The sequence below is a fragment of the Kitasatospora sp. McL0602 genome, assembly GCF_052076145.1.
Lineage (GTDB): Bacteria > Actinomycetota > Actinomycetes > Streptomycetales > Streptomycetaceae > Kitasatospora.
Genome location: NZ_CP197246.1, coordinates 619956 through 847475, shown reverse-complemented (window position 1 = coordinate 847475; position 227520 = coordinate 619956). Strand labels below are relative to the sequence as shown.

The following is a 227520-nucleotide window of genomic DNA, read 5'->3' as shown; positions in this document are numbered from 1 at the left end:
CGGCCCGCAGCGCGTCGAGCTGGTCGTCGGCGGGGCAGCGGCCACGGGCCGGGTAGCGCTCGGCGAAGTCCGTGAGGGCGGTGCGCAGCCGCTGGGCGCCCGGTCGGCGGCCGAGCGCCTGGTCGGCGGCGCCGAAGCAGGCCAGCGTGGCGCGGCGCAGCTGCGGGTCGGTGAGGGCGAGGGTGGCGGCCCGGCGCCAGAGCTCGGTGCGCGGCGGGCGGGTGCCGTTCGGGCAGCCGAGCGGCTCCAGCGCGGCGCGCGCGGCGTCGGCGGCCACCGGGTCGTCCAGCAGCGCGGTGACGAGGGCGAGCGGCGCGAGCCAGCCCTCGCCGGGCTGCGCGTCGATCATGCGCAGCTCCAGGTGTCCGCGCGGGCGGACGGGCGGGAAGAGCGTGGTGCGGTGGTAGTCCAGATCGGCGGCCGACGGCGGGCGTTCGCCCGCGCCGCGCAGCCACTGGCGGAAGGTGAGGCCGGCCGGCGCCGTCCAGGGCTGCCCGGCGGGGCGGCGGACGCAGAGCACCTCGGCGTCCAGCACGTACCGGGCGTAGGCCTCGCGCGGGTCCTCGTCCAGGCTCGGGGCGAGGGTGCGGCTCGGGTCCATCCGGGACCAGACCAGCTGCCGGGTGGAGCGGTGGCCGGTCGGCCTGCCGTCCAGCAGCGGGGAGTTGGCGAAGGCGGCGACCAGCACCGGGCCGAGCAGGTGGGCCAGCCGCCAGCGGTCGGCCAGCGCGTGCGGGCCGCTCGCGGTGCCCGCGTCGACGTTGACCTGCACGGAGGCGGTGCCGCACATCATGATCCGGCCCCACGGGCCGGTCCGGTCGAAGTGCTTCTCCATCGCCTGGTAGCGCGGCTGGGCCAGCTGCATCCGGCGCTCGCGGGGGTGCGGGTCGGTGCCGGTGCCGGTGAGCCGCAGGCCCTGGGTGGCGAGGGCGGTGCGCAGCAGGGCCTGGTCGCGCAGCAGGTCCTCGGCGCAGCGGGCGGGGTCCTCGGCGGGCGGGGAGCTGAGCTCGACCTGCCCGCCGGGTTCGCGGGTGAGCCGGGCGCCTGCGGGGAGCAGCGGCGTCTCGGCGGGGAGCGGCTGCACGGGTGGTGCCTGGCCGTCGGGCGGTGCCGGGGTGTCCGGCGGCACGGGGCCGTCCGGCAGGGCGGCGAGCGCCTCGGCGATCCGGCCGGGGTCCACGGGGAGCCCGGGACATCGTGCGTCATGGACGAACCACTCGGCCTCCACGCCGGTCAGCGTGGGCGGGCCGATCTTGAAGCAGATGCCGAGCAGATGGCTCTCGGCGGTCGACTCCGTCAGCGGTGTCACGGTAGGTGACGTCGTGCTCGGCTCCGGTTGCTGTGCGGGTGCCTGGTGCGGGCGTACGGGTATCACCGGACTCACCATCCTCGGTTCGCGATTGCGGCCCGGTTCTTCCTGCTCAGTCTGCTACGACCCAAACATGAACGCCGCATGTGCGACATCCGGCCAGGTCAGAGCCGGTGCAAACGGGTGAGCGCAGCCTGTAGCCGCTCGGTCGGCAGTGCGTAGTTGAGCCGCAGGCAGCCCGCCCAGGCCGCCCCGAAGTCGGTACCCGCCGAAAGTTCGACGTCACGCTCCGTCAGTAGCGCCTCGCGGGCCCCGACGGCGGGCAGCCCCAGCTCGGTGGCGTCCAGCCAGAGCAGGTACGAGGCCTCGGGCGGCGAGATCACGGCTGCGGACAGCGTGTCGGCGGCCAGCTGGCGGTTGACGGCGAGCAGCGCGAGCAGGCCGTCCAGCCACGGGCCGCCGTGCCGGAGGGCGGCCTGCTGGACGAGCTGAGGCAGCAACCCGCCCTCCCAGAGGCCGTACCCGGCCATCACCGTGACCAGCCGCTCGCGCAGCCCGGGGTCGGGGACGAGGGCGAAGCAGCTCGGGATGCCGGAGGTGTTGAAGGTCTTGCCGACGGAGTTCAGCGTCACGGTGTGCCGGGCCAACTGGCCTGCGGCGTCCACCGCGACGGTGTGTCGCAGACCCAGGCCCCGGTGCACCAGGTCGGGCTGCACCAGGTCGCCGTGCACCTCGTCCGAGACCAGCAGCCCGCCGCTCCCGGCGGCGAGTTCGGCCAGCGCCCGGATGTCCTCGCGTGGCCAGACCCGGCCGGACGGGTTGTGCGGGTTGCTCAGTAGCACCACGGCGGCGCCCGCGAACTCCGCGACGGGCAGCCGGTACCCGTCGTCGCCGAGCTCCAGCGGCACCGCCCGGTAGGGCATGCCGGCGACTCGGCAGAGCTGCTCGAAGCCGCCCCACTCCGGGGTCGGCGAGAGCACCGGCCCGTCCGGCTCGGCCGCCGTCAGCAGCAGCCGCAGCGCGGTGCGGGCGCTGAACGGCATCAGCAGCACCCACTCGGGGTCGACGAGCGCGCCGTGCCGCTCCCGGTACCAGCGCGCCACCAGCTCGCGGCCGCCCGGGTCGCACACCGTGTACCCGTACGCCCCGTGGCGGGCCCGCGCCGCCAGTGCGGCGCCGATCTCCGGCGGGCCCGGCAGGTCCATGTCCGCGAGCCCCAGGGCGATCCGCCCCGCGCCCGCGCGGGCCCACTTGACGCTGCCGGTGCCGGTGCGGTCGAACGCTTCCATCGTCGGCTCCCGAGGGTCTCGCCCCACGCTACCCGGGCTCGGGCGAGGGCAACCCTGACATAGTCGGTACGGGAGGGGCCCAGGCCGGGCCGGGCCCGGACGCTGCGGCTTACGCTGAAGTGATCACGGGACTGGGGACGGGTATGAGCGACACGGGTACGAGTGGCACCGCTGACACGGCCGGTAGCACCGAGACCGCGCAGGGCGGCGGCGCGGTCACCCTCCTGGTGGCGCACCAGGTCGACGAGGGATACGAGGAGTCGTTCGAGCTCTGGGCGCGACGCATCCTCGCTGCTGCCGCCGCACACCCCGGCAATCTGCGGACCGGCCTGCTGAAGCCCGCGGGCCCGGCCGACCCCTGGCAGCTGGTGATGCACTTCAAGGACGCCGAGGCCTTCAGCACCTGGCAGGACTCCCCGGAGCGGGCCGCCTGGCTCGGCGCCGCCGACGGCCACCACGTGCTCGTCGACCGCCACGAACTGCGCGGCATGGAAGGCTGGTTCGCCAGCACTGCCGCCACCGCCGGGCGGGTTGCCCCGCCTCGGTGGAAGCTCGCGATAGCCTCCGCACTGGCCATCAGCCCGCTCACCATCAGCGCCAACCTGTTCCTCACCCCGCACCTGCTCGAACTGCCGGTGGTGCTGCGCTCGGTCATCCTGGGCAGCGTCCTGAGCACCCTGATGACGTACCTGGCCCTGCCGGTCGTCAACCGCCTGCTCAAGCGCTGGCTCTTCCCGCACCGGGGCTGACCCGGCGTCAGCCTGCGGCCAGGCGCTTCTCCAGCGGTGTGCGGAAGCGCGGGGTGGTACGGGTGTCACCGAGCCAGTCGCGCAGGCGGGCGGCCTCGGCGGCGACGGCGGCGCGGGCGTCCCGGCCGAGCGGTTCGAGGGGCTCCCAGACCACCTCGCCGTCGGGGCGTTGGGCCCAGCCGCCGACCACCCGGCCGTTCCACCAGACGGTCGGGCCGATGTTGCCGGAGCGGTCGAAGAGTTCGGCGCGGTGCTCGCCGGGCAGGTACCAGTCGCGCTGCTGCCAGCCCATCGGAGTCGGGTCCAGGCCCGGCAGCAGGGCGGCCCACGGCTCCGGCACGGGGACCGGCTCGAGATCCCCGGGCAGCGCCCGGCCCTCCCCGGCGGCCAGCGTGACCGGGACGGCGCCGCAGGCGTCGAGGGCGGCCCGGACCTCCCGCAGCCCCCACCCCGTCCACCACTTCAGGTCCTCCACGGTGGCGGGGCCGTAGGACTCCAGCCAACGCCGCGCCAGGGCCGCCTGCGCCTCGGCCACCGGCAGCAGCTCGGGCACGGGCTGCGCCTCCCACCAGTACTGCCCGCTCGTCCAGCCGCCGATCGGGCGGCCCCGGACGATCGAGCCGTCCATCGCCAGCACCCGCAGCAGGTGCAGGCCGACGGTCTGCGAGGCCGCGTACGGCTTGCCCGGCGAGACCAGCACGGATTCGCGCAGCTCCGGTACGAGCGCCCCGAGTTGGTTACTGGTGGCCTCCCCGGCGGCGGTCAGGGCGGCGACGGTGCGCTGCTCGACCTCGGCCAGCCAGGCGGCGTCGTGGCCGGCCTCGGCGACGAAGGAGAGCAGGCCGCGGCGCTCCTTCTCGGCGACCTTGAGGCTGGTCGAGGAGTGCACGACCGCCGCCAGATCGGACGGTACGACGAAGAGGGTGCGGCGCATGGCGTGCATCCGGACGAGACTGCGGTCCTGGTGGAGGGCGCGCTCCAGGCCCGCCCGGTCCGGCTCGGCGAGCCGGGCGGCGGTGGAGAGGAAGACCGTCGCCGGGTCGCTGGCGTGCAGGACGAGCACCGCCTCGGCTGCCTCCTCGGGCCCGGCGGCCCGGTGGGCGGGGGCGAGCAGGTGGCGCAGCGCCAGCCGCGCCCGGCGCTGCTCGTCGTCGATCGTCGGGCGGGCACTCATGCGATCGGCCTCCGGGCTCTTGGGCGGGGGTCAAGCCTTGCACGCCGCACTGTCAGAGGCCGGTAGCGTGGGGCGCCCGTACCGTCAGGGGCCGACGCCCTCAGGTGCCCGTGCCGTCGAGGGCGAACGCCGTGTTGACCAGGGCGACGTGGGTGAACGCCTGCGGCATGTTGCCGAGTTGGCGCTGAGCCTGCGGATCGTACTCCTCGGCCAGCAGCCCGAGGTCGTTGCCGAGCGCCAGCACCCGCCCGAACAGCTCGCGGGCCTGTGCGGTGCGCCCGGTCAGCGCGAGGGCGTCCGCGAGCCAGAACGAGCAGGCCAGGAAGGCCCCTTCGGCCCCGCGCAGGCCGTCGCCGCCGGGCCGGGTGGAGTACCGCCGGACGAACCCGCCGTGGTCGAGCCCGTCGCGGACGGCGTCGACGGTCCGCACGACCCGGGGGTCGTCCGGCGGCAGGAAGCCGCTCTTCACCACGAAGAGCGTGGCCGCGTCCAACTCCCGCCCTCCGTAGTACTGGACGAAGACGCCGCGCTCGCTGTCGTACCCGTGCGCCAGCACGTCCGCGTGCACGGCGGCGCGCATCGCCCGCCAGCGGTCGACGGGCGCGGGCAGGCCGGTGGCGGCGGCCAGCCGGACGGCCCGGTCGGCGGCGACCCAGGCCATCACCTTGGAGTGCACGAAGTGGCGGCGCTCGCCCCGGATCTCCCAGAGCCCCTCGTCGGGCTGGCGCCAGTGCGTCTCCAGGAAGTCCATCAGGGCGAGCAGCATCCGCCAGACCTTGCGCTCCATCGGCAGCCCGGCCGCCGTCGCCAGCTGGATGGTGTCCACCACCTCGCCGTAGACGTCGAGTTGGAGCTGCCGGACGGCGGCGTTGCCGAGCCGGACGGGGGTCGAGCCCTGGTAGCCGGGCAGCCAGGGGGCGTGCGTCTCGGGCAGCCCACGTTCGCCCGCGACGCCGTACACCGCCTGGACGTCGCCCGGGTCTCCCGCGATGGCCCGCAGCAGCCAGCTGTGCCAGGCGGCGGCCTCCTCGCGGAAGCCGCCGCGGAGCAGGGCGGAGAGCGTCATGCTGGAGTCCCGCAGCCAGCAGTAGCGGTAGTCCCAGTTGCGTTCGCCGCCGATCAGCTCGGGCAGCGAGGTGGTGGGGGCGGCGACGATGCCGCCGGTCGGGCGGTAGGTGAGGGCCTTCAGGGTGATCAGCGAGCGCAGCACCTGCGCCCGCCACGCGCCCCGGTAGTGGCAGGCGGCGGCCCAGTGCTCCCAGTCGTCGATGGTGCTGCGGAGCAGCTGCTCGGGGTCGGTGCGCGGTGCGGTGCTCAGGTGGGAGGGCTGCCAGGTCAGCACGAACGGCACCCGCTCGCCCGCCCGGACGGTGAACTCCGAGGTGGTGGCGCCGGATTCGCCGAAGGTGTGGACGCCTGGCGGCACCCGCAGCCAGGCCGAGTCCGGGCCCGCGACGGCGACCCGGTGGTGGTCGGTGCGGCGCACCCAGGGAGCCACCCGGCCGTGGTTGAAGCGCAGCCGCAGGGTGCTGCGCATCACGCTCTCGCCACTCAACCCCTCGATGATCCGCAGGAGTTGGGGGAGTTGTCGGCGTCTGGGCATGAAGTCGGTGACCCGGACGGCGCCGGAGGGCGTCTGCCAGTCGGACTCCAGCACGAGGGTGTCGCCCCGGTACCGGCGGGTGGTGCAGGCGCCGCCACCGGCCGGCCCGATCCGCCAGCCGCCGTGGCTGTCGTCGCCGAGCAGTGCGGCGAAGCAGCTGGGGGAGTCGAAGCGGGGCAGGCAGAGCCAGTCGACCGAGCCGTCCCTGCCGACCAGGGCGGCGGTCTCCAGATCTCCGACGAGGGCGTAGTCCTCGATGTGTCCGGCCATCGCCTCCCCAGTCTGCGCCCGGTCGGCCGGTCCGCGCCCGATCGGCGGCACGGGCGGCCGGGTGTTCCGAAGCGGGCCCTCCGGTTGCGGGGGACCTCCGAAGATAGGAAGATCTTTATGCCCTGTTGTCATCTTCGGAACCGGAAGGGGTGCCGTGATGCGGCGACCGAACTGGGTGCCCGCCGGAACCGATCTGGACAAGCCCAACGCCGCCCGGGTGTACGACTACTACCTGGGCGGTTCGCACAACTTCGAGGCGGACCGCGAGATGGCGCGCCGGGCGATGGAACTCTGGCCCGAGCTGCCCGCGATCATGCGCTCGAACCGGGCCTTCCTGCGCCGGGCCGTGCAGTACCTCGCCGAGCGCGGCCTGACCCGCTTCCTGGACATCGGCTCGGGCATACCGACCTTCGGCGCCGTGCACGAGGTCGCCCGCGCCAGCCACCCGCAGGCCCGGGTGGTGTACGTGGACCGTGACCCGGTGGCCGTCGCGCACAGCCGCCTGCTGCTGACGGACGACGAGCGCAGCCAGGTGGTCGAGGCCGACCTGCGGGACGTCGGTGACCTGCTGCACCGCCCCGAGGTCGCCGGGCTGCTCCAGCCGGGCGAGCCCGTCGTGCTGATGCTCGTCGCGGTGCTGCACTTCATCACCGACGCCGAGGAGCCGGCCAAGCTGCTCGCGGCGCTGCGCGACGCCCTGCCGCCCGGCAGTGCGCTGGTGCTCTCGCACGCCTCGCTGGAGGGCCGCCCGGACCAGGCCGGCCCGCACCAGGCGCTCTACCGCCGCACGCCGACGCCGCTCACGATGCGCAGCCGGGAGCAGATCATCGACTTCTTCGAGGGCTTCGACCTGGTCGACCCCGGCGTGGTCTACCTGCCCGAGTGGCGGCCGGAGAACCCGGCGACGGTCGGTCCGCACCCCGAGCGGATGACCGGCATGGCGGGCGTCGGAATGCTCTCGTGACAGCCCAGGGCGGCGCCGGGCCAGGGAGCGGTACGAGCGGCCGCTTCGCCGAGGAGTGGGCGCTGCTGTTGGAGAGCGGGCACGGGGTCGCGATGCACCCGGACATCCTGCAGCAGCTGATCCTGCGCACCGCGGTCCTGCTGCACCGGGCCCAGGCCGAGGAGCCGTTCCGGTCCGTGTTCGCCGCCGAGGCGGGCGCGCTGCTGGTGGAGGCGCACTTCACCGACCCGGCGGTGCTGGCCCGCGCGGTCGAGCTGCTGCAGGAGCACCCCGTCGCGGACGGGCGCGGGCCGGCCCTGTGCGGCGCGTTCGCCGCGGGCTGGGCCGCCGCGCTGCGCGAGCGCACGCTGCAGGAGCAGGAGTCCATCCGGCTGGCGGCCGACACCGCCCGCCAGGAGGTGGAGAAGGCCCTGCGCGCCTCGGAGAACCGCTTCCGCGCGCTGTTCGAGAGCGCGGCCATCGGCATCGGCATCGGTGACGTCGAGGGCAACATCCTGGCGGTCAACCGGGCGCTCCAGGAGATCTTCGGGGCCCGTCCGGAGGACCTCCAGGGGCACCGCGTCAACGAGCTGATGCACCCCGAGGACACCCCCGGCGTCTGGGAGGCGTACGAGGAGCTGATCACCGGCAAGCGCGACTTCCTCCAGGTCGACAAGCCGTACTACCGCCGGGACGGCGAGGTGGTCTGGACGCACCTGACCGTCTCGCTGATCCGCGACGACGACGGCCGGCCGCAGTACCAGGTCGCGATGCTGGAGGACATCACCGACCGCCACCGGCTGCAGGAGCGGCTGCGCCACCAGGCGACGCACGACCCGCTGACCGGGCTGCCGAACCGCTCGGCCTTCTTCGAGCGGCTGGAGAAGCTCTTCGAGGACCCGGAGGCGGGTGCCCGCTTCGGGCTCTGCTACGTCGACCTGGACGGCTTCAAGGTCGTCAACGACAGTCTCGGCCACGACACCGGTGACCAGTTGCTGGCCGCCGTCGCCGGTCGGCTGGAGGCCGCGCTGACGCCGCTCGGGCACATGGTCGCGCGGCTCGGCGGCGACGAGTTCGTGGTGCTGCTGGAGAGCTGCCGGGGTGAGCAGGAGGCGGTGGCCGCCGCCAAGACCGTGCTCGGCGCGCTCGCCAAGCCGGTGGTGATCGGAGACCACACGCTGGCCGTCGGCGCCAGCGTCGGCGTGCTGGAGCGCCGGGTGGCGACCACCACCCCGGGCGCCGCCGTCCGGGCGGCCGACCTCACGCTCTACCGTGCCAAGGAGGCGGGGCGGGGCCGCTGGACGCTCTTCGACCCGAAGGAGAACGCGCGGTCGGTCAGCCGGTACGCGGTCTCGGTGCGGATGCCCACCGCCCTCGACCGGGGCGAGTTCTTCATCGACTACCAGCCGCTCTGCTCGCTGCAGGACGGCAGGCTGGTGGCCGTCGAGGCGCTGGTGCGCTGGCGGCACCCGCAGCTCGGCGTGCTCGGGCCGGAGGAGTTCATCGGCGCGGCCGAGGAGACCGGGCTGATCATGCCGCTCGGCCGCTGGGTGATGGAGCAGGCCTGCGGCCAGGCCGCGGACTGGGTCCGCCGCTTCGGTGACGCCGCTCCGCAGATCAACGTGAACCTGGCGGTCCGTCAGGCGCGGAGCGCGGGCCTGACCACCGACGTGGACCGCATCCTGCGCTCCACCGGCCTCGACCCGGTCAAGCTCCAGTTGGAGATCACCGAGAGCACCGTGGTGGGGCCCGAGGACGAGACGCTCAAGGCCCTGCACGGCCTGGTCGACATGGGCGTCTCGCTGGCCGTCGACGACTTCGGCACCGGCTGGTCCAACCTCGCCTACCTGCGCGACCTGCCGGTCTCCGGTCTGAAGATCGCCGGCTCGTTCGTCGGCGACCTGCACGACCCGAGCAAGGACATCCATCTCGGCTGGCGGATCGTCAGCGGCCTGGTCTCGCTCGCCCACACCCTCGGACTCACCGTCACCGCCGAGGGCGTGGAGAGCGGAGCGGACGCCGAGCGCCTGCGGCTGATGGGCTGCGACTGGGCCCAGGGCTGGCACTTCGGCCGCCCCGTCCGGCCCGCGGAGATCGCCCGCCGCATCAGCCAGTAGCGACGGCGGTACGTCGAAAAGCGGACAAATGACGTAGATAGAGCCAATTCGCCTTGACGCACCGTGCGGGCCGCGCCGATGATGAGGGCCTGGCACCAGCACACGGCCAGTGGTCGGTCCGATCGGCGCCTTCCGCGCCCGGACCACTCCCGGCGCCTGCCACGCCCGGGACCACGATCGGCGCCCTTCGCGCCGGAGAACGGCCGACGACGCGGTACAGCTTGGGGAGCTGTGGTCCGTGACCCGCGTCGCAGCGGCGCTCCACACCCTCCGGGGCCCGAGGCCCCGCCGTCGGCGTACGCCTGAGTCCTTCGGCGTACCACCGCCTCACGAGAGACTGTCCGCGATGAGCAGCACCTTGCCTCCCAATGTCCTTCCCTATGCCGGGCGTGACGGAATGCCGATGCGCCGGGCGGGCGACCGCGCGGACGGCCGGCAGCCGATGCGGCGGGCGACCGACGGCTACGCCAGCCGTCACACCGTCAGCCTGGTCGTCCCGGCCCGCAACGAGGCCCGCAACATCCCCTGGGTCTTCGAGCAGATCCCGCGCTGCGTCGGCGAGGTGATCCTGGTCGACGGCTCGTCCAGTGACGCCACGCTGGCGATCGCCGAGCACTGCCTGCCGAGTGTCCGCAGCGTCCAGCAGAGCGGGCCCGGCAAGGGCAACGCGCTGCGCACCGGCTTCCAGGCCGCGACCGGCGAGTACATCGTGATGATGGACGCCGACGGCTCGATGTGGCCGGGCGAGATCCCGCACTACCTGCACTTCCTCGACAACGGCTACGACTTCGTCAAGGGCTCGCGGTGCATCGCCGGCGGCGGCTCACTGGACTTCACCCTGCTGCGCTCGCTCGGCAACCGGGCCCTGCTGCTGGTGGTCAACCAGCTCTACCGCACCCGGCTCACCGACCTGTGCTACGGCTTCTGCGCCTTCCGGCGCAGCTTCCTCGACACCCTGGACCTGCGCTCCTCCGGCTTCGAGATCGAGGCGGAGATGATCGCGCACGCCCTGCGCTCGGGGCTTCGGATCGCCGAAGTGCCCAGCCTCGAACTTCCCCGCCGCAGTGGGCGCTCGCACCTGCACGCCGTCGCCGACGGCCGCCGGGTGCTGCGGACCCTGCTCGCCGAGCGCCCCGGCGCCCGGTCCGCGGCGTCCCACACCGTGGGGGAGCGATGATGAATGGCTCCGACCGGCGCACCGCAGCTGCCTGCCCCTGCCCCGCCGCCCGCGACTCGCTCTGCACCCCCGTACGGATGGCCGAACTGGACCTGGACGCACCGGGCGAGCTGCGCTCGCCCGGCGGCCTCGGCCCGGCCGACCCGGACGGACGCGTGTTGGCGTTGGTGCGGCTGCACGGACACCCGCTCGGCTTGGTCAAGGCCACCGGAGCCCCCGGCGACACCGCCGGACTGCACCGGGCGCTGGTCGATGCCGCCTACCGGGAACTCCCCGTTCCCGCCCTGTCCACCGCGACACCCGCGGCGCGCCGAAGTCGGGTCGGCCGCGCCCGGGTGCCGGCGGAAAACCCCACCGTTAGCGTGGTCGTGTGCACCCGCAACCGGGCGGGGATGCTACGACGCTGCCTCGACTCCCTGCTGCGGACGGGCTACCCGCGCGTCGAGGTGATCGTCGTGGACAACGCGCCGGACGACGACGTCACCGAGGCGCTCGTCCGAGCGCGCTACCCCGGCCGGGTCCGCTACCTGCGCGAGCCCCTTCCGGGCTCGTCCCGCGCCCGGAACTGCGGCCTGGCCGCCGCCGGCGGCGAGATCTGCGCCTTCGCCGACGACGACGTGATCGTCGACGCCGGCTGGGTCGAGGCGCTCGCCGACGCCTTCACCACCGACACCCGGATCGCCTGCGTCACCGGGCTGGTGCTGCCCGCCGAGCTGGAGACCGAGGCGCAGGCCGTGCTGGAGCGCTACAGCGGCTACGCGCGGGGCTTCACCGCCCGCAGCTGGTCGCTGCAGGAGTACCCCGACGACCCGCTGCTGCGGTTCTCCGTCGGCCGCTTCGGCACCGGCGCCAACATGGCCTTCCGGACCGAACTGCTGCGCGCTGTCGGCGGGTTCGACCCCGCGACCGGCGCCGGCACCCCCGCCCACGGCGGCGAGGAGCTGCTCGCCTTCTTCCGTGTCCTGGGCGCCGGACACACCATCGCCTACCAGCCCGAGGCGATCGTCTGGCACCCCAGCCCGCGCACCGCCGAGGACCTCGCCCAGCACGTGTTCGGCTTCGGCGCGGGCTTCGGCGCCTACCTCACCGCCGCCGTCACCCACCAACCCGCCGTCCTCGCCGAGCTGGTGCGCCGCCTGCCGCGCGGCGTCCGCCAGTGGTACGCGGCCCGCCGCGCGCACTCCGCCGCCGCCCCGGACGTCTCGCTCGCCCGCCTCGGCCGGCTGGAGTTCTGCGGGCTGATGTACGGGCCGGTCGGTTACCTGCGCAGTGTCCGGCACCAGCGCACGGCAGTCCGGGCAGCCGCGGTCAGGGCAGGGGGGTCGTCATGACCACCCTCACCGCGCCCGCCGCACTGGCCCAGGTCGTCGAGTACGAGCTGGACGACCCCGGCGAGCTGCGCGCCCCCGGCGGAGGCCGGCCGGTGCACCCCGCCGGGCCGGTGCTGGCGCTGCTCCGGTGGCACGGCCACCCGCTCGGCCTGGTCAGGGCCACCGCCGCACCCGGCGACCGGGCGGGGCTGCTCGGCGAGCTGGCCGCCGCCGCCCGCGAGCACCCGGAGCCGGGGCCGCGGCACCCGCCGTGCACCGACGGCCCGCTGGTCAGCGTCGTCCTCTGCACCCGCGACCGCACCGAGCTGCTGCCCCGTTGCCTGGACGCCCTGCTACGGCTGACCCACCCCTCGTACGAGATCGTGCTCGTCGACAACGCGCCCGCCACCGACGCCACCGAGCGGCTCGTCCGGGCCCGGTACGCCGACCGGGTGCGGTACCTGCGCGAGCCGCTGCCCGGCCTCGCGCGGGCCCGAAACACCGGGCTCGCCGCGGCCCGGGGCGAGATCTGCGCCTTCACCGACGACGACGCCCTCGTCGACCCCGGCTGGGCCGGTGCGCTGGCCGAGTGCTTCCGGGCCGACGAACGGATCGGCTGCGTCACCGGGCTGGTGCTGCCCGCCGAGCTGGAGACCGACGCGCAGGCCGCCTTCGAGCGGTACTGCGGCTTCGCCCGGGGCTTCACCGCCCGCAGCTGGTCGCTGCGCGAGCACCCCGACGACCCGCTCTTCCCCTTCGCCGGCAGCCACTACGGCACCGGCGCCAACATGGCCTTCCGGACCGAACTGCTGCGCACCACAGGCGGATTCGACCCGGCGACCGGCACCGGCACACCCACTCACGGCGGCGAGGACTTCCTCGCGTTCCTCCAGGTCATCACCGCCGGGCACACCCTCGTCTACCACCCCGACGCGCTGCTCTGGCACCGTCACCGCCGCACCACCGAGGCCCTCGCCGCCCAGATCCACGGCTTCGGCGTCGGCTACGGCGCGTACCTGACCGCCGCCGTCGTGCACCGGCCGCCGCTGCTCGCCGACCTGCTGCTGCGGCTGCCCCGGGGCGTCCGGCAGGCCCTGCGGCCGAGCCCGGACGGCGGCGCCGACCCGGCCCTGGCGCGGCTGCACCTGCGCGGCCTGCTGCACGGGCCGACCAGCTACCTGGCCAGCCGCCGACTCCAGCACCGCCTCGAACGCAGCCTCGAACGGCGCCTCGAACGCCGCGCCCAGGGAGGTGAGTTGCCGTGACCGCCGGGCTCGCCACCCCCACCCGGAGCTGCTCCTGCCCGCTGCCGCTGCCCTGCGAGTGCAGTTACCGGGCGCTGCTGCTGGCCCGGAGCCGGGCCGCCCGCGTCCAGCTGGCCAGTGAGCCGCTGCTGCGCAACGGGCATCTGCTGGCGGCAAGTTCGGTGGTCGCGGCCGGGCTCGGCTCGGTCTTCTGGGTCTTCGCCACCCGGTGGTACAGCGCCGACGACGTCGGCCGCAGCTACGCCGCGCTCTCCGCCGTCGCGCTGCTCTCCGCGTTCGGCCGGTTCAACCTCGACAACGTGCTGGTCCGCTTCCTGCCCGCCGCCGGGCGCCACACCCGCCGCCTGGTGCTGCGCTGCTACCTGGTCAGCGCCGCCGCGAGCGCGCTGGCCGCCGGGGTGTTCCTGCTGATCGTCCCCTGGGTCGCTCCCGAACTGACCTTCCTGCGCGGCCCGGTCATGGCCGTCTCCTTCGTCGTCGCCGCCGCCGGATTCTCGATCTTCGTGCTGCAGGACGGCGCGCTCACCGGCCTGCGCCGACCGGGCTGGGTGCTCGGCGAGAACAGCATCTTCGCCGTCGCGAAGGCCGCCCTGCTCGCCCTCTGCGCGGTGGTCGCGCTGACCAACGGCATCCTGGTCTCCTGGTCGGGCGCGCTCGTCGTCGCCGTCGCCGTCACCAATCTGGTGCTCTTCCGCTCCGCCGTGCCCGCCCACCACCGGGCCGACCGGGCAGGTGCCCCCGCACCCCAGCGCGTCGCCCGCTACGCCACCGCCGACTACCTCGGCAACCTCTCCGGGATAGCCGCCGCCAGCGTCCTGCCGCTGCTGGTGCTCGACCGGCTGGGCGCCGAGCAGAACGCCTACTACTCGCTGGCGTTCGTGATGGCCGACACCCTCTACGTCGCCGCCTTCAGCATGGGCAGCTCGCTCGTCGTCGAGGCCGCCCGGACACCGGAGCAACTCACCGCGCTCGCCCGCCGGATGCTCCGCCACAGCGGTGTGCTGCTGCTCGTCGCGGTCGCCCTGGTGGTGGCCGGAGCGCCGTGGATCCTGCGGCTCTTCGGGCCCGGCTACGCCGAGCACGGCACCGTCACGCTGCGCCTGATGGCCCTCTCCGCCCTGCCGAACGTGCTGTTCAGCGTCGCCCTCGGCGTCGCCCGCGCGCGCCGCGCGCTGCCCTGGCTGATCGGCCTGCAACTCGTCTTCTCCGTCCTGCTCGTCGCCCTCGTCCTGGTGCTGCTGCCCGTCGCCGGGCTCGCCGGCGTCGGCCTCGCCTGGCTGCTCACCTCGACCGCCGTCGCGCTGCCCCTGCTGCTGACGCTGCCGCGCTGGCTGCCCTCACCCCACCGGAGCCCGCGATGACCACCCCGACCCTCTCCGTCGTCATCTGCAGCTACACCATGAACCGCTGGGACGACGTCTGCGCTGCCCTCGCCTCCGTCCGGGCCCAGCTCCGGCCGCCCGACGAAGTCGTCCTGGTGGTCGACCACTGCCCGGCCCTGGTCGAGCGCCTCGCCCTGCACGACCCGACCGCCCGGATCGTCGTCAGCGCCGGCCGCCCCGGCGTCTCCGGCGCGCGCAACACCGGCGTGGAGAGCTCGCACGGCGAGATCGTCGCCTTCCTCGACGACGACGCCGTCGCCGCCCCCGACTGGACGCAGCGCCTGCTCGCCCCCTACCGCGACCCGGCGGTGCTCGGCGTCGGCGGCCTCGTCAACTCCTGGTGGGAGACCGGCCGGCCCAGGTGGTTCCCGCCCGAGTTCGACTGGGTGGTCGGCTGCTCGTACCCGGGCTCGCCCGAACAGACCTCCGCCGTGCGGAACTTCATCGGCGCCAACATGTCCTTCCGACGCGCCGCCGTGGTCGAGGCGGGCGGCTTCCGGGCCGATCTGGGCCGGGTCGGCACCAGCCCGTTCGGCTGCGAGGAGACCGAGCTGTGCCTGCGCCTCAGCAGCCGCAACCCGGGATCGGTGCTGCGGTACGACCCCACCGTCGTGGTCCGCCAGCACGTGCCGAAGGCCCGTACCAGCTGGTCCTACTTCGCCGCCCGGTGCTACGCGGAAGGGCGCTCCAAGGCCCAGGTCGCGCGGTACAGTGGCACCCGCTCGGCGCTCTCCAGCGAGCGGCGCTACCTGCGGCGCACGGTGCCGTCCGCCGTCGGCCGGGCCGTCCGGCAAGGGCGGGCCACCGAGGCCGCCGCGCTGTTCGGCGGCGTCGCCACCACGGTGCTCGGGTACGGCGTGGGCCGGGTCCGCCCGGTGTCCAGGACGGGGCAGGACGAGCTGTGCGCGAGTGTCACCCCGCGCGCCGCGCGCCTCCCCGCGCCGCTGGCCTGGTGGACCAGGGCCCGCGCGGCACGTCCGAGGAGCCGGACATGATCGCTGTACCGGTGTTCCTCTACCACTCCGTCGCCGACGACCCGCCCGGGTGGATCGCCCCGTACACGGTGCGACCCGCCGTCTTCCGGGAGCAGATCGCCAGGATCGCCGACAGCGGGCGCGAGGTGGTGCCGCTGCGGAGGCTGCTCGCGGCCATCCACGGCGGGCCGGCGCTGCCGCCTCGGGCGGCCGTGCTGACCTTCGACGACGGCTTCGCCGACTTCTACTGGACGGTCGCGCCGTTCCTCGCCGACCTCGGGCTGCCCGCCACCCTGTACGTCACCGTCGGCGCCGTCCACCCGCCCGGCGGCCGCCCGAGCGGCAGCCTGCTGCCACCCGCGCCGATGCTGAACTGGCGCCAGATCACCACCCTCGACGCCACCGGCGTCGAGATCGGCGGCCACTCGCAGACCCACGCACAGCTCGACGTCGTCCGGGGCGAGCGCTGCACCGACGAGATCGTCGGCAGCAAGCACCGGCTGGAGGAGGCCCTCGGCCACGAGGTGTCCGCCTTCGCCTACCCGCACGGGTACTCCAGCCCGGCCGTCCGCCGCCAGGTCCGCGACGCCGGGTGGCACTCCGCCGCCGCCGTCGAGAACAAGTTCAGCTCCGAGGCCGACGACCCGCTGCGGATCTGCCGCCTGATGGTCCGCCCCGACACCCCCCGGCAGGTGTTCCAGAACTGGGTGGCGGGCGAGGGCGCCCGGGTCGCCCCGATCCCCGAGAGCCTCTACACCCGCTACTGGCGCGGCTACCGCCGACTCCGGGCCGCCATCGGCAGCCCCGTCGGCGGCCCACCGCAGAGCTGACGCCCCCCCACACGGACACACCCCGACCCCGACCCCGACCCCGACCCCGACCCCGACCCCGACCCCGACCCCGACCCACGCGCTGAACCGCTGGCCCAAGGAGGCCAACCCCGATGGTTGAGCAGCAGACCCGCCCCGCCCCGGTACGCGGCTCCCGACCAGCCGCCCCCCGGGCGAGCCGGACCGCCCGTGCCCTGCTGCCGATCGCCCTCGGCCTCTGGGCCCTCGCCCTCAGCGGCGCCCGGCTGGACCGGATGGGCGACCTCGGCCTGATCCAGGCCCTGCCCGTGGTCTACTGGCTCGCCGTCGCCCTGCTCACCGTCGGCTTCGTCACCGCCCTGCGCGACGCCGCCACCCCGCAGCGCTGGCCCGCCGCGTACGTTGTCGCCCTGATCGCCGTCATCCACGCGACCCCCAGCCTGCTCTACCCCACCCTGCGCTACGGCTGGGCCTGGAAGCACATCGCGATCATCGACGCCATGCTGCGCCACAACGGCGCCGTCCCCGACGCGCACAACCTCGACCTCTACAACCAGTGGCCCGGCTTCTTCCAGCTCAACGTGGTCTTCCTGCGCGCCACCGGGCTCTCCTCCGCACTCGGCTACGCCTCCTGGTACCCCGTGCTGGCCAACCTGCTGCTGCTCGCCCCGCTGCTGCTGATCTACCGCACCGTCACCACCGACCGGCGGCTGGTCTGGGGGGCGGTCTGGCTGTACTACTCGACCGCCTGGATCGGCCAGGACTACTTCTCCCCGCAGGCCTTCGCCTACCTGCTCTGCCTCACCGTCCTCGCCCAGGTGCTGCGCCGGCTGCCCGCCGCGCCGTCCACCACCGGGGCGAAGGCCCTCAGCTGGTCCGACACCCCCGCCCGGGGCGGCTGGCGGCCCGCGCCGTTCGTCCTGCTGGTGGTGCTGACGGCCGCCATCGTCTGCTCCCACCCGCTGACCCCGCTGATGCTGATCAGCACCCTCGCCATACTCGCGCTGCGCCGCCGCAACCGGCGCGTCGTCCTCCCCGCGCTCGCCGTCGCCGTCGCGCTCACCCTGGCCTGGGACGCCACCGTCGCCCGCCCCTACATCTCCGAGAACCTCTCCAAGCTCGTCGCCGCCCTCGCCTCGCCTGACAACAACGCGCTGCCCGGCCTCTCCCGGCTGGCCGACCCCGCCCGCGCCCAGGTGCTCGCCTCCTGGGTCGAGCGAGGCCTGATCGTCCTGGTGCTGCTGCTCGCCGTGACAGCCGTCATCCGCCACCGCTGGGTGCGGCGGACGGCGCTGCCGCTGCTCCTGCTCGGCCCGCTGCCGCTGCTGCTCGCCAACAACTACGGCGGCGAGATGATCTTCCGGGCGTACCTCTTCGCGCTCCCCGCCGCCGCCTTCCTCACCGCGACCCTGATCATCCCGACCGGCCACGGGCACCGCCTGCGGGTGTGGGTCTCCGTCGCCACCATGCTGGCCCTGCTCGGCGCCTTCTTCGTCGGCTACTACAGCAAGGAGGAGATGAACTACTTCACCCCCGCCGAGGTCGCGGCCGCCCAGTACGTCGCCCACGTGCCGCCCGGCTCCCGGGTCGTCACCGTCACGGCCGGCCTCCCCGGCGGCGAGCTGCACTACGACCAGCACCAGTGGGTGGTGCTCGCCCAGACGCCGCTGGCCGAGCGGCAGCTGCTGCTGACCGACCCCGCAGCCGTCCTCGCCACCACACTGGACGACCCCACCCTGACCGGCCCCTCCTACCTGGTGCTCAACCGGGCGCAGATCGCCGAATGCCGCCTCACCGGCCTCTTCCCGGCCGACACCGTCGACCGGGTACGGGCCGTCGCGTCAGGCTCCGGCGCCTTCCGGCAGGTCTTCGCCAACCAGGACGCGGTGGTCTACCTCTACGCACCGGGCCCGGTGCCCGCCGGGGCAGGTGGGCAGCCGTGATCCCGTCGCCGACCCTCTACCGGGCGCTGCTCGCCACCTCCGGGTGGCTCGCCCTGGCGGCCGCCCAGCTCGGCCCGGGGACCGCCCTGCGGACGGCCGTCACGGCCGTCTTCCTGCTCAGCTGCCCCGGGGCGGCGGCCCTGCTGCTGGCCAGGCCGACCCGGGCCGGGCTCCCCGGCGGCGCCGGACCGCTCGGCGCGGCCGCCGCCGCCCTGGTGCTGAGCGCCGCGCTTACCACCCTGACGGCGGTCGGCCTCGCGCTGGCCGGCGTCCTCGGCGCCAGGGCCACGCTGACAGTGCTGGCTTGCCTCACCACCCTGCTCGCCGTCCTCCCGCGCCGGTACGGCCCCGGCACCGCCCGCCGCACCGTCCGACGCACCCCGCAGGGAGAGGCGGCCCGGCGGCCCGCCGACCCGCGCCGCCGGGCCGCCGAGTGCGCGGGCGCCGCACTGCTGACGCTCACCGCCGCCTGCGGCGGGGGCCCCGCCGTCTCCACCGCCACCCGGCCCCCGCAGGCGACGGCCGGGCCGACCAGCAGCTCGGTGCCGCTGGACCAGCCCGCCGCCCCCGGCCCCTGGCACTCGGCCTTCCACGACAACTTCGCCGGCCCGACCCTCGACCGCGCCGACTGGGTGAGCTGCTTCGACTGGAACGACAACGGCTGCACCAACCAGGGCAACCACGAGGACGAGTGGTACCGGCCCGGCCAGGTCGGCTTCACCCAGAGCGGGCTGACCCTGACCGCCGAACGCCGCGCCACCTCCGGCAGCGACGGCACCAGCTACCCGTGGGTCTCCGGCATGATCAGCACCGGCCGCGACTCCTGGAACGGCACGCCCCGGCACACCTTCACCTACGGCTACTTCGCGGCCGCCATCAAGGCCCCGGCCACCGCCGCCGGATTCTTCCCCGCCTTCTGGCTGATCCCCGCCGAGGCCCGGAGCACCCCGCCCGAGATCGACGTCGCCGAGTTCATCAACACCAACCAGCAGGTCGACATGAACCTGCACTACCGCACCGCCGACGGCAGCGACGCCCACGTCGGCCAGACCACCGCCGCAGCCGACTTCGCGACCACGTACCACGTCTTCGCCATCGACTGGGAGCCCGACTCGGTCACCTGGTACGTCGACGGCGTGCAGCGCTTCCAGGTCACCAAGCCGACCTGCGTGCCGCACGTCGCGATGGAGCTGGTGCTCGACCTCGCCGTCGGTTTCCAGGAGGACCCGCCGGCCTCCGTCGACTCCGCCCAGCTCCAGGTCGCCTGGGTCGGCGTCTGGCAGCACTGACCAGGTAACGGGAGGTGAGAGAAGATGACCCCCGAGCTCGACCGGGACGTCCCCGTCCTGCTGGTGAAGATAGGCCACTACCCGCAGTCGTACAGCGCCCTCGGCGCCGTCCGCTCCTTCGGCCGCCTCGGCGTGCCCGTGCACGCCATGGTCGAGGACAGGTTCACGCCGACCGCCCTCTCCCGCTACCTCGACCGCGCCTTCGTCCGCCCCAGCACCGGTTGCGAGCCGCCCGAGCAGTTGCTCGCCGCCGTCACCGACGCCGCACGGGCGATCGGCCGCCCCAGCGTCGTCGTCGCCACCGACGACGAGGCCGCCGTGCTGCTCGCCGAACACGCCGAACAGCTCGCCCCCTACCTGCTGCTGCCCCCCGTCCCCGCGACGCTGCCCCGCCGCCTCGCCAACAAGGCCGAGCTGCACGACCTCTGCCGGACGCACGGCGTGCTGACGCCACGCACCCAGGCATGTGCCGACCGCGACGAACTGCTCGCGGTGGCACGTGAGTTCGGCTACCCGCTGGTGCTGAAGAACCTGGAGGCCTTCACCCGGCTGCGCCGGCCCGTCGTCACCCACACCACCGTCGTCCACGACGAGGCCGAGCTGCTCGTCCTCCGCCCGCCCGAGGGCTGCCTCTCGGTGCTCGTCCAGGAGTACCTGCCGTCCGAGCGGTCCGAGGACTGGTTCACCCACCTGTGCTGCGGCGCCGGGGGCAAGCCGCTGGTCGTCTTCACCGGCATCAAGCTGCGCTCCTGGCCCCCCGGCGGCGGCGTCACCACCCGGGCCCGAGCCGTCTCCAACCCCGAACTCGCCTCACTGGCGGCCGACTTCTGCCGCCGAATCGGCTACAGCGGCACCGCCGACCTCGACTGGCGGCTCGACCTGCGCGACGGCGGCTACCGGCTCGTCGACTTCAACCCGCGCACCGGCGCGCAGTTCCGCCTGTTCGAGACGACCGACGGCATCGACGTCGTCCGCGCCCTGCACCTCGACCGCACCGGCCGGCCCGTCCCGCAGGGCACCCAACTGCCCCGCAGCTACGCCGTCGGCCAGCTCGACCTGCTCTCGGTGGCCGCCACCACCTGGCGCGACCGCCGCCCCCCGCAGCGCATCCGCCCCCGCCGCCCGGCCCAACGCGCCTGGCTCTGCACCGACGACCCCGTCCCCGTCGCCGCCGAAGCCGCCCGCTTCGGCGCAAGGGCGGCGCTGCACATCGCCCGCCGGCTGCCACGAGCCTTCAGGTGAACGAGGCTGCCGGCCAGCCCCTGGGCCGGCCGTTCTCAGGCCAGGGCGCGGCTGATGCGGCGGGCGGCGAACCCCGTGCCGCAGACGAACCGCATCACCGGCCCGAAGGTGTCCGCCGATGACAGCCCGGTGAAGTACAGGCCCGGCACCGACGACTCGAAGTGCTCCGACAGCCTCGGAGCGCCCTGGGGCGTGCACCGCACGCCCCGCCGTACGTTCTCGTCCAGCAGGCCGAGCCGGTCGACGTCGACCTGGTAGCCGGTGGCGGCCAGGACGTGGTCGGCCTCCACCGTCCCGGTCGGCCCCTGCAGCCGCAGCCGGGCATGGCCGTCGACGGCCTCGGCATGGTGGACGGCGTGGCCGGTCAGCACGGTGACGCGGTCCTCCACCCGCTCGCGCAGCCACCAGGCACCGGCCGGGCCCAGCACCGTCCGGACCAGCTCCCGGCGGGTGTCGTCGGGCAGGTGCCGGAAGGCGGCGGGCAGTTGGCTGTAGCCCAGCAAGGGCCACCCCTCGCCCAGATTCGAGCCGGGGTGGGCGATCCGCGCGCGCAGCGGGCGGTCACCGGGCCGTTCCCGCGAGGGCGGGGTGCCGAAGACCAGCCGCCGGGCCCGCGCCACCACCGTCGGCTGCGCGCCGGCCTCGTGCAGCAGCGCGGCGCTCTCCAGCGCCGACTGCCCGGCGCCGATCACCGCGACGCGCTGCCCGGCGAAGTGCGCCAGGCTCGCGTGTTCCGACGAGTGCGAGGCGAGCCCGGCCTCGGCCAGCGGCGCCAGCGCCTCCGGCATCCTCGGGTACGGCCCCAGCCCGGTGGCGAGCACCACGGCGCGGCTGGCGTACTCCTCGCCGGTGTCCAGCCGCAGCCGCAGCCCGCCCGGCCCGGCGCTGACACCGGTCACCGTGCTGCGCTCCAGCTCGGGCACGCACCGGCGCTGGAACCACTCTCCGTAGCGGACGAACTCCTCGACCGGCACCGGGTACCGGTCGCCGACCCAGCCGCCGCCCTCCTGCGCGCGGAAGTCGAGGAAGCGGTGCCTGGCCGCCGGATCGGCGATCGCGGAGGCTCGGGGCGTCGATTTGAGGTACATCCCGGCGGGCATCCGCTCGCGCCAGCTCTCCATCGGTTCGCCGAGCACCCGTACCGGGACCTGACGTTCCTTCAGGTGCGCGGCGACGGCGAGCCCGTACGGGCCAGCGCCGACCACCGTGACCGGTCGTTCCAGCGACATCGGAGGGCTCCCCTCGGCAGCACGGCCCCTCTCCCAAGGGTGCACCGTGCGGCGGCTGTGCGCGACGTCACAGTTTGTCGGGCCACCCGCTCCGACCAGCAGTTTTGGACGTGTACATGCCTTTCTCGGGTGCTCGGCAGCCCGTCGGGCCTTGCCCCGGCGCGGGCTCTTCCCGCAGGCTCCAACACTGTGAGTCCGCGGCCTCCCTGCCGGAGCGGCGCGGGCCCGCGCCTGTCCGAGGGGGGAGTCAGCACGAAAGGGCCTTCCCCACAGCATGCCCAATCACCCCAAGCACCGTCGTCGCACCGCCCTCTCCCGGCGCAGCTCCGCCGCACTCGCGCTCGCCCTCGTCGGCGCAGGTGTCGGCACAGCCGCCTGGGCGGCCCCCGCCCGTGCAGCGGCGCCGGTCGTCGTCGACTCGCTCTCCGTCACCCCGGCCTCGCCCGCCGCCGGAGCCCCGGTCACCGCCACCGCGAAGCTGCACGCCGGCCAGCGCGTCAAGGTCCAGGCCCTGACCATCGCCGTCCGCTCGGCCACCGGCGCGAACTACGACTTCCGCGGCACCGGCGCCACCACGCTCACCAGCCAGCCGCGCACCTTCACCCCGCCGAGCCGCACCCTCCCGGCGGGCAAGTACACCTACTTCGTGGCGTACGAGACGAACAACACCTGGCACAACCTCGCCCCGGTCGGCACGGTCACGACCGGCAGCACCCCGGCCCCGACGCCGACGCCGACTCCCACCCCTGCGCCGACTCCCACGCCGACTCCCACGCCGACTCCCACCCCCACACCGACTCCCACCCCCACTTCCACGCCGACACCCACTCCTGCGCCCACTGCTGGTGGGCCGGTCGGGATCGCGGGCAGCTGGCGGTCGGTGTTCGCGGACGAGTTCAGCGGCAGCTCGCTCGACTCCAGCAAATGGACGGCGAACTGGTTCGGCTGCGCCACCTGCACGACGGTCCCGGTCAACAGCTACGAGAAGGCCGCCTATGCGCCCTCGCAGACGACGGTCAGCGGCGGCAACCTGCACCTCACCGCGGTCCAGCAGCCGACCACCGTCAACGGCACCACCTTCCCGTACCGGTCGGGCATGGCGCAGAGCAACGGCAAGGCCCAGTTCACGTACGGCGCCTTCGAGGCCCGGATCTACCTCCCGGCCTCCGGCGGCCAGATCGCCAACTGGCCCGCCTTCTGGACGGACGGCCAGAGCTGGCCCGCCGACGGTGAGATGGACATCATGGAGGGCCTCGGCGGCAACGCCTGCTACCACTACCACTCGCCCTCGGGCGGCCCCGGTGCCTGCGCCTCCGGCAACTACAGCGGCTGGCACACGTACGGCGCCGACTGGGAGCCCGGCTCCGTCACCTACTACTACGACGGTCAGAAGGTCGGCCAGATCACCTCGGGCGTCTCCTCCTCGCCGCAGTACCTGATCCTCAACAACGCCGTCTACGACGACAGCGTGACCGTCGCCCCGGCGGACATGCAGGTCGACTACGTCCGCGTCTGGCAGCACTGACGCACCCGCTGGTCGACGGCCCCGGTACGGCTTCTGCCGTGCCGGGGCCGCTGCGTGCTCAGCCCCGGTTGTGGTCGCCGGTCGCGCCGTCGATCAGCTCGCGCAGGACGTCCAGGTGGCCGGCGTGCCGGGCGGTCTCGGTGGCCATGTGGATCAGCACCCAGCGCAGCGTCACCTGCTCGCCGAACCACGCCGTGCCCCGGTCGTCGAGCTCCAGCTCGGCCACCGCCCGGTCGGCGGCGGCGCGGGCGCGGGCGTAGAACGCCAGGACGTCCGCCGTGGACTCACCCGGCTCGACGCGCATGTCCGAGCTGTCGTCGGCATCGAGATCGAACGGCATCGGCCCGGTCTCCCGCCCGAAGGTCTCGCAGAACCAGCCGAGTTCGGCGCCCCCGAGGTGCTTGACCAGCCCGAGCAGATTGGTGCCCGAGGGCGTCATCGGCCGCCGCAGCTGCTCGTCGTCGAGCCCGCCGAGCTTCCACAGCACCGCGTCGCGATGCCGGTCGAGGGCGACGTACAGACTCTCTTTCTCGCTGCCGGTGAACGGCACTCGCTTCATCATGCGCGGACGCTACCAGCCGTGATCACAGGGGCGAGCGGCAACGGCCAGGCGGGCGGAGCGGGCAGCGGGCCGTCCGTGGTGAGTGCGGAGCCGTTCGCGCGGCCGCTGAGCCAGGCGAGCAGCGCGTGGCCGGGACCGGTGACGACCGGCCCCGCCGGGGCGGGTCGCCAGGAGCGGCCGAGGTCGGTCGCCTCGACGCGGGCGAGCGGGAACTGCCGTGCGGCCAGGGCCGCGAAGGTGTCGTCGAGGGCCCAACTCACGTATGCCTGCGGCCAGTCGGTCGGCCGGTAGCCGACCGCGAGGTCGATGTGATGGGTCTCCAGCTCCCGCAGGCAGCGCCGGAGCGTGTACCGGGCGGGGTGCTGCCAGCCCGCGAGCGCCGTGACCGGGAAGTCCCAGCGGTCGCCGGGCATCGCGGCAGCCGCTTCGGCCAACTGGTCGAGCCGGCCGCGCAGATCGGCGGCGAGCTCGGCGGCGGAGCGGCCCGCGCCCTCCTCGACGGCCCGCGCGATCGCCGCTCCGTCCGCCCGGGGGCCGGGCTCGGCGCCGGTCCGGGCCACCGCCAGCAGCCACAGGTAGGCGTCGACACTTCGGGCGACATGGGAGACGACATGCCCCCGGCTCCAGCCGGGCAACGCCGACGCCGCCCGCATCCCGCCGTCGCCGAGCTGCGCGACACTCGCGGCGAACCGGGCCCCTGAGCTGGCGACTTCCTCGAAGAGATCCTCCACAGCCGTACTGTAGCGAGGGAGTTGACGGTAGCTGCCGTCGGGTGAGCCGTGGGGACACGCAGCTCAGGCACACCGGGAGAAGACGATCATTCTGGGGCTGCGGGTGGAGACGCTGTTGTACGTGCGGTTTCAAGCGACGGTGCCGAACCGGCGAGGAACGTACCCGGGGGTGTTCGCGTTGCTGAACGGTCTGGCCGGGGAGAACAGGCTCACCGTTGAGCAATTGGCGTTCAAGCAGTCGGGTTACGAGTGGTTCGACGCGAACCTCACCGACCCGTCCACTGTGGATCCATCGCTTTACGACCGGGAGCTCCACCCGTGTGCGGGTGCCTGGTTCAAGGCATCCGCCCACGAGCACATCGAGCGGGCCAACGGGTACCTGGAGATCCTCGAGGAGCACGGCGTGGGCTGCGAGGCGGTCTGGGTGCAGATTCCCGGGATGGTGCTTTACGAGGACGAACACCAGGTGGTCGCCATGCCCGAGCCCATCAGTGTGGAAGAGGGGCCGCTCAGGCGCCGAGGGGGAGGTGGGTGAGGCCGTGGGGGCGGGTGGCGGGGGTACCGGTGGCCTTGGTGCGGAGGTAGTGGAGGTTGCTGGGGGAGAGGTGGAGGCCGGTCGGGATGCGGTCGGTGACGGTGATGCCGTGGGTGGTGAGTTGGGTGGCCTTGTCGGGGTTGTTGGTGAGGAGGCGGATGGTGCGGGCGCCGAGGGTGGTGAGCATCTGGGCGGCGGCGGTGTAGTCGCGGCTGTCCTCGGGGAGGCCGAGCGCGGTGTTGGCCTGGTAGGTGTCGAGCCCGGAGTCCTGGAGCGAGTGTACGCCCTTCCACCTCCGCTCTGAGCTGGGCAAAGAGCCAGAGGTGGACGCTTATGCGCTTTGGCGGGGCAACGCGATTCCCAGAGCCTCGCCCGCCTCGGCCCGCACGGCCTTCGAGTGCTCCCGCAGGCGCGCCATGGTCAGCTCGGCCTCGGCCAGCGTCTCGGTCGGAAGGTAGACCACCCGCCCAGCAGTGGGCCCGTCTCGGGTTATCTCGACTTCGAGCCCGATGATAGGATTCCTATCCGCCTACTGCGGAGGCTGAGGGCACGGCATCGGCTCTGGGTCATCCGGCCAGTGGTACGGACACGGCACCACGGCAAGGTGGACCTTCGTGGGAGCCCCCGGCTCTGGGTACCACCAGGACCAGACGTCAGGCTTCCCGAGGGAAAGAGTCCGCTCCGCGAACTGCTGCCGGCTCTCGGGGTCCTTGTGCGTGATCTTCGGCGGTGAGGCGTCCCACTGCTCCCGCATCCACTCGGCGGCCTGCTTGGCCGACTCGAACGTGGCGGCCACCAGTCGGCGCTTAAGCAGGTAGTGCCGCGTTGCCTCGGGGGGCAGGTCCGACGCGTCGAAGTCGGCCGTGCCCGGGTTCCGCTGGCTCTGCATCTTGTAGCTCTCCAATAGCCCGCCCTGGCCGGACCAGCGGAAGCAGTGGAAGTGCAGTCCCGGTACCGGGTCACCCTGTAGGTACTCGTTCCAGTCGATCGGTGCCATGGGGCTGGATTTGCGCCTTTCAGCGGGGAGTTGGGAGAGCTGGAGTGGGAGAGCTTCCCACACCCGCGACCGGAAGCCCGGCAGGGAAGGGCTCCGGGTGCGCCGCGCGCCGGACAGCGTCGGCCAGCTCGGCTATGTCCGCACGGGCCAGGGCCCCGACCAGGTACGCGCGGGCCTCTTTGACGGCCCCCGCCGGGTCGTGCAGGGCCTCCGGGGCCAGGGCCGCCCGCATCGCCGGGTCGGCGAGAGCCTGGCGGAGGACCAGGCCGGCCACCTCGGAGGCAACCCACTGGCCCGTCCTCTCCTTGAGCGCGAACGTCAGGTGCAGCGACGGCTCGTCCCCGACCGTGTACGGCGAATGGACGAACCCGCGCGGGAGCCACATCACGTCACCCGGCTTGAGTACTGGGGTCTCTTCCGGCGGGGTGTGCTCCAGGAATTTCCGCTCGTCCGGCGTGAACCCCCGGGTGTGGAAGCTCCCGTATTCCCGTACCGGGTTCTCCACGAACGGGCGATGCAGCGGCCACGCCTTCTGTCCGGACAACTGCACGATCAGCGTCACGTACGGGTCGTAGTGGTAGCGGAGCCCGTGCGCTCCGGCCGGGGTGTAGTACGCGTTCGCGTGGACCTCGTATCCGGTCTCCGCCGCGATGGCCCGCGCCATGTCGGCGACCATAGGCTTCATCTGATCCAGGGCCCGGACGGAGAGCGTCCCGCCGTCGTTGAGGAACCGCCGGATGTACCCCTGCCGGGGCATGTCGCCGACCACGTACAGGCAGGGGTCGACGGGGCCACCGTCCTTGAGCAGGACGATGTTTCGGCTCGCCAGCGTGTTCGTGTCGATCAGCGCGTCTAACTCCTCGCGGTGCAGCAGCAGCCCCGCGAACCGGTCGGGGTGATGGTGGTAGAACTGCGGCTCCGTCGGGCAGGAGTTGAGGACGCCGGACAGCTCGGGGTCGAGCAGCAGGGACAGGCTCACAGGGGCTCCCTGGTCAGGTGAGTACGCTACGGGGTGTGGGCCGTCCCCGGTTCCAGCGGGGACGGCCCACGTTTGGCCTAGCTGATCAGCTGTCAGGCCGCGGGGGTGCCCTCACCGAACATGGCGAGGATCTGGTGCGCGCCGTTCACCAGCTCGGCCTTGGTGTAGCGGAGCTGGGGGCTGGCGTCGCCGAGCTTGGTGTCACCGACGGCGTAGCCGATGCCGCCCGCGAGCGCTGCGACGGACATGCAGTCCTCCATCGACCCCGAGCTGTTGTCCCCGCCGCCGCACAGCGCGGTGAACGGTCCGGCCACCTCAACGTCCGGGCGATACAGGTCGGTCATGATGGTTCCCTTCCATTGGTTGGTGTTCGCCCGCGTCGCCTCTGATGCGGGCGCTACTGCCTTGCAAGCGGCCAGAGGCCGACTGAGCTTGCTGGCGGGCTGACTCCTCCGCCAGCGGGCCCGAGCATGCCCCCCTTCCACGGGGACTGCGCGGGAGATTTGTGGTTCAGGGCAGCCAGCCCAGGCTCGAAACGGACTGCCGGTTGGCCTCACGGTTCTTGGCCCGGATCGTCCTCATGGTCTCGGACTCGTGGACCGGCTCCAGCGTGGGCCGCGCGGGCTCGGTCTGGTCGTCGGTGCCTCGGACGGCGACGTCGCGGGAAGGGCTGCGCGGTCGTCATCAGACACCCTCGCCCCCGTCCTCGGGGTCCTTGAACGTGCCCCCGCGCGTCGGGTCGTCGCACTCGCCCCACTCACGGTGACGGTTACGCTGCCGGCCGATCCACGGGTTCGCCTCCGAGGAGGTGCCCTGCGCCGCCACCACAGCCCAGGCGTCGAACAGCTGGCATCCGTGGCACGAACTCGTCTTGCGACCCCGGGGGTTGACGTGGGCGTTCTCCGGGATCTCGGGGACGGGGATGGCCTTCGGCTTGGGCTTCTCCGGCCCGTACCTCACAGCAGCACTCATCTCGCGCCCCTTCCTCCGGTCCGCGCAATTGCACGTGAGATTGCGTCAGCAAGACGGTAGGGATTCAGGCAGGCACGGTTCCAACAAGTTGCACCGAGTTGCACACCTAGCTGATGGAGCCCAGGGCGGCCCTAACCAGGAGGCGGGCGTCAGCGCCGTATACAGCGTCTGCGGCCAGTTCGCCGAACCGGGCCACGTACGCGCCTACTTCGGACGGCTGGGTTATCTGGAGATACCCAGAGACGAGCTCGACGTTGACCTGCGCCGCGTCGTAGATCCAGAAGCCCTCGACCTGCATGGAGTGCCGGCGCATGTTCCTCGGGATGATGCCCAGGCTCAGGTTCGCAAGGGAGCCTACGGTGATCAGATGGCTCAGCTGGCCGGCGGCTACCTCGGGACCACCGAGGCCGTGATAGAGGCTGGCCTCTTCGATCAGGAAGGCGAACGTCTTGCCGTGGTCACTCAGGATGGCCTGCCGCTCCATGCGGACCTGCACGGCCTCCTCCACGTCGTCCACGGCCACACGTCGTCGCTGGGTGGCTTGCAGGACCGACCGCGTGTAATCCCGGGTCTGGATCAGGCCGGGGACGATGCCGGGCGAGTAGGACCGGAACCGAGTGGTGCGCTCGTAGAGCGGGAGCACTGCCGCCTGGGCATGCTTGAGGCCGGTGCGCTCCATCCGTCGCCACTCGGTGAACATGCTCTCAACGGTGCGGAGGCTGGCCACCATGTCTTCGGCGCGGTCGTCAGCCTCACAGGCCCGGCACCAGTCCCGGATGTCCTGTTCGGAGGGTGCTGTAATGGCGTTCTCGATGCGGGACACCTTCGACTTGTGCCAACCGCAGAGAAGCGCGAGAGCAGGCCCGGTGTGCTTGGCATCCTTGCGGATCTCCCGGAGCCGGTCGGCGAGAGCCTTCCGGGCCTGCTGGACGCTCGAAGAGCGTGAGGTGCGCATGACGTTCGACTACCGGAGTACGTACTCCTCGTGGGGAGTCGCACGTTCCCAGACCGTCTCGAAGGCGTTCGTCACGAGCTGGACGACTCCGGGGTCCGTGGTCCACTCCCGGTCCACCACGTCTCCGTCGCCGGAGAAGTACGTGAACATGATCTTGGAGTTGTCGAACATCCACAGGTCAGTGCCAGGCAGCGCGATATCCGCCGCCAACCTGCGGGGGAGCCAACGTACTTGCTCTCCGACGGCCACGTTCAGGTAGGTGACGTGGTGCTCGTACCTGATGTACTCGGTCACCGGCTCGGAGACGATCCGTGCCCGGCGCAGGACGATGCCCCGACCAATCGCCTCCGAGGCGAAGTTGGTCCAGGTCTGGAACCACTCCGGGCGGTCGTCGGGGCCGTACCGCAGGCCCTCCCGGTAGCGCTGGAACTGCGGGTCGTTGGGCGTATAGCTGTCGCGCATCTCCAGGTGCACGGCCGAGAACTTGGCCTCGGCCATGGCCGCGTCGATCGGGGTGGGCACGCTACTCCTTCTGCTGGTTGGCAAGGTCCGTGATGAACTTGATCATTACCTCGGGGAGTCGGATCACGGTCTCGTGCTCGGGCACGTCGGTGGAGTGGCCCGGGATGGAGCCAACTTCCTTGCACCGCCTCAAGTCCTCTTCGCTGGCCTTGTACGACTGGATGAGCAGGTCCCCGTTCTCCGGGTCCAGCCAGATCGTAGGACTGTCCGTCTCCGGCGTGTTGGGGATGATCCCGAGAAACTGTAGTGGCTTCATGTTGCCCCCTGGCGAGTTGGTTCCGCGCGGTTGCACGGTCCCGCAGACCTACCCGCCTCCTCCGGGATCTAGCCTCGCACGAACGAACAACTTTTTGACTGCTCGTCACCTTGTGCTTACGCACTGTGCCGGGAGCGACGAAAGGCCCCCGCCTCGTCCGCTGGGGGAGGTCGGGGGCCTTTGAGGGGGAGGGGGTGGCGGCGACCCCGGGGGCTGACGGCGCTGGAGTCTGCCAGTCGAGCCTTCGAGCTGCACTGCCTGCACTGTGAGCGACTGGCTACAGGATGGAATTGTCCCAGGTCAGGTGGGTTCGGCGACGGTGGTTAGTGTAGTTATGTATGAAATGTATCTATTCAAAAATACATAGAACACTAGAGAGTAGAGCTAAGGGTTACCGGGAGCCTGATACACACCGCACTTTCTGCACTGGTGCACTCCTGGGGCTTCCTCTGCACAGGCCCCGGAGGGGCCGCCCGACGGCGACGCCGCTCACGGTCTCCGTCCGGGCTACCAACGACAAGAAGGCCCCGCCACCCCCTGGTGGGGATGACGGGGCCGCTGTGCCCCCTCCGGGGGGCCTGGTGCCTACGAGCCCGAGGATGCGGCGACGATCACGAAGAACACCGTAGCCAGCGCGTACCCCACGGTCCCGATGATCGAGCACACCAGTCCGGCCGTGGCCTGGCCGTGGCCCTTGCCCTTGCGGGCGAGGACGATCCCGAGGGGGCCGGTCACGAACCCGACGAAGGGGATCACCAGCGTCACGATCCCGAGGACCAGGGCAGCGGTAGCGGAGCCTGGGGTGCGGACGGGGGCGGTGGTGCTCACGGTGGTGCCTTTCGGAGGGGAGGGGGTGGGTCCTGGTGTCACGGCGGGTGTCGGCCGGGAACTCCAAGCCTGCCGGGTGCCGGCGGGGGACGCATCGGGCCGAAGGTCCCACAGGAGGGAGGGGTGGGGCCCGGTGCCAGACGCCCACCTACGCGGCGGGGATGTACCGAAGTTGGCCCGCGTCGTCGTGGGTTAGGTACGGGGCGATGATGGCGGGGATCGGCATCGTGTCGGGTTCCCCGCGCAGGGCCGCTCCCCACTCTGCCATGAAGGCCCGGCCGATGTACTCGGTATAGGCCGGGGGGATGGCCTCAGTCAGCTCTGTGTGGACATCAGTCCAAGTTATGCCCATCGCGGCTTGCATCTCGGCGACGGTTCCCTTACCGCCTCCCTTCCCGTACGCGGCTATGTACGGGCCGTCCTTCCACACGCCGTGGCGTATCCCCCGGACGGGGCCCCTGTGCTTCGGGTGCGGCATCTGCTCCGGCTCGTTGCCCGACCACTCGATCTCGAAGTACCGGTGGCGGATGACCCCGAGCCCGAAGCTCTCGCCGCAGAGGGTGAGGTCCCGCCGGATGTCGGACCCGGGGACGTTCTCGATCACCCACGGCACCCCGTACCACCGGCACAGCTCGCGCATCTCGGGAATGAGATCGACGTACTCCCTCCCCTTGTTGGTCCCCTTGGTCAGAGCGCAGCTGCTCTGGCAGGGCGGGGAGGCGTGGACCAGGTCGAAGTCCTGGCACATCTCCCGCATGGCGTCGAGGGCGTCGCCCTCTATGAACTTGAAGGGGTACCGGGGGCGGGGCGTGATGTCCACGCCGACCACGTCGAAGCCAGCGCGGTGGTAGCCCATGCCCGCCCCGCCTGCGCAGCAGAACAGGTCGAGGACTCGCGGTCGGCGGTGGCGGGAGGGGGTGGGCACTGGTGTCTCCGGGTGAGAGGGGGTGGGGCCTGGTGTCAGGCGGACAGGAGGGGGTGACCCCTGGTGCCAAGCGGCCGGCAGGGGAGTGGGGAGGGCGGGGCCTGGGCCCTACGCGCCGTGGTCCTCCTGGTCGTTCCAGCCCCAGCGGTACGCGAGGATGGCCATGTCCGCCGGTTCGGTGTCCGGCTGGAGCCCGAGGTGGGCGGTCACCTGCCGGTAGGTCCAGCGGGGCCACCCGCCGGACCGCTCGGCGTGGCTCTGTCCGAGGGCGTACGCGGTGGTCTCCCGCGCATCCTCCGGCCACTCCCCGGCCGGACCCTGCTCGGCGGCCCACGCTGCCCGCATGCACGGTGTGAAGGTCACCCGCCACGGCATCGCGTCCCCGGGTCGCTCCCACACCCGCACGGTCACCTGCCCGTGGTCCTGGGGGATCACGTCCACCCGTGTGGCCCGTCGGGCGTGGCGGACGACCATGGCGTTGATCCGTATCGGGGTGAGGCCGGGGGCGTCGTCCGCCGTGGCGGTGAGCTGTATCCCGTTGGTCACCAGGTGGGCGGTCGCGCGTCGGGCAAGCTCGCCGGGGTCAACGTCGGGGGTGCTGTGCATCGTGGTCATGGTGTCCTCTCCCTGGCCTGAGGCCGGGCGTACAGCGGTCTACGGGACCCGGGCCGGTACGCCACCGGCCCGGGGTGTGTTCGGGTGTCCTGGGCCCCTCTCAGTGCTTCCACTCGAAGTCGTCCAGGTTGGGGCTGTAGCCGATCAGCCGGACGTTGACGTAGATCCGCGCGGACGTGACCGCGCCCATGGCGTCCCGGTCGTGGCGGAACGTCCGGCAGTACCGACGGCCGGTGTCCAGCCCCTCCCACGCGACCACGTACGGCCCTGGCTCCGCTGTGTCGGCGACCAGTGCGATCGGTTCGCTGTCCACCCACGCAACGAGCGCGTACGGGGTCGTCTCCATCGCCCGGTCCAGGGTGTAGACCACGGCAGCCCGGTCGGTCCCCTCCAGTTCCTCCAGGACGTCCCACGCTGCCCCGCGTGCTCCCTGGTGAACCGTGGCCGTCCCGCTCCGCATGAATCCGGCCCAGTCTCCGGCGGGCTCCAACAGGTCCAGGGTGGTGATCATCGTGTCTCCAGGGGTCAGCGCGTGCCGCGTATCGGCCGCATGGTCGTGTTGGGGTCGAGGGCGTCCCGGTCTCCGTGCTCGCCGCAGTAGGCGGTGGAGAGGAACCGGGGGTGCCCGTGGTGGGCGAAGTCGGCCCACCGAACGGCGGGGGCTACGCACTCGGTGCGGTAGCAGAGGAGTTCGCCGCCGGGGCCGGTCCGGAAGTGTCGGACGCTGGCCCGGGTGCCGCTCACTTGGCAGTCTCCAGGGTGGCCAGGATGGTCCGCAGTTCGTTGACCACAGTGTCCAGGCGCAAGGCGTCCTCATGAGCACGGTCGTCGTCTAGCTGGTCGTAGTCGCCCATCTCCCAGTCCTCACAGGGCTGGTCGCAGCGGGCCTGGGCGTCGGGGTCGTAGGTCCGGAGGTTGGCCCGGAGGTACGCCGCCCACCCGTCGGTCAGGCTGTCGTGCTCGGTGATGATCTCGCGCAGCCTGTTGGTGATGGTGGTCACGGTCACAGCTCCATTCCGGTGAGGTCGGCGTCCGTGGCCACCACGGCGTCCGTGATGGCGAGATCCAGGTCAGCGGGGGCGTCCTTGCCGCACCCGTCACAGCTCACGGTGCAGTCTTCGTACGCCACGCCGTAGATCTCCAGGGTGGGCTGTCCGTCGGCACCCTTGGTGACGTTGAACCACAGCCGGGCGGCGGCTTCGATCCGGCCGCCGCACTCGCAGCGGTACATGTCGTACTCGTCAGCGTCCAGGGTGGGGATCACGGGCATGGTGGGGGCTACGGCGGTGCTCACGGGGTGTCTCCGGGGGGTCAGGTCGGGCGGTGGTTGTTCGGGTGTCTGTGCACCCTTGGCGCGGGTCCGCTGTGAGTCGGACCCCACCAGGGGCGCGCAGCTCAGATGGAGCGGAAGACGTGGCCGTCGCCGGTGATGAAGTAGTCGCACTGCCAAGCGATCACGTCGAGTTCCGGACGCCACCCCCGGAATCCCTCCATCGCGGCCCGGTACTCGTCGTCCAGTTCCATGAGCTGGTCGTGTGCGAAGTCCTCCAGGCTGGACCACTGGCCCTGGTAGGCGTCTTCGAAGCTCTCGACGGCGTATTCGGCCCCGCCCACGTGTGCGGCGTACTGGGTTAGTGCTTCGATCTCAACGAACAGCCCGGCATCCTCGGCCAGTTCGGTCAGGTAGTCAGCGGTGCGGCTCATGGGGGTGTCTCCTGGGTCAGTGGTGGCTGTACAACGGTGGGGGTCAGAGGCCAAGCGCTTCGTCCATCACGCTGTCGAGTACGGACCCTGCGCACCCCTCTGCCCGCATGTCTCGGAAGGCGGCGCAGATGCCGCGCGCGTCCTGGGGGTTCTCGTAGGCGAGTCGCGCCAACCGAGGCCAGTAGCCGGACAGTTCGATGGCTTCCATGCGGGTCATCGGTGCTTCCTTTCCTTCGGGCCGGTCTCTCGCGGCCACATCTCCAACGTACGTGCATGAGCGTTGTATGTCCAACGCTGCCAATGTGCGCCCGGCCACATCACGCGGCCCGGCCGTAGGTCTGCCGGTAGCCGTCCGCCGAACCGCGCACGATGGCGCGCACGTCCTCGCGGTAGGCGCAGCCCAGCTCTACCGCCCGGCCGTCCAGGTAAGGCGTCAGAACGGCCGTCAGGGGGCTTCCCAGCTCATACCGGGGTGACTCGCTAAGGGTGGTGGGCATGACGCGCACGCTCGGCCGTGTCTCCTCCACTGCGCAGCCACGGCACAGCGGCTCACCTTCCCGGCCGGTGGTCGGGGACAACCACTCGGAGCAGTCCGAGCACGGGGCGTACCCGAGCGTCCGCACGGCGTCCATCACGTCGTCATACCCGATCCGGCCCAGCTCGGGGCAGGCCAGTTCCCGGAGCACGTCCGAAGCGTCCACGTCGTCCGGGTATGCGCCCGGCATCTCGCTGTCGATCTCCTCGCACATGGCGTTCCACTCCCGCTCGGAGTGGTCCGATTCGTCCAACAGGGGGTAGTCGGCGAGCGCCCCCATGAGGCCGTCCACGGCGTCCGTCGCGGTGGTGCTGTTTGCGTCGAACAGGCACCGGCCGCCGACGCGCACCCACGTGCCGCCCTCCTCCCCGCAGGCATCGGCCATGGCTTGCGCGAACGCCGCTGCGTTGCTCTGGGCCATGATCTCCTCCGCCGGGCCCGAGAAGTAGCCGTCCGCGTCCACGTCGAACGCGCTGCCTGTGTGGTCCACGGCGATGCCCATCAGGGCCCACCCGTGCGCGTCTCCCTCGCTCCGGACGTTGTCCTCCGTGCCGTACGGGGCGTACCGCAGGGCGGTCAGTGCGTTGGCGGTGAGTGCGGCAGTCATGGTGTTCCTCTCGGTCGTTCCTGCGTTGTACTTACAACGTACCTAGCTCAACGTTGGATGTCCAACGCTGCTACCGCCCGGCCTCGCGGAGCCACCCGCAGGCGTAATCGCTGCCCTGGTCGCAGGCGTCGAACATCCCTTCCGTCCACCCGTCGTTGAACGCCTGGACCAACTCCGGCTGACTGGCCGGTGCGGGGGTCACAGGGGTCGCGCTGGTCACTCCGGCCGTCCATCCGGCGACGGTGGCGACAAGGGCGAAGAACAGGGCTGCAAGGGTCGTGCGCATGGGGGGTTCTCCAGGGGTTTAGGCGGGTGGTGGACGGCGGGGGAGGGTCAGCCGCGCTCAAGCCGCTCACGAAGCTCCGCGAGAGCTTCCGCGTGCTCCCGGTCCCGGTCGTACGCGGTCTGCCTGCTGCCCTCCGCCGGGGCATCCTTGGCCGCCCGCCCTGCCCGCCCGCGCTTGATCAGGGCCACCCCGCACTGAATGCCCGTGGCCAGCAGCCACACCAGGCCGGACGCCGCAAGCCCCCCGCCCCAGTTGCCCGACTGCCAGGGGTTGCCCGCTGCCAGCATGGCCAGGGCCAGGATCAGGGGGGCTACGTGCTTGGGCATGGTGTGCTCGTTCCGTCGTCGGTGCGTTGTGTCTCCAACCCTGCCGACAGAAGTGTCGAATGTCCAACGCAGCTCATGTGCGGGCGCTCACATCGCAGCGCGTGCACACATGGGCACAGGGCAAGGCGAGCCAAAGTGAGCGAGAGAACAAGCGCGCTGCGAGATAAGCGACTTGAACGAGAAAGCAAGCGCACGCGCGATGTTGTCGGCTGTCTCACGCCGCATCGAATCGCTTGACGCAGGGGCACCCGGGGGGGTACTCCCGTGCGCGCTCCATTCATGCCCGGACGGTCATGGCAGTCGAAATCCGCTACGAACGCGGCGCGACCTCCTCTTTGCCCACCGTGATCGCCGCCCGGCCGGCACCCCCACGGCCGCCAAGTCCTTGCATGCCTCTCTGTCATGAACCAGGCACGGAGAGTGAGGCCGCAGGTGTCCACCACCCGCCTTAATACCTATGAGGCCCCCTGTGCCTGCCCGCGCGAATACGAGAAGCGGGGCCATCGGGGGCTAAGGCTGCCCCGTCAGGGCGTGCTCCCCAACGGACCTCTCTCCCCGTCGGGTTGAGCCCCTGGCGGGGCCTTCAACGTCTTCCGGAGGTACCCATGGCGGCAGCCTCGCGGCGTACGCGCCCCCTCCCACCTCATTGGCTCCGCCTCCGCCGCGCGGTGATGAACCGCGACCACTGGATGTGCCAGCACATCCGCTACGACACGGGCGAACCCTGCGGAGAACCCGCCCGACACTGCGACCACGTCGTCCCGGCCTCCGAGGGGGGCTCCGACGACCCCGAGAACCTTCGTGCCCTGTGCGACTGGCACGTGGCCGCGAAGGACGCCCAGGACGCGGCTGCCGGCCGCCGCCGGAAGCGTGAGGCCGCAGTACAGGCCCGCCGCAAGCCCCACCCCGGAGAGGTCCGCCGTTGAACATCGACCACACCGAGCGCGACGCCACGAAGGTGCGCGCGGCCCTGATCGAGCTGTACGAGGAGGACTTGGACCTGGAGTCCGCCGACCTTGCCGCGATCGACATCGCCGCGCCGATGCTGGCCCGCGCGGCTCAGCTTGACGCCCTGGTGAAGCGCGACGGTCAGATGATCGAGGGCGGCAACCGCAAGGGCATGCAGGTGCTCAACCCCGCGATCACGCAGGCCCAGCAGAACCGGCAGCAGGCCGGCAATCTCCTGGCGAAGATCCGCGGCGAGGGTGACGGCCCGAAGCGCGGCCACAACTCCCGTGACGCCCTGGCCGTCCGCTGGGGCAACCGAACCTGACAGGAGGCCGCCATGGCTCGCCGCAAGGCCCGCCGCGACAGCGGCCCCTCGGACGAGGCGATCCGCACCGCCCGGACGATCACCTATTACGAAGCGTGCCTGGACTCCGAGGTCCCCCACGCTGTCGCCCGCGAACTGTGGGCGCACGACATGACGAAGCCCTTCACGGCTGGCACCCACGTCTCCGAGACGGACGCCCGGCTGCTGGAGGAGCGCGCCCTCCTTGGGGCCGCTCCACTGTGATCTGCGCCACAAGTATGAGCGGTACTCATAAAGCGTGACGATCGCTCATAACAGGAATTTGCTTCCCGCTGAAGTGCTGGTCTACTGCCTTCATGTTGCAGACAACGGGCTATGCAGCCCTGGCCTACATCGTGCTTGTCGGAGCCGTCGCCGTCCTTGCGGTGCTGCACCGTAACGCCGAAACGCGGAAGCGTGCGCTCGCTGTTCTCAGGGTCCTTCTCCCGCGAAAGCGGTAGGCCGGTAGTGCGTAGGAGGTTCGTTGCTTACCTACGACCCCATACGCACCATCCCCGACACGGTCCCCGCCCCGAACCGCACCCTCGCCGGGGAACTTCTCCGCTGGTCGGCCTACGCCTTCCGGCCGGACTTCAAGTTCACCCCGGAGCAGGTCCGCATCCTGGCCCGCTGGTACGAGTTGCGCGACGACGCCGTTCCCGAGGACCCGAACGACCCCGAGACCTGGGGTCGCGGCTTCCGGCACGAGTCCGGCACCCTGCGCCGCCTCAAGGGCTGGGGCAAGGACCCGATGATGGCGGCCGTCTGCGCGATGGAGTTCGTCGGCCCGTGCCGCTTGACCGGCTTCCGCCGCGACGGTTCGCCGATCGGTGGTCCGCCGCAGGAAGCATGGGTGCAGATCTTCGCCACGGCTGCCGGTCAGAACGTCAACACGATGTCGGCCTTCTCCACGATCTTCTCGCAGGCTGCGATCGACCGGTACGAGATCAAGCTCGGCCAGGAGGTCTGCTACGCCTCGCAGGTCGATACGGACGGCCGGCAGTGCCGTCTGGAGGCGAAGGCGTCGTCCTTCCGTGCTGCCGAGGGTGGCCGCCCCTCCTACGCGCTGCTCAACGAGACCTGGCACTGGGTGGAGGGTAATCACGGCCCCCGCCTGGCGGCCACGATCCGCCCCAACGCCACGAAGGTTGGCGGCCGGACGATGGAGATCACGAACGCCCCGGTGATCGGGGAAGACTCCGTCGCCGAGGGGTCCTGGTACGCCTTCGAGAAGCAGCGCGACGGGGTGAACCACGACGCCGGTATCTACTACGACTCGGTGGAGGCCCCGCCGGGCGTGGACCTCGCCGACGCTGACCAGCTCCGGGCCGCGCTGCTGTGTGCCCGTGGCGACGCGGTGTGGATCAACCCCGACCGCGTGATGAAGGACATCTGGTCCGCCTCCACGTCCGAGGACGAGTCCCGCCGCAAGTACCTCAACCAGCTCAGCTCGCACGACGACGCGCTGGTGGACCGCGACCGCTGGGAGGCAGGCGTGGTCGAGGCCGCCGAGGCGATCAAGCCGGGCGAGCGGATCGTCCTGGGCTTCGACGGTGGCAAGACGGACGACGCAACTGCCCTGGTGGCGATGCGCGTTCGGGACAAGCTCGTCCAGAAGCTCGCCGTCTGGGAGAAGCCCGACGGCCCGGCCGGCAAGGGCTGGGAGGTGGACGGCGAGGAGGTCTCCGACTTCCTCGCGTACGTCTTCAAGCGCTACACGGTCGTGGCGTTCTTCGCCGACGTGGCGGGCTGGGAGTCCTACGTGGCCACCTGGTCCGAGCTGTACGGCCCGAAGCTGCTGATCAAGGCGTCCGGCAAGTCGTCGTGCGGCTTCGACATGCGCGCGAACCAGCGCGAGATCACGGTCGAGCACGAGGCCCTGGTGGGCGCGATCGAGAAGGCCGACTTCCCGCACGTCCGCGACTACACGCTGATGCGCCACGCCCTCAACGCCCGTAAGCGGCCCAACAAGTACGGCATCGGCTTCGGCAAGGAGTCGCGGGAGTCGGCCCTCAAGGTCGATGCCTACGCCGCAATGCTCATCTGCTGGATTGCTCATCGCCGTCTCACCGAGAGCGGCAAGCTCAAGGCCCCAAAGACGCCGGGCCGACTCACTATGGGAGGTGGCTTCTGATGACCGACTCCGTGGTGGTCCGTGCCCAGCACGGCCGGGAGTTGATATCCCGGGACTACGACCGGCTGAACCTCGCTGATCGCTACTACCGAGGCTTGCACCGTGCACCGTGGATGCCGCGCAAGGCCAACGCCGAGTTCAAGGACCTGGTCAAGCGGTCCATCCTGAACCTCACCGGCCTGATCATCGACACTCCGTCCTCTGCGCTGCGGGTGGACGGCTTCCGCCGGCCGGGCTCGGGCGAGAACGCGCCTGAGTGGAAACACTGGCAGAAGAACCGGCTGGACTCCCGCCAACGGGCGGTGCACAAGGCCGCGTTCGTCTCCGGAGCTGCCTACGTGGCGGTGACACCGGACCCCCGCCGAGGCCGCAAGGGTCCGGTGGTCCGGGGCTTCGACGCGATCAACACGACCGTGGCGTTCCAGGACCCGACGATGGACGAGTTCCCGCTGTACGCGGTGCACGTCCCGGAGAACCAGCCCGACGACGGCACGGAGGTTGCCATGGTCTGGGACGACCGGGCGGAGTACCGCGTCGTACTCGACGGCCCGAAGGGCTCAAAGGTCGTCACCACGATCCCGCACGACATAGGCGTCTGCCCCGTCGTCCGTTTCGCCCCGGAGACCGACCTCCGGGGTCGCTGCCGGGGTCTGGTGGACCCGCTGATCGTCTCGCAGGACCGCCTCAACCAGCAGGTCTTGTCGCTGCTGCTGTCGCAGCACTGGGGCGCGCACGCGATCCGCTTCGGCACGGGCCTGGCTCCGACGGAGAAGCTGGACCCGGAGACGGGCGACCCGGTGTGCGACCCGGAGACGGGGGAGCCGGTCTACGAGGTGCCGCTGCTGGACCCGTCCGCGCTCCTGATGGCCCCGAACTCCGACGCGAAGTTCGGCCAGCTGCCGGCCTCGCCGACGGGCGACCTCCAGAAGTCCATCCGCGCCACCATGGAGGAGATGACGGCGCTGGGCGACGTCCCGCCGCATCACCTGATGGCCGACATGGTGAACCTGTCGGCCGACGCCATGGCCGCCTCGGAGTCGTCCTTCAAGGCCGCGCTGGCCGGGTTCCAGGAGTCCTTCGGGGAGTCCTGGGAGACGGTCCTGCGCCTGTGCGCCGTGGTCGAGGGCGGCTCCCTGGATCAGGACGAGTCTCAGGTGGAGTGGGCGGACAAGTCGATGCGCTCGCTCGGCCAGGCGGCCGACGCGATGACGAAGCTGATGCAGCAGGGCGTCCCGCTGGCTGTGGCTCTCCGCAAGGTGCCGGGCTTCACGCAGTCGGACATTGACGAGTCGGTGAAGGCGGCCGAGGAGGCTGCCGCGAAGGAGGAGGCGCGCGAGCAGCGTGCCCTTGACGCCGCGAAGGAGACCCGCGATGGCGTGGACACCCCGAACGGCCGACGTGCTGAAAACGGCGGCGGCGTTCAAGCTGGCGCAAAGCGCTCTGGCTGACGACTTCGCCGAGCGCTGGGCGGTGGTGCTGGCCGGCACCACCGCCGCCGACCTGGCGGGGTCGATGACCTCGCTGGGTGCCCAGTACCGGGCGGCTGTGACGGAGGCCGCGGAGGCGTCCTACGCCTTGGCGGTCTCGTACTACCGCCTGGTGCGGGCCCTTGAGACGGGGCATGTGATCGGCGGGCCGGGCTTCAAGCCTCGTTCCTCCCTGGGCTCCCTGTGGTCGGACTTCAACGGCCGGGTGGGCCGCCGGGTGGGCACGGGCCCGCGCGAGGTGCTGCCGTCGCTGACCCGCGATCCCTTCCCCGCGAGGGACGTTGAGCGGATCGCCAAGGACGCGGACGCTGCGTTCCGGGAGCACGTCCGGGAGAAGGCGGAGAAGGTCCGCAAGGACCGGCCGAAGCCCTCGGGCGGCCTGGACGACCCGGAGCTGATCGCCTGGGAGAAGGAGTTCCAGGAGTCCCTGGCCTCGGGCTCCACGGGTGCCGGCCAGACCATCGCGCAGGACGGTGGCCGAGACGTGATCCACCAGACGATCCACGACGACCCGGGCGCGCTGGGCTACTTCCGCGACCCCTCGCCCGGGGCCTGCTACCGCTGCGTGATGCTCGCCTCTCGCGGGGCGGTCTTCAAGTCGCGCTCCGCTGCGGCGGCGAAATTCCACGACCACTGCAAGTGCCAGCCGGTGCCGATCTTCTCCCGCCGCTACCGGCTCAAGGAGTCCACGCAACACGCGGTTGACCTCTGGAAACAGTTCGTCCGAGAGACGGGCGGCGGCAACCAGGAGGACTTCCGGACGTGGCTCCACCACAAGGGATACCGCAAACGACGCTAGGAGAGACCCATGGCTGAAACCCCCGAGACCCCCACCCCGGCCGACGTGAAGCCGGGCGGCGTGGAGAACCCCGCGAACCCCCCGAAGCCGGAGGTCCCCGAGACTCCGAAGCCGTCGGAGCCCGACTACAAGGCGCTCTACGAGAAGTCGCAGGGCGACCTCGCGGAGCTGGGCGAGCGGGTCACCGCCGCGAATGGCGAGAAGGACGAGGCCGGCATCGAGGCGGACGAGCTGCGCGCCCAGGTGACGCACCTCCAGGAGAAGGCCCTCCGGGACCGGATCGCTGCCGAGTACAACCTGCCTCCCGTCCTGGCCAAGCTCGTGCAGGGCGGTGACGAGGCCGCCGTCCGCGCCCACGCCGAGGAGCTGGCCGCCGTGGCCGATCCGAAGCCGGTCCTGGGCTCGGGGGGCCTGACCCCGGCCGCCCCGAAGAAGTTCGACCCCGACGAGGTGGCCCGGCGCGCACTCGCCCCGCTGGCCTGGTAAGGCCCCCGCTCCGTCAACTCCCCTGGGCCCACAGGATTCCTGTGGGCCTCATTCATGAGAGGAATCACCATGGCCGACATCCCGAACTCCTTCCTCACCGAGGAGGAGGGCCACATTGCGTCCACCGCCCTGAGCATGCTCCGGGACTCGCTGATCCTGGGCCGCCTGGTCTGGCGCGACGCGGAGAACGACTTCCACGGCCGGGTGGGCAACCTGGTCAACATCGAGATCCCGGGCCACGCTGGCGGCGCGATGGACATCGCGGCTACCCCCGGCGATCTGGACAAGGGTTCTAAGATCACCGCCTACAACGGTGTCAAGGACCAGTCTCAGCCACTCAAGCTGACGAACCACTTCGCCCACCCGGTCAAGCTCTCCGCCAAGGAGATGACCCTGGATCTCGACAACTTCGCGGCCCGTGTGCTGCGCCGTCAGGTCAAGGAGCTGGCCGAACTGGTGGAAGCCAGCGTGGCCTCCCTCATGAACACCGAGATCGCTGCCGCGACGGTCAACGCGACCGAGAAGGAGGCCCTTCTCGACGCCATCACCGACGCTGGTGTCTTCCTGGACGAGAACGGCGTTTCCGAGGACGGCCGGATCATCGTCGCCTCCCCGGCCGCCTACGGCCTGCTCGTCAAGAACGAGATCCTGACCCGGGTCAACGAGTCCGGCACCTCCGGCGCGCTGCGCAAGGCCGAGGTCGGCGAGATTCGCGGCTTCACCGTGTACAAGTCGAACTTCCTCAAGGACGGCATGCTGTGCATGACCCGCGAGGCGTTCGTGGCGGCCGTGGTCGCCCCGGCAGCCGCGATGGGTACCAAGTCGGCTACCGCCAACGAGGGCGGCTACTCGCTGCGCTGGCTCCAGGACTTCGACATGGGCAGCGTCTCGGACGTGTCCGTGCTGGACACCTTCTTCGGTGCGGTCAAGACCGACCCGCAGGAGACCTACGACGGCGGCGAGCTGTACCGCTGCACTGCGATCAAGACCGTGAAGGGCGAGCCGTCTTTCTGACGGCCCCGACCGGCCTCAAGGCGGAGAGCGTCACCGAGAAGTCGGCGGCGCTCTCCTGGGAGGCCGTGAGCGGGGCCAATCAGTACCAGGTCACCATCAACGGTGGCACTCCGAAGCAGGTGACGGAGCCGAAGTACGCGGCGTCCGGCCTGACTGCGGCCACGAAGTACACGTGGACCGTGGTGGCTCAGGACACCACGGGTGCTGCCCAGGACTCCCCGGCGTCCACGCCGGCCGAGTTCACCACGAAGGAGACGCCCGAGCAGCAGGAGGTGTCGGCTGCCCGCGCGTCGGCGGTTCGCCGACGCACCCGCACCGCTGAGTAAGGAGTCCTGATGGCGCTGACGGTTGAGTGTCTGTTCAAGCGCCTGGGCAAGCCCGTTCCCGAGGAGGGCTCTCCTGACTGGGAGCGGGCTTCTGCCGCGCTGGACGACGCCTTCTGGGTTATCGCCGCGTACGGGCATCCGTGCTGGACGCCGGAGAAGCACCCGAAGGTGATCCGGACGCTGGCCCTGGTGGTCGCGGAGCGGCGCTTCCGTAACCCCGAGGGCTACGTTCAGGAGCAGGTCGGCGAGGTCTCATACCGCATGTCGGACGGGACGCCGATGGGGCTCTCCCTCACGCGAGGCGAGCAGGCCCTCATTGACCGTGTGTCAGGCCGCGGTGGCCTCAAGTCCGTGCGGGCGACCCGCGACGTGGTCTCGCGGGGGATGCAGGTCGGGTATCCGTACCCGAACCCCGAGGGGCCTTGGGGGGCAGCATGAGCCTCCTGGACCGAGGCCGTACCGAAGTCCTGATCCACAAGGTGGAGATGGTGGACGACGGCTACGGCGACAAGCGCCCCTCCGCCGCTGGCACCGTGCGCGTCATGGCTTGGGTGATGCCGGTCGGCGACGCGGCTGGTTGGCGGGCCCCGGTGGGCGCGCAGGTCGGCTGGTCTCCGCCGATCCGGAAGAAGGTCGTGTTCCCGGCTGGGACGTTGATCGACAAGTGGTCCGCTGTGGAGTTCGCCGACCAGGCCGAGGGCGATCCCGGTGTGTGCTGGACCGTGGTGGACCCGCCGCGTCCGCACCTCGGGGCCTCGGACCGGATGCGGTTCGTGACCGTGGTGGTTGAGGGGGGTGGGCAGAGTGGCGGAGGTTCGCCCTGACCTGGACTCCGTGGTCGCTGGGCTTCCGGGCGTGATGGCGGTGTTGAAGCTGGAGGCCCTGGAGCGCGAGCAGCGCATCCGGGCGAAGGCTGCCGCCCACGTGGACACGGGGCAGTTCATCGCGGGTCTCAAGGTGAAGCGTCACCGCAAGGGCTACGCGATCGTGAACAACGACCCGGAGGCGGCTCACAAGAACTGGGGTGGCTACAACCACCGAGCGAACCGGTTCGTTGACGGTATTCACGCGATGGAGGCCGCCCTGTGGTGACGATCTCCGAGGACTTCGTGATGCCGGACTCCGAGCGGCTGCTGCTGGACGGCCTGCGGCTGGTGTTCCCGGACTACCGCTGTGCGGTGTACCTGCCGACGGATTGGCAGATCGCCCTCCGGGAGGCCGGCGGCCTGGTGGTTGCCCGCCGTGTCGGCGGTGTCGTCCGGGAGAAGCGCTTCATTGACGACGGCATGTTCAACGTCCAGACGTACGCGACTTCGCGTTCGCACGCCTCCTGGATGGCCCGCAAGGCGCGCGCCGGCCTGGTGCAGCTCACCCGGGCCCAGTGGGGCAACGACGACGGCCATTTCTCCCGCTTCCGTGAGGCGACGGGCCCGTTCATGACGACCGACCCCATGACCGAGGCCCAGCCGGATTTCAGCCGGTTCACGGCCAACTACATGATCCAGACCCGTGCCCGGCGGCGCGGGCTGCGAAAGGAGACTGAATGAGCACCCCCGCCGAGCAGAGCGTCCTCGTCCCGGGTACCGGCTACATCTACGTGGCGGAGCCGGGCACCCCGATGCCGAAGCTGATCAAGGGCTTCGACCCGAAGGACCCGAAGACCTGGGGCACCGACGGCGCGAAGTGGACCAGCGTCGGGAACACCTCGCTCGACAACGGCATCGAGTACAGCGTCGATGGCGACGAGCCGGAGACCCTGGGGTCCTGGCAGAACAAGGCCCTCAAGGTCACCAACCCGGGCAAGGTCTACGCCGTGACCATCAACCTGGAGGACTTCACCGAGGAGAGCTACAAGCTCTACTACGGCACCGCGAAGGGTGTGGGCGCGGACGGCATGTTCGTCATCCCGAACTCTCCGGCGGCCCAGCCTCGGGCCCTCCTGATCGTCGCCGTTGACGGCGAGCACGCGGTGGTCTGGCACTACCTCAAGGCCGAGATCATCGGTTCGGACGGCACCACCCTGGACCCGGCGGCCCTGGCCGAGATGCCCGTGAAGGCCACCGTGGTCTCGCACAACACCTCCGCCCCGCTCGGCACCGTGTCGCCGGTCTTCGACCTGAACGACGGCCTGCCCGGCCAGGAGGAGCCCGGTGGCGGCGACTCGTACGAGCTGGCCGACGAAGCCCCCTCCCTGGTCAAGCCGAAGGCCATCGGCCTTCGCTGACCCGTCTGCCCGGTCCTGGCGTCCTGCCGGGGCCGGGCAGCGCTGTATTCACAACGCTGTAGGAGAGATTGAGAGACCGTCATGAGCACCCTGAATTTCGCTGACCTCAAGGCCGAGGCGGACAAGAAGCACGCCGGTGGCCTCAAGTTCGTGGCCGCGAACGGCAAGAAGATCCGGCTTCGTCGGATCGAGGCGGTTCCTGCCGGGGACCTCCAGGCCATCATGCAGTACATGGACGTCATGCAGTCCGAGAAGGTGTCCGATGCCCGCCGGATCGAGGCCATGGGCAACATGGTCGTGGCGGCCTCCTCGGACAAGAAGGCGATGCGGGCCTCGGTGGACGCACTCCCGCTGGATTCCCTGATGACCATCTGCGAGGCGTGGATGGAGGAGGCCGCGCCGGGGGAAGCGTCGGCCTGATCAAGCTGCTGGACAAGCACGGAGCGGAGATCGCCGCCGACCTGCGCCGCTTCTGCGGCGTGGACATCGTTGACTGGGTCCACGGCCGGCACTCGGCCCGCTTCGTCCTGGGCCTGATCGGGACCTTCCCTGACGAGTCCGCCACCGTGGCAGCGATGCGCGGTGGCCGCGAGGCCCTGGGATGGGGCCCGCAGACGTACATCCTCGCCGACCTGGTGGACGCCGTGCAGGCGTTGACCCATGTACAGGTGGCGAAGGCGAGCAAGAACCCGCGCACGGTGGACAAGCCGAAGCCGTACGCGCGGCCGTACGCGAAGCGTGCGAAGGGTGGCGGGCCGAACCCGTTCGCCAAGGCGCTGGCCCGTGGGGTCGGCGAGGGTGGCGGAGTCCTCACGGAGGACGCGGTGGCCACCCCCAACCAGTTCAAGCTACCGGCGGCCGTGGCCGCGCGCTCCGGCTCGCTGCCGAAGGCTCCGCCGGTCCGACTCACGTAGGAGGTGGGAATGGCCGGTCCTGGTGGCAAGGAAGCCGGTCGAGTGCACGTCCGCGTGGTCCCGGATACGGACGGCTTCCGCCAGCGTCTCAAGCAGTACCTGGAGATGCTGGAGAAGTACAGCAAGCTCAAGATCAAGGTCGAGCTGAATGACGGCGGGGTTGGTGCCCGGCTGAATCAGCTCACCCGTGATCGCCGCGTGAACATCCGGGCGGAGGCCGACACGGCCGCTGCTGCGGCTCGCATCGCGGCGCTTGCCCGGGACCGCAGGGCGCGAATCGACGTAGACGCCGACGTGCGCGACGCCGAGCGGCAGGTCCGTGGGTTCACCGGACGCCGCTGGCGACTGCTGATCAACATCCACATGGCCCGGGGCGGCATCGACCGCATCAAGTCCGGTATCGCGGACATGGGTCGGGGGCTGGCCACGATCGGCCGGGGTGTGGGCCAGCTGTTCACACAGGCAGGGCAAGCCGTCTCGACGCTCGCAGACGGCATCACGGGGATGGCCAGGGGAGCGGCCGGCATGGCTGCGGGCTTTGCCCAGACGGCTGCTGCGGCGCTCCCCCTGCTGGCCACCGTGATGGCCATCGCCGCCTGGGTGACCGTCGTCGCCTCGGGCCTGATCGCCGTCATCGCGCTGGCGGCCCTCCCGATCCTCCCTATCGGTCTGGCGGCCATCGCTGCGGCCGGGAACATGAAGGAGCTGGGCGACAAGGCCGAGGACGCGATGATCCGCGTCTCGGAGGCGTTGAAGCCCGCAACGGCTTCCATGCGCGAGGAGTTCGGCGGCGCGCTCAAGGACATCACGGCCTGGTTCAAGCAGGCCGAGCCGATGATCAAGGGTTTCTTCGACTCCGGAGCCCAGTTCGTCCGGCCGATGGTGGACTCGATCCTCCAGTTCACGGACGTGCTGTTCCCGAAGCTCACGGCCGCCATGAACTCGGCCGGGATGAAGCAGTTCACCGACGCGCTGCCGGCCGCGCTGGTCGGGATCGGCGATGCCCTGGGGGACTTCTTCGTCACCCTGGCCGACGGCGGAGGCCGACTCAAGGAGATCCTTCCTCCGCTGGTCTCAATCCTGGATCAACTGCTCCAGGGCATAGCCAAGTTGGCTGTCCAGTTCTCACCCCAGATCGCCGAGGCGGTCCAGAATTTCGCCGACGCGATCGGGCACTTCTTCCGGATCTTCGCGGACAACGCGGACGCCACGGTCTTCCTCATGAAGGCCGTGGACGTGGCCCTGAACCTGCTGCTCGCCTCCTTCGAGGTGGCGATGACGGGGCTGGACTTCATCGTCGGCGCGGCCAAGGCGGCCTGGCAGGGCATCCAGGCGGCCTGGGACGGGATCGTGGCCGGCACCTCCGCCGCCTGGTCCGCCGTGGTCAGCGTCGTCTCGGAAGCCTGGGAGTCGATCAAGTCCGGTGTCTCCTCTGCGGTTTCGGCGGTGGTCTCGTGGGTCTCGGAGGCGTGGAACTCCGTGAAGTCCTGGACCTCGGATGCATGGAACTCCGTGAAGTCCTGGACCTCGGACGCGTGGAACTCCGTGACGTCGTTCGTCTCGGACGCCGTGGAGAACGTGAAGTCAGCGGTCTCGGGGGCCTGGGACAGCGTCAAGACCTGGACCTCCGAAGCTTGGGAGACGGTCAAGCGGGCCGTGTCGGATGCCTGGAACTCGATCAAGGAAGCGGTGTCGCAGGGTATCTCCTCGGTCGTCGGCTTCGTCTCGGAGCTGCCGGGGAAGATCATCGGCGCACTGGGTGACCTCGCGGGCTCGATGTTCGATGCGGGCAAGAAGGCGATCCAGGGCCTTGTGGACGGCTTGGGGTCGATCGACGTCATGGGCGTGGTTGGCGGAATTCTCGGCAAGGTGAAGGACGCGGCGTCGGGCATCGGCAGCATCCTCGGGTTCTCCGTCCCGGTGGAGGCGGACACGCAGAAGCTGCCAGCCCCTGTGCCTGTCGCCTCTCCCCTTCCCAACGTCGCCGACCAGGTGGGTCGCCTGGACGCCTACAGCTACGGCCGGTCGGCCGCCCGTGCTCTCCAGCCGGGTACCGAGGCGGCGCTGTCCCGTCTGGGTCGCGGCCCGTCGATCACGGTCAACGCGCGCACCAACGCGGACCCGTACGAGATCGGCAAGCAGATCGCATGGGAGTTGAAGACGAGTGGACGCTGAAACGTTCCTGCACGAGTTTGCCCGTCCGCAGTCGGACGTTCCCCCCGGAAGGCCGTCTGCGGATACGCCCTTCACAGGCGAGGAGTGGACGGCCTGCTTCGACGGGGCCCTCCTCAACGGGAACTCCCCGATCATCCTGGAGGAGGTCTCGGGTCTCCTGGACGCCCCGGAGATTCGCACCTCGGACGCGGAACTGCTCCAGCGCGACGGGTTGGTGCCGGGGACTGACTACATGGGCGGTCGGTCGGTCGGCCTGTCCTTCCTGGTGACGGACCCACAGGCGGTGCCCCGGGTGCTGTCAGCATTCCGGGCCGGGGGAGACGAGCGCTTGTTCCGGTTCTCCTTCCCGGGCATAGCCAATGGCCTGGGGCAGCTCTTGGCCCGGGTGCGTCGTCGGTCCGCCCGGTTGGACGAGCGATACGTCGCGGGTGCTCGTCGCTTCGACGTGGAGCTGTTCGCCACGGACCCCCGTGTCTACGCAGGCGGGACGAGCCCACAGTCGGCGACGATCCCTGTGCAGGTCCCGCGTGCGGGCAAGGCGATCTTCCCTCTGTCGTTCCCGTTCACGCTGGCGGACGAGGAGGACGCGACCCCGTACGCGAGCCCGACGGTGGTCAACTACGGCTCTGCGGTGGCGTATCCGGTGATCACGTTGGTGGCCCGCGACGGCACGGTGCAGGACCCCGAGTTCTCGCTGTGGACGGCCGGCACCGAGCTGACGTTTTCCACGGTCGGTCTGACCCTGGTGCGCGGCTCAACGCTGGTCCTGGACATGGCCAACCGCCGCATCACGGTGGGCGGTTCGAGTCGGGCCCAGCACATCAAGCCGGGCTCTCAGTGGTTCGGCATCCCCCCTGGTGAAGGCCAGTTCCAACTTCGAGTCAAGGACGGCCCCGAGGGGCTCGCCGCGGAGGCCGTGTGGCGCTCCGCCTGGTTGTGAGGAGACCGAATGGCAGGCAGTGACCTCCGCGCGCCCATGTACGCCCAGAAGGGCCTGTATGACGCGCTGGACTTCCGGAACCTGACGGGCCGCCTTCGGGGCGGGCACGTGGGTGTGGCGGGATCTACGGCCCTTCACGTGACTCGCCTCGGTGAGGAGACGCACAAGCTCAACGTGGCGGCGGGCTCGCTGTGGCTCCCGGACAACGCAGAGGTGCGGCACGAGGCGTCACTGTACTTCGCCCACCTGGACGCGGACCTGGCGCTGGAGGTGGTGACCGAGGGCGCGGGCGACGCCCCGCTGGAGGCGGCCGTGGTCGCGTACGCGGACCCGGACGCGAAGGAGCCGGGCTCCCGCTCGCGGAAGCACACCGATCCCCGTCTCATGCTCCCCCCTGGCGGCATCGGCGACCCGTCGGTGCACGCCGCCGACGAGGAAGAGCGCTACTACGGCGGGTGGGCGATCGACATCGTCTATCCGAAGGACGGGCAGGACGGCCTCGCCATCCCCCGGAACGCCCTGGTACTGGCGAAGTTCAAGTACAACAACCAGGGGCTCGTGGACCAGCCGGAGGATTGGCGGTTCCACTCCGGCGTCGCCGAGCTGGTGCCCGGCCAGGTCCAGGTGGACACGACCCCGCTCCTGCACCTGCGGACGGCCGGCTCGCAGTCCCCGGCGGAGCTGGCGAAGCAGGCCCCCGAGGGCTCCCTGATCTACGACCACGTCCGCCAGACGATGGTGATGGTGACCAACCAGGCCGAGGGCCTGGTCAAGGGCATGTACGAGCAGCGCCACATGGAGTACCTGCGCGGCCCGGACAACTGGGAGGGCGACCTGTGGTGGCGCGACGAGGCTTCCCCGTCGAACTGGTTCCTGTTCCGGGAGTTCGAGATCCCGGCGGTGCCGTACGACCGATGGCTGGACTTCGTGTTCTTCCTCCAGGGCCACGACACGGTGGCGAACGCGGACTACCAGGGGTGGCTTCGTCTCTACTACGGCGACCAGTTGGTCAGCATCCGCGAGCCCCACGCCCCCGGCCGGGGCCAGCACATCACGCTCGAAGGCGGCAAGACGAAGGAGCTGCGTGCCGGCCAGTCCGCGAAGTTCCGCGTCGAGGGCGGTTGCACGGGCGGCATCCAGTGGACGAAGGGCCGCAACTCCTTCATCTCCGTGACCATGCAGCCGAAGTAGGAAGGAGTGCCTATGGCTTCGGCCTCCGAATACCGGGTGCTGATCTCGGAGTTCAAGAGCAAGGACGGCCTACCGCCAGCACTCAAGGGTGAGTTGCCGGTGTCGTCCATCCGGTTCCGGTCGATCTTCTCGGCCCCAGGGTCGGCGACGATTACGATCCCGCTGTCGGCGAACCCGTTGGCAGGGCTGGACTTCTCGCTGGTCTCGCCGTGGCGGGCCCTGATCCACATCCAACGCGGCACGCGCATCCTGTGGGCGGGCCCGCTGCTCTCCTGGAACGTGGACCTGTCTTCGGAGTCCGTGATGCTGGACGTGCTCGGCCTCTGGGGCTACTACCGGCGCTGCATCATCAACCGGGGTTCGTCACGGCACCCCGAGGGCTACATCGTCTCGCAGCTTGGTCAGCACACCATCGCGCGTGAGCTGATCCAGGAGTTCGGCGATCGGCCGGCACTGTGGGACCAGAACGACGTGTACGCCTCCAACGGGCCGAACGCGCTGAGCTTCGACCCGGCCCAGGACCCCGGCAAGCTCCGGGACCGGACGTACATCTGGTACGAGTGGAAGAACCTGGGTGAGGCGGTCGAACAACTCGCGGGTGTGATCGACGGGTTCGGCTTCCGCATCGACCACTCGCAGGACGCGGAGACGGGCCGGATCTCCAACCACTTCGTCTTCACCCCGCAGACGGGGGAGCCAACCCGCTTCATCCTGGAGCACGGAGTCAACTGCGATGTCACGTCGCTGACTTCGGACGGCGATCAGATGTGCACCGAGCCCTCCATGAACGGGCAGGGCGAGGGCTGGGGGCAGCTCAAGACGTGGTGGTACAACTGGGGTCTTGAGGGGGACGCGGATCGCCGCATTCCCCGGCTGGCCGTGGTGGAGACGCACAACTCCGTGTCCCGCCCGGAGACGCTGGCCGCCCACGCCTGGCGCACGGCCGCTGTCGGCCAGACGCCCATGGTCATCCCCGACGTGCGCTTGCACCCCAACGGCGACGTGACCCCCGCGAACCTGCGGGTCGGGCACATCGTCCGCGTCCGCATCGCGGTCCCTAACTGGCCATCCCTGGACGCCGATTACGTGGTGGACGAGATCGACGTATCTGTGTCGGGGACGGGCGAGGAGACCACCTTGGCCCTGGTCCCGCTCGAAATCTACAAGCGCGTGGAGGGCCTGGAGCCCGGCGACGGATCACCCACGGAGGAGCCCGAGTGACCTATGTTGGAAAGCCAACGCTGAGCCGGGAGTTCGGACGACTGGACTCCCGGCTCAGTGCTGTGGAGCGCCAGGCGACGGCGACCGGCGCAACGCTCCCCGTTGCCGAGTTCGAGGTCAACGCCACGCGCCACAACTGGCTGGCGGCCGGGGCGATCAGCACGCTGAACCTCGCCCACCCGACGATCCGGATCGACTTCCGGGTGGGAGTGCGAGCCGGATTCAGGGGCCACTACCGGCTGTTCGACGCGGACGCCGGCAGGCCCGTCTCGGACCAGTGGACCGTAGACGGCGTGGAGGGTGCAGCTCTGCGGTGGGCCACGGTCGAGTGGATGCCGCCCCGGTCCCTGTACGGCATCGGCGTGTGGAACCGCGTGACGCTCCAGCACCTCCAGGAGAGCCCAGAGGATGCCGGCGGGGTGTCCACCCGGATCGGCATGGCGACCGCGATGCCCCTGTCCAGCCTCCCCAACGCCACCCCTGGCGGAGTGTGGGGGCTGACCCCGCCGCCTCCCGGCTACAACACCCCCTTGCGCGAGGAGACGTTCCCCGCAATCAACTTCGAAAGGTGACCATGTCTCTCGACGCAACCCTGAACGAGGCCCGCAAGTGGGCCGACGAGAACTACCGGGGCGGCAAGTCCCCGAACGGCAAGTTCTACGACACCCCCTTCGGGGCGTGGTACGGCATGAACCATCAACCCTTCTGCGACATGTTCGTCTCGTACTGCGCCAACACCGCAGGCGAGCTGGGCTCGGTCGGCAAGTACGCCTACTGTCCCTCGCACGTCCAGTTCTTCAAGGGCAAGGGCCAGTGGATATCCCGCAACGGCGCGGCCAAGCGCGGCGACGTGGTCTTCTACTCCTGGGATGGTGGCCCGACTGCCGACCACGTGGGCTTCGTGCTGGAGGACTCCGCGCCTGGCCAGTCGGTGAAGACTGTGGAGGGCAACACCGTGGCTGGCGACGGCCCCAACCAGGGCTCGGGCGGCTCGGTCTGCTACAAGGTTCGGCCCCGCTCCAGCGTCCTGGGCTTCGGCCGCCCCGCCTACGGCAACTCGGCCGGCACTCCGCCGACCGGCGGCCAGGTCGTCATCGACGGCAAGGCGTACGGACCGGGCTCCGCGGGTGACCACATCACCACGATGGGTCACGCTCTCGTCCGTGCAGGGTGCTCTCGCTACCTGGAGGGCCCTGGCCCTTCGTGGGGTAGCGCTGACACCGAGTCGATGCGGGCCTACCAGGTCAAGATCGGCGACCACGACAGCGCTGACGGCGTCCCGGGCCCGAAGCAGCTCGCCAAGCTGCTCACCGAGTACGGGGCCCCGGCTCCCGACCCGGAGCCGACTCCGCCCCCGGCCGACGGCTGCTGCTGCCCCGGCCACGGCTCGGGCTCCCGCTCGACTGGTCGGGCGAAGAAGGCCGCGATCGTCGGCGGCCTGGTCGCTGTGGTCACCGGTTCCGGCGTCGGCGGCGCGGTGCTGGCCACCGAGGACGCCCTGGCCCCCGAGGCTCCCGTGGTCCAGGAGGACCCGGCCCCCGCCCCGGCCGAGGCCGAGCTTCCTGCCGGTGACTACGTGGTGGTGCCGGGGGACACCCTCTCGGAGATAGCCGAGCGCGCGGGCGTCTCGCTGGAGGCGCTTCTGACCGCGAATCCTGAGCGGACTGCGAACCCGGATCTGATCTACCCTGGCCAGGTCATCGTGATCCCTGGTGACGGTGTAGTCCCGGGCCCGCCTGAGCCGGTGGTGTACGTCGCGCCGGAGCCTGCCCCCGAGCCCGCTCCGGAGGCCCCCGCCGAGGAGGTGCCGGCCGAGGCCCCCGCCGAGGAGGCTGCGGCCCCGGCCGCGAGCACCAGCTACTCGAACAACCTGGACGGGTGGATCGAGGAGGCGCGGGACATCCTTCGGGCGAACGGCGACCAGGTCCCCTCGCACGACGCGATCCTCGCGCGGGTCATGACCGAGTCCAGCGGGAACCCGCAGGCGATCAACCTGTGGGACTCGAACGCGGCGGCGGGCACTCCGTCGAAGGGTCTCATCCAGACCATCGACAGCACCTTCCAGACGTACCGCCTGGCCTCGCTGCCGGACGACCCCTTCGACCCGGTGGCCAACATCGTCGCGGGTGTCCGCTACGGGAACGCGGTCTACGGCTCGTTCGAGTCGGTGGCTTTCAACTCGGGCGGCTACTGATGCGCCCCGAGGTGTCCCGGGCCCTGCCCTTCGCCGTGATGGCGGGGGCGGGGCTCGCCTCTCTCATGAGCCCGACCCTGCTGGCCGGTCTGGGCACAGACGGCCCGCTGGAGCACGCCCTGTTCGGTTCGGCCCTCCTACTGGGTGGCCTGCTGTGCACGGTGGGTTCACTCCGCCGGGACGAGCTGTGGTGCTTCGTCGGCCTGCCGCTGCTGGTGACGGGCTACGCGGCTTATGCGGTGGCGTCGGCTGGCAACGGTTTTTGGGGGCCGTTCCTCGCCTACCTCGCGGTTGTCGCGTGGCTGGGCAGCAAGTTCCTGCGGCTCCGTCGAGCCGTCAACGACCATCGAAAGGAGACCCGCCGTGGTGCTTGAGATCCTGGCCGTGGTGTTCGGCGCTGGCGGGGCCGCGACCCTCGGTGTTGTGTTCAAGGCGTGGCAGGCACGCAAGGATGGCTTCCAGTCGGCCCGCCGCGAGCACATCGCTGACCTGGCGGCCTGGCGTGAGGAGGCGCACGACCACGCCCGTGAGCTGGCGGAGCTGCTGGACTACTGGCGCAACGTGGCGGCGTCGTACGAGTACCAGCTTCGGTCCCACGGGATCGAGCCGACGCACAGTGTGCCGACCCCCAGCGTGAAGGAGGAGATCGCGTGAAGCGGTGGATCAAGGACAATCCCGTCCGCGCTCGCTCGGGCGTCGTAGCCCTCCTGGCCCTGCTCGGTCTCCTGGTCCCGAGCTTGGCCGGGCTCCAGACCAATGAGACGGTGATTGGCCTGGTGCTGGTCGCGGCCTCGCTGCTGGGCGGGCACTCGGCCGGTAAGCGGGTGGTGACCCGCGAGGCCGATGAGGCGTCCACAGCGGCGGCGCTGGCGTCCGGCCGCCGGGAGTGCTGCGCGTGTCCGCACGCCCTGCCCGAGCCGAACGAGCCGGAGACGGCTACCCGCATGGTGCTCCGCGCGAAGGTGAAGCGGTGACCTTGGCCCCTGGCCTTCCTTCGGGAGGGCTGGGGGCCTTTCGTCATGTGTTGGGCACCACTGCTGAGAATAGCCACGGCCACAGCGTTGGGTGTGCAACACTGGGCCCCAGAGGGCTACGACGAAGGAGCAACATGGCTGAGAAGAAGACGACCACTCGGAAGTCGGCGGCCACCAATGCTGCGCCGATTAAGAAGGCCGCGAGTTCTCGGACCACAGCCGCGAAGAAGGCAGCAGCGCCAGCCAAGAAGGCGGCCGCCAGCCCGCCAGCCGCCCCTGTGAAGAAGGCCGCTAGCAAGAAAGCCACCGCTCCGGCAAGGGTACTCACGGGCGTGGTCGTGGAGCGCAAGGAAGCCTCGGTGGACTGGCACGACGTGAACGGTGCCCAGGACGCGATGGACCGGGCGCTCCCGCTCGCGCTGGTGGCGCGGGACAATTACACGGGCATGGCGCGGTCGATGGCCCCGCTGGCCGAAGTGGCCTTCGACGCGGCTCTCCTGTTCACTAACTCGGACGGCATGCCAGACATCCGGCGCGACTCCTTCGCGGCCCGCCAGTGGACGGCTGACCTTCTGGACGGGGTCGGCCTCAAGGTCGAGGACTCCGACGACTTGGACGAGAAGGTCCGGAAGGAGAGCGTTCGGAAGAAGCTGTCCCAGGCCCTCCGCGAGGCGATGTCCCCTGTGCGTGTCCTGCGCATCCGGGCCCTGGACGACGACCCGGAGCAGATGGCCGAGCTGTTCCCGGGCTTCTCGGCGGCGGCGGACATCTTCAAGCACTACGACATCCTTCCGAAGACTCAGGCGGAGATCCGGGCGGAGAACTACCAGCGCAGGGCCCTGCTCCAGCAGGCGGGCGCGGCGGCTCTGGAGGAGGGGGAGAGCACGGCGAAGACGATTTCCCCTGAGCGGAGCGCCGAGGTGGTGCGCCGCGTGCGTAAGTCGGTGGCCGCTCTGGTCCCGTCCTCCTTCGGTGCCGTCACGCACGACGAGGCCGTGGAACTCCGGAAGGAGATCAAGGAGGCCCGCGCGGCCCTGTTGAAGATCGAGAAGGCTCTGCCGCAGTAGGCGGCCGGCATCCATAGGCCCCGCCTCTCCCGCAAGGGAGGGGCGGGGCTTTTGCGTGTCCACCACCCGCCTCAACACCAGCGAACCGACGAGAGGAACTGGTGTGAACGGCGTGGCGTTGATCGGCCGGTCGAGGGCTGGCAAGGACACAGTGGCGGAGCGGCTGATCTGCTTCCACGGCTACACCCGTGTGGCCCTGGCTGACCCGCTCAAGGCGATGGCCCTGGACGTGGACCCGGTGGTCGGCCTGGAGCTGTTGGGCGTGAACGCCCCGGTGCCGCTCCACCTGGCGGACGCTGTGGACCGCTACGGCTGGGAGCGCGTGAAGGACCAGTTCCCCGAGGCCCGCCGCTTCCTCCAGCGCCTCGGGTCGGAGGGCGTACGCGACCACGTGGACCCCGAGTTCTGGATTCGCCGCTGCCTCCGCAACCTGGCCGAGGCCGACCGCCCGGTGGTGGTGACGGACGTTCGGTTCCCGAACGAGGCGGACGCCTTCCGCAGGGAGGGCTTCGAGCTGTGGTTCATCGACCGAGGAGCCCCGGCGGGCGACCACGCCAGCGAGGCCATGGGGCCCGAGCACGCTGACCGTGTGATCCCGAACTTCGGCGGCTTCGATCTCCTTCACCACCACACCGACATGGCAGCGGGCGGCTTCCCGCCTGCTGCGCAGAACTGAGAGGACTTCCCCGAATGAGCATCCGAGACAACCTGGACATCATCGACCGCGTGGCGACCGCGATCGAGTCGAAGATGTACCGCATCCACGAGCCCGCCCCCGAGACCGCCGAGGCGCGCGAGGTCCGCCTCAAGGCCGAGACCGCCGCGAACCGCCGCGTTGCCAACGAGGTGCCGGCCTACTGCGACACCCTCCCGTCGCTGCCGTGCTGTGGCTCCGGAGGCTGCTGACGGCCCCTCATTTCCGCGGTGGCCTGTCCCGACTTAGGGGCGGGCCTTTTCCATGCCCAAACAAGGAGAGAGCATGTCCGAAGGCGTCCGCACGATCCACCAGAAGGGCTCGCGCTACTACGTCCACCCGGAGACGGAGGCCCTGGCCCCGTCGGTGACTTCGATCTTGAACATGGAAAGCAAGCCTTTCCTCCAGCAGTGGTCCGCCACGATGGCGGCCGAGTGCGCGGTGACGGACCTGGAGGTCGTGCAACGCATCGCGGACCGCGACCGCGCGGCTGCCGTGGACTTCCTCAAGTTCGCGGCGAAGAGGTACACGAAGGTACGGGCTGACGTGGGTTCACTGGTCCACGACTACTTCGAACTTCGCCTGCGCGGGGAGACGGTTCCCTACCCGCATCACGACGTGGAGCCCTACGTCCCGCACATCGAAGCGTGGCTGGACAAGTACCAGCCGGAGCTGTGCTACGCGGAGGACGTGGCCTGGTCGTCCCAGCACGACTACGCGGGCAGCTTCGACTTCATGGTGAAGATCGGCGGCGCGACGGTCCTGGGCGACCTCAAGACCTCCAAGTCCGTCTACCTCTCGGTGGCCTTGCAGCTCGCGGCGTACGCCCACTCGGACAACCTGATCACCGTTGACCGGGAGATCCTGCCGTTCCCGCAGGTGGACGCTGGTGCGGTCCTGCACATCACCCCGGAGAAGGCCGAGTTCCGGAAGGTCGAGGTCGGCGACGCCATCTTCGGCCGGTTCCTCAACCTGCGCCGCGTCTTCACGGACTCCCGCGCCTCGGACGCCGGGATCATCGGCCGCGCCGCCTGGAAGAACGAGCTGTCGCGCGCCACCGGCACCGCCCGCCGGTCCTGACTGTCCACCACCCGCCTAAACCCAATCGAACAGGGGCGACGGCCCCGCAGAACAGGAGAATTACGTGAGCGCTCTCGACAACATTTTCGCCTCGGACCCCGAGCTGGCCGAGAAGGCGGAGGCGGCCGAGCGTGCGTCCGCCCCGGACATCGCGGGCACCTTCCGCAACTACGAGGCCAAGCCGGGCGGCGGCTTCCCTGATGCCCTCCCGGACGGCTGGCGGGTCACCTGCGCCGTGCCGGCCACCGCTCGCGCCGTGGCCGAGCTGTTCGAGGCTCCGGAGCCCTTCGAGCGGGACACCGAGGGGGAGGACGCCATGGCGGTGGACACCGGCCACAACTCGGTGGAGGTCATCATCGACGGCCCGGACGCCATCGAGATGGACTTCAAGCAGTGGGTGAACGGCAAGCTGGCCCACCACTGCGACGCGCGGACCTTCCTCTCCCCGCCGGAGGACGCGGGTGTCCCGTGTCGGTGCCCCGGCACCATCGCGGACCTCAAGCTCCGCGCGAAGGACGAGCGCGGCCCGAAGCCGTCGATCCGGATCAAGTTCCGAGTGGCCCACGATCCGGAGATGGGCGAGTTCTGCTACAAGTCCTCCGGCTGGTCATTGATTTCGGAGCTGCCCGCGCTCAAGAACGCCCTGGCCAAGGTCGGCGAGCCCGCGCTGTGCCGCCTGGTGAACGAGCGGGTGCAGTACACCTCCAAGGCCGGGCGCGATGTGGACTACCAGAAGCTCACGGTCAAGGTGGACAAGGCGTTCGGCGACGCCATCGCGGACGAGCCGCACTCCGGCTACTCAGAGGAGCCCCCCTTCTAACAGGGAGCGCTGTACGTACAACACTGCGGAGCCGGTCCTTCGGGGCCGGCTCCGCTCCCTTTCCAGGAGAGAGACCCCTTGCAGATCGACAGCACTTCCACGGCCAACCCGATGGTGGACGCCGGGCGAGGCCAGGAAATCATGCGCATGGCCTTCCGGCCGACTCCGGCCCGCCTGCTCCCCCCGGAGGAACGACGCGCCTACGCCCTGGCCTATCCGGACCGCAACCCCTCGGCCGCCCGGGGCACCGGCAACTCCCAGGCCAAGATGACCGAACGCAAGGTCTATGCGATCCGCCGAGCCGCCGATGCCGGGGCCTCCCTCCAGCATCTCGCGGAAGCCTTCGCCATCTCTGTGCGGGCCTGCCGCCACATCGCCCGCCGAACTTCCTGGGCCCACCTGCCGGAGGAGAACTGACCATGACCACCTTCGACGTCCCGCTCTGGCTGATCGCCCCCGCTGACCGCAAGCGCTTCGCCAACGCGCGCAAGCGCGAACTGGCCCCGGAGGGGCCTCTCAACTCCCGCCGCAGGCGGGATGGTAGTCCACTTCGGGTGCTCGCCGACGACGCGAGCGCCTTCACCGACTACGCCGCCCGGCCCGACGGTGAGGAGTGGCTGTGATCTACCGAATCGGTGCTGGAGTCGCCCCGGCCCTAGGTGAGGTCCAGGCCGCCGGCCCCGGGGACACGGTGATTTTCATGCATGACGCCCGCGAGCGCGACGACTTCCAGCGCTACTGGCTGGCGGCCGGGATAGCGACGTTCCGGGGCGCGTTGGTGAAGGTGGTGGCCCCGTGATCGCTGACGCCACTCTGACGGCCTTCGTCCTCCTGGTCGCCGTCTGGTTCGCCATCAAGGGGCGTGAGCCGCGTGTCTAACCGCAACAAGTCCAAGGGCACCGCGCACGAGACAGCAGTGATGCGGTTCCTGAACACGGAACTCGGCCTCGGGGAGTGGCAGGAGTGGCAGAAGCGCTTCGTCTTCGCCGACCCCCACAACCCGGACAACATCAAGCGCCAGGTCCAGACCGGCAAGGACGACGTGGGCGACCTGCACGCCCGGCCTTTCGTGGTCGAGTGCAAGGACGAACAGACGATCCGCCTGCCGGAGTACGTCCGCCAGGCGAACCGCGAGGCCGCGAACGCGGGCTTCCCCTACGGCGTCGCGGTCGTCAAGGCCCGTCGCCGGAAGATCCAGGACGCCTACGCGGTGACCGACCTGGGGACCTTCGCCCGCATTCTTCGGGCCCTGCGAGAGAACACCACAGAGGCGGGAGAGTCCTGTGCGAATGCAAGAGATTCTGGACCGCCTTGAGGAGTGGCACGACTACCAGCCGGGGCAGTGGGTCGCTCGCTGTCCGGCGCACAACGACGGGAAGCCGTCGTTGTGGCTGAACCTCAAGGCGACCGGCACGGTCGGCCTGGCCTGCCGGGCGGGCTGCGACTTCGAGGACATCGTGGCCGGGATGGATCTCCTTCCCCGGCACCTGTTCAACGTGACGGCCGACGGCTTGGAGTCGGTGACCGAGGCCCGGCCGGAGCCGGTCTCGCCGATGTACACGGCGGCCCTTCGGTCGTGGCTGGACTCGCTCCCGATGGCCTGGGGTGACCCCGAGACGGCTCGTTACGTACGCCGCCGGTTCGGCATCCTCGCGGGAGAGGGTGAACGCCTGGGCCTGCGCTACTGGCCGGGGCCGCAGCCGTGCCCGGACTGGGTGCCCACATCGTTCGTCCGGTACCCCCGGCTGGTGGTGCCGATGCGGGACTTCGACGGGGTGGTGCGAGGTGCTCAGGGCCGTGACCTGTCCGGCCGCTGCCCCGTCCGCTGGATCTCGCTGGCGAACCCGGAGGGCTATGCCTGGAAGCGCTTCGGTGTCTTCCGGGGCCCGGACCCCGGAGCACGGTGGATCGTCTGCGAGGGCCTGTCCGACCCGCTGACGGCGGTGTCCGCCGGGTTCAACGCGGTGGGCCTTCGCGGGGCCGGCATGGTCCGCAAGGACCCCGAGGTCATGGACGAGATCGCTGCCGGCCTCCGCGGCCTGGACGTGGAGGTCTGTGGCGACAACGACCGCTCGGGCCAGCGCTTCGCCTGGAGCCTGATGACCGCTCTCCACGAAAGGGGGGTGGCGACTACGCAGCTCCATGTGCCCCGCCCCTTCAAGGACTTGACCGAATGGAGAGAGCACGGATGACCTTCGACATCACCACCGCCGAGCGGACTCCCTACAGGCCGCAGGCCGCCCCGAAGCCGGGTGTCGGCGAGCTGTTCACGGTGACCTCGGAGCGCACCCGGGCGGCCGTCGATGCGTACAAGGCCGCTGTGGCCACCTACGGCGCTTCGGACGTGGTGAACTCCTACACCCTGGTCAACTACATGGCTGGTGGCGTCCGTTACGCCGAGGGCCTGGGCTTCATGGTCTGGGACGGGGTGAAGTGGGTGCGCTCGCGCGTCCAGGTCCGCCAGGCCGCCCATGACCTCGGGGCCGCGCTGACGGCCGCTGTGCCGGTACGCCGGGCGGAGCTGGAGGATGAGGCCCGCCGGGACACAAGCGATCTGACGGAGGCCGCCAGGCGGGCGAAGGCTGCCGAGAAGGACGATCCGATGATCAAGGCGGCTGCCGGGTTCACGGCGTCGTCGCGGATCGACAACATGCTCAAGGAGTTGGCCTCGGTCCGGGGTGTGTATATCGAGCCGGAGGAGCTGGATTCGCACGCCCCGTACCTGACCTTCGCCAACGGGACCGTGGACCTTCGCACGGGCGAGCTGCTGCCGCACGACCCGGACCACCTGATCACGACGGCGCTGCCGTACGACTACAACCCCGAGGCGAAGTGCCCGCGTTGGGAGAAGTTCCTCCAGGAGATCTTCCCGGACCAGACGGAGATGCCGGGCTATATGCAGCGGCTCACCGGGTACGGGATCACGGGCAGTACGGCCGAACAATGTTTCGCGGTGATGATCGGCAAGGGCGCGAACGGCAAGTCCGTGTATCTGGACACGCTGACGTACGTCTTCGATGAGATCTCACAGACGACGGGCTTCGAGACCTTCGAGGCCGACCGGGGCGCGATCCCCGCCGACCTCGCCGCGCTGCGCGACGCCCGTCTGGTGATGGCGTCGGAGGGTGAGTCGGGCAAGGCCATGTCGGAGAGCGTCCTCAAGCGCGCGACCGGCTCGGACAAGATGACGGCCCGCTTCATGCGGGAGAACTTCTTCACCTTCCAGCCGCGCTTCCTCCTGTGGCTGGCGACCAATCACCGCCCGAACTTCAAGTCGCAGGACAACGGGCTGTGGCGTCGCGTGAAGCTGATCGAGTTCACGAAGACGTTCGCCGAGCACGAGAAGGACCACGGCATCTTCGAGAAGCTGCGGGCCGAGCGCGAGGGCATCGCGGCCTGGGCGGTTCGGGGCGCGATCGATTGGTACGCCAGCAAGCTCGGGGAGCCGAAGCGCATCAAGGACGCCACGGCGAACCTCCGCGAGACCAGTGACGCGCTTGCCGAGTTCCTGACGGACGTGATGGTCAAGACGGAGGACGAGGGCCACCGAGTCCCCCTCCAAGAGGCGTACAACGCCTACCGCGACTGGTGCGAGGCGTCGAACGAGCGCCCCTGGACGAAGCGGGGCTTCGCCGCCGCGATGGACGAGCGCGGTATCCGCAAGGTCCGGGCGTCGGCCGGCATGGTCCTGACCGGCGTGCGCATGGTGGGCGCTGACGCCCCGGCGGGCCCCGGCATCTTCGCCAACGACTAAGGAGAGACATGCGGGTTCACCCGTACAAGCTCGCCGGGCAGCCGGTTGAGATCAAGATCCCCCAGAACGCCGATGACCTCCGCGACTTCCGTCGCTGGTGGGTGGACCACGCGCAGGCCGGCACGCTGGTCGGCTTCGACACGGAGACGACGGGCCTGGACTGGTACTCGGGGGACTTCCGCGTCCGCCTGGTGCAGTTCGGCGACGAGACGACGGCGTGGGTCATACCCGTGGAGCGGGGACAGCCCTTCCTCAACGAGGCCCATCTAGCCCTCGCCCGGCTACCGAACCTGGTGGCCCACAACCTGACCTATGACGCCCTGGTTGCTGACAAGCACCTGGGCGTTTCGCTTGAGGACATCTACTCGCGGGCGACGGACACACGCATCCTGGGCCATCTCCTGGATTCCCGCCAGGACTTCGAGGGCGGGGTGGGCCTGTCGCTCAAGCCGCTCTCGGCCTTCTACATCGACCCGTCGGCCCCGGACACTCAGGGCGACCTCACGAGCGTCTTCCGGAGCCTCGGGCTGACGAAGGCGACGGGGTGGGCGGGTATCCCCCTGGAGCACCCGACGTACGAGCTGTACGCGGGGTTGGACGCCATCCTGGTGGCCCGCCTGCTGCCGAAGCTCCGCGACCGGTACGCGGCCGAGGGCCTGCGGCTGGCGCTGATCCCGTACGAGCACCGGGTGGCCCTGGTCTGCGCGAAGATGCAGCGCCGGGGCATGCTGATCGACCCCGCTTACACTGCCGGCCTGGTGGAGCGCCTGGCGGACGAGCGCCGCCACTACGAGGCCGTTGCGGCCGAGTACGGGGTGACCTCGGTCAACGCCCCGAAGCAGGTGGCCGCCGCGCTGCTAGGCATGGGCGAGGTGCTGACGGACAAGACCGCGACGGGCGCACTGGCGGTCGGCAAGGAGGTGCTTCTCCCGATGGCGGACATGGGAACCGACTGGGCCCGCCTGGACATGCGCGCCCCGAACCCCCTGGCGGACGCAGTGCTCCGTGCGAAGCGGGCGGGGAAGTGGTCCACCAGCTACGCCGAGGCGATGCTGACGAACGTGGACGTGGACAACCGCATCCACCCGTCGATCAACCCGCTGGGGGCCCAGACGGGCCGTGCGGCCCACTCCAACCCCCCGCTGGCCCAGCTCCCGTCGAAGGGTTGGCAGATCCGCCGCTGTGTGGTCGCTGAGCCCGGCTCGGTGTACTTCTCGGTGGACCAGGCGGCCGTCGAACTCCGGGTGCTCGCCGCGTTGTCCCGCGAGTCCCGGATGATCTCGGCTATCGCGGCCGGGAAGGATCTTCACGGCTTCGCCGCCGAAATGATGTTCGGTGAGGGCTTCACCACTGGCCAGCGGACCCTGGCGAAGATCGCTGGTCTCGGCACGGCCTACCAGGGAGGTGCGGTGACTCTGGCGAAGCAGACGGGCCAGCCGGTGCCGGTCATGAAGGACACCCTGGCCCGGTACGGCCGGGCCTTCCCGGGGATCAAGCGGTGGGCTCGGGCGATGCAGCGCCAGGCGCTCGCGGAGCGCTGCACGATGACGACGCTGGTCGGCCGACGGCTTCACCTGGACCGGGACAAGCTCTACAAGTCGGTGGCGTACGCCTGCCAGTCCACGGCCCGGGACACGATGGGCCAGGCGCTGATCAACATGGACGACCAGGGCCTCACCCCCTTCCTCGCCATGTGGGTGCACGACGAGGTGGTGGGCACGGCCCCCAAGAAGGACGCGAAGGACGTGGCCGAGGCATGCGCCAAGGCCATGAAGATGACCCTCAACGGCGTGCCGCTGGACACCGACTGCGAGGTGTACGGCCCGAGTTGGGGTGACGGCTACGGACTCCCGGAGGAGTGGGCGTACGTGAACTAGGAGGATGGATGGCGCTCTGGACGAGCGACGAGGACGACCCGAACGTGAAGCGGTGCGAGGTGTGCGACGACCCGAAGCCACTGGGGCAGTACGGGAAGCGCAAACGGTCCCCGGACGGCCGCAACAACGTGTGCCGGCTGTGCGTCCAGGCGGCCCAGCACAAGGCGAGCCGCGACCCGCAGGTGATCCGCAAGCGCCGTGACGCGCGCCTACGCCGCGTCTACGGGATCACGCTCGCCGACTACGAGCGGATGGGGCGGCAGCAGCGCTGGAGGTGCGCGATCTGCGGCGAGAGGGCTGCCGCTGGCGAGCGCCTGGTGGTGGACCACGATCACGACAAGCCGGTGGGCAAGGCGGTCCGCCGCCTCCTCTGTCGTGGCGAGAACTCGGCCCTGGGGCACTTTGGTGACTCTTCGGTCCGCATGGGCCGAGGGGCCTCCTACCTGCGTTCATTTGGCAAGTGAGTGGGCCCCATAGGGCAACCCTATGGAAGAAAGTTAAAGAAGGTAAAGCCCCAGGGTGCGGGGCATGATCGGGACCAAAGGCCCCCCATCCGACTGGGCCTTTGGTCCTTGATCAGCGTTGCGTCTCCAACGCTCGTCCTCGTATGGTTATGCGAGTTGGTGGCAATGCAGTCACCCCTTGTGCGCCGGAAGGAGATGGCTGTGAAGTACACACGTCGCCACTTCGGCGTACTGATGCATCGCGTGCGCGTCTGGCTCGCGGCGTATACCCCGGTGTGCTCAATTGCCTCCCGATTTAGGGCTATTGGCCTCGCCATGGACCCGGCCGGCCCTCTGTGTCGAGTCGGGAAGGCTCGCCGTCGCCGCGCTCGGGCCCTTCGTGATCAGCGAATTCTGGCTGGGGCCTGGGCACAGTGCTACCGCGCCGTTCGATGCTCTCGAAACAGCACCCGCACCACTGTCGCCAAGCGTCGCCGCCTCGCCGGCAGTATGGCGCTCCGCGTGCGACGACTCACCCTTGCCTCGGCTCCGGCTCCCTGTCGGAGCGCACTGGGTGTCCCCAACTGACCTGATTCCAGGTCTTCTTAGGCCCCTGTCCTTCGGCTGACGACCGAACGGCAGGGGCTTTCTCGTGCCCCGATTCGGCTGCCGTGCCGGACGGGGCTTCTTCATGCCCTCTTCCGGTCGGTCGGCCCGCGATGGCGCACGCCCGCCTATTTGTCCCGTACATGCCAAACCAGGAGTGCCACCATGTCTGTCGCCTGCAACAACGCCGAGATGATCGTCGCTGCCAAGGCCGGTGACCCGACCGCCAAGCACGCCGTACTCGACTCCATCGGCGGCATGATCCACGACATTGCGGCCCAGCAGCTCGCGGCCACCCCGATGGGCAACACCCTGGAGGACTTGAAGCAGGACGCCTCCGTGGCGGCCCTCCAAGCGCTGGACTCCTTCTCCCCGGGCAAGGCCAAGTTCTCCACCTTCGCCTACAAGGTGATCACCGGCGAGGTGCTGTCCTCCGCGTTCCGCAACGGCACCTCGGGCGTCAACGAGAAGCACGTGAAGACGTACCGCTCCGCGCTGGGCAAGACCGACGGCGACCATGAGGCCGCTGCCGCGATCGTCACTGACTCCGCGCAGGTCGGGAAGATGGCGATGTCCGATGCCGCCGTCCAGGACGTTCGCGCCGCGCTGGCCCCGACGACCACGTGGGACGAGGTGGGCGAGGAACTGCACCCGCTGTCGTGGGCGGAGACGGAGGACTTCGACCTGGCCCCGGAGCTGCGCGACGAGTCCGACGCCGAGCGCGCCCACCGCACGGCCCGGGTGGAGCTGGCGCACGCTGTGCTGGCCACCCTGCCGGCGGGCTTCATAGCCGCGCTGGAGCTGGTGTACGGCCTCAATGAGCAGCCCCGTCTGGTCCACATGGACCCGGAGAGCCCTCAGTTCGGCCAGCCCGACGCCCACGCCTTGGCTGACCACCTGGGCGTGTCCCACCTCGCGGCCCAGAAGGTCCAGCAGCGCGCCCACGCCCGCCTCGCCGAGGCCGGGAAGTCTGCCGAGTTCACCACGCTCCCGCTGGAGATCGCTGACCTGTATCGCGCCGACCAGCTCCGCCCGGAGCCGCGCAGCAACCGTCCGGTGGAGAAGCGTCCCGCCGGACGCCACAGCGGCCCGACCGCCAAGCGGTACTCCGGCGGCTTCGCCTGCTCCGGCCGCGCCTTCGAGGTCCGCGACACCTACTTCCGGGCCTGACCTGTCCACCACCCGCCTCAACTCCAGCGAACCGACGAGAGGACCCCACGATGAACGCCCTGACCGGCACCTACGCGATCCCGTCCGGGACGACGCTCCACATCTTCGCCAGCACGGACGGCACGTACCAGCTTGAGGTGACCCGGCGGGGCGAAGCCGTGTCGTACACCGGGGGCCACTCGGACCGCGAGGTCCGCGCCTTCCTGTCCCTGATCAAGTAACCGGAGAGAGAACCATGAACGAGACCACTGAGCACAAGGCGACCATGCGTCCGGCGTTCGGCTCCGTGATTGGGGTCCGCACCGACACGACGGGGAACCGCCTCCTCCTCACGGTGTCCGCCGAGACGACCAAGGGAGCCCAGCTCTCGGCGGAGGACTGCCGGAAGCTGGCAGCTTATCTGACGCGCCAGGCAACGGAGTTGGAGAAGTCGGAGAGGGTGGCGCGCGTGTCCTCGCCGCTGAAGGGCCTCTACGACCGCGACCCCGCCCTGCCGCTGCGGGGGATCGACTCGGCGTGGGAGAAGCCGGGGACCTCAGTACTGGACGAGTGGAAGCGTACGGCCGGCCGGCGATTCCCGTGACCCGCGCCGAGGCTCTGGCCCTCGCCGAGAAGACGGTGAGGGAGATGTCCACCAACTCCCGGGGCTATCAGGATGGTTGCCCCTTCGAGGCCCGCGTTACCGCCGTGCTCCGCATGGCCGAGTTCCTGATGAATGGAGAGACCCCCGCATGACGACCACCCGCATTGGCGACCAGAAGTTCCCCTGCAAGTTTAACCCGGACGACGACTTCGCCAAGCTGTCCATGGATGCGGAGGGGGACATCATCCTCACCGTGGAGGAGTCAGGGGAGCACTCCACGTCGGTCTACCTGGACCCCCACGTGGCCGAGGCGATGGCCTCCGCGCTGGACGCCCGAGCGGAGGAGTCCCGCTCGGTCCAGGAGGACATCCGGCGGGCCCGTGCGGACGAGGCGGAGGAGGCCGCGCGGCTGGCGGAGCTGGACCAGCGGCAGCGCGCGGGGGAGGCCCGGAAGGCGGGCAAGCCCTCGCTGGTGCCGGGTGGGAAGACGGACCCGGCCGAGACCCCGAAGGTGCCGACATTCGCGGACACGATGCTGCCGCAGCCGGGGACCGAGACCCGTGAGCGCGCCTTCCTGCGGGCGACGGAGATCCTGCCGGACTCGGCGGGCTTCGACGCCCAACTGGCACTGGCGCACTACCTTCTGGAGGAGGCGAAGTGACCGTACCTGTTGTCTACGGGGTCGTGCAGACCGAGGCGCGCGCCTACGAGGCGAAGACCCCCGGAGGCCGGACCGTGGTGGCCCTGGAGCTGGTCCACAGGGCCGGGGGCACGGTGACGCGGTACGTGTTCCCGTTGCCGACGGACCTGGCGCTGGAACTGTCCAGTGAGATCGAGGAGAGTGTCTGGTGACTTCCTGTCTCCTTATTCCGGCGTGGCACGATGTTAGATCTGCGAAACTGATGCCCCCCGCCATTGTTGCATTCGCAACGATGGCGGGGGGCATTTGTCGTTTTCGGGACGTGCCTTGCTGGCTGCGATCGCCGGGTGAGTCCAGGGGCGGCATCGCCCGAATGAGCGCACCATGGAGGTGTGACAGACCCCGATGAGAAGAAGAGCGAGCGAGACTCAGGTGTCGCTAGCCTAGCGTACGATGCGGTCTTGCGTGGATTGTCTCTCCAGGACACCATGCTCACTAATTTGCGAAACCGGGCTAGCACCCTCCTATCGGTTTCTGCATTGGGAACCTCATTTGCAGCGGCGGCGAGTAGATTTCGTGTTGCCAATTTGACGACCACTGACAGAGTCCTGGCGAGCCTGGCAGTATTCGTAATGATAGTCATTGGATATCTCGCTATTTCAATTCTTAGGCCAGTCGACTGGCATGTTGGGCCATCGGTGAGGGAGATTCTGACGCCCCGGCCGGGCACCCTGGATGACATAAAGGTTGACCTGACTAGAAAGCTTGATGCTGCATTTCAGGACAACAAAAGGCAGATCGAGAGCCTGGCCAAAATCTACGATGGTGCAGTCATTCTTCTGGTGGTGCAGGTCCTCCTGCTGGTCTCGCTTGCGATCTTCCGATGAGGGAGGCATCTAATGCCGAACTTCTGGTTCTGGCGACGGCGACGCCCGAAGAAGGTCGGAGTTGAAACGATCAGGCAGGGGCTGGGAAAGGGTAACTATGCCGTCGTTGCATTCTTGGTGATCGGAGGTGCGGTGCAGCTCCAAGGTGCTAGGCACGAAATGGAGAAGGCGGTCGCCATTGCGCGATACTATGCTCAGGTGGCGCATAGTAGTGAAGCCCCCGCAGTAATCGCGGTCGAACGTATTGGTAGGACCCTCTTTCGATAGGCTGCGGTGGTAGTGCCCAGGTAGAGAGGGGTCCGCTGGTGACGTGTCAGCTCAGTAGGTCATGAATGGCGGTGAAACGTCGTTGCTCAGTTGCCAGGGGCACCTGTCGGAAGCACGAGCAGTCACTGCTCATGCTTCTCCTTCCACCCCCTCGGCTTCTTCCACTCGATCACCAGCCGCTCCGGAGTCACCCGCTGCCCGGAGTAATCCGCCTTCCGGATGAACACCTTGTCGATGGCAAGCCGGAGCAACTGGCCCCGGTACGTGTCGGTGGACTCCTCCCACAGCTCGGCACAACGCGCCGGGTCGGTCAGGACGCTGATGTCCGCCATTGGCATGGCCACCTTCTCCCACGCCGCCTTCGCGCTCTCCAAGTCCTCCACGGCGTTCCGCCTGAGCTTGATGAACGTGGCCTCCCCGTCGTGGCCGGGGTAGGCACCAGCGGCGTTGAGGCGGTCGAGTCGCCGGACGGCCTCCTCTGCCACCTTGATCAGCCCGCGTGCTTCCTGCTCGGTGTTGCTCTCCGTCGGGTGCGCGAGGGCTACCCATCCCTCGGCGACGGCCAGCATGGTGGGGTCCAGCGGGTCCTTCGCGGCCAGCCGCTCCTTCCACTCGGCGAGCACAACGCGCAGTACGCCTGTTCGGGTGGCGGTGCACGGCTCCGGGCACGGGACGCCCGCGATGTGAGCTGCACAGCGGAACGCGTTGCCATTGGACGTGGCGCGGTGGCCCGTCTTCTCCTTGAACCCGCCGCCCGCGCACCACGTGAGCCCGGCGACGGGGCTGTCTTCCGCCGGGGCCTGGCCCTCGGCCCGGTCGCTACCGAAGCCTGCCGGCCGTTCCACCCCTGCGCGGACGCGGTGGTGCTTGTCCCAGATCTCCTGCGGGATGGTCGTGGCGCTCTTGGCGAAGACCCGTACCTTCCTGCCCTTCTCGTCCATGAACGCCTGCGGTGCTCCCTTGACGGTGACGACCTGCCACCCGAGGTAGACGGGGTTCCGGAGGATCTTCCCCACGGTGCTGGCGCGCCACGGCCCGCCCTTGGGCGCGGTGTACCCGTCGGCCGTGAGCCCGGCGGCGATCGCCCGCTGGGACTTCCCCTCGGCGGCCTCTCTGTGAATGCGCTCCAGCAGGAACCACTTCTTGCCGTTGGTGAGCTTCCGCTTTTTGGTGAGCTTGCATCCGAACGGCAGGGTGGCCAGCCACTTGCCCGCCCGGCGCTGCTCGGCCTTCGTATCCCGAACCTTCTGGGACAGCACGCGGCTGTACTCGCGGTCTCGCTCGGCGTCCTCAATGATCCGCCGACGGTCCTCGGGACGCTCAGTGTCGAGCCCGTTGATATCGAAGACCAGCCGCTTGCCAGGGCTGTCCAAGATCTTCAGCACGTCGCCCGCGCCCTTGCGGCTGTACCGCGAGGAGTCGTAGGCCCACAGGCAGTCCGACTCGCCTTCGAGTAGCGCGTGCACCGCCGCGTCGAAGTCCGGCCGCTTCACCCCCGGCTTGTACGCCGACAGGTTCTCGCGGAAGATCCGGCGGATCGTGTAGCCGTTCCGCTTGCCCCAAGCGCGGCCACGGGTCTCCTGCGACTGTAGGGACAGGATGTCGTGGGCCGCTGTGCCCCGGACGATCTGTGACTTCCGCAGGAGGAGGTCCAGGTAGCGGACCTGATCGTCTGCCGTGCGCGCCATGGGATCACTCTCCAGTCAGTGGCGCGCACCCGCACCCGGAGAGGTGGCAGCCTGGTTACGCGCTCTGGAGGGCGTAGGCGTCGAGCTTGTTGTAGAGGCCGATGCCGCGGCCCTCCTGGCGGAGGTAGAGGAGGTAGCCGCCGGTGTTGGTGATCCGCTCGGCGGCCTCGCGCAGTTGGGGGCCGCAGTCGCAGCGGGCCGAGCCGAAGACGTCGCCGGTGAGGCACTCGGAGTGCAGGCGGACGAGCGGCGGTTCGGTCGGGTCCGGGGTGCCGAGGGCGAGCGCGAGGTGCTCGGCGCCGTCGGCCAGGCCGTGGAAGGTGTGGACCTCGGCCTCGGTGCGGTAGCCGTCGCCGAAGGTGAGCGGGACTCGCACTCGGGAGCGGATGGCGGCGGCGGGCAGCTGGGTGGTCTCGGTGTCCGGCATGCCTGGCCTCCAGTGGCTGCGGTGGTTCACGTTTCAAACGGTCTGGCTGGGCCTGACCGTACACTGTAGTTCCAATTTGAACAACTGCCGTCCACGTTCGGCGCAGCCCACTCCCCACCCCGTCGGACCGCCCCGCAAGCTGGGAGGCGGGGCCAGGGAGCGGGGGGCTTCGACGTGGAGGTGAGGATGTCGCGAGCGTTCGGGTTCAAGGCGTTCGGCGGGCCGGAGAACCAGGAGTTCCTGGACCGGCCGCCGCCCGTGCCGGGCCCCGGCCGGCTGCTGGTCGCGGTGCTGGCGGCCGGGGTCAACCCGGTCGACTGGAAGGTGCGGCAGGGCTTCCTCGGCACGGAGCTGCCGCTGCCCTTCGTCCTCGGCTCCGAGGTCTCGGGCGTGGTCGAGAGCATCGGCGCGGGAGTGACCGGCTTCGCCGTCGGGGATGCGGTCTTCGGCCATCCGCTCGTCGGCGGCTACACGGAGCACACCCTGATGGCAGCCGAGCAGACCGCCCGCAAACCTGAGGGCGTCTCATATCCGCAGGCCGCCGTGCTGCCGGTGGCCGCCGCCACCGCGTACGACGGGGTGCGCCAGCTTGCGCTGGAGCCGGGGCAGACCCTGCTGATCCTCGGCATCGCGGGCGGCGTCGGCAGCGCCGCCGCCCAACTCGCCCGTGAGCAGGGCCTGACGGTGCTCGGCACGGCGAGTGACGCCAACCGCGAGTACGTCGGGTCGCTCGGCGCCCGCCAGGTGCGGTACGGCGAGGGCGTCGCGGAGCGGATCAGGGCCGTCGCCCCCGGCGGGGTGGACGGCATCCTCGACCTGGTCGGCGGGGACGACGCCCGCGCGGCCGCCGAGACGCTGGCCGTACCCGGGCGGCTGGTCAGCACCGTCGACCCCGTCACCGCCACCGAGCTCGACGGGGAGTTCGTGCACCGCACCCACGGCCCCGCCGCCCTCGAGGAGCTGGCCGCGCTCGTCGCGGCGGGGAAGCTCAACCCCCACATCACCGCTGTCTACCCCCTGGAGCACGCAGCCGAGGCGTTGGCGTCCGTCGAGTCGGGCCACGCGCGCGGCAAGGTCGTGCTGGAGATCGGAGCCGGAGCATGAAGATCACCGAACCGGCCCCGGGCGCGCCCTGCTGGGTCGAACTGGGCACCTCCGACCCGGCGGCCGCCAAGCAGTTCTACGGCGAACTCTTCGGCTGGCGCGCCGAGACCGACCCCCGCCCGGAGGCCGGCGGCTACACGACCCTGCTGCTCGGCGAAGCCCCGGTGGCCGCGTTGACCCCCCTCTACACCCCCGGGCAGCCGACCGCCTGGCAGGTCTCGTTCGCGGTGGCCGACACCGACGAGACGGTGGCCGCGCTCGGGGCGCTCGGAGGGTCGGTGCTGATGGAGCCGACGGAGGTCTTCGACCTGGGCCGGTTCGCCGTGGTGGCCGACCCGGCGGGGGCGGTGTTCTCGCTCTGGCAGGCGCGCGCCTTCCGGGGCGCCGCCGTGCTGAACGAGCCCGGCGCGCTCGGCTGGGTCGAACTCGCCACCCGTGACACCGGTGGGGCCAAGGAGTTCTACCCTCGGATCTTCGGCTGGAGCGTCACCTCCGGCGAGGACTACACCCAGTGGGGCCTGGCCGGGCGGGACTTCGGCGGGATGCTCGCCATGGGCGAGCAGTTCCCCGCCGAGGTGCCGCCGTACTGGATGCCGTACTTCGCCGTCGCGGACGTGGACCTGACCGCGGAACGGGCCGTCGCGCTCGGCGCGAGCGTCATGCTGCCGCCGGTGGAGATGCTCGGCGGGCCGCACCTGTCGGTGATCCGGGACGCGCAGGGAGCCGCCTTCGGGATCTACCTGGCGCGGGAGTGAGAGCCGGGCCTCACGGCCGCATGGGGGTGGCGGTGGCGCTCTCCTGCTCCGCAGGGGGAGCCTCCGCCCCCGCGTCCGTGGTGGAGCGGCGCCGTGCGGCGACCAGGCCGAGCAGGGTGACTGCGGTGATCACGACGGCGGCCCGGGGGGCCCAGTCGCCCAGGCGGTCGTACCAGGTGCGGGCGGTGGGGTCGGCCAGCGGGAGGCGGACGGTCACCGAGCCGGTGGCGTCGGTGTCCAGGTGGGCGAGTCGGCGGCCCTGGCGGTCGTACGCCACCGACTCGCCCGTCAGCGAGGCCTGAACGACCGGGCGGCCGGTCTCGGCGGCGCGCAGGGCGCCGAGCGAGGCGTGCTGGGCGGGGGCCCAGGTGCCCTGGAAGGTCGAGGTCGCCGACTGGTAGACCAGCAGCCGGGCGCCGTCGTCGGCGGCGGCCCGGGACATGTCCGGGAAGGCCGACTCGAAGCAGATCAGCGCACCGAGGGGCAGCGGCCGCCCGTTGCGGTCGGCGGCCGGGAGCAGGTGGAAGGCGGCGCCCGGGGCACGGTTCTCCCCGGCGGCCTTGCTGACCCCGGCGATCCAGCCGAGCACCGGGCGCAGCGGGATGTACTCGCCGAACGGGACGAGCCGGATCTTGCGGTAGCGGGCGGCGATGCCGTCGGGCGTGACGAGCACGGTGTCCTTGGAGATCCGGCCGTCGGCCTTGCGGGCGTCCTCGCCCGCGAGCAGCTGGGCGCCGGTCGCGGCGGAGAGCTCCCGCAGGCGGGTCAGCGCGGTGGCGTCGCGGTCGAGGTCGGCGGCGCTGCTGCTCTCGCCCCAGACCACCAGGTCGACGGCCTGCCCGGTGAGCCCGGCGGTGATCCGGGCGCTGGCGTCGAAGCGGGCGGCCGGGTCGTTCACCACCCCGGGCTGGACGAGGGCGACGGTGGCGTACTCGCCGGGGCTCGGCTGGGTGCGCAGCGCGAACAGCACCGGCCCGGCGGCGATGGCGAGGGCGGTGACCCCGGCGCCCAGCACCTTGAGCGGCGGCCGGGGCGCCGTCAGCAGCACCAGCACGCCGGTGTTGGCGGCGACCACGGCCGCACTGACCAGCCAGGCGCCGCCGACGGAGGCCAGACCGAGGATCGCCGGGTGCTGCCACTGCGTCGCGCCGAGCAGCGCCCAGGGCCCGCCGAGGGCGTGCCAGGAGCGGGCGTACTCGGTGGTCACCCAGACGGCGGGGACGGCGACCAGCGCGGCCAGCGCGCGGGCCGGGCTGAGCGGCGCGTGCAGCAGCCGGTGGACGGTCAGCCCCAGCACCGCCTGGAGCGCCCCGAAGAGTACGGCGAGCACCAGCAGCCCCGGCCCGACGGAGGGGATCAGCCAGTACATCGCCGTCAGGATGAACCCCGCCCCGAACCACCACCCCCGGACGGCAGCCTCCCGCCCACTCGGCGCCTGCTGCATCAGCAGCAGCCCCGGCACCAGCGCGACCCAGGCCAGCGAGGCCAGCCCCGGCGCGGGGAACGCCAGTACGGGGACCGCCCCGGCGGCGAGTGACGCGTACCGGGGCGGTCGGGAGAGGGCGGCCCGAAGAGTCATGCCCCGATTGTCTGCTTTTCAGGCAGCGAAGGGGACCACTTCGGGTGGTGTGTTCGGGGATCTCGTCACATGACGGGTGGACCCCGGGGTGAAGGAGGTCAGCTGTCGCCCTCGAGGTTGCCCTCGGTCTCCAGGAAGGCGGTGCGGAGGGCGTCGATCAGGGCCGGGTCGGGCTCGGCCCAGAGGCCGCGCTCGGCGGCTTCGAGGAGTCGCTCGCTGATGCCGTGCAGGGCCCAGGGGTTGGCGCCGTCGAGGAACTCGCGGTTGGTCGGGTCGAGGACGTACTCCTGGGTGAGCTTCTCGTACATCCAGTCGGCGACCACGCCGGTGGTGGCGTCGTAGCCGAAGAGGTAGTCGACGGTGGCGGCCATCTCGAAGGCGCCCTTGTAGCCGTGCCGCCGCATGGCCTCCATCCAGCGCGGGTTGACCACGCGGGCGCGGAAGACGCGGGCGGCCTCCTCGGTGAGCGTCCGGGTGCGGACGGTCTCGGGGCGGGTGGAGTCGCCGATGTACGCGGCCGGGGCCTTGCCGGTGAGGGCGCGGACGGTCGCGACCATGCCGCCGTGGTACTGGAAGTAGTCGTCCGAGTCGGCGATGTCGTGCTCGCGGGTGTCGGTGTTCTTGGCCGCGACGGTGATCCGCTTGTAGGCGGTCTCCATCTCCTCGCGGGCCGGGCGGCCGCCGAGGTCGCGGCCGTAGGCGTAGCCGCCCCAGACCGAGTAGACCTCGGCGAGGTCGGCGTCGGTGCGCCAGTCCCGGCTGTCGATCAGCTGGAGCAGGCCCGCGCCGTACGTGCCCGGACGGGAGCCGAAGACCCGGATGGTGGCCTTCCGCTCGTCGCCGTGCACGGCCAGGTCGGCCTGGACGTGGGCGCGGACGAAGTTCTGCTCGTCCGTCTCCTCCTGGGCGGCGGCCAGCCGGACGGCGTCGTCCAGCAGGGCGACGACGTGCGGGAAGGCGTCCCGGAAGAAGCCGGAGATGCGCAGCGTGACGTCGATCCGGGGGCGGCCGAGCTCCTCCAGCGAGATCGGCTCCAGGCCGGTGACGCGACGGGAGGCGTCGTCCCAGACCGGGCGGACACCGAGCAGGGCGAACGCTTCGGCGATGTCGTCGCCGGCGGTGCGCATCGCGCTGGTGCCCCAGAGCGAGAGGCCGACCGAGGGCGGGCAGGCGCCGTCGTTGTCGGCCTGGTAACGCTCGACCAGCGAGGTGGCCAGAGCCTGGCCGGTCTCCCAGGCCAGGCGGCTCGGGACGGCCTTCGGGTCGACGGAGTAGAAGTTGCGGCCCGTCGGGAGGACGTTGACCAGGCCGCGCAGCGGCGAGCCGGACGGCCCGGCCGGGACGAAGCCGCCGTTCAGCGCGTGCAGCACGGCGTCCAGCTCGTCGGTGGTCTTCGACAGGCGCGGGACGACCTGGAGGGCGGCGAAGGTGAGCACGTCGGCGACCGCTGCGGGCAGGCCGAAAGCGACCTTCTCGACGGCCTCGGGCGCCCAGTCGGCCGCCTCCATCGCCTCGACCAGCTCGCGGGCCTGGGCCTCGGCCGCGTCGGTGGCACCGAGGGTGAGCGCGGCCTCGTCCAGGCCGAGCGCCTCGCGCAGGCCGGGGAGGGCGCTGACGCCGCCCCAGATCTGCCGGGCGCGCAGGATGGCGAGCACGATGTTGACCCGGTCGACCCCGGCGGGGGCCTGGCCGAGCACGTGCAGGCCGTCGCGGATCTGGGCGTCCTTGATCTCGCAGAGCCAGCCGTCGACGTGCAGCAGGAAGTCGTCGAAGCCCTCGTCCTCGGGGCGCTCCTTCAGCCCGAGGTCGTGGTCGAGCCGGGCGGCCTGGATCAGCGTCCAGATCTGGGCGCGGATCGCGGGCAGCTTGGCCGGGTCCATCGCGGCGATGTTGGAGTGCTCGTCGAGCAGCTGCTCCAGCCGGGCGATGTCGCCGTACGAGTCGGCGCGGGCCATCGGCGGCACCAGGTGGTCGACCAGCGTCGCGTGGGCGCGGCGCTTGGCCTGGGTGCCCTCGCCCGGGTCGTTGACCAGGAAGGGGTACACCAGCGGGAGGTCGCCGAGCACGGCGTCCGGGCCGCAGTCGGCGGAGAGCGCGGCGGTCTTGCCGGGCAGCCACTCCAGGTTGCCGTGCTTGCCGAGGTGGACGACCGCGTGGGCGCCGAAGCCGCCGTCCTCCTGCGCGGCCGCGATCCAGCGGTAGGCGGCCAGGTAGTGGTGGCTCGGGGGGAGATCCGGGTCGTGGTAGATCGCGACCGGGTTCTCGCCGAAGCCGCGCGGCGGCTGGATCAGCACGAGCAGGTTGCCCGAGCGGACGGCCGCGAGCACGATGTCGCCGTCCGGGTTCTGCGAGCGGTCGACGTACAGCTCGCCCGGCGCCGGGCCCCAGTGCTCCTCGACGTGGGTGCGCAGGCCCTCGGGGAGGGTCGCGTACCAGCGGCGGTAGTCGGCGGCCGGGATGCGGACGGGGTTGCGGGCGAGCTGGTCCTCCGTCAGCCAGTCCTGGTCGTAGCCGCCGGCCGAGATCAGGGCGTGGATCAGCGCGTCGCCCTCGTGGCCGTCGCCGGTGATGTCCAGGCCCGGCAGGTCGGTGCCGAGGTCCATGCCCTCGGCGCGCAGGCGGGCGAGCAGGCGCATCGCGCTGGCCGGGGTGTCCAGGCCCACCGCGTTGCCGACCCGGGCGTGCTTGGTCGGGTACGCGGACAGGACGAGGGCCAGGCGGCGCTCGGCGGCCGGGGTGTAGCGCAGCCGGGCGTGGGCGACGGCGATGCCCGCGACGCGGGCGGCCCGCTCGGGGTCGGCGGCGTAGACGGTGAGGCCGTCCTCGTCCAGCTCCTTGAAGGAGAACGGGACGGTGATCAGGCGGCCGTCGAACTCGGGGACGGCGATCTGCGTCGCGGTGTCCAGCGGCGAGAGGCCGTCGTCGCTGGACTCCCAGGCGGCGCGGGACCAGGTCAGGCAGAGCGCCTGGAGGATCGGGCGGTCCAGGGCGGCGAGCGCGCCCGCGTCCCACGCCTCCTCGTCGCCGCCCGCCTGGGCGTCGGCCGGGCGGGTGCCGCCCGCCGCGAGGACGGTGGTGACGATCGCGTCGGCCCGGCCCAGCTCGGCCAGCAGATCGGCGTCGGCGCCGCGCAGCGAGGAGCAGTAGAGCGGCCTCGGCCGGGCGCCCTTGGCCTCGATGGCCTGGCAGAGCGTCTCGACGAAGGCGGTGTTGCCGCTCATGTGGTGGGCGCGGTAGTAGAGGACCGCGATGACCGGGCCGTCGGTGTCGGCGGCGGTGCGCTCCAGCGGGCCCCACTCGGGCGCGGAGGCGGGCGCGGCGAAGCCGTGGCCGGTCAGCAGCACGGTGTCGGAGAGGAAGGCGCCGAGCTCGGCCAGGTTGGCCGGGCCGCCGTGCGCGAGGTAGGCGTGCGCCTCGGCGGCGATCCCGGCGGGGACGGTGGAGAGCTCCATCAGCTGGGCGTCCGGGGCCTGCTCACCCGTCAGCACGATCACCGGGCGGGGGCCCGCGAGCAGCGCGTCCAGACCCTCCTGCCAGGCCCGGCGCCCGCCGAGCAGCCGGACGACCACCAGCTCGGTGCCCTCCAGCAGCTCGGGCAGCGCCTCGGCGGTGAGCCGGGCCGGGTTGCCGAGGCGGAAGTCGACCGGGCCCTGCGAGGCACGGGCGCTCAGCAGGTCGGTGTCGGAGGTCGAAAGGAGAAGGATCATGCGGAGGCCCTCCCGGCCACGAAGACGCCCCGAGCGGCAGGGAGCGAAGGAGTGAGATGCGACGGCACGGCGAGAGACGGCTCTGGGAGCAGGGGCGTGCGACAGCGGCGCATAGGTCTTGCCTTCCTCGGGGTCCGCGCCCCGTGGGATACCCCTGGTGGGGGCTTGTCGAGGACGGCAGGAGTTCCTGGCTCCCACGGCCGGTGAGCCGTGGTCACAGTGGCGGGACCGCACCGGTATTGCACCGGTTTCCTCCCCTTGGCGCCGTCGCTGGCGTGGGCCCGCCGCGAGACGAGCCCGGGAGCATCGTACGGGGTGGTGATGGGCGGGGACAGGGAGCCATCGGATCGGGTGTGATCCACACGGCAGCGGTACGACGGCGGATCGTGGGTATGCTCGCCGCCATGTCACCCCGACCCGACACCGCCGAGCCGGGCCCCGGCGCGCCCGACCGCGCGCGCTCGGACGCCTGCCCCGGGGCCCTTCGTCTGCACACGGCCGACGACGGAGCCCTCGCCCGGGTCCGGATACCGGGCGGACTTCTGACGGACCGTCAGGCGCGCGCACTGGCCGACGCCGCGAGCGAACTCGGCGACGGAGCGCTGGAGACCACCTCCCGCGGCAACGTCCAACTCCGTGGCCTGCCCGCCGACTCCGGCCTCGAACTCGGCCGCCGGTTGCGCGCCGCCGGGCTGCTCCCCTCGGACACCCACGAACGCGTCCGCAACATCGTCGCCTCCCCGGCCGCCGGTCTCGACGGCGACGGGCACGCCGACGTCCAGCGCTGGACGCGCGAGCTCGACGCCGCGCTCTGCGCGAGCGGCTGGGCCGCCGCCCTGTCCGGCAAGTTCCTCTTCGCCCTCGACGACGGGCGCGGCGACGTCGCCACCCTCGACGCCGATGTGACATTGATCGCAACCCCCGACGGCGGCGCCCTGCTGCGCCTCGGCCGAGCCGCCACGGCCCGCCGGGTGCCGCCCGATGAGGCCGTGCAGCACGCACTGGAGGCGGCCCGGGAGTTCCTGGACGCCGTCCGGGACGCGGGCATGCGGGCCTGGCACGTACGCGAACTGCCGCTGCCCCCGGGCTCCGAGCCGCTGCCGGTCCTCGCCGTGGCCGCTCCGCAGGTCGGGGTGCTGCCGGGCGGGCTGTCCGTCGGCCTGCAGTTCGGGCGGGTGAGCGCCGCGCAGTGGCGGTCGCTCGCGGACGCCTCGGCGGGCTCACTGCGCGTCACGCCCTGGCGGACGGTGGTGCTGCCCGGCGCCGCCCCCGAGCGGCTCGCGGAGCTGGCGGCGGCCGGGCTGCGGACGACCCCCGGCACGGCCTGGGAGCGCGCCAGCGCCTGCACCGGCGCCCCCGGCTGCGCCAAGTCGCTCGCCGACGTACGGGCTGACGCGACCTCGGCGCTCGACGCCTCACACGGCGGCGGGCTGCTGCCCGTGCACTGGTCGGGCTGCGAACGGCGGTGCGGGCACCCTGCCGGGGAGTGGGTGGACGTGCTCGCGACTGGGCAGGGCTACCGGGTGGCCGTCGTGGGGGCGGCCGCGACCGCAGGTGCTCCAGCAGCTACTCCAGCAGGTACTCCAGCAGGTGTCCCAGAAGATGTTCCAGCAGAAGTGACGACAGAGCAGATGGCCGAAGCAGTGGCCAAGGCCCGGAGGATGAAGTGATCGAGTACGAGAAGGACGGCGCGGCGATCTACCGCCAGTCCTTTGCCACCATCCGGGCCGAGGCCGACCTGGCCGGGCTGCCGGCCGACGTCGCCCAGGTCGCGGTGCGGATGATCCATGCCTGCGGGATGACCGACCTGGTCGCCGACCTGCTCTGGTCGCCCGGGGTGGTCGCCGACGCGCGGGCCGCGCTGCGCGCCGGGGCGCCGATCCTCTGCGACGTCTCGATGGTCGCCAGCGGGGTCACCCGCAAGCGGCTGCCCGCCGACAACGAGGTGGTCTGCACGCTCTCCGACCCCTCGGTGCCCGAGCTGGCGAAGAAGATGGGCAACACCCGCAGCGCCGCCGCGATGGAGCTCTGGCTGCCCCGCCTGGAGGGCGCGGTCGTCGCCGTCGGCAACGCCCCGACCTCGCTCTTCCGCCTGCTCGAGATGATCGAGGCCGGTGCCCCGCGCCCGGCCGCCGTGATCGGCGTGCCGGTCGGCTTCATCGGCGCGGCCGAGTCCAAGGAGGCGCTGGCGGCGCACCCCTCGGGCCTGGAGCACCTGGTGGTGCGGGGCCGTCGTGGCGGCAGTGCGATAGCCGCTGCCGCCATCAACGCGATTGCGAGTGAAGAAGAGTGACGGAGCATCAGACAGGCCACCTTTACGGAGTCGGCCTCGGGCCGGGTGACCCGGAGCTGATCACCGTCCGGGCGGCCGCGCTGATCGGCAAGGCCGACGTGGTGGCGTACCACAGCGCCCGGCACGGCCGCTCGATCGCCCGGTCGATCGCCGAGCGCTATCTGACGGGCAGTCAGATCGAGGAGAAGCTGGTCTACCCGATCACGGTCGAGACCACCGACCACCCCGGCGGCTACCGGGGTGCGCTGGACGACTTCTACGAGGAGGCCTCGGCCCGGCTCGCGGCACACCTCGACGCGGGCCGCGACGTGGTGGTGCTCGCCGAGGGCGACCCGCTCTTCTACGGCTCGTACCAGCACATGCACAAGCGCCTCGCGCACCGCTACCCGACCGAGGTGGTGCCCGGGGTGACCTCCGTCAGCGCCGCCGCCGCCCGGCTCGGGAAGCCGCTGGTCGAGGCGGAGGAGGTGCTCACCATCATCCCGGGCACCCTCCCCGAGGAGGAGCTGACGGCCCGGCTGGCGAGCACCGACTCCGCCGTGATCATGAAGCTCGGCCGCACCTTCCCCGCCGTCCGGCGAGCGCTCGAGCGCTCCGGCCGACTGGCGGAGGCCCAGTACGTCGAGCGGGCCACCATGGCGGGGGAGCGGACGGCCCCGCTGGCGGAGGTCGACCCCGAGAGCGTGCCGTACTTCTCGGTCGCGGTGCTGCCAAGTCGCGTTGCGGCGGGCGGGGTCGCGGAGGTTTCTGAGTCGGAGATCGGTGAGGTCGTCGTGGTCGGGACCGGCCCGGCCGGGCCGCTCTGGCTGACCCCCGAGGCGCGGGGCGCGCTGGCCAACGCCACCGACCTGGTCGGCTACACCACCTACATCGACCGGGTGCCCGTCCGGGCCGGGCAGCTGCGGCACGGCTCGGACAACAAGGTCGAGGCCGAGCGCGCCGAGTTCGCCCTCGACCTGGCCCGGCGCGGTCGCCGCGTCGCCGTCGTCTCCTCCGGCGACCCGGGCGTCTTCGCGATGGCCACCGCCGTGCTGGAGGCCGCCTGCGCCGACCCGTACCGCTCGGTGCCGGTGCGCATCCTGCCCGGCATGACCGCCGCGCACGCCGCCGCCTCCCGCGCCGGTGCGCCGCTCGGCCACGACTACGCCGTGGTCTCGCTCTCCGACCGGCTCAAGCCGTGGGAGGTCGTGGCCCAGCGGCTGCGCGCCGCCGCCTCGGCCGATCTCGTCCTCGCGCTCTACAACCCCGGTTCGCAGAGCCGCACCACCCAGGTCGGCCTGGCCCGCGACCTGCTGCTCGAACACCGCGCCTTCGACACCCCCGTGGTGATGGCCCGCGACGTCGGCGGCCCGACCGAGCGCGTCCGCACCGTCCGCCTCGGCGAACTCGACCCGGCGCAGGTCGACATGCGGACCATCCTGCTGATCGGCTCCTCGCAGACCCAGGCCGTCCAGCGTGACGACGGCACCGAGGTCGTCTGGACCCCGCGCCGCTACCCGCCGGTCTGACCGCCCGCGCCAGGGGCGGGGCGAACCGTACGCGATCAGGAGGGACGGCGCTGCGCCGTCCCTCCTGTGCGTGCTCTTTCGCGCCCCTGGATAGTGCCTGGCGGGTGTGGTCAACTGGGTTGTGGGAATCCGGAGTTCGGGGTGGCCGGTCTATGCCGGGGTGATGTCGCTGGGGGTTGCCGCCGCGGTTGTCTCGCAGGTGTGGCTCTCCGGTGCCCCCGCCGTCGGCATCGGGGCGGTGGCGGCCGGGCTCGGCTACCTCGCGGACCGGGTGGCCGGGCGGGGCGAGGAGGGTGGCCGGCCGGCCCGGGGTGCGCTGACGCGGGGGCGGGCGGGGCGGCTGCCGCTGGTGGCGCAGGTCGACGACCCGGTGGCGGTCGGGGTGCACCCGGCCGAGTGGTCGGCCGACGGAGCGCCCGCGTACATCGCCCGGGACGCCGAGCCGGAGCTACGGCAGGCCCTGAAGGACCACCAGTTCGTGCTGATCCTCGGTGAGTCGACGGCGGGCAAGACCCGGCTCGCGTACGAGACCGTGCGGGAGCTCTTCCCGGAGCGGCTCTTCGTCCGGCCGCTGGGGAAGGACGCGCTGCCGCTCGCGTTCGAGCAGATCCGCCGCCGGCGCCGCGACAGCCTGCTCTGGCTGGACGACCTGGAGAGCTACCTCGGCGCGGGTGGGCTGACCGGGCAGGAGCTGGGCGAGCTGCTGGCCGAACGCCCCGGCCGCGTCACGGTGGTGGCCACCATGCGGACGGAGGAGCACCGCCGCTACGACGCCCGTGAGGAGAGCCGCCTCACCGGCTCGGACCGCGACCTCTGGCGCACTGAGCGCGGTGTCGTCCAGGCTGCCAGGGCGATCCGGATCGCCCGCCGGTGGAGTGGGCCGGAGTGCGACCGGGCCAGGCTGCTGGCCGAAGACCCCCGGATCGAGAGGGCGTTGCGCAGCAGCCGCCGGTTCGGGGTCTCGGAGGTGCTGGCCTCCGGGCCCGCGTTGCTCGACTCCTGGCGGGACGGCTGGGCGCCCGGGGCCAACCCGCGCGGTGCGGCGCTCGTCGCCGCCGCCGTCGACTGCCGACGGCTCGGCCTGCGCCGCCCGCTGCCGCAGGAGTGGCTGGCCGAACTGCACCAGCCCTACCTGGCCGCGCGCGGCGGCGAGGCGCTGAAACCGGAGCCGCTCGGCCCGGCGGTCTCCTGGGCGAGCCAGGCGGCACACGCCACCAGCAGCTTGCTGATCGGCAGCGCCGGCACCGGTTGGACGGCCTTCGACTACCTGCTCGACACCCCCGGCCTGCGGCCGGTGCCCGATCACCTGTGGGACGGGCTGCTGCCCCGGGTCGGCCCCGAGGACTGCTACGACCTCGGGCTGGTCGCCCACCAGGAATCCAGACTCGGCCGGGCCACCGTCGCGCTGCGCCGCGCCTGCGAAGGAGCCGTACCCGGCGCCGACTTCGCCCTCGCGATCGTCCTCGGCGACTCCGGGCAGCCCGCGCGGGCCGTCCAGGCGCTCGGGCCGATCCTCCGGCAGCGCACCGAGACGCTCGGCGCCGACCACCCCGACACCCTGGCCGCCCGCCATCAACTGGCCTTTTTCACCGGCGAGTCGGGCAAGGCCACCGAGGCCGCGCAGCTGTTCGCCACCCTGGTGGCCGACACCACCCGTGGGCTCGGCGCCGACCACCCGGACACCCTGGCCGCCCGGCACCAACTCGCCTACTACACCGGCGAGTCGGGTGACACCGCCGGAGCCGTCCGGCAGTTGCGGGCCCTGCTCGGCGACCGTGAACGGGCGCTCGGCAGCAGACACGCACAGACCCTGGCGACCCGGCGCAGCCTGGCCTGGTACCGGGGCTGCGGCGGCGAACTAACCTCCGCCCAGATGGAGTTGTCCCTGCTGGCGACGGACGCCGCCGCCCTCCTCGGCCCGGACGACCCGCACACGCTGGCGGTGCGCGGGGCCTGGGCGTGGTTCGCGCTGCTCACCGGCAGCCCCGCCGAGGCGGAGGCCGAACTCGCCGCGCTGGCGGCCGACCGGAGCCGCCTGCTCGGCCCGGACCACCCGCACACGCTCTCCACCCGCCTCCAGCTGGCCCGTGCCACGGCCGCCCTCGGAGACCTCGAGCGCGCGCTCACCGCCGCTACCGAGCTGCTCGCGGACGCCGAACGGCTGCTGGAGCCCAGCCACCCCCGGATCGCGGCGGTCCGGGCCTTCCTGGTCAGCTGGGCGGAGTAGCTGCAGGCGACCCGCGTGGAACTCAGCGACTCGACGGCACCGGGAAGTTCGAGCGGATGACCGCGTCGAAGGCGGCGTCCGGCAGGGCCCGGCGGGCGATCATGATGGCGCGGGCCATCGCGCCGATGGCGTACCGGGCCCGGGGGCGCGCGGTGGTCGCCGCGCGGACGATCACCTTGACGGCGGCCTCGGCCGGGACGGCGCCGTTGCGGCGGCGGAAGGCCTTGTGGGCGTACATGTCGGCGAGTTGGGCGCGGAAGCTGCCGTACGGGTCCTGGGGGTCGGCCGAGGTCTGCATGGTCTCGACCGCCGTACCGGCGAACTCGGTGATGGTGGGACCGGGTTGGACGACCACGACCTCGACGCCGAAGGGCGCGACCTCCAGCCGGAGCGAGTCGCTGATGGCCTCCACCGCGTGCTTGGTCGCGTGGTAGAAGGCGCCGCCGGGCGGGGAGAACCGGCCGCCCATCGAGGAGATGTTGACGATCCGGCCACGGCCGGCCCGCCGCATGCCGGGCAGGACGAGCTGGGTCATCCGGACGAGCCCGAAGACGTTGGTGTCGAACTGTGCCCGGACCTCCTCGGGCGAGGCCAGCTCGACGGGCAGGTGCAGCCCGTACGCGGCGTTGTTGACCAGCAGCCCGACCGCGCCGTGGTCGGCCTCGACCCGGGCGACGGCCTCGGCCATCGAGGTCTCGTCCGTGACGTCGAGCGGGAGGACGGTGAGCCCCTCGGCGGCCAGCTCGGCGAGCGTCTCGGGGCGGCGGGCGGTCGCGTACACGTGGTGGCCGAGCCGGTGCAGGGCCAGGGCGGTGCTGCGGCCCATGCCGGAGGAGCAGCCGGTGATCAGGACGGAGGTGGGGCGCGGGGTGCTCATGCGGTTGCCTCTCGGTGCAGGAGGGCCCAGACGGCGTCTTCGGCCTGGGTGAGAGCCTCGGGGGGAAGGGTGGCGATGCCGCCCGGAGGGAGGTGCTTGACCAGCCCGGCGAACGCGCCTAGCGCGAGCGCGACGATCAACTGCGGTTCACCGTCGCGGAGTTCGCCCGCCTGCTGGCCGCGCACGATGAAGTCGGTGGCGAAGCTGTCGACCTCGGCCGCGAGTGCCAGGCTCTCGGGAGCGAGGAAGGTGTCGTGCTGCTGGTGCTCCAGGAAGACGAAGGCCGCGTGGTGGCGGCCCGCGTAGCGGGTGAGGCCCCGCCAGAGCCGGCCGAACTCCTCCCGGGTCGACCCGACCGGCCCGCCCTCGGTGTGCGCGGCGGCCAGCTCCGCGAGCAGGCCCCCTTTGGCGTACTGGAACGCCGCGTTGCCGAGCGCCTCCTTCCCGGGGAAGTACCGGTAGATGCTGCCGACCCCGACCCCGGCCCGCTGGGCGACGGCCGGCACCTGGGTGCCCTCGTAGGTGCGCTCGGCGAAGAGCTCGATGGCGGTGTCGAGGAGCAGCTGGGAGAGATCGCCCTTGGCTCGGGGCTTCGCGGGTTTCGCAGTCACGGAATGAATGTTCATTCCGCAGCGGACGGAAGTCAAGCCTCCCAGGTCAGAGGGGCTCGGTCAGAGCGTCGCGGTCAGCCAGGCGACGGCGGCGGCGACGTCCGGGGCCTCGGGGAGGCCGGCCGGCGGGGTCGGGCGGCGGACGACCACCACCGGGAGGCCGAGCTCGCGGGCGGCGGTCAGCTTGGGGGCGGTGGCGGCGCCGCCGCTGTCCTTGGTGACCAGCACGTCGATGCGGTGCTCGCGCAGCACGGCCCGCTCGCCGTCGAGGGTGAACGGGCCCCGGTCGAGCAGCACTTCGGTGCGGGGCGGCATCGGCGCCTCGGGCGCGTCCACCGAACGGGCGAGGAAGAACAGCTCGGTGAGCCCGGCGAAGGCGGACAGCCCGAGGCGGCCGGTGGTCAGGAAGACCCGGCTGCCCAGGCCGGGCAGCGCGGCGGCCGCCTCGTGGAGGGAGCCGACCGGGTGCCAGTCGTCCCCCGGAACCGGTACCCAGCTGGGGCGGCGCAGGGCGAGCAGGGGAACATGGGTCTCGGCGGCCGCGAGGGCCGCGTTACGGCTGATGACCTCGGCGAAGGGATGGGTGGCGTCGATGAGCGCGTCCACGTGCTGCTCGCGCAGCCAGGCGGCGAGCCCGGACGCCCCGCCGAACCCGCCGATCCGCACCTCCCCGGCGGGCAGCCGGGGCTCGGCCACCCGCCCCGCCAGCGAACTGGTGACCTCCAGCGCCGGGTCGGCGGCCAGTTCGGCAGCCAGGCGGCGGGCCTCCGTGGTGCCGCCGAGGATCAGGACGTGGTGGGCAGCAGCCGCTACGGGCATCGGGACTCCAGGGGATCTTCGTGGGTGAGACGGCAGCGGATGGCAGTGCGGTGACTGACAGCGGTGCGGTGACTGACGGCGGTGCGGTGACTGACGGCGGTGCGGTGACGGGCGGTCGGGCCGGTCAGCTGAAGAGCAGCGGGTTGCGGCACGGCTGGACGACGGGCGCCTGCGCGACGGCCGCGACCGCCGCCGCGTACGAGGCGCTGCTCGGCGGGGAATTCCCCGACCCGGTGCAGATCACCCTGCCGAAGGGCCAGCAGCCGGAATTCGCGCTGGCGGTCGAGGAACTGACGGATGATCAGGCAATGGCCGGGGTGGTGAAGGACGCCGGGGACGACCCGGACGTCACCCACGGCGCGCTGATCCGGTCGACCGTACGGGCCGGGCTCCCCGGCACCGGGGTGGTCTTCCGGGCCGGGCCGGGGGTCGGGACGGTCACCAAGGCCGGGCTGCCGCTGCCGGTCGGGGAACCGGCGATCAACCCCGTGCCCCGGCAGATGATCCGGGACGCGGTGGCGGGGATCGCCGACCGCCACGGCGTGAGCGGCGACGTCGAGGTGACGGTCTCGGTCGACGGGGGAGAGGAGATCGCCCGCTCCACCTGGAACCCGCGCCTGGGGATCCTCGGCGGCCTCTCGATCCTCGGGACGACCGGCATCGTGGTGCCGTACTCCTGCTCGGCCTGGATCGACTCCATCCGGCGCGGCGTGGACGTCGCACGGGCGGCAGGTCGTACGCACGTCGCCGGGTGCACCGGCTCCACCAGCGAGAAGGTCGCCGTCGCTGTGCACGGCCTGCCCGAGGACGCCCTGCTGGACATGGGGGACTTCGCCGGGGCCGTGCTCAAGTACCTGAAGCGGCACCCGGTCGCGCGGCTGACCATTGCCGGGGGCTTCGCGAAGCTGTCCAAGCTCGCCGCCGGGCACCTCGACCTGCACTCGGCCCGCTCCCAGGTCGACAAGGGCTACCTCGCCGAATTGGCCCGGGTGGGCGGCGCAGACGCCGCCCTGGTGGCGGCGGTCGCCGGGGCCAACACCGGGCTGGAGGCCGTCCAGCTCTGCACGGCGGCCGACGTGCCGCTCGGCGACCTCGTCGCGGAGGCCGCCCGGCAGACGGCGCTGGACGTCCTGCGGGGGTCGCCGGTCGCCGTCGACGTGATCTGCATCGACCGGGCCGGGACGATCGTCGGGCAGGCCGGCTGAAGCCTCGCGGCGAGCGATGCGAAGCAGGGGCGCGGGGAACAGCGCGAAACGGGAGACTGCGGCCGGTACTCGGGCTTGCCGAGCAACTGAGCACCCCGGAGCCGACGTGCGCAACGGGGTGCCTCCTGAGGTCTGAGGAGCAGTCCGGGGGCGTGGGAGTGGCTGTTCGCGCAGTTCCCCGCGCCCCCGGCCGCCTGCGGCGGCTAGCAGCGGTGGCGGTCGGTGGAGTAGAGGTGGCTGTCGCGGAACCCGGCTGCGCCGAGGGTGCGGCCGACCAGGATGACGGCGGTGCGGATGACACCGGCCTCCTTGACCTGGGCGGCGATGTCGCCGAGGGTGCCGCGCAGGATCAGTTCGTCCGGGCGGCTGGCCATCGCGACGACGGCGGCCGGGCAGTCGGCGCCGTAGTGCGGCAGCAGCTCGTCCACCACGCTGTCGACGTAGCGGGTGGCCAGGTGCAGGACGAGCAGGGCGCCGCTGCGGCCGAGGGTGGCGAGGTCCTCGCCCTCGGGCATCGGGGTGGCCTGGCGGGAGACCCGGGTGAGGATGACCGTCTGGCCGACGGTCGGCACGGTCAGCTCGCGCTTGAGCGCCGCAGCCGCCGCCGCGAAGGCGGGAACGCCGGGGACGACGTCGTACGGGATGCCCACCGCGTCGAGCCGCCGCATCTGCTCGGCGACGGCGCTGAAGACCGACGGGTCGCCGGAGTGCAGGCGGGCGACGTCGTGGCCCTCCTCGTGGGCGCGGACGATCTCGGCGATGATCTGGTCGAGGTCGAGCCCGGCGGTGTCGACCAGCCGGGCGCCGGGCGGGCACTCGGCGAGGAGCTCGCGCGGCACCAGGCTGCCCGCGTACAGGCAGACGCTGCTCGCGGCCAGGATGCGCTGGCCCCGGAGGGTGATCAGATCGGCGGCGCCGGGGCCGGCCCCGATGAAGTGGACGGTCACGCGGACTCTCCTCGCGGGTGAAGTGCGGATGCGGGCTTGACGGCCGACCACTGGGTGACCGGCATCGCCTGCCGCCAGCCCGTGAAGCCGCCGACCGGCACCGCATGGGCGACGGCGAGGCGCAGCAGGTCGCCGCCGTGGCGGCGGTACCACTCGGTCAGCAGCGCCTCGGACTCCAGCGTCACGGTGTTGGCGACCAGCCGTCCGCCGGCGGGCAGTGCGGCCCAGCAGGCTTCGAGCAGGCCGGGGGCGGTCAGGCCGCCGCCGACGAAGACGGCGTCGGGGGTCGGAAGCCCGGCGAGGGCCGCCGGGGCCGGTCCGGTGACCACCTGGAGGCGCGGCACGCCGAGCGCGGCGGCGTTCCGGGCGATCCGCCCGGCCCGGACGGCGTCCCGCTCGACGCTGACGGCCCGGCAGGTCCGGTGCGCCCGCAGCCACTCGATCGCGATGCTGCCCGAACCGCCGCCGACGTCCCAGAGCTGCTCGCCGGGCCTCGGCGCGAGGGTCGCCAGCGTCGCGGCCCGGACGTGCCGCTTGGTGAGCTGCCCGTCCGACTCGTACGCGTCGTCCGGCAGGCCCGGCACGAGGGGCAGGCGCCGTGCGTCGGGGGTGGCGGCGCACTCCACGGCGACGATGTTCAGCGGGTCGCCCGCCGGGTGGGGCCAGCTCTCGGCGGAGCCCGTCCGCTGCTGCTCGGCCGGGCCGCCGAGCTGCTCCAGGACGTGCAGGCGGCTGGGGCCGTAGCCGCGATCGGTGAGCAGGGCGGCGACGGCGGCGGGGGTGGTGGCGTCGGCGCTGAGCACCAGCAGGCGGCGGCCCGGGTGCAGCGCGAGGGTGAGGGTGTCGAGCGGGCGGCCGACCAGGCTGACCACCTCGGTGTCCTCGGCGGGCCAGCCGAGGCGGGCGCAGGCGTGGCTGACGGAGGAGGGGTGCGGCAGCACCCGCAGCGCCGCCGGGCCGACGACCTCGGCCAGGGCGCGGCCGATGCCGTAGAACATCGGGTCGCCGCTGGCCAGCACTGCGAGGCGCTGCCCGGCGTGCGCGGCGAGCAGCGCGGGCACGGCCGGGCGCAGGGGGGAGGGCCAGGGCACCCGGGCGGCGCGTACCTCGGCGGGCAGCAGGCCGAGCTGGCGGGGGGCGCCGATCACGGCCTCGGCGTCGAGCAGCGACTCCCGGGCGGTCTCGGTGAGCCCGGCCCAGCCGTCGGCACCCAGCCCGACGACGGTGATCGGCCGGCTCGGCGCAGCGGCGGTCGCCAACGGGCTCTCCTCGGTTTCTCGCAGGTGGGAAGGTCGCAGGTCGGACGGTTACAGGTCGGAAAGGGGCAGCCGCAGCCTACCCGGGGCCGGTCGGCTCGGGCCCGGCGGGAGGGCGGGGCGACCCCGGCCCGGCCCCTGCCCAGCCCTGGACCGCCGACGGATTGCCTGCCGGACGGGCCGCGCAGTAGCCTCGCGGAGCGTGGTGCCTGACCGGCCGACAGCGGTTGACGGCGGAACAGGCCGACGATCGCATACGGGGGTTGAGCAGGGATGAGTGGTGTCGGAGACATCGGCAAGGAGATCGGCAGGGGCATCGCCGGGCTGATCGGCGACGCTCCGCTCGGACACATCCGGGCGGAGCTGGAGGCGCTGGCCGGCCAGGCGGGCGAGATCGCCCAGGAGCTGGAGCGGGCCCGGGGCTCGGTGCAGTGGACGGGCAGCGCCGCCGACGCCTTCCACGAGCACGCCACCCGGCGGGTCCAGGAGCTGCACCAGTTGATCCGCGAGCTGGACGGCGCGGCCGGGGCGGCGGGCGCGGTGGTCGTCGCGGGCGGGCTGCTGTAGCCCTGCGGTACGGCCTAGGTCTGGCCAGGTACGGCCAGGTAGGTGGACGAGGAAACACGGGGGACGGACGACATGTCAGGCGAAGCGCACTACCGGGTCTCGCCCGAGCAGCTCGACCGGCTGGCGGGCAGCTGGCAGGCCGAGGCGGCCAAGCTGGAGCAGCTGGCCCGCAAGGTCGAGGCGGTGCTCGGTGAGTTCGGCAAGGCCGAGCTGACGACGCTGCTGACCAGGGGGCTGCTGGCCGCCGAGCTGGTGGTCGAGGTCGAGAGCGTCGTCAAGGATGCCGGGCGCTCGGCCGCGAGCCTGGCCGCCGAGCTGCACAAGGATGCGGCCGGTATCACCGCGTGCGCGAAGAACTACCGCGAGGCCGACGCGGAGGCCGCACGGCACCTGCACCACGGCGGCAAGCACGCGCCGGTGCCGCCGCCCAAGCACTCCTCCGGCGGCTCGGGCTCCTCCGGCGGCTCGGGCTCGGGCTCAGGGTCGAGTGGTTTGAGTGGTTCGGGCGGTTCGAGTGGTTCGGGCGGGTCCGGTGTTTCGGGTGGGGACGGCGGCCACTCGTCGGTGCCCAAGGGCAACTACGCCAACCGCGAGCAGGTGACGGCCTGGATCAACCAGGCGTTCGACATCCTGAAGGCCAACGGCGTGCCCGCCGACAAGCTCAACGCCGAGGGCGTGCTGCTGATGATCGAGCACGAGTCGAGCGGCAACCCGCGCGCGATCAACAACTGGGACAGCAACGCCAAGGCGGGCCACCCCTCCAAGGGCCTGATGCAGACCATCGACTCGACCTTCGGCGCGCACGCCCTCCCCGGCCACGGCGACATCTACAACCCGGTCGACAACATCATCGCCGGGGTGCGCTACTCGCTCAGCACCTACGGGTCTATCGACAACGTGCCGGGCGTGAAGGCCGTCAGCCACGGGAAGCCGTACGTCGGCTACTGACCCAGGTGAAGTGCGCGCAGGGCGACCTCGGTGGCGAACCGGCCGTCGGGGTCGGTCAGTTGGGGGCCGAACGCGCGGTCCAGGAGCCGCATCCGGTAGCGGACGGTCTGCGGGTGGACGCCGAGGATCTCGGCCATCTGGGCGGCCGTGCCCCGGGTGGTGAGCCAGGTGCGGAGGGTGTCGATCAGGCGGTGCCGCTGGGCCGGGGTGAGCGAGGTCAGCGGGGCGAGGTAGCGGTCGGCCAACTGGCGTACCAGGCCCGGGTCACCGAGCAGCCAGAGCGGTAGCAGGTGGTCCTCGGAGCGGGTGAGCGGCTGGTCGGGGATCATGCCGCTCTCGGCCAGGGCGAGGGTGTGCCGGGCCCAGCGCAGCGAGTCGGCCGCCTCGCCGAGCGGCGTCGTCAGACCGAGGGCCGCGCGGCAGCCGGCCAGCGCCGTGCCGAGCGCGTCGCGCCGCCGCTCGTCCAGCGGGCCGGGGATGAGCAGGTGCGGCTCGGGGTCGCCGAAGTCGACCAGGATGTCCCGGTCGAGGGCCGCTCGGGCGGGGGTGGCACCGGCCCGTAACGCGACCAGGGTGACTACCTGGGGCAGCGGCCAACCGGCGTGCTCGGCAAGCTCGTTGAGGGAGCTGTGGGCGACGGCGGAGCCGGTGAGGATGCGCCGCAGCAGCCGTCGGCGCCGGTTGTCGGGCTCCTCGCCGAGCTCGGTCATCGCCTGCTGGTAGCCCTCGCGGGAGAGTTCGGCGATGTCGCCCATGTAGGCGAAGAGCGCGTCGGCGAAGGCGAGCATCACCGTCACCGACAGGTTGTAGCGCTTGCCGACGGTACGGACGCGGCGCAGTGCGACCTGACAGCCGATCCGGTACGCGGCCTGGAGCATGTCGAGGCTGCGTCCTTCGTACGCCTCGAACCGCCCGAAACGGCGGCAGATGTCGTCGCGTAAGGAGGTGGTGGCGGTGGGGGCGGCGATCTGGTCGACGAAGGTGGCGATGTTCTGCTCGATGCCGACCCGGATGACCCGGGCGTTCGGCCCCTCCAGCAGCTGCCCGTACTCGGGGATGGCCGCGACGATCTCGGAGGCCATCTCCTTGAGCAGACTGGGGAGTTCGGGCCGCATCACGGCGGCGAACTCACGTGGGATCGGCCCCAGCGGCTCGGCGTGCTCGGGGGGCTGTCGTGCCACGGCCATGACTGCCCCTCGGGCTTCTCGGGCTCGGACTTGGACTGTCGGGCTCGGATCGTCGGGCTCGGGGGAGCCCAGGGCGCGTAGCGTACAAACTTGTTGCGGCATCGTGAAAGATAGACCACCCGGCCGCGCGGCGCAGCACCCCGGACAGGAAAGCTTCCAGTCCGGTGGACTCCGGGCCCCGGCGGGCCCCGGCGGGCCCGCTGCCGCCCGCGCAGGGGCCGTCGGACGGCGATGCTCATTTCCTCACAAGGACAAACTCCGTTCTGTTGCACGGGAGATAAGAAAATACCCGCCGGTAAGTCCGCGCCGGGAATCTCTGACCGGAGTGTTGCGCCCTCAGTTACCCGTGCGTAACGTCCAGATTCATGACGGCGGCCGAGTCGATTCGGTGCAACGTCCCAGCCAGCGGGCCGCCCGGAATACCAGCGTCGAACCGCGCCCGGAATTCCGTGAATCACGCCTGCCAACTCCCCGGAAAGGAACAGCACGTGCGCAAGCTGACCAAGACCACCGTAGTTGCCGCCGCGGCGCTCACCGCCGCGCTCGGGCTCACCGTCGGTTCGGCCACGGCCGCCGGCACCTGGACGGCCACCCCCGGCGGGGCGTGGACGGCCAAGGCGACCTCCCCCAAGCTGACGGACACCAGGACGGGCACGCAGCTGAGCTGCTCCTCCTCCAGTGCGGCGGGCACGCTGGGCAGCGGCTCGGGCCTCTCGGGCACGGGCATATCGTCCATCACGTCCGTCGGTTGGACGGGCTGCACCGGCCCGCTCGGCATCACCTTCTCCGTCACCGCGCAGGGTCTGCCCTGGGCGCTGAACGCGGCCACCTACAACTCCACGACCGGCGTCACCTCCGGGACGATCACCGGGGTCAAGGCCCACATCAGCGGCGCCGGCTGCACCGCCGACTTCGGCGGCCCGACCAGCGGTTCGACCGCGACCCTCAACGGTACCTACACCAACTCCAGCCACACGCTGAGCCTCAGCGGCGGCGATCTGCACGCCTACAACGTGTCGGGCTCCTGCCTCGGCCTGCTCAACAACGGGGACGCGTCGAACTACGTCGCGAACTACGTCCTCAACGGTGCGCAGACGATCACCTCGCCGTGATCCGCCGGGCCTCGCGGTGCCCGTCCCGGGCCCCGCGAGGCCCTTCGCCACTCATCCGAAGACAAGTACGCCAGTGCGAATTTGTCATCGGATGACAAGAAAACAACGCACAGTCGGATCGCTGAACTTTCCTGTGCACGGTCACTTGTCGCTGCTTGTTACCGGACCGTAGTGTCCTGCGTCCCGAACGAATTCAGCCCGGGTCGGCCGCCCGTCCGCCACCCCGGACCACCACCACCGCCACGCCCCGGCCCCGGCCGGGGTCTAGGAGTGCAGCGATGAGGGATGCAGTGAGCCGGCGCCGCTCGGTGCGTCTGGCGTCGGTCGCCGCCGCCGGGCTGCTGGCGGGGCTGCTGCCCGGCACCGACTCCGCATCGGGCGGCCAGTCGGCGCGGCTGCCACTGACGTACAACTGCGGCTTCTCCGGCGGGAGTCGGACGCTGACGGCCGAGATCGAGCAGCTCTACCCGGCTGCTGCTGCGGCCGGAAAGCCCTTCCAGCCCGGCCGGTTGACCGTCCGGCTGGCCGTGCCTCCGGCGGCGCTGCCGGCCGGCACGATGGCGGTCGGCGGCACGGCGAGCCTGGCCGCCCGGATCAGCCAGGGCAGCTCCGCGCTCACGACCGACTGGGGTGGGCTCGTCGCGGCGCCAACTCCGGTGGTAGGGCCGGGTGGTGGCCTGCTGGTGTTCGCCGGTGCGGTCGCGCCCGTCACGGTGACCGACAGCGGCGCCGTCACCTTCGCCGCCGGGGCGCTCTCCCTGGACCTGCTGGTGCAGCGCGCCACCCCGGGCACACCGCCCGCCGCCTCGCCGCCCGCTGCCTCGCCGTCGCCCGCCGCCTCGCCGTCGGCCGCTGCGTCGGCGCCGACCGCTGCCGCCGAACGGATGCCCGTCGCCTGCGCCCTGCAGCCGGGCCAGAGTGCGCAGTTGGGGACGGTCCAGGTCGCGGCGGGCGACCCCTCGGCCGAGCCCTCGCCGTCGGAGTCCACAGCCGGGCCCTCGTCCTCCTCTTCGCCCTCCGCCTCCACGAGCCCGTCCGGCAGCTCGTCCGGCAGTCCGTCCGGTAGTGCCTCGGGCACGCCGAGCCCGAAGGTCACCCCGTCCCCGACCCAGTCTCCGGCCCCGTCCGCGTCGACGCCGCGCGGGAGCATCACGGTGCGGCCCGCCGTCCACTCCGGTGTGGACGTCTGCCCGGAGCCTCCGGACGGGCGCCTGGACGAGCGCCGGCTGCCCCCGGTGCCGCCGGGCGCGATGGTGCTGCCGGGGCCGGACGACCCGCCCTTCCCGCCCGTCCCCGCCTGTGCCTATGCCGACGGCTTCGCCAACGTCGCGAAGCTCGGCGAGGCCGCGCTCGTCAACGACCCGACGAAGAAGCCCTCGCTGGTCGGCCTCAACCTGACCAGGCGGCTGGTGATGCTCTGGGGCGACAACACCGGCTACTTCGAGGCCGACTCCCTGGGTGAGTTGAAGCTCCCGGTGGCCGACACCACGTTCCTCACGTACGGCTTCGTGCCGACCACCGCCAAGCTAGAACTCACCCCGCTCACGCTGCTGACCATCGTCGCCACGGGCAACGCCAACTGGAACCAGCCGAGCGAGTTCACCATCAGCGGCTACCAGTCGATGCGCCTGTACGACGTCAGGGTCAACGGCACCTCGCTCGACGTCGGGCCGAACTGCCACACCTCCGCGCCGGTCGACCTGGTGCTCAAGGGGCGGCAGGACGGCTACCTGCCGGGCGGCGGCGACGGCAAGCCCGACTACACCCTCCAGGGCGGTGGCCCGCTGAGCCAGACCGACCTGTACGTACCGGCGTTCTCCGGGTGCGGCAGCCATGGCGAGGACCTGGACGCGCTCTTCACGGCCGCCGTCTCCGGGCCCGGCAACTCGCTGAACCTGATGCAGGGCGCGATCTGCACCCCGACCAGCGACCAGCCCAACGGCTGCGAACCGGAGATCGTCATCCCCGATCCGCCGACCCGCCGCTGACCCCGTAGCTCGCTCTCAACCCCAACCCCGGGAGGTGTCATGGGAATCGAAGTGATCGTCGAAGGTCTGACGAAGTCCTTCGGACAGCAGACCGTCTGGCAGGACGTGACGCTCACGCTGCCGCCAGGCGAGGTCAGTGTGATGCTGGGCCCCTCGGGCACGGGCAAGACCGTCTTCCTCAAGTCCGTGATCGGCCTGCTCAAGCCGGAGCGCGGCCGCGTCCTGGTCAACGGCGTCGACATGGTCAACAGCCCCGAGCGGGAGGTCTACGAGGCCCGCAAGCTCTTCGGGCTGATGTTCCAGGACGGCGCGCTCTTCGGGTCGATGACGCTCTTCGACAACATCGCCTTCCCGCTGCGCGAGCACACCCGGAAGAAGGAGAGCGAGATCCGCCGGATCGTCATGGAGCGGATCGACATGGTCGGGCTCGTCGGCGCCGAGGGCAAGTTGCCGGGCGAGATCTCCGGCGGCATGCGCAAGCGGGCCGGCCTGGCCCGCGCCCTGGTGCTCGACCCGCAGATCATCCTCTGCGACGAACCGGACTCCGGGCTCGACCCCGTGCGCACCTCCTACCTCTCGCAACTGCTGATCGACCTCAACGCGCAGATCGACGCCACCATGCTGATCGTCACCCACAACCTCGACATCGCCGCGACCGTGCCCGACAACATGGGCATGCTCTTCCGCCGTGAGCTGGTCGCCTTCGGCCCCCGCGAGCTGCTGCTCACCAGCGAGGAGCCGGTCGTCCGGCAGTTCCTCAGCGGGCGCCGGGCCGGGCCGATCGGCATGTCCGAGGAGAAGGACGAGGCCGCGCTCGCCCTGGAGCAGCTCACCGCCGCACCGCCGGAGCAACCACGGCCACTGGCCCAGCAGTTGGAGCCCTCGCCCGGCCTCGGCCCCCGGCAGGCGGTGCTCCGCCGCCGGGCCCGGGTGCTGGCCATGTGGGACGGACTACCCCCGGCCGCCCGGGAGGCCGTCCGCGCCGGGCTCGCCCCCGCCCAGGGAGGCCCGGAGTGACGATCTCGGTGCTCGGCCCGCTGCGGCAGACCGGACGGCTCTTCCAGCTCTCGGCGACCACCGTCCGGGACACCTTCCGGCGGCCCTTCCAGGTGCGGGAGCTGATCGAGCAGTTCTGGTTCGTCGCCAGCGTCACGATCCTGCCCGCCGCCCTCGTGTCGGTCCCGTTCGGCGCCGTCATCGCCCTCCAGGTCGGCTCGCTCGCCCAGCAGTTGGGTGCTCAGTCGTACACCGGCGGCGCCAGCGTGCTGGCCGTCGTCCAGCAGGCCAGCCCGCTGATCGTGGCCCTGCTGATCGCCGGGGCGGGCGGCTCGGCGATCTGTGCGGACCTCGGCTCGCGCAAGATCCGCGAGGAGCTGGACGCGATGGAGGTGATAGGCGTCTCGCCCGTCCAACGGCTCGTCGTGCCACGGGTGCTCGCCACCATGCTGGTCGCCGTGCTGCTCAACGGGCTGGTCTCGGTGGTCGGCACGCTCGGCGGCTACTTCTTCAACGTCCTGCTCCAGCACGGCACTCCGGGCGCCTACCTCTCCAGCTTCTCCGCCCTCGCGCAGCTGCCCGACCTCTACGTCGGCGAGTTCAAGGCGCTGGTCTTCGGCTTCATCGCCGGGATCGTCGCCGCCTACCGGGGGCTGAACCCCCGGGGTGGGCCGAAGGGCGTCGGCGACGCCGTCAACCAGTCCGTCGTCATCACCTTCCTGCTGCTGTTCCTCGTCAACGTCGCCATCACCGGCATCTACCTCCAGCTCGTCCCGCAGAAGGGAGCCTGAGCCATGGCCCTCCTCGACAAGCTGGACGAGACCGGAGACCACCTGCTCTTCCACCTCACCGCGCTGCTCTGGGTGCCCCGCACCCTGCGCCGCTACTCCCGGGAGGTCCGTCGGCTGCTCGCCGAAGTTGCCTTCGGCAGTGGCGGGTTGGGTGTCATCGGCGGCACCGTCGGCGTGATGATCGGGATGACGCTGTTCACCGGCACGGTGGTCGGCCTACAGGGCTACGCGGCGATGAACCAGCTCGGTACCGCAGCCTTCACCGGCTTCATCTCCGCCTACTTCAACACCCGGGAGATCGCCCCGCTGGTGGCCGGGCTCGCCCTCTCCGCCACCGTCGGCGCCGGGTTCACCGCGCAGCTCGGCGCGATGCGGATCAACGAGGAGGTCGACGCCCTGGAGGGGATGGGCGTGCGGAGCATGCCGTACCTCGTCACCACCCGGGTGATCGCGGGCGTCGCCGCGATCGTGCCGCTCTACGGCATCGGCCTGCTCAGCAGCTACGTCGCCTCGCGGGCCGTCACGGTGTTCCTCAACGGCCAGTCGCAGGGCACCTACGACCACTACTTCAATCTCTTCCTCTCTCCGGCGGACGTGCTGCTCTCCACCCTCAAGGTGCTGCTGTTCAGCGTCGTGGTGATCCTCGCGCACTGCTACTACGGCTACACCGCCAAGGGCGGCCCGGCCGGGGTCGGCATCGCCGTCGGCCGGTCGGTGCGCAATGCGATCGTGGTGATCAGCATCGCCGACTTCCTGCTCAGCCTCGCCATCTGGGGCGCGACGACGACGGTGCGGGTGGCCGGATGAGCGCCTCCCTGCGGACCGTCCGGCGGCGGACGGCCGGTGTGGTCTTCCTGCTGGTGCCCGCGCTGCTCGCCTGGCTGGCCGTCGCCGTCTACGACAAGGCGTTCACCAGCTCGGCCGAGGTCGTGGTGGAGGCGGGCAGCGCGGGCCACGAACTGCACGACGGCGCGGACGTCAAACTGCGCGGCGTGGTCGTCGGCCAGGTCCGGGAGATCAGCAGCGACGGCACCGGCGCCCGGCTGCGGCTGGCCATGGACCCGGCCCAACTCCCGCGCATCCCCGCCGACATCTCCGTCCAGCTGCTGCCCACCACGCTCTTCGGCGAGCGGTACGTCGCCCTGGTGCCCACCACCACGACCGGCGTGGGCGGTCACCTCAGCGCGGGCGCGGTGATCCACCAGGACCGCTCGGCCGACGCCATCGAGCTCCAACAGGTCCTCGACCACCTGATGCCGCTGCTCACCGCCGTCCAGCCCGCCAAGCTCTCCGCGACCCTCAGCGCCGTCGCCACCGCGCTCGACGGCCGGGGCGCCGAACTGGGCAGCACGCTCACCCGGCTGGACGCCTACCTCAAGCAGCTGAACCCCGAACTCCCGGTGCTCAACGCCGACATCCAGCAGCTCGTCAAGGTCAGCCAGGTCTACGACCGGGCGGCGCCCGACCTCGTCCGGGCACTCACCGACTTCACCCGCACCAGCTCCACCATCGCCGAACAGCAGGCCGGGCTGGCGGCGCTCTACGGCTCCACCACGGCCGCCGCGCAGGACCTCACGGCCTTCCTCCGGCAGAACAAGGACAACCTGATCCACCTGACGGCCGACAGCGTCGGCACCCTCAACCTGTTGGCCGAGTACGCGCCGTCCTTCCCCTGCACGCTGCGCACCATGGCGACCTTCGTCCCAGCGATGGACCGCGCGCTCGGCAAGGGCACCGGTCAGCCCGGCCTGCACATCAGCGTCGCCACCCTGCCCTCGCGCGGTAAGTACCTCGCGGGCCAGGACGCCCCGGTCTACCGCGCGACCGGCGGCCCGCAGTGCTACGCCGTCCCGTACACCGGCCGGACGACCCCGCTCGACCCGGCGGCCGCCGTCGGCGCCGCGAGCCCGCTCGACCGGGTGGGCGGGCTCGGCCTGCCCAACTCCCCGCAGGAGAACGAACTTGTCACCGAGCTGCTGGCCCCGGGCCTGCCGACGGCAGGCGCGGCGCAACTCCCGGACTGGGCGGGCCTGCTGGCCGGGCCGGTGTTTCGCGGGGCGGAGGTGACGGTCGGATGAGACGGCAGAGCCTCGCGGGCCCGATCGCCAAGTCGGCGGTCTTCGTGCTCGTCACCAGCCTCGCCACCGGCGCACTCGCGCTGAGCATCGCCGACACCGGCGTCGGCCCCACCGTGGGCTACCAGGCCCGGTTCACCGACGTCACCGGCCTCGCGGCCGGTGACAGCATCCGGATCGCCGGCGTGCGGGTCGGGCAGGTCGACAGCGTCGAGGTGGTGGACCACCGGATCGCCCAGGTGCACTTCTCCGTCGACCGGGGCCGTCAGCTGCCCGAGTCGGTCACCGCCTCGGTCAAGTACCTCAACCTGGTCGGGCAGCGGTACGTCGAGCTCCAGCGCGGCCCCGGCGCGGTCGACCGTACGCTGCCGCCCGGCGGCACGATCCCGCTCGACCGGACGACGCCCGCGCTCGACCTCACCCAGCTGTTCAACGGCTTCCAGCCGCTCTTCCAGGGCCTCTCGCCGAGCGACGTCAACCAGCTCGCCAACGAGATCGTCCAGGTGCTGCAAGGGGAGGGCGGTACCGTCGACAGCCTGATCCGCACGGTCGGCTCGCTCACCAGCACGCTGGCGGCCAAGGACCAGGTGATCGGCCAGGTCGTCGACAACCTCAACTCCGTGCTCGGCACCGTCAACAGCCGGGAGGCGGGCTTCAACGACCTGGTCGCCACCCTCCAGCAGCTGGTCAGCGGATTCGCCGCCGACCGCGAGCCGATCGGCCGGTCGATCACCGCGATCTCCCAACTCGCCGACAGCACCGCAGGTCTGCTGGCCGACGGCCGGGCCCCGCTGAAGGAGACCGTCGCCCAACTCGGCCGGCTCTCCACCAACCTGGCCGACAACACCCCGCAGTTGGAGAGCTTCCTACGCAACACCCCCGAGAAGATGCGCACGATCGGCCGGCTCGCGTCCTACGGCTCCTGGCTCAACCTCTACCTCTGCGAGGCCAAGGTCAGCGGCGTGACCACCTCCGACGGCAGCAAGCCACCGACCGGCCTGCCGGTCACCGAATCGAGGTGCCAGGGATGACACCCACCACCAGGGGCCCGCTGTTGCGCCCGTTGCGCGAGCGCAACCCCGCCGCCGTCGGGGCCGTCGGCCTGCTGCTGCTCGTCCTGCTCGCCGGGCTCGCGTACCGGGCGGACGCCCTGCCCGGTCTCGGCCACGGCGCCACCTACACCGCCGAGTTCACCGACGCGGCCGGGCTGCGGGCGGGCAACGAGGTGCGGATCGCCGGGGTCAAGGTCGGCAAGGTCACCGCCGTCGGCCTGGACGGCGCCAAGGTGAAGGTCGGCTTCGACGCCGGGAGCGTCTGGATCGGCGACGCCAGCACCGCCGCGATCAGCATCAAGACCCTGCTCGGCGAGAAGTACCTCGCCGTCGACCCGCTCGGCACCCGGCGGCAGGACCCGGCCGACCGCATCCCGCTGAGCCGCACCACCTCGCCCTACGACGTCACCCAGGCCTTCGACGGGCTCGGCAGGACGCTCGGCGCACTCGACAGCAAGCAGCTGGCGCAGAGCTTCCAGACCATCGCCGACACCTTCAAGGACACCCCCGCCTCCGTGCGCAGCGCCGCCGACGGGCTCTCCGCACTGTCGAGGACCATCTCCGGACGCGACACCCAGCTCGCCCAACTCCTCGCCGGGAGCAAGCAGCTCACCAAGACCCTCGCCGACCAGGACGGCCGCTTCGAGCAACTCCTCTCGGACGGCGACCTGCTGCTCGGCGAACTCCGGCAGCGCCGCGACGCGATCCACCAACTGCTGACCGGCACCCAGGCCCTGAGCACCCAGCTGAGCGGCCTGGTCGCCGACAACAACAAGCAGCTCGGCCCCACCCTGGACGCCCTGGACCGCGTCACCGCCGTGCTCGTCGCGAACCGGAGCAGCCTCGACCAGGCCCTCGCCCTGGCCGGCCCGTACTACCGCCTGCTCGGCAACACCCTCGGCAGCGGCCGCTGGTTCGACAGCTACCTGTGCGGCGTCGTGCCGAAGAACTACCTGCCCGCCAACAGCGCCCCCAAGAGCGGCTGCCTGCCGCCCGACCCCCGAGGCGGTCACTGATGACAGCGCACCCCGCCAGGCGCCGGGCACTGGCCGGCGCCGCCGCGCTGCTGGCCGTCGGCGCGACCGTGACGGTCGCCGTCGAAGCCGCCCAGCCGTCCGGAGGCAAGCACCTGACGGCGTACTTCGACCACGCGACCGGCGTGTACGCGGGCTCCGACCTGCGCATCCTCGGCGTGAAGGTCGGCACGGTGGACTCCGTCCAGCCCCAGGGCACCCGAGTCCGGGTCACCTTCACACTCGACCACGGCGTGAAGGTCCCCGCCGCCGCCAGCGCGGTCGTCGTCGCCCCGAGCGTCGTCTCCGACCGTTACGTCCAGCTGACCCCCGCCTGGACGGGCGGCCCCGAGATCGCCGACCACACCGAGATCCCGATCGGCCGCACCGCCAACCCCGTCGAGATCGACCAGCTCTACCAGTCGGTCACCCAGCTCAGCGACGCCCTCGGCCCGCACGGCGCGAACGCCACCGGCGCGCTCTCCCGCCTGCTCGACACCGGCGCCAAGAACCTCGACGGCAACGGGAAGGCGATGGGCGACACGATCGCCCAGCTCGGCCAGGCGAGCAAGACCCTCGCCGGACACAGCGACGACCTCTTCGCCGCGCTCGGCTACCTCCAGTCGTTCACCACCATGCTCAAGGACAACGACAGCAAGGTGCGCAGCGCCACCGACCAACTCGCCGACGTCTCCGGCTTCCTGGCCCAGGACCGGCAGGATCTCGGGGCCGCCCTCCAGCAACTCGCCACCGCGCTGGGGCAGGTGAAGGGCTTCATCCAGGACAACCGCGAGCGGCTCAGGACGGCCGTCGACCGGCTGGTGCCGATCACCCAGACCCTGGTCGACCAACGCGCCTCGCTCGCCGAACTGCTGGACACCGCACCCAACGCGGCCGACAACGCGTTGAACGCCTTCGACACCGCCCACGGCACCCTCGACGGCCGGGTCGACCTCAACGAGCTGAGCGGCCCACCACTGCCGCTGCCCCGCGTCGGTACCCTCACCCCCACCACCCCGGGAGCGGCCCGATGAGACGCGCCACCCTCGCCACCGCGGCCCTCGGGCTGGTGCTCGGGCTGACGGGCTGCTCCTTCCACGGCATCCAGGACATGCCGCTGCCGGGCGGCGCGGAGCTCGGCGCGCACCCGTACGAGATCACCGCGCACTTCGCCGACGTGCTCAGTCTCGTCCCGCAGGCCGCCGTCCGGGTCAACGACGTCGCGGTCGGCCGGGTCACCGCGATCAGGTTGGAGCCCGCCGACTGGTCGGCCGTGGTCACCATGAGGATCAACGGCAGCGTACGGCTGCCCGCCAACGCCTACGCCCACCTCGAACAGTCCAGCCTGCTCGGTGAGAAGTACGTACAGATCGCGGACCCGCCCAGCGGCGAGGCCCAGCAGGGCAGCCTGGCCGACGGCGCCGCCATCCCCGCCGCCCGCACCGACCGGAGCCCCGAGGTCGAGGAGGTCTTCGGCGCGCTGTCGATACTGCTCAACGGCGGCGGAGTCAGCCAACTCAAGACCATCACGGTCGAGTTGAACAAGGCGCTGACCGGCAACGAACCACAGATCCGCTCCATGCTCAGCCGGGTCGACACCCTCGTCGGCGATCTCGACGCCCACCGCAAGGACATCACCGACGCCCTCGACGGCGTCAACCGGCTCTCCGCCACCCTCGCCACCCGCGACCGGCAGATCGGCACGGTGCTCACCGGACTCAGCCCCGGGCTCAAGGTGCTGGACCAGCAGCGGGGCTCGCTGCTCACCATGCTCCGAGCGCTCGACAGCCTCTCCACCGTCGCGGTGGACACCGTCGACCGGAGCAAGGCCGACATGATCGCCGACCTCCGTGCGCTGGCCCCCACCCTGCAGCGGCTCGCGGACGCGGGCAAGGCGCTGCCCGACTCACTCCAGGTGCTGCTGACCTACCCGTTCACCGACGAGGTGCTGCGCGGCGTCAAGGGCGACTACCTGAACGTCTACCTCGACCTCACCGCCGCTCCCGGCACCCAGATCATCCCGGCCCTCGACCCGGCCGACAACGCGGCGCCGCCACCCAGCCCCTCGCCGACGGACACCCCGACCGACGAGCCCACGGACACGCCTACCGACACGCCTACCGACACGCCTACCGACACGCCTACCGATACACCCACGGACACGCCTACCGATACCCCCACCGACACGCCGACCGACACCCCGACGGACCCGTCGGCAGCGCAGAACCGTCCCGGGCCGCTCCCACTCCCGCTGCCCCCGGTCACCCCGCCCACCGGAGGAGGGCACTGATGATCACCCTCGCCACCCGGCTGAAGAACATCGCCTTCCTCGTCATCGCCGTGCTCGTGCTCGGCTACCTCGGCATCCGGTACGCCGATCTCGGCCGGTACGTCGGCCTGCGCGGCTACTACACCGTGCAGGTGCAACTCCCGGAGGCTGGTGGCCTGTTCGAGCATGCCAACGTCACCTACCGAGGCGTCTCGGTCGGCCGGGTCGGGCCGATCAGGCTCACCGACCACGGCGTCGAGGCCGAACTGCACATCGACAGCTCGGCCCCCCGCATCCCCACCCGGCTGAAGGCCGTCGTCGCCGACCTCTCCGCCGTCGGCGAGCAGTACATCGACCTGCGTCCGACCGCCGACGCCGCGCCGTACCTCACCGACCACGCCGTGGTGGCCCAGCGGGACACCACCGTCCCGCCGCCCGTGACCAACCTGCTCACCAGCGTCGACTCGCTGGCCGGGTCGGTGCCGCTGCAGTCGCTGCGCACCGTGGTCGACGAGTTCGGCGCGGCCTTCAACGGGCAGAGCGCCAACCTCCAGGCACTGCTGGACAACAGCAGCCACCTGATCGACTCGGCGAGCAAGGCCCTGCCCGACAACATCACCCTGATGACCGACGGCCGCGCCGTCCTCACCACCCAGGTCGAGGAGGGCGCGGCACTGCGCTCCTTCGCCACCAGCGCCGCCGAGCTGGCCGGGCAGCTGAACGCCTCCGACGCCGATCTGCGGCGGATCATCGCCTCCGCGCCCGAAGCCACCGGCCAGGTCAGCGCGCTGCTGCGCGACCTCGACCCCGGGCTGGGCGTGCTGCTCGCCAATCTCCTCACCACCTCCGACCTCGCCGTCACCCGCCAGCACGGCATCGAGGAGCTTCTCGTCCGGCTCCCGGCGGTGGCCGCCGCGGGCGCGACGGCCGTCGACGACAAGGGGGCCCACATCGGGATGGCCGTGACCTTCTTCTCCCCGCTGCCCTGCACCTCCGGCTACGGCGGCACCACCCGCCGCAACGGCCTCGACACCGGCCCGGCCCCGGCGTTCAACACCGCCGCGCACTGTGCGTCCGCACCCGGGACGGGAGTTGACGTCCGAGGCTCGGCCAACGCACCGCACGGCCCAGTGCCGACTCCGGCCCGCCCCGGCTCGCTCCTGCCGGCCACGCAGACCGCGCCGGGCGCCGCCGCGACCCCCGGCGCACTCGCCCTCCCCGCGCTGCCGCCCGGTGGCCCCACCGACCTGGCCGGGCTGCTCGGACTCACCGGGGGCACCCAATGACCGCCCGAAAGCTGCTGGCGTGGGCGGCAGTTGTGCTCGCGGCCGGATACTGCGCGCTGGCCGCCGGTTGGTACGCGCAGGCCCGTACGGCGGACGCGCGCACCTTCGGCGCGGCCCGCGACACCGCGCTCAGCTCCGCCCGGGAGGAGCTCGCCCAGCTCAACACCGTCGACGCCGCGCACCCCGACGACGGTCTTCGGCGCTGGCTCGACGCCACCACCGGGCCGCTGCGCGACCAACTCCGGAGCAGCAGCGCGACCGATCTCGACACGCTGCGCCGGGACGGCACCTCGGCGCACGGCTCGGTCACCGACGCGGCGCTCACCGAGCTGGATACCCGGGCCGGGACGGCGCGCCTGATCGCCACCGTCACGGTCGACCTGACCCCCAAGTCGGGGCTGCCGAGCACCGACCGCAAACGCTTCGAGGCCGGTCTCGCCAGAACGGCCGACGGCTGGCGGATCACCTCGCTGACCGCCGTGCCCGTCGGCGCGAGCTGAGAGGACCCTCCCCATGAGCACGCTGGAAGATCTCGCCGCGCCCCCGGAGGCTGCCGCCGACCTGGTTGAGCGCCGTCGGTCGCCTGCCCGGGTGGTCGCGGTCGCCGCCCTGGTGCCGGCGCTCGTCCTGGCCGGGAGCGGACTGCTCTACCTCGGCGCCCACGCCGGGGGTCCGGCCGCCGCCAACCGAGCCCTGACCGACGCCCAGACCACCACCGAGGTGGTCGGCGACGTCGGCAACGCGCTCGGCAAGGTCTTCTCCTACACGCCCGCCGACACCGGCGCGACGGCGCGGGCGGCGGGAGAGCTGCTGGACGGCCCGGCGGCGGCGCAGTACCGGACGCTCTTCGGGCAGGTGCAGCAGCAGGTGGTGGCGCAACGGCTCACGCTCACCTCGCGCGTCGTCCGGGCCGGGGTGGTGCGGCTGACGGCCGACCAGGCGCAGCTGCTGGTCTTCCTCGACCAGACCAGCCAGCGCGAGGGCAAGGCCGCCACCTCGGCGGCCGCCCAACTCTCGGTGACCGCCCGCCGACAGGGCGGCCACTGGCGCATCGTCGAACTCAAAGCCCGGTAGGGGAGCGGAAGATGGCGGTACGGAGGATCAGCCCCGTCCTGGCGGTGGCGGTCACGCTCGCACTGGCGGCGGCGGTGTTCGCCGGCTGGTCCTGCTGGTCGTGGTACCAGGCGGCGCACGACGACTCGGCGGCCTACGCCCGCGCCCGGGACCAGGCGCTGGCGGCGGGGGAGCAGGCCGTGCAGAACATGAACACCCTCGACCACGGCGATCTCGCGCACGGGCTGGATCTCTGGGAGGCCTCCACCACCGGCGATCTGCACAGCCAACTGGTCCAGGGGCGGGCCGACTTCGCCAAGCAGGTGCAGCAGGCGCAGACGGTGACCACCGCTCGGGTGCTGTCCGGCGCCGTGACCGAGCTGGACGAGCGGGCCGGCCGGGCGAACGTGATGATCGCGCTGCGGATCACCGTCCAGACCCCCAAGGCGCAGCCCGCCACCAAGGAGAGCCGGATGCTCGGCGAGCTGACCCGCACGGCGGGCGGCTGGAAGCTCAGCGCTCTCGGCCAGGCCCCGATGGGCGACTCCACCCCGTCCGCTCCGTAGCCGGTTGAGAGGCAACCCGTGTCGACGACCCGTCATCTGATCAACCGTCAGCGCCGTCTGGCGGCTGTCCGCCCAGCCGTGCAGGCGGCCCCTGCCCCCGTCAAGCCCGCCCCCGGCCGGGCGCGGCGACTGCCGGTGCTGCCCGCGCTCGCGATGGCGACCGTGCTGCTGGGCGGGTTCGCGGCCTGGGCCACGACGCACGCCGCTGGGCTGCGCTCCGGCCCGGCCGTCCACAACTCAGCCCTCGCCGACCCGGCCCGGACCAGTGAGGTCAAGGGAGCGGTCGCGCAGGCCGTGAACACGCTCTTCTCCTACAACTACGCCGACACCGCGCGGACGGACTCCGCCGCCAAGACCCTGCTGGTCGGCCAGGCCGTCCAGCAGTACGCCGCGATGCTCACCCAGGTGCACCAGCAGGCGCCGCAGCAGAAGCTCGTCCTCACCACGACGGTCACGGACAGCGGCGTCGAGCAGCTCGACGGCGACCGCGCCCGGCTGCTGCTCTTCGCCGACCAGCGCAACACCAGCACGGCCGCCGCCGGGGCGGGCGGGAAGGCGGACGCGAGCACCTACGCGGCGGCGATGTTCGCGGTGGACGCCGTCCGGGAGGGCGGCAGCTGGCGGATCGCGAACATCGACACCTTCAACCAGTGAGCACGCTCAACCGGTGAGCGCGTGCGCTCAGAACTCCGAGTTCGTCACCCAGTGCGCGAGCAGCGCGTCGTCGCCCTCGCAGCTGAACGCCTCGGCCTGCCGGTCGAGGCGCCCGTAGACCAGGAGCAGCAGATCGGCTGCCGCCCCGGCGACCTCGGCCTGCGCCGCGACCTGCCCCGGCTCGGCGCTCTCGAGGCCGAAGCCGTCCGGCCTCAGGCCGACCAGCCACTCCTCGTCGCCGTCGGTGCAGCGGAAGCGGATCGCCTCGCCGGTGCCGCGCAGCTCGGCCACCTTCGGCGCGAAGCGGGTCGCGAACGGCAGGTTGGTGAGGAACTCCGCAACCCCGTCGACCGCCGCCGCCCGGTCGATCCGGGGCGTCAGCCCGAGGGCCACCTCGGCGTCCACCCGGTGCAGCAGGGTCTCCATGTGCATCCGGCGGGCCCAGAACCGGGCGTGCTGGTCGGCGCCCCAGGCCCACATCGGCGCCGCCGGATCACCGGCGGCGAAGGCCTCTGCCGCGACCGCCGCGCTCGCGGCCAGCCAGTCGGCGTACCCGTCGGCCCGCTCCGGCAGCGCCAGCTCGACGTCCCGGGTGAGCGGCGGCTCCTGGATGCGCCCGTTCAGCAGGACCGAGAACCAGCGCTGCACGCTGCCGGTGTGCCTGGCGAGGTCGGTCAGCGTCCACCCGGGACAGCCGGGCACCGGGGTGTCGAGGTCGGCGTCCTTCAGTAGCGCCACGAAAACCGCCGTCTCGGCCGCGACGGCCGCCGGGTGGTCGATCGGGGCGGCCCCGGGGACGGAGTGGTCCGAAGTCTGCATGTGCTCTCCCGTTGTCCAGCTGGGTACGGCCCTGTCCTGCCGCAGCCTGTCCGACCCGCAGCCTGTCACACCGCACCCGGCGGGCCACACAGCGCGCCACCCCCGCCCGGGGGTGCACCCTGGACAGAGGCCGGAAGGCGGCGGACGGGAGAGCGGGCCGATGGGTCTGACCAGCCACGGAGTGCTCATGCTGGCGGCGCTGCTCACGGTCGCGCTGGTCCTCGGGACGCTGTGGGTCTGGCCCCGGCTGGCCGTCCGCAGCTGGCCCGCGATGTTCGCCCGGCTCGCCACCGTCCTGGTCACCCAGCTCGCCCTGGTGTGCACGCTCGCGCTGCTCGCCAACGACTACTTCGCCTTCTACAGCACCTGGGGCGACCTGCTGGGCACCGACCACGGCGGCCCGGTCACCATCCGGAGCGTGGCCACGACCCCGGGTGCCGCGACGCCTGCCACCCCGGCGCCCGGGGTGCTGCCACTCCCGGCCGACGGCGTCCGGGGGCCCGGAGCGCCCGGCTTGCCGCCCGCCCAGGTTGGTGCGTTGCAGCACGTACGGCTCCCCGGCGCGGTCAGCGGGCTCAGCAGTGACGGGTACGTCTACCTGCCGCCACAGTACTTCCAACCCGCCTACCAGGGGCGGAAGTTCCCGGCGGTGGTCGCCCTGACGGGCTTCCCCGGGGACGCCCGGAATCTCGTCACCAAGCTCGACTACCCAGGCGTGGAGCTCCAGTTGCTGCGCGACGGCAAGACCGCACCCTTCGTGCAGATCCTGTTGCGGCCCTCCCCGTCGATGCCCCGGGACAGCGAGTGCGAGGACATCCCCGGCGGCCCGCAGGCCCGGACGTACTTCAGCACGGACGTGCCGAGGGCCGTCCAGGCCAGCTACCGGGTGCTCGCCGGGGCCCGGAACTGGGGCGTGATCGGCGACTCCACCGGCGGCTACTGCGCTCTCAAACTTGCCCTGGCCAGCCCGGACGCCTACTCCGGCGCGGTCTCGTTGGCCGGCTACTTCAAGGCGGCCGAGGACCTCACCACCGGTGACCTCTTCGGCGGCAGCGCCCAGCGCCGCGCCGAGGCGGACCTCGGCTGGCGGCTCGCCCACCTGCCCCAGCCGCCGGTCTCGCTGCTGCTCGCCAACAGCAAGCAGGACGGCAGCTCGTACGCCGAGTCGCAGACCTTCGCCGCCGCCGCACACGCCCCGCTCACCGTCGACCAGGCAACCGTCGACACCGGCGGCCACAACTTCACCACGTGGCTCAGGCTGCTCCCGTCGTCCCTGGAGTGGCTCAGCACCCACCTGGGCGGCCCGGCGTGATCAGCCGCCCTCGGTGGCCGCCGCACCGGTCAGTCGGGTCTGAGGGAGCGCCAGATGCTGTCGGGCAGCACCTGAGCGGCCTGGTCGAGGTCGATGTCGTAGGTGCAGGAGAGCCAGCGGCGGGCGGCCTCGGCGGCCGGGCCCATCACCAGGACCTCGATCAGCGCGGGAGGGATGGGCACGATCTCGCCGCGCTCGATCCGGGGCCGCATCCAGTCCGCGATGACCGCCAGCTTGACCGCCTTGATGTCGCGGATCTCCTCGGCACGCGCGGCCAGATAGCCCGAGTAGGCGGAGGCGTGCAGGAAGAGCGCCTCGTCGCGGTGTTCGGTCGTGAACCGCAGGTACGCCTGGACGAGTGCGCGGATGCCGGTCCGGGCGGTTCGGCTCCGGGTCACGGCGACGATCATCTCGTCGAAGAGTTGCTCCATGCACCGGGTGAAGAGCGCGGCGGCGAGGCCGTCGAAGCTCCCGAAGTGGTGGTAGAGACTGCCCAGGCTCACCCCGCTCGCGGCGGTGACGGCGTTGACCGTGAAGCCCTGCTGGCCCGACTTGGCGAACACCTCCAGGGCGGAGGTCAGGAGCAGATCGGCCGTTACCTCGCCGCGCTGTTGCTTAGGAGCCATCGTTGGACCGCCGACCGACCACGAGGACCGCCTCCATGACCTTGTGCACCATTTGTCGGAAAGCATAGAGCAGATCTAGAACTAGAGATATGTTCTAGAAAGTCTCTTGGTGTACACGTGCTGCCCGGTCATCCTGGGTACAGTGCCGGTGGCACCGCGCGCAATCAGGGGAGCCGGGTAATCACGGGGGTGGGGGCACTGATCACGTTCGTTCGAGCCTTTGGCGATCCCGGGCTGCGGCGGAGGCTGCTGCTCACCCTCGGCGCCGTCGCGCTGTTCCGGATCGGCCAACTGCTGCCCCTGCCGGGGGTGGACCCCACAGCGCTGAAGGCAGCCGTGGCGACGACGGCCGGTCAGGACCAACTCTACGGCGCGGTCGACCTGTTCACCGGCGGAGGTCTGCTGAGGCTGTCGGTGTTCCTGTTCGGTGTCCTCCCGCTGTTCGCCGCGCGGTTCCTCATGGAGCTGCTCGGTCTGCTGGTTCCTCGGCTGGCGGCACTGCTGCGCGAGGGCTCGGCCGGTCGTACCGTGGTCGCACGTCTCACGCGTCTCCTCACCGTCTGCCTGAGCGCTCTTCTGGCCGTAGCAGTCGTGTTCCTGGCGGCCGACGGCCACGTCACGGTCCTTCACGACACCAGCGTGCTCACCCTCGTCAGCATGGCGGCCTGCGCGACGGCCGGCAGCGCACTGGTCCTGCGCCTGGCGGAGCTGATCACCGCTCGTGGTATCGGCGACGGGGTGCAGGTGTTGTTCCTCGCCCAGCTCGTCGCGGTGTTCCCGGGTCAGCTCTGGAGCGTACGGGAGGCGCGGGGCGGGCCAGGGGCGACGGCCGTGCTGATTCTCGTGCTCGTCCTCGGCGTGGCCGTCTCGGCGGCGCTCATCGCCACCCGGACTGCCCAGCGGCCTGTCCCGGTGCAGTACGCGAAGAGGATGATCGGCCGCCGGGCCTTTGGCGGCACCGCCTCGTACATCCCGCTCAGGGTCAACCCGGTCGCGGTCACCACCTTGGTCGGTGTCCTCGCGCTGCCCTATCTGCCGCTGCTGGCGGCCCGGTTGTGGCCCGGCGCCGACTGGCTGCGGGTGGTGGCACCCTACGTCCAGCAGAGCAGTCCCTGGTGTCTGGCGGTCTCCTTCGTGCTCGTCGTCCTCTGGGTGTACGTCTGCGCGATGATCGAATTCGACGACGAGGCGGTCGCCGACAACCTCAAGCGATACGGGGCGTTCGTCCCGGGAATCCGGGCGGGTCTGCCCACCGCCGAGTATCTCGGCTACGTGCGGGCGCGGGTAGCCCTGTCCGGCGCGCTGAGCGCCGGGCTCATCGCGCTGACCCCGGCGACCGTCCTCGCGCTGTTCGGGGTCGCGGACCGGTACGCCTTCGGCGGCCCCAGCATCCTGCTCGTCGCAGGCATCGGGACGGGCATCGCCTTCGACATCATCCGCGAAGTCCAGTCCGAGAACAGCCGGGAGGCCTACGCCGCGATGCTGCGTTAGAACGGACTTCCCGCTCGCCCCGGGCGGGGGTGAAGTCCTGAGTCCACCGGTGCAGCCTTGGAGACACCCGGCCTCACCGCCCGTACCCTGAGGGGATCAGGAGATCGGCGCAGGCACGGCCCGGTGGAAGGCGTGGACGCATGCCAGGTTCCGCGATCGCGATCGAATTCGACGCGCTGACGAAGCGTTACGGCTCCACCGTCGGCGTCGAGCAGCTCGGCATCACCGTCCGGACGGGGGAGGTCTTCGGCTTCCTCGGCCCGAACGGCGCCGGGAAGACCACCAGCCTGCGCTGCCTGGTCGGGCTGCTGCGCCCCACCGAGGGCCGGGTGCGGGCCCTCGGCCTCGACCCCGTCGCCGACCACCGGAAGCTGGCCCCCGCGCTCGGCTACCTGCCGGGCGAGCTGCGCCTCTATCCGGAGTTGACGGGCAGTCAGACCCTCGATCTGCTCGCCTCGCTCCAGGGGGCGCCGACGCCCCGGCGGGCCGAGCTGTGCGAGCGCCTCGGGCTGTCGCAGGCAGCGCTCGGCCGCAGGGTCCGGGAGTACTCGCGGGGGATGAAGCAGAAGCTCGGTCTCGTCCAGGCGTTCCAGCACGAACCCGAGCTGGTGGTGCTCGACGAGCCGACCGAGGGGCTGGACCCGCTGGTCCAGGAGGCGTTCTTCACCCTGCTCGCCGAGGCCCGGGTGGCCGGACGCACCGTCCTGCTCTCCAGTCACGTGCTCCCCGAGGTGCAGCGGACCTGCGGCCGGGTGGCGATCATCCGGGGTGGCCGCCTGGTGACGGTGCAGAGCGTCGCGGAACTGCGCGAGGTCCGGGCCAGGAAGGTCCGGCTGTCGTTCGCCGACGGCCTCGGCCGCCGCCCGCTCGGCGAGGCGGACCGCTGGTCGCCGCAGTGGCAGGACGACCGGGTCGAACTGCTCGTACCACCGGACGAGTTGGTGGCGGCTCTGCGCGGTCTGCTGACCCTGCCGGTGGCCGACCTGACGGTGGAGGAGGCCGGCTTGGACGAGGCGTTCCTCGACCTCTACCGCGACGAACCGACCGGCTCGGACGAGGAGTTGTCGTGAGAAGCCGCTTCCCGCTGTTCTGGCTCGCGCTGCACCGGCGCCGTCGGATGCTCATCGCCGTCCTGCTCGGCATGGTCCTGTTCGAGACGCTGATCGTGGTCATCGCCGGCACGCTCTCCCCGACGCAGCTCTTCGCGGGCGGCGGGCGGACCCCACCGGGCGCGTTCAAAGCGTTCAGCGGCTCCACCGGCGACGTTTCGATCGCCAGCTACCCCGGTCTGCTCGGGGCCGGGCTCGTCCACCCGTTCTGGATCGCCATGCAACTGACCGTCATCGGCTCGCTGGCCGCCGCAGCGGTCGCCGCCGACGTCGAATCCGGCACCATCGAGCTCCTGATGGTCCGCCCGGTCACCCGCAACCGGCTGCTGGCCGAACGCACGGCGGCGCTGGCCTTCGCGACCTTCGTGCTCAACGCCGCCGCGACCCTGGCCATCGCCGTCGGCGTGGCACTCTCCTCGAAGATCCACCAGAGCGTCCCGCTGAGCGGGGTGTTCGCGGCCGGACTGCTCGGCTGCGCGTTCTCCCTCTGCCTGACCGGCCCCGCCCTCGCAGTCTCGGCAGTGGGCCGTAGCCGGGCCCAGGTGCTCGGCGCGGTGATCGCCTTCGGCGCGGCCGGTTTCGCGCTCAACTTCGTCACCCTCGCCTGGTCCAAGGCCGCGCCGCTGCGCTATCTCAGCCCCTTCCACTACTACACCCCGGGTGACGCCCTGGCCCACGGCTCCGTCCCCTGGACGGCGCTGGCCGTGCTGACGGGCATCGGCCTGGCCGGGCTCGCGGCAGCTTTCGCCCTGCTGGCCCGCCGCGACCTCGCCCCCTGAACCCGGCCCCTGACGTTCCCGCGTCAGGTTCCGGCAGCGACAGAAGTCTGACCGGTCGTCAGATCGGCTGTCGACGCCGCAAGGTGGACGCTGAGGACGGCCAGGACGGCCGGCAGCAGCTGCTGAGCGTAGTCGGCGTACCCCTGGGCGGAGGGGTGCACGCCGTCGGGCGAGAGGAGCACGTCCGCGTGGTCGCGGAACCGGTCGGTGGAGGACGGACCGACGGCCGCGCCGACCCGCAGCGCCGCACGGGTCTGGAGCCGGGCCAAGCGGCGGGCGCGCCGCGAGGCGGCGAGCCGGACGAGTACCCGGAAGCCGGGCGCCGAAGCGGGGTCGGGGCAGGGCACCACGACGGTCTCCCAGCCGTCCGACCGCAGGCGGTCCAGCGCCTGGGTCAGCTGCCGCGCCGCCCGGCCGACCGACACGGGGAGCATGCTGTCGTTGCCGCCGACGATGACGACGGCCAGGCCGGGGCGGAATCGATCGGTGCGGGCGAGCTGGCGGTGCATCGCCTGCGTGGTGGCCCCGGCCCGCGCCAGGACACGCAGGTCGACCGGGCGGCCGGTCTCGCGGCTGACCCCCCTCGGCGAGCTGTGCCCCCAGGGTTTCCCCGGGCCGGGCGACGCCGACGCTCTGGGCGAGCGAGTCGCCGAGCAGTAGCAGTGTGAGGGGCGCGCCGTCCGGCGTTCCGTACCGGCCGTCGGGTGCGGGGACGGCCCAGTCGGTGGGCGGGTGCTTCATGAACAGGCGGCTGAGCAGCCGGGCGGCGGGCGCGAACTTGCGGGGCATGGGCGAGTCCCAGGGTCGGAGCGGGCAGCGGGCAGCGGGCAGCGGGAATCGGGGGTTATGGGCTGGTCAGGACGACGGCCGCGTTCTGCCCGCCGAAGCCGCTGGAGACCGAGAGGGCGGCGTGCGCGATGACCGGGCGGGGCGCCTTGGCGACCACGTCGAGGTCGACGGCCTCGTCCAGCCGGTCGAGGTTGGCGGTCGGTGGGATCAGCCGGTGCTGCAGGGTGAGGACGGTCAGCGCGGCCTCGACCGCCCCGGCCGCGCCCATGGTGTGGCCGATCACGCTCCTGTTCGCCGTCACCGGCGGAGGCTGCGGGAAGACCCGGCGCAGCGCTGCCGCCTCGGCGGCGTCGTTGAGCACGGTCGAGGTGCCGTGCGCGTTGACGTGGCCGATGTCGTACGAGGCGAGACCCGCGTCGGTCAGCGCCGTCCGGATGGCGCGGGCGAGCCCGGAGCCGTCCGGGGTCGGCGCGGTGAAGTGGTACGCGTCGCAGGAGGCGCCGTAGCCGGCCAGCAGGGCGCGCACCTTGGCGCCGCGCCTCCGAGCAGCCGCTCGCAGTAGGGATCGCCGCTGAGCCTGCCGGTGTTGCGGTGGCTGACCCTGGTCGCCAGCTCCTGCACCGCCGCGTACGCGACCGCGCCCAGCACGCCCGGGAGGGTGGTGGCCGCGCCGCTGCCGACGTGCGCCATGCGGGCACGTTCGAGGGCGACGGGTCGACGGCACGGGTGACGTGCAGGTACGACCGCATGGCGGCCGCGTGCCGGTCCTCCTCGGCAGTCCAACGGTGCAGCCAGGCACCCCAGGCGCCGTCCCGCGCGGTCCGGGTGGCGATCGTGTGGTGGTAGCCGGGGAGGTTGTCCTCGGTGAGCAGGTTCACCACGAGTGCGGACCGCACGGCCGGCGCCAGGGCCGACTGCTCCTGCTCCCAGGGCGTACCGCTCAACGGGCCGTCGAAGTCCCGCCCTCGGCCCCACGGGACGTGCTGGTGGGGGAGCCACTCGCGGGCCGAGGTGAGATGACGCTCGGTCAGATCGGCGACCGCGGACTCAAGTTCGATGATCCAGTCGGTACGGCCGGCTCGGCCGGACGGTTCCTGCCAGGGGTGTTCCGTAGCGATCTTCACGGAATGTGATCGTTATGCAGCGGGCATGCCTCTGCAAAATTCCTGCACCCAGGCGGGCGATATCACCGACAGTCCGATCGTCGTACGGAAGCTGGGCTGCTCCGTGGCGCCACCTGGCACCGATTGGCACCATGTGGTGCCAGCCGGTGTCACTCTTCGCTTTTCGCAGGTCAGAGTGGTCGCAGTGGTCCCCGTCCCCGGTTTGGCGCCACGAGGGCTTGCGAGTGACGCCAATGTGGTGCCATCATGGCGTCATGGACCTCACGCCGTATGTCGACAACCTCCGCCGCGAACTCGCGGTGGCCGCCGAAGCCGGCGGCGCAGACGCCCGCGAGCTCGCCGAGAGGCTCACCGCCCCTCTGGAGTCGGCGACCAGGCTGACCATGCTCAATGTGCTCTCCGCCGCGATGGACGAGATCACCCGCGAGCTCGCCCCCGGCTCGGTCGACGTACGGCTGCGCGGGCTCGACCCCGACTTCGTGGTGACGCTGCCGCCCACCGGCAGTGGCCATGCGGAGGCGGCCGCTGTGCCCGTCGAACAGATCGCGGTTCAGGCGCCCATCGATGGCGGCGACGATGGCGGCACCGCCCGGGTCAATCTGCGCCTGCCCGCCCACCTCAAGGCGCGCGCCGAGGAGGCCGCCAGCCGCGAGGGCCTGTCGGTCAACGCATGGCTGGTACGGGCGGTGTCGGCCGCGGTCGACGGCGGCGGCGCGCGGCCGCGTACGACGGAGAAGACCCGCACGATCGGCCAGAGCTTCACCGGCTGGGTCCGCTAGTCACGCCCACGCCCACGCCCACGCCCACCCGCATCCGCATCCGCACCGCTTCACCCACGCCACGTCCCACCAGCGGGGACGACCCCAGGACTCACGAGGACGGTACAGCCATGCCTTCTTTCGACACTCCCGCACCGATTTCGGCCAACGCCCACGTGTCCGCCGGCTCCATCCGGTTCACCGCGGCCGACCGCCTCGACACCGTCGTCGAGGTGCGCCCCCGCGACCCGCAGCGGGACCAGGACGTGCGCACGGCCGGTCAGACCGAGGTCACGTACGTGAGCGGAGTCCTGACCATCAGGACTCCCAGGCAGCGCAGTCTCCTCGGGCGCTCCGGCGTTGTCGACGTGACGGTCGAACTGCCCACGGGTTCGCGCGTCGACCTGACCGGCTCCTGGGCCCAGGTGCTCGGTGAGGGCCGGCTCGGCGAGGTCCGGGTGAAGACCTCGTCCGGTGACGTCCGCCTCGACACGACCGGGCCGCTCCAACTGACCGCCTCCCACGGCTCGATCACCGTCGACCGGATCGAGGGGATGGCCGAGATCACCACCAGCTCCGGAAGTCTGCGCGTCGGCACCGTCGACGGGCCCGCAGTGCTGAAGAACTCGCACGGCGCCACGACCGTCGACACCGCGATCGGCGACCTGCGGGTGAGTGGCGCCAACGGCGACATCACCGTCGCGCGCGCCGAGAGCTCGGTCGTCGCCACCACTGCCCACGGCACCCTGCGTGTCGCCGAAGTCACCTGCGGCACCGTTCAGTTGGAGACCTCGTACGGCGCCATCGAGGTCGGCATCCGGGAGGGCACCGCCGCCTGGCTCGATGTCAGCTCCGAGCGCGGGCAGGTGCGAAACACGCTCGCCGCCTCCGACGGCCCGGAGCAGACCGAGGACACCGTGAAGATCCGCGCCCGGACGCGCTACGGCAACATCGACGTGCGCCGCGCCCGAGTCTGAGGACCGGCCCGCCAACTCGCCGTAGCCTCGGACACTTCAGCCACTCCAGTCGCTTCAGTCCCCGAAAGGGAGAGCCCCATGCCCTCATCTGTCATGCCCACGCCAAGAAATGGTGACCCGCTGGCGCCCGCCGCCGTCACCACCGTCGGTCTGCGCAAGTCGTACGGCGACAAGACCGTGCTCGACGGCATCGATCTGCGCATCCCGGCCGGGTCCGTCTTCGCGCTGCTCGGGCCCAACGGCGCCGGCAAGACCACCATGGTCCAGATCCTCTCCACCCTCATCGCCGCCGACGGCGGGCACGCCCAGGTCGCGGGCCACGACATCACCACCTCACCGGACGGCGTGCGCGCTGCGATCGGCGTCACCGGGCAGTTCGCCGCGCTCGACGACCTGCTCACCGCCGAGGAGAACCTGCTCCTGATGGCCGACCTGCTGCGCCTCGGCAAGCGTGAAGGGCGGTCCCGTGCCAGGGAGTTGCTCCAGCGGTTCGACATCGCGGACGTCGCGCACAAGCGCGCCGCGACCTTCTCCGGAGGCATGCGGCGCCGACTCGACCTCGCCATGACGCTGGTCGGTGACCCCCAGGTGATCTTCTTGGACGAGCCGACGACCGGGCTCGATCCGCGCAGCCGCCGCACCATGTGGGACACGGTGCGCTCCCTGGTCGCTGGCGGTACCACCGTCTTCCTCACCACCCAGTACCTGGAGGAGGCCGACCAGTTGGCCGACCGGATCGCCGTGCTCGACGGCGGCCGGATCGTCGCCGAGGGCACCGCCGACGAGCTCAAGGCACAGATCCCCGGCAGCCACGTACGCCTGCGGTTCACCGACTCCGCCGAGTACGAGCGCGCGGCCGCCGCCTTCCCGGGGGCGGCCCGCGACGACGAGAACCTCGCCCTGCGCGTGGCGGGTGACGGTGGCCTGGACGCGCTGCGCGCCCTGCTCGACCGGCTCGACGCCGCCGGCACCCGGGCCGCTGACTTCTCGGTGCACACCCCTGACCTCGACGACGTGTTCCTCGCGTTGACCGGCACGAACACCACTTCTCCCCTTCAGGCCCTTCAGGCAACGGAGACCCTGTGATGAGCACCCTCACCTACGCCGTGCACGACTCGATGACGATGCTGCGGCGCAACCTCAAGCACGCGATGCGCTATCCGGCGGTGTCGCTCGGCAGTGCCATGACCCCGATCCTGATGCTGCTCCTGTTCGTGTTCGCCTTCGGGGGCTCGATCGGCGCCGGAATGGGCGGTGGCCGGGACGCCTACCTGGAGTACCTGACGCCCGGCGTCATCATCATGGGAGTGGCGGCCGGGGCGATGTCGACCTCGATCGCGATCTGCTCCGACATGACCGGGGGCATCATCAACCGCTTCCGCACCATGAACATCACCCGCTCGTCGTTCATGACCGGCCATGTCATCGGCAGCGTCGTCCAGACGATGGCGAGCCTCGTCCTGGTCGTGGCATTCGCCCTCGCCCTCGGCTTCCGGTCGGACGCGAGCCCGCTCGACTGGCTTGCCGCCGTCGGCCTGCTCACGGCCATCGCCTTCGCGGTGACCTGGCTCTCGGCGGCGCTCGGACTGATCTCCAAGACCGTCGAGTCCGCGAGCAACAAGCCACTGCTGGTGCAGTTCCTGCCGTTCCTCGGTTCCGCGTTCGTGCCGGCCAACTCGATGTCGCCCGGCCTGCGTTGGTTCGCCGAGTACCAGCCCTTCACGCCGATGACCGAGACGCTGCGCGGCCTGCTCTCCGGCTCGGAGATCGGCGACAACGGCTGGATCGCGCTCGCCTGGTGCGGCGGCATCGCCCTGGTCGGTTACGTCTGGTCGCGCTCGCTGTTCAACAGCACCAGCAAGCGCTGAGAGCTCGCCTTCCGGCCTGTCGCCACCTGCCGAGAGCCGCTGCCGGGTAGCGTGTCGCAACGACTGGTGACAGAAAGTGACAGGCCGGCCCGGAACTCAAGGAGTGCTGCTGTGGTACGAACCGCGTCGTTCGAGGTGGTCGCGGTCGAGAAGCCGGCCGACGTCAACGTGGTGATCGGCCAGGCCCACTTCATCAAGACCGTCGAGGACCTGCACGAAGCCCTGGTCGGCGTGAGCCCGCACCTGCGCTTCGGCCTGGCGTTCTGCGAGGCATCCGGCCCCCGCCTGGTCCGGCACTCCGGCAACGACGGCGAACTCGTCGAGCTGGCCACCGCCAACGCCCTCGCCATCGGCGCCGGACACACCTTCGTCGTCATGCTCCGTGAGGGTTACCCCCTCAACGTCCTCAACCCCCTCAAGGCCGTGCCCGAGGTCTGCACCATCATGTGCGCCACTGCCAACCCGGTCGACCTCGTCATCGCCGTCACCGACCAGGGCCGAGGCATCGCCGCAGTCATCGACGGCTCCCCACCCGCAGCCGTCGAGACCCCCGACGACGCCACCGCCCGCCGGAAGCTCCTCCGCGACATCGGCTACAAACTCTGACCCACCCGCTGCCGGTGCTCCGGCGAGAGGCGGACGACGAAGCCCGCCACAGGTTCATGGGCTCACGCCAGCCGAGTTTTCGGCGTCCCACCACGGTCGGTGCGGGACTACAGCAAGGACCTCGCCGACGCGAACCGGCGCTGCAAGGAACTCGCCGTCTGCTGGGCCGCTGACGACCGACTGGTCGAGATCCATCGCGAGAGCTGGGCCGGCCAGGCTGCTCGGCGGGCCCTCCTCGCCCACGCGGGCATCGCCCTCCCCGACGATCTGGGCGAGGTCGGGTCGGTGCCTCCGGACGACATCCTCGATGCCGCAGCCGCCGCCTGGACCGCACATCGCTTCCTCGACGGCCAGGCGGTCAGCCTCCCGGACCCGCCCCAGCTCGACGCCCGAGGCCGCCCGGTGGCCATCTGGTACTGACCCTCGGTCGACGTCCACCCACCGCGCGGCCCGGAGGGCATGGACGGAGCAATCGGCGGCGCTACGGCGGGCGGGTGATCCACCTTCCACCCACTATGGGGACAAGGACGATCATGTCCCTGTTTTCGTGCGTGCTAGTGGCTGGGAGGCCGCCGTGGACGACTATCCGCTGCTCAACCTGTTCTGGACCATGATGTGGCTCTTCCTCTGGGTGCTGTGGTTCTTCCTGCTGTTCCGGATCATCACCGACATCATCCGCAGCCACGACATGGGTGGTTGGGGCAAGGCGGGCTGGATGGTCTTCGTGATCGTGCTCCCGTACCTCGGGGTCTTCGTCTACCTGATCGCCCGGGGCGGGTCGATGGGCCGGCGGGACCAGGAACAGGCGCAGAAGGCCGACGCAGCCTTCAAGGAGTACGTCCGCGAGGCCGCCGGCAGCGCGGACGGCGGCGGTAGCGGCAGTGGCGGTCCGGCAGCCGGCCATGCCGACGAACTGGCCAAACTCGCGGACCTCAAGGCCCGGGGCGCCCTGACCGACGACGAGTTCCAGCGGGCCAAGGAGAAGCTGCTCGCCTGAGTGGAAGTCCTGAGCGGAAATCCCGTGGCAGGCCGGGAGGGTGAGCGATAGTCTCCCCGCGATGATGACTCACTCTGTTGACAGAATGGGGGCTCCGTCCGCGCAAGGTGAGTGCTGATGCTCACTCAAGCCGTGGACGGGGATTCCCGCCTTTCCTTCTGGCTGCGCGTGCGCGAGTTCGCCGTGCCGCCCTCCATGATCGAGACTGCCACCGCCCGGCGCCACGCCGGGGACTGGGCAGGCGCCTGCGCTGCCGCAGGCATCGACGTCGACCTCGACCTGCGCTCCGTCGCCCGTGCCCACGGCCGGGAGCTCGCGGCCCGCCTCCGGACCGATCTCCGCCACCTGGCTCCCGACCTGCTGCGATGGCACCTGCCCAGGATCGCTCCGGACGGGCTGCTGCGCCCGGGGCTGACCATCTCGCTCGCCCGGTATGGGCCGGCGGGGGAGGTCGGCGTACAGCCGGTGCATCTGGTGGTCCGGACGGCTCCGGCCTGGGCCGATGCGGGGCAGCGGATCAGCCTCGCGCTGTGGGACGGCTCCGACGGCCGGGCCGATGCCGCCAGCAGGCACCGCGCCCGTCCCGACAGTCGTTCCCGTCCCGACCGGCGCTTCCGCCTCGACCTGCACCGACACCTCTGGGACGTGCGCAGGACGGCGGAGCTGCGGGTCCGGTCCGGGGCCGATACCGCTGCTGCGCCAGCCCTCGCCCGCCTGCTGCCGCCGGGACATCACTGCGCCGTCGACCGATGGGCGGCAGAGACGCAGATCCTCCTCCGCGCTGAAGGTCGGAGCACCGGCACTGTCGGTGTCCGCCTCGGGGGCGGCCGTCGGCTGGCCCTGGACGTGCTCGCGGACCGGGACACCCTCGGGCCGCCCGCACTCCGGATCACGCCGGTGCCCCGGGGCGGCGCGGCCTCCGCTCTGCCGGTCCTGCCCGACGCGGCGACCTGGGTGCTGCCCGACCTGGACCTGATCCGGGCCGGTCTGATCGAGGCCGACCGACTACATCCCTTGGTCGCTTCGGCCCTCGTGCCGGGCCACCGCCCCCGTGCCCGTACCCAGGAACGGGCAGGGCACCCACTCCTCGTGGAGTGCCAGGGAGCCCAGCACCGGATCGGCCTGGTCGACGGAGTGCTCGCCCCGCTCGACCACGACCCGGCCGAGATCCGCCGCGAGGAGCTACTGGCTGCTCTCACCGGCACCCCGATGCCCTGCCTCCAGACGATAGACACGGCCCACCGGCGTCCGGACTGCCTCACCGGCGTCCGCGAACGCCTCGACCACGGCGACACCGCCGGCGCACTCGCCGTCGTCGAGAGCCTGCTCGGCCCTGACGCGCTGCTGCGCAGCGGCGAGCTGCGGGACGCGCTGGAGGCGGCCGCGCGCCGACGGATCACGTACGGACTGTTCCGGGCGGGGCTGGCCCTGCCGGGGCCGGGCTCTGTCCACCCAAACGTTCCCCAGCCCGGCATCCATCGCCGTGACTGTCGCACGCACCCCCGCCACGCGACCGTCCGCTGACCCGGGCCCGCTCTCCCCAGTTCACTACGAACCCACCAAGGTGATCAAACATGCCCACAGGTACCCTGCCCACCTCCCAACTCGACGTCGCAGCCCAGCTGTTGTTTCTGCTGCGCGACTCGACCACCGAACCCCGCCCCGACACGCAGCTGGAGGCCCTGACACTCGCCGTCGCCGCCGATCTCCCGGTGCTCCTCTGGGGCGAGCCGGGGATCGGCAAGACCGCTGCGCTGACCCAGCTCGCGGAGGCCCTGGACCTTCCCCTCACCACGGTGATCGCCAGCGTGCACGAGCCGTCCGACTTCTCCGGGCTGCCCATCGTCGGGGACGACCCCGCTGAGCAGGGCGTCCCGATGGCGCCGCCGGACTGGGCGGTGCGGCTGGTCCGGGCCGGCCGGGGGTTGCTGTTCCTGGACGAGCTGTCGACCGCCCCGCCCGCCGTCCAGGCGGCGCTGCTGCGCCTGGTGCTCGAACGGCGCATCGGTGCGCTCCAACTGCCGCCCGGAGTAAGGATCGTGGCGGCCGCCAACCCGCAGGCCTCGGCTGCCGACGGCTGGGAGCTGAGCCCGCCGCTGGCCAACCGGTTCGTCCACCTCCAGTGGACCCACGACCACGAGGTCGTGGTGCGCGGCCTCGGTGGCACCTGGCCCAGGGCCACCCTGCCGAAGCTCGATCCGGACAGGCTGCCGTCGGCCGTCGCCTTCGCCCGCCGCGCGGTCTGCGGCCTGCTCGCCGCCCGCCCGGGGCTCGTGCACCGGCTGCCCAGCAGCGAGGCCCGCCGGGGCGGCGCCTGGCCGTCCCCGCGAAGCTGGGAGATGACGCTGCACCTCATCGCGTTCGCGACGGCCGCAGGATCCTCCCGGGAGGTCCTGTCCCTGCTGGTCAGGGGCACGGTGGGAGACGGCCCGGGGTTGGAGCTGCTGGCCGGCCTGGATCGGATGGACCTCCCGGATCCGGAGGCGCTGCTCGCCGATCCGTCGGCCGCCGTCCTGCCCGAGCGGGGGGATCTGCGTCAGGCCGTGCTGGACGGAGTGGTGGAGGCCGTCCGAAGGCGCCCGGAGAAGTCCCGCTGGGACGCGGCCTGGGCACTCCTGGGCCGCGCGGTGGAGACCGGGGCGCCGGATCTGGTGGTCGTCCCCGCGACCACCCTCGCCACGCTGCGCCAACCGGACTGGGAGGTACCGGAGTCGATCGATCGGTTGGCCGGCGCGGTGTCGCTCTCCCGCCGCGCGGACCGCGCGGACCGCGCGGTGGCCCGGGTCGCGGCCGAGGCGGGCCGGTGAGGAACCCGACCGGGCCGGGCCTGGACCTCGACAAGCTCTTCGCGGCCCGCCTGCACGCCGCCCGCGTCCGGCCCTACCTGGCGACGGCGCTGTTCGCCCTGCACACCGTCGAGTCGCGGCGGGTGCAGACGATGGCCGTCGACCGGCACTGGCGGTGCTACGTCTCCCCGGCCTTCGTCGCCCGGACGCCGGTGGAGGAGCTGGCCGGGGTGTGGGTGCACGAGGTGTCGCACCTGCTGCGTGACCATCACGGGCGCAGCGACCGGTACGCGCACGCGCACGGGCTGAGCGGCCCGGGGGAGCGGCTGCGGATGAACATCGCGGCGGACTGCGAGATCAACGACGACGTGTTCGGTGACGGGCTGGCCGAGCCCGAAGGCGTCGTCGTCCCCAGGAACTTGGGGCTGCCCGTGGCGAGTCTGATGGAGGACTACCTGCGCATGTTCCGGCTCGGGCCGATCACCCAGGGCCTAGCCTGGCTGGACTGCGGGAGCGGCGCCGACGGGCTCGACCGGGAGTGGGACCTCGGGCCGGACGGGGCGCACGGGCTCAGCGACCAGGAGCGCGACGCGGTGCGCTTCCGGGTGGCGCAGGGCATCACCGGCCGCCCGGGGAGCACGCCGAGCGGGTGGCGGCGGTGGGCCGAGGAGGCGTTCCACCCGCCGCAGCCCTGGCGGGAGTTGCTGGGCGCGGCGGTCCGCTCGGCCACCTCCGGCGGCGCTGCCGGGGAGGACTACACGTACGGCCGCCCGGCCCGCCGCTCGGCGGGGGTGCCCGGCGCCGTGCTGCCGAGCCTGCGACGCAGGCCGCCCCGGGTGGCCGTGGTGATCGACACCTCCGGCTCGGTCAGTGATGTCGAACTGGGCAGCGCCCTCCTGGAGGTGGCCGCGATCTCCCGCGCGGTGGGCGGCCGCCGCGATCTGATCACCGTGCTGCCGTGCGACGCCTCGGCCGAGACCGCACACCGGCTGTGCCGCGCCGAGAACATCCCCCTGCTCGGCGGCGGAGGCACCGACCTCCGTACGGGCTTCGCCAAGGCCCTCCGCTCGGGCCCCCGCCCGGACGTCATCGTCGCCCTGACCGACGGCCAGACCCCCTGGCCGAGCACCCGGCCGCCCTGCCGGGCGGTGGTGGGCCTGTTCCAACGCCCGCACCAGCCCCACGCCCACTACGAGAACGACCCCGACTACCGCCCGGACGCCCCACCTGCCTGGGCCCGCGTGGTGGAGATCGGCCGGTTCCACGGCAGCCGGTGAACCGGTGAACCGGTCCTCAGGCACCGCCCGGAGTCACGGCCGCCGGGTCGTTGTCCGGGGCGGGCAGACCGAGTGCGGTGACGTCGGCGCGGGTCCTGGCCGTGATCGGCAGCCCCCAGGCGGTGAAGAAGTCGATCAGGTTCCGTCCGGAGACGCGCGAGGCGTTGACGATGAAGTACTGCTCGGCGTCGTCGGCCGTCGCCGCCCGTCGGGTGAGCCGGTGCAGGTCGGTGAAGAGGCCGTCGCCGAAGGCGAGCCGCAGCTGCTCGAACATGGCCAGTTGGAGGAAGGGGTCGCTGTCCTTCGCGTCGTACTTCCGCTCGGCGGCGGGCCTGGCCAGGTAGCCGCGCACCGCCTCGGGTGTCCCGTCCTGACCGAGCCGGGTCGGCCGACCCGCGTCGCGCTGCACGGCGAGGCTGTAGACGTTCACCGTCACCTCGCTGACGCTGTCCCAGGTCCACGAGGTCTGCTGGTGCATGTGTCCGAGCTCGTGCCACATGCCCCAACTCTCCTTCAGTGTCGAGACGTTCAGGGCCTCGTCGATCGAGTCGGAGGGGTAGCAGACCCGGAAGTAGTACGCGTTGGGGTTGATCTGCTTCTTCCCCTCGGAGACGAAGTACCGCAGCGGGCTGCGCCGGTCGCGCGGGTCCTTCCCGTCCAGGCCGCTGACCGCGTCCTCCACCGCGAGGATGTGCTCGTACTCCCGCAGCAGCGCGTCCGGGTCCTGGCCGCTGCTCCGGCGGGCCGAGTCGAGGTGGACGGTCAGCACCAGGTGCGCGCTGACGAGTTGCGCCACGGGCACGTCCTTGGCCGCGTCGAGCACCGACCGCCACTGCGCGGCGGGAGTCCTCCCCACGACGTGGTACGGGACGGGGCGGGCCGCCTGGCCGAAGTGCACCGTGATCCCGGGGGCGGCGGCCTGACCGTCGCGGGTGTAACGGACGTACAGCAGCCCGCCGGTCGGGTCGCTCACCGTGGTTGTGGCGCCCTTCAGTTCGTACGGCCGGGGCTCCTCCTCCTCGCCGCTGTCGGTGCCGTCGAGGCCGTACGTCCCGACCAGCAGCGCGGCCGCCGGAGCACCGGCGGGCCGGTCGACGGTCACCGTGACGGGCGTGTTGGGCGGCAGGTACAGCCCGGTGGTCTGGGCGTCGTCAGGGTGGAACGTCGTGGCCAGCCGCTTCTGCTCGGCCTCGACCGACGGTGTGGCCGCGAACGCGAGATCCCGGGGCGACGAGGGCGAGTGCGAGCCCGACGACGGTACCGAGAGCGACGGCTGCTGCGGTGATGACCCGCCGCTGCACCCGGTCAGCAGGGCCCCCGCCAGCAGACCGGCAGCCGGGACCAAGGCGATGCCGCGGCATCGGTGAAGACGTGTGATCATCGCTGAAACGTTCTCTCGTCCACTCGACAGGTTCGTGCGCGCCGAGCCATCACGAATGCCGCCGCGCCGTGGGACATCGAGGCGGCGCCCGCTTGCGGGGGGACTCGGGGCGCCGCCGTCGACCTCGGAGAGTGTCCCTGGAGCAACGTGAGGATTCGATGAGCGAGGACGAGTACCGCCACGTCAGTCCAGGACGGCGTCGCCGTCCTCGGCGGCGGTCGGCCTCGGCTGCGCGGCCCAGTGGTGGGCGGCGTGGGCGAGGGCCCGTGTGTCCAGCTCGGCGACCAGGTGCTCGAAGAGGCGGACGGCGGCGGGGCCGCTCCAGTCCTCGGTCAGGACCTCGGGCGGGAGTCCGGGGTCGCGGAAGGGGAGTTTGCGCCAGTGGTCGACCACCGAGAGGTAGGTGACGAAGGCGTGCTCGCCGTCGGTGAGGGAGCCGGCCGCGAGGCGGTCGCTCGCCGGCTCGAAGTCGTCGATGAACTCGCGGTAGCGCAGGTCGATCTCGGCGAGGTCCCAGCCGCTGCGGACCATGGCCGTGAGCTGCTGCCCCGCGACGTAGTCGCCGACGAAGACGGCGCACTGTTCGGTGAGATCCAGCTCGGCGATGGCGCGTTGCGCGGCCGGGAGCATCCGGGCGGGCGCTATCCACACCGCCGAGCCGATGTTGCCGAAGCCGAGCGAGGTCAGGTGTGCGGTCAGCTGGTGGCGCACCGCGCGGGCGGACTCCGGCACGGAGAAGTTCACCAGGCACCAGCCGTCGCCGAGATCGGCCGGCTGCCGCGCGTGCCAGATCACCTCGTCACCGGCCGCGAGTGCCTCCAGCGCGGTGGGTGTCAGGGCGTAGCCGCGCAGGCCGGAGCGGGTCTCCGACTCCAGCCAGCCGCGCTTCTTGAGCCGGAAGACCGCCGTCCGGACGCTGGAGGCATCCAGGCCCGCCTGGGCCAGGAGCTCCACCGTGCCCGCGATCGGCATCCAGTTGCCCATGGGCCGGACGACCGCGCCGAGGAAGCTCACGAGCAGGGTCCGGGAACGGCGGGTGGCTGCCGGGGGCCGGGCGCTCTTCGTCTCGCTCATCCCGTCATGATCGCACCGGCCCGTCCGGCCCCGGCGTCCACCGTAGGTGCACCTGGCCGGCGGCTCCCTCCCGCAGCAGCTCCAGCCGCGGCGGGATCCGGTCGGTGCGGGAGCTCGGGGGTTTGCGGCGGCCCGCCTCCCACTGGACCGGCCACTGGGCTCCCGCCCCCCGGTACTCCTGTTCGGCGGCGGCCTGCAGCGTCCACTGCGGGTTGTAGAGGTGGGTGCGGCCGAGGGCGCACAGGTCGGCCCGCCCGGCGAGCAGGATGGAGTTCACGTCGTCGTACGAGGAGATGGCACCGACCGCGATCACCTTGACGCCGGCGGGCCCGGCCACCCGATGGCGGATCTTGTCGGCGAACGGCGTCTGGTACGAGCGGCCGTACGCCGGTTTCTCGTCCTTGGTGACCTGCCCCGAGGAGACGTCGATCGCGGCGGCGCCGTGCTCGATGAACGCGCGGGCGATCTCCACGGCGTCGTCCTCGGTGTTGCCGTCCGGTACCCAGTCGGTCGCCGAGATGCGGACGGTCACCGGGATCCCGGCGGGTACCGCCCGGCGGACGGCGTCGAAGACCTCCAGCGGGAACCGCAGCCGGTTCTCCAGGGGCCCGCCGTACTCGTCGGTGCGCCGGTTGGCGACGGGAGAGAGGAAGGAGGACAGCAGGTAGCCGTGGGCGGCGTGCACCTCGATCAGGTCGAAGCCGGCCTGCACCCCGCGCTCGGCGGCCGCGGTGAAGTCGGCGACGACCTGGTCCAGATCCGCCCGGGTGGCCTCGCGCGGGACGTGGCAGCCGGGGCCGTACGGGATCGCGGACGGGCCGATCACCTCCCAGTTGCCGTCCTCCAGCGGCTCGTCCATGCCCTCCCACATCAGCCTGGTCGAGCCCTTGCGGCCGGAGTGGCCGAGCTGCAGCCCGATCCGGCCGGTCGTGCCGGCGTGCACGAAGTCGGTGACCCGGCGCCAGGCGTCGCGCTGCTCGTCGGTCCACAGCCCCGGGCAGCCCGGGGTGATCCGGCCCTCGGGGGAGACGCAGACCATCTCGCTCATCACCAGGCCCGCGCCGCCGAGCGCCTTGGAGCCGAGGTGCACCAGGTGGAAGTCCCCGGGGACTCCCTCCACCGAGGAGTACATGTCCATCGGGGAGACGATGACGCGGTTCTTCAGCTCGAGCGGACCGATCCGTACCGGCTGGAACATCGCCGGAGCGACCTCGGGGGCCTGCTCGTGCCGGGCGAACTCGCTCTCCATCAGGGCGGCGAACTCGGCGTCCCGCTCCCGGAGGTTCTCGTACGTGATGCGGCGCGACCGGGTCAGCAGGTTGAACGCGAACTGGGCCGGGGCCTGGCCCGCGTACATGCCGATGTTCTCGAACCACTCCAGCGAGGCCTGCGCGGCCCGCTGGGTCGACTCGACGACCGGCTTGCGCTCGGTCTGGTACGCCTCCAACGCCTCGGTGACGGTGGGGTGTTCGTGCAGGCACGCCGCCAGCGCGAGCGCGTCCTCCATCGCGAGCTTGGTGCCCGAGCCGATCGAGAAGTGGGCTGTGTGGGCGGCGTCCCCGAGCAGCACCAGGTTGTCGTCGTACCAGCGCTCGTTGCGGACGGTCGTGAAGTTGATCCACCGCGAGTTGTTGGTGAGGACCTGGTGGCCCTTCAGCTCCTCGGCGAAGAGCTCGCGGATCCTCGCGACGGCGTACTCGTCCGAGACGCCCGGCGGGAGGTCCTCGCCCTCGGTCCGGTCGAAGCCGGCCCGCCGCCAGACGTCCTCGTGCATCTCGACGATGAAGGTCGAGCCGGTGTCGGAGTAGGGGTAGCCGTGGATCTGCATGGTGCCCCACTCCGTCTGCCTGACGAAGAACTGGAACGCCTCGAAGACCAGGTCGGTGCCGAGCCAGATGTACTTGTTGCACCGCCGGTCCAGCGACGGCCGGAAGACGTCGGCGTACTTCGTCCGGATCGTGGAGTTCTGCCCGTCGGCGGCGACGACCAGGTCGTGGGAGGCCCGCAGCTCGTCCACGTCGGGCACCTGCGTCCGGTAGTGGACGGTGACGCCGAGATCGGCGGCCCGCCGTTGCAGGATGCCGAGCAGGTCCTTGCGGCTCATCGCCGCGAAGCCCTGGCCGCCCACGGTGAACCGGTGGCCGTCGAACTCGATGTCGATGTCGGTCCAGCGGGCGAACCGGCTCTCCATCGCGGTGTGCACGACCTCGTCGGCGTTGTCGATCCCGCTGAGGGTCTCGTCGGAGAAGACGACGCCGAAGCCGAAGGTGTCGTCCGGCGCGTTGCGCTCCCAGACGGTGACCTCGTGCGCCGGGTCCAACTGCTTCATCAGGGCGGCGAAGTACAGGCCTCCCGGGCCGCCGCCGGCGATGGCGATCCTCATGCCTGGTCCTCCGGGTTGTTGACGAGCAGGCGCAGCTTGAAGTGCTGGAGCTTGCCGCTCGGGTTGCGCGGCAGCGCGTCGGTGAAGCGCACCTCGCGCGGGTACTTGTACGGGGCGATCTGCTGCTTGACGTGGTCCTGGATCTCCCTGGCCTTCGCCGCGTCGCCGACCACTCCGTCGCGGAGCACGACGAACGCGCACACGACCGAGCCGCGGTCAGGATCGGGTGCGGCGACGACCGCCGTCTCGGCCACGTCCGGATGGGTGATGACGGCGGCTTCGACCTCGGGCCCGGCGATGTTGTAGCCGGAGGACACGATCATGTCGTCGTTGCGCGCCTGGAACCAGAAGTACCCGTCCTCGTCGCGCAGGAAGGTGTCGCCGGTGACGTTCCAGCCGTTCACCACGTAGTTCGCCTGCCGCTCGTCGTCGAGGTAGCGGCAGCCGACCGGTCCGATCACGCCGAGCCGTCCCGCGACGCCGGGCGCGACCTCCTCGCCGTCCGGGCCAAGAATCGTGGCGCGGTAGCCGGGGACCGGACGGCCGGTCGCCCCCGGGCGGATGTCCTCGCCGGTGGCCGAGATGAAGATGTGCAGCATCTCGGTGGCGCCGATGCCGTCGATGACCTTGATGCCGAGCTCCTGGCGCAGCTTCTCCCACAGGCCCTGCGGGATGTGTTCCCCGGCACTGACGGCAACGCGCAGGCCCGAAAGCTGCCGCACCGCACCGGACTTGACGATCTGCTGGTACGCGGTCGGCGCGGTGGCCAGCACCGTCACGCCGTGCTCGGCGACCAGCCGGGCGAGTTCCACCGGGGTGACGGTCTCGGTGAGCAGGGCACAGGCGCCCGCCCGGAGGGTGAAGACGACCAGCATGCCCAGGCCGAAGGTGAAGGCGAACGGCGCGGTGCAGGCGACCAGGTCGTCGGGGCGCAGCCGCAGCGTGCACTGCCCGAAGGTGCTGTCGATCGACAGGATGTCGCGGTGGAAGTGCACGGTGATCTTCGGGACACCGGTGGTGCCCGAGGTCGGCCCGAACAGCGCGACGTCGTCGGCGGCGGTGTCGACCGCGGCGAACCGCCCCGGCTTCGCCCCGGCCCGGCGGCTCAGGTCGTCGGCCGCGCCACCGCCGTGGGGTACGACGGCCAACTCCGGCGCGACCGTGTCCCGTACGGCGAACACCTCGTCGAGGAACCGGTGGTCGACCAGCGCCACGGCCGGCCGGGTCTTCGCCACGATCGGGGCCAGCTCGCGGGCCCGCAGGGCGGCCATGGTGGTGACGACGATGCCACCGGCCTTCAGCACGCCCAGCCAGGCGGCGACGGCCCAGGGGGTGTTGGGGGAGCGCAGCAGCACCCGGTTGCCGGGCACCAGGCCGAGGTCCTCGGTGAGCACCTGGGCGACCTGGTCGGCCCGCCGCTGGAGCTCCCCGTACGTCCAGACCTCGCCGTCCGGCATGCGCAGTGCGGGCCGGTCCGGGCCGACGGCTGCCACCGTACGGTCGATCAGTTCGACGGCGGCGTTGAGGCGTTCCGGGTACTGGAGCAGGTCGGTGGTGAACTCCAGCACCGGCCACTGCCCGGCCGGGGGCAGGTGGTCGCGGGCGAAGGTGTCGGTGTGGGCCGTCGGCGGGGTCATCCTCTGCCTGCCCGGATCATGCCCTCCTGGACGACGGTGGCCAGGTGCGTGCCGTCGGGGGTGAAGAAGCGGCCCGAGCCGAGGCCGCGCCCGGCCCCGGCCGCGTCGGCCTGCTGGGCGTAGAGCAGCCAGCCGTCCACCGCGCCCGGCGGCAGCGCACGGTGGAACCACATCGCGTGGTCGAGACTGGCGGTGACCAGCCCCTCCTGCGCCCAGTGCAGGCCCAGGACCCGAAGCACCGGCTCCAGGATCGTGTAGTCGCAGACGTAGGCGAGGGCCGCCGCGTCCCGCTGCGCGTCGGTGAGCCCGTCCACCGGCCGGAGCGCGTCGAACGGCTTGACCCAGACTGCCTGGTGGGGCACCCGCGCACCCTCGACGGTCAGGTAGACCGGCCCCGGCACGTGCCGCATGTCGAAGCTGCGCCCGGTGGACCAGTAGGCCTTCGAGCCCGGCGTCATCGTCCCGCCGGTGAGGTCCGCGAGGTACTCGGCGGAGGCGGGCAGCTCGTCGGGCCCTACCAGTTCAGGGGCCTCGCAGTGGTAGCTCGCGCCGGGCTCGCCGGCCGCGAAGTTGGCCAGGCAGACGTAGAGCGGTTTGCCGTTCTGGTAGCCGCGCACCTGCCGGGTCGCGTAGCCCCGGCCGTCGCGCAGCAGCTCGACCTCGTAGCGCACCTCCTTGCCGATCTCGGCGGGGCGCATGAAGTAGGAGTGCATGGAGTGCAGCGTCTTGCCGTCGTCGACGGACCTCATGGCGGCTGCGGCGGCCTGGGCGACCAAGTCTCCGCCGTAGGCCTTCGGCCACGGGCAGGGCTGGGTGACCGCGGTGAACGCGAGGTCGAAGTGTTCCGCCTGCGCGGGGCTCAGGGTGACCGCGGCGGTGAAGGGTTCGGAGGTGGTGTCGCTCATCAGGGCCGCTCCAGCCAGTCGCGCAGGTCCGCGTCCGGGACCTGGGGGAGGTTCACCACGATGTTCTCCGGGGTGCGGGTCGTCATCCAGGTCAGCGGCCTGTTGCGGTCGAGGTTGCACTCGATGTGGGGCATGAACGGCGGGACGAAGACCCAGTCGCCCTCCGCCATGTCGAGGTAGTCCTCGAACTTCGCACCGAAGTAGATCCGGCCCCGGCCGGAGAGCAGGTAGCCGCCGGTCTCGGCCTCACCGTGGTGGTGCGGCACCGAGCGGTAGCCGTTCTCGTTGTGGACCTTGCCGAACCAGATCCTGGTGGCCGGGGTGTGCTGGATGCTGACGCCCGAGATCCGGGTGGCGCCGTCGGACTGCCCGGTGTCCCCGGGCTCCGCACCGGCCCGCGTCACGACCGGCACCACCAGGCCGCTCGCCGTGGCGTACATCGAGTTGTCGCCGTCGAGGACGTACTCACTGGGCGTGTGGTCCATCGAAGCTCCTTGCTGGAGATGGCTGGGGATGGGGGGAGAGCGTCAGTTCGTGAACCGCACGGTGTTGCGCAGCCTGCCGATGCCGGGGATCTCGGTCTCGACCACGTCGCCGTCGGCGAGGAAGCGTTGGGGTTTGCGGGCCGCGCCGATGCCGCCGGGCGTGCCGGTGAGCACCAGGTCTCCCGGTCGCAGCACGGTGAAGGTCGAGATGTACGCGAGCAGGTCGGCCGAGTCGAAGACCAGCGTCCGGGTGTTGTCGTGCTGGACCTGCTCGCCGTTGACCCGGCAGATCACCTCCAGACCCTTGGCGGGGTCGATCTCGTCCGGCGTGACGACCACGGGACCGACGGGGGTGGAGGCGTCCCAGGCCTTCCCCTGGAACCACTCCAACGTGCGGTACTGCCAGTCGCGCACCGAGATGTCGTTCGCCACGGTGTACCCGGCGATCCCGGCGAGAGCCGTCGCCCGGTCGGCGCGGCGCAGCGTCGTGCCGACCACGACGGCGAGCTCGGCCTCCCAGTCGACCTGTAGGCCGGGCGGCAGGACGAGGTCGGCCTCGGGGCCGGTGAGGCTGTCGGCGTACTTGGTGAACAGCGTCGGGTAGGCCGGAAGCTCGCGTCCGGTCTCCCGGATGTGGTCCGCGTAGTTCAGGCCGCAGCAGATCACCTTGCGGGGCGCGGGCAGCGGAAGCACCGGAACGGCGCCGTCGATCACCTCGCCCGTCAGGGTGACCGCAGCTGGCCCTGCGGCCAGGAACGCCGACAGGTCGGCGGCCGGCAGTGCCCGCCAGATGTCGCCGTCGAGCACCGCAGCGCTCGTACCGGTTGCACCGGTTGCACCGGTTCCATGGGCGACGGTCGCGAGGTGCATGACCGCTGGTCCTCCTTCGCCTTGCCTGGCATCTTGTATTTCATTATTTCTGCGACCGTCACGAATCTGTCAATAGATGTTACGGTGACGGCAACCAGTTCCCGTCCCGCAGGAGCTCTCCATGGCGACCGATACGACACCGGTTCCGGTCAACCCCGCGTCCCTGCCCAGGCCCAGCGGCTACTCGCACGGGACGCTGAGCGGCAACACGCTGCACCTGGGCGGCCAGACGGCCCTCGACCGGGACATGAGGATCGTCCCGGGCGGCATCGTCGAGCAGTTCCGGCAGGCCTTCGGCAACGTCCTCGCGACGCTGGCCGAGGTGGGCGGCCTCCCGCAGGACCTGGTGAGCGTGACGATCTACCTGACCGACATTGCCGACTACCAGGCGCACGGCAAGGAGATCGGACAGGTCTGGCGCGAGCTGGCCGGCCCGGTCTACCCGGCGATGGCCGGCATCGGCACCACGGGGCTTTGGCAGCCCGAGGCCATGATCGAGATCCTCGGCGTCGCGGTCGTCCCGGACGAGCGCCTGGTCCGGCCCTTGACCGCCTGACACCACCTGCTGCCATGGAGGCCGCCGTGTCGTCGTCCAACCCGCCGTTCGCGGACCTGCTGCTGCGCGCGGGCCGCATACACACACTCGTCCCCGGCCAGACACCGCAGCGGGCACTCGCCGTGCGCGGCGATCGGGTGTTCGCGGTGTCGGAGGCGGCGGATGGGCTCGACAGCCTCGCCGGCCCGGCCACGACGCTGCTGGACCTGCCCGACTCGACCGTGCTCCCGGCCTTCGACGACACGCACACGCACCTGATCGCGGCCGCCGACAGCGCCCACGACGTGGCCGTGGACGGCGCCCGTTCCGTCCAGGAGCTCCTGGAGCTGATCCGCACCCGGGCCGACCGGACGCCGCCCGGTGAGTGGATCCGCACCGCCGGGCACTGGCAGGAACTCAACCTCGCCGAACGCCGCTTCCCCACCGCAGCCGAGCTCGACCGCGCGACCGACCGGCATCCCGTGCTGGTGCTGCGCGGGGTGCACAACCAGGTCCTCAACGGCTACGCGCTACGCCTGTGCGGCATCGACGCCGACACCCCCGACCCGGTCGGCGGCAGCATCAGCCGCGCGGCCGACGGCAGGCCCGTCGGCCACCTGCGCGGCGGCCTGGCCCTGATCCGGCCGCACCTGCCAGCACCCGATCCGGCCACCAAGCTGGACGGGCTGCGCCTGGCCTCGCACGCCTACGCGGCGACCGGCATCGGCACCGTACGCGACACCAACTCCTCCCCGGCCGACCTGGCCGCGCTCCAACAGCTCAGCCGGAGCGGCGAATTGGGCTGCCGCGTCCGCGTCCTGCTCTCCACCATGGGCTTCACCTCGGTGCAGCAGGTCGAGGAACTCCTCGACGGCATGGAGGCCTGGCGGGACACCGCCGACCCCTGGCTGCGCGTGTGGGGTGTGAAGTTCTGGATGGACGGCGGGATCGAATCCGGTGCCCTGGAGGCCCCGTACTGCCCGGCACACTGCCCGACGCCCGGATACACCGGCCAACTTGCCTGGGAGCCTGCTGAGTTGGAATCCGCCGTCCGGCGGGTGGTGCGGCGCGGCTGGCGGGTCGGCATCCACGCCTACGGCGACCGTGGCGTCCGTACGCTCCTCGACCTGTACGAGCGCGTCCAGCACCGCATCCCCGGCCTGCCGCACGGCGCGCTGGTCATGGAGCACGGCGGCCTCACCGACCCGGAACAGCGGCGCCGAGCAGTGCAGTTGGGCATCCCGGTGACCATCCAGCAGCCGCTGCTCCACGACGCGGCCGCCATCCAGACGGAGTACTGGGGCAAGAAGCGGGTGGCCGCCCTCTTCCCCGCCCGCGCCTGGCTCGACGCGGGCGCCGACATCTCAGCCGGCTCCGACTACCCCGTCGGCGCCTACGGAGCCGCCCACTCGCTCCACGGCCTGACCACCCGCGCGACCGTCGCCGGAGTCCTCGGCCCCTCCCAGGCCATCACCCGCGCCGAAGCCCTCACCCTCCACACCACCGCCGCCGCCCGCCTGACCGGCGAGACCCACCTCCGCGGCCAACTCACCCCCGGCCGCCTCGCCGACCTCACGATCTGGCCCGACGACCCGACAACCGCCCCCGAGACCACCCTCGACAGCCTCCTCCCCACCCACACCCTGCTCGGCGGCTCCCTCGTCCACGGCCCCCGGACCTGACCACCGCTGAGACCCGGCGCAGTGGTGCCCGGTGCAGGTGGCAGCGGGGCATCGGCGGTGCGATACAGTCTGGGCCGCTCGGACTGAATCGTCTGATGTGATGGTCGGAACGGCTTGGGGGATGCGCGGTGGCGATTGACGATCTGCCAGGGCCGGTCGTGACGTTCCTCAACGTGATAGGCGTGCCCTGGCCGTATATCGACGAGGACCAGATCCGCCAGTTCGCCGTGATGGTGCGCCAGTTCGGCCAGGCCGTGGAGCGGACGCACGCCGATGCGACCCGGACGATGGAGAACTTCGCCCAGGCATACCAGGGCGCGGCCACCCAGCAGATGCAGTCGGGTTGGGCCCGGATGTCCGAGCGGCACACGCAGGAGCTGGTGGCGGGCTGCCATCTGCTCGCCGATGCGCTGGACGTCGGTGCGGGCGTGATCGTCGCGCAGAAGGTCGAGGCGCTGGCGGAGCTGGCCGTGATGGCCGCCACCTTCGTGGCCGACCAGGCGGCCGCTGTGGCGACGTTCGGGCTGGCCGAGGCGGCCGTGCCGGTGATCATCGAGGTCGGCAAGAAGCTGCTGGAGACGCTCAAGCAGCAGATCATCCAGTACATCATCGGCGAGATCATCGAGGCAGCGGCCAAACCGCTCTTCGCGAAGATCGAGCACGCCATGTCCGGTCTGGACTGGTCGCAGACGGGCGGCGCAGCGTCCGCCGGCGCAGGGGACGGATTCATGCTCCATCACGAAGCGGCCGGCAGCCATCTGCAGATACTGCGCGGTCACACCGACACCTTCCGTGAACACGCGCAGCAGCTGCGCAGCGGGCTGGAAGGTCTGGCCTTCTGATGTCGGCCGGGGGAGAGGAGAAGGCGGTCTTCCACGCGCTGCGGACCGACGCGATCGACGCGCTGCCGAAGATCGCCGAGAAGCACGCCGCCGTCGTCGAGGACGCCGTCGACAAGGGCGCGAAGAACCTCGCCGAACACGCCGCCAACGACGCCAGACTGGCTGAGGATCTCAGGCCCAGGACACCCGCAGGCGAAGCGCAGGCCATCGAGGCGACCGGTCCTCGTACGGCGGGCGAGGGGGTCACGCTGCCGGGTGCCGATGGCGAAGTCCGGCCGGCCTTCGGCAACAGCGCGTTGCGGGACGGCCCCAGCTACCAGCAGGAGATCGACGACCAGCTGGGCGCCCGCGGCCTGGACCGCGCCGAGCACGACAGGCTCCGGACCTCGCCCACCAACGACCTGTCCGAGGCGGAGGCCCGCCAGGTCGTCGAGGTCCGCGACACGATCAAGCTCGGCGAGGGCCGGATGGTGACCAAGGTGGTCAAGCCCGAGATCGCCGAGGCCTACCTGGAGAACGCCACCACGCTCGGCGCACGCGACTTCAACCCCGGCGAGTTCCGTGGCTCCGTCGCGCGAGGCTCGGATACCGCCGACCTGCGGAGCATGGACGACCTGCGCGACGGGCTCGCCCTCGACGACGGCGGCGCCGGCTGGACCCCCGTACCGCCGGGTGCGTCCGAGGCGTACCAGCTGCGCTTCCCCGCGCCGCACGGCATGGAGGCCGACCCGACGCTCGGTGCGGTCGGCGACCAGGCGCTGGCCGACCGCGTCGCCGGCATGGCCGGGCACAGCCCGGGGCGGGCCTGGGACGAGCCGTTCCTGGGGACCGGCTACACGGGCGGTGGGGTCCCGGAGTGGGAGGCCAAGCCGACCGGCTTCCCGCACCATGCTGAGATATGGCGTATGAACGCCGACGGCACCGAGGAGGCCGTCGGCTATTTCGACAAGAACGAGGGGCTGTGGAAGTACCATGACTGACCCTGTAGCCCGCAGCTATCAGGTCAAGGGTGAGGTCGCCGCCTTCCGGGGGGAGCTCGTCCCCGCTCGGGCCGCCACCGGCCTGTGGCCGTACGTCGAACTGCTGCCCGCCCCCGGCTCGCCCGCGCCCGAAGGCGTCGCACCACGGCACGCCGCCGACGGCTCGGTCGTGGGATACCCGCTGCCACCGGATCGCCTCGACGCCTGGTACGCCGTGCACTGGACGTTCCGGTGGCGCGGTGAGCTCTTCGAGTGCACCCACGCCACGGACAGCACGGTCGCCGGCAACTACCTCGGTGATGACGCGAGTTTCGCCAAGGAGCACCTCAAGCGCCGGGTCAGGGGCTACCGAGGCGAATTCCCGCGCGGCGAGGTCACCGAGCTGACGGAGCATCGCGAGGACCTGCTCGGCCCGCTCACCGCCCTGGTCCGGCGCCTGGTCGAGGCGAACCACTTCCGCCCCGAGACCTACGCCGTCCACCGAGGCAGGGCATATCCGGCCGCCGCCCAGGCCGACGCCTCGGGCCGGATCGCCCTGACCGGCGTCGACCTCGACATGTCCGACCTGCCCGCCGACCCGCAGGACCCGACCGGCCGTCGCCACCTGGCCGCCCCGGAGCAGCTGGACGCCTGGTGCCGGACGCACTGGACGTTCTCGTGGCAGGGCGGCCCGTTCGACGCGGTCGGCACGGCAGAGGGCCGGATCAAGGGTGTCTACACCGGTGCCAGCTGGGGCTTCGTCGACGGCTTCCAGCTGACCCAGGAGACGGCCCCCGACGGCGCCCACACCTGCTACACCGTCGAGGTTGACCTCGATGGTGTCACCGACCTCGAACAGCACCGGACCGACCTGCTGGCCGCCGACGGCTGACCGCTGCGCCGCAGAATCGAGCCACCCCGCCGGGCAACCTGATCCACGCAGGTCGTGGTCTGTACAGGTGAGGGGGGTGAGGCTGATGGGCAGCTACGAGGAAGAAGCGGAGTTCAGCGGCTTCGTGCAGGCCAGGTGGGCCGGGTTGGTCCGGACGGGGTACCTGCTGACCGGGAACCGGCACGACGCGGAGGACCTGGCGCAGACCGCGCTGGCCAAGGTGTACGCATCCTGGCGACGCGTGCGCAGCAGTGACAGCCCGGACGCGTACGTGCGCCGCATCCTGGTGACGAGCAACATCGACCGCTTCCGCAAGCGCCGGGTGACGGAGTACCCGACCGAGCTGCTGCTGGAGCCGATAGGTCTGCACCCGGCGGACGCCGGCGCGCAGGTCGACCAGCGCCAGGTGCTCTTCGCCGCGCTCGCCACGGTGCCCGCGCGGCAGCGGGCCGTGGTGGTGCTGCGCTACTGGGAGGACCTCTCCGAGGCGCAGGTCGCCGCCGCGCTCGGCTGCTCCGTCGGCACCGTCAAGAGCCAGGCCGCCAAGGGGCTGGCCAAGCTGCGCGCCCACGCCGGCCTCACCGATCTCGGCACGCCGGCCACCACCGACTCCCGATCGAAGGTGCTCCGATGATCCGGCCCGACGAGAGCCGCACCCCCACCGACGAACCGGGGCTGCGCCGTGCCCTCGCGCACGGCGCGGCGGACCTCGTCGTCTCCCCGGCGCCGTACGCGGCGATCGTCCGCGACGGCCACGGGCTGCGGCGGCGTCGGGCGGCGGTGCGTAACGGGCTCATCGCGGCGATGGTCGTCGTCCCCGCGCTGACCCTCGCACTGCTCCCGGGCCGCCACCCGGCGTCCGCACCTGGGCCGGCTGCCGACAGGCTCGACCAGCCCAAGGCCGCCGCCACCCAGCAGTGGCACGGCGTCGAACACCCGGGGGTGCCCAAGGACGTGAAGGAGACCCAGCTCAGGGGCCGGCTCTCCGGGGTGGACGGGGAGGTGCTGGTCTGGACGCCGCCGCAGTACGACGACCCGGCGTACAAGGACAGGACCTTCCCCGTGGTCGAGTTGCTGGCCGGCTTCCCCGCCTCCTCCAGTGCCTGGTTCGCCAACCTGGACGTGTCCGAGCAGCTGGCGCCGCTGATGAAGTCGGGTCGGATCGCACCGTTCATCCTGGTCGCCCCGCGGGTCACCCTGCTGTCCGAACACCAGGACACCGGCTGCGCGGACGTCCCTGGCAAGGTCAATGCCGAGACCTGGCTCTGGCGGGACGTGCCGCAGATGGTGCTCGACAACTTCCGGGTCGACCCGGCGGCCGACCACTGGGGTGTGGCGGGCTACTCGGCGGGCGCGCACTGCGCCACCCGCCTGGCCATCGCCCACCCGGACCGCTTCCGGGCGGCGATCGCGATGTCCGGCTACAACGACCCGATGGCCGAGGTGAGTTCGCTGACCGCCGAGGACCCGCACCTGCGCGAGGTGGACAACCCGCTCCACATGCTGACCCACGCGCAGACTCCGCCGGACGTCGCGCTCTACCTGACCGGCCGCAAGGGTGACGGGCTGGAGGACGCCCAGGCCCTGGCTCGGGCGGCCGAGCCACCGACCACGGTCGACCCGGTGGAGACCACCGGCCCGCACGTGAGCTCGGCCTGGAAGCCGATGGTGCCGACCGCCTTCACCTGGCTCAGCCAGTACGTCAAGCCCTGACCGGCGCCAACATCTGGCCCCGGTGGACCGTGCTGATCCACCGTCAACCTCGAACTCTGGCACTTCCCTGTCAGATCCTTGCCACGGAGATCTTCACCTTCCTAGACTCGAGATCCAAGGTTCGGCGCGTCCATGTCATAGATGTCACCCGCTCGTGAGCGAGTCGGTGTACGGATGGGCGTGGCAGAAACAGCCTGCCGGTGTCCGTGGATTGGCTTGGGGGAGGGGCTGAGGTGCGGCGTTTCCGTCTGCTCGTCGTGGGCAACGCGGTTTCCGCGTACGGTAGTTATCTCAACATGGTCGCGCTCAACGTCTTCGTCTACCACCTGACGGGCAGTGCTCTGACGGCCGGTCTGTACATGGCGGTACGGCTGCTCACCAGCGTGGCCTCCGGGGTCGTCGCGGGCTCCCTCGCGTCCCGGATCCCGCGTAAACGCCTCATGGTGGGCTCGGACCTCACCCAGGCCACCGCTTTGGTCCTGCTGCTGCTGGCGCCCTCGGGCGCCCGCGTCACGCTGCTGTTCGTGCTTGCCGTCATCGCCGGTGCCTGCTCGACCGTCTCGGGGGTGTCGCTGCGCAGTGCGGTGCCCGAGATCGTCGGGGCGGACCTGCGGACGAAGGCCAACAGCCTTCTGGCGACCGGCCGTTCGCTGGCGATGGTGGCCGGGTTCGGCTCGGCGAGCATCATCGTCGCGCAACTCGGCTACCGCTGGGCCTTCGGCTTCGACGCGCTGTCGTTCGTCGTATCGGCGAGCGTGCTGCTGTCGCTGCCGATCCGCACGGAGGCCGCGCGGGAGACCGACGCCCCGGCGTCCGCTGCGAAGGCGGAGCAGGGCGGGAAGGGCGAGCGGACGGACGGCGGCAGGCGGTGGGCCACGCTGGTGCTGCTGCGGTCGATGCCCGTGGTGGCCGTGATGGTCCTCGTCCGGGCGGCGGACGGCCTGGGCTCCTCGTCCCACAACGTGGCCCTGCCGATCTACTCCGACCTGCTCGACCCCGCCCATCCGGCCGCGTTCATCAGCCAGTTCTGGGCGACCTGGGCGATCGGCAACATCGTCATGCAGCAGATTCTGTCCCGCTACACCTCCCGTACCGGCCGCAGTCCCGGTGAGCGGGTCTTCGCGTTGGGTGCCTGTGTGATGTCGGCCGCGTTCATCCTCGTCTTCAGCGGGCTCCCGACGGTCCTGGCGGTCGCCGCGGCACTGGTGGCCGGCATGGCGGACGGCCTGACCGAGGTCGCCTACGTCTCCCGGCTCCAGGCCGCCCCGGACGCGCAGCGGGCGCGGCTGTTCGGCCTGTCGGCGTCGGTGGAGAACCTGGGCTTCGGCCTGGGCATGATTCTCAGCGGCGCGCTGCTGGAACACTTCTCGCCGCTGCAGGTGGTGGGCGGCTTCCACGGGCTCGCGATCCTGCTGTGCGTCGGGTTCCTGGTGCTGCTGATGCGGGGCGCGGTGGCGGGACGGGCCACCCCGGCTCGTGAGCACGGGACGGAGGAGGCGGCCGACGACCCGGTACCCGCGTCCGAAGGGGGACGGGCATGACCACCCCCGCCGACCGCCGGGTCGCCGTCATCGGGGTCGCTCTCCGCCTTCCCGGCGCGGAGAGCGAGGACGCCTTCTGGCGGCTGATACGCGACGGTGAGGACCGCATCCGGCATTTCACGGACGAGGAGCTCGCTGCCGCCGGAATCCCGGCAGAGAAGTACCAGGCACCGGACTTCGTGGGCGCGAGTGCCGTCCTGGCAAGTGACGTCTCACGTTTCGACGCACCGTTCTTCGGCATGAGCGCCCGAGAGGCCACCTACACCGATCCGCAGCACCGCCTCTTTCTCGAAGTCGCCTATCACGCACTGGAGAACGCCGGTTATCCGCAGGAGCGTCCGGGCACGCGCATCGGTGTCTACGCCACCACCGGGTACGAGCTGTATTCGCTGCAGACCTATCTGATCAACAACGTGCTCCAGGAAATGACCGAGGCGGACTGGCTCTCACGCATGCAGGTGATGGTCGGCAACTACCCCGATTTCACCGGCACCCGTGCCTCGTTCCGGCTGGGCCTCACCGGCCCGTCCATCAACATCCAGACGGGGTGCTCCAGTTCGCTCGTCGCGGTCCAGGCCGCCGCACAGGCCCTGCTGTGCGGCGATACCGACATCGCGCTCGCCGGGGCCACGGCCATCCACACTCCGCAGGTGCTGGGCTACCAGTACGTCAAGGGCTCGATCCTGTCGAAGACGGGCCGCCTGCGGGCATTCGACGCTGCGGCGGACGGCACGGTCGGCGGCAACGGTGTGGCGGCGATCGTCCTCAAGCGGCTCGACCGTGCCGTCGCCGACCGGGACACCATTCACGGAGTGATCAGTGGTTGGGGCGTCAGCAACGACGGCGCCACCAAACACACCTACACCGCGCCCAGCGCGGTCGGCCAAGAGGCCGCGATCCGACGGGCGTTGGAGACGGCCGGGGTCAGCGCGGACGAGATCGGCCTGCTGGAGACCCACGGCACCGGCACGCTCAAGGGCGACCCGATCGAGTTCGACGGTGCCACTGCCGCGTTCCGCGCCGACACCGACCGCACCGGCTACTGCGCGATCGGCTCGGTCAAGGCCAACATCGGTCATCTGGACGTGGCTTCGGGCCTGGTGGGCCTCATCAAGGCGATGCTCGCCGTGCGACACGGGGTGATCCCGCCGATGGCCAACTTCGAACACCCCAACCCGGCGCTCGACCTCGCCACCAGCCCCTTCTACATCCCCCGCGAGGCCCGCCCGTGGCCGCAGGACGGTCGCCCGCGCCGGGCCGGGGTCACCTCGCTGGGCGTGGGCGGCACCAACGTCCACATCCTGCTGGAGGAGCCGCCGCCCGCGTACCCCGTGCCGGAACACGACGCTCACCCCGCTCCCGGCGTGCTGCTGGTCTCCGGACGTGACCCGCAGGCGCTCACCGCGAACGCCCGTGCCCTCCGCACCCACTTGCGCCGACACCCGCACACCTCCCTGCCCGATCTGGTCACCACCGCTGCCCTCGGCCGCAGCCACGGACGGCACCGGCTCGCCGTGCGCGGCGACAGCCCGGCAGCGCTCGCCGACGCGCTCGACGGCTGGCTGACCGGCACGGCCCCCGCAGGCAGTAGGCGCGGCCCGGTGTCGTCCGGCCTCACCCCGCGCGAGGGCGCGACCTCGGTCGGCTTCCTGTTCGCGGGCCAGGGCAGCCCCTCCCGGGGTATGGCCGCCCCCTTCGACGGAAGGTTCCGGGCGGTGGCGGACGTCCTCGACGCGTGCGAGGCGCAGTACCGCCGGGAGTACGGCGCACCGCTGCTGGACGCGTTGCGCGGCGGCACGGAGGCCACCGAGCACGAGATCTGGCCGACGGACACCGCGCAGCCCGCCCTGTTCGCGTTCCAGGTGGCACTCACCCGCATGTGGCAGGAGGCCGGGGTACGGCCCGCGATCGTCGCCGGGCACAGCGCCGGGGAGTACGCGGCGCTGGCGGCCGCCGGGGCGCTCACCGTGGCGGACGGGCTGCGGCTCACCGCCGAGCGCGGCCGGCTCATGCAGGGCTGTCCTCCCGGCGCGATGGTCGCAGTCGCCGCCGACCGGACCACCGCCGAGCGGCTGGCGGCCGAGCTGGCCGAACTGGACGTGGACGGACTGGAGGTGGCCGGACTGGAGGTGGCCGTCGCCAACGGTGAGCGGTCGCACGTGCTGGGCGGCCCGGTGGAGGCGGCCGAGAAGCTGCTCGGCCTGCTCGCCGAGCGCGGCATCCCCGGCGAGTGGCTCCCGGTCGACCGAGCCTTCCACACGGCTCTGACGGAACCGGCGCTCGGCGCGTTCCGTACGGTGCTGGAGGGCATTGCCTTCCGGCCACTGACCGTCCCGTTCGTGAGCGGGCTGGACGGCGTCGTCCGTCCCGTGGGGTGGGTGCCGGACGCGGACTACTTCCTGCGGCACACCCGGGAGGCGGTGCGGTTCGACGCCGTGCTCGCGACGCTCGGGGCGTCCGGCGATCCCGTGCTGCTGGACATCGGCCCGCACCACACGTTGGGCGGCCTGGCCAAGCGCGCCCTGCCCGGCGCCACCGTGGTCTCGGCGATGCGTCGCGGCGCGGGCATCGAACCCCTGTGGTCCGCCGCCGCCGCCCTGCACTGCGCGGGCGTGCCCGTGGACTGGCATCACCTGCTGGAGGGCACCGGCGGCGGTCGCACCCCGCTGCCTGCCTACCGCTTCCAGCGTCGGCACTACTGGACAGGCCCCGAACCGGCGATCAGCACGGTCGGTGCACTAGTGGAAGATGAGGACGCAGTGGAACTGAGCAACGCGGGGACGGCCACCGCCGACGACGTACGCCGTCACATCGTGGAACTGACGGTCAGTCACTTGGGGGCCGAGTCGGGGGCGGTGATCGACGACACCTCGTTCTTCGATCTGGGCGCCGACTCGCTGCAGATGATCCACATGCTGCGGCTCATCGAGCAGGAGCACCAGGTCAAGGTCGCCATGCGTGAACTGTTCGAGGAGGCCGGTACGCCGCGTCTGCTGGCCGAGCTGATCGTGGGCCGGATGCCGGGGGCCGCTGCTATAGCTGCCGCGCCGGTGCCTGCTCCGGCAGCTCCGGCTCCCGTTCAGGTCCGGGTGCCTGCACCCGCCGCGCCTGCGGCTCCGGCCGCCGTCCCGGCGGCGGTCGCGTCCCCGGAGTACGCGACGCGTCAGGAGATCGATGACCTGGCCCGCCAGATCCAGCAACTCACCCAGATCCAGCTCCAGATGATGACGCAGCTCTCCGACCTGGTGACCCGTCAGCTTCTCTCCCTCTCCGGCGGTACGTCGAACGCGGCCGGTGGCCGGTGAGCGCGCGGCAGCACCAGGACGGTCTCGCGGCCGTCACCGCCGCGACCGACGGCGACCTCGCCGCGATGGCGGAGCTGTCGCGACGGATCGCCGAGCAACTGGCCGTGGCAGCCCCGCCCGCAGCCCCCGTTGCCGCTCCGGCACCGTCGGGCGCCGCGCCGAAGATGCACGGCCCGCGGGTGGCCGTCGACCGAGGGTCCGGCATGGTCAGCGGAGGCGGGCCCGAGAGCCGCAAGCGGCACCTGGACGATCTCGTCCGCCGATACACCGCGAAGACGCCGACGTCGAAGGAGCTGGCGCAGCGCCACCGCCGGGTGCTGGCCGACAGCCGGGCCGTGGTCGGCTTCCGCTCCAGCACCAAGGAGATGCTGTACCCGATCGCGTCGCGCGGCGCGTCCGGTGTGTCGATCACCGACATCGACGGCAACAGGTACACCGACATCACCATGGGCTTCGGCGTCTTGATGTTCGGCCACGAGCCGGCGTTCGTCCGCGAGGCCGTGCGCGAACACCTCTCGCGCGGAGTGCAGTTGGGGCCGCGCAATGCCGAGACGGGCGAGGCGGCCGAACTGCTCGCCGAGATCACCGGCATGGATCGGGTGGCGTTCGCCAACTCCGGGACGGAGGCCAACTCGGCTGCGATCCGGCTCGCCCGCGCCGCCACCGGACGCCGGAAGATCGTGACCTTCCACGGCTCGTACCACGGTCACGCCGACAACGTCCTCGGCCGTTCGACGGGGACGGGCGAGGAGCGCGCCACCGCGCCCGTGTCGATCGGCATCCCGGACAGTGCGGTGGCCGATCTCCTCGTCCTCGACTACGGCGACCCGGCTTCGCTGCGTGTCATCGAGGAGCAGGCGAAGTCCATCGCGGCGTGCATCATCGAGCCGGTGCAGAGCCGCCACCCGTCCCTGCAGCCGGTCGAGTTCGTCCGGGAGTTGCGCGAGCTGACGCAGCGTCACGGGATAGTGCTCATGTTCGACGAGATGCTGACCGGCTTCCGTCCGGCGCTGCGCGGCGCGCAGGAGCTGTACGGCGTGACGCCGGACCTGGCCACCTACGGCAAGCTGCTCGGCGGCGGCTTCCCGATCGGTGCCATCGCCGGGCGGTCCGACATCATGGACGGTGTCGACGGCGGCTACTGGAGCTACGGGGACGCCAGTTACCCGCCGGGTGAGACGACGTTCTTCGGCGGCACCTACATCCAGCACCCGGTGTCGATGGTGGCCGCCCGCGCCGTCCTCACCCATCTCAAGGCGCAGGGCCCGTCCCTCCAGCAGCGTCTCAACGGCCGGACGGACGAGTTCGCGGCCAATCTCAACGGCTTCTTCGAGGCCGAGGAATTCCCTTTGCGGCTCGCCCACTTCGGCTCGATGTTCCGCTTCGAGCACCGCGCCGACATGGAGCTGCTCTACCACCACCTGCTGTTGCGCGGGGTGTTCGTCTGGGAGTGGCGGAACTTCTTCCTGTCCACCGAGCACACGGACGAGGACCTCGCCGTCGTCACGGACGCCGTCCAGGGTTCGCTGCGCGAGCTGCGCGACGCCGGATTCTTTCCGGGGGCCCGCATCCTGACCCCGTCGGCCGCCGCGCCGACCGTCATCCCGGCCCCCGCGCCGGCCGTCGTCCCGGCCGCCGCGCCGGCCGTCGTCCCGGCCGTCGTGCCCGCACCGGTCGGGGCGATGTCCCTCTCCGGGCCGGCCCGCGACCGCACCCCGGCCCCGGCACCGGTGCCGCCCCGCACGTCCGGCCCCGACTTCGGTGTCTACTTCTTCGGCGACTACCCCCAGGAGGATGCTCCCCGCCTGGACAAGTACGCCATGATCCTGGAGACCGCCCGGTTCGCCGACACCCACGGATTCCACTCGCTCTGGATGCCCGAACGGCACTTCCACTCCTTCGGTGGCCTGTTCCCCAACCCCGCCGTGCTCGGGGCGGCTCTCGCCCGGGAGACGGAACGCGTCCGCATCAACGCGGGCTCGGTCGTCCTGCCGCTCCACGACTCGATCCGGGTCGCCGAAGAGTGGTCGATGGTGGACAACCTCTCCGGCGGACGGGTCGGCATCGGCTGCGCGAGCGGCTGGCACGCGAACGACTTCGTCTTCTTTCCGGACCGGTTCGGCCGTCACAAGGAGTCGATGTACAGCCAGCTCGCCGAGGTCCGGAAGTTGTGGCGCGGCGAAGCCCTCACCCGCGCCACCGGGGACGGGGGCGAGGCCGAGATACGGCTGTTCCCGAGCCCGGTCCAGGACATGCCGCCGATGTTCACGGCGGTCGTCGGCAACCCGGCCTCCTACGAGCTGGCCGCCCGCCACGACCTGGGCATCGTCACCAACCTGATGTCGCAGAGCGTGGACCAGCTGCGCGACAACATCGCCCTCTACCGCCGCACCCGTGCCGCCCACGGCCTCGATCCGGCCACCGGGCGGGTCGCCATCCTGCTGCACACCCTCCTCGGCAGCGACCACGACCAGGCGCGCGAGGCGGCGTTCGGGCCGCTCTCGCGGTACATGCGGGCCTCGCTCTCGCTGTTCGGCGGGGTGACGAACAGCCTCGGGTTCAACGTCGACCTGTCGGCGCTGAGCGAGGACGACCAGGACGTGCTGTTCGCGCGCGCCTACCAGCGGTACTGCGACGACCGGGCGCTGATCGGTACGGCCGACAGCGTGAGGCCCGTCGTGGACGCCGTCACGGCGGCGGGCGTCGACGAGATCGTGGCACTGGTGGACTTCGGGGTCCCGGCGGTGACGCTGCGGGCCGGGCTGCCCCATCTCGACTCGCTGCGCCGCACCTACGCCCGGCCTGCCGCAGCTGCGGCACCGCCCGTGGCCGCCGAGCCCCGGGAGCCGGAGGCGCAGCACCCGCTCTCCTTCGGCCAGCAGCGCATCTGGATGCTGGAGCAGATGATGCCGGGCGGCGCCGCCTACAACGAGTCCAAGGCCCTCCTCCTGGACGGCCCGCTGGACGTCCCCGCGCTCCGGTCCGCCGTGCGGTCGCTGGTGGCCCGCCACGAGAGCCTGCGGACCGTCTTCCGCGAGCAGACGGTCGGCTCGGGCGAGCCCGTGCAGGTCGTCCTGCCGCCGCACGAGCCGGACTTCGAGGTGATCGACCGCTCGGCGTCGACCCCGGCCGGGGCGGACGCGCACGCCGCCGTCCAGGACGTGCTCGACGCGGAGAGCACCCGCCGCTTCGACCTCGTGGACGGCCCCCTCTTCGTCACCCGGCTGGTGAAGCTCGGCGCGCAGCGGCACGTCCTGGTGCTCTCGCTCCACCACATCGTGATGGACGCAGTGTCGGCGGCCGTCCTGACCAGCGACCTCTCCGCCCTCTACCGGGCCGAGTCGGCCGGCCGGACGGCCTCGGACGCCGAACTGCCCGCGCTCACCTGGTCGTACGGTGACCATGCCCGTGCGCAGCGGGCTGCCGCCGGAAGCCCCAAGACGTCGGCGGACCTCGCCTACTGGCGCGAGGCCCTCGGTGGCGAGCTGCCGGTGCTGGACCTGCCCACCGACCGGCCCCGCCCGTCGGTGATGACGTCCAACGGCAAGGCCGTCTTCCGTACGCTGACTCCCGAACTCTCCGACGGGCTCCGGGCGTTGAGCCGGGGTCGGCGTGCGACGCTGTTCATGACGCTGATTGCGGGCTATGCGGCGCTGCTGCACCGCCTCACCGGCGACCAGGACGTGGTGATCGGCACGCCGATCTCCGATCGTCCCGAGGGTGCGGAGCAGCTGGTCGGCTTCTTCGTCAACACCCTGGCGCTGCGGGTCGACCTGTCCGGCGACCCCGACTTCGGCACCCTCCTCGACCGGGTGCGACGCACCGCGCTGGACGCCTACGACCACGCCGACGTCCCGTTCGAGTCGGTCGTGCGGGAGCTGGCGCGGGGCCGCGCCACCGACCGCACGCCGATCTTCCAGGTGCTCGCCGAGTTCGAGCGGGACGAGCCGTTCCGCTTCGACCTGCCGGACGTGCGGGCCACCGCCCTGGACGCCGGGCCCGACAAGGCCCTCACCGACCTGTGCGTGTACTTCACCGACGGCGGCCCGACGGAGGGCATCCGCTGCCACCTTGAGTACAACACCGACCTGTTCGACCTCGCCACGATCGACGGCTGGTTCACGGCGTTCTCCGACATCCTGCGGCGGGCCGTGGCGGACGCCGCGACGCCACTGTCGCAGCTGGTCACTGCAACCACGGCAACCGCTGCACCGGGGGCGGACGGCTGGCTCCGCGGTCCGGTGCGCGAGGTGCCCGAGACGACCGTGCACGCCTGGATCGCTCGGCAGGCGGCCCGCCTCCCCGGTCACGCGGCCGTCGTCGACGGCGAAACCATCCTGACGTACGGGGAGTTGGAGCGCCGGGCGTCCCGGCTCGCCGCCGTCATCCGGGCTCGGATCGGCGCGCCGGTGGCGGGAGTGGACCGCCCGGTCCCGCTGTGGCTGAACCGCTCACCCGAGCTGATCGTGGCGATGCTCGCCGTCCTGAAGGCCGGTCACGGCTATGCGCCGATCGATCCGGGGCTGGGGCTCGCGCGCGCCAAGGCCGTTCTGGCCGACTGCGGTTCGCCGCTGCTGGTGACCACCGGGGACGCAGCGGCTGCCCTCGACCTGCCCGCCGACATCACCGTCCTCGACGTCAACGGCCCCGACGTCAACGCCCCCGGGCTCGCCGAGGCCGACGGCGACACGGCGACGCCCTCCTCGCTCTGCTACGCGCTGCACACCTCCGGGACGACCGGACGGCCCAAGGGCGTTGCCGTCCCGCACAGCAATCTCGTGTCGTTCTGCCGATGGCACCACGAGCACTTCGCGACGACGTCCGAGGACCGTGCGGCACTGCTGTCCAGCGTCAGCTTCGACGGCTCGCTGATGGAGATCTGGCCGGCGCTGACGGCGGGCGCGACGCTCGTCGTGGCCGACGACGAGACGCGCAAGGACCCGCTGGCGCTGGCCCGTTGGTACGCCGTGCACCGCATCACGTTCTCGTTCCTCACCACGGCCTTCGGCGAGTCGCTGATGGGCCTGGAGGAGCGGCACCAGCCGCCGCTGCGTCATCTGGTGCTCGGTGGCGACGTGTTGAGGGTGCGGCCGCACCCGTCGGCGGCGTACCGGGTCACGAACGTGTACGGGCCGACGGAGACCACGATCCTGTGCACGGCGGAGACCGTCGCGCCCAAGGGCGCCCAGGCCGGCCCGATTCCGATCGGTCTGCCCGTCGACAACGTCCGGGTGCGGGTCGTGGACGCCGACGGTGGGGCGGTGCCCGACGGGACTGCCGGTGAGCTGTGCGTCGCCGGAGCCGGGGTCGCGCGCGGCTACCTGGACCGGCCGGACGAGACCGCCGCGCGCTTCCTGCCCGACCCGGCGGGTGGCCCGGGTGCGCTGATGTACCGCACGGGTGACCTCGTGCGACGCAACGCCTCCTCCGGCGTGCTGGAGTTCTGCGGGCGCGCCGACGACCAGGTGAAGATCCGGGGGTTCCGGGTCGAACCGGGCGAGGCGACCGAGCAGTTGCGTCAGGTGTGGGGCGTGAAGGAGGCGGCCGTCGTCGCCCGGCGTGACGCGCGCGGGGATGCCTTCCTCGTCGGCTATGTCGTCCCGGCCGAGCCGCTGGACGGCGACGACGGGACGGCCGTCGCGCAGCGGACGGCCTTTGCGATCCTGACCGCCGGGGCGCTCGGGCGCCGGGTGCCGGAGTACCTGGTGCCGCGTGCCTGGGCGGTCCTGCCGGCGCTGCCGCTCAACGGCATCGGCAAGCTGGACCGTTCGGCTCTGCCCGAGCCGGGCATCACCGTCCCGGCGACGCCCGCTCCGCAGGCGGTCCCGGCGTCCGGACCACCTCCCCGTCCGTCGCGGACGGTGGAGCGGGTGCGTGAGCTGTGGGCGGCCGAGTTCGGCATCGGTGTGGAGGCGGTCGGCCCGCAGACGTCGTTCTTCGACCTGGGCGGGCACTCGATCACCGCGATCCGGTTGGTGAACCGGGTGCGGCAGGCGCTCGGGGTGGACGTGCCGGTGACGCAGCTCTTCCAGGGGCCGACCCCGGCCGCGATGGCTGCCTTCGTGGACGCGTCCGGCTCGTCGCCGGACGGCGGCCAAGCGCCTGAGGCACCCGTGACGTCGGCCTTCGGGCCCGATCGCCCCCCGCTCACCGAGGCGCAGGCGAGGTTCCTGGAACGCCTGGGCAAGATCCCCGTGCCCGAGGTGTTCAACGTCGCGCTGCGGCTCGTCATCACCGGCCCGCTGGACATCGCCGCGCTGCACACCGCTCTCACCGGTCTGACGGAGCGGCACGAGTCGTTGCGCACCCGGTGTGCCCGTGACGACGAGGCCGGGGAGTGGTGGCAGGACGTCCAGCCCGTCGTCCCGGTGGAGCCCCCGGTGGAGGATCTGCGGGCCCTGACGGAGAGCGAGCGGGAGGCCGAGCTGTCGCGGATCAGCACCGAGGCGACCTGGCACCGGTTCGACATCCAGGAGGGCGTCCAGCCGGCGATCCGGCTGGTGCGCACCGGCGAGGAGTCCTGGGCGCTGGTGTTCGTCATGCACCATTCGATGTGCGACGGCTGGGCCGTCAGCATGCTGCTCAAGGACCTCGCGGCCCTGTACCGGGCGGCGGTGACCGGCGAGCCGCACGGCCTGCCGGCGGCCGTCCAGCAGATCGCCTACGCCCGGTCCCAGCGGAGCCGTACCGACGCCGCCGACCGCGAGGAGGACTACATCTACTGGGAGAGCCAGTTGAAGGATGCGCCGTTCAAGCACGGCCTCCCGCTGGACCGGCCGCATCCCGAGGAGCTCAGCGGCCAGGGGCAGGTGGCGCAGTTCACGGTGTCGCCGGAAGCACGGGACCGCATCGAGGAGCTGGCCAAGCGGCTGGGCACCACCCCGTTCGCCGTCACGGCCACCGCCTTCGGACGCTTCATGGGCACCCTCAACGGCCGTGCGGACAACCTCCTTCAGGTCGCGTACGCCAACCGCGTGGGCCGCGACGAGGAATCGCTGTTGGCCTGCACCGTCTCCTCGTTGCTGCTGCGGGTGCGGACCGAGCCCTCGATGTCGTTCGCCGACCAGGTGCGCACCACGTCCCGCGTCGCGGGTGAGGCCCTGGAGCACCTGACGCCGATGTCCCGGTTCGCGCCTCGGCTGCGCGAACGCGGCTACCCGGACATCCCCGACCGGCTCGACTACGGCTTCCAGTACCAGAACTCCCTGGAGACCGACATCGACCTCCCCGGCCTCACCGTCCAGGTCGAGGACCTCACGATCCCGGCGGCGCGCAGCGAGTTCAACCTCGGCGTCATCCCGGCGGGCGACGGCCTCGCGGGCTACATGGAGTACTCGACCGACCTCTGGAACGCCGAGACCATCGCCTCCTGGACCAGCCGCTACGTCGCCCTCCTGGACGAACTCGTCACCCAGGCCCTGTCCGACACCCCGGCGGGCGCCTAAAGGCGCCGCTGACGCCGCGCCGTAGCCGGCGCGGCGTCAGCGCGGTCACGCCGGTGACGCGCCCGGTCAGAGCTTGAACATCGCGCTGTACGGCTGGGTGATGCGTTCCTGCCGTGATCCGAAGTCGACGAGGACCGCGCTGCCGCTGAAGGGGCTGGTGGGCAGGTGGCTGCGGACTGCTTCAGATTTCGTCATTCCCTCCAGTGTGCGCTGGGAGGCTTTCGCGGAATCGGGGTGAAATATTCCACCACGGCGGGCCGAGGCCTGCTAGAGTGTCCTTAGTTGCAGTAGTGGTTCCCATGAACTTTGTGTGCGCCTGCTGATGTGTCGCAGGCGCATTTTTGTTTCCCGGCTCTTCCCCGGGTGGGTGCTCATCGCGGCGACTCGAAGCCCGCACGGTGCGTGCTTCGGACAGCCCCTTGAAGGAGATTTTTTTATGGCTAATGGCACTGTGAAGTGGTTCAACGCGGAAAAGGGCTTCGGCTTCATCGAGCAGGAGGGTGGCGGTCCTGACGTGTTCGCCCACTACTCGAACATCAACGCCAACGGCTTCCGTGAGCTGCTCGAGGGCCAGAAGGTCGAGTTCGACGTCACGCAGGGCCAGAAGGGCCCGCAGGCCGAGAACATTCGTCCGCTGTAGTTTTTCTGCCAAGGCACCCGCCTAGCAGCGAGGGGCCCGCACCGCGTACATGCCCGGTGCGGGCCCCTTCAGCAATGCGTCAAGCGCATCCCAAGGCCGTTCAGGCCCCTTGGCTCCGCCACCGGCGGCCATCCCACGCGAGACGCACAGCGTCGCGTCCGGATCGGCGCCCTGCCGTGACATTCCACGGTTCGAGGTTCTTCGCTCCCGCCCCTTCGCGGTGAGCGCCGACCGTAGGTGACGTGCCGCACGGTTCTACCGTCCACGCTCCGCCCGTCACACTTTTTCGGCCCGTTCCCTTGCGGTCTCCGCGCTGCCCTGCGCCACGGAGCCTTCCTCGTGACGTGCCGCCCTGAGGAAGGTTTCCCGCATGAACCGCTCCAGTCGTTCCTCGTACCAGAACGCCAACTCCCGCTCCTCCGCAGGTTCCCGTTCCGGTGGCGGCTCCCGCTCCGGCGGTAGTTCCTTCTACGGTGACCGGCCTGCCGGCGGCCGCCACTCCTCCGGTCGCGGTTCCCGTCAGGGATCGTCCCCGCAGGGCGAGTTCGCGATGCCGGTGAGCACCACTCCGGCGCTGCCGGCCGTCGAGTCCTTCGACGAGCTGGAGATGCCGAAGGCGCTGCTGTCGGTGCTCACCCGTCAGGGCGTCACCGCGCCGTTCCCGATCCAGGCCGCGACGCTGCCGAACTCGCTGGCCGGTCGCGACGTCCTGGGACGGGGCCGGACCGGCTCCGGCAAGACCATCGCGTTCGGCCTCGCCGTCCTGGCCCGCACCGCCGGGCAGAAGGCCGAGCCGCGCCGCCCGCTGGCCCTGGTGCTGGTGCCCACCCGTGAGCTCGCGCAGCAGGTCACCGACGCCCTCACCCCCTTTGCCCACGCGGTGCGGCTGCGGATGGCGACCGTCGTGGGCGGGATGTCGATCGGACGCCAGGCCCAGGCGCTGAACCGCGGCGCCGAGGTCGTGGTGGCCACCCCCGGGCGGCTCAAGGACCTCATCCAGCGCGGTGACTGCCAGCTGGACGGCGTCGCCATCACGGTGCTCGACGAGGCCGACCAGATGGCCGACATGGGCTTCCTGCCGCAGGTCACCGAGCTCCTGGAGCAGGTCGCCGAGGGCTGCCAGACGATGCTGTTCTCCGCGACCCTGGACCGCAACGTCGACCGCCTGGTGCGCCGCTTCCTCAAGGACCCGGTCACACACTCCGTGGACCCGTCGGCGGGAGCGGTCAGCACGATGGAGCACCACGTGCTGCACGTGCAGAACTTCGACAAGAACGCGACGATCGCCCACATCGCGTCCCGCGACGGCGGGGTGATCATGTTCATCGACACCAAGCACGGTGCGGACCGCCTGGTTCAGGACCTGCTCGCGAACGGGGTGAAGGCCGCGGCCCTGCACGGTGGCAAGTCCCAGCCGCAGCGCACCCGCACCCTGGAGCAGTTCCGTCAGGGGCACGTGACCGCACTGATCGCGACCAATGTCGCCGCTCGGGGCATCCACGTCGATGGTCTGGACCTGGTCGTCAACCTGGACCCGCCGGCCGACCATAAGGACTACCTGCACCGGGGCGGCCGCACCGCCAGGGCCGGCGAGTCCGGCACCGTCGTCACGCTGGTGCTGCCCAACCAGCGCCGCGAGATGGCCCGGATGATGACCACGGCCGCCATCACCCCCGTCACCACCAGGGTCAGCGCCGGCGACGAGGACCTGGCCCGCATCACCGGCGCCCGCGTGCCCACCGGCATCCCCACCGTGATCGCCGACCCCGTCGTCGAGCGGCCGCGCCGCAGCCCGTCCACCAGCCGTGGCCGCCGCGGCCGCCCCGCCTCCACCGGCGGCGACACCCGGGCCACCTCCGGCCGCGACAGCCGGGGCTCCTCGGGCCGCCGTCGCGCGCCCGGGGGCGTGGCCCTCGCCGCGTAGCACCCGCCGGGCCTGGCTCGCCGTGCGAGCCGGGCCCGCAGCATCGGCGACACCGGCTTCCCGCGACGGCCGCACGCGCGATCCGCCGGCAGCGCCGCTCCGGCGGACCCCGCCCACCGTCCCACCGACCGTGCCCAGATCACCGCCAACCGCGGCGGGAGAGACACGAAGGAGTCCGCCCATGACCATCACCCTCGAACACCCCGCGAGCACCGCCACGGTCGGCGACCTCATGAAGCACCCGGAGCTGCAGATCAGCGACGATGTCATGGTCGACACCGCGATGGACATCCTGCAGAGCTCCGGCGCCGACCACCTCCTGGTCCGCGACGAGGACGGCCGCTGCACCGGGCTGCTGACCCGCCTGCACCTGGCGCCTTTTCAGGCCCGGTCCTGGTACACCGAGCGCACCCCGGTGCGCGACGTGGTTCTCGACCGCGCCCCGTTCGCCACCCCCGGCATGCCCGCCGACACCGCGGCCGCCGCCATGCGCTCCCGCGGCCTGCACGTTTGGCCGGTGGTGGACCATGACGGCCACGCCATAGGCATCCTGAGCCTCTAGGTCACACCCACCGGGCGCCAAACGCGCCAGATCGGGCACCCGCTCTCGGTGACCGGACGCGGCGGTCACGCCCGCGAGGCGGGAGACTGACCTGACGGCCCGGGTTCAAGCAGTGAACACAGTAGGGGCGCGGTCGCCCTCCAGTGTCACATCTCTTGACTTCAGAACGTCAACTGGCAAGAGTGGCAGAGCAGCTGGCCCCGCAGTGCTCCCCCCACCCCCAGCAGCGGATCGGCCCGGCCCCGCCTCTCCCAGGAGGACCCGTGATCGCCCGCAGGACCCTGATCAGCGCCTCGATGGCCGCTCTCGCAGCCCCCATCCTGCTCACCACCCAGGAGCGCCGCGCCACCGCGGCCGCCGTCCCTGCGGCCCGAACGCCGGGCCCGGCCGCGACACCTGCCACCCTCAGCGTCGACCTGGTGAACAGCAGCTCCACCGACACCGTCTACGCCTACGTCCTGGGTCTCGACCCCGACCAGGGCAACAGCTGGGCCTTCCTCCAGGCGGACGGCCGGACGCTCCACCACCCGCCATCCCCCGCCGCCCCCGGCGCCCCGCTCGGCACCGACTGCGCGATCGCCCTGCCCGCGCGGGGCGCCGCGCCCCGGACGATCGCCGTCCCCCACCTCGCCAGCGGCCGCATCTACTTCTCCCTCGGCCGCAAGCTCGTCTTCCTGGTCAACCCCGGCCCCGGCATCGCCATGCCCTCGGTGAGCAACCCCAGCGATCCCAACATCGCCACGGCCTACAGCTTCTGCGAGTTCACCTACGACCAGAGCCAGCTCTACGCCAACATCAGCTTCGTCGACTTCGCCTCGGTGCCGATCTCCTTCGCCCTGCAGACCCCGCAGGGCACCCAGACCGTCCAGGGCCTGGCGGCCGGCGGCCTCGACACCGTCTGCAGCGCCCTGCGCGCGCAGGCGGCCGCGGACGGCGGCGACTGGGCCAAGCTGATCGTCCAGGACTCCGCGGGCGGGAACCTGCGGGTGCTCAGCCCCAACCTGGCCATCGCCGGGAACCCCGCGCTCTTCCCCGGATACCTCGACCCGTACATCGACCAGGTGTGGCAGAAGTACCAGTCCACCGACCTGGTGATCGACACCCAGTACACCTGGGGCACCGTCAGGGGGCGGGTGGCGGGAGGCGTCCTGACCTTCCCCGGCGTGGGCAGCTTCGGCAAGCCGTCCACCGCCGCCGTCTTCAACTGCAGCACCGCGCCCTTCACCACCGGCAACGACGAGATGGGCAACCTCAGCGCCCGACTCGCCGCCGCGCTCAACCGCACGACCCTGCTGGCCGACGCCAACCAGCCCGACGGGGAGAACCCGGCCGCCTTCTACGCCCAGCCCCGCACCAACCACTACGCCCGCATCCTGCACGCGACCACACCCGACCACCTCGGGTACGCCTTCCCCTACGACGACGTCCACCCGGCGGGCGTCGACTTCGAAGGCAAGGTCCAGTCCGCTACCCCGACCCTGCTCACCATCACCGTCGGCGCCGTCGGCCAGGGCGCCGGCACTCCGCCACCGACCGGCACCACCAGCGCGTACGGCACGATCCAGGCCGAGGCGTACAGCTCCCAGTCCGGCACCGCTACCGAGACCTGCACCGACACCGGCGGTGGCCAGGACGTCGGCTGGATCGCCAACGGCGACTGGCTGGGTTACGCGGGCGTCGACTTCGGCGCCACAGGTGCCACCCAGTTCCGCGCCCGGGTCGCCTCGGGCGCCCCTGCGGGCGCCGGCGGCCTGGTGGAGGTACGCCTCGACAGCCCCACCGCCACCCCCGTCGGCAGCTTCGCCCTCGCCGCCACCGGCGGCTGGCAGACCTGGACGACGGTTCCCGCTGGCATCACCCGCACCACCGGCGTCCACACCGTTTACCTCACCTTCACCAGTGGCCAGCCGGCCGACTTCGTCAACATCAACTGGTTCACCTTCGCCACTGCTTGAGCCGTCATCGGCCCGTCCGGGCGCCGGCCGAGCCCGCCCTCCGCGAGCGCCGCTCCCCGGTGCGGGCCGACCGGGCAACGTGCAGACTGGAAAGCGGCTCCACGGGCGGACGGACGGGTGTGCGAGAGGCGGGATGCGGGGCGCGGCTCAGGAGGTGACGGCCTTGACGGCACGACGGCGATGGCTGACGGTGACAGCGGATCACCGCGGATGGTCCACCCTGCAGGGCGCCGCACACGACCGGCGCGGCGCCGGCGCACGGCACGGTGGCCCCCGCGAACCGCGCGGCAGTACGCACGGCCCCGGCAGCACGGAGGCGTTCCTGCAAGCGCTGGTGCAGAACGTCTCCGATGTCGTGATGATGGTGGACCACGCCGGCTGGATCCGCTGGGCCAGCCCCTCGTCCGCGCAGGTGCTGGGCTTTCCGGGCCGGGCGGGCAGACCCCTGGTGGAGCTGCTCCCCGCACACGACCGGCAGGCGTTCAGCCACATGCTCGAGCTGCTGCGGGTCGGCGACCCCAGCGCCATGCGCGACTACTGGTGGATGGTGCGCGGTGACCGGACCCCCGTGAAGATCGAGCTCAGCTGCAGCTCACCGCTGCGGCTCCCCGGAGCCCACGGCCTGGTGCTGGTGCTGACGCTGCACGACGTCACGGCCGAGCACGAGCAGGAGCACGAGCCCGGGTCCGGACTCGGGGATCCGTACGGCCCTGCGGCCACCCCCGCCGTCGGCCACCGCGCCTTCCACGATCCGCTGACCGGTCTCGTCGGCCGGGCGCTGCTGCTCGACCGGGTCGACCAGGCGCTGACCGAAAGCGTGCGCGAGGGTACCGTCATCGGCCTCCTGCTCATCGACATCGACGACTTCGCCGCCGTCAACGATGCGCACGGCCATGACACGGGTGACATGCTGCTCGTCGCCCTGGCCCTGCGGCTGGCGACGACGCTGCGCGCCTCCGACACCGCCGCCCGCCTCGGCGGCGACCGCTTCGCGGTGCTCGTCCGGGACAGCGTGACGCCCGGGGACGTCGAAACGGTGGCCGAGCGGATCACCGACCTGTTCACCGAGCCGTTCCCGCTCGACGGCCTCGGCACGGAGCGGGTCACGGTCCTGGTGGAAGTCAGCGTCGGCATCGCCACGACGGAGGACAGCCTCGACACCGCCGAGTTGCTCGGCAACGCCGACCTCGCGCTGCGGGAGGCGAAGGCCGCGGGCAAGGCCGGCTGGCGGCGGCACCGTCCCACACCACTGGACGGCCTCAGCCCCACCGACTGGCTCCAGGGTGAGCGGGGCCTCGCCCGCGCCCTGGAGAACACCGAGTTCAGCGTGCTCTACCAGCCGATCGTGAGGCTCGCCGACGACAGCCTGGTCGGCTTCGAGGCCCTGGTGCGGTGGCCGGGGACCTCCCAGGGCCCGGAGTTCCCCGACCAGTTCCTGCCGCTGGCCGAGCAGAGCGGCCAGATCCTGCCGCTCGGCGCCTGGGTGCTCGACCAGGTGACCGCCGAGATCGCGCGCTGGGCGGACGATTCGGCGGCGACCGGCGCGCGAGCGGGACGCCGCGACAGCGGCGGATGCCGTCCGCCGTACGCGAGCGTCAACGCCTCCGCGCGCCAACTGCGCGACCCCGGGTTCACGGACACCGTCCGCCGCTCCCTCGACCGTGCCCGGATCGCCCCGGCCTCCCTGGTGGTCGAGCTGCCGGAGAGCGCCCTGCGGCGTGGCGACCACCGGGTCGCCTCCTGCCTGGAGGCACTGGCCGGCCTTGGCGTCCGGATAGCCATCGACGACTTCGGCACGGGCTACGCCTCGCTGGGCTTCCTGCGTGACCTGCCCGTCTCTGTGCTCAAGATCGACCGGTCGTTCATCGACCAGCTGGGTCACTCCCCTGAGCAGTACAGCCTGGTCGAGGGTGTCGTCGCGATGGCCGAGAGCCTGGGCGTGGAGGTCGTCGCCAAGGGTGTCGAGAACGCGAGCCAGCAGCTGCTGCTCCTCTCCATGGGCTGCCCGCTGGGCCAGGGATTCTGGTTCTCCACACCGCTGGCCGCCGACCGCGCGGCGGCCGTGGCGGCGGAGGGCACGGTGGGGGTGACGAACTGGACGCGCGACGAGCGGGGTCCCAGTCGGCCGACGTCCTAGGGTCTGCCGTGAAACCCATGAGCCGCCAGAAGCCGGAGAGTTCACGATCTCCTTGGGGATCCCGTAACGACGTCACCGGCAACACCCCCGCCATCACCGGCACCACTTCGAGCGCCTCCAGAGCCCGTGCCTCCCGGACCGTGCCGTAAGCGAGTCGATCATCGACGCCGCACGCGGTCGGATCCCGCAGATCCCGCCGGAGCTGACGCTCTCTGAACGGGTGAGAGCGCACTTCGGACGGCCGAGCGCGATCCGTCGACGGCCGGAGTCCCGGATCGGACCCTGTGTGAGGTGCTGATCGCGGCGGCTTCCAGTTCGGCAGGCCCCGACGGGCCCGTTATCCAGATGTAACAGGTATTACATCTACCGACAAAAGCTGGTCACATGTAACGTCCTCCTCATGTTCGACGCCGGCGCCAGTCGTCGGCGGCACGTCAGAGGAGGGTCCGACCGTGTTGCTCACCCGCCCGATCCGTCATACGGCCGCCGCAGTCGCTTTGTCGACAACGGCCGTCGTGGCACTCGCCGCCTGCGGCGGGAACGCCGCCGATGGAGCTGCAGCCGTCCCCACCCAGGCAACCGTCGCCGGGGCGCAGGTCACTCGCGACCCGGCGCTGCACGACGTGCTTCCCGCCCAGATCCGCCAGAGCGGCACCGTCCGGGTGGCGACCGACGTGCCCTACGCGCCTTTCGAGATGTTCGCCACCGAGGGCAGCTCGGACCTCACCGGACTCGACTACGACCTCGGTCAGGCGCTCGGCGCCAAGCTCGGCGTGCGGTTCGTCTTCACACCGCAGAAGTTCGACGGCCTGGTGCCGGCCGTTCAGGCGGGAAAGTTCGACGCCGCCATGTCGGCGCTGACGGACAGCAAGGAGCGCCAGCAGGTGCTCGACTTCGTGGACTACTCGGTCTCCGGCTCGGGAATCCTGGTCGCCAAGGGCAATCCGTCCGCGATCACGAAGCTGGACGACCTCTGCGGCCGGCAGGTCGGGGTCGAGGCCGCCAGCCACCAGCTCCAGCTGCTCCAGGCCCACCAGTCGACCTGCACGGCCGCCGGCAGGCCGCCCGCAGGGATCCAGACCTTCCCCAAGGACTCGGACGCGCAACTCGCGCTGCGCGCCGGAAAGGTCGCCGCCGACCTGCTCACCAAGCCGGCGGCCGGCTGGACCGCCAAGAACGCCGACGGCGGCTCCGCCTTCGAGGTCGTCGACGACCCCGCCGCAGGTGGCGGCTACGACGCGACGCCGAACGGCATCGGCGTCAGCAGGCGGCTGCCACAACTCACCGAGGCCATCCGCAAGGCGCTGCAGCAGCTGATCGACGACGGCACCCTCACCAGGATCTGCGCCGCATACGGCGTGCCGTCGATCGCCGTGAAGCAGGCCACCGAGAATGCGGGGGTGTCCTGACATGGCCGCCGCCTCGACCCCCGCCTCGACCTCCGCCGAGACCGCCCGCTCCGACGCCCCGGTGCCGCGCGACCTGGTCGCCGTGCCCGTCCGGTACTGGGGCCGCTGGATCGCCGCCGTCGCCGCCGTCGCTGCGCTGATGGGCCTGGCCGGCTCGCTCGCCCAGAACGCCAACCTGCACTGGGGCGTCGTCGGCCACTACCTGTTCGCCGGACTGATCTTCGACGGACTGGGTACGACGCTCTGGCTGACCACGGCCGCGATGGCCGTCGGACTCGGGCTCGGCACGCTCGTCGCCGTGATGCGGCTGTCGGCCAACCCGGTCCTGTACGGCCTGGCGACGCTGTTCGTGTGGGTCTTCCGCGGCACGCCGCTGTTGGTCCAGATCCTGTTCTGGGGCTATGCGGGGGCGCTGTACAAGCACATCCTGATCGGCATCCCCTTCACGCACGTCACCTTCCTCCAAGCGGACACCAACAGTGTGCTGACACCGACGATCGCCGCTCTGCTGGCCCTCGGGCTCAACGAGGCCGCGTACGCCAGCGAGATCGTCCGGGCCGGGATCCAGTCGGTCGACGAGGGGCAGACCGAGGCCGCACACTCGCTCGGCATGCGCCCGGTGCTGACGATGCGCCGGATCGTGCTGCCGCAGGCGATGCGCGTCATCGTCCCGCCCATGGGGAACGAGGCGATCAACATGCTCAAGATGACCGCCCTGGTGTCGGTGATCTCGGCGCACGACCTGATGTCCAACATCCAGGACGTCTACGCCCAGAACTACCAGGTCATCCCCATGATCGTGGTGGCCAGTTGCTGGTACCTGATCCTCGTCACCCTGCTGGGCGTTCCGCAGTCCTGGCTGGAGCGCCGCTACGGACGCGGCTCAGGGCGGGGCGGCCACAGCAGCCCGCTATGGCGCCTGGTCGCGGGGACCGCGCTGCGCCTGCCCGTCCTTGCTTCGCGGCCCAGGCGGTCGCCCGCCACCGAGCCACACCCGACCGGACAGCAGGGGTGAACGTGACAACTCCCATGGTGCGCGCCGAAGGTGTGCGCAAGAACTACGGAAATCTCCAGGTCCTCAAGGGTATCGATCTCACCGTCGGACGCGGGCAGGTCTGCTGCCTGCTCGGGCCCTCCGGCTCCGGGAAGTCCACCTTCCTGCGGTGTATCAACCACCTGGAGAAGGTCGACGCCGGGCGACTCGCCGTCGACGGCGAGCTGGTGGGCTACCGCCAGCACGGCGACAGGCTGCATGAGCTCAGGGAGCGCGAGGTCGCCCAGCGCCGCCGTGAGATCGGCATGGTGTTCCAGCGGTTCAACCTGTTCCCGCACCTGACGGCGTTGGAGAACGTGATGGAGGCCCCGGTCCGGGTCGGCGGAACCGGCCGGACCGAGGCACGAGGCGAGGCCGAGCGGCTGCTGGAACAGGTCGGCCTGGCCGACCGGGCGGGCCACTATCCGGCTCAGCTCTCCGGCGGCCAGCAGCAGCGGATCGCCATCGCCCGAGCTCTGGCGATGAAGCCCAAGCTGATGCTCTTCGACGAGCCGACCTCGGCCCTCGACCCCGAACTCGTCGGGGACGTCCTGGACGTCATGCGCCGACTCGCGGCCGACGGCATGACGATGGTGGTGGTCACCCACGAGATCGGGTTCGCCCGCGAGGTCGCCGACACCGCCGTCTTCATGGACGAGGGCGTGGTCGTCGAGTCCGGCGACCCCCGCCAGGTCCTGACCGATCCTCAGCAGGAGCGCACCCGCGCCTTCCTGTCCAAGGTCCTGTGAGCGCGTCCGCGCGGCAGCAGCGCCGCGACACCTCCGTGCTGCTGGCCCTGGCGGAGCAGCGGCTGGGCTCCTACCTGGACGGACTGGCCGAGCTGGTGGCGATCGACTCCGGCTCCTACACTCCCGACGGCGTCAACCGGGTGGCCGACTGGACGGCGGCCCGGCTGGCCGCCCTCGGCTTCCGGGTCGAGCGGATCGCCGTACCGCCGGCCCACGGGCACCGATCCGGTGACGTCCTGGTGGCCCGCAGGTCCGGCAGTCTGCCGGTGGCCGACGGCGGCCGGCGGATCCTGCTGGCGGCGCACATGGACACCGTCTTCGAGGACGGCACCGCCGCCGAGCGGCCGTTGCGGGTCGACGGCCCGCGGGCCTACGGCCCCGGCGCCAGCGACGACAAGGGCGGGCTGCTGGCCGGGCTCACCGCGCTGGAGGTCCTGCACGCCGCCGGGCTGGACGGGTACGCCGAGGTGGTGTTCCTTGCCACCCCGGACGAGGAGATCGGCTCCCCGGCGAGCCGTTCCGTCACCGAGCGCACGGCGCGCGGCATGCACTACGCGCTGGCGCTGGAGTGCGCACGTGAGAACGGGGACCTCGTCGTCGCCCGCAAGGGGGTGGCGGACTACGTGCTCACGGTCAGCGGCCGTGCCGCGCACGCCGGTGTGGAGCCGGATCGCGGGGCGAACGCCGCCCTGGCGGCAGCCCATCTGGTCGTCGCCCTCCAGGCCCTCAACGGCCGGCTGGACGACGTGACGGTCAACGTCGGCGTCATTCGGGCCGGCGACCGCGCGAACATCGTCTGCCCGGCGGCGGAGCTGCGCGTCGAGGTGCGGTCCGCCACCGGTGCGGGCCTGGAGCGCGGTCGGGCCGCGCTCGAAGAGGCCGCAGTTCACACCCGTATCCCTGGGACGTCCGTACGGGTCGAGCTGCTGGAGGTCTGCCAGCCGATGGAGGACACTCCCGGGGCCCGCCGCATCCTCGCGCACGCGCTGCGGGCCGGGGAGCAACTGGGCCTGGTGTTCGGCGCGGCGGCGACCGGCGGTGTCGGTGACGCCAATCTCATCGCAGGTGCCGGGGTGCCGGTGCTGGACGGCCTCGGCCCGGTCGGCGGAGCCGACCACACCCCGCAGGAGTGGCTCGACGTCACGACCGTCCCGGCGCGGGTCGCCCTGCTGGCCGCCCTGATCGTCCGGCTCGGCGACGAGCGGACGGGCTGACCCGGGGCCACAGACCTCCTGCACCGGTTGTCACGCGCCGTGGCCGGTGCAGGAGGTTGTGGCCCCGGCCTCACGCGCCGTGGCCGGTGCAGGAGGTTGTGGCCCCGGCCTCACGCGCCGTGGCCGGTGCAGGAGCCCACCTCACGGGCGGCGATCACTTCGGGGCCTGCGGGCCGTCGACTGCACAGTAGGCTCGCGGGACACGGGCGGCGCTGACGGGACGGCGCCGACAGCAGGAAAGGCAGGCAGGACGATGGCCCGCAGCACGCTGGCTGAGGAGATCCGGCAGAAGCTGGGGGAGCTCAGTCCTGCCGAGCGCAAGGTGGCCCGGGTGCTGCTGGCCGCCTATCCGTCCGCCGGGTTCGAGACCGTCGCGGTGCTCGCCGGACGCGCGAGCGTCAGCGCGCCCACCGTCGTCCGCTTCGTCAACCGCCTCGGCTACCGCGGCTTTCCCGACTTCCAAGCCTCCCTGCGCAGCGAGCTCGACGAGCGCAACGCATCACCGCTGTCGCTGTACACCACCCCCGGACACGGCCGCGAGCCCGAGGCGCAGGAGGTAACGCCGGACCAGGTCCTGGGCCCCGCTGTCACCCGCACGCTCGCCGAACTGCCGCCCCATGACCTGGAACGGGCCGTTCAGCTGCTGGCCGATCCGAAACGCCGGATCACACTGTTCGGCGGCCGGTTCACCCACCTGCTCGCCGAGTACCTGGGTCTGCACCTGATGCAGCTGCGCGACGACGTGCGCCTGGTGCCCGGCCGCGACGTGGAGCGCACCGCAGTCCTGGCCACGCTCGGCCGCCGCGACGTCCTGGTGGTGTTCGACTACCGGCGCTACGAGGCCGATAAACTGACGGTGGCTCAGGTTGCGCAGGAATGCGGCGCCAGCGTGGTGCTGTTCACCGACGCCTGGCTGTCGCCGGTGGCGCAGTACGCCGAGGTCGTGCTGGCGAGTCAGGTCATCGTGCCGTCGCCGTACGACAGTTACGTGCCGACCCTCGCGGTCGTCGAGACGCTCATCTCGCGGGTGCTCTCAGCGCTCGGCGAGGACGGCCGTCGCCATCTCCAGGCCGCCGAGGAGGCCGCCGAACGCGCCGGGCTGTACGACCGCTGACCCGGAGCCGGGCGACGCCCCAGCGTCCTATCCGCCGCCGGGGCGACCTCCAACAGGAGAGGAGGTGCGAAACGACAAACGCCCGCACCTGGCCGAAGGCCAAGTACGGGCGCCGATCCGCGCTGCGCCGAAACCCGCAGCGGTGTACAAAAAATGTGTCCGAGGGGGGACTTGAACCCCCACGCCCGATAAAGGGCACTAGCACCTCAAGCTAGCGCGTCTGCCATTCCGCCACCCGGACAGGGTGTGTGCCTCGGGGTTTTTCTTGCTGTTTCCCTTGGCGACAGAGAGAACACTACCAGGCCCTGGGAGTGCTTCTCACCTGCGTTTCTTCCGGCTGGGGGTTGTGCCGAGGGGTGTGGAGTGGGGCTTATCGGGACGGATCACCGTAAGACGGGCATGAGGTGATTCGAGGGAGTGGTGGAGGTGGCTGCGGTGGACAGGGCTGTTCTTCTCGCTCTCGCTGCTCTTCGACGGCCTCGGGGTGGCCGGCATCGGTGGCGGCGGCCGCCGGGTGATCGGCGTGGTCGGGGAAGCGGGGGCTGCCGAGAGCCTGAAGGCGGCGGGAGGCGGAGGCGGCAGGGGAGGCTGGGGTGGCCCCTGGCGTGGGGAAACTGCCGCAGCAGTGAATCTTTCGGCACGATTGCGATCTGTAGCTGCACGAGATCGGCCGTAAATGGACACCGGTCGATCGAAAGCGGTCTCCTGGCGCCAAGTTGGCTGTCGCTGCCACACGGGCGCCCGGTGCTCTCCTAGCCTCGGTGGACCGAGGGAGCCGTGAGCGGAACGCCTGGTTCCCCGAGACACCCGGAAGGCCGGGCGCTTCCTGCCACGGCGCGGACCGTTGCGAACCAGTGCGAACCAGTGCGAAGGGCGGCCTGGAGTGGAGCAGATCAGTGGGGCGGCCGAGTCCGTCGTGAGACGGCCTTCGGCGGTGCCGGTGGAGGGTGTCTGGCGGTTCTCGGCGGTGGCGCACGAGGCGGCGGTGCCGCAGACCCGGCACGCCGTCAGGGACCGGCTGCTGGCCCAGGGCATGGCCGGCCAGCGCTACCAGGAGCTGATCGACGATGTGCTGCTGATCGTCTCGGAGCTGGTGAGCAACGCCGTCACGCACGCGGCGGTGCTCTCGCCGTACCTCACCGCCGAGCTGTCGATCGCCGAGGGCTGGGTGCGGATCTCGGTCGAGGACGGGCACCCGTACCGCCCGAGGGCGTTGGAGAGCGACCTCGGGCAGCTGGGCGGGCGGGGCCTGCTGCTGGTGAAGAGCGTGACCCTGCAGGCGGGTGGCGTCTGCGACGTCGAGCGCACCGGCGAGGGGGGGAAGATCATCTGGGCCTCGCTGCCGATGCCGACGGCGGATGGGTACGGCGACCCGCAGCCGTTCGACGGTGCCGTGGAGGACGCCGACGTGCACCACGCCCTGGGCTTCGCGGCCGACCTGGACGAGATCGAGCCCGGTCACAGCTGCCAGGAGAAGGGCGAGGACGACCGGGGCGTCTGGCACTCGCGCCAGACACCCCTGCAGCGATAGCGCCGGTGGTCGCGCCTACCAGTCGCGGCCGGCGATCTCGCGGATGCCGGGGAGGGCGGCCTCGAAGACCGTCCGGAACCAGACCGAGAACGGGCGCTCGGCCTCCAGTGCCTTGAGCTCCTCGGCCGTCACGAAGCGGGTGTCGTCGACCTCGTCCGGGTGGGGTTGGACGGGGGCGGTGATCAGGCCGACGAAGAGGTGGTTCCACTCGCGCTCGATCAGGCCGGAGGCCTCGTCGGGCAGGTCGTACCGGACGGTGCCCGCCTCGCAGAGCAGGGCGGGGGCGGCGCCGAGTTCCTCGGCGGTGCGGCGGGCGGCGGCGACGAAGGGGGGCTCGTCGGGGTAGGGGTGGCCGCAGCAGGTGTTCGACCAGACGCCGGGGGAGTGGTACTTGCCGAGCGCGCGGCGCTGGAGCAGCAGCCGCCCCTGCTGGTCGAAGAGGAAGACCGAGAAGGCGCGGTGCAGTCGGCCCGGCTGCTGGTGGGCCCAGAGCTTCTCGGCGGTGCCGATGGTCGCGCCCTCGTCGTCGACGAGCTCCAGCAGGATCTCGGGGGCGGTGGCCCCGGCCGTGACGCCCGGCCCCGGGTCGACGTCCGGCGCGCTCGTCGCGTCCGTCGAGTGCTGGGTCTGGCTGGTCGGTCGGGTCTCGGGCATGAGGCCTCTTTCGGCAGGAGGACCGGAGCCGCACCGGGGCATGCGGACCCGGCCCGGCCCACCTGGTCCGGCGGTCGGCTGCGCGTCGCCGGGGCCCGCGCTCACCCGGTCAGGGGTACGCCGCGGGGCTGAACCGGCGTCGGGGCCAGTCTGCCGTATGGGCCAGGACCCTGGGTGACGTGACGCTCACATGCTCATGAAAGGTTCGAACGGGATCGAACGTACTCGAACGGCCCGCCAGGTTGTTCGATTTGTGAGCGACTTGGTCGGTCGCGCTTCACCTCCTGTCCGTCCTGCCGTCAGGCCCCTGTTCAGCCTTGACCGGTAGGCGGCTTGAACGTGGGGCATGCCGTCCGGAATGATGATCTGCACGGTCCAGGGTCGTCAGCTGCGGATAAGTGCTGCCCGCTGCCGTTTCGAGGGCGAACTGAGGGTCCGGTAGCCTCGATCGGTGCGCTCGGTTCGCTCGGAAGCGCCGCTGTCGCACAAAGTGCCGCCCTCTCCACGAGATCGGTACGGCGTGGGCACGGTTCTCACACCGGGGCGGTACCGCCCCAAGCCGCCCCGAGTCGACCCGAGCCGCCGCACGCCCCCACCGTCCTGACCGTCCCCCCGCACTACGTTGTGGCCGGACCGCACACCACCGCCAGGGAGTGAGTCCCGCTGTCCACTGTGATCGTGACCGGCCCCGAGCTGCTCGCGTCCGGGAGATCCGGCGCTGCGCACCGCTCCGTCGACCACTCCGTGCACGGCGGCTCCCAGGCCGTCCTGCACGCCGGTGCGCCGACGCTCGCCCCGGCCGCCCCCACGCTCGAAGCGGATCTCGTGGCCCTCGGCTTCCGGCAGATCCTCCGCGCCGACGACGCCGAGCAGCTCGCCGCCCTGATCGCCGCCCTGCCGCAGCCCGCGCCCGGGACGCGCGGTTCGCGCCGCAGCGGCCAGGACGAGCGGATAGCGCTGATAGACGCCGGCTTCGTCGGCCACCGCCACGCGCTGCGCCTCGCGCTGACCGACCCGCGCTTCCCGGCCGCCGCGATACCGGGCGCGGTCGTGGTGGCCGGCCCGCAGGCCCGCACCACCCTCGCGGCCGCCGTCCACAGTCTCACCGGCACCGGCACCGGCACCGACGCCACGACGGCAGCGGGACAGGCCACCCACGGCACCCCGATCCCGCACCAGCTGACCGAAGAGCCGACCCCCCGCCCCCGCCGCACGCTCCCGGACCAGCTGGCCGAGGCGCTCACCGAGCAGGGAGTCGCCGTCCAGCGCCCCGAGCTCGGCGCCCTGGTCGCGACCGTCCCCGCGAGCGGGAGCGAGCTGCGCGCCGCGCAGGCCGCCGTCGGCGAGGTGGACGAGGAGGCCGTGCGGCTGCGCCGCGCGGTGAAGGCCCGGGACGGCTTCTTCACCACCTTCTTCATCAGCCCGTACTCGCGTTACCTGGCCCGCTGGTGCGCCCGGCGCGGCTTCACCCCGAACCAGGTCACCACCGCCTCGCTGTTGGTCGCCCTGCTCGCGGCGGGCTGCGCGGCCACCGGCACCCGGCCCGGCTACGTCGCGGCCGGGGTGCTGCTGATCGGCTCCTTCGTGCTCGACTGCACGGACGGTCAGCTGGCCCGCTACGACCTCCAGTACTCGACCGTCGGCGCCTGGCTGGACGCGACCTTCGACCGGGCCAAGGAGTACGCCTTCTATGCGGGCCTGGCGCTCGGCGCCACCCGCACGGGCGACCACGTCTGGGCCCTCGCACTGGCCGCGATGGTGCTGATGACCTTCCGGCACAGCGTCGACTTCGCCTTCATGGCGGCCGACCAGACCAGCGCCGCCTCCGCCGCAGCCGCCACCGCGAAGGCGACGGGCTCGAAGGCGACCGGAGCCGCGGCAGCGGTACAGCCCGCCAACAGCAGCCCGACCGCGCAGTTCTCCAGCCGCCTCGACCGGGTCGGCTGGACGGTCTGGGCCCGCCGGATCATCGTGCTGCCGATCGGCGAGCGCTGGGCGATGATCGCCGTGCTCACCGCCTGCACCACGCCGCGCACCGCCCTGAGCGTGCTGCTCGTCGGCTGCGCCCTCGCCTGCTGCTACACCACCGCCGGCCGCGTGCTGCGCTCGGTGACCCGCCGCCGCCCGCGCTCCGACCGGGCGGCCGCCGAGGTCGCCACGCTCGCCGACGGCGGCCCGCTGGCCGAGCTGCTGGCGCCGGTGCTGCGCCCGGTCGCCCGCCGCCTCCCGGCGCTCGCCGTGCCGCTGCTGGCGGCGCTGGCCGCCGCCGGGCTGCCCGCCGCCGTCTACCTCACCGCCGGGACGTGGCAGGCGGTGGCCGCCGCGGGCGGTTACGTCCTGCTGAGCAGCCTGCTGCTGGCCCGCAGGCTGAACGGCTCGCTGGACTGGCTGGCACCCGCGTTCTTCCGGGCCGGCGAGTACCTGACGGTGCTCGCGGTCGCCCTGCGGCTGGACGTCGCGGCCCTCCCGGCCGCGTTCGGGCTGGTCGCCGCGGTCGCCTACCATCACTACGACACGGTGTACCGCCTGCGCGGCGGCACCGGGGCGCCGGCCCGATGGCTGGTACGGGCGACCGGCGGGCAGGAGGGCCGGGCGCTGCTGGTGACGGTCGTCGCGGCGCTCGCGTACGCCGGCAGCCCCGCCGGGCCCCTCGGGCACCAGGGTGCCGGGGCGGTCGCACTGCAGGGCGCGCTGGTGGCCCTGGCAGCCGTACTCGCTCTGGTCGTGGTCGCCGAGAGCATCCGCTTCTGGGTCCTCGGGGACGCCACCGCCGAACACGACGAATCAGGAGACACCGCATGATCGGCCTCGTTCTGGCAGCCGGTGCAGGCCGCCGCCTGCGCCCGTACACCGACACCCTGCCCAAGGCGCTGGTTCCGGTCGACGGGGAGCGGACCGTCCTGGACCTCACCCTCGGCAACTTCGCCGAGGTGGGCCTGCGCGAGGCCGCCATCGTGGTCGGCTACCGCAAGGAGGCGGTGTACGACCGCAAGGACGCGCTGGAGCAGAAGTACGGCGTCAAGCTCACCCTGGTCGAGAACGACAAGGCCGAGGAGTGGAACAACGCCTACTCGCTCTGGTGCGCCCGTGAGCTCTTCGCCGAGGGCCTGCTGCTCGCCAACGGGGACACCGTGCACCCGGCCTCGGTGCAGCGCACCATGCTCGACGGCAACGACCGGATGATCAAGGAGGGCAACGCCCCCGGCATCCTGCTCGCCCTGGACACCGTGAAGAAGCTGGCCGACGAGGAGATGAAGGTCGTCGTCGACCCGGCCACCGGGATGCGCCGGATCACCAAGCTGATGGACCCGGCCGAGGCGACCGGCGAGTACATCGGCGTCACGGTCATCAACCCGTCGGCGGCCGAGGACCTCGCCAGCGCCCTCCAGGCGACCTTCGAGCGCGACCCGCAGCTGTACTACGAGGACGGCTACCAGGAGATGGTGAACCGGGGCCTGCGGATCGACGTCCAGCCGATCGGCGAGGTCTCCTGGGTCGAGGTCGACAACCACGAGGACCTCTCGAAGGCGCGGGAGATCGCGTGCCAGTACTGACCCGTCTGGTGCCCTCGCCGGTCTTCGTCGAGATCCGCCCGGGGGCGCTGGACGCCCTCGGCGGCATCCTCGCCGACCAGCGGCTGTCCGCCTCCGGGCGGATAGCGGTGGCGATCAGCGACGGCTCCGGCGCGGTGCTCCGCAAGCGCCTGGAGCCCGCGCTGCCCGGCGCGGACTGGTACGAGGTCACCGACGGCAGCATCGACAGTGCCGTCCGCCTCGCCGACCAGATGCGCGCGGGGCACTACGACGCGATGGTCGGGCTCGGCGGCGGCAAGATCATCGACGTCGCGAAGTACGCCGCCGCCCGGGTCGGCCTGCCGCTCGTCGCGGTGGCCACCAACCTGGCGCACGACGGCCTCTGCTCGCCCGTCTCGACGCTCGACAACGACGCCGGGCGCGGCTCGTACGGAGTGCCGAGCCCGATCGGCATCATCGTCGACCTGGACGTGATCAGGGAGGCCCCACGGCGCTTCGTGGCGGCCGGGATCGGCGATGTCATCTCCAACATCTCGGCCTGCGCGGACTGGGAGCTCTCGCACGCCGTCACGGGCGAGCCGATCGACGGGTTGGCCATCGCGATGGCCCGCTCGGCCGGTGAGAACGTGCTGCGCCACCCGGGCACCCTGGACGAGCCGGGCCTCCTGACGACGCTCGCGGAGGCCCTGGTACTGTCCGGCATCGCGATGAGCATCGCGGGCAGCACCCGGCCGTCCTCAGGTGCCTGTCACGAGATCTGCCACGCCCTGGACGTGCTCTACCCGAAGCGCTCGGCGCAGCACGGTGAGCAGTGCGGGCTGGGTGCGGCCTTCGCCAGCCACCTGCGCGGCGAACGCGAGCTGACCGGTCTGATCGTGGAGCGGCTGACGCACCACGGCCTGCCGGTGACTGCGGCTCAGATCGGTTTCACCGAGGCGGAGTTCACCAAGGCGGTGCACTACGCTCCGAACACCCGCCCGGGACGCTTCACCATCCTGGAGCACCTCGACCTCTCCCCTTCAGACATCAGGGACGCGTACGCCGACTATGTCCAAGCCGTCAACAGCTGACCGCCCCCCGGTGGACCTCACCCGCCGCCCCTCGATCGAGGAGCTGCGGGCCGTCATCCACCCGGAGGGGATGCTCCAGCGCCGCAGTGCGGAGCACTGGGCCGGCCGCTACTACATGCGGAGCATCTCGCTGCGCATCACCCGCGTCCTCTCCACCGTGACGGTGATCACGCCCAACGGGCTGACCTACCTGATGATGCTCACCGGCATCCTCGCCGGTGCCGCCCTGGTGATCCCGGGCCTCGCGGGGGCCGTCCTCGGCGCCCTGCTGATCCAGCTCTACCTGCTGCTCGACTGCGTGGACGGCGAGGTCGCCCGCTGGCGCCGCCAGACCTCGCTGACCGGCGTGTACCTGGACCGGGTCGGCCACTACATGTCCGAGGCGGCGCTGCTCACCGGCCTCGGCCTGCGCGGCGCGGACCTCTTCCACCACGCGGGCACCGCCTCGCACTGGGAGTGGGCCTTCCTCGGCACGCTGGCCGCGCTCGGCGCGATCCTGATCAAGTCGGAGACCGACCTGGTCGACGTCGCCCGTGCCCGCAGCGGCCTCACGGCCGTCGAGGACGCCGCCGCGGTGCCGCGCTCCTCCGGCGTCGCCAAGGCCCGCAGGGCGGCGGCCTTCCTGAAGTTCCACCGGCTGGTCGGCGCGGTCGAGGCCTCGCTGCTCATCCTGGCGGCGGGCATCGCCGACGCCGTGCACGGCGGGCTGTTCTTCACCCGCCTCGCGGTCGTCGTGCTGGCCGCCATCGCGATGCTGCAGACCGTCCTGCACCTGCTCAGCATCGTGCTCTCCAGCAGGCTGCGATGAGCACCGCCGACGGCTTCAAGCTGGGCGCCGTCATCATCACGATGGGCAACCGCCCGGACGAGCTGAACGCGCTGATCGAGTCGGTCCGGCTCCAGGAGGGCCCGCCGGTCGAGCTCGCCGTGGTCGGCCAGGGCGCCGCCCTGCCGCCGCTGCCGCCGGGCGTGCGCTCCGTCGAGCTGCCGGAGAACGTCGGCATCCCGGGCGGGCGCAACGTCGGCATCGAGCTCTTCGGCCCCGACGCCCGGGAGGTGGACGCCGTCCTCTTCCTGGACGACGACGGCTCGCTGCCGCTGAAGGACTCGGCGAAGCTGCTCCGCGAGGCGTTCACCGCCGACGCGGAGCTCGGCATCGTCTCCTTCCGGATCGCCGACCCGGACACCGGCGAGACCCAGCGCCGGCACGTGCCCCGGCTGCGGGCCAGCGACCCGCTGCGCTCCTCCCGGGTCACCACCTTCCTCGGCGGCGCGAGCGCCGTCCGGAGCGCGGTCTTCACCCAGGCCGGCCAGCTCCCGGGCGAGTTCTTCTACGCCCACGAGGAGACCGACCTGGCCTGGCGGGCGCTGGACGCCGGCTGGTCGATCGACTACCGCGCGGACGTCGTGCTGCACCACCCCACCACCTCCCCGGCCCGGCACGCCTCGTACTTCCACAACGTGGCCCGGAACAGGGTGTGGCTGGCGCGACGGAACCTTCCGGCCCCTCTGGTGCCTCTTTACCTGGGAGTCTGGTTGCTGCTCACCCTGGCCCGCCGCCCTTCGGGGGCGAATCTGCGGGCCTGGACGGGCGGTTTCCGGGCCGGCTGGAGCGAACCCTGCGGTCCGCGACGGCCGATGAAATGGCGTACTGTATGGCGATTGACCAGGTTGGGCCGACCGCCAATCATCTGATCGCAGTAGCCGGCAGCCTCCTGTTGCCGGTCGGACTATCCCCCCGTGAACCCTGTGGGTCCGCCCGGTTCCCCGCCTCCCCCGAGGTGAACCGGATCTTCGATCCCGTGAAGGACGAATGTGTCGACAGTGAGTGACTCCGTCAGCCTCTCCGCTCCGGTAGGAGCGGACGCCGGCCTGACCCCGAAGCAGCTCGCCACCAAGTACGGCCTGACCGTGAGCGGCAAGCGGCCCGGCCTGGTCCCGTACGTGCGGCAGCTCTGGCAGCGGCGCCACTTCATCGTGGCGTTCGCGACCGCCCGGCTGGTCGCGCAGTACACGACGGCCAAGCTCGGCCAGGTCTGGCAGGTGCTGACCCCGCTGCTCAACTGCGCGGTGTTCTACCTGGTCTTCGGCGTGATGATGAAGAGCCGCAACGGTGTGGAGGACTACATCGCGTGGCTCTGCATCGGTGTCTTCGTCTTCCAGTTCACCCAGAGCGCGGTGATGGCCGGCACCCGGTCGATCTCCGACAACCTCGGGCTGATCCGGGCCCTGCACTTCCCCCGCGCGGCGATGCCGATCGCGTTCACCGTGATCCAGCTCCAGCAGCTGCTGATCTCGATGGTCGTGCTGGTCGGGATCGTGCTCTTCTTCACCCCGCCGGTGATGAGTTGGCTGCTGGTGATCCCCGCCCTGGTGCTCCAGTGCATCTTCAACACCGGGGTCGCCCTGGTGATGGCCCGGGTCGGTGCCAAGACCAGTGACATGGCCCAGCTGATGCCCTTCCTGCTGCGCACCTGGATGTACATGTCCGGCGTGATGTACAGCATCGACAGCGCGATCAAGCACTTCCCGCCGATCGCGAAGGCGATCCTGGCCGTCAACCCGGCCTCGGTCTACATGGACCTGATCCGGGTCTCCTTCCTGCCGGACAACCACTACCACACCCCGCACCACGTGTGGCTGATCGCCGTGGGCTGGGCCGTCGCGGCCGGCGTGCTCGGCTTCCTCTTCTTCTGGAAGGCCGAGGAGGAGTACGGCCGTGGCTGAGACTGCAATGACCGAGACCCGAGGAGCTGCGCCCGCGATGGCAAGCCAGGCCAACACCGACGCCCGTATCCCCACCGTGGTCGCCGACGACGTGCACATCGTCTACCGGGTGCACGGCGCCGGCTCCGGCAAGGGCAGCGCCACCTCGGCGCTGAGCCGGATCATCTCCAAGAAGCGCTCGCCCGCGATCCGCGAGGTGCACGCCGTCCGGGGCATCAGCTTCACCTCGTACCGGGGCGAGGCGGTCGGCCTGATCGGCTCGAACGGCTCCGGCAAGTCGACCATGCTGGCCGCCATCGCGGGCCTGCTGCCGACCGAGAAGGGCGCCATCTACACCAACGGCCAGCCCTCGCTGCTGGGCGTGAACGCCGCGCTGATGAACGACCTCACCGGTGACCGGAACGTCATCCTCGGCTGCCTGGCCATGGGGATGTCCCCGGAGGAGGTGAAGGCGCGCTACCAGGAGATCGTCGACTTCTCGGGCATCAACGAGAAGGGCGACTTCATCTCCCTCCCGATGCGCACGTACTCCTCGGGCATGGCGGCCCGTCTGCGGTTCTCGATCGCGGCGGCCAAGACCCACGAGGTGCTGCTGATCGACGAGGCGCTCGCCACCGGTGACCAGAAGTTCCAGAAGCGCAGCGAGGCCCGCATCCGCGAGCTGCGCAAGGAGGCCGGCACGGTCTTCCTGGTGTCGCACAACAACAACGCGATCCGGGACACCTGCGAGCGGACCATCTGGATCGAGAAGGGCGAGATGATCATGGATGGCGAGACCACCGAGGTCGTCCGCGAGTACGAGAAGTTCAACCGCGGCTGAGGCTGCGACCGGGTAGTGGCCGTGGGGGCCGGTGAGCGACCGAGAGGTGCGCCACCGGCCCTCCGGTGTGTCCGGGTGTTCGATCCCCAGGCGTGTCCGAGGTGGGCGGCCGGGTCCGCGCGGTGTAGAACGGGGGAGTGACGGCAGTGGCGGCTTCGGCCAAATCCGACAATCAGACAGATGGCACGACTCTGGCCAAGGCCGACCTGGAGAACTTCCCGGTCGCCCCCGCCTTCCTGCCCGCCGCCTGGCGGACCGACCTGATGGCCGTCTACGGCTACGCCCGGCTGGTCGACGACGCCGGTGACGGCGACCTCGCCGACCCGGTCGGCGTAGCGGCCCTGCTCGGAGTCGAGGACGGGCACTCGCGGCTCGCCCTGCTGGACGGCCTGGAGCGCGACCTCGACCGCGTCTTCGAGGCGGCGCTGCCCGGGGGAGCGGCCAAGGAGCAGCCCCGGCACCCGCTGCTGCGCGCGCTCGTCCCGCTGGTCGGCAGGCACGCGCTCACCCCCGAGCCGTTCCGCCGCCTGATCGAGGCCAACCGGCTCGACCAGCGGACCGACCGCTACCCGACCTACCAGGACCTGATCGCCTACTGCACGCTCTCCGCCGACCCGGTCGGCCGGCTGGTGCTGTCGATCGCCGGGGTCTCCACCCCGGAGCGCATCGCGCTCTCCGACGCCGTCTGCTCGGCCCTGCAGATCGTCGAGCACCTCCAGGACGTCGCCGAGGACTTCGGCCGGGGCCGGATCTACCTCCCCGGCGAGGACCTGGAGCGCTTCGGGGTGACCGAGGCGCACCTCGCCGAGCCGACCGCCGGGCCCGAGGTCCGCAGGCTGGTCGCCTTCGAGGTCGAACGGGCGCGCACCCTGCTCGATCGCGGCGCGCCGCTGGTCGGTACGGTTCGGGGAAGGCTCCGACTGCTCCTCGCGGGATTCACCGCGGGTGGGTACGCGGCCCTGGCAGCCATCGAGGCCGCCGGGTACGACGTGCTGGCCCAGCAGCCGAAGCCCGGCAAGCGCCGCCTCGCAGTGAAGGCGGCGGCACTCTTCGCGAAGGGAAGGTGAACGCCCGCGTGGCGGCATCACCACTGGCATCGGCGCAGGTCATGGCGGCGTACCGGTACTGCGAGGCGGTCACCGCCCTCCAGGCCCGGAACTTCAGCTACGGCATCCGCCTGCTCCCCGAGGCCAAGCGGCTCGGCATGTCCGCGCTCTACGCCCTGGCCCGCCGGGTCGACGACATCGGCGACGGGGACCTGCCCGAGCACCGCAAGGCCGAGCAGCTGCGGCACACCCGCGAGCTGCTCGACGAGATCCGCCAGGGCGCCGTCAGCGAGGACGACACCGACCCGATCAAGGTGGCGCTCGCCGACACCGCCCGGCGCTTCCCGATCCCGCTCGACGGCTTCGACGAGCTGATCGACGGCGTCGAGATGGACCTCAAGGGCGCCGAGTACGAGACCTTCGACGACCTGAAGGTCTACTGCCGCTGCGTCGCCGGAGCGATCGGCCGCCTCTCGCTCGGCGTGTACGGCTGCGAGGACCCGGTGCTCGGGGCCGAGTACGCCGACACCCTGGGCCTGGCGCTCCAGCTCACCAACATCCTGCGCGACCTGCGCGAGGACGCTCTGAACGGCCGGATCTACCTGCCGACCGAGGACCTCGTCCGGTTCGGCTGCGAGCAGGGCTTCGCCCTGTCGAAGCCCCCGCTCGGCGCCGACTTCACCGGCCTGGTCTCGTTCGAGGCCGAGCGGGCCCAGCAGTGCTTCGAGGAGGGCCTGCGGCTGCTGCCGATGCTCGACCGCCGCAGCCGCGCCTGCACCGCCGCGATGGCCGGGATCTACCACCGGCTGCTCGGCCGGATCGCCGCCGACCCGGAGTCGGTGCTGCGCGGCCGGGTCTCGCTGCCGGGCTGGGAGAAGGCATACGTGGCTCTGTCCGGGCTCGCCGGAGGGCGTTCTTGATTCTCGGGCCAGTTCTGTCACGCTGTGTCAGCATGGATACGCACCGGTGCGGACACGTGTTGTCCATGAGCGAAGAGCGACACCAGGGGAGGGGGAGGCGGCGATGACGTCACGACCCGAGACCCCCACCGCGCTGGTGATCGGCGGCGGCCTCGCCGGGATCACCACCGCGCTGCGCCTGGCCGAGGCCGGGCGGCGCGTCACGCTGGTCGAGACCAGGCCCCGGCTCGGCGGCCTGGCCTTCTCCTTCAAGCGCGGCGAGCTGACGGTCGACAACGGCCAGCACGTCTTCCTGCGCTGCTGCACCGCCTACCGCGGGCTGGTCGACCGGCTCGGCGCCACCAGGCTCACCGAGCTCCAGCCCCGCCTCGACGTGCCCGTCCTCGGCGTCTCGCCCGACGGGCGGCGCACGCTGGGCCGGCTGCGCCGGGCGGGTCTGCCGGTGCCGCTGCACCTGGCGGGCAGCCTCGCCACGTACCCGCACCTGGGCCCCGTCGACCGCCTGCGGGTGGTCCGCGCCGCGCTCGCCCTGAAGGGGCTCGACCTCGCCGACCCGGCGCTGGACGACATCTCCTTCGGCGAGTGGCTGCGCCGCCACGGCCAGACCCCGGCCACCCTCGCGGCCATGTGGGACCTGGTCGGTGTCGCGACCCTGAACGCGACCGCCGACCAGACCTCGCTGGCGCTCGCCGCGATGGTCTTCAAGACCGGCCTGCTCTCCGACCCGGGCGCCTCCGACATCGGCATGGCGAGCCGCCCGCTCGGCGAGATCCACCACGACGCCGCGCTGGCCGAGCTGGAGCGGGCCGACGTGCGCGTCCTGCTGCGGGCCCGCGCCGTCGAGCTCAAGCCCGGCGACGGCCAGCACTGCGTGCGGCTGGAGAGCGGTGAGCTGCTCACCGCCGACACCGTGGTGCTCGCGGGCGCCCAGGAGGCGGCCGCCTCGCTGCTGCCCACCGGGGCCGTCCGCGAGCCGATCGGCGAGCTCGGCCACGCGCCGATCCTCAACGTGCACGTGGTCTACGACCGCAAGCTGCTGCGCCGTCCGTTCTTCGCCGCGCTCGGCTCGCCGGTGCAGTGGGTCTTCGACCGCACCGCGCACTCCGGGCTGGCCACCCCGGGCGCCCAGTACCTGGCCCTCTCGCAGTCGGCCGTGCAGGACGAGATCGACCTGCCCGTCGCCGAGCTGCGCCGCCGCTATCTGCCGGAGCTGGAGCGGCTGCTCCCGGCCGCCCGGGGGGCCGAGGTGCTGGACTTCTTCGTCACCCGCGAGCGCACCGCGACCTTCGACCCGGCCCCGGGCACCGCGGCCGTGCGGCCGAAGGCCCGGACGGAGGTGCCCGGCCTGCTGCTGGCCGGCTCGTGGACGGCCACCGGCTGGCCCGCGACCATGGAGGGCGCCGTCCGCAGCGGCCACGCCGCCGCCGACGCGGCGCTCGCCGCGAGCGGCCGCCGCCTCCCGGCCGACCGGGGTGACGGCAGGTGGCCCAGGTGAGCACCGCCCCAGGCACCCGGACCGGCCCAGACACTGACACCGCACCAGGCCGGACGCCCGCAGCGCTCCGGCGACCTCAGGGAGAGGGCAAGCACGTGGAGCCTCGTACCGGCACTGCCGCCAGACCAGGGACACCGGTCAAGGAGGTGCCGTCGGTGCCCGAGCTGCTGGCGCGCGGGCGCACCCTGTGCACCCCGCCGCTGAAGGCGGCCGTCGCCCGGCTGGCGGCGCCGATGGACACCGTCGCGGCGTACCACTTCGGCTGGATCGACCGGGAGGGGAAGCCCGCCTCCGGGGACGGCGGCAAGGCCGTCCGCCCGGCGCTCGCGCTGCTCTCGGCGCAGGCCGTCGGGGCGCCCGCCGAGGCGGGGGTGCCCGGGGGCGTCTCCGTTGAACTGGTCCACAACTTCTCGCTGCTCCATGATGATCTGATGGACGGTGACGAGACCCGACGGCACCGGGCCACGGCCTGGACGGTCTTCGGCCCGGCCCAGGCGATCCTGGTCGGCGACGCGCTGGCCACCCTGGGCACCGAGGTGCTGCTCGACGCCGCCGTCACCGGCGGGGCGAGCGCCACCGACGCGGCCCGCGCCGTCCGGCTGATCACCTCCGCGACCCGGAAGCTGATCGACGGCCAGGCGATGGACGTCTCCTTCGAGCAGCGCGACAGCGTCACCGTCGAGGAGTGCCTGGAGATGGAGGGCGGTAAGACCGGCGCCCTGCTCGCCGCCGCCTCGGCGATCGGCGCGGTGCTGGCCGGCGCCGACGACCGCGTCTCCGGCGCCCTCCAGCGCTACGGCTACCACCTCGGCCTCGCCTTCCAGGCCGTCGACGACCTGCTCGGCATCTGGGGCGCCACCGAGGTCACCGGCAAGCCGCACTGGGGCGACCTGCGCCAACGCAAGAAGTCGCTGCCCGTCGCCGCCGCGCTCGCCGAGGGCGGCGCCGCCTCGCGCACCCTGGCCGCCCAGCTCGCCGACCCGCAGGGCCGGGGCGAGGAGAGCGAGCCGGTGCTCGCCGCCCGCGCCGCCCTGATCGAACAGGCCGGCGGCCGCGCCTGGACGCAGGGCGAGGCCCGCCGCCAGCACAAGACCGCCCTCGCCGCACTGGACGAGGTGCCCATGGCCGACGAGGTGCGCGAGCACTTCGTCGCACTCGCCGAATTCGTGGTGGTACGAGAGAGGTGACGTCAAGTTGACAGCAACCGCGGACGGCCGGCTCGACCCTGAGTACGATTCCGAGCCGGTCGCGGTGAGCGACCGCCCGCCGGTGCCCGAACGGCTGAACGGCCGTCAGGCAGTGGCGGATCGTTCCGCCCTGCCGTACGGGGCGAAGCGGTGGGAGCCGGACGGAGCGTCGCCCGACGTCCCGACGGGAGCCGCCGAGGCACTGGCCCGCGCCACCGGCCACCTGCTGTCACTTCAGCACGCCGACGGCTGGTGGAAGGGCGACCTGGAGACCAACGTCACCATGGACGCCGAGGACCTGTTACTGCGTCAGTTCCTCGGCATCCGGACTTCTGAGCAGACGGCGGCCACCGCCGCCTGGATCCGCTCGCAGCAGCGTGCCGACGGCACCTGGTCCACCTTCCACGACGGCCCGCCCGAGCTCTCCACCACTGTCGAGGCGTACGTCGCCCTCAAGCTGGCCGGGGACGACCCCGAGGCCCCGCACATGCGCGCCGCCGCCGCCCACGTCCGCGAGCGCGGCGGGATCGCGGCCGCCCGCGTCTTCACCCGGATCTGGCTCGCGCTCTTCGGCTGGTGGCCGTGGGAGCGACTGCCGGAGATGCCGCCCGAGATCATGTTCCTGCCCAGATGGCTGCCGCTGAACATCTACGCCTTCGGCTGCTGGGCCCGGCAGACCATCGTGCCGCTGACCGTCGTCTCGGCCCACCGCCCGGTGCGCCAGGCGCCCTTCGCCCTCACCGAGCTGCACACCGACCCGGCCGACCCCTACCCCGAGCGGCCGCTCGCCCCGCCCGCCAGCTGGGACGGCCTCTTCGAACGCCTCGACCGGGTGCTGCACACCTACCACCGCTACGCGGCCCGCCCGCTGCGTCGCCTCGCACTGGCCCGCGCCGGGCGGTGGATCGTCGAACGGCAGGAGGCCGACGGCTGCTGGGGCGGCATCCAACCGCCCGCCGTCTACTCGCTGATCGCCCTGCACCTGCTCGGCTACGAGCTCGACCACCCGGTGATGAAGGCCGGGCTCGACTCCTTCGACCGCTTCACCGTGCACACCGAGGACGGCCGCCGCTGGATGGAGGCCTGCCAGTCCCCGGTCTGGGACACCTGCCTGGCGACCATCGCGCTCCGCGACGCCGGGCTGCCCGCCGACCACCCCGCGCTGGTCTCCGCCGTCGGCTGGATGCTCGACGAGGAGATCACCACCCCCGGGGACTGGGCCGTCCAGCGCCCCGGGCTCACCCCCGGCGGCTGGGCCTTCGAGTTCGAGAACGACAACTACCCCGACATCGACGACACCGCCGAGGTGGTCCTCGCGCTGCGCCGCGTCACCCATCCGGACCAGGCCCGCCTCGACGGCGCGGTCGACCGCGCCGTCGAGTGGAATCTCGGCATGCAGTCGAAGAACGGCGCCTGGGGCGCCTTCGACGTCGACAACACCAGCACCCTCCCCAACAAGCTGCCGTTCTGCGACTTCGGCGAGGTCGTCGACCCGCCCTCGGCGGACGTCACCGCGCACGTGGTCGAGATGCTCGCCGAGACCGGCCGGGCCGACGACCCGCGCACCCGGCGCGGCATCGCCTGGCTGCTGGCCAACCAGGAGGCCGACGGCTCGTGGTTCGGCCGCTGGGGCACCAACTACATCTACGGCACCGGCTCGGTGCTGCCCGCCCTGGTCGCGGCCGGGATGCCCGTCGGCCACCCCGCCATCCGCCGGGCCGTCGGCTGGCTGGAGAGCCGGCAGAACGCCGACGGCGGCTGGGGCGAGGACATGCGCTCCTACGACGACCCCGAGCAGTGGTCCGGCCGGGGCGACTCCACCGCCTCGCAGACCGCCTGGGCCCTGATGGCCCTGCTCGCGGCGGGCGAGGGCCTCGCGGGCACCCCGAGCCCGGCCGTCGAGCGGGGGGTGCAGTGGCTGGTCGACACCCAGCTGCCGGAGGGCACCTGGGACGAGCCGCAGTTCACCGGCACCGGCTTCCCCTGGGACTTCTCCATCAACTACCACCTCTACCGGCTGGTCTTCCCCGTCACCGCGCTCGGCCGGTACGTGCACGGCACCCCGCTGGGCGGTGGCCGGACGTGAGGCCCGCACCGCTGCTCGTGGTCTGCGCGCTGGCGCCCGAGGTCTGGGCGCTGCGCGGCGGCGACTGGACGGGCGCGCTCGGCCCGCCCGTGCTGGCCCGCACCGGCATGGGCCCGCTGCGGGCCCGTGAGCGTGCGGCGGCGCTGCTCGCCACCGGCGGGTACGGTGCCCTGGTGGTGGCCGGTTTCGGCGCCGCCGTCGGCCCCGGCATCCGGCCCGGGGACGTCATCGTCGCCGACGGCGTCCGGGACGCCCAGGGCGGCGAGCACCCGCTCGACTCGGCCGGGCCGCTGGCCGCCGCCCTGCGGGCCCGGGGCCTGACCGTGCACACGGGGCTGCACCACACCGCCGACCACGTCGTCCGCGGCCTGGAGCGCCGCGCCCTGCACGCCCAGGGCGCGCTGGCCGTGGACATGGAGGCGGCCGCCGTCCTGGCGGCCCGCGCCCGGCTCCGCCCCGAACTGCCCGCAGCCGTGCTGCGGGTGGTCGTCGACACCCCCGAACGCGAGCTGCTGCGTCCGGGCACCCTCCCCGCCGGGCTGCACGCCTGGCGGACCCTGCGCGCCGCCGTACCGGCGCTCACCGCTTGGCACCGCTCCGCGGCCCACGCCAACGAAACCCTGCCCTCGACGCTCCCTCAGGAGGCGAGCTAGTCATGGCCATGCCGCTGCGCCAGACCGTACGTGTCAGCACGTACCTCATGCAGCAGAAGCTCAAGCGGCGGGACAAGTTCCCGCTGATCGTGGAGCTGGAACCGCTCTTCGCCTGCAACCTCGCCTGCGAGGGCTGCGGCAAGATCCAGCACCCCGCCGGGGTCCTCAAGCAGCGGATGCCCGTCGCCCAGGCCGTCGGCGCGGTGCTCGAATCCGGGGCGCCGATGGTCTCCATCGCCGGCGGCGAGCCGCTGATGCACCCGCAGATCGACGAGATCGTCCGGCAGCTGGTGGGGCGGCGCAAGTACGTCTTCCTCTGCACCAACGCGCTGCTGCTGCGCAAGAAGCTGGAGAAGTTCACCCCCTCGCCCTACCTCACCTTCACCGTGCACATCGACGGGCTGCGCGAGCGGCACGACGAGTCGGTAGCCAAGGAGGGCACCTTCGACGAGGCGGTGGCGGCGATCAAGGAGGCCAAGCGGCGCGGCTTCCGGGTCACCACCAACTCGACCTTCTTCAACACCGACACCCCGCAGACGATCATCGAGGTGCTCGACTACCTCAACGACGAACTGCACGTCGACGAGATGATGATCTCCCCGGCCTACGCCTACGAGAAGGCCCCCGACCAGGAGCACTTCCTCGGCGTCGAGCAGACCAGGGAGCTCTTCCGGAAGGCCTTCGCGGGCGGCAACCGGCGCCGCTGGCGCCTCAACCACAGCCCGCTCTTCCTGGACTTCCTGGAAGGCAAGATCGACTTCGAGTGCACCGCCTGGGGCATCCCCAACTACTCCCTCTTCGGCTGGCAGCGCCCCTGCTACCTGATGGCCGACGGGTACGTCCCCACCTACCGCGAGCTGATCGAGAAGACCGACTGGGCCAAGTACGGCCGCGGCAAGGACCCGCGCTGTGCCAACTGCATGGCCCACTGCGGCTACGAACCCACCGCCGTCCTCGCCACCATGGGCTCCCTCAAGGAGTCCCTGCGCGCCGTCAAGGAGACCCTGGGCAGCACGAGCTAGGGCCGGGAAGTGCAGGGCGGGCCTCCGCAGAACAGGCGCGCCCTGCGCAACCGCTGCACGCTGAGTAGTCAGAAGCTTCGGACCGAGCCGCGAGGTGAAGCCATGTCACTCCTGAACACCGTCAAGGGCCCCGCCGACCTGAGGGCGCTGGCCCAGGGCGAGCTGCCCGTGCTGGCGGAGGAGATCCGGGACTTCCTGATCGACGCCGTCACCCGGACGGGCGGACACCTCGGGCCCAATCTCGGCGTCGTCGAGCTGACGATCGCGCTGCACCGCGTCTTCGACTCCCCGCACGACCGCATCCTCTGGGACACCGGCCACCAGGCCTACGTGCACAAGCTGCTCACCGGCCGCCAGGACTTCACCCGGCTGCGCGCCAAGGACGGCCTCTCCGGATACCCCTCCCGCGCCGAGTCCGAGCACGACGTGATCGAGAACTCGCACGCCTCCACCGCCCTCGGCTACGCCGACGGCCTGGCCAAGGCACACCAGCTGCTCGGCCGCCCGGACCGCCACACCGTCGCCGTGATCGGCGACGGCGCGCTCACCGGCGGCCTGGCCTGGGAGGCGCTCAACAACATCGCCGAGGCCACCGACCGCCCGCTGGTCATCGTCGTCAACGACAACGAACGCTCGTACGCCCGCACCGTCGGCGGCCTCGCCCACCACCTCAGCACCCTGCGCACCACCCAGGGCTACGAGCGCTTCCTCGCCCTGGGCAAGGGCGCCCTCCAGCGCACCCCGCTGGTCGGCCAGCCGATCTTCGACGCGCTGCACGGCGCCAAGAAGGGCTTCAAGGACGCCTTCGCCCCGCAGGGCCTGTTCGAGGACCTCGGGCTCAAGTACCTCGGCCCGATCGACGGCCACGACATCGGCGCCGTCGAGCAGGCCCTGCGGCAGGCCCGGAACTTCGGCGGGCCGGTCATCGTGCACTGCCTCACCGTCAAGGGCCGGGGCTACCGGCCGGCCGAGCAGGACGAGGCCGACCGCTTCCACGCCGTCAACGCGATGGACCCGTACACCTGCCTGCCCGTCTCGCCCTCCGCCGGGGTCTCCTGGACCTCCGTCTTCGGCTCCGAGCTGGTCGCGCTCGGCGCCGAGCGGCCCGAGCTGGTCGCGATCACCGCCGCGATGCTGCAACCCGTCGGGCTGGCCAAGTTCGCCGAGGAGTACCCGGAGCGGACCTTCGACGTCGGCATCGCCGAGCAGCACGCCGTCGCCAGCGCGGCCGGGCTCGCCACCGGCGGCCTGCACCCCGTCGTCGCGGTCTACGCGACCTTCCTCAACCGGGCCTTCGACCAGGTCCTGATGGACGTCGCGCTGCACCGCCTCGGCGTCACCTTCGTGCTCGACCGGGCCGGCGTCACCGGCAACGACGGCGCCTCGCACAACGGCATGTGGGACATGTCGATCCTCCAGGTCGTCCCGGGCCTGCGGCTCGCCGCCCCGCGCGACGCCGCCCAGCTGCGCGCCCAGCTGCGCGAGGCCGTCGAGGTCTCCGACGCCCCGACGGTGCTGCGCTTCCCCAAGGGCGAGACCGGGCCCGCCGTGCCCGCCCTGGAACGGATCGGCGGCGTCGACGTGCTCCAGCGCACCGGCCCCGCCCCCGAGATCCTGCTGGTCGCCGTCGGCGCCCTCGCCCCCGCCTGCCTGGACGCCGCCGCCCTGCTGCTTGCCGAGGGCTTCACCACCACCGTCGTCGACCCGCGCTGGGTCAAGCCCGTCGACCCCGCCCTCGTCGCCCTCGCCGCCGACCACCGCCTGGTCGTCACCGTCGAGGACAACGGCCGCGTCGGCGGCGTCGGCTCCGCCATCGCCCAGGCCATGCGCGACGCCGACGTCGACGTGCCGCTGCGCGACCTCGGCATCCCGCAGGAGTTCCTCCAGCACGCCTCGCGCGGCGAGATCATGGAGGAGATCGGGCTGACGGGCACCGGGGTCGCCGCCCAGACCGCAGTCTTCGCCAAGCAACTCCTACCGATCCGAGGAGCGAACCCGCACCATGCCGGCTGACCACGGCCTCGACCTCGCCGCCCTGCTCGCCGAACGAGGCGCCGAGCGCTACGAGTTGCACGCCAAGTACCTCAACCCGCAGCTGCCCCGGATGCTGCACACCATCGGCTTCGACAAGACGTACGAGCGCGCCGAGGGCCCGTACTTCTACGACGCCGAGGGGCAGGAGTACCTCGACATGCTCGCGGGCTTCGGCATCTTCGCGCTCGGCCGCCACCACCCCGCCGTACGCGACGCCGTCCGGCAGGTGATGGACCTCGACCTGCCGGACCTGACCCGCTTCGACTGCGCGCCGCTGCCCGGCCTGCTCGCCGAGCGGCTGCTCGCCGAGGCGCCCGGCCTCGACCGGGTGTTCTTCGGCAACAGCGGCACCGAGGCCGTGGAGACCGCCCTCAAGTTCGCCCGCTGCGCGACCGGCCGCCCGCGCGTCCTCTACTGCGACCACGCCTTCCACGGCCTCACCACCGGCGCACTCTCCGTCAACGGCGAGGGCGGCTTCCGCAAGGGCTTCGGCCCGCTGCTGCCGGACACCGCCGTCCCGCTCGGCGATCTCGGCGCGCTCGCCCGCGAGCTGCGCAAGGGCGACGTCGCCGCCCTGATCGTCGAGCCGATCCAGGGCAAGGGCGTGCACGCGACGCCGCCCGGCTGGCTGCTCGCCGCCCAGCAGCTGCTGCACGAGCACAAGGCGCTGCTGATCTGCGACGAGGTGCAGACCGGCATCGGTCGCACCGGCGACTTCTTCGCGTACCAGCACGAGGAGGGCGTGCTGCCGGACCTGGTCTGCGCCGCCAAGGCGCTCTCCGGCGGCTACGTGCCGATCGGCGCGACCCTCGGCAAGGGCTGGATCTTCGAGAAGGTGTACTCCTCGATGGACCGCGTGCTCGTGCACTCCGCGAGCTTCGGCTCCAACGCGCAGGCGATGGCCGCCGGGCTCGCCACCCTGCACGTCATGCGCGAGGAGAAGGTGGTCGAGAACGCCCGCCGGGTCGGCGACCTCTTCCGCGAGCGGCTCGCCGAGCTGGTCGAGCGGTACGAGCTGCTCGCCGAGGTGCGCGGGCGCGGCCTGATGATCGGCATCGAGTTCGGCCGCCCGAAGTCGCTCAAGCTGCGCACCGGCTGGACGGCGCTCCAGGCGGCCCGCAAGGGCCTCTTCGCGCAGATGGTCGTGGTGCCGCTGCTCCAGCGCCACCGCATCCTCACCCAGGTCTCCGGCGACCACCTGGAGGTGATCAAGCTGATCCCGCCGCTGATCATCACCGAGCGCGAGGTCGACCGCTTCCTGACCGCCTTCACCGACGTGATGGACGACGCCCACCGGGGCAGCGGCCTGATGTGGGACTTCGGCCGCACCCTGGTCAAGCAGGCCGTCGGCAGCCGGTGACGAGCTAGAGCTCGGTACGGCGGCGGCGGACCACGACCCAGAGGTCCACCGCCGCCAGCAGCGTCAGCAGACCGCAGGCCACGGCGAACACCGTCAGCGTCCCCTGGGTGGGCACCGAGCGGTCGGTGGACGCGGCGGCCCAGACGGCGAAGGCGGCCGTCAGCAGGGCGAAGAACGGCGTGAAGACCACCGAGAGCAGGAACCGCAGCTTCAGGTCACTGCGCGCGGTGGTGGGCTCGGTGCCGCTGCGCCAGGTCTTCGGAGTCTTCGCCGGTCGCATCGTCGCCTCCTACCTCGAAGGCTAGTGCTCGGCGGCCGGCGGGCGCCAGAGTGCGACGACCTGCCGGTCGATCGCGGTGACGTACGGCTCGGCCAGGGGGAGTGCGAGGAGCACCAGCGCGCCCGCCGCCCACCCGGCGAAGACGTCCGAGATCCAGTGGGTGCCGAGATAGACGGTGGTGAGGCCGATCGAGACGGCCGTCAGGCCGGCCAGCAGGGCGCCGGTGCGGCGCCAGCGGACTGCCAGGTAGGCGAGCACGCCCCACGTCACCACGGCGTTGGCGGTGTGGCCGGAGGGGAAGATCTGGCCGCCGGAGAAGAGCTCCGGCGAGTCGATCCAGTGCGCGTAGTGCGGGCCGAGGCGGCCGGTGACGATCTTCACCGCGCCGACGGTGATGTTGAGCAGCAGCAGCGCCGCGCCCATCACCAGCAGCGGCCGCAGCGACCGCACCCGGTACGAGCGCCAGCCCAGCCAGGCGCAGGCGACGATCGCGGACGGCCCGCGCTGCCCCGCCACGATCCAGACGTTCAGCAGCGGCTGCACCTCGGGCCAGCGCTTGTACGGCCGCAGCTGCTTCAGCGCCCAGTCGAGCTCGACCAGCCGGGTGCCCCGGAGCACCTCGACGACCACCAGCAGGTACACCAGCCCGGTGAGCCCGAAGAGGACGGCATGGCGGCGGGTCATCAGGGGCGCGGCGTCGGATTGTCGGATTTGGTCTTGCACGGCCATGACACTACCGGGTGGACCTTGGGGGGCGGGGAACCGCGCGCGGCAGTTCCCCGCCCCCCCGGGGCCCGGTGTGGCTCAGGCGCAGTGGAACTTGGCGTCGGCCCAGTCGCCGTGGTCACCGGCCTTGGTGGCCGCGACGTTGAGCTTGAGGTGAACCCGGTCCGCCGTGCCCAGCGGGACGGTGACGGGCAGCGGGGCCGAGGCGCCGCTCAGGACCGGGGAGGTCCAGAGCGTCTTCCCGTCCGCGACCACCGAGAACGTCACGCTGCCGTAGCCGTTGATCTCGTCGTCGACACCGACCGTGGCCGAGAACGACGAGCAGTGCCCGCCGGTCTGGATCTCGATGTCGGAGTCCGCGTGCGCCCCGATGCCCTTGGCGAAGACCGTGCCGTTCAGGGTGATCGGGTGGCCGTCCGCCGCTCCGGTCTCGCCGTTGCTGCGGTCGCGCTCGGCCGGCCCCCAGCCGTTGGTCTGGCTGACCCACGGCAGGTCACTCGCCCAGCTGTCGGCCGTCGGGCCCGCCGGCGTGCCGCCGACGGCGCTCGCGCCGTCCAGCACCAGCTGGAAGGCGGTGGCGGTGCTGATCGTCGCGGTCTTCACCTGGACCACCCCGCCCCGGTCGGCGCTGTCGTACCACCAGCCCTCGGAGGCCGCGTCGAAGGCGGCCTTGCTGGCCAGCCGGGGGAGGACCCGCCCGCCGAGGCCGACCTGACCCGGCGCGGTGCTGCTGTGCACCGTGAAGAGGTACGGCCGGGCGGTCTGCTTGCCGGTGAAGTCCCCGACGCTCGCCGAGACGTCCACGGTGACCCGGCCAGGCCCGCTGAGCGGCGCGTCCACGACGGCCGTCTGGGTGGCGGACTTCCCGTCCCGGTTCTCACGGGTGACGCCGTCGTCCTCGTACAGGCTGAAGCTGCTGTGGCCCTGCGGGTACACGTCCCAGGCCAGCGGCGAGCCGGCCGTGCGGTCCTGGTACGAGTTGATGCCCGGCCACATCGGTACCGAGGCCCCGGCTTTGACGAAGAGCGGCAGGGTGTCCAGCGGCGCGCTGTACCCGTTCACGGTGGTCGGGCCCTGGTAGGTGCGGCCCGACCAGTAGTCGACCCAGGTGCCCTTCGGGAGGTAGATGCCGTCCCGGGTCGAGGTGTCCGAGTAGACCGGGGCGACCAGGAAGTCCTCGCCGCTGAGGAACTCGTACTTCGCGGCGTCCGTCGCCGTGACCGGGTCGTCCGGGTACTCCAGCGCCAGCGGGCGCACCGGGCCGACGCCCGTCCGGCTCGCCTCCGCCGCGTAGCTGTACATGTACGGCAGCAGCGACTCCTTGAGCTTCAGGTACTTGCGGTTGATCGAGGTGTACGGCTCGCCGTAGCGGAAGGGCTGCTTGTCGCTCGGCGCCCAGCCGTCCATCGACATCAGGACCGGCAGGAAGGACTTCCACTCCAGGTCCCGGGTGTACGTCTGCGGGCTGCCGCCGAAGATGCCGTCCACGTCACCGGTGTTGTAGGCCATCCCGGACATCGTCGACCCGGCGTAGGTCGGGATCTGCCAGCGGATGTAGTCCCAGCTGCCGGACTGGTCGCCGCTCCACTGCACCCCGCAGCGCTGCGCCCCGGACCAGCTCTCGGGGGCCCAGGTGAAGCCGCGGGCGTTGCTGTTCGCCTCGATGCCCTGGTACGCGGCCTTGCAGCCGTCGAGGGCGAACTTGTACCCGTTGCCGACCCAGGCGACGTCCAGCTTGGCGACCCGCTGGCCGGCCTTGACCTGGTCGGCGAGCTGGCTGAGGCCGTTCTCCGTCCAGAGGCCGAGCTGCATCTTGTGCTGCTGGAGGCCCTGGGCGGTCTGCGCGAGGTTCTCGTACCCGCAGCCGTAGCCGTCGTTGACGAGCATCCAGCCGTTCGGCATGTCGTTGGCCGCGTACTGGTCGGCGACGTTCAGCGCGTCCAGGGTGTGCCGCTCGCCCCGGTTGGCGTTGTGCAGGTAGCAGTCCGAATCGCCCATCTCCAGGCCGTAGACCGGCGGGAGGAAGGGCTTGCCGGTGAGCGAGGTGTACTGCCCGATGACGTCCTTGGGGCCCGGCCCGGCGAAGTAGTACGCGTCGAAGCGCATCTCCTGCTCGGTGGTGGTCACCGGGTCGTTGAAGGCGTAGCTGCCGGGGGCGTACGTGTTGCGGTAGACGCCGTACCCGGCGGAGGAGAGGTAGAAGGGGACGGAGTTCGGGTGGCCGCCCTCGTCCCAGGTGTAGTCCACGCCGACCTGGCGGGTGGTGCCCCGGTGGGAGAACGAGCCGTTCTGCTCTCCGGTGCCGTAGTACTGCTCGGTGGCGCCCCGGGCGAGGGTCTGGGTGGTGGCCTTGCCGTCCCAGGAGAGCGGCTTGGTCTCCTCCCAGACCTTCGTGCCGTCGGTGCGGTAGAGGGCGAAGCGGAGCGCGGCCTTGTAGACCCGCAGGACGACGGCACTGGTGGAGATCTCGTAGTGGTCCCCGGCGTCGCGCCAGCCGACGGCGGGCGGTGCCCCCTGCGGCAGCACGATGTCGGTGCCGACCGGGTCGGTGAAGGGGCCGCTGGGGGAGAGCTCGATCCGGAAGACCTGGGTGGTGACGAAGCTGACCCGGGCCTTGCTGTTTCCGGCCGCGATCGAGAAGACGGCGCCGTTGGCGCTGAAGCCCGTGACGGCGCCGACCGAGCTGGTGGCGGCGGCCGCGTGGGCGGGGGTGGTGAGGGCCGGGGTGAGTGTGCCTCCGGCGACGGTCAGAGCGGCTGCCAGGGCCAGTGCGGCCGGGCGGCCTTGCCAGTGATGCAAAGTTCTGCGCATATGATCCCCTCATCATGCAAGAACGAACACTGATGGGCAGGTATAGCGCAGTTGGGGTGCCCTTGACTACACCGCCTGCGGCACGCGACGGGCGCGCGGCGGGCATGTGCCGGGCATGCGAAAGCCCCCGAGGGCGGGGGCCTTGGGGGCTTTCGAGGTCGGACGGGTCAGGGGAGGTAGCGCTCGAGGGCGGCGGCACCGTACTTGTCGATCTGCTCCTGGGCCCGCTGGAGGCGCTCAGGGGTGAGGTCGCGGCCCGAGACCATCACCAGGTCCTCGGGGTCGAAGGGGCGCTCGCCGCCGGTGTAGAGCCGGGTGGTCGGGGTGGACTTGGAATCGACGTCGCTGGGCTCGTTCATGAGTGCCTCCCGGGGTTCGGGTGCCGTCGGGTCCGACCCCGGCGGTCGCCGTGTCTTGCCCGTGCAAGACCTCCGCACCCCCGAGTCTCCACCTGACCCGCCTCGATCGCATCGCGAGCGGCCTGGGCGCGCCGGACCGAATCCGCCCCCCCTCTGCGCGGGCCGCTATGCCGGACCCCTATATAGGGGACAGGAAAGAAGCCGAACGACCGGTTTTCCGGTCGGCGGCGGGAGGGATTCCGGAAAGCCGCCGGGCAAGATCGCGCGCGGACGGACGGTCCGTACGGGACAAGGCGAAGCGCCCTCCGGCCGGGTGCTTGTCGGTCACCGGTCGGAGGGCGCTCCGGAATGCGGGGTGCGGCGTTGTCGGTCGGTCTTAGTCGAGTGGCCCGCCTGCGACGTAGATGACCTGACCGGAGACGAATCCGGCGGCCTCGGCGGCGAGGAAGGAAATGGTGTTGGCGATGTCCTCCGGGGTGCCGACCCGGTTGACCGGGATCTGCGTGGCGGCGGCCTGCTTGAACGCCTCGAACTCCATCCCGACCCGGGCGGCGGTGGCGGCCGTCATCTCGGTCGCGATGAAACCGGGGGCGACGGCGTTGGCGGTGACGCCGAACTTGCCGAGCTCGATCGCCAGGGTCTTGGTGAAGCCCTGGAGGCCGGCCTTGGCGGCGGAGTAGTTGGCCTGGCCGCGGTTGCCCTGGGCGGAGGAGGAGGACAGGTTGACGATCCGGCCGAACCCGGCGTCCACCATGTGCTTCTGCACGGCGCGGGTCATCAGGAAGGCACCACGCAGGTGCACGTTCATGACGGTGTCCCAGTCGGACTCGGACATCTTGAAGAGCAGGTTGTCGCGGAGCACCCCGGCGTTGTTCACCAGGACGACCGGCGCGCCCAGCTCGGCCGCGATCCGCTCGACGGCGGCCTGCACCTGCTCGGCGTCCGAGACGTCGGCCCCGACGGCGAGGGCCCGGCCGCCCGCGGCGGTGATCCGCGCGGCGGTCTCGCGCGCGGACTCCTCGGTCAGGTCGAGCACGGCGACGGCGTAACCGTCGGCGGCGAGCCGCTCGGCGGTGGCGGCGCCGATGCCGCGCGCCGCGCCGGTCACGACGGCGACCCGGGGGGTGGTGCTCTGCTCGGTCATGCTCGTACTCGTCTCTCTCGGTTGGGTGACGGTCCGGGGTGGCCCCGGGGGATTTGCGCAACCCGGATGAGTGGTGGGGAGAGCGTTGCGGCGGCAACCCTACCGGCGGGTAGCCTTCCGGGCCAGAGTGCAGAGTCGCAGGTGACAGAGGGTGAAGGTCACTGTTTTGTGCAGAGCTGACCGAGGACTCGTCGTGATCGCGACAGGCTGTGGAAATATGCCAACTTCAACGAACAAGCGTCTACTATTGGCCCCCGCCTGCCGGTACGGGCCGACCGTTTGTATAGTGTGCGCCAGCAGCCACCGGCTGCACGGCTGGCGCGCTTACCTTCACAGCAGGACGCTCACTCGCCGTTACTGCCCCGCCCGGGTGTCCCACACACACCGGGTGTGACATCGGGACGGATTTCATGGTGCTGGGGGAGATCCCGACGACCCGTGTGCCAGGTCGACTGCAGCAGTCGCCCGGCCACCTCATCCGCGTGGCCCAGCAGGTACACACCCGCTTGTGGTCCGAGCACGTCGGAGCCGAACTGACGGCTCCACAGTTCGCCGTACTCCTGGTGCTCGCTCTGGAGCCGGGCGCCGACCAGCGCACGGTCGGCGAGCGCGCCTCCCTGGACAAGGCGACGATGGCGGAGATGGTCGCCCGCCTGGTCAGGCGTGGTCTGGTGCTCCGGCGCCGTGACCCCGCCGACGGCCGACGCAAACTGCTGGCCCTCTCGCAGAACGGTGCACAGGCCGTCCGCGAGGCGACCGGCGGAGTGGTCCGCGTCCAGCGGACGCTCCTGGAGCCGCTGGCTCCCGAGGAGCAGACGGAGATCGTCCGGGTGATGGCGAAAATAGCCAGGCTGGAGCCCGCGGTGGTCGCCGTGGTCACCGACACCCGGCCGGTGCTGGACGCGCAGCGCGCGCTCGGCTACCTGATCCGAGTCAGCCAGCAGGTGCACACCAAGCTGTGGTCCGACAAGGTCGGCTCCGACCTGACGGCGCCTCAGTACGCGGTGTTGGACGCGCTGGAGACCGAGCCGGGCGCCGACCAGCGCACCGTCGGCGAGCTGGCCTCGCTCGACAAGGCGACGATGGCGGAGATGGTCAGCCGCCTCGTCCGGCGCGGCCTGGTGCTGCGTCGGCGTGACCCCTCGGACGGGCGGCGCAACCTGCTCTCGCTCTCTCCGGCGGGCCAGGAGCTGCTGCACCGCTCGACGGCCGGCGTCCGCGCCGTCCAGGAGCTGCTGCTCGCACCGCTGGAGCCGCACGAGCACGAGACCGCGCTCGCACTGCTCGCCAAGGCCGCCCGGCTGTAACGATTCGTCAAGGTCAGGGCAGCAGGAACGATTTACCAGTTGGCGCCTTACCCGGCAGCGCGCTGCCGCCTCTCCCGGGCATCGGTGGTCCCGGGGAGTGTTCGAACGCCCGTACCGAGAGGCCGGCACCCCATGGGTGCCGGCCTCTCGGCCTGCCGGTCAGTTCCAGTCGAAGCCCTGCGGGTCCGGGCCGAGACGCTCGCCCGTCTCGGAGCCGGCGATCGCGGCCATGTCCTCGGCGTCCAGCTCGAAGCCGGCCACGTCGAGGTTCTCCTTGATCCGGGACGGCGTCACGGACTTCGGGATGGCGATCACACCGCTCTGCAGGTGCCAGCGCAGTACGACCTGGGCGACGGTGCGGCCGTGCTTCTCGGCGATCTTCACCAGCGCGGGCTCGGCCAGCAGCTCCTTGCCCTGGCCGAGCGGGCTCCAGGCCTCCGTCGCGATGCCGTGCTCGGCGTGGTACGCGCGCAGCTCGGTCTGCGGGAAGTGCGGGTGCAGCTCGACCTGGTTCAGGACGGGCACCAGGTCGGACTCCTGGCGCAGCGCGTCGAGCTGCGCGGTGCCGAAGTTGGAGACGCCGACCGCCTTCGCCCGGCCGTCGGCGGCCAGCTTCTCGAAGGCCTTCCAGACGTTGCCGAAGGTGCCGTGCATCGGGCGCGGCCAGTGGATCAGATAGAGGTCGACGTAGTCGAGGCCCAGCTTGGCCAGCGAGTCGTCGAAGGCGCGGAGCACCGCGTCCTGGCCCTGGGCGCCGGACCAGTCCAGCGTGCCCGAGTTCCACAGCTTGGTGGTGACGTACAGCTCCTCGCGGGGCACGCCCGCGGTGGCGACGGCCCGGCCGGTGCCCGCCTCGTTCTCGTAGATCGCGGCGGTGTCGATGCTGCGGTACCCGGCCTCGATCGCGGTGCGCACGGCCGCCTCGGCGCCGTCGTCCGAGACCTGCCAGACACCGAAGCCGAGCTGCGGAATCCGGCTGCCGTTGTTCAGGGTGATGCTGGGAATGGTGCTCACTAGAAGGGGAACCTTCCGGATTGTCCGATACTGCCGGTGGAGAGCAACCAGCCTCGGATCGGGAATGTTCCCAGTTCGGGGGAATTCACCTTAAATGGTGAACCATCAGCTGCAGCGAGCCACCGTGAGGCCCAACGAACGGCCTCCCCGATCCGCGCCCGGAAAACCTGTTGCGTACGTCACTCCGCGCCCGGCAGGCTCGATCTCCCATCAGTCGGTACCGCCAACCTCCCCCGGGTCGGGCCGCCCCTCGCAGAGTCGAACCGGCATGCGGATATCCCTCGCAGGTGCGAGGGATCCGGGCCGCGAATTCACTCCGGTTGCATTCCGGCCCCTCCCGATCCACCTCGGCTCACCACGGCCGCCCCGGCTCACCACGGCCGCCCCCTGCCCGTACCACCCCTGTGACGGAGCGTCATGCCGCTCGAACATCTGCCGATGACCGACCCCGGCAGCCCGGATCTCGGCTCACCCCGGGCCTTCCTGCGCTGGCTCCAGCGCAGCCAACGGCGCGGCCAGCTGCTCGCCACCTGCTGGGGGGTGCTGGAGCTGGGCTGCCAGGCCGCGCTCCCCGCGGCGCTCGGCCTCGGCATCCAGGCCGCCGTCGACGGCGACACCGGCGGAGTCTGGCGGGCGGGCGGGCTGGCCCTCGTCCTGGCCGTGCTCCAATCCGTCGGCGGCGTCAACCTGCACCGCCAGGCCGTCTGGAACTGGATCACCGCCGCCGCCCAGACCCGCCAGCTGGTCGCCCGCCAGGCCTCCCGGCTCGGCGCCGGGCTCTCCCGCCGGATCGCCACCGGCGAGATCGTCGCCGTCGGCAGCGGCGACGTCGAGAAGATCGGCTGGTACGTCGAGCTGACCGCCCGCGTTCGGGCCGCCGTCATCGTCTGGCTCGCCGTCAGCCTGGCCGTGCTCGCCCGGCAGCCGCTGCTCGGCGCCGCCGTGCTGCTCGGCGTCCCGGTGCTGGCTCTCGCCGTCTGGCCACTGCTCGGGCCGTTCGAGCGCCGCTACAGCGAACAGCGCGCCCTCGGCGGCAAGGCGGGCGAGCTCGCCGCCGACACCGTCGCCGGGCTGCGGGTGCTGCGCGGCATCGGCGGCGAGGAGCTGTTCCTCACCCGGTACCGCGAGGCCTCGCAGCGCGTCCGGGGCGCGGCCGTCCGCAGCGCGCGGATCCGCGCCCTGATGCAGGCCCAGCAGGTGCTGCTGCCCGGCCTCTTCGTCGTCGGCGTCACCTGGTACGGCGCCACCCTGGCGCTCGACGGGCGGCTCGGCATCGGCGAGTTGATCGCCGTCTACGGCGCCACCGCCTTCCTGGCCGCGCCGCTTCGCATCCTCGGCGAGGCCGCGCACGCCTGGAGCGTCGCCCAGGTCTCCGCCGCCCGCGCCGTCCGGGTGCTCGCCCTCTCCCGGGGCGCCGACACCCCCGGGGCCGCGCAACTGCCCGACCCGGCGCCGGCCGACCTGTACGACCCGGTCACCGGCCTGACCGCCCGCGCGGGCCGCCTCACCGCCGTGGTCTGCGGCGACCCGGATCTCGCGGGCGAGCTCGCCGCCCGGCTCGGCGGGCACGTCCCGCTCGCCGACGGGGAGCAGCCCCGGCCGTCCGCCCGGCTCGGCGGCGTCCCGCTCGACGAGGCCGCCCTCGCCGAGGTGCGGGCCGCCGTGCTCGTCCACGACAAGGAGCCGGTGCTGCTCTCCGGCACGCTGGCCGTGCTCCTCGACGTACCGGCCTCCGGTCGGGTCGCGCCGCTGCAGGCCGTCGCGGCCGCGCAGGCCGAGGACGTGCTGGAGGCCCTGGTCGACGGCTCGCCCGAGTGCGGGGGAGACCCGCTGTCGGCCGTGGTCACCGAGCGCGGCCGCTCGCTCTCCGGCGGGCAGCGCCAGCGCCTCGCGCTGGCCCGCTCGCTGATCGCCGACCCGCCGGTACTGGTGCTCGACGAGCCGACCAGTGCCGTCGACGCCCACACCGAGGCCCGGATCGCCGTCGGGCTGCGCGGCCTCCGGGCGGGCCGCACCACCGTCGTGCTGGCGACCAGCCCGTTGCTGCTCGACCAGGCCGACACGGTGGCCGTGCTGGAGGACGGCCGGGTCGTCGCCACCGGCACCCACCGCGAGCTGCTGCGCGGCCACCCGTACTACCGAGCCGTCGTCACCCGTGAAGAGAGCCCGCGCCCGCAGCCGCCCGCGCAGGTCGTCACTCTGGAGGAGGTCGTATGAAACCCCCGGCCCATCAGGAGCTCGGGCCCGCCACGATGCTGCCGGTCGGCTCACCGGCGGCCGTCCGCGCCTACGTCCGGCTGCTCGCCCGGCGGCACCGGGCCGGCTTCGGCGCGGTCGTCGCGCTGCACTCCGTCTCCGCCGTCGCCGGGCTGGTCGGCCCCTGGGTGCTCGGCGGGCTCGTCGAGCAGCTGAGCGCGGGCACGGCCCAGGGCAAGGTGCTGGCCGCCGTGGGCTGGTACCTCGCCGCGCTCGCCGTCCAGTCGGCCTTCATGGGCTGGTCCCGGCTGCGCGGCGGCGTGCTCGGCGAGGAGGTGCTCGCGGACCTCCGGGAGGACTTCCTGGTCCGCTCCGTCGCGCTGCCGCCGGGCGTGCTGGAGCGCGCCGGGACGGGCGATCTCGTCTCCCGGGGCACCACCGACATCGACCGGCTCGCCAAGTCCGTCCGGGAGGCCGTGCCCGAGCTGGCGGTGGCGCTGGTCTCCGTCGTCCTGGTGCTCGGCGCGCTGCTGGTCACCTCACCGTTGCTCGCCCTCACCGCCGTGCTCGGCGCCCCGATCCTGCTGGTCACCTCCCGCTGGTACTTCCGCCGGGCCCCGCAGTCGTACCGGGCCGAGTCCGCCGGGTACGCGGCCGTCAACACCGTGCTCGCCGAGACGGTCGACGCGGGTCGCACCGTCGAGGCGCTGCGCCTCGGCGACGAGCGAGTCCGGCTGACGGACCGCAAGATCGCCGAGTGGGTCGCCTGGGAGCGGTACACGCTGTGGCTGCGCACCATGTGGTTCCCGAGCGTCGACGCGACGTACGCTTTCGCCGTGCTGGCCACCCTCACGCTCGGCGGGATCTACACCGCCCGAGGCTGGATCGGCGTCGGCCAGCTCACCACCGGCGTGCTCTACGCCCAGGCGCTGGTGAACCCCGTCGACCTGATCCTGCGCTGGTACGACGAACTACAGGTCGGGCAGGCCTCGCTGGCCCGGCTGGTCGGCGTCCGCGAGGTCGAGGACCCGGAGACGGACGAGCACGCCCGGCCCGACGGGCGGCGGGTGGCGGCCGAGCAGGTCAGCTTCGGCTACCGCGAGGGGGCGGACGTGCTGCACGACATCAGCCTGGCGGTCGCCCCTGGCAGCCGGGTCGCGCTGGTCGGGCCGTCCGGCGCGGGCAAGTCGACCCTCGGCCGGCTGCTCGCCGGGATCTACGCCCCGCGCCTGGGCAGCGTCACGCTCGGCGGCGCCGCGCTCTCGCGGATGCCCGCCGAGCGGGTCCGGGCGCAGGTCGCGCTGGTCAACCAGGAGCACCACGTCTTCGTCGGCACCCTGCGGGACAACCTGCGGCTGGCCCGGCCGGAGGCCGACGACGCATCGTTGCACGCCGCGCTGGAGGCCGTCGACGCGGCGGAGTGGGCTGCCGCCCTCCCGGACGGCCTGGACACCGAGGTCGGCTCCGGCGGCGCCGCCCTCACACCCCCGCAGGCCCAGCAGCTGGCGCTGGCCCGGCTCGTCCTGGCCGACCCGCACACCCTCGTCCTGGACGAGGCGACCTCGCTGCTCGACCCGCGCGCGGCCCGGCACCTGGAGCGCTCGCTCGCCCGCGTCCTGGAGGGCCGTACGGTGATCGCCATCGCCCACCGGCTGCACACCGCCCACGACGCGGACGTGATCGCGGTGGTCGAGCGCGGCCGGATCAGCGAGTACGGCAGCCACCCCGAGCTGGTCGCGGCCGACGGCCCGTACGCGGCCCTCTGGGCCTCCTGGCGGGACGAAGGGTGAGCCCGGCCCCGGTGCAGGTTCCACGACACAGTGGACAGCGCCTGCACACTATGGACAGCGGAGTGGGAAATTCCAGAATTCTGTGGGAATGGCTCCGGGCAGCAGCTGTGAAGGCCCACCGGGTCGAGTCGTTCAAGCTGTCGACCAGCCTGTTCCTTATCGACAGAGTCCACGGCGTCGTCGAGCCCGCTGTATATATGACGATTCGCCCTTGCAGGTGCAGTTTTCATACGCACTATGTTTGGCGCCGTCAATTCGTGCTGTCATAGCTGTGCCAGATCCCCCGGCACGCATCGCACTTTCGCGGGAAGGCAGGAAGATGGGCAGATCCACGTTCGCGGCCACGACGATGGCCGTCGCACTGACGGCTTCGGGATTGCTCGCCGCCGCAGGGAGCCCGGCCCACGCCGAGGCAGGGCAGGACACCATCGGCATGTACAAGCAGGAGAAGACCCAGTGGTGCTGGGTCGCCTCCGGGCTGACGATCGCCAAGTTTCATGGCTACGGCAGCACGCAGACGGATTTCTGCACCCGGGCCCAGCCCTACTACGGCTGCAACAATCAGCCTGCCACGCTGGACGACATGGCCAAGGGCTGGAGCAGCCTCGGCATGACCCACCCCGGCTCGGGCCTGAACAGCGCGGCCACGTTCAACCAGGTCTACACCGACGTCAAGGCGGCCCGGCCTGTCGCCGCCCGCATCGGGTGGACGTCCGGCGGTGGCCACATGAACGTCGTCTACGGCTTCGACACGTCGAACAACACCATCGGCGTCGCCGACCCGTGGCCGGACACCGCCACCTACACCTGGTGGAACTACAACGACTACGTCAGCAACAGCTCGTTCAAGTGGACCCACTCCCGGATCGGCATCTCCCGTTAAGGCAGGCGGCATGCACGAAACAAGAACGTCCAGCAAGCGGGCGGCCTCCCGACGCTCCCGCCTGACCACCGTCCTGGTACTGAGCGCATCCGCGCTGCTGTCCGTCGCCGGCCCCGCCCACGCGGCCGCACCCATGGACCCGCTCCCGGCGGACATCCCGGGCTACCAGGCCGCCCTCGACCTGGTGAAGTCGGCCGACGTCCGCAACGCCGTCTGCCGCTTCCTCAGCATTCCGGTGCCCCAGGGGGACGGGGTCGGGGCGCCGCAGCCGATCCCCGACAAGGCCGACCCGTGCGAGGGCATGTCGGCGTTCACCGTCCAGGACCCGTTGGCGCTGAACGAGATCACCCCTGGCTTCGCCGCAGGGACGTCCCTGCCGATCGCCACCGAGGCCGTCAAGCTGAGTTATCTGGTCTCCGCGCTGAACGCCCCGGTCAACGGACGGAACGCCACCGTCATGCTCGCCCCCACGCAGGGCGGCGGGTGGCACTTGGCGGCCGTGCGCGAGGGCGACAGCGACGCCACGTACGCGGGCCGGGCCACGGTGGGGACCGTGGTGTTCGCCGAGCCGCAGATCCGTGGCTGGTACCAGCTGAAGCTCACCACGGTCGAACCGCTCAACGACCAGGCGCGGCAGGGTCTGGGCGGCCAGCCGTCGGTCTCGCTGAGCGACTACCAGAAGCTGGTCAAGGCCCGTTATGCCGACAAGCTGCCCGGCTCGGTGTACGACACCACGGGCATGTCCAGCGGCTACGGCGCCGCGAAGAAGACGGAAGGCGCCTCCTCCTCGACGCCCGCGCTCGTCGGCGGTTCGGGCGCAGCCCTGGCGCTCGCGGTCGGCGCCTTCGCCCTCCGCCGTCGGCGCAACGCCATCGCCTGAACTCGGCCCATTCGCCCCGACCCCCGTCTCGGCCGGGGTCGGGGCGCAGCCGTGTCCCATGGCCCGTGAGCCCGCCACTCGTCCTCCTCCTGGGTCAGTCCCGGGCTTGCCGGGCCGCCCCCCGCCGGTGCTGTCCGACGGCGTCATCGAGTGGCACGACCAGCGCACGGTGAATCCCTGGGGGCGACCGGGAGAGTCGACCTGTCAGGGCTGATGGTGCGTTATCCAGCGTTGGCTGAAAGCGACTTGGGTGGATCGCCGGGCGTGCGTTCACATGATGACGATGCGTGCCCAGTGCCGTCCGGACGCACTGTTACCGCGACCGCGCTTGGAGCGCGCCGATCACCTGTACGGGTGGACGGCGTTGGGCTGTCCGGGGCATGCCCGCGTGGGGTGCGACCGTGCGGGCCGTGCGGCGGCGCAGACTGCGGAGGTGACCAAGACTTCAGACGGTTCGTCAGCCGGTAGCCAGCGGAAGGGCGAGATCGCGGGCATCCCCACCAGGGTGATCGCGATCGGCGTCCTCGTGATCCTCGCGGTCTGGTTCCTGTTCGCCAATCTCGACAAGGTGAAGATCCAGTTCTGGGTCTTCACCGTCACCGCCCCGCTCTGGATCGCGCTGCTGGCCACGCTGCTCGCGGGCGGCGCGCTCGGCTGGCTGCTCAAGGGCCGCCGGAGCAGGTGAGCACCGTCTTCGCGCCGCTGATCGAGCTGAGCGGCGTCAACAAGCACTTCGGTGCCCTGCACGTGCTGCGGGACATCGACCTCACCGTCGGGCGGGGTGAGGTGGTCGTGGTGATCGGCCCCTCCGGCTCCGGCAAGTCGACCCTCTGCCGGGCGATCAACCGGCTGGAGCAGATCGAGAGCGGCAGCATCACCATCGACGGCGTGCCGCTGCCGGCCGAGGGCAGGGGCCTGGCCCGGCTGCGGGCCGAGGTCGGGATGGTGTTCCAGTCGTTCAACCTCTTCGCGCACCGGACGGTGCTGCAGAACGTCGCGCTGGCACCGGTGAAGGTGCGCGGGCGGCCGAAGGCGGAGGCCGAGCAGAAGGGCCGCGAGCTGCTGGAGCGGGTCGGCCTGGCCGACCAGGCGGACAAGTACCCGGCGCAGCTCTCCGGCGGGCAGCAGCAGCGGGTGGCGATCGCCCGCGCGCTCGCGATGGACCCGAAGGCGCTGCTCTTCGACGAGCCGACCTCGGCCCTCGACCCGGAGATGATCAACGAGGTGCTGGACGTGATGCGCGGCCTCGCCCACGAGGGCATGACGATGGTCGTCGTCACCCACGAGATGGGCTTCGCCCGCGCCTCCGCCAACCGGGTCGTCTTCATGGCCGACGGCAGCATCCTGGAGGACCGCACCCCCGAGGAGTTCTTCAGTGCCCCGGAGACCGAGCGCGCCCGGGACTTCCTCTCCAAGATTCTTAAGCACTGAGGGGCCGCCCGGTGACCCGGAGACTCGTTGGGCCCGCCCTTCTTGCGCTGGCCCTGCTGGCTGCCTGCGGCAAGCCCGGCACCCCGCCGCCCAAGGGCCCGCAGGCCAGCTCACTGCCCAGCTACCAGGTGCGCAGCGCGGACTCCGTGCACGGCTCGCCCACCCTGGACGGCGCCCGCAGCCGGGGCCGTCTGGTGGTCGGCGCCAAGGAGGACCAGCCATACCTGGGCCAGAAGAACCCGGCGACCGGCGAGTACTCCGGCTTCGACATCGAGATCGCCAAGATGGTCGGCGCGGACCTGGGCTTCGCGCCCGCACAGATCCAGTTCCGGACGATCGCCTCGGCCAACCGCGAGACGGCCCTGCAGAACGGCCAGGTCGACTACTACGTCGGCACCTACACCATCAACGACAACCGGAAGAAGCTGGTCGGCTTCGCCGGCCCGTACTTCATCGCCGGGCAGAGCCTGCTGGTGCGCAAGGCCGACACCGCCATCCACGGCCCGCAGGACCTGAACGGCAAGAAGGTCTGCTCGGCGGCCGGTTCGACCCCGTACCAGCGCATCCAGAAGCAGTACCCGAAGGCCCAGCTGGTCGCCTACGACACGTACTCGGCCTGCGTGGACAACCTGATCACCGGTCAGGTCGACGCCGTGACCACGGACAACGCCATCCTCCAGGGGTACGCCGCGAAGGTGCCGGACGAGCTGAAGATCGCCGGGCAGCCGTTCTCCACGGAGCCGTACGGCATCGGCACCCCGCACGATGACGCCGTGCTGCGTGGTGCCATCGACGACGCGCTGCTGCGGCACGAGCAGAACGGCGACTGGAAGGCCGCCTACGACGCGACGCTCGGGCTCTCCGGGGTGCCCGCACCGACCCCGCCGCCGATCGACCGGTACTGAACCGACTGCTACTGGCTCGACCGCTACTGAGGATGGGGGCCGCGTGAAAGTCCTGACCGACAACTTCTCGACCTACTGGCACGGCTTTCTGGGCACCCTCGCGCTGACCGCCGTCAGCGCGGCCCTCGCGCTGGCCCTCGGGGTGCTGATGGCGGCCTTCCGGGTCTCGCCGGTCGGGCCGCTGCGCACGCTCGGGGCCGGCTGGGTCACCGTGCTGCGCAACACGCCGCTGACGCTGCTGTTCTTCATCGTGGTGCTCGGGCTGCCGCGCTTCGGGGTCTCGCTGCCGTTCTTCACCTTCGCCGTGCTGGCGCTCGGGTGCTACACCTCGGCCTTCATCTGCGAGGCGCTGCGCTCGGGGATCAACACGGTGCCGACCGGGCAGGGCGAGGCGGCGCGCAGCCTGGGCATGACCTTCGGCCAGACGCTGAGCCTGGTGGTGCTGCCGCAGGCCTTCCGCTCGGTGATCCCGCCGGTCGGCAGTGTGCTGATCGCGCTGGCCAAGAACACCGCGATCGCCGGTTCGTTCAGCGTGGTCGAGCTGCTCGGCACCTACCGCACCATCAACGAGCTGGGGTACAGCATCCTCTGGACCTTCGTCTGGATCGCGGTCGGCTACCTGATCATCACCCTGGCGATCAGCGCCCTCTTCAATCTGCTCGAACGACGGCTGGCGGTGTCCCGGTGAGCTCCTCGGCGCTGTACGACGTACCGGGCCCGAAGGCCGCCGCCCGGCACCGCCGGTACGGGGTGCTCGCGCTGGTGCTGATCGCCGCGCTGGTCGGCTGGGTGGTCTACGAGCTGTTCCACACCCACCAGTTCACCTACCAGAAGTGGATGCCCTTCGAGTACCGGGGCATCCAGCGGCTGCTGCTGGACGGGCTCGGCAACACGCTCAAGGCCTTCGGGCTGACGGCGCTCTTCGCGCTACCCTTCGGCGCGCTCCTCGCCGCCGGGCGGCTCTCCGACCACCGGGCGGTGCGCTGGGTCTCGACGTTGGTGGTCGAGTTCTTCCGGGCGATGCCGCTGCTGGTGATGATCTTCTTCATCTTCGTCGCGATGAAGGTCCAGCCGCTCTGGGCGCTCGTCGCCGGGCTGACGCTCTACAACGGCTCCGTCCTCGCCGAGGTCTTCCGGGCCGGGGTGCTCGCCGTCCCCGGCGGCCAGCGGGAGGCCGCCTTCGCGCTCGGCCTTCGCAAGACCCAGGTGATGGCGTACGTCCTGGTGCCGCAGGCCAACCGGGCGATGCTGCCCAGCATCATCAGCCAGCTGGTGGTGGCGCTCAAGGACACCTCGCTCGGCTTCCTGATCACCTACGAGGAGTTCCTGCACGCGGGCAAGCTGATCGCCGCCAACCTCGACTACGACCTCCCGTTCATCCCGGTGGTGCTGGTCATCGCACCGGTCTACATCGGCATGTGCCTCGCCCTCTCCTGGCTGGCCCGCTGGGTCGAGCGGCGCGGCCGACGCAGCCCACGGGTACGCGGCGGCGCGCCGATGGCGAAGGCGGGGGTGGCCATGGGGCTGCCGCCGGAGGCGCAGCAGCCCTGACGGCGGGGTGGTCAGGCCCCTGCCTGTCGGGTCTCCTCAGGCGGCCTGCCGGGCGGGGAGTTGATCGCTGGTGGGTGCCGGCTCGGCGAGAACGGCGGACCTCGGGATTCGGGCGGATCACTCCGGTAGGGTCCTGATTGGTTACCAGTGAGTAGAAGTGACGGGGCGGCACTGCCGCCGTTTCGTCCCGCCCTGCTCCGGGGCCTCGGTGGGACTGGATACGGCGGGGGTGCCGTGGTGGGTACGTGGCGATGGTGGGTCGGTCGTGGCCGGTGTCCGGGGCTGACGTCCCGGGTGTGGGGGTGGTCGGGTGAGGACGTTCGGTGAGATTCTGCTGGGGTTTCGCCGGGCTGCGGGGCTGACCCAGGAGGAGCTGGCCGAGGCCGCCGGGTTGGCCGCCAGGTCGATCAGGGATCTCGAGCGGGGCCGCAGGGAGCGGCCGCAGCGTCGCACGGTGGAGATGCTGGTGTCGGCGCTGGGGCTGGCCGACGCCGACGCGGCCACGCTGCTGGCGGCCGGCCGTTCCGGCCGGCCGGGGGGTGTGCCGGCGGAGCACGGTGTGCGAGGGCTGGGCCTGCTCGATCGCCAAGGCCAGCTGGCCATCCTCGAACGGGCGGCCGGTACGGCACGTGCCGGTGGGGGCACGGTGGTGCTGGTGCGTTCGGGCGCGGGGACGGGCAAGACCTCGCTGGTGAACACCTGGGCCGCCGCCGAGCAGGCGCGTGGGATCCGGGTGGTTCGGGCCTGCTGCGGAGAACTGGAGCAGGACTTCGCGTTCTCGGTGCTCCGGCAGCTGGCCGAACCGTTGCTGGCCCGAGCCGGTCGTGCCGGGCGGGAGCGGCTGCTGTCGGGCCCTGCGGAGCTGGCGTCGCACGCCTTGCGCGTGGATGGCGCCGGCGAGGGCGCGGGGCTGCTGCCAGAGGCGCCACCGGGTGTGTCGCTGGGTGTTCTGCACAGCCTGTACTGGCTGATGGTGCATGTCACGGATGACGGGCCGGTCGCGCTGGTGATCGACGACGTGCACTGGGCGGACGGCCCGTCAGTACGGTGGCTGGCGTACCTGGCGCGGCGTCTGCGTGGTCTGCCGTTGCTGCTGGTGCTGACGGCACGGCCGGACAGCGGGACGCAGGTCGAGCCGCTCCTGGAGCAGATCGCCGGACAGCCGGACTGCCTTCAGGTCGAGCTGCCTGTCCTGGCCGGCGACAGCCTGGCCCGGTTGGTGCGGACGAGTCTGGGGCAGGACGCCGAGCCGCCGTTCGTCGCCGCCTGTGCCGAGGCGACGCAGGGCAATCCGCTGCTGCTTCGCGAGTTGCTGCGGACGCTGGCCGACAATGAGGTCAGGCCCGCCGGCGATCAGGCATACCTGGTGGAGGAGTTCCGCGGCCGGATCCTGGCCGCCACTGTGGTCAAGCGGCTGGCAGGCCGGCCGGAGCCGACCCGGCGGCTGGCCAGGTCCCTGGTGGTGTTGGGCGACGGGGTTGCCTGGCACGTCGCGGCCGAACTGGCAGGACTGGGCGAGGCCGAGGCCCGGGAGCACGGCCGACAGTTGCGGCGGATCGGTGTCCTGGGGCCGGGCGAGGTGGCGCGGTTCGATCATCCGCTGATCCGCGCCGCGGTCGCCGAAGCCGTCATGGGACCGGTGGAGCTGGCCGCCGGGCACGCGCGGGCGGCCGAACTGCTGCGGCGCGAGGGCGGGGCCGGCGATCAGGTGGCCACCCATCTGCTGCTGGCCGAACCGAGCGGTGAGACCTGGCGGGTGGACGCCCTGCGGGAAGCGGCGAGGGTGACCCGCGGCCGCGGGGCTCCGGAGATCACCATGACCTATCTGCGCCGGGCCCTGCGGGAACCGATGTCCACCGCACAGCGCGGTCCCCTGCTGCTGGAGCTGGGCGCCGATGAGCTGCAGGTCGACGTCGCCGCGGCCAGGCATCACCTGACGCAGGCCTCGTCAGCGCTGGCCGACCCGTACTCCCGGGCCCACGCGGCCCACCTGCTCGCCAACGCGCTGTTCATCGAGCATCAGCACGCGTGCGCCGTCGACGTCCTCGCCCGCGCCGTGGAGGACCTGCGGCAGACGGACGACGGCACCGGACTCGCCCGCGAGACGTCCTGGTACCTGCAGGCCCAGATGCTGCTGATCGGCTATGAGCACCTGCCCACCCTGCCCGCGGCCCGGCAGCGGGCCAGAGAGCTGTGGGACCACAAGCTGGCCGGTGACACACCGGGAGAGTGCGCGGTCCTGGCCGCGCTGTCCGCCTCGGCCGTGACCGGGGATGCCAGTGCCTCGGTCACCAATGACCTCCTCGACCGGGCCCTGCGCGGCGGGCTGGCGGGAGTGGACCAGGCCGGAATGCTCGTCAGCCTGGCCGGGATGGGCTTCGTGACCACCGACCGCCTCGACGACGCGGCGGCGCGGTTCGACCAGGTCGCCGACCTGGGCGCGCGGTGCGGCTCGTTCCGGATGGTGTCGGCGGCGATGATGTGGCAGCTGACGGTGCGGACGCGTCGGGGTCAGCAGCGCGCGCTCACTCCCGAGATCGGACATCCCGGCACCACGACCGGGGACGGCATGGAGCACCGGGTGAGGCTGGCGATGATGGCCCAGGTGGGCGAATCGCTGATAGAGCGGTGCGACCTGGCCTCGGCAACCGAGGTGCTCGTGCCGGATGCCGACACCGACCGGGCGGGCTGGCTCTGGCAGGGGCCGACGCTCCTCGTCCGCAGCCGCCTGTACGCCGAGCGGGGTAATCCGGCCGCCGCCCTCGCGGTCCTGCTGGAATACGGCGCGCAGGAGAAGCAGGCGCAGGTCACGAATCTGGCCATGATGCCCTGGCGGTCGAAGGCGGCGCTGCTGCACCGTGCACTCGGACAGCAGGCGGATGCGCTCCAGCTGGCCACCGAGGAGCTGGAGTTGGCCCATCGGTGGGGCACCGGGCGGGCGATCGGCCTGGCGTCGCGCTGCCTGGGTGTCGTCGTGGGCGGCCCCGAAGGGCAGGCCCACCTGCGCGAGGCCGTGGCCGTGCTGGAGCAATCCCCGGCCCGCCTGGAGCTGGCCCGCTCCCGGTACGAGCTGGGGACCGCTCTGACGCGAGCGGGCGAGACCGGCCAGGGCCGCCGCCTCCTCACCCAGGCGCTGGACCTCGCGCAGACCTGCGGCAGTGTCCTGCTGGCCGGTCGGGTGCGCCGGGCGCTGGCCGCGGTGGGGGTACGCCCGCAAGCCGCACCGCCGGTGGCCGGGAGCCTGTCGATGACCGAGCACCGGTTGGTGGAGCTGGTCGGCGCCGGTCACAGTGACCGTCAGGTCGCCCAGGCCCTGCTGCTGACTCCGCAGGACGTGACCGCGCTGGTGGAGCGGGTGGGCCGCAAGCTGGGGGCGGTCGGCCGGGCGGACCTGGCACGCTTGGCCGGGGCAGGCGGCCACCGGGGCGTTCGGCCGGACGGGCCCTGAGCCGCCGCTCGGTACGCATGCGGCAGGGCCTGGACCTCCCGTACGAGAGATCCAGGCCCTGCCTGCTGACCATCGTCCTACTGACTGTCGGCCTCGACGGCCGGGCAGCCTCGCTCACGTGCCATGCGGCCGTGCGGACAGGCGAGCCGTGCGGACCGGCCGGCCGCGCGACCGTCTACTGGAACCTCTCCCCGACGCCGGCGCCGTCCGAGCGGGCACGGAGCATGCCGTTCTGGTCGCCGCTGTAGCCGACCTCGGCCGAGACGTACTGGCCGCTGGCGGCCGAGCGGATGGTGTAGCCGGAGCCGGAGCGCTCGATGCTGAACTGCTCCCAGGCACCGATGGCACCCGACCGGGCGCGGAGTTCACCGTACTGGTCGCCGCCGTAGCCGAGTTCGGCTGTGACGTAGTTGCCGTTGGCCACCGACCGGACCGAGTAGAGGCCGTTCTTGTTGTTGCGGCACACGTTGTACTGCTCCCAGGGGCCCAGGACGCCGGCGCGGGCGCGCAGCATGGCGTTCTGGTCGCCGCCGTAGCCGAGTTCGGCCGAGACGTACTTGCCGTTGGCCTGCGCCCGCAGGGAGATGGCCGTGGTCACGCAGGCGGTCTCATCGGGGGCGATGCCCCCCAGCAGGGTGTTCAGGTAGGACTGGTAGGACTGCAGCGTTTCGACGGCCTTGCCGAGGGTGGGGCGGGCGGCCGGGAGCTCGTTCCAGGTCAGCTCCCGCTGGTTTCCGTGCCGCCAGCCCCGGGTGTGCACCGGATCGATGCGCGGGTCGTCGCCGTCGGGGCTCTTGGCGTCGATGTTCTGCCCGCTGTCCTGGTAGGACTGCAGGGAGGAGGCATTCCAGCTCTCCATGCCGCCCCAGGAGAAGAGCTGCTGGTTGGGGGCGGGGTACAGCAGGTTCTGCATCACGACGGCCCCTTCGTTGCCGCCCAGGTAGCTCGCGACCTTCTGCTTCTGGGGGTTGAAGAGCAGGAATCGGCCGCGCTCGCCGATCTGGATCCACTGGCAGTAGAGGTTCGAGGCGTCGAACTGCTCGAGCCAGACGCTGTCGTCATCGGGACTGGCGCACAGGACCTGGTCGTTCCACCGCCCGTTGGTGAGGAACACCGGGGTGAGCACCGACTGCGTCGGCGTGGCTGCCGAGGCGGAGGTCGCGGGCAGGCCGGCCAGGCAGACCAGCGCCGTGAGGAGGGCCACGGAAGCGGTCCGCAGGCTCCTCACGGCGGAACCGGCGGTGCGCAGGAGACTAGTCATAGGTCTGATGTCCTCAGCTGTTCGGGGTCAGCGTGTAGCGGACGGTCTGGGTCTGGATGAGCCCGTCGCGGAAGACGAACGTGTCGACGCCGTGCCGTGCCTGGTTCGTGTCGGAGTCGGCGGCCCACTCCAGGAAGAGGAGGTCGCCCTCGAAGGTCTGGATCTTCAAGTCCCAGGTGGCATGCGGGAGGTCGGCGAACAGTCGGGCGAAGCCCTCGCGGACACCGGCCCTGCCGTGCCTGACGCCGGCCGGGGTGATGAAGGCCGCGTCGGGGGCGTAGTTCGCGACGATCCTGTCGAGGTCCTCGGCGATGAGCGCCTGTCCGTGACTGCGGAAGATCTCCTGGGGGGTCCGGGTGGTGAGGTCGTTCACGGGCAACACCTTCCTGTGCTCGATGAGGTGGGGATCGCTCCGGCCACTCGGGGCAGCGCGCCGTGGTCCCCGTGCCGGCAAGCGGTGGGGGACCGTGGAGGACCCTGGCGCTTGACCGTGTACAGCTGAACACCCCGGCGGAAGGGGGCACCAGGAAGGACCACCGGAAGGTCCACCGGAAGGCTCACCGGAGAAGTCCGCGAAGTCGCAGGTGGCGTCGGCGGACGCGGCTCGCGCGCCGGGCTCCCGCTCACCTGGGTCCGGCAGCTCCTCGGCGATGGTGGAGGGAGTCCAGGGTGGCGAGTTGGTCTTCGGTGAGGCGGAGTGCCCCGGCGGCCACGTTGGGGGCCAGGTGATCGGGGTCGCCGGTGCCGGGGATGGCGAGGACGTGCGGGCCTCGGTGCAGGGTCCACGCGATCCGGACCTGCGCCGGAGCGGCCCCGTGGGCGCGGGCGACGGCCAGCACCTCGTCGTCGGCCGCGCCGCTCGCGCCCGCCTCGCCCCCGGGCCCGGCGATCGAGTAGAACGGCACGTATGCGACGCCCAGCCGGCCGCAGGTGTGCAGGAACTCGTCGTGGTCGGGCCGGATGCCGAGGCCGTACCGGTTCTGCACGCAGACCACCGGCGCGATGGCCTGGGCCTCGGCGAGGTGGTGCGGGTGGACGTTGGAGAGGCCGAGGTGGCGGATGAGCCCGGCGTCGCGCAGGTCGGCCAGCGCGCCGAACCGCTCGGCGATCGGAGCGGTGCCGACGATGCGCAGGTTCACCACGTCGAGGTGGTCGCGGCCGAGTTGGCGCAGGTTCTCCTCGACCTGGCCGCGCAGCTGCGCCGGGGTGGCATGCGGGAGGAACTCGCCCGAGGAGCTTCGGCTCGGCCCGACCTTGGTGGTGATGACGAGGTCGTCCGGGTAGGGGGCGAGCGCCCGGCTGATCAGCTCGTTGGCGGAGCGGAGCCGGGAGAAGTAGAACGAGGCCGTGTCGATGTGGTTCACCCCGAGCTCGACCGCGCGGCGCAGCACACCGACCGCCCGGCCTCGATCGCTCGGCACGGCGTCGGGGGCGAAGGCCTCGCCGTTCTGGGTGAGGCGCATCGCGCCGAAGCCGATCCGGTGGACCGTCAGGTCGCCGAGCTGCCACGTGCCCGAGGCCGCTGCGCGAACAGGGCCCGCTCGGCCCACGGCTGCGCAGCCTGCACGCCCGGCCCACCGCCCAGCTGGCCAGGGTCGCGGAGGAGATCCGGACCTACTGGGAGCTCGCGCTGGCCCCCTACTGGGCGCGGATCCGGGCGGTGCTCGACGCCGACGTCTTCCACCGGGCCCGGCAGGTCGCCGAGCACGGCGCGGTCCACCTGCTGAACGACCTGCACGCCTCGGTGGGCTGGGACGACAACGTGCTGCGCCTGGGCCGCCGGACGAACCCGATGCCCCGGCGGACGGCGGGTGCGGGGCTGCTGCTGATCCCCTCGGCGTTCATCGGGCCGGTCCCGCTCACCCGTGTGACGCCGCCGGACCCGCCGCAGCTCGCCTACCCGGCGCGGGGCATCGGCTCACTCGGCGAATCCCGGCCCGTCACCGGGAGCGCGGCCCTCACCGCCGTCCTCGGACGCACGCGGACCCTGCTGCTGGCCGAGCTGGAGGTGCTGGCCTCCACCACCGAGCTGGCCCGGCGCACCGGGATCTCCCCGGCCGGGGCCTCCCAGCACCTGACCGCGCTGCGTGACGCGGGCCTGGTCAGCGCCCACCGCGCCGGGCGCTCGGTGCTCTACGCCCGTACCTCGGCCGCCGAATCCCTGCTTACCGCCGCTGCGGCCGGGGCAGCGGTGAGCTGCTGAGACGCGGGGAAACCAAAGGTGTGGTTGAGGTAGTGGTCCGGCGCCCCAAATTCTGCTTATGATTCACCGGTGTTCGACTCACGGCACATCAAGACCTTCCACGAAGTGGTCAGCTCCGGCTCGTACTCGGCGGCCGCCCGTGCGCTTGGCTACACCCAGCCCGCCATCACCCAGCAGATGAAGGCGTTGGAACGGACCGTCGGCGTGCCGCTCTTCACCCGGGCGGGCCGGGGCCTGCGGCTCACCGAGGCCGGCGAGGCGCTCGCCCGCCACGCCGAGCTGATCCTCGGCAGCCTGAGCGCCGCCCAGCAGCAGCTCACCGCACTGGCCAGGCTGCGCGCCGGGCGGGTGCGGATCTGCGCCTTCCCGAGCGCCAACGCCACGCTCATCCCCGAGGCGATGGCCCGGCTGCTCGCCGACCACCCGGGAGTGCGGGTCGAGCTGCTGGAGGCCGAACCGCCCGAGTCCGTGCACCGCCTGCTGCGCGGCGAGTGCGACATCGCGCTCGCCTTCACCTACCCGGGCTCACCCGCCGCACCCGGGGCGGAGAACGCCGAGAGCCCCGACGGGCTGGTCGAGATCCCGCTGCTGGAGGACCAGCTGACGGTGCTGCTGCCCGTCGGCCACCCCCTGGCCCGGCGGCACGCCGTACGGCTGCGGGACCTCAGCGAGGAACGCTGGATCGCCGGCTGCCCGCGCTGCCGGGCCAACTTCCTCCAGGTCTGCGCGGAGGAGGGCTTCACCCCCGACGTGGTCTTCACCACCGACGACAACCTCGCCGTGCAGAGCCTGGTCGCCGCCGGGGTCGGCATCTCCATGATGCCCGCCCTGGTGCTCTCCTTCCTCAGCCACCGGAAGGTCACCGGACGGCTGGTGGAGCCGCACCTGCGGCGCAAGGTCTCGGCGTACGTCCTGCGGGAGCACCTGCGGGTGCCGGCCACCGCACTGGTGCTGGACGAGCTGCGCGCGGTGGCCGCCGCCCGGCAGGGGTGCTGAGAGCTCCGTTCCATTCATAAGCCACAGTTTGAAAGTGGCGAAAGAACTGTCGTTGGACGTGATGGGCCGACCGGCCGGACGCTGACAACATGACAGAATCCGCGACCATCGGTGTCAGCTGCCTGACGGAGCGCATGCACAGCCTGATCGGCGAACTGCGCACCGTCGTCGACCGGGGCCTCGCGCCCGAGTTGACGGCCTATCTGGCGGCCGAGACACTCGCGCCCCACCTGGGCAGCGTCGACCTCCTCACCGAAGGCCAGCGGATCGGCCACCCCGACCGGTACCGCCAGCACCTCCTGCACGCCGAGGCCGACGGCAGCTTCTCGCTGGTCGCCCTGGTCTGGCTGCCCGGACAGGGCACCTCCATCCACGACCACCTCGCCTGGTGCAGCACCGGCGTCCACGAGGGCGAGGAGACCGAGCGCCGCTACCGCCTCGTCAGCGACGGCCGCGCCGCCCGGCTGGTCGCCGATGGCGAGATCCGCAACGGCCGGGGGGACGTCTGCGGCTTCGCCCCGCCCGGCGACATCCACAGCGTCCGCAACTCCGGCACCGGCACGGCGATCTCCCTGCACGTCTACGGCGCCGACATCGGCCGGCTCGGCAGCAGCGTCCGCCGGATCTACCAACTGCCCGCCGGGGAGTGCTGACCCGCCGATGGCACTGACCCTCCGGGCCGCCGCCCGCCCTGCCAAGGCCACCTCCGCCACCACCGCCCCCTCGGGCCTGCGCCGCGACGCGCCCGGCCTCGCGTTCGCCGCGCTCGGCGTCGCCGCCGCCTGGGCCGTCCACGCCGCCGTGCCCGCCGTGCCCCGGCTCACCGCCGCCGTGCTGCTCGGCGTCGCCGCCGCCCACCTGCCCGTCCTGCGCCCGCTGGTCAAGGGCGTCGCCCGCCCCGGGCTCTCGTTCGCAGGCAAGCGGCTGATGCGGGCCGGCGTCGTCCTGCTCGGCCTCAAACTCAGCCTGCACGACGTCGCCGGGCTCGGCTGGGCGACCGTCGCCATGGTGCTCGCCGTCGTCACCGCGACCTTCTTCGGCACGGTCTGGCTCGGCCGCCGCCTCGGCCTCCCAGGCGACCAGCCGCTGCTGATCGCCACCGGCTACTCGATCTGCGGCGCCTCCGCGATCGGCGCCGTCAGCCAGGCCGCCGGGAGCGAGGAGGAGGACATCGCCACCTCCGTAGCCCTCGTCACCCTCTGCGGCACCCTCGCCATCGCCGTCCTCCCGCTGCTCCACCAGCCGCTCGGGCTCGGCCCGGAGGCCTTCGGCCGCTGGGTCGGCGCGAGCGTCCACGACGTCGGCCAGGTCGTCGCCACCGCCCAGACCGGCGGACCCGCCGCCCTGCGGGAGGCCGTCCTGGTCAAGCTGATGCGGGTCACCCTGCTCGCGCCGCTCACCGCCGGGGTCGGCCTGGCCCTGGCCCGCCGCCGCAAGGCCGCCGGGAGCACCGCCGCCCGCCCGCCGCTGCTGCCGCTCTTCGTGGTCGGCTTCCTGCTGATGATCGTGCTGCGCAGCGTCGTCGACCTGCCCGCCGGAGCTCTCGACACCGCCCAGACCCTCCAGGAACTCCTGCTCGCCGCAGCCCTGTTCGGCCTCGGCAGTGCGGTCCACCTGCCGACCATGGCCCGCACCGGCGGCCGGGTGGCGGCCCTCGGCCTGGCCTCCTGGGTGGTCGTCGCGGGTGTCAGCTACGCGGGGGTCCTGCTCACCACCTGACGCGCCGACGGGCCCTCGGAAAATCCCTGGTGGCCGACGGCGAAACCTCTAAGCTGGGTCGGGTACGGCGGATCACCCAGCTCACGAGGTACGCGATGTCACTTCCCGACCAGCTCATCGACCGGGACAGCCTGGCCGCGCCCGTCACGCTCGACCGCCGGGAGGGCCCGTTCGGGGAGGTGGTGCTGCGCCGGCGCGGCGAGCACTACGAGATCATCGCCAACGGCTGCTTCCTGATGGACACCGCCGACGGTCGTTCGGAGCGGCTGCTCGTACAGGCCGCGCTGGACCAACTCTCCGTCGGGCGACCGGCGGTGCTGATCGGCGGGCTCGGGGTCGGCTTCTCGCTCGCGTACGCCGCCGCGGAGCCCCGGTGGGGGCGGATCGCGGTCGCCGAGCGGGAAGGGGCGATCATCGACTGGCATCGGGAGGGCCCGCTCGCGGCGTTCTCGGAGGGCGCGTTGGACGACCCCCGGGTCGTAGTGCTGCACACCGACCTGGTCGAGTACCTGGACACCGGCGCTGAGAGGTACGACGCGCTCTGCCTCGACATCGACAACGGCCCGGACTGGACGGTCACCGACTCGAACGCCGGGCTCTACGGCCCGGCCGGTCTCGCCGCAGCCCGGCGCAGGCTCAACCCCGGTGGGGTGCTGGCGGTCTGGAGTGCGCAGCCGTCCGCCGCCTTCGAGCAGGCGCTCCGCGCGGCGGGCTTCGCCGGCGTGCGGACGGTGGAGATCCCCGTCCTGCGCGGCGTGCCCGATGTGGTGCACCTGGCCCGCCGCGCCTGACGAACTCCGTTACTACTTCAGGCCGTTGTCCACGGCTGCCATCAACTCACCGTTGCTGGTGTCACCGTCGAACGACCAGACCATCGCACCCGCCAACCCCTGGGCTTTGATCCAGGCGGTCTTGCGGGCGATCTCGGTCGGGTCGTCGTAGGTGTAGAAGACCGAGCCGTTGTAGATGTACGAGTACCCGGCGACCGGGTCACGGTAGATGGTGTAACCGCCGCTCGCCGCCATGTCCTTGAGCTTGTGGTAGTCCTCGTACCCGTTCTCGTACGTGCCGGGTGCGGGGCCGGTGCCGGTCTGGAACAGGCCGTGCGTGCTGCCCGCCGGGACGCCCGTCCAGCCGCGTCCGTAGAACGGGATGCCGAGGGTGAGCTTGCTCTTCGGGGCGCCGCCGTTGACGTAGGCGTTGATGGCGATCTCGGAGCTGAACTTGAGCGGGCTCGGGTCTCCGGCAGGGAGCGAGATGGCCGACTGCTGGTTGGTCGTCGTCTCCCAGGCGCCGTGGTAGTCGTAGCCCTGAATGGTCGCGAAGTCGAACTGGCCGAACAGGCCGGGGATGTCGATGCCCGCCGAGATCTTGGCCGGGTCGGCCGGGAGGAAGGCGCTGAGCGTGTAGTGCTTGCCGTTGGCGGCGCCCAGGGCGTCCAGCTGGCGGCGGAACTCCTGTGCCAGGAGGGTGTAGTTGGCCTTGTCGGCGGGCTTGTAGATGTTGCCCAGGTGCCCGTCGGCGTTCGGCCACTCCCAGTCGAGGTCGATGCCGTCGAAGAGCCCGGCCGCCGTGCCTGCGCCGCCCCGGCCGTCGATCACCGGGAGGTTGCCCTTGAGGTACAGGTCGATGCAGGAGCTGACCATCGCCTTGCGGGACGCGTCGGTCGCGGCGGCGTCGGAGAACCACTTGCTGTAGGACCAACCCCCGATCGAGATCTGGACCTTGAGGTTCGGGTACTTGGCCTTGAGCTGCTTCAGCTGGTTGAAGTTGCCCGCGAGCGGCTGGTCCCAGGTGTCGGTGGAGCCGTTCACCGAGGAGCCGCCGTCCCAGCCCTTGCCGAAGTCCGCCCAGGCGTCACCGGCGCCGTCACCCGCGTTCGGGTCGGAGTCGTTCCCGGCCGCGTGGTTGGTGATGAAGCACTTCTTGCTGGTCGGATCGATGTTGGCGAAGGCGTAGTTGAGCGTGGTCAGCCGACCGGCGCTGCCGGAGGTGTCGAGCTGCTTCACGCTGTAGCCACGGGCGTAGATGCTCCACTGGGTGAAGTAGCCGATCTTCAGCCCACCGCCGGGGTTGGTGCCGCCGGTCTGCGTCCGAGCCGTCACGGCGCCGGAGGCGGGCGAGACGTTGCCCGCCGCGTCGCGGGCCTTCACGGTGAAGGTGTACGCGGTGTCGGCGGCCAGCCCGGAGACCGTCGCCGAGGTCGAACTCACCGTCGCGGCAAGGCCGGCGCCGTTGTAGACGTCGTAGGCCGTCACGCCGACGTTGTCGGTCGCGGCGGTCCAACCCAGCGACACCGACGTCGAGCTGGTGCCCGTCACGGTGGGGGTGCCGGGGGCCGTCGGCGGCTGGCTGTCCGGCGGTGGCGGCTGGACGGTCACCGAGACCGGCCCGCCCGGGGCCGAGCGGTTGCCCGCCGCGTCGAAGGCGACCACGGTGAAGCTGTAGGTGCCCGCAGGCAGCCCCGTCACGGTGGTGCTGGTGCCCGTGACGGTCGCGACCTTGCTGCTGCCGTTGAACACGTCGTACCCGGCCACCCCGACGTTGTCGGTGGAGGCAGTCCAGCTGAGGGCGGCCGAGCCGTTGCCCGCCGTCCCCGTCAGACCGCCCGGCGCGGTGGGCGCCTGGGTGTCGCCACCGCCGGTGCCGTCGCACGGCTTGCCGTTCAACTTGCAGTTGAGCAGCGGCGCGTAGGCACCCGAGTAGGCGATGTTGAAGCCGAAGTTGTACGAGGCGCCAGGGGCGATGGTGCTCTGCCAGGACGGGTTCTTCACCGTGACGTGCGAGGACGCCGTGGTGTAGGTGGCGTTCCAGAGCGAGGCCACGGAGTTGTTGGCCGGGAGGTCGAACTCCAGCGTCCAGCCGTTGATGGTGCTGCCGGTGCCGTTGTTGATGGTGTAGCTGCCGCCGTAACCGGAGCCCCAGTCCTGGTCCTTGGCGAAGGTGGCGGTGGCCGAGGCGGCGTGGGCGGCGCCCGGCAGGGCGACGGCCAGGAACGGGGCGATCAGTGCCCCTGCAGCGAGCAGGGGAAGGCGGATCCGACGTCTGCGCATGGTTTCTGAGCTCCTGTCCGGGAGCGTCCGGCCCGGCGGAAGCGGGCATGGAGGCTCCCCTACCTGTGGGGAGGTGTGCAGGTGCGGCTCGGCTGCCGCAGGGCAGCGCGGGGCAGAGGTCTCCGGGCCGTCGGGGTGCCACGGAGGTCTGTTGTCTTGGAGGGTAGGGATGTGACGGTGCGCTGGCAATAGGTCTGGACCACGCACAGCCAGAGACGCAGCCGGACATGCCGAGGGGGCGCGGCGAACCGCGCCCCCGGTGGGTCGGTCAGTCGGTCGGCCGGTCAGCCGAAGGGGTTGTGGGCGGGCGGAGCGGGCTGGGCCGGAGCCGCCGGAGCAGCGGGTGCGGCCGGGGCGGCGCTCTGGCCGAAGGGGTTGAAGTCGGCCGGGGGCACGTGGACCGGCGTGCTGCCCTCGCCGTCGGCGGTGGCCGTGGCGGCCGGTGCCGGTGGAGCGAAGGGGTTGAAGTCCGCCGGCGGGACGTGGACCGAGGTGCCCTTGGCGGCGCCCTCCGCCTCCGGCGCGGCGGCCTGGGCCGGCACCGGGAGGGACGGCGGCGCGAACGGGTTGAAGTCCGCCGGGGGCACCTGGACGCTCGTACCCTTCGGTTCCTCTGCAGGCTGCTGCTGCGGCGCGGGGGCGGCCACAGCCGGGGCCGGAGCCGGAGTCGGGGGAGCCATCGGCGGGGCGGCCGGAGCGGGCGGGGCCGCCTGCACCGGTGCCGCCTGCGCCGGGATCGGCGCGACCGGCGGCTCAGGCTGAAGAGGGGCGGCGGCCTGCTCGAGCGGGCGGCTGGTGGCGAGCACGCCGTCCCAGCCGAGCTGAAGGCTCGTCAGCAGCTCGGCGAACGCACCCGCGTACAGCTCCCAGTCCTCCGAGCGGACGGTGCCGAGCTGGGCGGTCAGCACCGTGCCGCCGTCCGGCAGCGGCAGGAAGGCCTGGGCGACCGAGGAGATCGCCCAGCGCCGCATGCCGTCCGGGCTGAACGCGGCGGGCAGCGGGGCCGTCCGGCCCTCCACCAGCACCACGGCGGGCCCGGCGGGCAGCAGGACGGTCCACACCTCGGCGTTGGGGCGGCTGTCCGCCAGCTGCGTGGCCAGCTCGGTGACGGGGGTGCGGTCGGCGGTCAGCGAGAGGACCAGCGAGGCGTGGCTCGGGCGGTCGCCGACGGTCAGGGCGGCGAGCCCGGCGAAGACCACCCCGGCCGCGTGCAGCGGCTCGGCCAGCACCGCGCTCAGCACGGCCCACTCCTTGCGGGCCTGCGCGTCGGCCCCGGCGAACAGCTCCTCGGCCGTCTCCGCGAGGTGGGTGGCCCGGTCGGCGCTGCTGCCCCGGGCGGAGAGCGGGTGGAAGACGGGCGGCACCACGAGGCGCACCTCGACCCCGGCGCCCGTCGCCAGCTCGTCCGCGACCAGGGTCTCCCGGTTGGAGGCGAGCGCGGCGAGCACGGCGGGGAAGGGCGGCCGCAGGCCGGGGTCGGAGCTCTCGGCCCGGACCGGCAGCTGGAAGTGCCCGGCCGTCAGACCGCCGGCCGCCCCGGCGTCGACGCCACGGACGGACCCGCCGCCGTAGCGGGCGAGCAGCGCCGCGGCGGTCTCCGCCCCGGCGCCCTGCTCGGCCGGCCGGGCGGTGCTGCCGTCGACGACCGTGCCGAGCCCACGCACCGTCAGCGCGCCGTGCCCGGTGCTGCTCAGCCGCAGGCCGAAGAGCGCGTCGGTGGCCGGGTGGTCGGCCCGGTGGAAGTCGGTGAGCGAGTCGACGGGGTAGTGCGAGGCCCGCCCGTCGAGCAGTGCCTCGGCCAGCACGTCGAGCGTGGCCCCGATCCGCTCCGCGCCCGCGAAGTCGTCCTGAGTCATGGTGCTGAGCCCCCCTCGCTCTAAAGCTCGTAAACGGTGAAACGCTGCCCATTTTCTATCAGACGGGCCTGACGCTCCGGCACCCTGCCCACGGGCGCCGGGCCGCTGGGGCGGCTCACTCCGCCGCTCACTCCGCCGCGAGCCCCGCGGCGAGCCGCCCCAGGGCGTCGGCCAGGCCCGGGACGCCGAGCAGCCCGGCCAGGTCGCGTACGAGCCGCCCGGTCGGCCCGTCGGGCTGCTCGGCGGTGAAGAAGTCGGCGAGTTCCAGCGCCAGGCCCGGCTCCCGGGCCGCCGTCACGGTGAGCGCGACGACGAACTCCTGCACCAGCTGCAACTGCAGCTCCTCGCGTGGCACGCTCCGCTCGCCCAGCCACTCCAACGAGGTGATCTCGGCGTTGGCGATCCACGCCCGCACCGTGCGCCGCACCCCGGCGCTCGGCTCGCGCAGCGCCAGGTGCAGCAGGATCTGCTCGTACGCGGCCCGCCGCACCTCGTCGATCACCGCCGTCGTCCCCGGGCTCGCCGCGACCGAGCCGCCGCGCAGCAGCGCCGCGAAGCCGGGCCCGTGGCTGTCCACGAAGTCCAGGTACCGGCCCATCACCCGGTGCAGCCGCTCGGAGAGCGCCCCCTCGGCCTTCTCCTCGAAGCGCCCCGCGAGCTCCTGCCCGGCCCGGCGCAGCGACTCCTCGTAGATCGCCTGCTTGCCGGGGAAGTAGTGGTAGACCAAGGGGCGGGAGGCCCCGGCGGCGGCGGCGATGTCGTCGATCGACACCTCCTCCGGCGGCCGTTGGGCGAAGAGGTCGAGGGCGACGGCGATCAGCTGCTCCCGGCGCTCGTCCACGCTCAGTCTGCGCCGCGGCGTCCGGCCGACGGGCCGCTGTTCGTCCTCGGACCGGTCCGCGACCGGTGGCGTACGGGAAGCCATGGCGGAAGCCTATCGGCGGAGTGTGACGAAAGTCTGACGTGGAGCCGCCGGCTCTGGCCATCGGGCCGCTGAGCTGGTCGAATCGAAGGGTGAGCAATTCTTCGGACGACGCCGAGCGGGCCCTCGGCACCCCCGTCGGGCGCCGGGTGGTGCTCGGCATGCTCGGGCTGGGGGCCGCCGGGGTGGCGGCCGGGCCCTACCTCCAGCGGGCCGTCGAGAGCGTGACGAGCAAGGACCCGACCGGCCTGAGCGGGCTGCTGCCGGGCGGTGGCGGATTCCGCTACTACTCGGTGGTCGGCTCGGTGCCGACCAGGACGGCGGCCGACTACACCCTCACCGTCGACGGCATGGTCGACCGCCCGGCGACGTACCGGCTGGCCGACCTCCAGGCGATGCGCCAGCAGCGGGTGGTGCACGACGTGCAGTGCGTGACGGGCTGGCGGGTGCCGAGCGTGCCGTTCGAGGGCGTGCCGCTCGCCGACCTGCTGACGGCCGCCGGGGTGCAGGACGGCGCGACGGCCGTCCGGTTCAGCTGCTTCGACGGCTCGTACACCGAGAGCCTCAGCCTCGACCAGGCCCGGCAGGCAGGCGTGCTCGTCGCGCTGAAGATGCAGGACGGGCAGATCGGCCACGCGCACGGCGGCCCGGTGCGGCTCTACGTCGCGCCGATGTACTTCTACAAGTCCGCGAAGTGGCTCTCCGGCATCACCCTCACCCCGACCGTGCAGCCCGGCTACTGGGAGCACTACGGCTACGACGTCGACGCCTGGGTCGGCCGATCGAACGGACGCGACGATGCCCCGACCGGCTGACCGCACCCGCATCCCCCGGTTCACCCCCGCCGAGCGGTGGGTGCACCGGGCCACCGCCGCCCTGATGCTCGTCTGCCTGGCGACGGCCGCCTGCCTGTACTACCCGCCGCTCTCCGAACTGGTCGGCCGCCGCCGACTCGTCACCGCCCTGCACGAGTGGTGCGGCCTCGCGCTGCCGGTGCCGCTGCTGCTCGGCCTGGCCTCCCGCGCGTTCCGCGCCGACCTGGCCCGCCTGAACCGCTTCGCCCCCTACGACCGGGAGTGGCTGCGCGCGGTGCGCCGCCGCTCGTACCGGCGCCCGGCGGGCAAGTTCAACGCGGGCCAGAAGCTGTACGCGGGCTGGATCGCCGGGGCGGTGCTGGTGATGACCGGCACCGGGCTGCTGATGTGGTTCACCCACCTCGCTCCGCTGGTCTGGCGCACGGGCGCGACCTTCGTCCACGACTGGCTGGCGCTCGCCGTCGCGATCGTGGTCGGCGGGCACGTCTGGATGGCCGTCAAGGACCCGGAGGCCCGCCGGGGCCTGCGGACCGGCAGCGTCGACCACCTCTGGGCCGCCCGCGAGCACCCCGACTGGGATCACGCCCGCGATCACGCCCGGGATCACAAGGCCGGGCGCAGCTCCAGATAGCGCCGGTACGCCTCGCGGCCGTCCGCGACGAACTCCCACTCCGTCAGCCGCTGCGCGAGCTCGTCCTCCGTCAGCCAGTCGTGCCAGGCGACCTCCTCGACCTGCGGCGAGACCGGGCCGTCCCAGGCCGCCTCGTACATGTCGCACCACCACGGCCCGTCGGCGTACAGGAACCTGAAGAGCGGCCTCGGCTCGATGCCGGTCACCCCGAGTTCCTCCTCCGCCTCCCGGACGGCCGCGCTCGCGTACGTCTCCCCGGCGCCGACCACGCCGCCGACGAAGCAGTCGTACGCGCCCGGGGCGAAGAGCTTGGTCTCCGTCCGGCGGTGGGTGAAGATCCGGCCCTGCGGGTCGCGGACCAGGATGAACACGCACCGGTGCGTCAGCCCGAGCCGGTACACCTCCCCCCGGACGGCCTGGCCGACCACCCGGTCCTGCTCGTCCACCACGTCCAGCAGCTCTTCGGCGGGGTTCGTCATGACGAAGAAGGTACCGAAGCCCGGTGCCGGATCGGCGCGGTACCGGCGCGCCGACTATCGTTCGGGATGGTTTTCGAACGACGGAGGGCAGCGCTGTGGTGGAGATCTGGGGCGAGACGGCGGCGGGCTTCGAGCCCGTCCGGGAGGCGTTCGCGCAGAACTTCCGCGACCACGGCGAACTCGGCGCCGCCTTCGCGCTCTACCTGGACGGCCGCAAGGTGGTCGACCTCTGGGGCGGCGACGCGCGGCCCGAGGTCGGCGGCCGGCCCGCCCCCGCCGTCGGCTGGACGGCCGACACCGCGCAGGTGCTGCGCTCCGTCACCAAGGGGCTCACGGCCACCGCCGCACTCCACCTCGCCCAGCAGGGCGGGCTCGACCTGGACGCGCCCGTCGCCTCGTACTGGCCCGAGTTCGCGGCGGCCGGCAAGGAGCGGGTGCCCGTCCGCTGGCTGCTCTCGCACCAGGCCGGGCTGCCCGTGCTGGACGTCCCGCTGCGGATCGAGGACGTCATCGCCTGGGAGCCCGCCGCGGCCGCCGTCGCCGCCCAGGCCCCCGCCTGGGAGCCCGGCACCGCACACGGCTACCACCCCTACACCTTCGGCTGGCTGGTCGGCGAGGTCGTCCGCCGCGCCAGCGGCCGCACCGTCGGCCAGTACTTCGCCGAGGAGATCGCCCGCCCGCTCGGCCTCGACCTCTGGATCGGCCTCCCCGCCGCAGCCCGCCCCCGGGTCGGCCGCCTGGTCGACCTGCCCGCCCCCGAGGCCGCCCACGCGGGCCCCAGCGGCCTGCGGCTGCGCCCCCGGCAGGCCGTCGTCGACGCCTACCAGAACCCGGCCTCGCTGACGGCCCGCGCCTTCGCCGCCGTCCGCCCCGCCGTCGACCTCAACGACCCGGCCGTCCAGGCCGTCGAGATCCCCGGCGCGGGTGGTATCGGCACCGCCCGCTCCGTCGCCCGCTTCTACGCCGCACTGATCGGCGCCGCCGACCGCCACGGCGGCAGCCCCGGCGAACTGCTGCCCCCGCTGCTCTCCGCCGAGCGGCTCCACGAAGCGGTCGGCCCGGCGGTCAGCGGCCCGGACCGCGTCCTGATCATCAACACCTCGTTCGGCCTCGGCTACTTCCGCCACGGCCCCACCTCCCCGATGTCCTCCCCGGCCGCCTTCGGCCACCCCGGCCGAGGCGGCTCCCTGGGCTTCGCCGACCCCGACCTGGGCCTCGGCTTCGGCTACGTCACCAACGGCATGCAGCCGGGCGTCACGGGCGACATCCGCTCCCGCACGCTGATCGCGGCGGTGCGGCGCTGCCTCGCCTAGCCGTGGGGGCACGGGTGCGAGGTCAGGCCTGGCCGGTGGCGAAGTGGGTGATCTTGTTGCCTGCGACGGTGAAGCGCCAGCGGGTCCGCATCTCGCCCCAGGTGTCGTTGCGGTAGTCGGCGACCAGGGTGCGGCCGGCGTCCGCCTCGGAGCGGACCTCCAGGTGGCCGTGCGAGGAGAAGATCTCGCGGTCGATCCACTGCTCAAGGTCACGTTCGGTGCCGTCGTCGGACATCGTGGCGTCGGGGGCGAGCAGGGCGAGGAAGGCGGCGCGGTCGTTGGCGTTGATCGCGGTGACGAGCGAGCGCACGGTCGGGTCCGAGAGCCGGTCGTTGGCGATGGTCATCGGTGGTGTCTCCTGGGTCGCGGGGTGGCCGGGAGCGGCCTCTCGCACCGTCGCACGGGCCCCCGGCCGCTGCACTCCGCGCTGCTCCGACCGGCCGTCGGGCTTACCGGGTCGCCGTGCGCCGGTGTGCTTAGATGCCCGATATAGGGCGATTAGCCGTCCTGTGACCCGGGAAGGAAGCCACCGATGGGGCCGGCCGAACTGCTCGTCCTGACGTTCCCGCAGGAGACCATCACCGTCGAGGCCGCGTCCGCGCTGGTCAAGCTGCGGACGGCGGGCGACATCCGGGTGATCGACTCGCTGGTGGTGACCCGGCACGCCGACGGCGAGGCCTCGTACGGGGAGCTCTCCGACTTCGAGCACCTCAGGGGTGTGGTGGTGGAGGGCAGCCACGCGCTGCCGCTGATCGGTCCGGAGGACGCGCAGGAGGCCGCCGAGCTGCTCGAACCCGGCACGGTCGCCCTGCTGGTGCTGATCGAGCACGTCTGGGCGGAGGCCGCGGCGGAGGCCCTGCGGTCGGTCGGCGGCCGGATCGCCTCCGGGGTCCGCATCCCGCCCGAGAACATCGAGGAGGCCGTCCGCGTCGCTCAGGCGCGCGTCGCGGCGGCCGGAAAGTGAGTGCGTGATGCGAGGACCGATGCGTCCGATCCGGCCGGTCGGAGCTGTCCGGCCGGTGGGCACTCCGCTGGTGCGGGGGCTGGTGGTCGGCGGCGCTGCGTACGCGGCGGGGCACGGCGAGCCGCCGCTCGGCGGTGTCGCCGGGGTGCTCGCCGAGCTGGTGCGGCGGGGGCTGCTGACGGAGGAGGAGTTCGCGTTGGCCACGTCGGGGCTGGGCGACTGAGCGGTGGTGCGGTCGAGAGGCGGGGAGCCGCGCGCTGCGGCTCCCCACCGTGGCTCCCCACCGTGGCTCCCCGCGGTGCCTCAGCGGCCGAGGATCGCCGACTCCTCGTCGGTGAGCAGGCGTGACCGGGTGAGGAAGCGCAGGCCGGTCGGGGTCTCCAGGGAGAAGCCGCCGCCCCGGCCGGGGACGACGTCGATGGTGAGGTGGGTGTGGGACCAGTAGGCGTACTGGTCCCGGGCCATCCAGACCGGGACGGGGGCCAGGCCGTCGATGTGCAGCTCGCCGAGCAGGTGGTCCGCCTCGGAGGTGAGGAACTCCCCGGCGGGGTAGCACATCGGGGCCGAGCCGTCGCAGCAGCCGCCGGACTGGTGGAACATCAGCGGGCCGTGCTCGGCCGAGAGGCGGCGCAGCAGCTCCGCCGCCTCGGCCGTCACGGCGACCTGGGAGGGCGGCATCCTAGAAGAACCCCAGCGCCTGCGGGGAGTAGCTGACCAGCAGGTTCTTGGTCTGCTGGTAGTCCTCCAGCATCATCTTGTGGTTCTCCCGGCCGATGCCGGAGTTCTTGTAGCCGCCGAACGCCGCCGCCGCCGGGTAAGCGTGGTAGCAGTTGGTCCAGACCCGGCCGGCCTGGATGGCCCGCCCCGCCCGGTAGGCGACGCTGCCGTCCCGGCTCCAGACGCCCGCGCCGAGGCCGTAGAGGGTGTCGTTGGCGATGTCGATGCCGTCGGCGAAGTCGTCGAAGCGGGTGACGGCGACGACCGGGCCGAAGATCTCCTCCTGGAAGATCCGCATCGAGTTGCTGCCCTCGAAGACCGTCGGTGCGACGTAGTAGCCGCCCGCCAACTCGCCGCCGAGGTCGACGCGTTCGCCGCCGACGAGCACCTTGGCGCCCTCGGCCTGGCCGATGTCGATGTAGGAGAGGATCTTCTCCAGCTGGTCGTTGCTGGCCTGCGCGCCGACCATGGTGTCGGTGTCGAGCGGGTTGCCCTGGCGCATCGCGCGGACGCGGGCGAGGCCGTCGCCGAGGAAGCGGTCGTAGATCGAGCTCTGGATCAGCGCGCGGCTGGGGCAGGTGCAGACCTCGCCCTGGTTCAGGGCGAACATGGCGAAGCCCTCAAGTGCCTTGTCGTAGAAGGCGTCCTGCTCGGCAGCGACGTCCGCGAAGAACAGGTTGGGGCTCTTGCCGCCGAGCTCCAGGCTGACCGGGATGAGGTTGGCGCTGGCGTACTGCATGATCAGGCGCCCGGTGGTGGTCTCACCGGTGAAGGCGATCTTGCCGATCCGGGGGCTGGCGGCGAGCGGCTTGCCGGCCTCAACGCCGAAGCCGTTGACGACGTTGACGACGCCCGGCGGGAGCAGGTCGGCGGTCAGCTCCATCAGCAGCAGGATGGAGGCCGGGGTCTGCTCGGCGGGCTTGAGCACCACCGCATTCCCGGCGGCGAGCGCCGGGGCGAGCTTCCAGATCGCCATCAGCAGTGGGAAGTTCCACGGGATGATCTGACCGACGACGCCGATCGGCTCGTGGAAGTGGTAGGCGACGGTGTCGTCGTCGATCTGGGAGAGGCCGCCCTCCTGGGCCCGCAGCGCACCGGCGAAGTAGCGCAGGTGGTCGACGGCCAGTGGGAGGTCGGCGGCGAGCGTCTCGCGGACGGGCTTGCCGTTCTCCCAACTCTCGGCGACGGCAAGCTGTTCGAGGTTCTCGGCCATCCGGTCGGCGAGGTTCAGCAGCACCTGCGCGCGCTCGGCGGGGGAGGTCCGACCCCAGGCGGGGGCGGCCGCGTGGGCGGCGTCGAGGGCCGCCTCGATGTCCTCGGCGGTGCCCCGGGCGACCTCGCAGAAGGTCTTGCCGGTGACCGGGGTCGGGTTCTCGAAGTACTGCCCCCGGACGGGTGGCGTCCAGCCGCCGGCTATCCAGTGTTCGTAGCGGGAGCGGTAGTTGACGATGCTGCCGGGCTGTCCGGGAGGCTGGTAGACCGTCATGCGCGGTGTCTCCTCAGTTGCAGGCTGTGAGCTGACACGTACGCAGCGCACCCTAGCCCCGACCGGCACGGTCCGCCATGGTGCGGGCCGGCCGGGGGTGCGGGGCTCGGCGGACGAGCAGGGCCCCGCACCCCCGGCCGGGCTACGCCGCGTGGTAGCGGCCCGTCCGCTCCTCCCAGTGGAGGTAGCCGGCCAGCCAGTTGGCGAGGCCGTCGGTGTAGCGGCGGGCGGCCTCGCGCTCTGCCTGGCTGAGCTCCAACCAGCGGTACACGTCGGGGAGTTCGGTGGACAGTTCGGCGAAGCGGTCGACCATCACCTGCGCCTCGTCGATCACCACCGCGCAGGCCTCCTCCACCGAGCAGGCCCGCTCGCGTTGGGCGATCAGCACCAGGTTGCAGACGTCCCCGCGCGGTGCCTCCAGCGGGTACGAGCGGACGTCGTTGGTCAGCGAGGGTATGTCGGCGGCGAGTTGGCGGAGCTGGCGGAGCACGGGGTGGTGCAGCACGGCCTGCGGCACCTCGAAGCGTCCGAGTCGTTCGATCATGTCGAAGACCGTCTCCATCGCCGCGGTGCCCCGCCGCAGCATCAGGTAGCCCTGACGGTCCGGCAGGCGGCCGGAGTTGCGCCCGGCGGCCTCTGCGGCGTGGCTGGCGAAGTACCACTCCCAGTCGTAGGCCGCGCGGGACTGCCAGCGGGCGGGCATGCCCTGGAGGCTGCGCCGCCAGATGTCGGCGAAGGCCCGCTCGACGGGTGAGTTGCCGTCGGGGCGGGCGCCGTGCAGGACGG

Annotated in this window: 219 protein-coding genes, 1 tRNA gene, 3 pseudogenes and 1 riboswitch (2 of these 224 running past the window's edge); of the genes and pseudogenes, 153 read left to right on the top strand and 70 right to left on the bottom strand. The window is 71.8% G+C overall.

The features are described from left to right. Together egtA and ACR68M_RS04015 are read right to left on the bottom strand one after the other, a co-directional pair. Window positions 1-1309, bottom strand: the 5' portion of a protein-coding gene (gene egtA, locus ACR68M_RS04020; protein ID WP_441248995.1) for an ergothioneine biosynthesis glutamate--cysteine ligase EgtA. Its footprint begins 35 nt before the window's first position; the window shows 1309 of its 1344 coding nt (coding positions 1-1309); its start codon is at window positions 1307-1309; its stop codon lies off the left edge, out of view. Between the two features lie 164 nt (window positions 1310-1473). Further along, entirely contained in the window at window positions 1474-2598 is a 1125-nt protein-coding gene (locus tag ACR68M_RS04015; protein WP_441248994.1) for a MalY/PatB family protein, read from the bottom strand. A 143-nt stretch (window positions 2599-2741) separates the two neighbouring features. On the opposite strand from ACR68M_RS04015, the gene ACR68M_RS04010 reads away from it, so the two are divergent. Beyond that, window positions 2742-3347: an antibiotic biosynthesis monooxygenase gene (locus ACR68M_RS04010; protein ID WP_441248993.1), complete on the top strand. Its 606-nt coding sequence runs from the start codon at window positions 2742-2744 to the stop codon at window positions 3345-3347. A 7-nt stretch (window positions 3348-3354) separates the two neighbouring features. On the opposite strand, the gene ACR68M_RS04005 is transcribed toward ACR68M_RS04010, so the two are convergent. After that, window positions 3355-4521, bottom strand: a complete 1167-nt coding sequence (locus ACR68M_RS04005) for a winged helix DNA-binding domain-containing protein (RefSeq protein ID WP_441248992.1) — start codon at window positions 4519-4521, stop codon at window positions 3355-3357. A 100-nt stretch (window positions 4522-4621) separates the two neighbouring features. Beyond that, window positions 4622-6394, bottom strand: a complete 1773-nt coding sequence (locus ACR68M_RS04000; RefSeq protein ID WP_441248991.1) for a glycoside hydrolase family 15 protein — start codon at window positions 6392-6394, stop codon at window positions 4622-4624. A 157-nt stretch (window positions 6395-6551) separates the two neighbouring features. Between ACR68M_RS04000 and ACR68M_RS03995 the strand changes: the two genes are divergently transcribed. The 11 genes from ACR68M_RS03995 (at window position 6552) to ACR68M_RS03945 (ending at window position 20845) form a co-directional block, all read left to right on the top strand. Then, window positions 6552-7358 carry an SAM-dependent methyltransferase gene (locus ACR68M_RS03995; protein ID WP_441248990.1) on the top strand — a complete coding sequence of 269 codons (807 nt, stop codon included), beginning with the start codon at window positions 6552-6554 and terminating at the stop codon, window positions 7356-7358. Further along, a complete protein-coding gene (locus ACR68M_RS03990) occupies window positions 7355-9454 on the top strand; it encodes a putative bifunctional diguanylate cyclase/phosphodiesterase (protein WP_441248989.1) in 2100 nt (699 codons plus the stop codon). Before ACR68M_RS03995 ends, ACR68M_RS03990 begins: the two co-directional genes overlap by 4 nt. 346 nt (window positions 9455-9800) lie before the next feature. After that, the gene (locus ACR68M_RS03985) at window positions 9801-10631 is read left to right on the top strand and encodes a glycosyltransferase family 2 protein (protein ID WP_441248988.1); all 831 of its coding nucleotides are present in this window, start codon (window positions 9801-9803) and stop codon (window positions 10629-10631) included. Then, window positions 10631-11962, top strand: coding sequence for a glycosyltransferase family 2 protein (locus tag ACR68M_RS03980; RefSeq protein WP_441248987.1), 1332 nt, complete (start codon window positions 10631-10633; stop codon window positions 11960-11962). Before ACR68M_RS03985 ends, ACR68M_RS03980 begins: the two co-directional genes overlap by 1 nt. Continuing rightward, window positions 11959-13206: a glycosyltransferase family 2 protein gene (locus ACR68M_RS03975; RefSeq protein ID WP_441248986.1), complete on the top strand. Its 1248-nt coding sequence runs from the start codon at window positions 11959-11961 to the stop codon at window positions 13204-13206. The genes ACR68M_RS03980 and ACR68M_RS03975 overlap by 4 nt, the downstream gene beginning before the upstream one ends. Beyond that, window positions 13203-14567 carry a lipopolysaccharide biosynthesis protein gene (locus ACR68M_RS03970; protein WP_441248985.1) on the top strand — a complete coding sequence of 455 codons (1365 nt, stop codon included), beginning with the start codon at window positions 13203-13205 and terminating at the stop codon, window positions 14565-14567. The genes ACR68M_RS03975 and ACR68M_RS03970 overlap by 4 nt, the downstream gene beginning before the upstream one ends. Beyond that, complete coding sequence (locus ACR68M_RS03965) at window positions 14564-15583, top strand: glycosyltransferase family 2 protein (protein WP_441248984.1); 1020 nt, start codon at window positions 14564-14566, stop codon at window positions 15581-15583. The genes ACR68M_RS03970 and ACR68M_RS03965 overlap by 4 nt, the downstream gene beginning before the upstream one ends. Beyond that, window positions 15580-16392, top strand: a complete 813-nt coding sequence (locus tag ACR68M_RS03960; protein ID WP_441248983.1) for a polysaccharide deacetylase family protein — start codon at window positions 15580-15582, stop codon at window positions 16390-16392. The genes ACR68M_RS03965 and ACR68M_RS03960 overlap by 4 nt, the downstream gene beginning before the upstream one ends. 113 nt (window positions 16393-16505) lie before the next feature. Continuing rightward, window positions 16506-18314 carry a glycosyltransferase gene (locus ACR68M_RS03955; protein ID WP_441248982.1) on the top strand — a complete coding sequence of 603 codons (1809 nt, stop codon included), beginning with the start codon at window positions 16506-16508 and terminating at the stop codon, window positions 18312-18314. Continuing rightward, on the top strand, window positions 18311-19603 hold the full coding sequence (locus tag ACR68M_RS03950; protein ID WP_441248981.1) for a glycoside hydrolase family 16 protein: 1293 nt from the start codon (window positions 18311-18313) through the stop codon (window positions 19601-19603). The genes ACR68M_RS03955 and ACR68M_RS03950 overlap by 4 nt, the downstream gene beginning before the upstream one ends. A 24-nt stretch (window positions 19604-19627) precedes the next feature. Further along, window positions 19628-20845: a carboxylate--amine ligase gene (locus tag ACR68M_RS03945; RefSeq protein ID WP_441248980.1), complete on the top strand. Its 1218-nt coding sequence runs from the start codon at window positions 19628-19630 to the stop codon at window positions 20843-20845. Between the two features lie 35 nt (window positions 20846-20880). Here the strand turns inward: ACR68M_RS03945 and ACR68M_RS03940 are convergent, their stop codons facing one another. Continuing rightward, window positions 20881-22074: an FAD-dependent oxidoreductase gene (locus ACR68M_RS03940; protein ID WP_441248979.1), complete on the bottom strand. Its 1194-nt coding sequence runs from the start codon at window positions 22072-22074 to the stop codon at window positions 20881-20883. A 274-nt stretch (window positions 22075-22348) separates the two neighbouring features. On the opposite strand from ACR68M_RS03940, the gene ACR68M_RS03935 reads away from it, so the two are divergent. Next, window positions 22349-23599 (top strand): glycoside hydrolase family 16 protein, encoded by a 1251-nt coding sequence (locus ACR68M_RS03935; RefSeq protein ID WP_441248978.1) that lies wholly within the window; start codon window positions 22349-22351, stop codon window positions 23597-23599. Between the two features lie 58 nt (window positions 23600-23657). Here ACR68M_RS03935 and ACR68M_RS03930 read toward each other — a convergent pair whose 3' ends face one another. Together ACR68M_RS03930 and ACR68M_RS03925 are read right to left on the bottom strand one after the other, a co-directional pair. After that, on the bottom strand, window positions 23658-24161 hold the full coding sequence (locus tag ACR68M_RS03930) for a DinB family protein (protein ID WP_441248977.1): 504 nt from the start codon (window positions 24159-24161) through the stop codon (window positions 23658-23660). Continuing rightward, window positions 24158-24892: a maleylpyruvate isomerase family mycothiol-dependent enzyme gene (locus tag ACR68M_RS03925; protein ID WP_441248976.1), complete on the bottom strand. Its 735-nt coding sequence runs from the start codon at window positions 24890-24892 to the stop codon at window positions 24158-24160. The genes ACR68M_RS03930 and ACR68M_RS03925 overlap by 4 nt, the downstream gene beginning before the upstream one ends. Window positions 24893-24995: 103 nt before the next feature. Between ACR68M_RS03925 and ACR68M_RS03920 the strand changes: the two genes are divergently transcribed. Further along, entirely contained in the window at window positions 24996-25427 is a 432-nt protein-coding gene (locus tag ACR68M_RS03920; RefSeq protein ID WP_441248975.1) for a hypothetical protein, read from the top strand. Here ACR68M_RS03920 and ACR68M_RS03915 read toward each other — a convergent pair. The 20 genes from ACR68M_RS03915 to ACR68M_RS03820 form a co-directional block, all read right to left on the bottom strand. Continuing rightward, window positions 25402-25740: a hypothetical protein gene (locus ACR68M_RS03915; protein WP_441248974.1), complete on the bottom strand. Its 339-nt coding sequence runs from the start codon at window positions 25738-25740 to the stop codon at window positions 25402-25404. The two genes, ACR68M_RS03920 and ACR68M_RS03915, sit on opposite strands and share 26 nt — an antisense overlap. 216 nt (window positions 25741-25956) lie before the next feature. Then, the gene (locus ACR68M_RS03910) at window positions 25957-26424 is read right to left on the bottom strand and encodes a hypothetical protein (protein WP_441248973.1); all 468 of its coding nucleotides are present in this window, start codon (window positions 26422-26424) and stop codon (window positions 25957-25959) included. A 19-nt stretch (window positions 26425-26443) separates the two neighbouring features. Then, entirely contained in the window at window positions 26444-27403 is a 960-nt protein-coding gene (locus ACR68M_RS03905; RefSeq protein WP_441248972.1) for a JmjC domain-containing protein, read from the bottom strand. Window positions 27404-27495: 92 nt separating this feature from the next. Beyond that, on the bottom strand, window positions 27496-27747 hold the full coding sequence (locus ACR68M_RS03900; RefSeq protein ID WP_441248971.1) for a DUF397 domain-containing protein: 252 nt from the start codon (window positions 27745-27747) through the stop codon (window positions 27496-27498). A gap of 340 nt (window positions 27748-28087) precedes the next feature. Next, entirely contained in the window at window positions 28088-28375 is a 288-nt protein-coding gene (locus tag ACR68M_RS03895; RefSeq protein ID WP_441248970.1) for a hypothetical protein, read from the bottom strand. 106 nt (window positions 28376-28481) lie between these two features. Then, window positions 28482-29330 carry a helix-turn-helix domain-containing protein gene (locus tag ACR68M_RS03890; protein WP_441248969.1) on the bottom strand — a complete coding sequence of 283 codons (849 nt, stop codon included), beginning with the start codon at window positions 29328-29330 and terminating at the stop codon, window positions 28482-28484. 9 nt (window positions 29331-29339) lie between these two features. Next, window positions 29340-29852, bottom strand: coding sequence for a DUF6879 family protein (locus tag ACR68M_RS03885; protein ID WP_441248968.1), 513 nt, complete (start codon window positions 29850-29852; stop codon window positions 29340-29342). A gap of 1 nt (window position 29853) precedes the next feature. Next, window positions 29854-30108, bottom strand: coding sequence for a hypothetical protein (locus ACR68M_RS03880; RefSeq protein WP_441248967.1), 255 nt, complete (start codon window positions 30106-30108; stop codon window positions 29854-29856). A 585-nt stretch (window positions 30109-30693) separates the two neighbouring features. Next, window positions 30694-30936, bottom strand: coding sequence for a hypothetical protein (locus ACR68M_RS03875; protein WP_441248966.1), 243 nt, complete (start codon window positions 30934-30936; stop codon window positions 30694-30696). A 148-nt stretch (window positions 30937-31084) separates the two neighbouring features. Further along, the gene (locus ACR68M_RS03870) at window positions 31085-31792 is read right to left on the bottom strand and encodes a DNA methylase (RefSeq protein WP_441248965.1); all 708 of its coding nucleotides are present in this window, start codon (window positions 31790-31792) and stop codon (window positions 31085-31087) included. A gap of 177 nt (window positions 31793-31969) precedes the next feature. Next, window positions 31970-32476, bottom strand: a complete 507-nt coding sequence (locus tag ACR68M_RS03865; RefSeq protein WP_441248964.1) for a hypothetical protein — start codon at window positions 32474-32476, stop codon at window positions 31970-31972. 100 nt (window positions 32477-32576) lie between these two features. Further along, window positions 32577-32987 carry a hypothetical protein gene (locus ACR68M_RS03860; RefSeq protein ID WP_441248963.1) on the bottom strand — a complete coding sequence of 137 codons (411 nt, stop codon included), beginning with the start codon at window positions 32985-32987 and terminating at the stop codon, window positions 32577-32579. A gap of 14 nt (window positions 32988-33001) precedes the next feature. Continuing rightward, window positions 33002-33220, bottom strand: coding sequence for a hypothetical protein (locus tag ACR68M_RS03855; RefSeq protein WP_441248962.1), 219 nt, complete (start codon window positions 33218-33220; stop codon window positions 33002-33004). Then, the gene (locus tag ACR68M_RS03850) at window positions 33217-33477 is read right to left on the bottom strand and encodes a hypothetical protein (RefSeq protein ID WP_441248961.1); all 261 of its coding nucleotides are present in this window, start codon (window positions 33475-33477) and stop codon (window positions 33217-33219) included. The genes ACR68M_RS03855 and ACR68M_RS03850 overlap by 4 nt, the downstream gene beginning before the upstream one ends. A gap of 2 nt (window positions 33478-33479) precedes the next feature. Then, complete coding sequence (locus tag ACR68M_RS03845; protein ID WP_441248960.1) at window positions 33480-33770, bottom strand: hypothetical protein; 291 nt, start codon at window positions 33768-33770, stop codon at window positions 33480-33482. Between the two features lie 101 nt (window positions 33771-33871). Continuing rightward, on the bottom strand, window positions 33872-34180 hold the full coding sequence (locus ACR68M_RS03840) for a hypothetical protein (RefSeq protein WP_441248959.1): 309 nt from the start codon (window positions 34178-34180) through the stop codon (window positions 33872-33874). A 43-nt stretch (window positions 34181-34223) separates the two neighbouring features. Continuing rightward, a complete protein-coding gene (locus ACR68M_RS03835; protein WP_441248958.1) occupies window positions 34224-34397 on the bottom strand; it encodes a hypothetical protein in 174 nt (57 codons plus the stop codon). Window positions 34398-34497: 100 nt separating this feature from the next. Then, the gene (locus tag ACR68M_RS03830; RefSeq protein WP_441248957.1) at window positions 34498-35322 is read right to left on the bottom strand and encodes a hypothetical protein; all 825 of its coding nucleotides are present in this window, start codon (window positions 35320-35322) and stop codon (window positions 34498-34500) included. Between the two features lie 70 nt (window positions 35323-35392). Next, the gene (locus ACR68M_RS03825) at window positions 35393-35608 is read right to left on the bottom strand and encodes a hypothetical protein (protein WP_441248956.1); all 216 of its coding nucleotides are present in this window, start codon (window positions 35606-35608) and stop codon (window positions 35393-35395) included. 47 nt (window positions 35609-35655) lie between these two features. Then, complete coding sequence (locus ACR68M_RS03820) at window positions 35656-35934, bottom strand: hypothetical protein (protein WP_441248955.1); 279 nt, start codon at window positions 35932-35934, stop codon at window positions 35656-35658. Window positions 35935-36605: 671 nt separating this feature from the next. Between ACR68M_RS03820 and ACR68M_RS03815 the strand changes: the two genes are divergently transcribed. The 43 genes from ACR68M_RS03815 (at window position 36606) to ACR68M_RS03605 (ending at window position 68925) form a co-directional block, all read left to right on the top strand. Further along, on the top strand, window positions 36606-36860 hold the full coding sequence (locus ACR68M_RS03815; RefSeq protein WP_441248954.1) for an HNH endonuclease: 255 nt from the start codon (window positions 36606-36608) through the stop codon (window positions 36858-36860). Continuing rightward, window positions 36857-37207: a P27 family phage terminase small subunit gene (locus tag ACR68M_RS03810; RefSeq protein ID WP_441248953.1), complete on the top strand. Its 351-nt coding sequence runs from the start codon at window positions 36857-36859 to the stop codon at window positions 37205-37207. Before ACR68M_RS03815 ends, ACR68M_RS03810 begins: the two co-directional genes overlap by 4 nt. Window positions 37208-37219: 12 nt before the next feature. Further along, the gene (locus tag ACR68M_RS03805) at window positions 37220-37450 is read left to right on the top strand and encodes a hypothetical protein (protein ID WP_441248952.1); all 231 of its coding nucleotides are present in this window, start codon (window positions 37220-37222) and stop codon (window positions 37448-37450) included. Between the two features lie 259 nt (window positions 37451-37709). After that, on the top strand, window positions 37710-39359 hold the full coding sequence (locus ACR68M_RS03800; protein WP_441248951.1) for a terminase: 1650 nt from the start codon (window positions 37710-37712) through the stop codon (window positions 39357-39359). Next, entirely contained in the window at window positions 39359-40807 is a 1449-nt protein-coding gene (locus tag ACR68M_RS03795; RefSeq protein ID WP_441248950.1) for a phage portal protein, read from the top strand. The genes ACR68M_RS03800 and ACR68M_RS03795 overlap by 1 nt, the downstream gene beginning before the upstream one ends. Beyond that, the gene (locus ACR68M_RS03790; RefSeq protein ID WP_441248949.1) at window positions 40731-41645 is read left to right on the top strand and encodes a VG15 protein; all 915 of its coding nucleotides are present in this window, start codon (window positions 40731-40733) and stop codon (window positions 41643-41645) included. The genes ACR68M_RS03795 and ACR68M_RS03790 overlap by 77 nt, the downstream gene beginning before the upstream one ends. Window positions 41646-41654: 9 nt before the next feature. Next, complete coding sequence (locus tag ACR68M_RS03785; protein ID WP_441248948.1) at window positions 41655-42131, top strand: hypothetical protein; 477 nt, start codon at window positions 41655-41657, stop codon at window positions 42129-42131. A gap of 69 nt (window positions 42132-42200) precedes the next feature. Further along, a complete protein-coding gene (locus ACR68M_RS03780) occupies window positions 42201-43145 on the top strand; it encodes a P22 phage major capsid protein family protein (protein ID WP_441248947.1) in 945 nt (314 codons plus the stop codon). Further along, a complete protein-coding gene (locus tag ACR68M_RS03775) occupies window positions 43103-43471 on the top strand; it encodes a fibronectin type III domain-containing protein (protein WP_441251505.1) in 369 nt (122 codons plus the stop codon). Before ACR68M_RS03780 ends, ACR68M_RS03775 begins: the two co-directional genes overlap by 43 nt. 9 nt (window positions 43472-43480) lie before the next feature. Next, the gene (locus ACR68M_RS03770; protein WP_441248946.1) at window positions 43481-43909 is read left to right on the top strand and encodes a hypothetical protein; all 429 of its coding nucleotides are present in this window, start codon (window positions 43481-43483) and stop codon (window positions 43907-43909) included. After that, entirely contained in the window at window positions 43906-44295 is a 390-nt protein-coding gene (locus ACR68M_RS03765; RefSeq protein ID WP_441248945.1) for a hypothetical protein, read from the top strand. Before ACR68M_RS03770 ends, ACR68M_RS03765 begins: the two co-directional genes overlap by 4 nt. A 10-nt stretch (window positions 44296-44305) precedes the next feature. Continuing rightward, on the top strand, window positions 44306-44563 hold the full coding sequence (locus ACR68M_RS03760; RefSeq protein ID WP_441248944.1) for a DUF5403 family protein: 258 nt from the start codon (window positions 44306-44308) through the stop codon (window positions 44561-44563). Then, the gene (locus ACR68M_RS03755; protein ID WP_441248943.1) at window positions 44560-45018 is read left to right on the top strand and encodes a phage tail termination protein; all 459 of its coding nucleotides are present in this window, start codon (window positions 44560-44562) and stop codon (window positions 45016-45018) included. Before ACR68M_RS03760 ends, ACR68M_RS03755 begins: the two co-directional genes overlap by 4 nt. Then, window positions 45015-45695 carry a hypothetical protein gene (locus ACR68M_RS03750; protein WP_441248942.1) on the top strand — a complete coding sequence of 227 codons (681 nt, stop codon included), beginning with the start codon at window positions 45015-45017 and terminating at the stop codon, window positions 45693-45695. The genes ACR68M_RS03755 and ACR68M_RS03750 overlap by 4 nt, the downstream gene beginning before the upstream one ends. An 81-nt stretch (window positions 45696-45776) precedes the next feature. Next, window positions 45777-46115, top strand: a complete 339-nt coding sequence (locus tag ACR68M_RS03745) for a hypothetical protein (RefSeq protein WP_441248941.1) — start codon at window positions 45777-45779, stop codon at window positions 46113-46115. Further along, window positions 46076-46609: a hypothetical protein gene (locus tag ACR68M_RS03740; protein ID WP_441248940.1), complete on the top strand. Its 534-nt coding sequence runs from the start codon at window positions 46076-46078 to the stop codon at window positions 46607-46609. The genes ACR68M_RS03745 and ACR68M_RS03740 overlap by 40 nt, the downstream gene beginning before the upstream one ends. Before the next feature lie 42 nt (window positions 46610-46651). Further along, the gene (locus ACR68M_RS03735) at window positions 46652-48784 is read left to right on the top strand and encodes a phage tail protein (RefSeq protein ID WP_441248939.1); all 2133 of its coding nucleotides are present in this window, start codon (window positions 46652-46654) and stop codon (window positions 48782-48784) included. Further along, the gene (locus ACR68M_RS03730) at window positions 48774-49724 is read left to right on the top strand and encodes a phage distal tail protein (RefSeq protein WP_441248938.1); all 951 of its coding nucleotides are present in this window, start codon (window positions 48774-48776) and stop codon (window positions 49722-49724) included. Before ACR68M_RS03735 ends, ACR68M_RS03730 begins: the two co-directional genes overlap by 11 nt. Before the next feature lie 9 nt (window positions 49725-49733). After that, on the top strand, window positions 49734-50915 hold the full coding sequence (locus ACR68M_RS03725) for a hypothetical protein (RefSeq protein WP_441248937.1): 1182 nt from the start codon (window positions 49734-49736) through the stop codon (window positions 50913-50915). Between the two features lie 12 nt (window positions 50916-50927). Further along, window positions 50928-52136, top strand: coding sequence for a hypothetical protein (locus ACR68M_RS03720; RefSeq protein WP_441248936.1), 1209 nt, complete (start codon window positions 50928-50930; stop codon window positions 52134-52136). After that, window positions 52133-52708, top strand: a complete 576-nt coding sequence (locus ACR68M_RS03715) for a hypothetical protein (RefSeq protein WP_441248935.1) — start codon at window positions 52133-52135, stop codon at window positions 52706-52708. Before ACR68M_RS03720 ends, ACR68M_RS03715 begins: the two co-directional genes overlap by 4 nt. 2 nt (window positions 52709-52710) lie before the next feature. Continuing rightward, window positions 52711-54330: a peptidoglycan-binding protein gene (locus ACR68M_RS03710; protein WP_441248934.1), complete on the top strand. Its 1620-nt coding sequence runs from the start codon at window positions 52711-52713 to the stop codon at window positions 54328-54330. Continuing rightward, entirely contained in the window at window positions 54330-54704 is a 375-nt protein-coding gene (locus ACR68M_RS03705; RefSeq protein ID WP_441248933.1) for a hypothetical protein, read from the top strand. Before ACR68M_RS03710 ends, ACR68M_RS03705 begins: the two co-directional genes overlap by 1 nt. Beyond that, window positions 54694-54984, top strand: a complete 291-nt coding sequence (locus ACR68M_RS03700) for a hypothetical protein (protein ID WP_441248932.1) — start codon at window positions 54694-54696, stop codon at window positions 54982-54984. Before ACR68M_RS03705 ends, ACR68M_RS03700 begins: the two co-directional genes overlap by 11 nt. Further along, on the top strand, window positions 54981-55304 hold the full coding sequence (locus ACR68M_RS03695; RefSeq protein ID WP_441248931.1) for a hypothetical protein: 324 nt from the start codon (window positions 54981-54983) through the stop codon (window positions 55302-55304). The genes ACR68M_RS03700 and ACR68M_RS03695 overlap by 4 nt, the downstream gene beginning before the upstream one ends. A 134-nt stretch (window positions 55305-55438) precedes the next feature. Beyond that, a complete protein-coding gene (locus tag ACR68M_RS03690) occupies window positions 55439-56371 on the top strand; it encodes a hypothetical protein (RefSeq protein ID WP_441248930.1) in 933 nt (310 codons plus the stop codon). Between the two features lie 55 nt (window positions 56372-56426). Continuing rightward, window positions 56427-57047, top strand: a complete 621-nt coding sequence (locus tag ACR68M_RS03685) for a hypothetical protein (RefSeq protein ID WP_441248929.1) — start codon at window positions 56427-56429, stop codon at window positions 57045-57047. A 14-nt stretch (window positions 57048-57061) separates the two neighbouring features. Further along, the gene (locus tag ACR68M_RS03680; protein WP_441248928.1) at window positions 57062-57277 is read left to right on the top strand and encodes a hypothetical protein; all 216 of its coding nucleotides are present in this window, start codon (window positions 57062-57064) and stop codon (window positions 57275-57277) included. 73 nt (window positions 57278-57350) lie between these two features. Next, window positions 57351-58145, top strand: a complete 795-nt coding sequence (locus ACR68M_RS03675; RefSeq protein ID WP_441248927.1) for a hypothetical protein — start codon at window positions 57351-57353, stop codon at window positions 58143-58145. Between the two features lie 64 nt (window positions 58146-58209). Then, a complete protein-coding gene (locus ACR68M_RS03670; protein WP_441248926.1) occupies window positions 58210-58965 on the top strand; it encodes a hypothetical protein in 756 nt (251 codons plus the stop codon). A gap of 78 nt (window positions 58966-59043) precedes the next feature. Further along, window positions 59044-59382, top strand: a complete 339-nt coding sequence (locus ACR68M_RS03665; protein WP_441248925.1) for a hypothetical protein — start codon at window positions 59044-59046, stop codon at window positions 59380-59382. A 2-nt stretch (window positions 59383-59384) separates the two neighbouring features. Continuing rightward, window positions 59385-59588, top strand: a complete 204-nt coding sequence (locus ACR68M_RS03660) for a hypothetical protein (protein ID WP_441248924.1) — start codon at window positions 59385-59387, stop codon at window positions 59586-59588. A gap of 248 nt (window positions 59589-59836) precedes the next feature. Further along, a complete protein-coding gene (locus tag ACR68M_RS03655) occupies window positions 59837-60280 on the top strand; it encodes a hypothetical protein (RefSeq protein WP_441248923.1) in 444 nt (147 codons plus the stop codon). Further along, window positions 60255-61157, top strand: coding sequence for a toprim domain-containing protein (locus tag ACR68M_RS03650; RefSeq protein WP_441248922.1), 903 nt, complete (start codon window positions 60255-60257; stop codon window positions 61155-61157). The genes ACR68M_RS03655 and ACR68M_RS03650 overlap by 26 nt, the downstream gene beginning before the upstream one ends. Continuing rightward, a complete protein-coding gene (locus tag ACR68M_RS03645; protein WP_441248921.1) occupies window positions 61139-62719 on the top strand; it encodes a DNA primase family protein in 1581 nt (526 codons plus the stop codon). Before ACR68M_RS03650 ends, ACR68M_RS03645 begins: the two co-directional genes overlap by 19 nt. Before the next feature lie 8 nt (window positions 62720-62727). Continuing rightward, window positions 62728-64596, top strand: coding sequence for a DNA polymerase (locus tag ACR68M_RS03640; protein WP_441248920.1), 1869 nt, complete (start codon window positions 62728-62730; stop codon window positions 64594-64596). A gap of 8 nt (window positions 64597-64604) precedes the next feature. Continuing rightward, complete coding sequence (locus ACR68M_RS03635; protein ID WP_441248919.1) at window positions 64605-65060, top strand: endonuclease domain-containing protein; 456 nt, start codon at window positions 64605-64607, stop codon at window positions 65058-65060. A 750-nt stretch (window positions 65061-65810) separates the two neighbouring features. Beyond that, the gene (locus tag ACR68M_RS03630) at window positions 65811-66815 is read left to right on the top strand and encodes a sigma factor (protein WP_441248918.1); all 1005 of its coding nucleotides are present in this window, start codon (window positions 65811-65813) and stop codon (window positions 66813-66815) included. Between the two features lie 50 nt (window positions 66816-66865). Beyond that, window positions 66866-67036, top strand: a complete 171-nt coding sequence (locus ACR68M_RS03625) for a hypothetical protein (RefSeq protein WP_441248917.1) — start codon at window positions 66866-66868, stop codon at window positions 67034-67036. 14 nt (window positions 67037-67050) lie between these two features. Beyond that, entirely contained in the window at window positions 67051-67398 is a 348-nt protein-coding gene (locus ACR68M_RS03620) for a hypothetical protein (protein WP_441248916.1), read from the top strand. A 148-nt stretch (window positions 67399-67546) separates the two neighbouring features. Beyond that, window positions 67547-68059, top strand: a complete 513-nt coding sequence (locus ACR68M_RS03615; RefSeq protein ID WP_441248915.1) for a hypothetical protein — start codon at window positions 67547-67549, stop codon at window positions 68057-68059. Further along, window positions 68056-68250, top strand: a complete 195-nt coding sequence (locus ACR68M_RS03610) for a hypothetical protein (RefSeq protein WP_441248914.1) — start codon at window positions 68056-68058, stop codon at window positions 68248-68250. The genes ACR68M_RS03615 and ACR68M_RS03610 overlap by 4 nt, the downstream gene beginning before the upstream one ends. Before the next feature lie 180 nt (window positions 68251-68430). After that, window positions 68431-68925, top strand: a complete 495-nt coding sequence (locus ACR68M_RS03605) for a hypothetical protein (RefSeq protein WP_441248913.1) — start codon at window positions 68431-68433, stop codon at window positions 68923-68925. A gap of 389 nt (window positions 68926-69314) precedes the next feature. On the opposite strand, the gene ACR68M_RS03600 is transcribed toward ACR68M_RS03605, so the two are convergent. Beyond that, on the bottom strand, window positions 69315-70880 hold the full coding sequence (locus tag ACR68M_RS03600) for a recombinase family protein (RefSeq protein WP_441248912.1): 1566 nt from the start codon (window positions 70878-70880) through the stop codon (window positions 69315-69317). 64 nt (window positions 70881-70944) lie between these two features. Then, a pseudogene (gene ribA / locus ACR68M_RS03595) lies at window positions 70945-71307 on the bottom strand (GTP cyclohydrolase II RibA); the annotation flags it as partial. 186 nt (window positions 71308-71493) lie between these two features. Here ribA and ACR68M_RS03590 point away from each other — a divergent pair. Beyond that, window positions 71494-72411, top strand: coding sequence for an NADP-dependent oxidoreductase (locus ACR68M_RS03590; protein WP_441248911.1), 918 nt, complete (start codon window positions 71494-71496; stop codon window positions 72409-72411). Further along, on the top strand, window positions 72408-73166 hold the full coding sequence (locus ACR68M_RS03585; RefSeq protein WP_441248910.1) for a VOC family protein: 759 nt from the start codon (window positions 72408-72410) through the stop codon (window positions 73164-73166). Before ACR68M_RS03590 ends, ACR68M_RS03585 begins: the two co-directional genes overlap by 4 nt. Window positions 73167-73176: 10 nt before the next feature. On the opposite strand, the gene lnt is transcribed toward ACR68M_RS03585, so the two are convergent. After that, window positions 73177-74745 carry an apolipoprotein N-acyltransferase gene (gene lnt, locus ACR68M_RS03580; protein ID WP_441248909.1) on the bottom strand — a complete coding sequence of 523 codons (1569 nt, stop codon included), beginning with the start codon at window positions 74743-74745 and terminating at the stop codon, window positions 73177-73179. A 98-nt stretch (window positions 74746-74843) separates the two neighbouring features. Then, on the bottom strand, window positions 74844-78452 hold the full coding sequence (gene cobN, locus ACR68M_RS03575) for a cobaltochelatase subunit CobN (RefSeq protein ID WP_441248908.1): 3609 nt from the start codon (window positions 78450-78452) through the stop codon (window positions 74844-74846). Between the two features lie 159 nt (window positions 78453-78611). Further along, window positions 78612-78752: riboswitch (cobalamin riboswitch) on the bottom strand. Between the two features lie 104 nt (window positions 78753-78856). Here cobN and ACR68M_RS03570 point away from each other — a divergent pair. The 4 genes from ACR68M_RS03570 to ACR68M_RS03555 all read left to right on the top strand — a co-directional run bounded on the left by ACR68M_RS03570 (window position 78857) and on the right by ACR68M_RS03555 (window position 84480). After that, window positions 78857-80122, top strand: a complete 1266-nt coding sequence (locus ACR68M_RS03570) for a hypothetical protein (RefSeq protein ID WP_441248907.1) — start codon at window positions 78857-78859, stop codon at window positions 80120-80122. Beyond that, window positions 80119-80745 (top strand): precorrin-8X methylmutase, encoded by a 627-nt coding sequence (locus ACR68M_RS03565; RefSeq protein WP_441248906.1) that lies wholly within the window; start codon window positions 80119-80121, stop codon window positions 80743-80745. The genes ACR68M_RS03570 and ACR68M_RS03565 overlap by 4 nt, the downstream gene beginning before the upstream one ends. Next, window positions 80742-82253, top strand: coding sequence for a precorrin-2 C(20)-methyltransferase (locus ACR68M_RS03560; RefSeq protein WP_441248905.1), 1512 nt, complete (start codon window positions 80742-80744; stop codon window positions 82251-82253). The genes ACR68M_RS03565 and ACR68M_RS03560 overlap by 4 nt, the downstream gene beginning before the upstream one ends. A 163-nt stretch (window positions 82254-82416) precedes the next feature. Next, on the top strand, window positions 82417-84480 hold the full coding sequence (locus ACR68M_RS03555; RefSeq protein ID WP_441248904.1) for a tetratricopeptide repeat protein: 2064 nt from the start codon (window positions 82417-82419) through the stop codon (window positions 84478-84480). Window positions 84481-84502: 22 nt separating this feature from the next. Here the strand turns inward: ACR68M_RS03555 and ACR68M_RS03550 are convergent, their stop codons facing one another. From ACR68M_RS03550 to ACR68M_RS03540, 3 genes are read right to left on the bottom strand one after another with little or no spacing between them, the layout of a single operon-like run. Next, on the bottom strand, window positions 84503-85357 hold the full coding sequence (locus ACR68M_RS03550) for an SDR family NAD(P)-dependent oxidoreductase (RefSeq protein WP_441248903.1): 855 nt from the start codon (window positions 85355-85357) through the stop codon (window positions 84503-84505). Then, a complete protein-coding gene (locus tag ACR68M_RS03545) occupies window positions 85354-85968 on the bottom strand; it encodes a TetR/AcrR family transcriptional regulator (RefSeq protein WP_441248902.1) in 615 nt (204 codons plus the stop codon). The genes ACR68M_RS03550 and ACR68M_RS03545 overlap by 4 nt, the downstream gene beginning before the upstream one ends. A 60-nt stretch (window positions 85969-86028) precedes the next feature. Then, window positions 86029-86787 (bottom strand): cobalt-precorrin-6A reductase, encoded by a 759-nt coding sequence (locus ACR68M_RS03540; protein WP_441248901.1) that lies wholly within the window; start codon window positions 86785-86787, stop codon window positions 86029-86031. Window positions 86788-86837: 50 nt separating this feature from the next. Here ACR68M_RS03540 and ACR68M_RS03535 point away from each other — a divergent pair, with 50 nt between their 5' ends. Next, window positions 86838-87992 (top strand): cobalt-precorrin-5B (C(1))-methyltransferase, encoded by a 1155-nt coding sequence (locus tag ACR68M_RS03535; protein WP_441248900.1) that lies wholly within the window; start codon window positions 86838-86840, stop codon window positions 87990-87992. Between the two features lie 203 nt (window positions 87993-88195). Here ACR68M_RS03535 and cobM read toward each other — a convergent pair whose 3' ends face one another. After that, complete coding sequence (gene cobM, locus ACR68M_RS03530; RefSeq protein WP_441248899.1) at window positions 88196-88939, bottom strand: precorrin-4 C(11)-methyltransferase; 744 nt, start codon at window positions 88937-88939, stop codon at window positions 88196-88198. Continuing rightward, window positions 88936-90198: a precorrin-6y C5,15-methyltransferase (decarboxylating) subunit CbiE gene (gene cbiE, locus ACR68M_RS03525; RefSeq protein WP_441248898.1), complete on the bottom strand. Its 1263-nt coding sequence runs from the start codon at window positions 90196-90198 to the stop codon at window positions 88936-88938. The genes cobM and cbiE overlap by 4 nt, the downstream gene beginning before the upstream one ends. Before the next feature lie 270 nt (window positions 90199-90468). Here cbiE and ACR68M_RS03520 point away from each other — a divergent pair, with 270 nt between their 5' ends. Both ACR68M_RS03520 and ACR68M_RS03515 read left to right on the top strand, forming a co-directional pair. After that, window positions 90469-90762, top strand: coding sequence for a hypothetical protein (locus ACR68M_RS03520; RefSeq protein WP_441248897.1), 294 nt, complete (start codon window positions 90469-90471; stop codon window positions 90760-90762). 72 nt (window positions 90763-90834) lie between these two features. Then, on the top strand, window positions 90835-91710 hold the full coding sequence (locus tag ACR68M_RS03515; RefSeq protein WP_441248896.1) for a transglycosylase SLT domain-containing protein: 876 nt from the start codon (window positions 90835-90837) through the stop codon (window positions 91708-91710). Here ACR68M_RS03515 and ACR68M_RS03510 read toward each other — a convergent pair. Then, the gene (locus tag ACR68M_RS03510) at window positions 91704-92897 is read right to left on the bottom strand and encodes a PucR family transcriptional regulator (RefSeq protein WP_441248895.1); all 1194 of its coding nucleotides are present in this window, start codon (window positions 92895-92897) and stop codon (window positions 91704-91706) included. The genes ACR68M_RS03515 and ACR68M_RS03510 overlap by 7 nt on opposite strands. Window positions 92898-93385: 488 nt before the next feature. Between ACR68M_RS03510 and ACR68M_RS03505 the strand changes: the two genes are divergently transcribed. The 15 genes from ACR68M_RS03505 (at window position 93386) to ACR68M_RS03435 (ending at window position 107752) form a co-directional block, all read left to right on the top strand. Beyond that, the gene (locus ACR68M_RS03505; protein ID WP_441248894.1) at window positions 93386-94009 is read left to right on the top strand and encodes a hypothetical protein; all 624 of its coding nucleotides are present in this window, start codon (window positions 93386-93388) and stop codon (window positions 94007-94009) included. A 278-nt stretch (window positions 94010-94287) separates the two neighbouring features. After that, a complete protein-coding gene (locus tag ACR68M_RS03500) occupies window positions 94288-95997 on the top strand; it encodes a DUF6801 domain-containing protein (protein ID WP_441248893.1) in 1710 nt (569 codons plus the stop codon). Window positions 95998-96036: 39 nt separating this feature from the next. Next, the gene (locus ACR68M_RS03495; RefSeq protein WP_441248892.1) at window positions 96037-97014 is read left to right on the top strand and encodes an ABC transporter ATP-binding protein; all 978 of its coding nucleotides are present in this window, start codon (window positions 96037-96039) and stop codon (window positions 97012-97014) included. After that, the gene (locus tag ACR68M_RS03490) at window positions 96939-97784 is read left to right on the top strand and encodes an MlaE family ABC transporter permease (protein ID WP_441248891.1); all 846 of its coding nucleotides are present in this window, start codon (window positions 96939-96941) and stop codon (window positions 97782-97784) included. Before ACR68M_RS03495 ends, ACR68M_RS03490 begins: the two co-directional genes overlap by 76 nt. Window positions 97785-97787: 3 nt before the next feature. Continuing rightward, window positions 97788-98591: an MlaE family ABC transporter permease gene (locus ACR68M_RS03485; RefSeq protein ID WP_441248890.1), complete on the top strand. Its 804-nt coding sequence runs from the start codon at window positions 97788-97790 to the stop codon at window positions 98589-98591. Next, entirely contained in the window at window positions 98588-99862 is a 1275-nt protein-coding gene (locus tag ACR68M_RS03480; RefSeq protein ID WP_441248889.1) for an MCE family protein, read from the top strand. Before ACR68M_RS03485 ends, ACR68M_RS03480 begins: the two co-directional genes overlap by 4 nt. Beyond that, the gene (locus ACR68M_RS03475; protein WP_441248888.1) at window positions 99859-100890 is read left to right on the top strand and encodes an MCE family protein; all 1032 of its coding nucleotides are present in this window, start codon (window positions 99859-99861) and stop codon (window positions 100888-100890) included. Before ACR68M_RS03480 ends, ACR68M_RS03475 begins: the two co-directional genes overlap by 4 nt. Beyond that, window positions 100887-101927: an MCE family protein gene (locus ACR68M_RS03470; protein WP_441248887.1), complete on the top strand. Its 1041-nt coding sequence runs from the start codon at window positions 100887-100889 to the stop codon at window positions 101925-101927. The genes ACR68M_RS03475 and ACR68M_RS03470 overlap by 4 nt, the downstream gene beginning before the upstream one ends. Next, on the top strand, window positions 101927-102958 hold the full coding sequence (locus tag ACR68M_RS03465; RefSeq protein ID WP_441248886.1) for an MCE family protein: 1032 nt from the start codon (window positions 101927-101929) through the stop codon (window positions 102956-102958). Before ACR68M_RS03470 ends, ACR68M_RS03465 begins: the two co-directional genes overlap by 1 nt. Then, window positions 102955-104214 (top strand): MCE family protein, encoded by a 1260-nt coding sequence (locus ACR68M_RS03460; RefSeq protein WP_441248885.1) that lies wholly within the window; start codon window positions 102955-102957, stop codon window positions 104212-104214. The genes ACR68M_RS03465 and ACR68M_RS03460 overlap by 4 nt, the downstream gene beginning before the upstream one ends. Further along, window positions 104214-105479, top strand: coding sequence for an MlaD family protein (locus tag ACR68M_RS03455; RefSeq protein ID WP_441248884.1), 1266 nt, complete (start codon window positions 104214-104216; stop codon window positions 105477-105479). The genes ACR68M_RS03460 and ACR68M_RS03455 overlap by 1 nt, the downstream gene beginning before the upstream one ends. Then, window positions 105476-105979: a hypothetical protein gene (locus ACR68M_RS03450; protein WP_441248883.1), complete on the top strand. Its 504-nt coding sequence runs from the start codon at window positions 105476-105478 to the stop codon at window positions 105977-105979. Before ACR68M_RS03455 ends, ACR68M_RS03450 begins: the two co-directional genes overlap by 4 nt. A gap of 13 nt (window positions 105980-105992) precedes the next feature. After that, a complete protein-coding gene (locus tag ACR68M_RS03445) occupies window positions 105993-106553 on the top strand; it encodes a hypothetical protein (protein ID WP_441248882.1) in 561 nt (186 codons plus the stop codon). An 11-nt stretch (window positions 106554-106564) separates the two neighbouring features. Continuing rightward, entirely contained in the window at window positions 106565-107098 is a 534-nt protein-coding gene (locus ACR68M_RS03440; protein WP_441248881.1) for a nuclear transport factor 2 family protein, read from the top strand. A gap of 18 nt (window positions 107099-107116) precedes the next feature. Then, window positions 107117-107752 carry a hypothetical protein gene (locus ACR68M_RS03435; RefSeq protein ID WP_441248880.1) on the top strand — a complete coding sequence of 212 codons (636 nt, stop codon included), beginning with the start codon at window positions 107117-107119 and terminating at the stop codon, window positions 107750-107752. Between the two features lie 27 nt (window positions 107753-107779). Here ACR68M_RS03435 and ACR68M_RS03430 read toward each other — a convergent pair whose 3' ends face one another. Further along, window positions 107780-108571 (bottom strand): maleylpyruvate isomerase family mycothiol-dependent enzyme, encoded by a 792-nt coding sequence (locus ACR68M_RS03430; RefSeq protein ID WP_441248879.1) that lies wholly within the window; start codon window positions 108569-108571, stop codon window positions 107780-107782. A 160-nt stretch (window positions 108572-108731) separates the two neighbouring features. On the opposite strand from ACR68M_RS03430, the gene ACR68M_RS03425 reads away from it, so the two are divergent. Continuing rightward, the gene (locus ACR68M_RS03425; RefSeq protein WP_441248878.1) at window positions 108732-109883 is read left to right on the top strand and encodes an alpha/beta hydrolase; all 1152 of its coding nucleotides are present in this window, start codon (window positions 108732-108734) and stop codon (window positions 109881-109883) included. Between the two features lie 29 nt (window positions 109884-109912). On the opposite strand, the gene ACR68M_RS03420 is transcribed toward ACR68M_RS03425, so the two are convergent. Beyond that, on the bottom strand, window positions 109913-110509 hold the full coding sequence (locus ACR68M_RS03420; protein WP_441248877.1) for a TetR/AcrR family transcriptional regulator: 597 nt from the start codon (window positions 110507-110509) through the stop codon (window positions 109913-109915). A gap of 189 nt (window positions 110510-110698) precedes the next feature. Between ACR68M_RS03420 and ACR68M_RS03415 the strand changes: the two genes are divergently transcribed. The 3 genes from ACR68M_RS03415 to ACR68M_RS03405 all read left to right on the top strand — a co-directional run bounded on the left by ACR68M_RS03415 (window position 110699) and on the right by ACR68M_RS03405 (window position 113888). Continuing rightward, window positions 110699-112000 (top strand): preprotein translocase subunit SecY, encoded by a 1302-nt coding sequence (locus ACR68M_RS03415; RefSeq protein WP_441248876.1) that lies wholly within the window; start codon window positions 110699-110701, stop codon window positions 111998-112000. Window positions 112001-112140: 140 nt separating this feature from the next. Continuing rightward, window positions 112141-113070, top strand: coding sequence for an ABC transporter ATP-binding protein (locus ACR68M_RS03410; RefSeq protein ID WP_441248875.1), 930 nt, complete (start codon window positions 112141-112143; stop codon window positions 113068-113070). Continuing rightward, window positions 113067-113888 carry an ABC transporter permease subunit gene (locus tag ACR68M_RS03405; RefSeq protein WP_441248874.1) on the top strand — a complete coding sequence of 274 codons (822 nt, stop codon included), beginning with the start codon at window positions 113067-113069 and terminating at the stop codon, window positions 113886-113888. Before ACR68M_RS03410 ends, ACR68M_RS03405 begins: the two co-directional genes overlap by 4 nt. 23 nt (window positions 113889-113911) lie before the next feature. On the opposite strand, the pseudogene ACR68M_RS03400 reads toward ACR68M_RS03405, so the two are convergent. The 4 genes and pseudogenes from ACR68M_RS03400 to ACR68M_RS03385 all read right to left on the bottom strand — a co-directional run. Further along, window positions 113912-114445 (bottom strand): annotated as a pseudogene (locus tag ACR68M_RS03400) (GDSL-type esterase/lipase family protein); the annotation flags it as partial. A gap of 287 nt (window positions 114446-114732) precedes the next feature. Continuing rightward, the gene (locus ACR68M_RS03395; protein WP_441248873.1) at window positions 114733-115203 is read right to left on the bottom strand and encodes a hypothetical protein; all 471 of its coding nucleotides are present in this window, start codon (window positions 115201-115203) and stop codon (window positions 114733-114735) included. Beyond that, window positions 115098-115367, bottom strand: coding sequence for an acyl-ACP desaturase (locus ACR68M_RS03390; RefSeq protein ID WP_441248872.1), 270 nt, complete (start codon window positions 115365-115367; stop codon window positions 115098-115100). The genes ACR68M_RS03395 and ACR68M_RS03390 overlap by 106 nt, the downstream gene beginning before the upstream one ends. 80 nt (window positions 115368-115447) lie before the next feature. Beyond that, window positions 115448-115801, bottom strand: a pseudogene (locus tag ACR68M_RS03385) (acyl-ACP desaturase); the annotation flags it as partial. Between the two features lie 254 nt (window positions 115802-116055). Between ACR68M_RS03385 and ACR68M_RS03380 the strand changes: the two are divergent. From ACR68M_RS03380 to ACR68M_RS03335, 10 genes are all read left to right on the top strand, one after another. Continuing rightward, complete coding sequence (locus ACR68M_RS03380; protein ID WP_441248871.1) at window positions 116056-116580, top strand: hypothetical protein; 525 nt, start codon at window positions 116056-116058, stop codon at window positions 116578-116580. A gap of 110 nt (window positions 116581-116690) precedes the next feature. Then, a complete protein-coding gene (locus ACR68M_RS03375; protein ID WP_441248870.1) occupies window positions 116691-117536 on the top strand; it encodes a DUF4097 family beta strand repeat-containing protein in 846 nt (281 codons plus the stop codon). A 78-nt stretch (window positions 117537-117614) separates the two neighbouring features. Continuing rightward, a complete protein-coding gene (locus ACR68M_RS03370; RefSeq protein WP_441248869.1) occupies window positions 117615-118622 on the top strand; it encodes an ATP-binding cassette domain-containing protein in 1008 nt (335 codons plus the stop codon). Next, complete coding sequence (locus ACR68M_RS03365) at window positions 118622-119404, top strand: ABC transporter permease (RefSeq protein ID WP_441248868.1); 783 nt, start codon at window positions 118622-118624, stop codon at window positions 119402-119404. Before ACR68M_RS03370 ends, ACR68M_RS03365 begins: the two co-directional genes overlap by 1 nt. 111 nt (window positions 119405-119515) lie before the next feature. Continuing rightward, window positions 119516-120010 (top strand): adenosine-specific kinase, encoded by a 495-nt coding sequence (locus ACR68M_RS03360; RefSeq protein ID WP_441248867.1) that lies wholly within the window; start codon window positions 119516-119518, stop codon window positions 120008-120010. Between the two features lie 99 nt (window positions 120011-120109). Beyond that, window positions 120110-120430: a DUF429 domain-containing protein gene (locus ACR68M_RS03355; protein WP_441248866.1), complete on the top strand. Its 321-nt coding sequence runs from the start codon at window positions 120110-120112 to the stop codon at window positions 120428-120430. A 154-nt stretch (window positions 120431-120584) separates the two neighbouring features. Continuing rightward, window positions 120585-121007, top strand: coding sequence for an SHOCT domain-containing protein (locus ACR68M_RS03350; protein ID WP_441248865.1), 423 nt, complete (start codon window positions 120585-120587; stop codon window positions 121005-121007). Between the two features lie 117 nt (window positions 121008-121124). Next, the gene (locus ACR68M_RS03345; RefSeq protein ID WP_441248864.1) at window positions 121125-122531 is read left to right on the top strand and encodes a hypothetical protein; all 1407 of its coding nucleotides are present in this window, start codon (window positions 121125-121127) and stop codon (window positions 122529-122531) included. A 50-nt stretch (window positions 122532-122581) separates the two neighbouring features. Beyond that, a complete protein-coding gene (locus tag ACR68M_RS03340; RefSeq protein WP_441248863.1) occupies window positions 122582-123814 on the top strand; it encodes an AAA family ATPase in 1233 nt (410 codons plus the stop codon). Beyond that, on the top strand, window positions 123811-125070 hold the full coding sequence (locus tag ACR68M_RS03335; RefSeq protein ID WP_441248862.1) for a vWA domain-containing protein: 1260 nt from the start codon (window positions 123811-123813) through the stop codon (window positions 125068-125070). The genes ACR68M_RS03340 and ACR68M_RS03335 overlap by 4 nt, the downstream gene beginning before the upstream one ends. Before the next feature lie 16 nt (window positions 125071-125086). Here the strand turns inward: ACR68M_RS03335 and ACR68M_RS03330 are convergent, their stop codons facing one another. From ACR68M_RS03330 to ACR68M_RS03300, 7 genes are all read right to left on the bottom strand, one after another. Then, a complete protein-coding gene (locus ACR68M_RS03330; RefSeq protein WP_441248861.1) occupies window positions 125087-126451 on the bottom strand; it encodes a M60 family metallopeptidase in 1365 nt (454 codons plus the stop codon). Between the two features lie 183 nt (window positions 126452-126634). Then, window positions 126635-127525, bottom strand: a complete 891-nt coding sequence (locus ACR68M_RS03325; RefSeq protein ID WP_441248860.1) for a PaaX family transcriptional regulator — start codon at window positions 127523-127525, stop codon at window positions 126635-126637. Window positions 127526-127529: 4 nt separating this feature from the next. Next, window positions 127530-129908 (bottom strand): bifunctional salicylyl-CoA 5-hydroxylase/oxidoreductase, encoded by a 2379-nt coding sequence (locus ACR68M_RS03320; RefSeq protein ID WP_441248859.1) that lies wholly within the window; start codon window positions 129906-129908, stop codon window positions 127530-127532. Continuing rightward, window positions 129905-131545 carry an AMP-binding protein gene (locus ACR68M_RS03315; RefSeq protein ID WP_441248858.1) on the bottom strand — a complete coding sequence of 547 codons (1641 nt, stop codon included), beginning with the start codon at window positions 131543-131545 and terminating at the stop codon, window positions 129905-129907. The genes ACR68M_RS03320 and ACR68M_RS03315 overlap by 4 nt, the downstream gene beginning before the upstream one ends. Continuing rightward, window positions 131542-132450 (bottom strand): acyl-CoA thioesterase, encoded by a 909-nt coding sequence (locus ACR68M_RS03310; protein WP_441248857.1) that lies wholly within the window; start codon window positions 132448-132450, stop codon window positions 131542-131544. The genes ACR68M_RS03315 and ACR68M_RS03310 overlap by 4 nt, the downstream gene beginning before the upstream one ends. Beyond that, window positions 132450-132935: a cupin domain-containing protein gene (locus tag ACR68M_RS03305; protein ID WP_441248856.1), complete on the bottom strand. Its 486-nt coding sequence runs from the start codon at window positions 132933-132935 to the stop codon at window positions 132450-132452. The genes ACR68M_RS03310 and ACR68M_RS03305 overlap by 1 nt, the downstream gene beginning before the upstream one ends. A gap of 42 nt (window positions 132936-132977) precedes the next feature. Further along, window positions 132978-133805, bottom strand: coding sequence for a fumarylacetoacetate hydrolase family protein (locus ACR68M_RS03300; protein WP_441248855.1), 828 nt, complete (start codon window positions 133803-133805; stop codon window positions 132978-132980). 121 nt (window positions 133806-133926) lie between these two features. Between ACR68M_RS03300 and ACR68M_RS03295 the strand changes: the two genes are divergently transcribed. The 10 genes from ACR68M_RS03295 to ACR68M_RS03250 all read left to right on the top strand — a co-directional run bounded on the left by ACR68M_RS03295 (window position 133927) and on the right by ACR68M_RS03250 (window position 152719). Next, on the top strand, window positions 133927-134361 hold the full coding sequence (locus ACR68M_RS03295; protein WP_441248854.1) for a RidA family protein: 435 nt from the start codon (window positions 133927-133929) through the stop codon (window positions 134359-134361). 26 nt (window positions 134362-134387) lie between these two features. Next, a complete protein-coding gene (locus tag ACR68M_RS03290; RefSeq protein WP_441248853.1) occupies window positions 134388-136022 on the top strand; it encodes an amidohydrolase in 1635 nt (544 codons plus the stop codon). Between the two features lie 128 nt (window positions 136023-136150). After that, complete coding sequence (locus tag ACR68M_RS03285; protein WP_441248852.1) at window positions 136151-136864, top strand: hypothetical protein; 714 nt, start codon at window positions 136151-136153, stop codon at window positions 136862-136864. Then, complete coding sequence (locus ACR68M_RS03280; RefSeq protein WP_441248851.1) at window positions 136864-137844, top strand: hypothetical protein; 981 nt, start codon at window positions 136864-136866, stop codon at window positions 137842-137844. The genes ACR68M_RS03285 and ACR68M_RS03280 overlap by 1 nt, the downstream gene beginning before the upstream one ends. Continuing rightward, complete coding sequence (locus ACR68M_RS03275) at window positions 137837-138715, top strand: hypothetical protein (protein ID WP_441248850.1); 879 nt, start codon at window positions 137837-137839, stop codon at window positions 138713-138715. Before ACR68M_RS03280 ends, ACR68M_RS03275 begins: the two co-directional genes overlap by 8 nt. 85 nt (window positions 138716-138800) lie before the next feature. Next, on the top strand, window positions 138801-139349 hold the full coding sequence (locus tag ACR68M_RS03270) for a SigE family RNA polymerase sigma factor (protein WP_441248849.1): 549 nt from the start codon (window positions 138801-138803) through the stop codon (window positions 139347-139349). Then, a complete protein-coding gene (locus ACR68M_RS03265; RefSeq protein WP_441248848.1) occupies window positions 139346-140428 on the top strand; it encodes an alpha/beta hydrolase in 1083 nt (360 codons plus the stop codon). The genes ACR68M_RS03270 and ACR68M_RS03265 overlap by 4 nt, the downstream gene beginning before the upstream one ends. Window positions 140429-140661: 233 nt before the next feature. Then, window positions 140662-141969: an MFS transporter gene (locus tag ACR68M_RS03260; protein ID WP_441248847.1), complete on the top strand. Its 1308-nt coding sequence runs from the start codon at window positions 140662-140664 to the stop codon at window positions 141967-141969. After that, a complete protein-coding gene (locus ACR68M_RS03255) occupies window positions 141966-145274 on the top strand; it encodes a type I polyketide synthase (protein ID WP_441248846.1) in 3309 nt (1102 codons plus the stop codon). Before ACR68M_RS03260 ends, ACR68M_RS03255 begins: the two co-directional genes overlap by 4 nt. Next, complete coding sequence (locus tag ACR68M_RS03250; protein WP_441248845.1) at window positions 145271-152719, top strand: MupA/Atu3671 family FMN-dependent luciferase-like monooxygenase; 7449 nt, start codon at window positions 145271-145273, stop codon at window positions 152717-152719. Before ACR68M_RS03255 ends, ACR68M_RS03250 begins: the two co-directional genes overlap by 4 nt. Window positions 152720-152785: 66 nt before the next feature. Here ACR68M_RS03250 and ACR68M_RS03245 read toward each other — a convergent pair whose 3' ends face one another. Continuing rightward, window positions 152786-152914 (bottom strand): hypothetical protein, encoded by a 129-nt coding sequence (locus tag ACR68M_RS03245; RefSeq protein WP_441248844.1) that lies wholly within the window; start codon window positions 152912-152914, stop codon window positions 152786-152788. A 241-nt stretch (window positions 152915-153155) separates the two neighbouring features. On the opposite strand from ACR68M_RS03245, the gene ACR68M_RS03240 reads away from it, so the two are divergent. The 10 genes from ACR68M_RS03240 (at window position 153156) to ACR68M_RS03195 (ending at window position 165456) form a co-directional block, all read left to right on the top strand. After that, window positions 153156-153359 (top strand): cold-shock protein, encoded by a 204-nt coding sequence (locus ACR68M_RS03240; protein WP_030918248.1) that lies wholly within the window; start codon window positions 153156-153158, stop codon window positions 153357-153359. A 370-nt stretch (window positions 153360-153729) separates the two neighbouring features. Next, a complete protein-coding gene (locus ACR68M_RS03235) occupies window positions 153730-155283 on the top strand; it encodes a DEAD/DEAH box helicase (RefSeq protein WP_441248843.1) in 1554 nt (517 codons plus the stop codon). 181 nt (window positions 155284-155464) lie between these two features. Then, window positions 155465-155845 carry a CBS domain-containing protein gene (locus tag ACR68M_RS03230; RefSeq protein ID WP_441248842.1) on the top strand — a complete coding sequence of 127 codons (381 nt, stop codon included), beginning with the start codon at window positions 155465-155467 and terminating at the stop codon, window positions 155843-155845. A 263-nt stretch (window positions 155846-156108) separates the two neighbouring features. Next, complete coding sequence (locus ACR68M_RS03225) at window positions 156109-157800, top strand: beta-1,3-glucanase family protein (protein WP_441248841.1); 1692 nt, start codon at window positions 156109-156111, stop codon at window positions 157798-157800. A 190-nt stretch (window positions 157801-157990) separates the two neighbouring features. Then, the gene (locus ACR68M_RS03220) at window positions 157991-159937 is read left to right on the top strand and encodes a putative bifunctional diguanylate cyclase/phosphodiesterase (protein ID WP_441248840.1); all 1947 of its coding nucleotides are present in this window, start codon (window positions 157991-157993) and stop codon (window positions 159935-159937) included. A gap of 515 nt (window positions 159938-160452) precedes the next feature. Continuing rightward, a complete protein-coding gene (locus ACR68M_RS03215) occupies window positions 160453-161346 on the top strand; it encodes an ABC transporter substrate-binding protein (RefSeq protein ID WP_441248839.1) in 894 nt (297 codons plus the stop codon). A gap of 1 nt (window position 161347) precedes the next feature. Beyond that, a complete protein-coding gene (locus ACR68M_RS03210; RefSeq protein WP_441248838.1) occupies window positions 161348-162361 on the top strand; it encodes an amino acid ABC transporter permease in 1014 nt (337 codons plus the stop codon). A gap of 14 nt (window positions 162362-162375) precedes the next feature. Then, window positions 162376-163128, top strand: a complete 753-nt coding sequence (locus ACR68M_RS03205) for an amino acid ABC transporter ATP-binding protein (protein ID WP_441251504.1) — start codon at window positions 162376-162378, stop codon at window positions 163126-163128. Beyond that, window positions 163125-164342, top strand: a complete 1218-nt coding sequence (locus ACR68M_RS03200) for a M20 family metallopeptidase (protein WP_441248837.1) — start codon at window positions 163125-163127, stop codon at window positions 164340-164342. The genes ACR68M_RS03205 and ACR68M_RS03200 overlap by 4 nt, the downstream gene beginning before the upstream one ends. 253 nt (window positions 164343-164595) lie before the next feature. Beyond that, a complete protein-coding gene (locus ACR68M_RS03195) occupies window positions 164596-165456 on the top strand; it encodes a MurR/RpiR family transcriptional regulator (RefSeq protein ID WP_441248836.1) in 861 nt (286 codons plus the stop codon). A gap of 156 nt (window positions 165457-165612) precedes the next feature. On the opposite strand, the gene ACR68M_RS03190 is transcribed toward ACR68M_RS03195, so the two are convergent. Beyond that, a tRNA-Leu gene (locus ACR68M_RS03190) sits at window positions 165613-165697 on the bottom strand. Between the two features lie 642 nt (window positions 165698-166339). On the opposite strand from ACR68M_RS03190, the gene ACR68M_RS03185 reads away from it, so the two are divergent. Further along, a complete protein-coding gene (locus ACR68M_RS03185) occupies window positions 166340-166987 on the top strand; it encodes an ATP-binding protein (RefSeq protein WP_441248835.1) in 648 nt (215 codons plus the stop codon). A 15-nt stretch (window positions 166988-167002) separates the two neighbouring features. Here ACR68M_RS03185 and idi read toward each other — a convergent pair whose 3' ends face one another. Further along, on the bottom strand, window positions 167003-167641 hold the full coding sequence (idi, locus tag ACR68M_RS03180; RefSeq protein ID WP_441248834.1) for an isopentenyl-diphosphate Delta-isomerase: 639 nt from the start codon (window positions 167639-167641) through the stop codon (window positions 167003-167005). A gap of 846 nt (window positions 167642-168487) precedes the next feature. Between idi and ACR68M_RS03175 the strand changes: the two genes are divergently transcribed. From ACR68M_RS03175 to ACR68M_RS03100, 16 genes are all read left to right on the top strand, one after another. Continuing rightward, the gene (locus tag ACR68M_RS03175; protein WP_441251503.1) at window positions 168488-170443 is read left to right on the top strand and encodes a DUF5941 domain-containing protein; all 1956 of its coding nucleotides are present in this window, start codon (window positions 168488-168490) and stop codon (window positions 170441-170443) included. Beyond that, window positions 170440-171195 carry a sugar phosphate nucleotidyltransferase gene (locus ACR68M_RS03170; RefSeq protein WP_441248833.1) on the top strand — a complete coding sequence of 252 codons (756 nt, stop codon included), beginning with the start codon at window positions 170440-170442 and terminating at the stop codon, window positions 171193-171195. The genes ACR68M_RS03175 and ACR68M_RS03170 overlap by 4 nt, the downstream gene beginning before the upstream one ends. Continuing rightward, window positions 171183-172244, top strand: a complete 1062-nt coding sequence (locus ACR68M_RS03165) for an iron-containing alcohol dehydrogenase family protein (RefSeq protein ID WP_441248832.1) — start codon at window positions 171183-171185, stop codon at window positions 172242-172244. The genes ACR68M_RS03170 and ACR68M_RS03165 overlap by 13 nt, the downstream gene beginning before the upstream one ends. A 70-nt stretch (window positions 172245-172314) precedes the next feature. Beyond that, complete coding sequence (locus tag ACR68M_RS03160) at window positions 172315-173052, top strand: CDP-alcohol phosphatidyltransferase family protein (protein ID WP_441251502.1); 738 nt, start codon at window positions 172315-172317, stop codon at window positions 173050-173052. Beyond that, complete coding sequence (locus ACR68M_RS03155; protein ID WP_441248831.1) at window positions 173049-173939, top strand: glycosyltransferase family 2 protein; 891 nt, start codon at window positions 173049-173051, stop codon at window positions 173937-173939. Before ACR68M_RS03160 ends, ACR68M_RS03155 begins: the two co-directional genes overlap by 4 nt. A gap of 120 nt (window positions 173940-174059) precedes the next feature. After that, window positions 174060-174971 carry an ABC transporter permease gene (locus ACR68M_RS03150; protein ID WP_441248830.1) on the top strand — a complete coding sequence of 304 codons (912 nt, stop codon included), beginning with the start codon at window positions 174060-174062 and terminating at the stop codon, window positions 174969-174971. 37 nt (window positions 174972-175008) lie between these two features. After that, window positions 175009-175791, top strand: a complete 783-nt coding sequence (locus tag ACR68M_RS03145) for an ABC transporter ATP-binding protein (protein WP_441251501.1) — start codon at window positions 175009-175011, stop codon at window positions 175789-175791. 146 nt (window positions 175792-175937) lie between these two features. Beyond that, window positions 175938-176858: a squalene synthase HpnC gene (gene hpnC / locus ACR68M_RS03140; RefSeq protein ID WP_441248829.1), complete on the top strand. Its 921-nt coding sequence runs from the start codon at window positions 175938-175940 to the stop codon at window positions 176856-176858. A 41-nt stretch (window positions 176859-176899) separates the two neighbouring features. After that, complete coding sequence (gene hpnD, locus ACR68M_RS03135; RefSeq protein ID WP_441251500.1) at window positions 176900-177757, top strand: presqualene diphosphate synthase HpnD; 858 nt, start codon at window positions 176900-176902, stop codon at window positions 177755-177757. Between the two features lie 103 nt (window positions 177758-177860). Beyond that, complete coding sequence (hpnE, locus tag ACR68M_RS03130) at window positions 177861-179252, top strand: hydroxysqualene dehydroxylase HpnE (RefSeq protein ID WP_441248828.1); 1392 nt, start codon at window positions 177861-177863, stop codon at window positions 179250-179252. A 155-nt stretch (window positions 179253-179407) separates the two neighbouring features. After that, window positions 179408-180439, top strand: coding sequence for a polyprenyl synthetase family protein (locus ACR68M_RS03125; RefSeq protein WP_441248827.1), 1032 nt, complete (start codon window positions 179408-179410; stop codon window positions 180437-180439). Window positions 180440-180569: 130 nt separating this feature from the next. Next, on the top strand, window positions 180570-182525 hold the full coding sequence (shc, locus tag ACR68M_RS03120) for a squalene--hopene cyclase (protein WP_441251499.1): 1956 nt from the start codon (window positions 180570-180572) through the stop codon (window positions 182523-182525). Further along, window positions 182522-183178, top strand: coding sequence for a phosphorylase family protein (locus ACR68M_RS03115; protein WP_441248826.1), 657 nt, complete (start codon window positions 182522-182524; stop codon window positions 183176-183178). Before shc ends, ACR68M_RS03115 begins: the two co-directional genes overlap by 4 nt. Window positions 183179-183180: 2 nt before the next feature. After that, entirely contained in the window at window positions 183181-184200 is a 1020-nt protein-coding gene (hpnH, locus tag ACR68M_RS03110) for an adenosyl-hopene transferase HpnH (RefSeq protein WP_441248825.1), read from the top strand. A gap of 102 nt (window positions 184201-184302) precedes the next feature. Continuing rightward, the gene (gene dxs, locus ACR68M_RS03105; protein WP_441248824.1) at window positions 184303-186213 is read left to right on the top strand and encodes a 1-deoxy-D-xylulose-5-phosphate synthase; all 1911 of its coding nucleotides are present in this window, start codon (window positions 184303-184305) and stop codon (window positions 186211-186213) included. Further along, complete coding sequence (locus tag ACR68M_RS03100) at window positions 186203-187594, top strand: aspartate aminotransferase family protein (RefSeq protein WP_441248823.1); 1392 nt, start codon at window positions 186203-186205, stop codon at window positions 187592-187594. The genes dxs and ACR68M_RS03100 overlap by 11 nt, the downstream gene beginning before the upstream one ends. Window positions 187595-187598: 4 nt before the next feature. Here the strand turns inward: ACR68M_RS03100 and ACR68M_RS03095 are convergent, their stop codons facing one another. The 5 genes from ACR68M_RS03095 to fabG form a co-directional block, all read right to left on the bottom strand. Beyond that, on the bottom strand, window positions 187599-187874 hold the full coding sequence (locus ACR68M_RS03095; RefSeq protein WP_441248822.1) for a DUF6343 family protein: 276 nt from the start codon (window positions 187872-187874) through the stop codon (window positions 187599-187601). 21 nt (window positions 187875-187895) lie between these two features. After that, window positions 187896-188597 carry a phosphatase PAP2 family protein gene (locus ACR68M_RS03090; protein WP_441248821.1) on the bottom strand — a complete coding sequence of 234 codons (702 nt, stop codon included), beginning with the start codon at window positions 188595-188597 and terminating at the stop codon, window positions 187896-187898. 81 nt (window positions 188598-188678) lie between these two features. After that, entirely contained in the window at window positions 188679-191411 is a 2733-nt protein-coding gene (locus ACR68M_RS03085) for an NPCBM/NEW2 domain-containing protein (RefSeq protein WP_441248820.1), read from the bottom strand. Between the two features lie 167 nt (window positions 191412-191578). Continuing rightward, window positions 191579-191770 carry a hypothetical protein gene (locus ACR68M_RS03080; protein ID WP_441248819.1) on the bottom strand — a complete coding sequence of 64 codons (192 nt, stop codon included), beginning with the start codon at window positions 191768-191770 and terminating at the stop codon, window positions 191579-191581. A gap of 376 nt (window positions 191771-192146) precedes the next feature. After that, on the bottom strand, window positions 192147-192914 hold the full coding sequence (gene fabG, locus ACR68M_RS03075; RefSeq protein ID WP_441248818.1) for a 3-oxoacyl-ACP reductase FabG: 768 nt from the start codon (window positions 192912-192914) through the stop codon (window positions 192147-192149). A 482-nt stretch (window positions 192915-193396) separates the two neighbouring features. Between fabG and ACR68M_RS03070 the strand changes: the two genes are divergently transcribed. Beyond that, a complete protein-coding gene (locus ACR68M_RS03070) occupies window positions 193397-194221 on the top strand; it encodes a MarR family winged helix-turn-helix transcriptional regulator (protein WP_441248817.1) in 825 nt (274 codons plus the stop codon). 159 nt (window positions 194222-194380) lie between these two features. Here ACR68M_RS03070 and ACR68M_RS03065 read toward each other — a convergent pair whose 3' ends face one another. Then, entirely contained in the window at window positions 194381-195235 is an 855-nt protein-coding gene (locus tag ACR68M_RS03065; RefSeq protein ID WP_441248816.1) for an aldo/keto reductase, read from the bottom strand. Between the two features lie 417 nt (window positions 195236-195652). Between ACR68M_RS03065 and ACR68M_RS03060 the strand changes: the two genes are divergently transcribed. The 10 genes from ACR68M_RS03060 to ACR68M_RS03015 all read left to right on the top strand — a co-directional run bounded on the left by ACR68M_RS03060 (window position 195653) and on the right by ACR68M_RS03015 (window position 208319). After that, entirely contained in the window at window positions 195653-197452 is a 1800-nt protein-coding gene (locus ACR68M_RS03060; RefSeq protein ID WP_441248815.1) for an ABC transporter ATP-binding protein, read from the top strand. Further along, window positions 197449-199221 carry an ABC transporter ATP-binding protein gene (locus ACR68M_RS03055; protein ID WP_441248814.1) on the top strand — a complete coding sequence of 591 codons (1773 nt, stop codon included), beginning with the start codon at window positions 197449-197451 and terminating at the stop codon, window positions 199219-199221. Before ACR68M_RS03060 ends, ACR68M_RS03055 begins: the two co-directional genes overlap by 4 nt. 319 nt (window positions 199222-199540) lie before the next feature. Then, a complete protein-coding gene (locus ACR68M_RS03050) occupies window positions 199541-200104 on the top strand; it encodes a papain-like cysteine protease family protein (RefSeq protein WP_441248813.1) in 564 nt (187 codons plus the stop codon). A gap of 10 nt (window positions 200105-200114) precedes the next feature. Continuing rightward, the gene (locus tag ACR68M_RS03045; RefSeq protein ID WP_441248812.1) at window positions 200115-200984 is read left to right on the top strand and encodes a hypothetical protein; all 870 of its coding nucleotides are present in this window, start codon (window positions 200115-200117) and stop codon (window positions 200982-200984) included. Between the two features lie 433 nt (window positions 200985-201417). After that, window positions 201418-201669: a LapA family protein gene (locus ACR68M_RS03040; protein ID WP_441248811.1), complete on the top strand. Its 252-nt coding sequence runs from the start codon at window positions 201418-201420 to the stop codon at window positions 201667-201669. Continuing rightward, a complete protein-coding gene (locus ACR68M_RS03035) occupies window positions 201666-202415 on the top strand; it encodes an amino acid ABC transporter ATP-binding protein (protein ID WP_441248810.1) in 750 nt (249 codons plus the stop codon). Before ACR68M_RS03040 ends, ACR68M_RS03035 begins: the two co-directional genes overlap by 4 nt. An 11-nt stretch (window positions 202416-202426) precedes the next feature. Beyond that, complete coding sequence (locus ACR68M_RS03030; protein WP_441248809.1) at window positions 202427-203320, top strand: glutamate ABC transporter substrate-binding protein; 894 nt, start codon at window positions 202427-202429, stop codon at window positions 203318-203320. 43 nt (window positions 203321-203363) lie between these two features. Further along, window positions 203364-204008 carry an amino acid ABC transporter permease gene (locus ACR68M_RS03025; RefSeq protein ID WP_441248808.1) on the top strand — a complete coding sequence of 215 codons (645 nt, stop codon included), beginning with the start codon at window positions 203364-203366 and terminating at the stop codon, window positions 204006-204008. Next, window positions 204005-204871 carry an amino acid ABC transporter permease gene (locus ACR68M_RS03020; RefSeq protein ID WP_441248807.1) on the top strand — a complete coding sequence of 289 codons (867 nt, stop codon included), beginning with the start codon at window positions 204005-204007 and terminating at the stop codon, window positions 204869-204871. Before ACR68M_RS03025 ends, ACR68M_RS03020 begins: the two co-directional genes overlap by 4 nt. Before the next feature lie 310 nt (window positions 204872-205181). Further along, window positions 205182-208319 carry an AAA family ATPase gene (locus ACR68M_RS03015; RefSeq protein ID WP_441248806.1) on the top strand — a complete coding sequence of 1046 codons (3138 nt, stop codon included), beginning with the start codon at window positions 205182-205184 and terminating at the stop codon, window positions 208317-208319. Between the two features lie 175 nt (window positions 208320-208494). On the opposite strand, the gene ACR68M_RS03010 is transcribed toward ACR68M_RS03015, so the two are convergent. From ACR68M_RS03010 to ACR68M_RS03000, 3 genes are all read right to left on the bottom strand, one after another. Continuing rightward, complete coding sequence (locus ACR68M_RS03010) at window positions 208495-209523, bottom strand: fascin domain-containing protein (protein WP_441248805.1); 1029 nt, start codon at window positions 209521-209523, stop codon at window positions 208495-208497. A gap of 70 nt (window positions 209524-209593) precedes the next feature. After that, window positions 209594-209953 (bottom strand): nuclear transport factor 2 family protein, encoded by a 360-nt coding sequence (locus tag ACR68M_RS03005; protein ID WP_441248804.1) that lies wholly within the window; start codon window positions 209951-209953, stop codon window positions 209594-209596. 250 nt (window positions 209954-210203) lie between these two features. Then, window positions 210204-211130: an aldo/keto reductase gene (locus ACR68M_RS03000; protein ID WP_441248803.1), complete on the bottom strand. Its 927-nt coding sequence runs from the start codon at window positions 211128-211130 to the stop codon at window positions 210204-210206. 110 nt (window positions 211131-211240) lie between these two features. On the opposite strand from ACR68M_RS03000, the gene ACR68M_RS02995 reads away from it, so the two are divergent. From ACR68M_RS02995 to ACR68M_RS02975, 5 genes are all read left to right on the top strand, one after another. Beyond that, a complete protein-coding gene (locus tag ACR68M_RS02995; protein WP_441248802.1) occupies window positions 211241-211783 on the top strand; it encodes an ArsR/SmtB family transcription factor in 543 nt (180 codons plus the stop codon). A gap of 69 nt (window positions 211784-211852) precedes the next feature. Further along, window positions 211853-212779 (top strand): LysR family transcriptional regulator, encoded by a 927-nt coding sequence (locus ACR68M_RS02990; RefSeq protein ID WP_441248801.1) that lies wholly within the window; start codon window positions 211853-211855, stop codon window positions 212777-212779. Window positions 212780-212868: 89 nt separating this feature from the next. Continuing rightward, window positions 212869-213432 (top strand): cysteine dioxygenase, encoded by a 564-nt coding sequence (locus ACR68M_RS02985; RefSeq protein ID WP_441248800.1) that lies wholly within the window; start codon window positions 212869-212871, stop codon window positions 213430-213432. A 7-nt stretch (window positions 213433-213439) separates the two neighbouring features. After that, window positions 213440-214498, top strand: a complete 1059-nt coding sequence (locus ACR68M_RS02980; RefSeq protein WP_441248799.1) for a YeiH family protein — start codon at window positions 213440-213442, stop codon at window positions 214496-214498. 95 nt (window positions 214499-214593) lie between these two features. Continuing rightward, window positions 214594-215289, top strand: a complete 696-nt coding sequence (locus tag ACR68M_RS02975) for a spermidine synthase (protein WP_441248798.1) — start codon at window positions 214594-214596, stop codon at window positions 215287-215289. 12 nt (window positions 215290-215301) lie between these two features. On the opposite strand, the gene ACR68M_RS02970 is transcribed toward ACR68M_RS02975, so the two are convergent. From ACR68M_RS02970 to ACR68M_RS02960, 3 genes are all read right to left on the bottom strand, one after another. Then, a complete protein-coding gene (locus ACR68M_RS02970; RefSeq protein ID WP_441248797.1) occupies window positions 215302-217551 on the bottom strand; it encodes a glycosyl hydrolase family 18 protein in 2250 nt (749 codons plus the stop codon). A 284-nt stretch (window positions 217552-217835) separates the two neighbouring features. Then, entirely contained in the window at window positions 217836-219407 is a 1572-nt protein-coding gene (locus ACR68M_RS02965) for a hypothetical protein (RefSeq protein WP_441248796.1), read from the bottom strand. 127 nt (window positions 219408-219534) lie between these two features. Further along, window positions 219535-220332 carry a TetR/AcrR family transcriptional regulator gene (locus ACR68M_RS02960; RefSeq protein ID WP_441248795.1) on the bottom strand — a complete coding sequence of 266 codons (798 nt, stop codon included), beginning with the start codon at window positions 220330-220332 and terminating at the stop codon, window positions 219535-219537. An 89-nt stretch (window positions 220333-220421) separates the two neighbouring features. Between ACR68M_RS02960 and ACR68M_RS02955 the strand changes: the two genes are divergently transcribed. Together ACR68M_RS02955 and ACR68M_RS02950 are read left to right on the top strand one after the other, a co-directional pair. Further along, complete coding sequence (locus ACR68M_RS02955) at window positions 220422-221144, top strand: molybdopterin-dependent oxidoreductase (RefSeq protein WP_441248794.1); 723 nt, start codon at window positions 220422-220424, stop codon at window positions 221142-221144. Continuing rightward, on the top strand, window positions 221128-221775 hold the full coding sequence (locus tag ACR68M_RS02950) for a cytochrome b/b6 domain-containing protein (RefSeq protein ID WP_441248793.1): 648 nt from the start codon (window positions 221128-221130) through the stop codon (window positions 221773-221775). Before ACR68M_RS02955 ends, ACR68M_RS02950 begins: the two co-directional genes overlap by 17 nt. Here ACR68M_RS02950 and ACR68M_RS02945 read toward each other — a convergent pair. Further along, window positions 221748-222254, bottom strand: a complete 507-nt coding sequence (locus ACR68M_RS02945; protein ID WP_441248792.1) for an NUDIX hydrolase — start codon at window positions 222252-222254, stop codon at window positions 221748-221750. The two genes, ACR68M_RS02950 and ACR68M_RS02945, sit on opposite strands and share 28 nt — an antisense overlap. A gap of 95 nt (window positions 222255-222349) precedes the next feature. On the opposite strand from ACR68M_RS02945, the gene ACR68M_RS02940 reads away from it, so the two are divergent. Beyond that, entirely contained in the window at window positions 222350-223567 is a 1218-nt protein-coding gene (locus ACR68M_RS02940; protein WP_441248791.1) for a serine hydrolase domain-containing protein, read from the top strand. Window positions 223568-223589: 22 nt separating this feature from the next. On the opposite strand, the gene ACR68M_RS02935 is transcribed toward ACR68M_RS02940, so the two are convergent. Then, on the bottom strand, window positions 223590-223913 hold the full coding sequence (locus ACR68M_RS02935; RefSeq protein ID WP_441248790.1) for a nuclear transport factor 2 family protein: 324 nt from the start codon (window positions 223911-223913) through the stop codon (window positions 223590-223592). Between the two features lie 186 nt (window positions 223914-224099). Between ACR68M_RS02935 and ACR68M_RS02930 the strand changes: the two genes are divergently transcribed. Together ACR68M_RS02930 and ACR68M_RS02925 are read left to right on the top strand one after the other, a co-directional pair. Beyond that, complete coding sequence (locus ACR68M_RS02930; protein ID WP_441248789.1) at window positions 224100-224531, top strand: DUF6325 family protein; 432 nt, start codon at window positions 224100-224102, stop codon at window positions 224529-224531. Window positions 224532-224586: 55 nt separating this feature from the next. Beyond that, entirely contained in the window at window positions 224587-224754 is a 168-nt protein-coding gene (locus ACR68M_RS02925; protein WP_441248788.1) for a hypothetical protein, read from the top strand. Between the two features lie 80 nt (window positions 224755-224834). Here ACR68M_RS02925 and ACR68M_RS02920 read toward each other — a convergent pair whose 3' ends face one another. From ACR68M_RS02920 to ACR68M_RS02910, 3 genes are all read right to left on the bottom strand, one after another. Then, the gene (locus ACR68M_RS02920; protein WP_441248787.1) at window positions 224835-225209 is read right to left on the bottom strand and encodes a DUF779 domain-containing protein; all 375 of its coding nucleotides are present in this window, start codon (window positions 225207-225209) and stop codon (window positions 224835-224837) included. Between the two features lies 1 nt (window position 225210). Further along, window positions 225211-226734, bottom strand: a complete 1524-nt coding sequence (gene exaC, locus ACR68M_RS02915) for an acetaldehyde dehydrogenase ExaC (protein WP_441248786.1) — start codon at window positions 226732-226734, stop codon at window positions 225211-225213. Between the two features lie 142 nt (window positions 226735-226876). Next, a protein-coding gene (locus ACR68M_RS02910) for a terpene synthase family protein (RefSeq protein WP_441248785.1) crosses the window boundary here: on the bottom strand, window positions 226877-227520 show its 3' portion. It continues 307 nt past the right edge of the window; only the last 644 of its 951 coding nucleotides appear in the window; its start codon lies off the right edge, out of view; the stop codon is at window positions 226877-226879.

Coding starts and splice junctions, on each gene's coding strand:
- ACR68M_RS03830 (WP_441248957.1), bottom strand. CDS start 35,322: ATGACTGCCGCACTCACCGCCAACGCACTGACCGCCCTGCGGTACGCC.
- ACR68M_RS03305 (WP_441248856.1), bottom strand. CDS start 132,935: ATGGACCACACGCCCAGTGAGTACGTCCTCGACGGCGACAACTCGATG.
- ACR68M_RS03630 (WP_441248918.1), top strand. CDS start 65,811: ATGTCTGTCGCCTGCAACAACGCCGAGATGATCGTCGCTGCCAAGGCC.
- ACR68M_RS03455 (WP_441248884.1), top strand. CDS start 104,214: ATGATCACCCTCGCCACCCGGCTGAAGAACATCGCCTTCCTCGTCATC.
- ACR68M_RS03425 (WP_441248878.1), top strand. CDS start 108,732: ATGGGTCTGACCAGCCACGGAGTGCTCATGCTGGCGGCGCTGCTCACG.
- ACR68M_RS03380 (WP_441248871.1), top strand. CDS start 116,056: ATGGACCTCACGCCGTATGTCGACAACCTCCGCCGCGAACTCGCGGTG.
- ACR68M_RS03495 (WP_441248892.1), top strand. CDS start 96,037: ATGGGAATCGAAGTGATCGTCGAAGGTCTGACGAAGTCCTTCGGACAG.
- ACR68M_RS03930 (WP_441248977.1), bottom strand. CDS start 24,161: ATGATGAAGCGAGTGCCGTTCACCGGCAGCGAGAAAGAGAGTCTGTAC.
- ACR68M_RS03145 (WP_441251501.1), top strand. CDS start 175,009: ATGGCAAGCCAGGCCAACACCGACGCCCGTATCCCCACCGTGGTCGCC.
- ACR68M_RS03195 (WP_441248836.1), top strand. CDS start 164,596: ATGGCCCGCAGCACGCTGGCTGAGGAGATCCGGCAGAAGCTGGGGGAG.
- ACR68M_RS03085 (WP_441248820.1), bottom strand. CDS start 191,411: ATGCGCAGAACTTTGCATCACTGGCAAGGCCGCCCGGCCGCACTGGCC.
- ACR68M_RS03660 (WP_441248924.1), top strand. CDS start 59,385: ATGACCACCTTCGACGTCCCGCTCTGGCTGATCGCCCCCGCTGACCGC.
- hpnH (WP_441248825.1), top strand. CDS start 183,181: ATGGCCATGCCGCTGCGCCAGACCGTACGTGTCAGCACGTACCTCATG.
- ACR68M_RS03835 (WP_441248958.1), bottom strand. CDS start 34,397: ATGACCCGCATGGAAGCCATCGAACTGTCCGGCTACTGGCCTCGGTTG.
- ACR68M_RS02985 (WP_441248800.1), top strand. CDS start 212,869: ATGACAGAATCCGCGACCATCGGTGTCAGCTGCCTGACGGAGCGCATG.
- ACR68M_RS03450 (WP_441248883.1), top strand. CDS start 105,476: ATGACCGCCCGAAAGCTGCTGGCGTGGGCGGCAGTTGTGCTCGCGGCC.
- ACR68M_RS03470 (WP_441248887.1), top strand. CDS start 100,887: ATGACACCCACCACCAGGGGCCCGCTGTTGCGCCCGTTGCGCGAGCGC.
- ACR68M_RS02970 (WP_441248797.1), bottom strand. CDS start 217,551: ATGCGCAGACGTCGGATCCGCCTTCCCCTGCTCGCTGCAGGGGCACTG.
- ACR68M_RS04010 (WP_441248993.1), top strand. CDS start 2,742: ATGAGCGACACGGGTACGAGTGGCACCGCTGACACGGCCGGTAGCACC.
- ACR68M_RS03895 (WP_441248970.1), bottom strand. CDS start 28,375: ATGAGTGCTGCTGTGAGGTACGGGCCGGAGAAGCCCAAGCCGAAGGCC.
- ACR68M_RS03430 (WP_441248879.1), bottom strand. CDS start 108,571: ATGCAGACTTCGGACCACTCCGTCCCCGGGGCCGCCCCGATCGACCAC.
- ACR68M_RS03320 (WP_441248859.1), bottom strand. CDS start 129,908: ATGAGGATCGCCATCGCCGGCGGCGGCCCGGGAGGCCTGTACTTCGCC.
- ACR68M_RS03570 (WP_441248907.1), top strand. CDS start 78,857: ATGTCACCCCGACCCGACACCGCCGAGCCGGGCCCCGGCGCGCCCGAC.
- ACR68M_RS03310 (WP_441248857.1), bottom strand. CDS start 132,450: ATGAGCGACACCACCTCCGAACCCTTCACCGCCGCGGTCACCCTGAGC.
- ACR68M_RS03975 (WP_441248986.1), top strand. CDS start 11,959: ATGACCACCCTCACCGCGCCCGCCGCACTGGCCCAGGTCGTCGAGTAC.
- ACR68M_RS04005 (WP_441248992.1), bottom strand. CDS start 4,521: ATGAGTGCCCGCCCGACGATCGACGACGAGCAGCGCCGGGCGCGGCTG.
- ACR68M_RS03860 (WP_441248963.1), bottom strand. CDS start 32,987: ATGATCACCACCCTGGACCTGTTGGAGCCCGCCGGAGACTGGGCCGGA.
- ACR68M_RS03555 (WP_441248904.1), top strand. CDS start 82,417: ATGTCGCTGGGGGTTGCCGCCGCGGTTGTCTCGCAGGTGTGGCTCTCC.
- ACR68M_RS03625 (WP_441248917.1), top strand. CDS start 66,866: ATGAACGCCCTGACCGGCACCTACGCGATCCCGTCCGGGACGACGCTC.
- ACR68M_RS03255 (WP_441248846.1), top strand. CDS start 141,966: ATGACCACCCCCGCCGACCGCCGGGTCGCCGTCATCGGGGTCGCTCTC.
- ACR68M_RS03805 (WP_441248952.1), top strand. CDS start 37,220: ATGGCTCGCCGCAAGGCCCGCCGCGACAGCGGCCCCTCGGACGAGGCG.
- ACR68M_RS03485 (WP_441248890.1), top strand. CDS start 97,788: ATGGCCCTCCTCGACAAGCTGGACGAGACCGGAGACCACCTGCTCTTC.
- ACR68M_RS03780 (WP_441248947.1), top strand. CDS start 42,201: ATGGCCGACATCCCGAACTCCTTCCTCACCGAGGAGGAGGGCCACATT.
- ACR68M_RS03520 (WP_441248897.1), top strand. CDS start 90,469: ATGAGTGGTGTCGGAGACATCGGCAAGGAGATCGGCAGGGGCATCGCC.
- ACR68M_RS03370 (WP_441248869.1), top strand. CDS start 117,615: ATGCCCTCATCTGTCATGCCCACGCCAAGAAATGGTGACCCGCTGGCG.
- ACR68M_RS02960 (WP_441248795.1), bottom strand. CDS start 220,332: ATGGCTTCCCGTACGCCACCGGTCGCGGACCGGTCCGAGGACGAACAG.
- ACR68M_RS02950 (WP_441248793.1), top strand. CDS start 221,128: ATGCCCCGACCGGCTGACCGCACCCGCATCCCCCGGTTCACCCCCGCC.
- ACR68M_RS03645 (WP_441248921.1), top strand. CDS start 61,139: ATGGAGAGAGCACGGATGACCTTCGACATCACCACCGCCGAGCGGACT.
- ACR68M_RS03675 (WP_441248927.1), top strand. CDS start 57,351: ATGTCCGAAGGCGTCCGCACGATCCACCAGAAGGGCTCGCGCTACTAC.
- ACR68M_RS03910 (WP_441248973.1), bottom strand. CDS start 26,424: ATGGCACCGATCGACTGGAACGAGTACCTACAGGGTGACCCGGTACCG.
- ACR68M_RS03460 (WP_441248885.1), top strand. CDS start 102,955: ATGAGACGCGCCACCCTCGCCACCGCGGCCCTCGGGCTGGTGCTCGGG.
- idi (WP_441248834.1), bottom strand. CDS start 167,641: ATGCCCGAGACCCGACCGACCAGCCAGACCCAGCACTCGACGGACGCG.
- ACR68M_RS03960 (WP_441248983.1), top strand. CDS start 15,580: ATGATCGCTGTACCGGTGTTCCTCTACCACTCCGTCGCCGACGACCCG.
- ACR68M_RS03465 (WP_441248886.1), top strand. CDS start 101,927: ATGACAGCGCACCCCGCCAGGCGCCGGGCACTGGCCGGCGCCGCCGCG.
- ACR68M_RS03045 (WP_441248812.1), top strand. CDS start 200,115: ATGCACGAAACAAGAACGTCCAGCAAGCGGGCGGCCTCCCGACGCTCC.
- ACR68M_RS03155 (WP_441248831.1), top strand. CDS start 173,049: ATGAGCACCGCCGACGGCTTCAAGCTGGGCGCCGTCATCATCACGATG.
- cobN (WP_441248908.1), bottom strand. CDS start 78,452: ATGATCCTTCTCCTTTCGACCTCCGACACCGACCTGCTGAGCGCCCGT.
- ACR68M_RS03935 (WP_441248978.1), top strand. CDS start 22,349: ATGCCCAATCACCCCAAGCACCGTCGTCGCACCGCCCTCTCCCGGCGC.
- fabG (WP_441248818.1), bottom strand. CDS start 192,914: ATGACCGAGCAGAGCACCACCCCCCGGGTCGCCGTCGTGACCGGCGCG.
- ACR68M_RS03410 (WP_441248875.1), top strand. CDS start 112,141: ATGCCAGGTTCCGCGATCGCGATCGAATTCGACGCGCTGACGAAGCGT.
- ACR68M_RS04015 (WP_441248994.1), bottom strand. CDS start 2,598: ATGGAAGCGTTCGACCGCACCGGCACCGGCAGCGTCAAGTGGGCCCGC.
- ACR68M_RS03345 (WP_441248864.1), top strand. CDS start 121,125: ATGCTCACTCAAGCCGTGGACGGGGATTCCCGCCTTTCCTTCTGGCTG.
- exaC (WP_441248786.1), bottom strand. CDS start 226,734: ATGACGGTCTACCAGCCTCCCGGACAGCCCGGCAGCATCGTCAACTAC.
- ACR68M_RS03275 (WP_441248850.1), top strand. CDS start 137,837: ATGACTGACCCTGTAGCCCGCAGCTATCAGGTCAAGGGTGAGGTCGCC.
- ACR68M_RS03940 (WP_441248979.1), bottom strand. CDS start 22,074: ATGTCGCTGGAACGACCGGTCACGGTGGTCGGCGCTGGCCCGTACGGG.
- ACR68M_RS03995 (WP_441248990.1), top strand. CDS start 6,552: ATGCGGCGACCGAACTGGGTGCCCGCCGGAACCGATCTGGACAAGCCC.
- ACR68M_RS03615 (WP_441248915.1), top strand. CDS start 67,547: ATGACGACCACCCGCATTGGCGACCAGAAGTTCCCCTGCAAGTTTAAC.
- dxs (WP_441248824.1), top strand. CDS start 184,303: ATGTCACTCCTGAACACCGTCAAGGGCCCCGCCGACCTGAGGGCGCTG.
- ACR68M_RS03340 (WP_441248863.1), top strand. CDS start 122,582: ATGCCCACAGGTACCCTGCCCACCTCCCAACTCGACGTCGCAGCCCAG.
- ACR68M_RS03765 (WP_441248945.1), top strand. CDS start 43,906: ATGAGCCTCCTGGACCGAGGCCGTACCGAAGTCCTGATCCACAAGGTG.
- ACR68M_RS03965 (WP_441248984.1), top strand. CDS start 14,564: ATGACCACCCCGACCCTCTCCGTCGTCATCTGCAGCTACACCATGAAC.
- ACR68M_RS02920 (WP_441248787.1), bottom strand. CDS start 225,209: ATGCCGCCCTCCCAGGTCGCCGTGACGGCCGAGGCGGCGGAGCTGCTG.
- ACR68M_RS02935 (WP_441248790.1), bottom strand. CDS start 223,913: ATGACCATCGCCAACGACCGGCTCTCGGACCCGACCGTGCGCTCGCTC.
- ACR68M_RS03245 (WP_441248844.1), bottom strand. CDS start 152,914: ATGACGAAATCTGAAGCAGTCCGCAGCCACCTGCCCACCAGCCCCTTC.
- ACR68M_RS03050 (WP_441248813.1), top strand. CDS start 199,541: ATGGGCAGATCCACGTTCGCGGCCACGACGATGGCCGTCGCACTGACG.
- ACR68M_RS03375 (WP_441248870.1), top strand. CDS start 116,691: ATGCCTTCTTTCGACACTCCCGCACCGATTTCGGCCAACGCCCACGTG.
- ACR68M_RS03205 (WP_441251504.1), top strand. CDS start 162,376: ATGGTGCGCGCCGAAGGTGTGCGCAAGAACTACGGAAATCTCCAGGTC.
- ACR68M_RS03745 (WP_441248941.1), top strand. CDS start 45,777: ATGAGCACCCTGAATTTCGCTGACCTCAAGGCCGAGGCGGACAAGAAG.
- ACR68M_RS03870 (WP_441248965.1), bottom strand. CDS start 31,792: ATGGGCTACCACCGCGCTGGCTTCGACGTGGTCGGCGTGGACATCACG.
- ACR68M_RS03210 (WP_441248838.1), top strand. CDS start 161,348: ATGGCCGCCGCCTCGACCCCCGCCTCGACCTCCGCCGAGACCGCCCGC.
- hpnD (WP_441251500.1), top strand. CDS start 176,900: ATGGCGGCGTACCGGTACTGCGAGGCGGTCACCGCCCTCCAGGCCCGG.
- ACR68M_RS03095 (WP_441248822.1), bottom strand. CDS start 187,874: ATGCGACCGGCGAAGACTCCGAAGACCTGGCGCAGCGGCACCGAGCCC.
- ACR68M_RS03325 (WP_441248860.1), bottom strand. CDS start 127,525: ATGAGCGAGACGAAGAGCGCCCGGCCCCCGGCAGCCACCCGCCGTTCC.
- ACR68M_RS03770 (WP_441248946.1), top strand. CDS start 43,481: ATGGCGCTGACGGTTGAGTGTCTGTTCAAGCGCCTGGGCAAGCCCGTT.
- ACR68M_RS03420 (WP_441248877.1), bottom strand. CDS start 110,509: ATGGCTCCTAAGCAACAGCGCGGCGAGGTAACGGCCGATCTGCTCCTG.
- ACR68M_RS03160 (WP_441251502.1), top strand. CDS start 172,315: ATGCTCCAGCGCCGCAGTGCGGAGCACTGGGCCGGCCGCTACTACATG.
- ACR68M_RS03170 (WP_441248833.1), top strand. CDS start 170,440: ATGATCGGCCTCGTTCTGGCAGCCGGTGCAGGCCGCCGCCTGCGCCCG.
- ACR68M_RS03635 (WP_441248919.1), top strand. CDS start 64,605: ATGGCGCTCTGGACGAGCGACGAGGACGACCCGAACGTGAAGCGGTGC.
- ACR68M_RS03540 (WP_441248901.1), bottom strand. CDS start 86,787: ATGCCCGTAGCGGCTGCTGCCCACCACGTCCTGATCCTCGGCGGCACC.
- ACR68M_RS04000 (WP_441248991.1), bottom strand. CDS start 6,394: ATGGCCGGACACATCGAGGACTACGCCCTCGTCGGAGATCTGGAGACC.
- ACR68M_RS03080 (WP_441248819.1), bottom strand. CDS start 191,770: ATGAACGAGCCCAGCGACGTCGATTCCAAGTCCACCCCGACCACCCGG.
- ACR68M_RS03620 (WP_441248916.1), top strand. CDS start 67,051: ATGAACGAGACCACTGAGCACAAGGCGACCATGCGTCCGGCGTTCGGC.
- ACR68M_RS03750 (WP_441248942.1), top strand. CDS start 45,015: ATGAGCACCCCCGCCGAGCAGAGCGTCCTCGTCCCGGGTACCGGCTAC.
- ACR68M_RS03590 (WP_441248911.1), top strand. CDS start 71,494: ATGTCGCGAGCGTTCGGGTTCAAGGCGTTCGGCGGGCCGGAGAACCAG.
- ACR68M_RS02980 (WP_441248799.1), top strand. CDS start 213,440: ATGGCACTGACCCTCCGGGCCGCCGCCCGCCCTGCCAAGGCCACCTCC.
- ACR68M_RS03790 (WP_441248949.1), top strand. CDS start 40,731: ATGGCGTGGACACCCCGAACGGCCGACGTGCTGAAAACGGCGGCGGCG.
- ACR68M_RS02930 (WP_441248789.1), top strand. CDS start 224,100: ATGGGGCCGGCCGAACTGCTCGTCCTGACGTTCCCGCAGGAGACCATC.
- ACR68M_RS03680 (WP_441248928.1), top strand. CDS start 57,062: ATGAGCATCCGAGACAACCTGGACATCATCGACCGCGTGGCGACCGCG.
- ACR68M_RS03825 (WP_441248956.1), bottom strand. CDS start 35,608: ATGCGCACGACCCTTGCAGCCCTGTTCTTCGCCCTTGTCGCCACCGTC.
- ACR68M_RS03365 (WP_441248868.1), top strand. CDS start 118,622: ATGAGCACCCTCACCTACGCCGTGCACGACTCGATGACGATGCTGCGG.
- ACR68M_RS03390 (WP_441248872.1), bottom strand. CDS start 115,367: ATGGCGCACGTCGGCAGCGGCGCGGCCACCACCCTCCCGGGCGTGCTG.
- ACR68M_RS03235 (WP_441248843.1), top strand. CDS start 153,730: ATGAACCGCTCCAGTCGTTCCTCGTACCAGAACGCCAACTCCCGCTCC.
- ACR68M_RS03900 (WP_441248971.1), bottom strand. CDS start 27,747: ATGACCGACCTGTATCGCCCGGACGTTGAGGTGGCCGGACCGTTCACC.
- ACR68M_RS03295 (WP_441248854.1), top strand. CDS start 133,927: ATGGCGACCGATACGACACCGGTTCCGGTCAACCCCGCGTCCCTGCCC.
- ACR68M_RS02975 (WP_441248798.1), top strand. CDS start 214,594: ATGTCACTTCCCGACCAGCTCATCGACCGGGACAGCCTGGCCGCGCCC.
- ACR68M_RS03640 (WP_441248920.1), top strand. CDS start 62,728: ATGCGGGTTCACCCGTACAAGCTCGCCGGGCAGCCGGTTGAGATCAAG.
- ACR68M_RS03785 (WP_441248948.1), top strand. CDS start 41,655: ATGGCTGAAACCCCCGAGACCCCCACCCCGGCCGACGTGAAGCCGGGC.
- ACR68M_RS03280 (WP_441248851.1), top strand. CDS start 136,864: ATGTCGGCCGGGGGAGAGGAGAAGGCGGTCTTCCACGCGCTGCGGACC.
- ACR68M_RS03840 (WP_441248959.1), bottom strand. CDS start 34,180: ATGAGCCGCACCGCTGACTACCTGACCGAACTGGCCGAGGATGCCGGG.
- ACR68M_RS03820 (WP_441248955.1), bottom strand. CDS start 35,934: ATGCCCAAGCACGTAGCCCCCCTGATCCTGGCCCTGGCCATGCTGGCA.
- ACR68M_RS03955 (WP_441248982.1), top strand. CDS start 16,506: ATGGTTGAGCAGCAGACCCGCCCCGCCCCGGTACGCGGCTCCCGACCA.
- ACR68M_RS03510 (WP_441248895.1), bottom strand. CDS start 92,897: ATGGCCGTGGCACGACAGCCCCCCGAGCACGCCGAGCCGCTGGGGCCG.
- ACR68M_RS03985 (WP_441248988.1), top strand. CDS start 9,801: ATGAGCAGCACCTTGCCTCCCAATGTCCTTCCCTATGCCGGGCGTGAC.
- ACR68M_RS03480 (WP_441248889.1), top strand. CDS start 98,588: ATGAGCGCCTCCCTGCGGACCGTCCGGCGGCGGACGGCCGGTGTGGTC.
- ACR68M_RS03815 (WP_441248954.1), top strand. CDS start 36,606: ATGAACCGCGACCACTGGATGTGCCAGCACATCCGCTACGACACGGGC.
- ACR68M_RS03440 (WP_441248881.1), top strand. CDS start 106,565: ATGGCGGTACGGAGGATCAGCCCCGTCCTGGCGGTGGCGGTCACGCTC.
- ACR68M_RS03725 (WP_441248937.1), top strand. CDS start 49,734: ATGGCAGGCAGTGACCTCCGCGCGCCCATGTACGCCCAGAAGGGCCTG.
- ACR68M_RS03880 (WP_441248967.1), bottom strand. CDS start 30,108: ATGAAGCCACTACAGTTTCTCGGGATCATCCCCAACACGCCGGAGACG.
- ACR68M_RS03265 (WP_441248848.1), top strand. CDS start 139,346: ATGATCCGGCCCGACGAGAGCCGCACCCCCACCGACGAACCGGGGCTG.
- ACR68M_RS03550 (WP_441248903.1), bottom strand. CDS start 85,357: ATGAGCACCCCGCGCCCCACCTCCGTCCTGATCACCGGCTGCTCCTCC.
- ACR68M_RS03240 (WP_030918248.1), top strand. CDS start 153,156: ATGGCTAATGGCACTGTGAAGTGGTTCAACGCGGAAAAGGGCTTCGGC.
- ACR68M_RS03690 (WP_441248930.1), top strand. CDS start 55,439: ATGGCTGAGAAGAAGACGACCACTCGGAAGTCGGCGGCCACCAATGCT.
- ACR68M_RS03865 (WP_441248964.1), bottom strand. CDS start 32,476: ATGACCACGATGCACAGCACCCCCGACGTTGACCCCGGCGAGCTTGCC.
- ACR68M_RS03055 (WP_441248814.1), top strand. CDS start 197,449: ATGAAACCCCCGGCCCATCAGGAGCTCGGGCCCGCCACGATGCTGCCG.
- ACR68M_RS02965 (WP_441248796.1), bottom strand. CDS start 219,407: ATGACTCAGGACGACTTCGCGGGCGCGGAGCGGATCGGGGCCACGCTC.
- ACR68M_RS03650 (WP_441248922.1), top strand. CDS start 60,255: ATGCAAGAGATTCTGGACCGCCTTGAGGAGTGGCACGACTACCAGCCG.
- lnt (WP_441248909.1), bottom strand. CDS start 74,745: ATGACTCTTCGGGCCGCCCTCTCCCGACCGCCCCGGTACGCGTCACTC.
- ACR68M_RS03500 (WP_441248893.1), top strand. CDS start 94,288: ATGAGGGATGCAGTGAGCCGGCGCCGCTCGGTGCGTCTGGCGTCGGTC.
- ACR68M_RS03315 (WP_441248858.1), bottom strand. CDS start 131,545: ATGACCCCGCCGACGGCCCACACCGACACCTTCGCCCGCGACCACCTG.
- ACR68M_RS03585 (WP_441248910.1), top strand. CDS start 72,408: ATGAAGATCACCGAACCGGCCCCGGGCGCGCCCTGCTGGGTCGAACTG.
- ACR68M_RS03475 (WP_441248888.1), top strand. CDS start 99,859: ATGAGACGGCAGAGCCTCGCGGGCCCGATCGCCAAGTCGGCGGTCTTC.
- ACR68M_RS02945 (WP_441248792.1), bottom strand. CDS start 222,254: ATGACGAACCCCGCCGAAGAGCTGCTGGACGTGGTGGACGAGCAGGAC.
- ACR68M_RS03890 (WP_441248969.1), bottom strand. CDS start 29,330: ATGCGCACCTCACGCTCTTCGAGCGTCCAGCAGGCCCGGAAGGCTCTC.
- ACR68M_RS03945 (WP_441248980.1), top strand. CDS start 19,628: ATGACCCCCGAGCTCGACCGGGACGTCCCCGTCCTGCTGGTGAAGATA.
- ACR68M_RS03330 (WP_441248861.1), bottom strand. CDS start 126,451: ATGATCACACGTCTTCACCGATGCCGCGGCATCGCCTTGGTCCCGGCT.
- ACR68M_RS03600 (WP_441248912.1), bottom strand. CDS start 70,880: ATGGCGCGCACGGCAGACGATCAGGTCCGCTACCTGGACCTCCTCCTG.
- ACR68M_RS03705 (WP_441248933.1), top strand. CDS start 54,330: ATGCGCCCCGAGGTGTCCCGGGCCCTGCCCTTCGCCGTGATGGCGGGG.
- ACR68M_RS03445 (WP_441248882.1), top strand. CDS start 105,993: ATGAGCACGCTGGAAGATCTCGCCGCGCCCCCGGAGGCTGCCGCCGAC.
- ACR68M_RS03980 (WP_441248987.1), top strand. CDS start 10,631: ATGAATGGCTCCGACCGGCGCACCGCAGCTGCCTGCCCCTGCCCCGCC.
- ACR68M_RS03795 (WP_441248950.1), top strand. CDS start 39,359: ATGACCGACTCCGTGGTGGTCCGTGCCCAGCACGGCCGGGAGTTGATA.
- ACR68M_RS03300 (WP_441248855.1), bottom strand. CDS start 133,805: ATGCACCTCGCGACCGTCGCCCATGGAACCGGTGCAACCGGTGCAACC.
- ACR68M_RS03100 (WP_441248823.1), top strand. CDS start 186,203: ATGCCGGCTGACCACGGCCTCGACCTCGCCGCCCTGCTCGCCGAACGA.
- ACR68M_RS03230 (WP_441248842.1), top strand. CDS start 155,465: ATGACCATCACCCTCGAACACCCCGCGAGCACCGCCACGGTCGGCGAC.
- ACR68M_RS03720 (WP_441248936.1), top strand. CDS start 50,928: ATGGCTTCGGCCTCCGAATACCGGGTGCTGATCTCGGAGTTCAAGAGC.
- ACR68M_RS03060 (WP_441248815.1), top strand. CDS start 195,653: ATGCCGCTCGAACATCTGCCGATGACCGACCCCGGCAGCCCGGATCTC.
- ACR68M_RS03515 (WP_441248896.1), top strand. CDS start 90,835: ATGTCAGGCGAAGCGCACTACCGGGTCTCGCCCGAGCAGCTCGACCGG.
- ACR68M_RS03270 (WP_441248849.1), top strand. CDS start 138,801: ATGGGCAGCTACGAGGAAGAAGCGGAGTTCAGCGGCTTCGTGCAGGCC.
- hpnE (WP_441248828.1), top strand. CDS start 177,861: ATGACGTCACGACCCGAGACCCCCACCGCGCTGGTGATCGGCGGCGGC.
- ACR68M_RS03710 (WP_441248934.1), top strand. CDS start 52,711: ATGTCTCTCGACGCAACCCTGAACGAGGCCCGCAAGTGGGCCGACGAG.